This is a genomic window from Burkholderia sp. 22088, from assembly GCF_052045915.1.
Lineage (GTDB): Bacteria > Pseudomonadota > Gammaproteobacteria > Burkholderiales > Burkholderiaceae > Burkholderia > Burkholderia cepacia.
The window spans coordinates 1-218,998 of record NZ_JBQEPY010000011.1 but is presented as its reverse complement, the minus strand read 5'-3'; the positions used below and the strand labels follow the sequence as shown (position 1 = coordinate 218,998).

252 protein-coding genes and 4 pseudogenes (1 of these 256 cut by a window edge) are annotated in these 218,998 nt (G+C 64.4%); 191 read left to right on the top strand and 65 right to left on the bottom strand.

The features are described 5' to 3' along the window. A protein-coding gene (locus ACTJLD_RS22465) for an MFS transporter (protein ID WP_174392515.1) crosses the window boundary here: on the bottom strand, nt 1-77 show its 5' end (the start). The gene continues 1,312 nt to the left of window position 1, outside the view; the window shows 77 of its 1,389 coding nt (coding positions 1-77); it begins with the start codon at nt 75-77; its stop codon lies off the left edge, out of view. A 311-nt stretch (nt 78-388) separates the two neighbouring features. Here ACTJLD_RS22465 and treA point away from each other — a divergent pair, with 311 nt between their 5' ends. Further along, nucleotides 389-2,140 carry an alpha,alpha-trehalase TreA gene (gene treA / locus ACTJLD_RS22460; RefSeq protein WP_440659712.1) on the top strand — a complete coding sequence of 584 codons (1,752 nt, stop codon included), beginning with the start codon at nt 389-391 and terminating at the stop codon, nt 2,138-2,140. Between the two features lie 96 nt (nt 2,141-2,236). Here the strand turns inward: treA and ACTJLD_RS22455 are convergent, their stop codons facing one another. Further along, entirely contained in the window at nt 2,237-3,709 is a 1,473-nt protein-coding gene (locus ACTJLD_RS22455; RefSeq protein ID WP_440659711.1) for a carbohydrate porin, read from the bottom strand. 102 nt (nt 3,710-3,811) lie between these two features. After that, nucleotides 3,812-4,081, bottom strand: a complete 270-nt coding sequence (locus ACTJLD_RS22450) for a hypothetical protein (RefSeq protein ID WP_060173303.1) — start codon at nt 4,079-4,081, stop codon at nt 3,812-3,814. Between the two features lie 1,068 nt (nt 4,082-5,149). Here ACTJLD_RS22450 and ACTJLD_RS22445 point away from each other — a divergent pair. Next, a complete protein-coding gene (locus ACTJLD_RS22445; protein WP_177203587.1) occupies nt 5,150-5,287 on the top strand; it encodes a hypothetical protein in 138 nt (45 codons plus the stop codon). A gap of 116 nt (nt 5,288-5,403) precedes the next feature. Continuing rightward, a complete protein-coding gene (locus ACTJLD_RS22440; protein ID WP_027789528.1) occupies nt 5,404-7,050 on the top strand; it encodes an NRAMP family divalent metal transporter in 1,647 nt (548 codons plus the stop codon). A gap of 115 nt (nt 7,051-7,165) precedes the next feature. Here ACTJLD_RS22440 and ACTJLD_RS22435 read toward each other — a convergent pair whose 3' ends face one another. Continuing rightward, nucleotides 7,166-8,071, bottom strand: a complete 906-nt coding sequence (locus ACTJLD_RS22435; RefSeq protein WP_321879019.1) for a helix-turn-helix transcriptional regulator — start codon at nt 8,069-8,071, stop codon at nt 7,166-7,168. Nucleotides 8,072-8,355: 284 nt separating this feature from the next. On the opposite strand from ACTJLD_RS22435, the gene ACTJLD_RS22430 reads away from it, so the two are divergent. Beyond that, entirely contained in the window at nt 8,356-9,189 is an 834-nt protein-coding gene (locus tag ACTJLD_RS22430) for a helix-turn-helix transcriptional regulator (protein ID WP_059698639.1), read from the top strand. Between the two features lie 277 nt (nt 9,190-9,466). After that, nucleotides 9,467-11,434, top strand: coding sequence for an asparagine synthase (glutamine-hydrolyzing) (gene asnB, locus ACTJLD_RS22425; protein WP_124671767.1), 1,968 nt, complete (start codon nt 9,467-9,469; stop codon nt 11,432-11,434). A gap of 19 nt (nt 11,435-11,453) precedes the next feature. On the opposite strand, the pseudogene ACTJLD_RS22420 reads toward asnB, so the two are convergent. After that, nucleotides 11,454-11,645: pseudogene (locus ACTJLD_RS22420) on the bottom strand (lytic transglycosylase); the annotation flags it as partial. A gap of 507 nt (nt 11,646-12,152) precedes the next feature. After that, the gene (locus ACTJLD_RS22415) at nt 12,153-12,551 is read right to left on the bottom strand and encodes a winged helix-turn-helix domain-containing protein (RefSeq protein WP_027789523.1); all 399 of its coding nucleotides are present in this window, start codon (nt 12,549-12,551) and stop codon (nt 12,153-12,155) included. Between the two features lie 405 nt (nt 12,552-12,956). Here ACTJLD_RS22415 and ACTJLD_RS22410 point away from each other — a divergent pair, with 405 nt between their 5' ends. Further along, nucleotides 12,957-13,100, top strand: a complete 144-nt coding sequence (locus ACTJLD_RS22410) for a hypothetical protein (RefSeq protein ID WP_230948742.1) — start codon at nt 12,957-12,959, stop codon at nt 13,098-13,100. Between the two features lie 221 nt (nt 13,101-13,321). On the opposite strand, the gene ACTJLD_RS22405 is transcribed toward ACTJLD_RS22410, so the two are convergent. Continuing rightward, the gene (locus ACTJLD_RS22405; protein WP_119337948.1) at nt 13,322-15,532 is read right to left on the bottom strand and encodes a xanthine dehydrogenase family protein molybdopterin-binding subunit; all 2,211 of its coding nucleotides are present in this window, start codon (nt 15,530-15,532) and stop codon (nt 13,322-13,324) included. Nucleotides 15,533-15,534: 2 nt separating this feature from the next. Beyond that, nucleotides 15,535-15,996, bottom strand: coding sequence for a (2Fe-2S)-binding protein (locus ACTJLD_RS22400; protein ID WP_021162969.1), 462 nt, complete (start codon nt 15,994-15,996; stop codon nt 15,535-15,537). Nucleotides 15,997-16,177: 181 nt separating this feature from the next. Between ACTJLD_RS22400 and ACTJLD_RS22395 the strand changes: the two genes are divergently transcribed. Beyond that, nucleotides 16,178-17,101, top strand: a complete 924-nt coding sequence (locus ACTJLD_RS22395; RefSeq protein WP_027789521.1) for an AraC family transcriptional regulator — start codon at nt 16,178-16,180, stop codon at nt 17,099-17,101. Nucleotides 17,102-17,138: 37 nt separating this feature from the next. Here the strand turns inward: ACTJLD_RS22395 and ACTJLD_RS22390 are convergent, their stop codons facing one another. From ACTJLD_RS22390 to ACTJLD_RS22370, 5 genes are read right to left on the bottom strand one after another with little or no spacing between them, the layout of a single operon-like run. Continuing rightward, nucleotides 17,139-19,796 carry a glycosyltransferase family 2 protein gene (locus tag ACTJLD_RS22390; RefSeq protein ID WP_440659710.1) on the bottom strand — a complete coding sequence of 886 codons (2,658 nt, stop codon included), beginning with the start codon at nt 19,794-19,796 and terminating at the stop codon, nt 17,139-17,141. 26 nt (nt 19,797-19,822) lie between these two features. Next, nucleotides 19,823-21,226, bottom strand: a complete 1,404-nt coding sequence (locus ACTJLD_RS22385; protein ID WP_124533219.1) for a UDP-glucose dehydrogenase family protein — start codon at nt 21,224-21,226, stop codon at nt 19,823-19,825. 35 nt (nt 21,227-21,261) lie between these two features. Continuing rightward, on the bottom strand, nt 21,262-22,251 hold the full coding sequence (gene galE / locus ACTJLD_RS22380) for a UDP-glucose 4-epimerase GalE (protein WP_060205076.1): 990 nt from the start codon (nt 22,249-22,251) through the stop codon (nt 21,262-21,264). Next, nucleotides 22,248-23,255 carry a UDP-glucuronic acid decarboxylase family protein gene (locus ACTJLD_RS22375; protein ID WP_059698653.1) on the bottom strand — a complete coding sequence of 336 codons (1,008 nt, stop codon included), beginning with the start codon at nt 23,253-23,255 and terminating at the stop codon, nt 22,248-22,250. The genes galE and ACTJLD_RS22375 overlap by 4 nt, the downstream gene beginning before the upstream one ends. Then, complete coding sequence (locus ACTJLD_RS22370; RefSeq protein ID WP_027789516.1) at nt 23,248-23,601, bottom strand: hypothetical protein; 354 nt, start codon at nt 23,599-23,601, stop codon at nt 23,248-23,250. Before ACTJLD_RS22370 ends, ACTJLD_RS22375 begins: the two co-directional genes overlap by 8 nt. A gap of 1,743 nt (nt 23,602-25,344) precedes the next feature. On the opposite strand from ACTJLD_RS22370, the gene ACTJLD_RS22365 reads away from it, so the two are divergent. The 7 genes from ACTJLD_RS22365 (at nt 25,345) to ACTJLD_RS22335 (ending at nt 31,375) form a co-directional block, all read left to right on the top strand. Further along, nucleotides 25,345-25,671 carry a hypothetical protein gene (locus tag ACTJLD_RS22365; protein ID WP_027789515.1) on the top strand — a complete coding sequence of 109 codons (327 nt, stop codon included), beginning with the start codon at nt 25,345-25,347 and terminating at the stop codon, nt 25,669-25,671. 111 nt (nt 25,672-25,782) lie between these two features. Beyond that, nucleotides 25,783-26,373 (top strand): hypothetical protein, encoded by a 591-nt coding sequence (locus ACTJLD_RS22360; protein ID WP_034195965.1) that lies wholly within the window; start codon nt 25,783-25,785, stop codon nt 26,371-26,373. A gap of 75 nt (nt 26,374-26,448) precedes the next feature. Next, nucleotides 26,449-26,730 carry a hypothetical protein gene (locus tag ACTJLD_RS22355; RefSeq protein ID WP_011354481.1) on the top strand — a complete coding sequence of 94 codons (282 nt, stop codon included), beginning with the start codon at nt 26,449-26,451 and terminating at the stop codon, nt 26,728-26,730. 44 nt (nt 26,731-26,774) lie between these two features. Beyond that, entirely contained in the window at nt 26,775-28,466 is a 1,692-nt protein-coding gene (locus ACTJLD_RS22350; RefSeq protein ID WP_440659709.1) for a chemotaxis protein CheA, read from the top strand. Nucleotides 28,467-28,620: 154 nt separating this feature from the next. Then, nucleotides 28,621-29,205 (top strand): hypothetical protein, encoded by a 585-nt coding sequence (locus ACTJLD_RS22345; protein WP_027789512.1) that lies wholly within the window; start codon nt 28,621-28,623, stop codon nt 29,203-29,205. A 110-nt stretch (nt 29,206-29,315) separates the two neighbouring features. Further along, on the top strand, nt 29,316-30,737 hold the full coding sequence (locus tag ACTJLD_RS22340; RefSeq protein ID WP_440659708.1) for a sigma 54-interacting transcriptional regulator: 1,422 nt from the start codon (nt 29,316-29,318) through the stop codon (nt 30,735-30,737). Nucleotides 30,738-30,868: 131 nt separating this feature from the next. Next, entirely contained in the window at nt 30,869-31,375 is a 507-nt protein-coding gene (locus ACTJLD_RS22335) for a hypothetical protein (protein ID WP_027789510.1), read from the top strand. A gap of 27 nt (nt 31,376-31,402) precedes the next feature. On the opposite strand, the gene ACTJLD_RS22330 is transcribed toward ACTJLD_RS22335, so the two are convergent. Continuing rightward, the gene (locus ACTJLD_RS22330; RefSeq protein WP_027789509.1) at nt 31,403-31,897 is read right to left on the bottom strand and encodes a hypothetical protein; all 495 of its coding nucleotides are present in this window, start codon (nt 31,895-31,897) and stop codon (nt 31,403-31,405) included. 398 nt (nt 31,898-32,295) lie between these two features. On the opposite strand from ACTJLD_RS22330, the gene ACTJLD_RS22325 reads away from it, so the two are divergent. After that, nucleotides 32,296-32,973 carry a response regulator transcription factor gene (locus tag ACTJLD_RS22325; RefSeq protein WP_027789508.1) on the top strand — a complete coding sequence of 226 codons (678 nt, stop codon included), beginning with the start codon at nt 32,296-32,298 and terminating at the stop codon, nt 32,971-32,973. A gap of 25 nt (nt 32,974-32,998) precedes the next feature. Here ACTJLD_RS22325 and ACTJLD_RS22320 read toward each other — a convergent pair whose 3' ends face one another. Then, the gene (locus tag ACTJLD_RS22320) at nt 32,999-34,552 is read right to left on the bottom strand and encodes a methyl-accepting chemotaxis protein (protein ID WP_027789507.1); all 1,554 of its coding nucleotides are present in this window, start codon (nt 34,550-34,552) and stop codon (nt 32,999-33,001) included. 245 nt (nt 34,553-34,797) lie between these two features. On the opposite strand from ACTJLD_RS22320, the gene panE reads away from it, so the two are divergent. The 8 genes from panE to ACTJLD_RS22280 all read left to right on the top strand — a co-directional run bounded on the left by panE (nt 34,798) and on the right by ACTJLD_RS22280 (nt 44,047). Further along, nucleotides 34,798-35,745, top strand: coding sequence for a 2-dehydropantoate 2-reductase (panE, locus tag ACTJLD_RS22315; RefSeq protein WP_027789506.1), 948 nt, complete (start codon nt 34,798-34,800; stop codon nt 35,743-35,745). A gap of 232 nt (nt 35,746-35,977) precedes the next feature. After that, a complete protein-coding gene (locus ACTJLD_RS22310; protein ID WP_048023218.1) occupies nt 35,978-36,937 on the top strand; it encodes an AraC family transcriptional regulator in 960 nt (319 codons plus the stop codon). Between the two features lie 118 nt (nt 36,938-37,055). Then, nucleotides 37,056-37,997, top strand: coding sequence for a substrate-binding domain-containing protein (locus ACTJLD_RS22305; protein WP_060086287.1), 942 nt, complete (start codon nt 37,056-37,058; stop codon nt 37,995-37,997). Nucleotides 37,998-38,059: 62 nt separating this feature from the next. Next, on the top strand, nt 38,060-39,580 hold the full coding sequence (locus tag ACTJLD_RS22300; protein WP_321878999.1) for a sugar ABC transporter ATP-binding protein: 1,521 nt from the start codon (nt 38,060-38,062) through the stop codon (nt 39,578-39,580). Beyond that, nucleotides 39,567-40,580 (top strand): ABC transporter permease, encoded by a 1,014-nt coding sequence (locus tag ACTJLD_RS22295; protein ID WP_333998895.1) that lies wholly within the window; start codon nt 39,567-39,569, stop codon nt 40,578-40,580. The genes ACTJLD_RS22300 and ACTJLD_RS22295 overlap by 14 nt, the downstream gene beginning before the upstream one ends. A gap of 46 nt (nt 40,581-40,626) precedes the next feature. After that, on the top strand, nt 40,627-41,715 hold the full coding sequence (locus tag ACTJLD_RS22290) for an alcohol dehydrogenase catalytic domain-containing protein (protein ID WP_124546198.1): 1,089 nt from the start codon (nt 40,627-40,629) through the stop codon (nt 41,713-41,715). A gap of 29 nt (nt 41,716-41,744) precedes the next feature. Beyond that, nucleotides 41,745-43,292, top strand: a complete 1,548-nt coding sequence (locus ACTJLD_RS22285) for an FGGY-family carbohydrate kinase (RefSeq protein ID WP_059698755.1) — start codon at nt 41,745-41,747, stop codon at nt 43,290-43,292. Next, nucleotides 43,289-44,047, top strand: coding sequence for an SDR family oxidoreductase (locus tag ACTJLD_RS22280; RefSeq protein WP_175861261.1), 759 nt, complete (start codon nt 43,289-43,291; stop codon nt 44,045-44,047). Before ACTJLD_RS22285 ends, ACTJLD_RS22280 begins: the two co-directional genes overlap by 4 nt. A gap of 78 nt (nt 44,048-44,125) precedes the next feature. Here ACTJLD_RS22280 and ACTJLD_RS22275 read toward each other — a convergent pair whose 3' ends face one another. The 6 genes and pseudogenes from ACTJLD_RS22275 to ACTJLD_RS22250 form a co-directional block, all read right to left on the bottom strand. Next, nucleotides 44,126-44,266 (bottom strand): hypothetical protein, encoded by a 141-nt coding sequence (locus ACTJLD_RS22275; protein ID WP_021158153.1) that lies wholly within the window; start codon nt 44,264-44,266, stop codon nt 44,126-44,128. Between the two features lie 203 nt (nt 44,267-44,469). Then, nucleotides 44,470-45,054, bottom strand: a complete 585-nt coding sequence (locus ACTJLD_RS22270; protein WP_440659707.1) for a nucleotidyltransferase family protein — start codon at nt 45,052-45,054, stop codon at nt 44,470-44,472. 103 nt (nt 45,055-45,157) lie between these two features. Next, nucleotides 45,158-45,877, bottom strand: a complete 720-nt coding sequence (locus tag ACTJLD_RS22265) for a M15 family metallopeptidase (RefSeq protein ID WP_440659706.1) — start codon at nt 45,875-45,877, stop codon at nt 45,158-45,160. 109 nt (nt 45,878-45,986) lie between these two features. Continuing rightward, nucleotides 45,987-46,382, bottom strand: a complete 396-nt coding sequence (locus tag ACTJLD_RS22260; protein ID WP_060086341.1) for a type II toxin-antitoxin system VapC family toxin — start codon at nt 46,380-46,382, stop codon at nt 45,987-45,989. Further along, a complete protein-coding gene (locus ACTJLD_RS22255; protein WP_011659184.1) occupies nt 46,379-46,618 on the bottom strand; it encodes a type II toxin-antitoxin system Phd/YefM family antitoxin in 240 nt (79 codons plus the stop codon). Before ACTJLD_RS22255 ends, ACTJLD_RS22260 begins: the two co-directional genes overlap by 4 nt. Before the next feature lie 88 nt (nt 46,619-46,706). After that, nucleotides 46,707-46,979: pseudogene (locus tag ACTJLD_RS22250) on the bottom strand (PKHD-type hydroxylase); the annotation flags it as partial. A gap of 121 nt (nt 46,980-47,100) precedes the next feature. Here ACTJLD_RS22250 and ACTJLD_RS22245 point away from each other — a divergent pair. From ACTJLD_RS22245 to ACTJLD_RS22230, 4 genes and pseudogenes are all read left to right on the top strand, one after another. Further along, entirely contained in the window at nt 47,101-47,580 is a 480-nt protein-coding gene (locus ACTJLD_RS22245; RefSeq protein WP_440659705.1) for a hypothetical protein, read from the top strand. A 347-nt stretch (nt 47,581-47,927) separates the two neighbouring features. Further along, a pseudogene (locus ACTJLD_RS22240) lies at nt 47,928-48,176 on the top strand (PAAR domain-containing protein); the annotation flags it as partial. A gap of 27 nt (nt 48,177-48,203) precedes the next feature. Continuing rightward, on the top strand, nt 48,204-48,389 hold the full coding sequence (locus ACTJLD_RS22235) for a hypothetical protein (RefSeq protein WP_440659729.1): 186 nt from the start codon (nt 48,204-48,206) through the stop codon (nt 48,387-48,389). Between the two features lie 6 nt (nt 48,390-48,395). Continuing rightward, nucleotides 48,396-48,893, top strand: coding sequence for a DUF4123 domain-containing protein (locus ACTJLD_RS22230; RefSeq protein WP_059608932.1), 498 nt, complete (start codon nt 48,396-48,398; stop codon nt 48,891-48,893). A 76-nt stretch (nt 48,894-48,969) separates the two neighbouring features. Here the strand turns inward: ACTJLD_RS22230 and ACTJLD_RS22225 are convergent, their stop codons facing one another. After that, the gene (locus tag ACTJLD_RS22225) at nt 48,970-49,179 is read right to left on the bottom strand and encodes a hypothetical protein (RefSeq protein ID WP_440659704.1); all 210 of its coding nucleotides are present in this window, start codon (nt 49,177-49,179) and stop codon (nt 48,970-48,972) included. A 61-nt stretch (nt 49,180-49,240) separates the two neighbouring features. On the opposite strand from ACTJLD_RS22225, the gene ACTJLD_RS22220 reads away from it, so the two are divergent. Both ACTJLD_RS22220 and ACTJLD_RS22215 read left to right on the top strand, forming a co-directional pair. Then, nucleotides 49,241-49,846 (top strand): restriction endonuclease fold toxin 5 domain-containing protein, encoded by a 606-nt coding sequence (locus ACTJLD_RS22220; protein ID WP_440659703.1) that lies wholly within the window; start codon nt 49,241-49,243, stop codon nt 49,844-49,846. 9 nt (nt 49,847-49,855) lie between these two features. Then, nucleotides 49,856-50,578 carry an Imm52 family immunity protein gene (locus ACTJLD_RS22215; RefSeq protein WP_440659702.1) on the top strand — a complete coding sequence of 241 codons (723 nt, stop codon included), beginning with the start codon at nt 49,856-49,858 and terminating at the stop codon, nt 50,576-50,578. On the opposite strand, the gene ACTJLD_RS22210 is transcribed toward ACTJLD_RS22215, so the two are convergent. After that, nucleotides 50,535-51,272: an SOS response-associated peptidase family protein gene (locus ACTJLD_RS22210; protein ID WP_440659701.1), complete on the bottom strand. Its 738-nt coding sequence runs from the start codon at nt 51,270-51,272 to the stop codon at nt 50,535-50,537. The two genes, ACTJLD_RS22215 and ACTJLD_RS22210, sit on opposite strands and share 44 nt — an antisense overlap. Before the next feature lie 60 nt (nt 51,273-51,332). Continuing rightward, nucleotides 51,333-51,695 (bottom strand): hypothetical protein, encoded by a 363-nt coding sequence (locus ACTJLD_RS22205; RefSeq protein WP_440659700.1) that lies wholly within the window; start codon nt 51,693-51,695, stop codon nt 51,333-51,335. A gap of 169 nt (nt 51,696-51,864) precedes the next feature. On the opposite strand from ACTJLD_RS22205, the gene ACTJLD_RS22200 reads away from it, so the two are divergent. The 13 genes from ACTJLD_RS22200 (at nt 51,865) to ACTJLD_RS22140 (ending at nt 57,625) form a co-directional block, all read left to right on the top strand. Continuing rightward, nucleotides 51,865-52,251 (top strand): hypothetical protein, encoded by a 387-nt coding sequence (locus tag ACTJLD_RS22200; protein ID WP_155753732.1) that lies wholly within the window; start codon nt 51,865-51,867, stop codon nt 52,249-52,251. A gap of 239 nt (nt 52,252-52,490) precedes the next feature. After that, entirely contained in the window at nt 52,491-53,570 is a 1,080-nt protein-coding gene (locus ACTJLD_RS22195; RefSeq protein ID WP_440659699.1) for a hypothetical protein, read from the top strand. Nucleotides 53,571-53,876: 306 nt separating this feature from the next. Beyond that, nucleotides 53,877-54,527, top strand: a complete 651-nt coding sequence (locus ACTJLD_RS22190; RefSeq protein WP_059608938.1) for a hypothetical protein — start codon at nt 53,877-53,879, stop codon at nt 54,525-54,527. Beyond that, on the top strand, nt 54,524-54,805 hold the full coding sequence (locus ACTJLD_RS22185) for a hypothetical protein (protein WP_440659698.1): 282 nt from the start codon (nt 54,524-54,526) through the stop codon (nt 54,803-54,805). The genes ACTJLD_RS22190 and ACTJLD_RS22185 overlap by 4 nt, the downstream gene beginning before the upstream one ends. Next, complete coding sequence (locus ACTJLD_RS22180; RefSeq protein ID WP_440659697.1) at nt 54,802-55,041, top strand: hypothetical protein; 240 nt, start codon at nt 54,802-54,804, stop codon at nt 55,039-55,041. Before ACTJLD_RS22185 ends, ACTJLD_RS22180 begins: the two co-directional genes overlap by 4 nt. Beyond that, nucleotides 55,038-55,283, top strand: a complete 246-nt coding sequence (locus ACTJLD_RS22175) for a hypothetical protein (RefSeq protein WP_440659696.1) — start codon at nt 55,038-55,040, stop codon at nt 55,281-55,283. The genes ACTJLD_RS22180 and ACTJLD_RS22175 overlap by 4 nt, the downstream gene beginning before the upstream one ends. 30 nt (nt 55,284-55,313) lie before the next feature. After that, nucleotides 55,314-55,724: a hypothetical protein gene (locus ACTJLD_RS22170; protein WP_440659695.1), complete on the top strand. Its 411-nt coding sequence runs from the start codon at nt 55,314-55,316 to the stop codon at nt 55,722-55,724. 12 nt (nt 55,725-55,736) lie between these two features. Then, nucleotides 55,737-56,063 carry a hypothetical protein gene (locus tag ACTJLD_RS22165; protein ID WP_440659694.1) on the top strand — a complete coding sequence of 109 codons (327 nt, stop codon included), beginning with the start codon at nt 55,737-55,739 and terminating at the stop codon, nt 56,061-56,063. Next, nucleotides 56,063-56,422 (top strand): hypothetical protein, encoded by a 360-nt coding sequence (locus ACTJLD_RS22160; RefSeq protein WP_440659693.1) that lies wholly within the window; start codon nt 56,063-56,065, stop codon nt 56,420-56,422. The genes ACTJLD_RS22165 and ACTJLD_RS22160 overlap by 1 nt, the downstream gene beginning before the upstream one ends. Before the next feature lies 1 nt (nt 56,423). Further along, nucleotides 56,424-56,645 (top strand): hypothetical protein, encoded by a 222-nt coding sequence (locus ACTJLD_RS22155; RefSeq protein WP_440659692.1) that lies wholly within the window; start codon nt 56,424-56,426, stop codon nt 56,643-56,645. Next, nucleotides 56,636-56,848, top strand: a complete 213-nt coding sequence (locus tag ACTJLD_RS22150) for a hypothetical protein (RefSeq protein ID WP_440659691.1) — start codon at nt 56,636-56,638, stop codon at nt 56,846-56,848. The genes ACTJLD_RS22155 and ACTJLD_RS22150 overlap by 10 nt, the downstream gene beginning before the upstream one ends. Continuing rightward, nucleotides 56,839-57,171 carry a hypothetical protein gene (locus ACTJLD_RS22145; RefSeq protein WP_440659690.1) on the top strand — a complete coding sequence of 111 codons (333 nt, stop codon included), beginning with the start codon at nt 56,839-56,841 and terminating at the stop codon, nt 57,169-57,171. Before ACTJLD_RS22150 ends, ACTJLD_RS22145 begins: the two co-directional genes overlap by 10 nt. A gap of 28 nt (nt 57,172-57,199) precedes the next feature. Beyond that, the gene (locus ACTJLD_RS22140; RefSeq protein ID WP_440659689.1) at nt 57,200-57,625 is read left to right on the top strand and encodes a hypothetical protein; all 426 of its coding nucleotides are present in this window, start codon (nt 57,200-57,202) and stop codon (nt 57,623-57,625) included. A gap of 63 nt (nt 57,626-57,688) precedes the next feature. On the opposite strand, the gene ACTJLD_RS22135 is transcribed toward ACTJLD_RS22140, so the two are convergent. Further along, on the bottom strand, nt 57,689-59,035 hold the full coding sequence (locus ACTJLD_RS22135) for a KAP family P-loop NTPase fold protein (RefSeq protein WP_440659688.1): 1,347 nt from the start codon (nt 59,033-59,035) through the stop codon (nt 57,689-57,691). Nucleotides 59,036-59,981: 946 nt separating this feature from the next. Here ACTJLD_RS22135 and ACTJLD_RS22130 point away from each other — a divergent pair. The 5 genes from ACTJLD_RS22130 to ACTJLD_RS22110 all read left to right on the top strand — a co-directional run bounded on the left by ACTJLD_RS22130 (nt 59,982) and on the right by ACTJLD_RS22110 (nt 62,852). Beyond that, on the top strand, nt 59,982-60,131 hold the full coding sequence (locus ACTJLD_RS22130) for a hypothetical protein (protein ID WP_440659687.1): 150 nt from the start codon (nt 59,982-59,984) through the stop codon (nt 60,129-60,131). Between the two features lie 11 nt (nt 60,132-60,142). Next, the gene (locus tag ACTJLD_RS22125; protein ID WP_440659686.1) at nt 60,143-60,319 is read left to right on the top strand and encodes a hypothetical protein; all 177 of its coding nucleotides are present in this window, start codon (nt 60,143-60,145) and stop codon (nt 60,317-60,319) included. 349 nt (nt 60,320-60,668) lie between these two features. Further along, nucleotides 60,669-61,046, top strand: coding sequence for a hypothetical protein (locus ACTJLD_RS22120; RefSeq protein ID WP_059608950.1), 378 nt, complete (start codon nt 60,669-60,671; stop codon nt 61,044-61,046). Between the two features lie 425 nt (nt 61,047-61,471). Further along, a complete protein-coding gene (locus ACTJLD_RS22115; RefSeq protein WP_155753740.1) occupies nt 61,472-61,645 on the top strand; it encodes a hypothetical protein in 174 nt (57 codons plus the stop codon). A 538-nt stretch (nt 61,646-62,183) separates the two neighbouring features. After that, complete coding sequence (locus tag ACTJLD_RS22110) at nt 62,184-62,852, top strand: hypothetical protein (RefSeq protein WP_440659685.1); 669 nt, start codon at nt 62,184-62,186, stop codon at nt 62,850-62,852. 444 nt (nt 62,853-63,296) lie between these two features. Here ACTJLD_RS22110 and ACTJLD_RS22105 read toward each other — a convergent pair whose 3' ends face one another. The 4 genes from ACTJLD_RS22105 to ACTJLD_RS22090 form a co-directional block, all read right to left on the bottom strand. Beyond that, on the bottom strand, nt 63,297-63,737 hold the full coding sequence (locus ACTJLD_RS22105) for a hypothetical protein (RefSeq protein WP_440659684.1): 441 nt from the start codon (nt 63,735-63,737) through the stop codon (nt 63,297-63,299). Further along, nucleotides 63,734-64,072, bottom strand: a complete 339-nt coding sequence (locus tag ACTJLD_RS22100) for a hypothetical protein (RefSeq protein WP_440659683.1) — start codon at nt 64,070-64,072, stop codon at nt 63,734-63,736. The genes ACTJLD_RS22105 and ACTJLD_RS22100 overlap by 4 nt, the downstream gene beginning before the upstream one ends. 14 nt (nt 64,073-64,086) lie before the next feature. Continuing rightward, on the bottom strand, nt 64,087-64,542 hold the full coding sequence (locus tag ACTJLD_RS22095) for a hypothetical protein (protein ID WP_440659682.1): 456 nt from the start codon (nt 64,540-64,542) through the stop codon (nt 64,087-64,089). A 106-nt stretch (nt 64,543-64,648) separates the two neighbouring features. Then, nucleotides 64,649-66,367, bottom strand: a complete 1,719-nt coding sequence (locus ACTJLD_RS22090) for a DEAD/DEAH box helicase (protein ID WP_440659681.1) — start codon at nt 66,365-66,367, stop codon at nt 64,649-64,651. A 117-nt stretch (nt 66,368-66,484) separates the two neighbouring features. Between ACTJLD_RS22090 and ACTJLD_RS22085 the strand changes: the two genes are divergently transcribed. The 51 genes from ACTJLD_RS22085 to ACTJLD_RS21835 all read left to right on the top strand — a co-directional run bounded on the left by ACTJLD_RS22085 (nt 66,485) and on the right by ACTJLD_RS21835 (nt 110,442). Then, nucleotides 66,485-67,084 (top strand): ParB/RepB/Spo0J family partition protein, encoded by a 600-nt coding sequence (locus ACTJLD_RS22085; protein WP_440659680.1) that lies wholly within the window; start codon nt 66,485-66,487, stop codon nt 67,082-67,084. Then, nucleotides 67,081-67,560 (top strand): DUF2829 domain-containing protein, encoded by a 480-nt coding sequence (locus tag ACTJLD_RS22080; RefSeq protein WP_440659679.1) that lies wholly within the window; start codon nt 67,081-67,083, stop codon nt 67,558-67,560. Before ACTJLD_RS22085 ends, ACTJLD_RS22080 begins: the two co-directional genes overlap by 4 nt. After that, nucleotides 67,557-67,760 (top strand): hypothetical protein, encoded by a 204-nt coding sequence (locus tag ACTJLD_RS22075; protein ID WP_059789225.1) that lies wholly within the window; start codon nt 67,557-67,559, stop codon nt 67,758-67,760. The genes ACTJLD_RS22080 and ACTJLD_RS22075 overlap by 4 nt, the downstream gene beginning before the upstream one ends. Then, nucleotides 67,757-68,413: a ParB/Srx family N-terminal domain-containing protein gene (locus tag ACTJLD_RS22070; RefSeq protein ID WP_440659678.1), complete on the top strand. Its 657-nt coding sequence runs from the start codon at nt 67,757-67,759 to the stop codon at nt 68,411-68,413. Before ACTJLD_RS22075 ends, ACTJLD_RS22070 begins: the two co-directional genes overlap by 4 nt. A 19-nt stretch (nt 68,414-68,432) precedes the next feature. Further along, nucleotides 68,433-68,804 (top strand): hypothetical protein, encoded by a 372-nt coding sequence (locus ACTJLD_RS22065; protein WP_440659677.1) that lies wholly within the window; start codon nt 68,433-68,435, stop codon nt 68,802-68,804. Next, complete coding sequence (locus tag ACTJLD_RS22060; protein WP_440659676.1) at nt 68,804-69,520, top strand: ATP-binding cassette domain-containing protein; 717 nt, start codon at nt 68,804-68,806, stop codon at nt 69,518-69,520. Before ACTJLD_RS22065 ends, ACTJLD_RS22060 begins: the two co-directional genes overlap by 1 nt. After that, nucleotides 69,520-69,849 carry a thioredoxin family protein gene (locus tag ACTJLD_RS22055; protein WP_440659675.1) on the top strand — a complete coding sequence of 110 codons (330 nt, stop codon included), beginning with the start codon at nt 69,520-69,522 and terminating at the stop codon, nt 69,847-69,849. The genes ACTJLD_RS22060 and ACTJLD_RS22055 overlap by 1 nt, the downstream gene beginning before the upstream one ends. Continuing rightward, nucleotides 69,846-70,829, top strand: a complete 984-nt coding sequence (locus ACTJLD_RS22050) for a hypothetical protein (RefSeq protein ID WP_440659674.1) — start codon at nt 69,846-69,848, stop codon at nt 70,827-70,829. Before ACTJLD_RS22055 ends, ACTJLD_RS22050 begins: the two co-directional genes overlap by 4 nt. Further along, on the top strand, nt 70,826-71,245 hold the full coding sequence (locus ACTJLD_RS22045; protein WP_440659673.1) for a hypothetical protein: 420 nt from the start codon (nt 70,826-70,828) through the stop codon (nt 71,243-71,245). Before ACTJLD_RS22050 ends, ACTJLD_RS22045 begins: the two co-directional genes overlap by 4 nt. A 544-nt stretch (nt 71,246-71,789) precedes the next feature. After that, entirely contained in the window at nt 71,790-72,428 is a 639-nt protein-coding gene (locus ACTJLD_RS22040; protein ID WP_059858208.1) for a hypothetical protein, read from the top strand. Then, nucleotides 72,415-73,710: a phage terminase large subunit family protein gene (locus ACTJLD_RS22035; protein ID WP_196488584.1), complete on the top strand. Its 1,296-nt coding sequence runs from the start codon at nt 72,415-72,417 to the stop codon at nt 73,708-73,710. The genes ACTJLD_RS22040 and ACTJLD_RS22035 overlap by 14 nt, the downstream gene beginning before the upstream one ends. Nucleotides 73,711-73,765: 55 nt before the next feature. Next, nucleotides 73,766-75,322 (top strand): hypothetical protein, encoded by a 1,557-nt coding sequence (locus ACTJLD_RS22030; protein WP_440659672.1) that lies wholly within the window; start codon nt 73,766-73,768, stop codon nt 75,320-75,322. Between the two features lie 76 nt (nt 75,323-75,398). Continuing rightward, nucleotides 75,399-76,310, top strand: coding sequence for a DUF6651 domain-containing protein (locus ACTJLD_RS22025; RefSeq protein ID WP_440659671.1), 912 nt, complete (start codon nt 75,399-75,401; stop codon nt 76,308-76,310). Between the two features lie 87 nt (nt 76,311-76,397). After that, the gene (locus tag ACTJLD_RS22020; protein ID WP_440659670.1) at nt 76,398-77,300 is read left to right on the top strand and encodes a major capsid protein; all 903 of its coding nucleotides are present in this window, start codon (nt 76,398-76,400) and stop codon (nt 77,298-77,300) included. Nucleotides 77,301-77,398: 98 nt separating this feature from the next. Continuing rightward, on the top strand, nt 77,399-77,914 hold the full coding sequence (locus ACTJLD_RS22015) for a hypothetical protein (RefSeq protein ID WP_440659669.1): 516 nt from the start codon (nt 77,399-77,401) through the stop codon (nt 77,912-77,914). 3 nt (nt 77,915-77,917) lie between these two features. After that, nucleotides 77,918-78,703, top strand: a complete 786-nt coding sequence (locus tag ACTJLD_RS22010; protein WP_440659668.1) for a hypothetical protein — start codon at nt 77,918-77,920, stop codon at nt 78,701-78,703. Between the two features lie 59 nt (nt 78,704-78,762). Beyond that, nucleotides 78,763-79,464 carry a hypothetical protein gene (locus tag ACTJLD_RS22005; RefSeq protein WP_440659667.1) on the top strand — a complete coding sequence of 234 codons (702 nt, stop codon included), beginning with the start codon at nt 78,763-78,765 and terminating at the stop codon, nt 79,462-79,464. Beyond that, complete coding sequence (locus ACTJLD_RS22000; RefSeq protein WP_440659666.1) at nt 79,439-79,792, top strand: hypothetical protein; 354 nt, start codon at nt 79,439-79,441, stop codon at nt 79,790-79,792. The genes ACTJLD_RS22005 and ACTJLD_RS22000 overlap by 26 nt, the downstream gene beginning before the upstream one ends. Then, nucleotides 79,783-80,244, top strand: coding sequence for an HK97 gp10 family phage protein (locus ACTJLD_RS21995; protein ID WP_059608973.1), 462 nt, complete (start codon nt 79,783-79,785; stop codon nt 80,242-80,244). The genes ACTJLD_RS22000 and ACTJLD_RS21995 overlap by 10 nt, the downstream gene beginning before the upstream one ends. After that, nucleotides 80,241-80,624: a phage tail terminator protein gene (locus tag ACTJLD_RS21990; protein WP_155753745.1), complete on the top strand. Its 384-nt coding sequence runs from the start codon at nt 80,241-80,243 to the stop codon at nt 80,622-80,624. Before ACTJLD_RS21995 ends, ACTJLD_RS21990 begins: the two co-directional genes overlap by 4 nt. A gap of 74 nt (nt 80,625-80,698) precedes the next feature. Further along, nucleotides 80,699-81,523, top strand: a complete 825-nt coding sequence (locus ACTJLD_RS21985; protein WP_440659665.1) for a hypothetical protein — start codon at nt 80,699-80,701, stop codon at nt 81,521-81,523. 81 nt (nt 81,524-81,604) lie between these two features. Beyond that, nucleotides 81,605-81,985 (top strand): hypothetical protein, encoded by a 381-nt coding sequence (locus tag ACTJLD_RS21980; protein WP_440659664.1) that lies wholly within the window; start codon nt 81,605-81,607, stop codon nt 81,983-81,985. A gap of 74 nt (nt 81,986-82,059) precedes the next feature. Beyond that, complete coding sequence (locus tag ACTJLD_RS21975; protein ID WP_440659663.1) at nt 82,060-82,326, top strand: hypothetical protein; 267 nt, start codon at nt 82,060-82,062, stop codon at nt 82,324-82,326. Nucleotides 82,327-82,333: 7 nt separating this feature from the next. Beyond that, nucleotides 82,334-86,740 (top strand): tape measure protein, encoded by a 4,407-nt coding sequence (locus ACTJLD_RS21970; RefSeq protein ID WP_440659662.1) that lies wholly within the window; start codon nt 82,334-82,336, stop codon nt 86,738-86,740. Further along, the gene (locus ACTJLD_RS21965; RefSeq protein WP_440659661.1) at nt 86,737-87,102 is read left to right on the top strand and encodes a hypothetical protein; all 366 of its coding nucleotides are present in this window, start codon (nt 86,737-86,739) and stop codon (nt 87,100-87,102) included. The genes ACTJLD_RS21970 and ACTJLD_RS21965 overlap by 4 nt, the downstream gene beginning before the upstream one ends. After that, a complete protein-coding gene (locus ACTJLD_RS21960) occupies nt 87,102-87,737 on the top strand; it encodes a hypothetical protein (RefSeq protein WP_440659660.1) in 636 nt (211 codons plus the stop codon). Before ACTJLD_RS21965 ends, ACTJLD_RS21960 begins: the two co-directional genes overlap by 1 nt. Before the next feature lie 12 nt (nt 87,738-87,749). After that, entirely contained in the window at nt 87,750-88,136 is a 387-nt protein-coding gene (locus ACTJLD_RS21955) for a C40 family peptidase (RefSeq protein WP_440659659.1), read from the top strand. Then, nucleotides 88,126-94,158: an interleukin-like EMT inducer domain-containing protein gene (locus ACTJLD_RS21950; RefSeq protein WP_440659658.1), complete on the top strand. Its 6,033-nt coding sequence runs from the start codon at nt 88,126-88,128 to the stop codon at nt 94,156-94,158. Before ACTJLD_RS21955 ends, ACTJLD_RS21950 begins: the two co-directional genes overlap by 11 nt. Before the next feature lie 9 nt (nt 94,159-94,167). After that, complete coding sequence (locus ACTJLD_RS21945) at nt 94,168-94,527, top strand: hypothetical protein (RefSeq protein ID WP_440659657.1); 360 nt, start codon at nt 94,168-94,170, stop codon at nt 94,525-94,527. Then, nucleotides 94,524-94,712, top strand: a complete 189-nt coding sequence (locus ACTJLD_RS21940) for a hypothetical protein (protein ID WP_440659656.1) — start codon at nt 94,524-94,526, stop codon at nt 94,710-94,712. The genes ACTJLD_RS21945 and ACTJLD_RS21940 overlap by 4 nt, the downstream gene beginning before the upstream one ends. Nucleotides 94,713-94,794: 82 nt before the next feature. Further along, complete coding sequence (locus ACTJLD_RS21935; RefSeq protein WP_440659655.1) at nt 94,795-99,213, top strand: hypothetical protein; 4,419 nt, start codon at nt 94,795-94,797, stop codon at nt 99,211-99,213. 11 nt (nt 99,214-99,224) lie between these two features. Further along, a complete protein-coding gene (locus ACTJLD_RS21930) occupies nt 99,225-99,626 on the top strand; it encodes an XkdW family protein (RefSeq protein ID WP_081068191.1) in 402 nt (133 codons plus the stop codon). Nucleotides 99,627-99,668: 42 nt separating this feature from the next. Then, nucleotides 99,669-100,001, top strand: coding sequence for a hypothetical protein (locus tag ACTJLD_RS21925; protein ID WP_440659654.1), 333 nt, complete (start codon nt 99,669-99,671; stop codon nt 99,999-100,001). A 113-nt stretch (nt 100,002-100,114) separates the two neighbouring features. Further along, on the top strand, nt 100,115-100,483 hold the full coding sequence (locus ACTJLD_RS21920) for a hypothetical protein (protein ID WP_124618532.1): 369 nt from the start codon (nt 100,115-100,117) through the stop codon (nt 100,481-100,483). 11 nt (nt 100,484-100,494) lie between these two features. Beyond that, on the top strand, nt 100,495-101,037 hold the full coding sequence (locus ACTJLD_RS21915) for a lysozyme (RefSeq protein ID WP_440659653.1): 543 nt from the start codon (nt 100,495-100,497) through the stop codon (nt 101,035-101,037). Beyond that, entirely contained in the window at nt 101,034-101,303 is a 270-nt protein-coding gene (locus ACTJLD_RS21910) for a hypothetical protein (RefSeq protein ID WP_124618534.1), read from the top strand. The genes ACTJLD_RS21915 and ACTJLD_RS21910 overlap by 4 nt, the downstream gene beginning before the upstream one ends. Continuing rightward, nucleotides 101,303-101,887 carry a hypothetical protein gene (locus ACTJLD_RS21905; protein ID WP_440659652.1) on the top strand — a complete coding sequence of 195 codons (585 nt, stop codon included), beginning with the start codon at nt 101,303-101,305 and terminating at the stop codon, nt 101,885-101,887. Before ACTJLD_RS21910 ends, ACTJLD_RS21905 begins: the two co-directional genes overlap by 1 nt. A gap of 202 nt (nt 101,888-102,089) precedes the next feature. Continuing rightward, nucleotides 102,090-102,728 (top strand): hypothetical protein, encoded by a 639-nt coding sequence (locus ACTJLD_RS21900; RefSeq protein WP_440659651.1) that lies wholly within the window; start codon nt 102,090-102,092, stop codon nt 102,726-102,728. A 65-nt stretch (nt 102,729-102,793) separates the two neighbouring features. Further along, nucleotides 102,794-103,177 carry a hypothetical protein gene (locus tag ACTJLD_RS21895; RefSeq protein WP_440659650.1) on the top strand — a complete coding sequence of 128 codons (384 nt, stop codon included), beginning with the start codon at nt 102,794-102,796 and terminating at the stop codon, nt 103,175-103,177. A gap of 65 nt (nt 103,178-103,242) precedes the next feature. Then, complete coding sequence (locus ACTJLD_RS21890; protein WP_440659649.1) at nt 103,243-104,574, top strand: DnaB-like helicase C-terminal domain-containing protein; 1,332 nt, start codon at nt 103,243-103,245, stop codon at nt 104,572-104,574. A gap of 9 nt (nt 104,575-104,583) precedes the next feature. Beyond that, nucleotides 104,584-105,687: a hypothetical protein gene (locus ACTJLD_RS21885; protein WP_440659648.1), complete on the top strand. Its 1,104-nt coding sequence runs from the start codon at nt 104,584-104,586 to the stop codon at nt 105,685-105,687. 41 nt (nt 105,688-105,728) lie between these two features. Further along, nucleotides 105,729-106,196, top strand: a complete 468-nt coding sequence (locus ACTJLD_RS21880; protein WP_440659647.1) for a hypothetical protein — start codon at nt 105,729-105,731, stop codon at nt 106,194-106,196. Between the two features lie 9 nt (nt 106,197-106,205). Continuing rightward, nucleotides 106,206-106,859: a hypothetical protein gene (locus ACTJLD_RS21875; RefSeq protein ID WP_440659646.1), complete on the top strand. Its 654-nt coding sequence runs from the start codon at nt 106,206-106,208 to the stop codon at nt 106,857-106,859. Further along, the gene (locus ACTJLD_RS21870) at nt 106,856-107,158 is read left to right on the top strand and encodes a hypothetical protein (RefSeq protein WP_440659645.1); all 303 of its coding nucleotides are present in this window, start codon (nt 106,856-106,858) and stop codon (nt 107,156-107,158) included. The genes ACTJLD_RS21875 and ACTJLD_RS21870 overlap by 4 nt, the downstream gene beginning before the upstream one ends. Before the next feature lie 7 nt (nt 107,159-107,165). After that, complete coding sequence (locus ACTJLD_RS21865; protein WP_440659644.1) at nt 107,166-108,566, top strand: ATP-dependent DNA ligase; 1,401 nt, start codon at nt 107,166-107,168, stop codon at nt 108,564-108,566. Next, on the top strand, nt 108,563-108,769 hold the full coding sequence (locus ACTJLD_RS21860) for a hypothetical protein (RefSeq protein WP_440659643.1): 207 nt from the start codon (nt 108,563-108,565) through the stop codon (nt 108,767-108,769). Before ACTJLD_RS21865 ends, ACTJLD_RS21860 begins: the two co-directional genes overlap by 4 nt. A 9-nt stretch (nt 108,770-108,778) precedes the next feature. Further along, nucleotides 108,779-108,985, top strand: a complete 207-nt coding sequence (locus ACTJLD_RS21855) for a hypothetical protein (protein ID WP_440659642.1) — start codon at nt 108,779-108,781, stop codon at nt 108,983-108,985. Then, complete coding sequence (locus tag ACTJLD_RS21850; RefSeq protein ID WP_059609002.1) at nt 108,982-109,326, top strand: hypothetical protein; 345 nt, start codon at nt 108,982-108,984, stop codon at nt 109,324-109,326. Before ACTJLD_RS21855 ends, ACTJLD_RS21850 begins: the two co-directional genes overlap by 4 nt. A gap of 109 nt (nt 109,327-109,435) precedes the next feature. Beyond that, nucleotides 109,436-109,831: a hypothetical protein gene (locus ACTJLD_RS21845; RefSeq protein ID WP_440659641.1), complete on the top strand. Its 396-nt coding sequence runs from the start codon at nt 109,436-109,438 to the stop codon at nt 109,829-109,831. Between the two features lie 11 nt (nt 109,832-109,842). After that, complete coding sequence (locus ACTJLD_RS21840) at nt 109,843-110,286, top strand: hypothetical protein (RefSeq protein ID WP_440659640.1); 444 nt, start codon at nt 109,843-109,845, stop codon at nt 110,284-110,286. Between the two features lie 9 nt (nt 110,287-110,295). Beyond that, nucleotides 110,296-110,442 carry a hypothetical protein gene (locus ACTJLD_RS21835; RefSeq protein ID WP_155753750.1) on the top strand — a complete coding sequence of 49 codons (147 nt, stop codon included), beginning with the start codon at nt 110,296-110,298 and terminating at the stop codon, nt 110,440-110,442. A gap of 130 nt (nt 110,443-110,572) precedes the next feature. On the opposite strand, the gene ACTJLD_RS21830 is transcribed toward ACTJLD_RS21835, so the two are convergent. After that, a complete protein-coding gene (locus ACTJLD_RS21830; protein ID WP_059609005.1) occupies nt 110,573-111,067 on the bottom strand; it encodes a hypothetical protein in 495 nt (164 codons plus the stop codon). A gap of 255 nt (nt 111,068-111,322) precedes the next feature. Between ACTJLD_RS21830 and ACTJLD_RS21825 the strand changes: the two genes are divergently transcribed. The 20 genes from ACTJLD_RS21825 to ACTJLD_RS21730 all read left to right on the top strand — a co-directional run bounded on the left by ACTJLD_RS21825 (nt 111,323) and on the right by ACTJLD_RS21730 (nt 130,592). Then, nucleotides 111,323-111,550 carry a hypothetical protein gene (locus tag ACTJLD_RS21825; RefSeq protein WP_440659639.1) on the top strand — a complete coding sequence of 76 codons (228 nt, stop codon included), beginning with the start codon at nt 111,323-111,325 and terminating at the stop codon, nt 111,548-111,550. Between the two features lie 82 nt (nt 111,551-111,632). Next, a complete protein-coding gene (locus ACTJLD_RS21820) occupies nt 111,633-113,795 on the top strand; it encodes a cobaltochelatase CobT-related protein (RefSeq protein ID WP_440659638.1) in 2,163 nt (720 codons plus the stop codon). 115 nt (nt 113,796-113,910) lie between these two features. Further along, nucleotides 113,911-115,101 (top strand): AAA family ATPase, encoded by a 1,191-nt coding sequence (locus ACTJLD_RS21815; RefSeq protein WP_440659637.1) that lies wholly within the window; start codon nt 113,911-113,913, stop codon nt 115,099-115,101. A gap of 9 nt (nt 115,102-115,110) precedes the next feature. Further along, nucleotides 115,111-115,767, top strand: a complete 657-nt coding sequence (locus ACTJLD_RS21810; protein ID WP_440659636.1) for a hypothetical protein — start codon at nt 115,111-115,113, stop codon at nt 115,765-115,767. Between the two features lie 110 nt (nt 115,768-115,877). Beyond that, on the top strand, nt 115,878-116,390 hold the full coding sequence (locus tag ACTJLD_RS21805; protein WP_440659635.1) for a hypothetical protein: 513 nt from the start codon (nt 115,878-115,880) through the stop codon (nt 116,388-116,390). 15 nt (nt 116,391-116,405) lie between these two features. Then, nucleotides 116,406-119,765: a DNA polymerase III subunit alpha gene (dnaE, locus tag ACTJLD_RS21800; protein ID WP_440659634.1), complete on the top strand. Its 3,360-nt coding sequence runs from the start codon at nt 116,406-116,408 to the stop codon at nt 119,763-119,765. A 14-nt stretch (nt 119,766-119,779) separates the two neighbouring features. Beyond that, complete coding sequence (locus ACTJLD_RS21795; RefSeq protein WP_440659633.1) at nt 119,780-120,421, top strand: hypothetical protein; 642 nt, start codon at nt 119,780-119,782, stop codon at nt 120,419-120,421. A gap of 144 nt (nt 120,422-120,565) precedes the next feature. Next, the gene (locus tag ACTJLD_RS21790; RefSeq protein ID WP_440659632.1) at nt 120,566-121,606 is read left to right on the top strand and encodes a hypothetical protein; all 1,041 of its coding nucleotides are present in this window, start codon (nt 120,566-120,568) and stop codon (nt 121,604-121,606) included. Nucleotides 121,607-121,671: 65 nt separating this feature from the next. Further along, nucleotides 121,672-122,718, top strand: coding sequence for a hypothetical protein (locus tag ACTJLD_RS21785; RefSeq protein ID WP_440659631.1), 1,047 nt, complete (start codon nt 121,672-121,674; stop codon nt 122,716-122,718). 13 nt (nt 122,719-122,731) lie between these two features. Next, a complete protein-coding gene (locus ACTJLD_RS21780; protein WP_440659630.1) occupies nt 122,732-122,971 on the top strand; it encodes a hypothetical protein in 240 nt (79 codons plus the stop codon). 3 nt (nt 122,972-122,974) lie between these two features. Beyond that, the gene (locus ACTJLD_RS21775; protein ID WP_440659629.1) at nt 122,975-124,042 is read left to right on the top strand and encodes a hypothetical protein; all 1,068 of its coding nucleotides are present in this window, start codon (nt 122,975-122,977) and stop codon (nt 124,040-124,042) included. 56 nt (nt 124,043-124,098) lie between these two features. Beyond that, complete coding sequence (locus ACTJLD_RS21770) at nt 124,099-124,503, top strand: hypothetical protein (RefSeq protein ID WP_440659628.1); 405 nt, start codon at nt 124,099-124,101, stop codon at nt 124,501-124,503. Next, entirely contained in the window at nt 124,457-124,753 is a 297-nt protein-coding gene (locus ACTJLD_RS21765; protein WP_440659627.1) for a hypothetical protein, read from the top strand. The genes ACTJLD_RS21770 and ACTJLD_RS21765 overlap by 47 nt, the downstream gene beginning before the upstream one ends. Next, on the top strand, nt 124,719-125,189 hold the full coding sequence (locus tag ACTJLD_RS21760; protein ID WP_440659626.1) for a hypothetical protein: 471 nt from the start codon (nt 124,719-124,721) through the stop codon (nt 125,187-125,189). Before ACTJLD_RS21765 ends, ACTJLD_RS21760 begins: the two co-directional genes overlap by 35 nt. A 62-nt stretch (nt 125,190-125,251) precedes the next feature. Beyond that, the gene (locus ACTJLD_RS21755; protein WP_440659625.1) at nt 125,252-125,659 is read left to right on the top strand and encodes a cell wall hydrolase; all 408 of its coding nucleotides are present in this window, start codon (nt 125,252-125,254) and stop codon (nt 125,657-125,659) included. Between the two features lie 106 nt (nt 125,660-125,765). Further along, nucleotides 125,766-126,230, top strand: a complete 465-nt coding sequence (locus tag ACTJLD_RS21750; protein ID WP_440659624.1) for a hypothetical protein — start codon at nt 125,766-125,768, stop codon at nt 126,228-126,230. A 71-nt stretch (nt 126,231-126,301) separates the two neighbouring features. Further along, entirely contained in the window at nt 126,302-127,387 is a 1,086-nt protein-coding gene (locus ACTJLD_RS21745; protein ID WP_440659623.1) for a metallophosphoesterase, read from the top strand. Beyond that, nucleotides 127,388-129,355 (top strand): AAA family ATPase, encoded by a 1,968-nt coding sequence (locus ACTJLD_RS21740; protein WP_440659622.1) that lies wholly within the window; start codon nt 127,388-127,390, stop codon nt 129,353-129,355. It begins immediately after the preceding gene. 143 nt (nt 129,356-129,498) lie between these two features. After that, complete coding sequence (locus tag ACTJLD_RS21735; protein ID WP_440659621.1) at nt 129,499-129,990, top strand: hypothetical protein; 492 nt, start codon at nt 129,499-129,501, stop codon at nt 129,988-129,990. Nucleotides 129,991-130,010: 20 nt separating this feature from the next. Next, nucleotides 130,011-130,592 carry a hypothetical protein gene (locus ACTJLD_RS21730; RefSeq protein ID WP_440659620.1) on the top strand — a complete coding sequence of 194 codons (582 nt, stop codon included), beginning with the start codon at nt 130,011-130,013 and terminating at the stop codon, nt 130,590-130,592. On the opposite strand, the gene ACTJLD_RS21725 is transcribed toward ACTJLD_RS21730, so the two are convergent. Next, complete coding sequence (locus tag ACTJLD_RS21725; protein ID WP_440659619.1) at nt 130,589-131,827, bottom strand: PIN domain-containing protein; 1,239 nt, start codon at nt 131,825-131,827, stop codon at nt 130,589-130,591. The two genes, ACTJLD_RS21730 and ACTJLD_RS21725, sit on opposite strands and share 4 nt — an antisense overlap. 150 nt (nt 131,828-131,977) lie before the next feature. On the opposite strand from ACTJLD_RS21725, the gene ACTJLD_RS21720 reads away from it, so the two are divergent. The 17 genes from ACTJLD_RS21720 (at nt 131,978) to ACTJLD_RS21640 (ending at nt 143,308) form a co-directional block, all read left to right on the top strand. Further along, a complete protein-coding gene (locus ACTJLD_RS21720) occupies nt 131,978-134,272 on the top strand; it encodes a ribonucleoside-diphosphate reductase subunit alpha (RefSeq protein ID WP_440659618.1) in 2,295 nt (764 codons plus the stop codon). Nucleotides 134,273-134,318: 46 nt separating this feature from the next. Continuing rightward, a complete protein-coding gene (locus tag ACTJLD_RS21715; RefSeq protein WP_440659617.1) occupies nt 134,319-135,311 on the top strand; it encodes a ribonucleotide-diphosphate reductase subunit beta in 993 nt (330 codons plus the stop codon). A gap of 236 nt (nt 135,312-135,547) precedes the next feature. Beyond that, nucleotides 135,548-135,733, top strand: coding sequence for a hypothetical protein (locus ACTJLD_RS21710; RefSeq protein WP_440659616.1), 186 nt, complete (start codon nt 135,548-135,550; stop codon nt 135,731-135,733). A gap of 10 nt (nt 135,734-135,743) precedes the next feature. Beyond that, nucleotides 135,744-136,697 (top strand): FAD-dependent thymidylate synthase, encoded by a 954-nt coding sequence (locus ACTJLD_RS21705; RefSeq protein WP_440659615.1) that lies wholly within the window; start codon nt 135,744-135,746, stop codon nt 136,695-136,697. After that, nucleotides 136,694-137,014 carry a hypothetical protein gene (locus tag ACTJLD_RS21700; RefSeq protein ID WP_440659614.1) on the top strand — a complete coding sequence of 107 codons (321 nt, stop codon included), beginning with the start codon at nt 136,694-136,696 and terminating at the stop codon, nt 137,012-137,014. The genes ACTJLD_RS21705 and ACTJLD_RS21700 overlap by 4 nt, the downstream gene beginning before the upstream one ends. A 42-nt stretch (nt 137,015-137,056) precedes the next feature. After that, nucleotides 137,057-137,695, top strand: a complete 639-nt coding sequence (locus ACTJLD_RS21695; RefSeq protein ID WP_440659613.1) for a hypothetical protein — start codon at nt 137,057-137,059, stop codon at nt 137,693-137,695. Beyond that, on the top strand, nt 137,692-137,877 hold the full coding sequence (locus ACTJLD_RS21690; protein ID WP_440659612.1) for a hypothetical protein: 186 nt from the start codon (nt 137,692-137,694) through the stop codon (nt 137,875-137,877). Before ACTJLD_RS21695 ends, ACTJLD_RS21690 begins: the two co-directional genes overlap by 4 nt. After that, nucleotides 137,874-138,500 carry an AAA family ATPase gene (locus ACTJLD_RS21685; protein ID WP_440659611.1) on the top strand — a complete coding sequence of 209 codons (627 nt, stop codon included), beginning with the start codon at nt 137,874-137,876 and terminating at the stop codon, nt 138,498-138,500. Before ACTJLD_RS21690 ends, ACTJLD_RS21685 begins: the two co-directional genes overlap by 4 nt. A gap of 94 nt (nt 138,501-138,594) precedes the next feature. Beyond that, nucleotides 138,595-139,218 (top strand): Nmad5 family putative nucleotide modification protein, encoded by a 624-nt coding sequence (locus tag ACTJLD_RS21680; RefSeq protein ID WP_440659610.1) that lies wholly within the window; start codon nt 138,595-138,597, stop codon nt 139,216-139,218. After that, complete coding sequence (locus tag ACTJLD_RS21675; RefSeq protein WP_440659609.1) at nt 139,215-139,631, top strand: hypothetical protein; 417 nt, start codon at nt 139,215-139,217, stop codon at nt 139,629-139,631. The genes ACTJLD_RS21680 and ACTJLD_RS21675 overlap by 4 nt, the downstream gene beginning before the upstream one ends. Next, the gene (locus ACTJLD_RS21670) at nt 139,628-139,858 is read left to right on the top strand and encodes a hypothetical protein (RefSeq protein WP_440659608.1); all 231 of its coding nucleotides are present in this window, start codon (nt 139,628-139,630) and stop codon (nt 139,856-139,858) included. The genes ACTJLD_RS21675 and ACTJLD_RS21670 overlap by 4 nt, the downstream gene beginning before the upstream one ends. A gap of 62 nt (nt 139,859-139,920) precedes the next feature. Further along, complete coding sequence (locus ACTJLD_RS21665) at nt 139,921-140,385, top strand: hypothetical protein (RefSeq protein WP_440659607.1); 465 nt, start codon at nt 139,921-139,923, stop codon at nt 140,383-140,385. A gap of 9 nt (nt 140,386-140,394) precedes the next feature. Next, complete coding sequence (locus ACTJLD_RS21660; protein ID WP_440659606.1) at nt 140,395-140,523, top strand: hypothetical protein; 129 nt, start codon at nt 140,395-140,397, stop codon at nt 140,521-140,523. Between the two features lie 76 nt (nt 140,524-140,599). Next, complete coding sequence (locus ACTJLD_RS21655; RefSeq protein ID WP_440659605.1) at nt 140,600-141,049, top strand: hypothetical protein; 450 nt, start codon at nt 140,600-140,602, stop codon at nt 141,047-141,049. Between the two features lie 58 nt (nt 141,050-141,107). Further along, nucleotides 141,108-142,250, top strand: coding sequence for an RNA ligase (ATP) (locus tag ACTJLD_RS21650; RefSeq protein WP_440659604.1), 1,143 nt, complete (start codon nt 141,108-141,110; stop codon nt 142,248-142,250). A gap of 145 nt (nt 142,251-142,395) precedes the next feature. Continuing rightward, a complete protein-coding gene (locus ACTJLD_RS21645; RefSeq protein WP_440659603.1) occupies nt 142,396-142,851 on the top strand; it encodes a hypothetical protein in 456 nt (151 codons plus the stop codon). Nucleotide 142,852: 1 nt separating this feature from the next. Then, nucleotides 142,853-143,308 (top strand): hypothetical protein, encoded by a 456-nt coding sequence (locus ACTJLD_RS21640; RefSeq protein ID WP_440659602.1) that lies wholly within the window; start codon nt 142,853-142,855, stop codon nt 143,306-143,308. Here ACTJLD_RS21640 and ACTJLD_RS21635 read toward each other — a convergent pair. Continuing rightward, on the bottom strand, nt 143,305-143,679 hold the full coding sequence (locus tag ACTJLD_RS21635; RefSeq protein ID WP_440659601.1) for a hypothetical protein: 375 nt from the start codon (nt 143,677-143,679) through the stop codon (nt 143,305-143,307). The two genes, ACTJLD_RS21640 and ACTJLD_RS21635, sit on opposite strands and share 4 nt — an antisense overlap. A gap of 106 nt (nt 143,680-143,785) precedes the next feature. On the opposite strand from ACTJLD_RS21635, the gene ACTJLD_RS21630 reads away from it, so the two are divergent. Both ACTJLD_RS21630 and ACTJLD_RS21625 read left to right on the top strand, forming a co-directional pair. Further along, nucleotides 143,786-144,997, top strand: a complete 1,212-nt coding sequence (locus ACTJLD_RS21630; RefSeq protein WP_440659600.1) for an RtcB family protein — start codon at nt 143,786-143,788, stop codon at nt 144,995-144,997. Beyond that, nucleotides 144,997-145,299 carry a hypothetical protein gene (locus tag ACTJLD_RS21625; protein ID WP_059609038.1) on the top strand — a complete coding sequence of 101 codons (303 nt, stop codon included), beginning with the start codon at nt 144,997-144,999 and terminating at the stop codon, nt 145,297-145,299. Before ACTJLD_RS21630 ends, ACTJLD_RS21625 begins: the two co-directional genes overlap by 1 nt. A 10-nt stretch (nt 145,300-145,309) precedes the next feature. Here ACTJLD_RS21625 and ACTJLD_RS21620 read toward each other — a convergent pair whose 3' ends face one another. After that, complete coding sequence (locus ACTJLD_RS21620; protein WP_440659599.1) at nt 145,310-145,768, bottom strand: hypothetical protein; 459 nt, start codon at nt 145,766-145,768, stop codon at nt 145,310-145,312. Nucleotides 145,769-145,965: 197 nt separating this feature from the next. On the opposite strand from ACTJLD_RS21620, the gene ACTJLD_RS21615 reads away from it, so the two are divergent. From ACTJLD_RS21615 to ACTJLD_RS21545, 15 genes are all read left to right on the top strand, one after another. Next, on the top strand, nt 145,966-146,526 hold the full coding sequence (locus ACTJLD_RS21615; protein ID WP_440659598.1) for a 3'-5' exonuclease: 561 nt from the start codon (nt 145,966-145,968) through the stop codon (nt 146,524-146,526). Between the two features lie 27 nt (nt 146,527-146,553). Continuing rightward, nucleotides 146,554-146,874 (top strand): hypothetical protein, encoded by a 321-nt coding sequence (locus tag ACTJLD_RS21610; protein ID WP_440659597.1) that lies wholly within the window; start codon nt 146,554-146,556, stop codon nt 146,872-146,874. Then, the gene (locus tag ACTJLD_RS21605; protein ID WP_440659596.1) at nt 146,874-147,053 is read left to right on the top strand and encodes a hypothetical protein; all 180 of its coding nucleotides are present in this window, start codon (nt 146,874-146,876) and stop codon (nt 147,051-147,053) included. The genes ACTJLD_RS21610 and ACTJLD_RS21605 overlap by 1 nt, the downstream gene beginning before the upstream one ends. Next, on the top strand, nt 147,044-147,748 hold the full coding sequence (locus tag ACTJLD_RS21600; RefSeq protein WP_440659595.1) for a ribonuclease HI: 705 nt from the start codon (nt 147,044-147,046) through the stop codon (nt 147,746-147,748). The genes ACTJLD_RS21605 and ACTJLD_RS21600 overlap by 10 nt, the downstream gene beginning before the upstream one ends. Next, nucleotides 147,723-147,926, top strand: a complete 204-nt coding sequence (locus ACTJLD_RS21595) for a hypothetical protein (protein ID WP_440659594.1) — start codon at nt 147,723-147,725, stop codon at nt 147,924-147,926. The genes ACTJLD_RS21600 and ACTJLD_RS21595 overlap by 26 nt, the downstream gene beginning before the upstream one ends. Nucleotides 147,927-147,964: 38 nt before the next feature. Further along, complete coding sequence (locus tag ACTJLD_RS21590) at nt 147,965-148,159, top strand: hypothetical protein (RefSeq protein WP_440659593.1); 195 nt, start codon at nt 147,965-147,967, stop codon at nt 148,157-148,159. 42 nt (nt 148,160-148,201) lie between these two features. Beyond that, a complete protein-coding gene (locus ACTJLD_RS21585) occupies nt 148,202-148,612 on the top strand; it encodes a phage protein NinX family protein (RefSeq protein ID WP_440659592.1) in 411 nt (136 codons plus the stop codon). A gap of 3 nt (nt 148,613-148,615) precedes the next feature. Further along, on the top strand, nt 148,616-148,909 hold the full coding sequence (locus tag ACTJLD_RS21580; RefSeq protein ID WP_440659591.1) for a hypothetical protein: 294 nt from the start codon (nt 148,616-148,618) through the stop codon (nt 148,907-148,909). Then, nucleotides 148,906-149,100: a hypothetical protein gene (locus tag ACTJLD_RS21575; protein ID WP_059609046.1), complete on the top strand. Its 195-nt coding sequence runs from the start codon at nt 148,906-148,908 to the stop codon at nt 149,098-149,100. Before ACTJLD_RS21580 ends, ACTJLD_RS21575 begins: the two co-directional genes overlap by 4 nt. After that, nucleotides 149,097-149,531 (top strand): hypothetical protein, encoded by a 435-nt coding sequence (locus ACTJLD_RS21570; protein WP_440659590.1) that lies wholly within the window; start codon nt 149,097-149,099, stop codon nt 149,529-149,531. The genes ACTJLD_RS21575 and ACTJLD_RS21570 overlap by 4 nt, the downstream gene beginning before the upstream one ends. After that, nucleotides 149,528-150,247, top strand: coding sequence for a hypothetical protein (locus tag ACTJLD_RS21565; protein WP_440659589.1), 720 nt, complete (start codon nt 149,528-149,530; stop codon nt 150,245-150,247). The genes ACTJLD_RS21570 and ACTJLD_RS21565 overlap by 4 nt, the downstream gene beginning before the upstream one ends. Beyond that, entirely contained in the window at nt 150,244-150,684 is a 441-nt protein-coding gene (locus ACTJLD_RS21560) for a hypothetical protein (RefSeq protein ID WP_440659588.1), read from the top strand. Before ACTJLD_RS21565 ends, ACTJLD_RS21560 begins: the two co-directional genes overlap by 4 nt. A gap of 179 nt (nt 150,685-150,863) precedes the next feature. Continuing rightward, nucleotides 150,864-151,385: a hypothetical protein gene (locus ACTJLD_RS21555; protein WP_440659587.1), complete on the top strand. Its 522-nt coding sequence runs from the start codon at nt 150,864-150,866 to the stop codon at nt 151,383-151,385. Further along, nucleotides 151,385-151,534, top strand: coding sequence for a hypothetical protein (locus tag ACTJLD_RS21550; RefSeq protein WP_440659586.1), 150 nt, complete (start codon nt 151,385-151,387; stop codon nt 151,532-151,534). The genes ACTJLD_RS21555 and ACTJLD_RS21550 overlap by 1 nt, the downstream gene beginning before the upstream one ends. 88 nt (nt 151,535-151,622) lie before the next feature. Beyond that, nucleotides 151,623-151,787 carry a hypothetical protein gene (locus ACTJLD_RS21545; RefSeq protein ID WP_440659585.1) on the top strand — a complete coding sequence of 55 codons (165 nt, stop codon included), beginning with the start codon at nt 151,623-151,625 and terminating at the stop codon, nt 151,785-151,787. 491 nt (nt 151,788-152,278) lie between these two features. Here the strand turns inward: ACTJLD_RS21545 and ACTJLD_RS21540 are convergent, their stop codons facing one another. The 6 genes from ACTJLD_RS21540 to ACTJLD_RS21515 form a co-directional block, all read right to left on the bottom strand. Then, nucleotides 152,279-152,500 carry a hypothetical protein gene (locus ACTJLD_RS21540; RefSeq protein ID WP_440659584.1) on the bottom strand — a complete coding sequence of 74 codons (222 nt, stop codon included), beginning with the start codon at nt 152,498-152,500 and terminating at the stop codon, nt 152,279-152,281. Nucleotides 152,501-152,605: 105 nt separating this feature from the next. Then, on the bottom strand, nt 152,606-152,845 hold the full coding sequence (locus ACTJLD_RS21535; protein ID WP_440659583.1) for a hypothetical protein: 240 nt from the start codon (nt 152,843-152,845) through the stop codon (nt 152,606-152,608). 52 nt (nt 152,846-152,897) lie between these two features. Beyond that, nucleotides 152,898-154,202 carry a tyrosine-type recombinase/integrase gene (locus ACTJLD_RS21530; RefSeq protein WP_440659582.1) on the bottom strand — a complete coding sequence of 435 codons (1,305 nt, stop codon included), beginning with the start codon at nt 154,200-154,202 and terminating at the stop codon, nt 152,898-152,900. Between the two features lie 92 nt (nt 154,203-154,294). After that, complete coding sequence (locus tag ACTJLD_RS21525) at nt 154,295-154,978, bottom strand: Fe2+-dependent dioxygenase (RefSeq protein WP_440659581.1); 684 nt, start codon at nt 154,976-154,978, stop codon at nt 154,295-154,297. Next, the gene (locus tag ACTJLD_RS21520) at nt 154,975-155,730 is read right to left on the bottom strand and encodes a tetratricopeptide repeat protein (protein WP_060086294.1); all 756 of its coding nucleotides are present in this window, start codon (nt 155,728-155,730) and stop codon (nt 154,975-154,977) included. The genes ACTJLD_RS21525 and ACTJLD_RS21520 overlap by 4 nt, the downstream gene beginning before the upstream one ends. Nucleotides 155,731-155,733: 3 nt before the next feature. Beyond that, nucleotides 155,734-157,980: a TonB-dependent receptor gene (locus ACTJLD_RS21515; protein ID WP_440659580.1), complete on the bottom strand. Its 2,247-nt coding sequence runs from the start codon at nt 157,978-157,980 to the stop codon at nt 155,734-155,736. 310 nt (nt 157,981-158,290) lie between these two features. Here ACTJLD_RS21515 and ACTJLD_RS21510 point away from each other — a divergent pair, with 310 nt between their 5' ends. Beyond that, a complete protein-coding gene (locus tag ACTJLD_RS21510) occupies nt 158,291-158,530 on the top strand; it encodes a FitA-like ribbon-helix-helix domain-containing protein (RefSeq protein WP_021158161.1) in 240 nt (79 codons plus the stop codon). Beyond that, a complete protein-coding gene (locus tag ACTJLD_RS21505) occupies nt 158,527-158,946 on the top strand; it encodes a type II toxin-antitoxin system VapC family toxin (protein ID WP_226230812.1) in 420 nt (139 codons plus the stop codon). The genes ACTJLD_RS21510 and ACTJLD_RS21505 overlap by 4 nt, the downstream gene beginning before the upstream one ends. 136 nt (nt 158,947-159,082) lie before the next feature. On the opposite strand, the gene ACTJLD_RS21500 is transcribed toward ACTJLD_RS21505, so the two are convergent. After that, nucleotides 159,083-160,378: an aspartate carbamoyltransferase gene (locus tag ACTJLD_RS21500; protein WP_027789492.1), complete on the bottom strand. Its 1,296-nt coding sequence runs from the start codon at nt 160,376-160,378 to the stop codon at nt 159,083-159,085. A 233-nt stretch (nt 160,379-160,611) separates the two neighbouring features. On the opposite strand from ACTJLD_RS21500, the gene ACTJLD_RS21495 reads away from it, so the two are divergent. Next, nucleotides 160,612-160,746, top strand: coding sequence for an entericidin A/B family lipoprotein (locus ACTJLD_RS21495; protein ID WP_021158165.1), 135 nt, complete (start codon nt 160,612-160,614; stop codon nt 160,744-160,746). A gap of 104 nt (nt 160,747-160,850) precedes the next feature. On the opposite strand, the gene ACTJLD_RS21490 is transcribed toward ACTJLD_RS21495, so the two are convergent. From ACTJLD_RS21490 to ACTJLD_RS21480, 3 genes are all read right to left on the bottom strand, one after another. After that, the gene (locus tag ACTJLD_RS21490) at nt 160,851-161,399 is read right to left on the bottom strand and encodes a hypothetical protein (RefSeq protein WP_021158166.1); all 549 of its coding nucleotides are present in this window, start codon (nt 161,397-161,399) and stop codon (nt 160,851-160,853) included. Between the two features lie 184 nt (nt 161,400-161,583). Continuing rightward, nucleotides 161,584-162,537, bottom strand: coding sequence for a DMT family transporter (locus tag ACTJLD_RS21485; RefSeq protein WP_440659579.1), 954 nt, complete (start codon nt 162,535-162,537; stop codon nt 161,584-161,586). Nucleotides 162,538-162,826: 289 nt separating this feature from the next. Continuing rightward, on the bottom strand, nt 162,827-163,621 hold the full coding sequence (locus ACTJLD_RS21480; RefSeq protein WP_440659578.1) for a helix-turn-helix domain-containing protein: 795 nt from the start codon (nt 163,619-163,621) through the stop codon (nt 162,827-162,829). A gap of 170 nt (nt 163,622-163,791) precedes the next feature. Between ACTJLD_RS21480 and ACTJLD_RS21475 the strand changes: the two genes are divergently transcribed. Both ACTJLD_RS21475 and ACTJLD_RS21470 read left to right on the top strand, forming a co-directional pair. Then, nucleotides 163,792-164,625 (top strand): molybdenum cofactor biosynthesis F family protein, encoded by an 834-nt coding sequence (locus tag ACTJLD_RS21475; protein WP_440659728.1) that lies wholly within the window; start codon nt 163,792-163,794, stop codon nt 164,623-164,625. Continuing rightward, a complete protein-coding gene (locus tag ACTJLD_RS21470; RefSeq protein WP_440659577.1) occupies nt 164,622-165,431 on the top strand; it encodes an SDR family oxidoreductase in 810 nt (269 codons plus the stop codon). The genes ACTJLD_RS21475 and ACTJLD_RS21470 overlap by 4 nt, the downstream gene beginning before the upstream one ends. A 103-nt stretch (nt 165,432-165,534) precedes the next feature. Here the strand turns inward: ACTJLD_RS21470 and ACTJLD_RS21465 are convergent, their stop codons facing one another. The 3 genes from ACTJLD_RS21465 to ACTJLD_RS21455 form a co-directional block, all read right to left on the bottom strand. Then, nucleotides 165,535-166,017, bottom strand: coding sequence for a cupin domain-containing protein (locus ACTJLD_RS21465; RefSeq protein WP_440659576.1), 483 nt, complete (start codon nt 166,015-166,017; stop codon nt 165,535-165,537). Between the two features lie 277 nt (nt 166,018-166,294). Continuing rightward, nucleotides 166,295-167,002, bottom strand: coding sequence for a hypothetical protein (locus ACTJLD_RS21460; RefSeq protein ID WP_060205101.1), 708 nt, complete (start codon nt 167,000-167,002; stop codon nt 166,295-166,297). A 172-nt stretch (nt 167,003-167,174) separates the two neighbouring features. Beyond that, nucleotides 167,175-167,297 carry a hypothetical protein gene (locus ACTJLD_RS21455; protein ID WP_255221843.1) on the bottom strand — a complete coding sequence of 41 codons (123 nt, stop codon included), beginning with the start codon at nt 167,295-167,297 and terminating at the stop codon, nt 167,175-167,177. An 82-nt stretch (nt 167,298-167,379) separates the two neighbouring features. On the opposite strand from ACTJLD_RS21455, the pseudogene ACTJLD_RS21450 reads away from it, so the two are divergent. The 5 genes and pseudogenes from ACTJLD_RS21450 to creD all read left to right on the top strand — a co-directional run. Continuing rightward, nucleotides 167,380-167,718, top strand: a pseudogene (locus tag ACTJLD_RS21450) (sterol desaturase family protein); the annotation flags it as partial. 105 nt (nt 167,719-167,823) lie between these two features. Continuing rightward, on the top strand, nt 167,824-168,537 hold the full coding sequence (locus tag ACTJLD_RS21445) for an SDR family NAD(P)-dependent oxidoreductase (RefSeq protein WP_440659575.1): 714 nt from the start codon (nt 167,824-167,826) through the stop codon (nt 168,535-168,537). Between the two features lie 85 nt (nt 168,538-168,622). Further along, the gene (creB, locus tag ACTJLD_RS21440; RefSeq protein ID WP_027789482.1) at nt 168,623-169,333 is read left to right on the top strand and encodes a two-component system response regulator CreB; all 711 of its coding nucleotides are present in this window, start codon (nt 168,623-168,625) and stop codon (nt 169,331-169,333) included. A gap of 15 nt (nt 169,334-169,348) precedes the next feature. Beyond that, a complete protein-coding gene (gene creC / locus ACTJLD_RS21435) occupies nt 169,349-170,800 on the top strand; it encodes a two-component system sensor histidine kinase CreC (protein ID WP_272546321.1) in 1,452 nt (483 codons plus the stop codon). A 114-nt stretch (nt 170,801-170,914) separates the two neighbouring features. Next, nucleotides 170,915-172,312, top strand: a complete 1,398-nt coding sequence (creD, locus tag ACTJLD_RS21430) for a cell envelope integrity protein CreD (RefSeq protein WP_060086303.1) — start codon at nt 170,915-170,917, stop codon at nt 172,310-172,312. Nucleotides 172,313-172,384: 72 nt separating this feature from the next. On the opposite strand, the gene ACTJLD_RS21425 is transcribed toward creD, so the two are convergent. Further along, on the bottom strand, nt 172,385-172,807 hold the full coding sequence (locus ACTJLD_RS21425) for a RidA family protein (protein ID WP_060313178.1): 423 nt from the start codon (nt 172,805-172,807) through the stop codon (nt 172,385-172,387). Nucleotides 172,808-172,966: 159 nt separating this feature from the next. Between ACTJLD_RS21425 and ACTJLD_RS21420 the strand changes: the two genes are divergently transcribed. Together ACTJLD_RS21420 and ACTJLD_RS21415 are read left to right on the top strand one after the other, a co-directional pair. After that, on the top strand, nt 172,967-173,404 hold the full coding sequence (locus ACTJLD_RS21420; RefSeq protein WP_027789478.1) for a hypothetical protein: 438 nt from the start codon (nt 172,967-172,969) through the stop codon (nt 173,402-173,404). An 82-nt stretch (nt 173,405-173,486) separates the two neighbouring features. Then, on the top strand, nt 173,487-173,678 hold the full coding sequence (locus ACTJLD_RS21415; RefSeq protein WP_091919022.1) for an oxidoreductase-like domain-containing protein: 192 nt from the start codon (nt 173,487-173,489) through the stop codon (nt 173,676-173,678). Nucleotides 173,679-173,756: 78 nt separating this feature from the next. Here ACTJLD_RS21415 and ACTJLD_RS21410 read toward each other — a convergent pair whose 3' ends face one another. Beyond that, nucleotides 173,757-175,217, bottom strand: a complete 1,461-nt coding sequence (locus ACTJLD_RS21410) for an MFS transporter (protein ID WP_440659574.1) — start codon at nt 175,215-175,217, stop codon at nt 173,757-173,759. Nucleotides 175,218-175,387: 170 nt separating this feature from the next. Between ACTJLD_RS21410 and ACTJLD_RS21405 the strand changes: the two genes are divergently transcribed. Together ACTJLD_RS21405 and ACTJLD_RS21400 are read left to right on the top strand one after the other, a co-directional pair. Then, entirely contained in the window at nt 175,388-176,260 is an 873-nt protein-coding gene (locus tag ACTJLD_RS21405) for a LysR family transcriptional regulator (RefSeq protein WP_059698697.1), read from the top strand. Nucleotides 176,261-176,325: 65 nt separating this feature from the next. After that, the gene (locus ACTJLD_RS21400; protein WP_048026777.1) at nt 176,326-176,646 is read left to right on the top strand and encodes a DUF7660 family protein; all 321 of its coding nucleotides are present in this window, start codon (nt 176,326-176,328) and stop codon (nt 176,644-176,646) included. A 79-nt stretch (nt 176,647-176,725) separates the two neighbouring features. Here ACTJLD_RS21400 and ACTJLD_RS21395 read toward each other — a convergent pair whose 3' ends face one another. Continuing rightward, a complete protein-coding gene (locus ACTJLD_RS21395) occupies nt 176,726-177,628 on the bottom strand; it encodes a LysR family transcriptional regulator (protein ID WP_440659573.1) in 903 nt (300 codons plus the stop codon). Between the two features lie 98 nt (nt 177,629-177,726). On the opposite strand from ACTJLD_RS21395, the gene ACTJLD_RS21390 reads away from it, so the two are divergent. The 3 genes from ACTJLD_RS21390 (at nt 177,727) to ACTJLD_RS21380 (ending at nt 180,576) form a co-directional block, all read left to right on the top strand. Beyond that, complete coding sequence (locus ACTJLD_RS21390) at nt 177,727-178,710, top strand: NAD-dependent epimerase/dehydratase family protein (RefSeq protein WP_440659572.1); 984 nt, start codon at nt 177,727-177,729, stop codon at nt 178,708-178,710. 131 nt (nt 178,711-178,841) lie between these two features. Further along, complete coding sequence (locus tag ACTJLD_RS21385; protein ID WP_027789472.1) at nt 178,842-180,233, top strand: RtcB family protein; 1,392 nt, start codon at nt 178,842-178,844, stop codon at nt 180,231-180,233. 202 nt (nt 180,234-180,435) lie between these two features. After that, on the top strand, nt 180,436-180,576 hold the full coding sequence (locus ACTJLD_RS21380) for a hypothetical protein (RefSeq protein ID WP_166741967.1): 141 nt from the start codon (nt 180,436-180,438) through the stop codon (nt 180,574-180,576). 33 nt (nt 180,577-180,609) lie between these two features. Here the strand turns inward: ACTJLD_RS21380 and ACTJLD_RS21375 are convergent, their stop codons facing one another. The 5 genes from ACTJLD_RS21375 to ACTJLD_RS21355 form a co-directional block, all read right to left on the bottom strand. After that, nucleotides 180,610-181,311, bottom strand: a complete 702-nt coding sequence (locus ACTJLD_RS21375; protein WP_440659571.1) for a DUF2848 domain-containing protein — start codon at nt 181,309-181,311, stop codon at nt 180,610-180,612. 49 nt (nt 181,312-181,360) lie between these two features. Then, entirely contained in the window at nt 181,361-182,680 is a 1,320-nt protein-coding gene (locus ACTJLD_RS21370; RefSeq protein WP_027789470.1) for an MFS transporter, read from the bottom strand. Nucleotides 182,681-182,758: 78 nt separating this feature from the next. Next, nucleotides 182,759-183,448, bottom strand: a complete 690-nt coding sequence (locus ACTJLD_RS21365) for a DUF4286 family protein (RefSeq protein WP_027789469.1) — start codon at nt 183,446-183,448, stop codon at nt 182,759-182,761. A gap of 100 nt (nt 183,449-183,548) precedes the next feature. Then, nucleotides 183,549-184,607: a LysR family transcriptional regulator gene (locus tag ACTJLD_RS21360; RefSeq protein WP_440659570.1), complete on the bottom strand. Its 1,059-nt coding sequence runs from the start codon at nt 184,605-184,607 to the stop codon at nt 183,549-183,551. Nucleotides 184,608-184,797: 190 nt separating this feature from the next. After that, the gene (locus tag ACTJLD_RS21355; protein ID WP_226178718.1) at nt 184,798-185,589 is read right to left on the bottom strand and encodes an SDR family NAD(P)-dependent oxidoreductase; all 792 of its coding nucleotides are present in this window, start codon (nt 185,587-185,589) and stop codon (nt 184,798-184,800) included. 394 nt (nt 185,590-185,983) lie between these two features. Between ACTJLD_RS21355 and ypfJ the strand changes: the two genes are divergently transcribed. From ypfJ to ACTJLD_RS21295, 12 genes are all read left to right on the top strand, one after another. Further along, nucleotides 185,984-186,865, top strand: a complete 882-nt coding sequence (gene ypfJ, locus ACTJLD_RS21350) for a KPN_02809 family neutral zinc metallopeptidase (RefSeq protein ID WP_060086311.1) — start codon at nt 185,984-185,986, stop codon at nt 186,863-186,865. Between the two features lie 291 nt (nt 186,866-187,156). Next, nucleotides 187,157-187,873: a LuxR C-terminal-related transcriptional regulator gene (locus tag ACTJLD_RS21345; RefSeq protein ID WP_222211995.1), complete on the top strand. Its 717-nt coding sequence runs from the start codon at nt 187,157-187,159 to the stop codon at nt 187,871-187,873. A gap of 50 nt (nt 187,874-187,923) precedes the next feature. Next, nucleotides 187,924-188,193 (top strand): hypothetical protein, encoded by a 270-nt coding sequence (locus ACTJLD_RS21340; RefSeq protein WP_301825816.1) that lies wholly within the window; start codon nt 187,924-187,926, stop codon nt 188,191-188,193. Nucleotides 188,194-188,389: 196 nt separating this feature from the next. Beyond that, the gene (locus tag ACTJLD_RS21335) at nt 188,390-189,892 is read left to right on the top strand and encodes an aldehyde dehydrogenase family protein (RefSeq protein ID WP_440659569.1); all 1,503 of its coding nucleotides are present in this window, start codon (nt 188,390-188,392) and stop codon (nt 189,890-189,892) included. Between the two features lie 70 nt (nt 189,893-189,962). Then, complete coding sequence (locus ACTJLD_RS21330; RefSeq protein WP_027789462.1) at nt 189,963-191,303, top strand: aspartate aminotransferase family protein; 1,341 nt, start codon at nt 189,963-189,965, stop codon at nt 191,301-191,303. A gap of 236 nt (nt 191,304-191,539) precedes the next feature. Continuing rightward, nucleotides 191,540-193,042, top strand: a complete 1,503-nt coding sequence (locus ACTJLD_RS21325; RefSeq protein WP_440659568.1) for an APC family permease — start codon at nt 191,540-191,542, stop codon at nt 193,040-193,042. Next, nucleotides 193,039-193,626, top strand: a complete 588-nt coding sequence (locus ACTJLD_RS21320) for a DUF3156 family protein (RefSeq protein ID WP_440659567.1) — start codon at nt 193,039-193,041, stop codon at nt 193,624-193,626. The genes ACTJLD_RS21325 and ACTJLD_RS21320 overlap by 4 nt, the downstream gene beginning before the upstream one ends. A gap of 63 nt (nt 193,627-193,689) precedes the next feature. Further along, entirely contained in the window at nt 193,690-194,628 is a 939-nt protein-coding gene (locus ACTJLD_RS21315) for a helix-turn-helix domain-containing protein (RefSeq protein WP_021163645.1), read from the top strand. Between the two features lie 167 nt (nt 194,629-194,795). Further along, nucleotides 194,796-196,004: a porin gene (locus ACTJLD_RS21310; RefSeq protein WP_440659566.1), complete on the top strand. Its 1,209-nt coding sequence runs from the start codon at nt 194,796-194,798 to the stop codon at nt 196,002-196,004. 195 nt (nt 196,005-196,199) lie between these two features. Further along, nucleotides 196,200-197,438, top strand: a complete 1,239-nt coding sequence (locus tag ACTJLD_RS21305; RefSeq protein ID WP_048022011.1) for an ABC transporter substrate-binding protein — start codon at nt 196,200-196,202, stop codon at nt 197,436-197,438. 34 nt (nt 197,439-197,472) lie between these two features. Beyond that, complete coding sequence (locus ACTJLD_RS21300) at nt 197,473-198,342, top strand: carbohydrate ABC transporter permease (protein ID WP_440659565.1); 870 nt, start codon at nt 197,473-197,475, stop codon at nt 198,340-198,342. Then, complete coding sequence (locus tag ACTJLD_RS21295) at nt 198,339-199,199, top strand: carbohydrate ABC transporter permease (RefSeq protein WP_440659564.1); 861 nt, start codon at nt 198,339-198,341, stop codon at nt 199,197-199,199. The genes ACTJLD_RS21300 and ACTJLD_RS21295 overlap by 4 nt, the downstream gene beginning before the upstream one ends. 97 nt (nt 199,200-199,296) lie before the next feature. On the opposite strand, the gene ACTJLD_RS21290 is transcribed toward ACTJLD_RS21295, so the two are convergent. Continuing rightward, nucleotides 199,297-200,334, bottom strand: a complete 1,038-nt coding sequence (locus ACTJLD_RS21290; protein WP_440659563.1) for a LacI family DNA-binding transcriptional regulator — start codon at nt 200,332-200,334, stop codon at nt 199,297-199,299. A 6-nt stretch (nt 200,335-200,340) separates the two neighbouring features. On the opposite strand from ACTJLD_RS21290, the gene ACTJLD_RS21285 reads away from it, so the two are divergent. Then, complete coding sequence (locus ACTJLD_RS21285; RefSeq protein WP_322073211.1) at nt 200,341-201,261, top strand: phosphatidylinositol-specific phospholipase C; 921 nt, start codon at nt 200,341-200,343, stop codon at nt 201,259-201,261. On the opposite strand, the gene ACTJLD_RS21280 is transcribed toward ACTJLD_RS21285, so the two are convergent. From ACTJLD_RS21280 to ACTJLD_RS21270, 3 genes are all read right to left on the bottom strand, one after another. Next, entirely contained in the window at nt 201,258-202,214 is a 957-nt protein-coding gene (locus tag ACTJLD_RS21280) for an alpha/beta hydrolase family protein (RefSeq protein ID WP_440659562.1), read from the bottom strand. The genes ACTJLD_RS21285 and ACTJLD_RS21280 overlap by 4 nt on opposite strands. 83 nt (nt 202,215-202,297) lie before the next feature. Beyond that, nucleotides 202,298-202,636 carry a hypothetical protein gene (locus tag ACTJLD_RS21275; RefSeq protein WP_059683989.1) on the bottom strand — a complete coding sequence of 113 codons (339 nt, stop codon included), beginning with the start codon at nt 202,634-202,636 and terminating at the stop codon, nt 202,298-202,300. A gap of 39 nt (nt 202,637-202,675) precedes the next feature. After that, complete coding sequence (locus ACTJLD_RS21270) at nt 202,676-203,287, bottom strand: LysE family translocator (RefSeq protein WP_059698730.1); 612 nt, start codon at nt 203,285-203,287, stop codon at nt 202,676-202,678. 88 nt (nt 203,288-203,375) lie between these two features. Between ACTJLD_RS21270 and ACTJLD_RS21265 the strand changes: the two genes are divergently transcribed. Next, nucleotides 203,376-203,903: a GNAT family N-acetyltransferase gene (locus ACTJLD_RS21265; protein ID WP_060313119.1), complete on the top strand. Its 528-nt coding sequence runs from the start codon at nt 203,376-203,378 to the stop codon at nt 203,901-203,903. 42 nt (nt 203,904-203,945) lie between these two features. Here ACTJLD_RS21265 and ACTJLD_RS21260 read toward each other — a convergent pair whose 3' ends face one another. Then, nucleotides 203,946-204,863 (bottom strand): LysR family transcriptional regulator, encoded by a 918-nt coding sequence (locus tag ACTJLD_RS21260; protein WP_440659561.1) that lies wholly within the window; start codon nt 204,861-204,863, stop codon nt 203,946-203,948. 118 nt (nt 204,864-204,981) lie between these two features. On the opposite strand from ACTJLD_RS21260, the gene ACTJLD_RS21255 reads away from it, so the two are divergent. Genes ACTJLD_RS21255 through ACTJLD_RS21245 form a run of 3 tightly spaced genes read left to right on the top strand, consistent with a single transcriptional unit; the run spans nt 204,982 to nt 208,708 of the window. After that, nucleotides 204,982-206,169 (top strand): M20 aminoacylase family protein, encoded by a 1,188-nt coding sequence (locus tag ACTJLD_RS21255; protein ID WP_440659560.1) that lies wholly within the window; start codon nt 204,982-204,984, stop codon nt 206,167-206,169. Nucleotides 206,170-206,229: 60 nt separating this feature from the next. Then, nucleotides 206,230-207,402, top strand: a complete 1,173-nt coding sequence (locus ACTJLD_RS21250) for a porin (RefSeq protein ID WP_440659559.1) — start codon at nt 206,230-206,232, stop codon at nt 207,400-207,402. A gap of 13 nt (nt 207,403-207,415) precedes the next feature. Continuing rightward, nucleotides 207,416-208,708, top strand: coding sequence for an MFS transporter (locus ACTJLD_RS21245; RefSeq protein ID WP_440659558.1), 1,293 nt, complete (start codon nt 207,416-207,418; stop codon nt 208,706-208,708). A gap of 101 nt (nt 208,709-208,809) precedes the next feature. Here the strand turns inward: ACTJLD_RS21245 and ACTJLD_RS21240 are convergent, their stop codons facing one another. Continuing rightward, nucleotides 208,810-209,871: an alkene reductase gene (locus ACTJLD_RS21240; protein WP_059684001.1), complete on the bottom strand. Its 1,062-nt coding sequence runs from the start codon at nt 209,869-209,871 to the stop codon at nt 208,810-208,812. A gap of 81 nt (nt 209,872-209,952) precedes the next feature. Then, nucleotides 209,953-210,261 (bottom strand): ArsR/SmtB family transcription factor, encoded by a 309-nt coding sequence (locus ACTJLD_RS21235; protein ID WP_027789442.1) that lies wholly within the window; start codon nt 210,259-210,261, stop codon nt 209,953-209,955. A gap of 510 nt (nt 210,262-210,771) precedes the next feature. Between ACTJLD_RS21235 and ACTJLD_RS21230 the strand changes: the two genes are divergently transcribed. Next, nucleotides 210,772-211,452 (top strand): HAD family hydrolase, encoded by a 681-nt coding sequence (locus ACTJLD_RS21230; protein ID WP_060286009.1) that lies wholly within the window; start codon nt 210,772-210,774, stop codon nt 211,450-211,452. Between the two features lie 294 nt (nt 211,453-211,746). After that, the gene (locus ACTJLD_RS21225; protein WP_440659557.1) at nt 211,747-212,916 is read left to right on the top strand and encodes an alpha/beta hydrolase; all 1,170 of its coding nucleotides are present in this window, start codon (nt 211,747-211,749) and stop codon (nt 212,914-212,916) included. 94 nt (nt 212,917-213,010) lie between these two features. Here the strand turns inward: ACTJLD_RS21225 and ACTJLD_RS21220 are convergent, their stop codons facing one another. The 4 genes from ACTJLD_RS21220 to ACTJLD_RS21205 all read right to left on the bottom strand — a co-directional run bounded on the left by ACTJLD_RS21220 (nt 213,011) and on the right by ACTJLD_RS21205 (nt 216,194). After that, a complete protein-coding gene (locus ACTJLD_RS21220; RefSeq protein WP_440659556.1) occupies nt 213,011-214,150 on the bottom strand; it encodes a patatin-like phospholipase family protein in 1,140 nt (379 codons plus the stop codon). 187 nt (nt 214,151-214,337) lie between these two features. Continuing rightward, nucleotides 214,338-214,799, bottom strand: a complete 462-nt coding sequence (locus ACTJLD_RS21215; protein WP_440659555.1) for a cupin domain-containing protein — start codon at nt 214,797-214,799, stop codon at nt 214,338-214,340. A gap of 92 nt (nt 214,800-214,891) precedes the next feature. Continuing rightward, the gene (locus ACTJLD_RS21210) at nt 214,892-215,224 is read right to left on the bottom strand and encodes a cupredoxin domain-containing protein (RefSeq protein ID WP_027789437.1); all 333 of its coding nucleotides are present in this window, start codon (nt 215,222-215,224) and stop codon (nt 214,892-214,894) included. Nucleotides 215,225-215,249: 25 nt separating this feature from the next. Next, a complete protein-coding gene (locus ACTJLD_RS21205) occupies nt 215,250-216,194 on the bottom strand; it encodes a metallophosphoesterase family protein (RefSeq protein ID WP_440659554.1) in 945 nt (314 codons plus the stop codon). A 255-nt stretch (nt 216,195-216,449) separates the two neighbouring features. On the opposite strand from ACTJLD_RS21205, the gene ACTJLD_RS21200 reads away from it, so the two are divergent. The 3 genes from ACTJLD_RS21200 to ACTJLD_RS21190 all read left to right on the top strand — a co-directional run. Then, nucleotides 216,450-216,887: a hypothetical protein gene (locus ACTJLD_RS21200; protein WP_440659553.1), complete on the top strand. Its 438-nt coding sequence runs from the start codon at nt 216,450-216,452 to the stop codon at nt 216,885-216,887. Between the two features lie 79 nt (nt 216,888-216,966). Further along, on the top strand, nt 216,967-218,721 hold the full coding sequence (locus ACTJLD_RS21195; protein ID WP_153489240.1) for an ABC transporter permease: 1,755 nt from the start codon (nt 216,967-216,969) through the stop codon (nt 218,719-218,721). An 11-nt stretch (nt 218,722-218,732) separates the two neighbouring features. Further along, nucleotides 218,733-218,998: ATP-binding cassette domain-containing protein (locus ACTJLD_RS21190; RefSeq protein WP_440659552.1), on the top strand; the 266-nt coding region annotated here is incomplete at its 3' end.

The following is a 218,998-nucleotide window of genomic DNA, read 5'->3' as shown; positions in this document are numbered from 1 at the left end:
ACGATGATGTTCGCGTCGACGCTTTCCATGAACAACGCACAGGCAACGATGAGCGGTGCTAGAAAGACGGGCGACATGGGCTGGGCGCGCGGTAAAGACGCCATTATGCCCACAATGTGACCGTTGAGTCACGTACGGCAACAGATGTTCCGCATATTGCAACAGTCGTTCTTTTCGCGGGCGGCGCGGAAAGAACGACTGCGCAAACGCCGAGCATGCCTGCGCGAGCCGCGCGAATCGAAACTTGCTTGATGTGCACGTTTCGTGCGACAGTCAGGCCCACTCGCAACACAAAACGACGCGCATCGATCGAGGGCCATCGAGACGAGCGCGCGCGCGAACGAGACCTCGTGCCGACCCGCTCACCATCGAAAGGAGGGGACACGTCATGACGTCACGTCGTGCCGCATCGATTGCATCTCGCATCTCAACGCGCATCCCAACCCGCTTTCCGCTTCATCGCTCACCGCCGCTCGGGCGCCCCGCGCCGCGTCTTCGCTGGGCCGCCGCGCTGGCCGTCGCGTATCTCGCCGTTGCCGGCTGCGCCGCGCAGGCCGACAACGCGAACCGGGCCGCCGCGCAGGCGGTCGATCAGTCGGCGGCGCCTGCAACGGCCGCGGTTGCCGGCCCCGCGTCGGGCACGCTGCTGCCGCCGCCGAGCCAGCTCTACGGCGACCTGTTCGTCGCGGTGCAGACCGCGCAGATCTATCCCGACCAGAAGACCTTCGTCGACGCGACGCCCGACAGCGATCCCGCGACGATCGTGCAGTTGTATCAGCAACAGAAATCGCAGCCGGGCTTCTCGCTGAAGGCGTTCGTCGGCCAGCATTTCACGCCGCCCCCGGAAGGCGGCGTCACGCCGCCGCCGAACCAGACGCTGCGCCAGCACATCGACTGGCTGTGGCCGCAGCTCACGCGCACGAGCACGACGGTGCCGCCCTACAGTTCGCTGATTCCGCTGCCGAAGCCGTATGTCGTGCCGGGCGGCCGCTTCCGCGAAGGCTACTACTGGGATACCTATTTCACGATGCTCGGGCTGCAGGTGTCGGGCCGCGAGGATCTCGTCGACGACATGCTCGACAACTTCGCCCATCTGATCGACACGATCGGGCACATCCCGAACGGCAACCGCACGTACTATGCGAGCCGCTCGCAGCCGCCGTTCTTCGCCTATATGGTCACGCTTGCCGCACAGGCCGAAGGCGACAAGGTCTACCAGAAATATCTGCCGGAACTGCGCAAGGAGTACGCGTACTGGATGCAGGGCGAAACCACGACGCCGCGCGGGCAGGCCGCGCGCAATGTGGTCGCGATGCCCGACGGCGCGGTGCTGAACCGCTACTGGGATGCGAGCGATACGCCGCGCGACGAGTCGTATCTCGAGGACGTGACGACCGCGAAGTCGGCGCCGGGGCGTCCGGCGAACGAGGTGTACCGCGACCTGCGCGCGGGCGCCGAAAGCGGCTGGGACTACAGCTCGCGCTGGTTCGGCGACGGCAAGACGCTCGCGACGATCCGCACGACGTCGATCGTGCCGGTCGACCTGAACAGCCTGATGTTCCATCTCGAGACGACGATCGTGAAGGGCTGCGCGCTCACGCGCGACGTGGCCTGCGTGACCGATTTTTCCGGGCGCGCGGCGCGGCGTGCGGCCGCGATCAACCGCTATCTGTGGAACCGTCGCGGCTACTACGGCGACTACGACTGGCAGTTGCGCAAGCCGCGCGACGCCGTGACGGCCGCCGCGCTGTATCCGTTGTTCGCGGGCGTTGCGTGGCCCGAGCGCGCGAAGGCGACCGCGCGGGAAGTGCGCAAGACGCTGCTGCAGCCGGGCGGCCTTGCGACGACCACCGAGAACACGGGGCAGCAGTGGGACGCGCCGAACGGCTGGGCGCCGTTGCAGTGGATCGCGATCGACGGGCTGCGGCGCTACGGCGAACCGGCGCTCGCGAAGGACATCGGCACGCGTTTCCTGTCCGACGTGAAGCACGTGTATGCGACCGAAGGCAAGCTCGTCGAGAAATACGTGGTCGAAGGCGCCGGCACGGGCGGCGGCGGGGGCGGCGAATATCCGCTGCAGGACGGCTTCGGCTGGACCAACGGCGTCACGCTGAAACTGCTCGGACTGTACGGCGAGTGACGCGCGGCACGGGCCGCGCGCTTGCCCCGCGAGAGAACGCACGGGCCAGGCTGTCGCGTGAGCGGCCGTCCGGCCCGTGTCTGCATGCGGCGTGCGTCAGAACACGATCGTCGTGCGCACGCCGACCACCGTTTCGTCCCCGATGCGCGCACCGGCCGCGTTCGGGTTCGGGATGCCGCCGCCCGGACGGAAGAAGTGCTGCAGGTCGGCCTGCAATTGCCACCACGGCGTGACCTGGTACTGGTAGGTCGCCTCGACGACCGTTTCCGCGCGGCGTACCGGATAGCCGGGTGTCGTGTATGCGCCGGTGTCGCCGTCGAGGCCGCGCGCATGCGAGCCGATCTTCGTGTAGCCGACCGCGAGACCCGCGACGTCGTTGTCGCGTCCCTTGAACGGCGCCTTCAGCGTCACGCCTGCATTGGCGGCGAAATCGACGGTATTGCGATCGCCCGGCGCGCCCATCACGCGCGCGAACACGCCCACCGAGCGCGGGCTGTCCGCCGACGGCCGCCACACCATCTGGTCCGCGACCGCATAGAAACTGTAGTTGCCGCGATGCGTGGCCGGCATGCCGTTGCTCGCCGGATTCGCGAGCGACAGGCCGTCGGTGCCGTAGCGCGGATCGTTCGCATGCTGCGACTGATACCAGAAGCCGAGCTTGTACGTGCCCGGCAGGCCGACCGGCTGCGGCGCCTTCGGATCGGCGGGCGGCGCGTTCAGCGCATACTGCACTTCGCCGATCACGAACGCGCCGCTGCGCAGGTTGAAGTTGGTGCCGTGCGCGTTCAGCACCTGCGCATCGCCGTCGGTGCGGCCGGCCGGGTTGCCGTCGAACACGCCGACCATCGCGGTCCACGCATCGGCGGGCTTCACGCGCAGCCGCACACCGAGCGACGACATCGGATACGCGGGGCCGCCGGCCGGCAGATCGGTCGACGGCAGCACGGGCCAGCCGAACGTGGCGTTCATGAAGGCCGACGCGTTCTGGCTCACCATGAATTCCTGGTCGACGCTCTGCTGGCCGACCTTCACGTCGACCTTGTCGTCGAGCAGCGACTGCTGGTACCAGAGCTCCCACAGGCGCGTGGTCGAATTCGCCTCGATGCCGGTCGCGGTCTGCAGCGTCTGCAGATAGCGCTGCGTGAGGTTGGTGCCGTGAATCTGCAGCGCCGACACGTTGAACGTGCCGCCCGGCAGGCCGACCGCCTTGCCGGTGTCGACGTCGAAGCCGAACTGCGTGAGCCCCTGGTAGGCGCCGCCGCGACCCGTGCCGCCCGACGTGTTGTACAGGTACTCGCTGGTCTCCTGCAGGTTCAGCGTGATGCCGTGATCGCCCAGCACGTCGCGCAGGCCGCCCATGTTGCCGAGCAGGTTCGAGCGCTCCCGGAAGCCGGTGGGCGCGGTGGCCTGTTGTGCGGGAGCGGCGGCGTCGCCGGCGCCGGCCGCCGGTTCGGCCGAGGCGGGCAGCGAAGATTGCGCGAACGCGGGAGCGGCGGCGAGCGACAGCAGCAGCGCGGCGAGCGCATCGAGGCGGAGCGTGCGCGGAACGTGTTCGAGAGGGTTCTTCATGTGGGCTCCGTTGGTGGTTTGATTAGTGAGGCTGAAGAAGCGAAAACGTGATGCGGGAAGCGTGGCGGGACTGTCGCGCAGCACGGCTGCGCGACGGAAGATTTACGGCAGCCAGCCGCCGATACGCCACACCTGCGCGAAGCCGAGGCGCGGCGCGGCCGAGCACAGCAGCGCGACGAGCGCGACCGCGGCCGCCATCACGGCGAACAGCAGGCAGTCGAGCGGGCGGGGCGCTGCCGGCACGTGGGCGAGCGCCGAGCTGCGCCAGTTGCCGAGCGCATGGGCAAGTGGCGAGAGGCCGGAAACGAACGAGCGGTCGCGTGCGACATGCACGATGCGCTTGAGCCTGACCGCGAGCGATTGAAGAAACATGACGCTGCCTCCGTCCGGTCCGGCGAAGGCCGGACGACGTGATCGAGCGCGGGCGCGTGACGCGGCCTGCGATCGGAGGGTGGAACGTAACGGAGCGTGCAACGGACGAACCGGCGATGGCCGGCCCGGAAGGATGCGCGCTAACCCGACGAATGCGAGCTAGCGGCGTAAGACATGCGTCTGGCTGCTATCTCGCGATGGCTTGGCCGGCCTGGACCGGCGTCGAACTGCAACTAGAGCATGTGTCCACGGAGGGACTCCTGTGATGAATTGCGGCGGATTGTATTCGCGTCGTTTGCTGCAGTGCAAGTAAAAAACGCATGAAAGGCGCCGTGCGTGGCGGATGCATCGCCGTGGAGCGCGAGGGTGCGAGGCCGCCACGACGAGGCGACGGCCGGGTGCCGCGCCGTTGTTCGCACACATCGGATGGTGACCGTGACATGACGCGCTGAAAGGTTTCGGCACGTCGTTTCAAGGGCAATTCTTTCAGTGCCGCGAAGGCGGAAATTTATTTCGGGAAATGGGGTTTGGCGGGGTTGACTTCACTTTCGGGCCGTCCATAGAATCCGGCATCTTCACTCTTGGGGCCGCCGCCTTGGACGCCTGCAGTAGTCGATCTTCGAACGAAATTTCCGCCTGAGCGACCGACGTCCGCGCCTCATCGAAGCCGCCGTTTGTCCCCCGGGCAAACGGTGCGCGCAGCAGTATTCCGCAGCAAATTCCTACGTGCACCCTGATTCGCGCCGGTTAGCGTGATGCGTTTTCGCATGCGCCGCCCGGTTTCACCGCCGCCCGGCAGGCGGCCGCGTTCGCGCACGCCTTTCCCCGGCGCGCGAATGCCGGCCCGCACGCCTGACGGCGGTCAACCGTGTTCTCCGGAACACCGCACAGGAGCCGCCATGAACGACAGTGACAGTTGTCCCTTATGCCCGTTGCACGCACAGACCCTTTTGAACCCGGGTCGCAGGGACAATCCGGCCGACTAGCCTGCACGTCGTTCAGGCTCCGGACTGGCCCCGCGCCCACCACGCGGCCGGCACGCTTGCCGTCGCCGCACGGAGCCAGACCATGAACTTCGGCCTTCTGCTGTCGAATCTCCCGCACGTCACGGAATCGCGCAACCACTACGACGCGATGCTGATGCTCGACGCTCGTCCGCGGGTGTTCTCCCGCCTGTTGAACCGGCTGAAATCGCTGATCTGCTGAAAGCAGCGCCGAGCGCGCCTCGGCATGCGCACGCGCGGCCGCCATCGGGCGGTCGCCCCGCGCGCATCCCAAGGTCGCACGCTCACCAGATAACCATTAGCCGTACGGAACACATCATGTCCACGCCATCCAACGTTTCTCCACCGATCGCCGTCGAACGCGCCGCCGTGCTCGACGAGGCCCACCTTGGCGACATCCGCGGTGCGCTCGGTACGATCGCGCATCACGACACCGGCACGCGCGGCTCGTGGTGGGCGCGCCTGCGCACGCTGCTGGCGATCATCGGCCCGGGTCTCATCGTGATGGTGGGCGACAACGACGCCGGCGCATTCGGCACCTACACGCAGGCCGGCCAGAACTACGGCACGACGCTGCTGTGGACGCTGCTGCTGCTCGTGCCCGTGCTCTACGTGAACCAGGAAATGGTGCTGCGCCTCGGCGCGGTGACAGGTGTCGGCCACGCACGGCTGATCTTCGAGCGCTTCGGCAAGTTCTGGGGCGCGTTCAGCGTGATCGACCTGTTCCTGCTCAATGCGCTCACCATTGTCACCGAGTTCATCGGCATCACGTTCGTGCTGGATTTCTTCGGGCTGCCGAAGGTCGCGGGCGTGTGCGTGGCCGCGGCGCTGACCATGGCCGCGGTGAGTACCGGGGATTTCAGGCGATTCGAGCGGTTCGCGATCGGGCTGTGCGTGCTGAGCCTGCTGCTCGTGCCGGTGCTCGTGTCGATCCATCCGCCCGTCGCGCAGATGACGCGCGATTTCTTCGTGCCGAACTGGCCCGCGCACGCGAAGCTGTCGGACGTGATGCTGCTCGTGATCGGCATCGTCGGCACGACCGTCGCGCCGTGGCAGCTGTTCTTCCAGCAGAGCTACGTGATCGACAAGCGCATCACGCCGCGCTTCATGAAGTATGAAAAGGCCGACCTGTGGATCGGCATCGCGTTCGTGCTGATCGGTGCGGTCGCCATGATCGGTTTCAGCGCCGCGCTGTTCAACGGGCATCCGGAAGCCGGCAACTTCGCCGACGCGGGCGGCATCATCGCGGGCCTCGAGAAGTATGCCGGCCGCACGAGCGCAACGCTGTTCGCGGTGGCGCTGCTCGACGCGTGCATCATCGGCGCGGCGGCCGTGTCGCTGTCGACGGCCTATGCGATCGGCGACGTGTTCAAGATCCGTCACTCACTGCACCGCGGCGTGTCCGATGCGAAGGGGTTCTATCTCGTGTATTTCGGCATCGTCGCGGCCGCGGCCACGTTGGTGCTGATTCCGGGCAGCCCGCTCGGCCTGCTGACCGAAGCGGTGCAGACGCTCGCGGGCGTGCTGCTGCCGAGCGCGACGGTGTTCCTGCTGGTGCTGTGCAACGACCGCCAGGTGCTCGGCCCGTGGGTCAACTCGACGAAGCTCAACGTGTTCACCGGTGCGGTGATCTGGGTGCTCGTGCTGCTGTCGATCATCCTCACTGCGTCGGTGATGTATCCGGACATCAGCGGCGAAGCGATCGTCGACGTGCTGGTCGGCGGCACCGTGCTCGCGATCACGGGCTACATCGCGACGGTATTGATCCGTCGCAACAAGCGCGTGATCGAACCGGCCATCGATCGCACGTTGCGCGACACGTGGCGCATGCCGCCGCTCGATACGCTCGAGCCGCAGAACATGACGCTGGCGACGCGAATCTGGATGGCCGTGCTGCGCGGCTATCTCGTGATCGCGGTCGGTCTCGTGATCGTCAAGGTGGTGCAGATGACGCTGCTGAAGTAACGCAGGCCGTCTGCCAGGAAGCGGCGCCGCGCCGCAGCCCGCACATGCCGGCCTCCGTGGCCGGCATGTGCGTTTACGCGCTTGCTTGCGGCACGTCGCACGCGCCGCGCGATGGTCAGATCAATTCGAGCTTCGACGTCAGGTACGTGAGCTGGATCCGGTTCGCGACGCCGAAGCGCTTGCGCAGCTTGCGCAGGTGATAGTCGACGTTGTGCGCGCTGGTGTCGAGGCGCCGGCCGATCTCCTTGTCGGATGCGCCTTCGGCGATGCCGATCAGCAGTTCCTGCTCGAACGGCGTGAGCCCGTTCACCGCGCGCTCGCGCGAGGTCGAGATCAGCTGCGGCGACGCGAACTTGTGCACCGACAGCCCGATCGACAGCGCCTGCTCGATCGTCGCCGGCGTGATCCATTCGCGCGTGCGGCGCGGCGCGGTGAAGCTCATGAACGCATGCAGCCGCGTGCCGGGCACGGCCATCGAATACATGATGCCGCTGCACATCCCGTCGTCCTGCATCGTCTGCAGGAAGCCGTCGAGCGCGGCCGGCGTCGCGCGCGGGCCGGCGTCGCGCTCGCGGTGTTCGCGGCGCAACTGCTGCAGGTCCCACACGATCGGCATGTTGCACACGCGTGCGCCGAGCGTGCGCGGATCGACGTCGTGATGGTGGTGGCGCACGTAGTCGCCGCGATAGGTGGACGGCGTGAATGCTTCGTGCAGGTAGAGACTTTCGACCCGCTCGTGCGCGAATTCGAGCGCGAAGTACGCGAACGTCGAGAAACCCGTCAGGTGCAGCAGGCTTGCGACGATCCGGCTGCGCTCGGCCGTGCTCTGCGCGTGCGCGAGCGTATCGGCCACGCCGAGTTTCGGCGCGTGCGGCTGCGTGACGTCGCCGCGTTTCACGTCGTCGCACCAGACGACCTGCACGGGGCGCTCCCGCAGCGCGTCGGGGCACGCGCTCAGCCCGTGCGACGGGCGGGGAAAGGTTGAGGCGACCGCTTCTTCATGCAATGCAATGTCGGACATGTGCCATCCCTCGGAATCGACGCATCTCGCCTGACGGCGGCCGTATCGTGTACGGCCGTCGCGGCGGTGCGATCGAGCATCGGTGTGATATGCGCGGATCGTCATCCATGACGCAGCGCGGGGGCATTGTACAAAAACGCTTGTGTACGCGTAATATGCCGTAATACTAATGGCGGCGGAAGATTCCTATTCGCACGCAAATAACGAAGACCAGAAAATCCATCGAGACAAGACCAGATCGTGACGGGGCGCAGGTTCACATATTGGGAAAGGGCGGGCTCCTCATGACATACGCTGACGGCGCACCACGCGTCGAGTGGTTTTCGCAGGCCGATATCGCAACGGCCGCGGCTTATTCGAATGAATATCAGGCAATCGGGAACGACGTTTTTACCGGCGCGCAAATCGAATTCGGTAAAACCGACCCGGCTTTGGTCGATTTCGCGCAGTGCCATGCGCGCTTGCGGCAAATCGGTTTCAGTACGCTCGGTTACGGCGCTTTCGAAATGATCGGGCGGCGCATCCTGTGCGCGCACCTGCTTCGCGACCTCGCTCCCGCGACGTTCATGCAGCCGTTTTTCGAGGGCATGCTCTACGAGAGCGACCCGCGGTTCGCGCAGGTGCGGCAGAGCGGCTTTCCGGTCGCGTGGCAGCTCGACGAGATCGAGGCGGCCGCGCAGGGCAGCGGCGACCGCAAGATGCTGGCGCTCGCCGGCCATCTGCGTGCGCACGCGATGAACAGCGGCGTGCTGTTCGGCCTGTCGGCGCCGCGCCTCGACCTGCGTGTCGCGGTGAACGTGACGTCGGAGACGCACGGCACCGAATGGATCGACGATCGCGTGATCGGCGGCGCGCTGTCGGTCAGCCTCGCGGTGCATCGTGTCGCGCTGCCGTTCCTCGAGGCACGCATCGCGCGCATGCGCGGCTTCGCGCTCGGCGACGAGCAACTACAGGTGCTCGACCGCCTCGTGCACGGTCTGTCCGACCAGGAGATCGCGAGTGCGCTGCGTACGTCGCTGCACAAGGTCGGCCACCATATCCGCTCGCTCGAAAAACTCTTCAACGTGCAGAACCGCGCGCAGCTCGCCTACCTGGCGGCCCGCCGGCTGCCGTCCTGACGCCGCGCGTCCGCCGCGTTCGTCCCCGTTTTTTCCCCGTGACCGATGACCGTCGGGCCGGCCCGTGCGTGGCCGGCCCGACGGGCTGCTGCGGCCGCGCGCGCCGGCGCGCCGCGCACACGATGCTTGACAGTAGTTTTTTCGAGTGATTGGCGAGTTCACCTATGAATTATTGCTGATTTATTTCTTCGTAATATGGCCCGGTCGTCACGCCGGATGGCGGGCCGCGAGGTTGCGCCGTGCGTGACGGAACTGGTCAACAGGGGCAGACAAATCAATGTGCGGAATCGACGGCTTTTTGAATAGCGTCGCCTGCGATGAGGAGACAGCGCGCGGCACGCTCGCGCGCATGACGGCGAGCCTTGCGCATCGCGGGCCGGACGGGCAGGGGATCTGGGTCGACCCGGAGGCCGGCATCGCGCTCGGCCACCGACGGCTCGCGATCGTCGACCTGTCGGTACATGGCCGACAGCCGATGGCATCCGCGTGCGGTCGCTACGTCATGGTCTTCAACGGCGAAATCTACAACCATCGCGAACTGCGCGCGGAGCTCGAGCGCGCGGGGCGCGCACCGGCGTGGCGCGGCCACTCCGACAGCGAGGTGCTGATCGCGGCGATCGTCGCGTGGGGTGTCGACGCGACGCTGCGGCGCGCGACCGGCATGTTTGCGTTCGCGCTGTGGAATCGGGCATCGCGGGTGCTGACGCTCGCGCGCGACCGGATCGGCGAAAAACCGCTCTACTACGGCCGGATCGGCGACGCGCTCGTGTTCGCGTCCGAACTGAAGGCGCTGCGCGGCTATCCGGGCTTCGACGGCGCGATCGATCGCGATGCGCTGTGCCTGTACCTGCGCCAGTCGAGCGTGCCCGCGCCGCATACGATCTATCGCGGCATCCACAAGCTGCCGCCCGGCACGTATATCCAGTTCGAGCATGCGCGCGACACGCCGCGCCTGCGTGCGTACTGGACGCTCGAACAGGTGATCGAGGACGGTCGCGCGGAGCCGTTCGAGGGCAGTGCCGACGACGCGGTGGGCCAGCTCGACGTGGTCCTGCGCCAGGCCGTCGCGCGGCAGATGGAAGCCGACGTGCCGCTCGGCGCGTTCCTGTCCGGCGGCGTCGATTCGTCGACGATCGTCGCGCTGATGCAGGCGCAATCGTCGACACCGGTCGATACGTTCACGATCGGCTTCCACGAGGCCGGCTACGACGAGGCCGGTTATGCGAAGGCCGTCGCGCGCCATCTCGGCACGCGCCATACCGAGCTCTACGTCACGGCCGACCACGCGCTCGGCGTCGTGCCGAAGCTGCCGTCGATCTACGACGAGCCATTTTCCGATGCATCGCAGATCCCGACCTTTCTCGTGTCGGAGCTGACGCGTCGGCACGTGAAGGTGAGCCTGTCCGGCGACGGCGGCGACGAGCTGTTCGGCGGCTACACGCGCTACTTCCTGACGCCGCGCCTGTGGCGCAAGCTGCATCGCGTGCCGGGCGCCGTGCGCGCGCGGATCGCCGCCGCGCTGCATGCGTTGCGGCCCGATCACGCGGATCAGCTTGCGGCCGTCGCGCAGGGGGCGTGGGGCGGCGTGGATGCACGCGAATCGGCGGCGCGCATCGGCGATCGCCTGCACAAGCTCGGCCATGTGATGACCGCCGAGAGCCGCATCGGGTTGTACCGGCTGCTGATGTCGTCGGTGCATCATCCCGAGCGCCTCGCGCTGTCGGGGCAGGAGCCGGCGACGCCGCTCGACACCGTATCCGCATGGCCCGCGCACCTGAGCTTCGCCGAGCAGGCGATGGCGATCGACACGCTCACGTACCTGCCGACCGACATCCTCGCGAAAGTCGATCGCGCGGCGATGGCGGTGAGCCTCGAAACGCGCATGCCGTTCCTCGACCATCACGTCGTCGAATTCGCGTGGCGCGTGCCGGCGCACGTGCGCTTGCCGGAAGGGCAATCGAAGGCGCTGCTGCGCCGGCTGCTCGACCGCTACGTGCCGTCCGCGCTGATCGACCGGCCGAAGCAGGGTTTCTGCGCGCCCGTCGATCACTGGCTGCGCGGCGCGCTGCGCGACTGGGCCGAGGCGCTGCTGCGGCCGTCGCGGTTGCGCGAGGAAGGCTATTTCGATGCGGACGCGGTCGAACGTCTGTGGCGGCAGCACGTGACCGGCCGGATGAACTGGCAGCACCAGCTGTGGACGGTGCTGATGTTCCAGGCGTGGCTGGAGGCGCAGCGCGCCGCATGAGGCGGCGCGCTGCGCGTCGTTACTGATCGAGGCAGCGCATGCAGCGCCGCTTCGCGTCGTTCGAGTGCAGGCCGCGACACATCGTCATCACGGGCCGCGCATGGCACGAAGGCGGATCGGCGGAAGCCGCCGGCGAAGCTTGGCGGCGCGCGCGATCGGGCGGCGTGGTCGCAGCGGCATCCATCCGTCGCTGGCGCGCGGGCGGCGTGTCGCGACCGGCGCTGCCGTCATCCGGGTCGCCCGGCGTCATCGACGCGACGTGAAGCGTGGTGTCGTTTGCCGCGTGCGCAACGGGCGGCGCGGTGCACACGAGTGCGACCAGCGCGGCCAACGCGCAATGGCAGGCGACGGCAGTTCGCGAATCGCGCATCTTCATGATCGTTCCGTTCGTTCCGGGCCGGCGGCGCGGAGGGCGCGCAGCTACCGGGTCGATTGTAGGGACGGCGATGGTCGTGTGTCACGCCGGATTCCGTAGTCGCGGGCATCGGCGGCGGCCCGAGTGGACGCGACGACGCGGACGAAGCGTGATGTCGTGCGGCCGCCGGCACCCAAAAGCGACCGCCGCCCGGAGGCGGCGGTCGGGTCGCGACTGGCTGGCGGGCCGGGCGGCGTGCGGGCCGCGCCCGACGGGCGTGCCGCGAAGCGCTGCGGATCGGCGCAGCGCGGTTGGGGGGGAGCTCGCAGGCGAGCCGCATGCATGCGGCTCGCGGGTAAATCGTCAGGCGTAGTCGGCGGCCATCACCGCTTGCGGTGCCGCGCGCAGGATCGGCGCGGCTTCGTGGCGCTCGACGTGCGTCATCGCCGCACCGAACAGCACCAGGCGATAGCCGACCGCATAGATCGGAATGATCCGCAGGTTCTTGTCGTGATCGAGTTGCAGCTTCGAGCGGATACGCGAGATATGGGTGTCGAGCGTGCGCGACGACACACCGAGTTCACGGCCCCACACGGCTTCCTGGATTGCCTGCCGCGGCACGATCTTGTTCATGTTGTCGAGCAGGAATTCGACGACGTCGAATTCACGCGGCGTGACGTCGACGATCTTGTTGTCGATTTCGATCGTGCGGCGCACGAAGTTGATTTTTATGTTGTCGATGTACAGGTATTTGCAATCCATGGTGGCCCTCGCATGTCCATAAAGGAGTGTTTGCGGGTCCTGTGCTGCAACTTCCGGGCCAGGGAAGGGATCGTCACGTCACGACAGGGGGCGGCACCCGAGCGGACGGCGCTGTAGCCTTGAATTTAAAAGAATTTTCAAGGAGTGGCGTGCCGCGGGTAGGGAAAGGGTCCGAGCAAAGGTGAAGGATTGTTACGTAGCATCGGCGGCTGACGTTACGGGCGTTACGTCTGACGTAACGCGGGGGGAGCCGCAGGGGCAACATGCGCGTGATCCGGATCGGCGGCAGGGGATGGGAACACGACATCGAACCCTACATGGTTCGATGGGAAATCCATATAAATCAGTGACATAAGTGGCCACACTTGCCGACATCGAACCCTACATGAAACCCTGCACGGAAGCATGACGACCGTCGCCACCTTTGAGCCGTTGTTTCCCGAAGATCGCGGACACGATCCGCTGCTCGAGCAGGCCGCCGAACTCGTCGATTCGTCGCAGCGGTTGCTTGCCGTACGCGATACCCCGCTGGCGACTGCACTCTGCTGACTTCGCCTTCGCATCGCGGTGAACTTTCGTTCGGATTGCCGCTGAGCAGCCGCCGGTTTCTGTTTCCGAGGCTTTGGCCGGAAGTCGAGCAGGAGTAAGAGGGCCGACGGGCCGCGCGAGGTCGGGCGGCGTCGGCTCGAACCAGCACGACATTCCCGCGATGCCTTGAAAACTCCGGCCGCAGGGCGTCTCCGCCCCGCGGCCGGCGTGTCGCCCCGCCGTCAAGCCTTCGCGCTATCCGCCGAATCGAACGGCAGCACGTAATGCCGCTTGCCCGTTGCCGCGAAGATCGCGTTCGCGACCGCGGGCCCGACCGGCGCGACGCCCGGCTCACCGACCCCGGTTGGCGCTTCGGCCGACGGCACGATATGCACCTCGACCTTCGGCATCTCCGCGATGCGCAGCACGTGGTAGCCGTCGAAGTTGCGCTGTTCGACCTGGCCGTCCTTCAGCGTGATCGCGCTGTGCATCACCGCGCCGAGCCCGAAGCCGATGCCGCCCTCCATCTGCGCGGCGACGATGTCGGGATTGATCGCGATCCCGCAATCGACCGCGCACACCACGCGCTCGACCTTCACCTTGCCGTCCGCGTCGACCGACACCTCGGCCACCTGCGCGACATAGCTCTTGAACGCCTCGGCGACGGCGATCCCGCGCCCGCGGCCCTTCGGCAGCGGCTTGGCCGGATCCCAGCCGGCCTTCTGCGCGGCCAGGTCCAGCACCGCGCGCATGCGCGGCTCCTTCGCGAGCAGGTCGCGGCGGAATGCGTACGGATCCTTGCCCGCCGTGTGCGCGGCTTCGTCGATGAACGCCTCGACGGCATACGCGGTGTGCGAGCTGCCGACCACGCGCCACCACAGCACGGGCAGGCCCACCTTGGTGGTGGTGAGTTCGACCGACACGTTCGGCACCGCGTACGGCAGGTTCGCCGCGCCCTCGACCGAGGTGGCGTCGATGCCGTTCTTGACCATGAACGCTTCGAACGGCGTGCCGGCGAGAATCGACTGGCCGACGATCCGGTGGCGCCAGCCGACCAGCTTGCCGTCCGCGGTCAGCCCCGCGTCGAGCTTGTGGAAGTACATCGGCCGGTAGAAGCCGCCCTGGATGTCGTCCTCGCGCGTCCATTGCAGCTTGACGGGCTTGCCGTCAGCGCCGAGCGCCTTCGCGATCGACACGGCCTCGACCACGTAGTCGGACCACGCGTTCGCGCGCCGGCCGAAGCTGCCGCCCGCGTACAGCGTGTGGATCTGCACCTGTTCGGGCTTCAGGCCGGCCGTCCTGGCCGCGTTGGCCTGGTCGACCGTCTGGAACTGGTCGCCGGCCCAGATTTCGCAGCTGTCCGCCGTCAGCTTGACGACCGCGTCGAGCGGCTCCATCGGCGCGTGCGCGAGATACGGGAATTCGTACGTCGCGCCGATCTTGCGCGCGGCGCCCGCGATCGCCGCATCGGCGTCGCCGTCCTTGCGGGCCGACGTGCCCGGCTTGTCGGCGAGCTGCCGGTATTCGCGCATGATCTCGTCCGAGCTGCGCTTTTCGGCGTGCGCTTCGTCCCATTCGACCTTCAGCGCGTCGCGACCCTGTTTCGCGGCCCAGAAGCCGGTTCCGACGACCGCGACGCCGCCCGGCACCTGCACGACCGACACGACACCCGGCACGGCCTTGGCGGCCGTCGCGTCGAACGATTTCACCGTGGCGCCGAAGCGCGGCGGGCGCTGCAGCAGCGCGACCCGCATGCCAGGGAAGGTCGTGTCGAGCGTGAAATGCGCAGTGCCGTTCGATTTCGGCGACGCGTCCACGCGCGGAATCCGCTTGCCGATCAGCTTGAAATCGGCCGGCTGTTTCAGCGCGACCTTGTCCGGCACCGGCAGCTTCGACGCATCGGCGACGAGCGTGCCGTACGCGGCCTTCTTGCCGCTCTTCGCGTGCGTGACGACGCCGTTGGCGGTCGTCAGCTCGCCGGCCGGAACCTTCCAGCGGGCCGCCGCGGCCGACACCAGCATCGCGCGGGCCTTGCCGCCCGCTTCACGCAGTTGCTGCCACGAGTTCGCCATCGCCGAGCTGCCGCCCGTGCCCTGCATCGTGCCGAACGCGAGGTTCGCGTAGCGTTTCGCATCGGCCGGCGCGCTTTCGACGCGCACGGTCGACCAGTCGGCGTCGAGCTCCTCGGCGACGATCGTCGCGATGCCCGTATACGCACCCTGGCCCATTTCGACGTGCTTCGCGATGACCGTGACGGCGCCGTCGGGCGTGATGCGCAGGAACGCATTCGGCGCGAAGTCCGCGGCGGGCGCGGTCGCGGCCAGCGCGCGGCGGCCGAGGCCGGCCCATTCGAAGCCGATGGTCAGGCTGACGGCGGCCGCGGCACCCGCGGCCTTCAGGAACGTGCGGCGCGACGGACGCACCGACCCGGTGTTGTCGAGTTCGATCGTCATGGTCAGGCTCCCAGCGTCGCGGCCGCGTCGTGGATCGCCGCCCGGATGCGGGCGTAGGTCGCACAGCGGCACAGGTTGCCGTTCATCGCGGCGTCGATGTCCGCGTCGGTCGGCTTCGGGTTCTGTTCGAGCAGCGCGGTGGCCGACATGATCTGGCCGGACTGGCAGTAGCCGCACTGCGGCACCTGCAGCTTGACCCAGGCGGCCTGCACGGCCTGCGCGGGCTTGCTCTGCAGTCCTTCGATCGTCGTGATGTGCTTGCCCGCGATGCCGGCGAGCGGCAGCACGCACGAGCGGACGGCCTGGCCTTCGAGATGCACGGTGCACGCGCCGCACTGCGCCATGCCGCAGCCGAACTTCGTGCCGGTCAGTCCCGCGTGTTCGCGAATCGCCCAGAGGACGGGCATCGACGGATCGGCGTCGAGCGTGACGTTCTTGCCGTTCAGGACAAAGGAGGTAGGCATTTTGATTGTCTCCGTGGGGAAAACCCGGCATGCGCCCGGTTAGCGGGCAGTGTGCGCGAGGCACCGGCTTTTGCGTCTACCCAATCCTGCAAATTTATTGAACAATCCTGCAAATCCCCGGCAGGCTCCGGGCGGTTTCGCTATGCTCCCGCGACATGAGGAAATCTATCGAGGAAGTGTCATGGACATGACCGATATCGTGACGTCGCGCGAATCCGGGCGGCGCGAGCTGGCGACGCTGATCGGCCGTTTCGCGCCGGCGGACGGCTCGCATTCGACGGCCGTGCCGGGCCTGATGCTGCACCGGCACTCGCGGCCGGTCGATCTCGGCTGCGGCGTGTCGCGGGCCGCGCTCGTGATCGCCGCGCAGGGCGCGAAGCGCGTGATCGTCGCCGGCCAGGCCTACGAGTACGACACGCAGAATTGCCTGATTACATCGATCGACTTGCCGATCCTGTCGCGCGTGACGCACGCGTCGCCGGAAGCGCCTTACCTGTGCCTGTCGCTGACGCTCGATCCGCAGCGCATCGTCGAGCTCGCGGCCGAGATGCGGCTGCCCGAACCCGACGCGGGCCCCGAAGGCGAGGGGATCGCGCTCGCCGAGCTCACGCCGCCGCTGCTCGATGCCGCGCTGCGCCTGACGCGGCTGCTCGATACGCCGGCCGACATTCCGGTCGTCGCGCCGTTGATCGAAAAGGAACTGCTGTACCGGCTGATGACGAGCGGGCAGGGCACGCGGCTGCGGCACATGGCGATCGCGGGCAGCCAGACGCACCGGATCGCGCGCGCGATCGAATGGCTCCGCGATCACTTCGCGGAGCCGATGCGCGTCGAGTCGCTCGCGCAGGCAGTCAACATGAGCGTGTCGTCGCTGCACCACCATTTCAAGCACGTGACGACGCTGAGCCCGCTGCAGTACCAGAAGCAGCTGCGGCTGCACGAGGCGCGGCGGCTGTTGCTGCGGCAGGGCGGCGATGTCGGGTCGGTGGCGGCCGTCGTCGGCTACGAAAGCGCGTCGCAGTTCAGCCGCGAATACAGCCGGCTGTTCGGCGCGCCGCCGATGCGCGACGTCGTGCAGCTGCGGAAGAAGGAACTGCTCGGCTGACGGCCGGCAGCCGGCGCGCGGCCGGTCGCCGGTCATTTCATCGGGCGACCACCGTCGTCTGCAGGAACGTCGGCGCGATCCGCCAGTCCGGCACGTAATGCGCCGGCCACGCGCCCGGCGTATCGACCGCGTTGAAATACACGACCGCCTTCAGCAGCGGATAGCGCCACAGCGACCGCTGGAGTTCGTCGAGCGCCTCGCGCTTGCGCGAACCGGACCCGTCGACGCCGAGCTCCGTGATCATCACCGGCAGCCCGTAATCGGTCACCCGCTCGTATTTGGTCCGCAGGATGCTCGCGGCGGACGCATGGCCGCCGGCCGGCCAGATCGCGCAGCGCGGGCAGTCGAACACGGACAGGCCGACGGCGTCCACATAACCGCGGCCCGGAAAATAGTCGTCGAGGTTGCGGTTGCCGGCCGGCGACCACACGTAGCGGAGCTGGTCGGTCATCGTGCGGCACGTGGTCACGACGCGCCGGTACGCCTCCACGTAGGCCGGCGCATCGCCGATGGCCCATGGATAGCGCCCGGTGTCGGCCTCCATCTCGTGGCCCCAGCGCACGAACACGGGGCCCTTCAACGCGGCGAGCGCCGAGCAGGTGGCCGCGATCCGCATGTCGTAGCGCCCGAGCGCGATATCCGCGAGCAGTGCGCCTGGGCGCGTGTCGCCCGCCGCCCAGGGCTCGACGGTCAGCATCAGCGAGCGGTTCCGTGCCTGCGCGTTCCGGTAGGCTGCGTCGATTTCCGCGCGGATGTCGGGCGCGTTCCACGACACGAACACATGGTCGAACGCGAGATCCCGGTTGGCCGCGAGCGTGTTGTCGGGATCGTATGCGCCGAGTTCGGGCTGCTTCACCGGTTCGCCCGGCGCGGGCGCGACCACGGCCGGCAGGCCCGAACGCCACATCATCGCCTGCCAGCCTTTCGGCGCGCGCAGCCCGATGCCCGCGAGCAGCATCGCGAGCGCGAACACGAACAGCGCGTTGCGCACGGGCAGGCGGCTGAAGAACATCTGCCGGAACGCCGACCATTCGAGCCCTTGCTCCCTGCCGTGATTCACCGCGACGACGGCCGCGATCACGAGATACAGGATGCTCGTCAGCGTCGAGAACAGATAGAAGCCCGCGGCATTGCGCGGGTTCTCGACCGTGACGACGGGCAGGCTGCAGAACAGCGAGATCAGCAGGTACGGCGCGACCACGCGCAGCGGCGCGTCCTGTTCGATCGTGCCGCCCTTCGGCGTGACCTTGAACGGAAATTCCTTGCCGCGCACGAAGTCGAACACCGCCGACGCGCAGCCGAGCACGACCCAGGGCCAGCGCGCGAACACGAACGACAGCCCTTCCCACGACAGCAGCTTCGTATTCAGCGGGCGGCACGACTGGGTCGAATGCGTGGCCCACGTCACGACGCACAGGAGCAGCACGGCCAGCGGCAGCGCGTAGGTGAGGTACGTGAGGTAGTCGACGTGCGCCCACACGCGGCCGGTGAGCAGCGCGACGACCGGAATCACGACGCTGCCGGCCATCGCGAGCGCGCACAGCGGGTACCACAGCTGGCAGAACAGGAACTGCGCCTTCAGCTTCAGCGGCAGCCCCATGAAATAGTGGCGCGTGTAGCGCAGCATGATGATCATCACGCTCTTGGACCACTGGAACTCCTGCGTGGCGAGGTCGCCGAACGTGCGCGGCCCTTCGCCGTTCGCGATCGCGTTCAGCGCGTGCATGCCGCGCCAGCCCTTCGAATTGAAGATCATCGTGGTCGAGTGATCCTCGGCGAGCTCGGGCCCGAGCCCGCCGATCTCGCGCAGCGCACGGCAGCGCACCGCATAGTGCGAGCCGATGCACAGCGGCGCGAGGCCGCCCGCATAACCGGCCTGCATCGTGCCGTGCAGCGGCCCCTCGACGTTCACGCGCCCGCGTGCGCTCCAGCTCCCGGCCGCGTTGCTGTCGCAGATGCTCGGTGCCGACACGTAGCCGACTTTCGGATCGACGAACGGCCGCAGCATCTCCTCGAGATAGGTGCGGGTCGGCACGTGGTCGGCGTCGAGCTGCGACACGAAATCGTAGTTGTCGTAGCCGACCATGTCGTAGAAGTACGCGAGATTGCCTTCCTTGCATTTGGTGCGGCGCGGCCAGCTCGCGCGGTGGTACGCGGCGATGCCGCGCCGCGTCGACACGAATACGCCGTGCTCGCGGCACCAGTCGAGCGTCTCGGGCGACGGGTCTTCATCGGCGAGCCACGTATCGTGCGGGTAGGTCTGGTCGAGCATCGCGAGCAGCGTCGTGCGGACGATGTCGAACGGCTCCGACGGCGCCTTGGTGACGACCATCGCGACGCGCCAGTCGCGCGGCACCGGCAGCGCGGGGTTCGGCACGACCGCCGAGCGGATGATGAAAATGAAGTAGCCCGGAATGAAGGTGGTCCAGAACAGCACGAAGCAGTTGACGCCGAAGCGGAACGCGTCGACGTAGTGCTCGTCGCGCAGCCACCAGCGCCAGAAGATGCCCAGCGCGACGAACCAGCACAGCGCGAGGATGTGGAAGACGATCCTGGTCCCGCTGTCCATCAACGGGACGACGAGCGGGACGTCTGCCTGCTGCGAGTCGGTGCGAACGGCTTCGGTGTCGGGTTCGGCGGTATCGGCGGTATCCGGCACGGAGCCGCCCGCAAGCGACGCAACCAGCTTCTTCATGGTGCTCTCCCGTCAAGGTCAGATCATCAGTCTTGAAGCAGGCCGCGTTGCGGCCGGGTGTCCTCGCTGGCGTGCTGTTGTTCCGGTGCCGGGGCCGCCGGCGTGCGCTCGCCGCACGAGCGGCCCACGCGTTCATAGCGGCGAAAGCCGCTGTCGACGGCCAGCCGTTCGCTGAACAGGTTGCGCATGTCGAGCATCACGGGGTCGGCCATGTGATCCGCGAGGTCGGCGAGATCGAGTGCCTCGAACGCCTTCCATTCGGTCATCACGACGACGGCGTCCGCGCTGCGCACCGCGTCGATCGCGGAGCCCTCCATGAACACCTGCGGCAGCAGCCGCGACGCTTCGTGCGGACGCGCCGGGTCGTACGCGCGGATATGCGCGCCCGCGCCGACGAGCAACTGGATCACGTCGATGCTCGGGCTTTCGCGCACGTCGTCGGTCTGGCCTTTGAACGTGAGGCCGAGCACCGCGATGCGCTTGTCCTTGATCGAGCCGCCGCAGGCCTTCTCGATGCGGCGCAGGATCTGCTCCTTGCGCAGCGCGTTCGATTCGATCGCCGCGCTGACGATGCGCAGCGGCACCGCGTGTTCGGAGGCCGTCGCCTTCAGCGCGCGCGTGTCCTTCGGAAAGCACGAGCCGCCCCAGCCGGGGCCGGCCTTCAGGAACGATGCGCCGATGCGGCGGTCGAGGCCCATTCCGTTCGCGACCAGTTCGACATCGGCGCCGACCGCTTCGCACAGGTCCGAGATCTCGTTGATGTAGCTGATCTTCACCGCGAGGAACGCATTCGCCGCGTATTTCACGAGTTCGGCCGTTTCGATCTCGGTCGCGAGCACGAGGTGGCCCGTCGCTTCGAGCGGCGCATAGATGGCCTTCATGATCTCGATCGCGCGCGGATGCTCGGCGCCGAACACGACGCGGTCCGGATGCATGAAATCGTCGATCGCCGAGCCTTCGCGCAGGAATTCCGGATTCGATGCGATCGCCGAGTCGACGCCTGCCGGCGCGTGGCGTTCGACGATCTGCTTGACGACCCGGTTGGTGCCGACCGGCACCGTCGACTTCGTGACGACGACTGCGAAACCGGTCAGGTTCGACGCGATTTCGCGCGCGGCTGCCTCGACGTACTGCAGGTCTGCCTGGTCGGTGCCCGGCAGCGTCGGCGTGCCGACCGCGATGAATACCGCATCGCGATCGCGCACGCTCGCCGCGAGGTCGCTGCTGAAGCGCAGCGTGCCGCGTTCGACGTTGCGTGCGACGAGTGCGTCGAGGCCCGGTTCGTAGATCGGCATGAGGCCTTCGTTCAGCGCGTCGATCTTGCCGCGATTGTTGTCGATGCAGACGACGTCATGCCCGAGATCCGCAAAGCACGCGCCGCTCACCAGCCCGACGTAACCCGTGCCGACGATGGCGATCCGCACATTCATGGTGATTCCCCTGGGTGGCGTTCAAGGAAACTTGCTCACTTGCCGGATTCGACTTGCAGTGCTTTCTGAAACCAGGCCGCGGCGTGTTCGACCATCGGTTCGATCGCGGTGAAACGCGGCCGCCAGCCGAGCACGAGCGCGGCTTTCGTGGCGTCGGCGTACAGCTCGGGCGGGTCGCCCGGGCGGCGCGCGGCCGTCACCGTCGGCACGCGGCGGCCCGTCACGGCTTCGACGGCGCGCAGTGCGTCGAGCACCGACGTCCCTTTGCCGGTGCCGAGATTCAATGCGACGCTGTGGCCGCCGCCGCACAGATAGGCGGTCGCCTGCAGGTGCGCGTCGGCGAGGTCGCTCACGTGCACGTAGTCGCGAATCGCCGAGCCGTCGGGCGTCGGGTAGTCGGTGCCCATCACCTGGAACGCGTCGCCCGTGCCGAGTGCCGCGCGGATAGCGAGCGGCAGCGCGTGCGTTTCCGGTTCGTGGCATTCGCCGATCATGCCGTCAGGGTCCGCGCCTGCCGCGTTGAAGTAGCGCAGCGCGACCCACCTGGTTCCGTACGCGCGCTCGAAATCGGCGGCCATCCGTTCCATCGCGTACTTGGTGAAGCCGTACGGATTGATCGGCCGCTGCGGCGTGCGTTCCGAGATCGGCAGCGCATCCGGAATGCCGTACGTCGCGCACGACGACGACATCACGATCCGTCCGACGCCGGCCGCGCGCATCGCGCTCAGCAGCGTGCAGGTGCCCGTGACGTTGACCGTGTAATAGCGCTCGGGCGCGAGCACCGATTCGCCGACGTAGGCGAGCGCGGCGAAATGGATCACGACGTCGGGCCGATGCACGGCGAATGCCTTCGACAGCGCGTCGCGATCGAGAATGTCGGCCGCGACGAGCGGCCCCCACCGAACGGCGTCGCGATGGCCGGTCGACAGATTGTCGTAGGCGACCGGCTCGTGTCCCGCGGCCGCGAGCGCCTTGCAGGTATGGCTGCCGATATAGCCCGCTCCGCCTGTCACGAGCACCTTCATGCCGTGGCCCCGGTCATGCGCAGCACCGGTTCGAGCCACAGTTCCCGGCTGAAATAGTCGACGGTCCGGCGCAGCCCTTCGTCGAGATCGATGGCCGGCCGCCAGCCGAGCTCGGCCGCCGCGATCGAGATGTCGGGCCTGCGCTGGTGCGGATCGTCGATCGGCAGCGGCCGGAACAGGATCTCCGATTTCGAGCCCGTCATCGCGAGCACTTTCTCCGCGAGTTCGAGCATCGTGAATTCGCCGGGGTTGCCGATGTTGACCGGCGTGCCGATGTTGCGCTCGGCACTCATCAGGCAGAAGAAGCCGTCGACGAGATCGGTCGCGAAGCAGAACGAGCGTGTCTGCATGCCGTCGCCGTAGATTTCGAGCGGTGCGCCGTTGAGCGCGCCGACGATGAAGTTCGACACGACGCGGCCGTCGCGCGGCGACATCCGCGGGCCGTAGGTGTTGAAGATGCGCGCGACGCGCACGTCGATGCCGTGCATGCGGTAGTAGTCGTAGCACAGCGCCTCGGCCGCGCGCTTGCCTTCGTCGTAGCACGCGCGCGGGCCGATCGTGTTCACGTTGCCGCGATAGGTTTCCGTCTGCGGATGCACGGCCGGGTCGCCGTAAATCTCGCTGGTCGACGCCTGGAACACGCGCGCGCCCGTCTTGCGCGCGAGCGCGAGGCAGTGGTGCATGCCGAGCACGTTCGTCATCATCGTGTGGACGGGATCGATCTGGTAGGTGGGCGGCGATGCCGCGCACGCGAGATTCCAGATCTCGTCCACCTGCAGTTGCGGCAGGCCGAGCGAGACGTCGCCCTTCACGAACTCGAAGCGGCCGGACGCCTTCAGATCGGCGACGTTGAGCTTGCGCCCCGTCAGCAGGCTGTCGATGCACGTGACGGATGCGCCTTCCATGACCAGGCGCTCGCATACATAGCTGCCGAGAAAGCCGGCGCCGCCCGTGACGAGGACACGCTGCCCGGCGCGCGTCTCGAGCGTGACCCTGTCATTCATGGCTTTCACCTTCGTCGTTCAGCTCGGGGAACCACACGTCGATCAGTTCGACGGCGGCGCGCACGCGTTCCATCCCGCTGCACGGGTGTCGCTTCGGCAAGCGCCGGTTCGCATGTGCGGATGTCGACGAAGCGCCGCGACAGGCGCTCCGGTTTCGCTGACTACCCCGTTGATGCTTGAACGACGCAAGCGTCGATCGATCGGTGGTGATCTTCATCGCCTTTTCCCCGATACGCTGATTGACGAGCAGGCCGCCGTTCGTGATCTTGTGCCACGGCGTGCCGCTCGGTGAGAGCCGGATATCAGGCAATCGGCATGCCATGAACGATGTCGACACGATGCGCACGGGCGCGGCGGCGAGATTGCAGCGTGATATGCGCGCTTCTGTTTCATGCGTGAATCGTGGGGCCAGAAAAGCAGGCAGGTCGATTGCCGGATCGATGCGATTCGATACGACGAAACACGAGATAAATCAGGCTTTTGCGGGATTCGATTCGTCAAGAAGGTGTTGAACGGGAATGTTTCATCAATGAGAAATGAGCGGATAAAGGACTAAAACGTTTCTCGAACGTGCAGCCCATCTGGAGATCGGGTGAATGAAAGGCTAGGGAATGAAAGTGAAAAAATGTTGTGTGGCGTCCGGGCGAGGCCGCGTGTTTTCATTTGTTTTAATTATTACGCCGGTACGAAAGTTTTAATTTTTACGGTTATTTCGACGCTTGAGTAGAGCGTGATCCTGTCGGTATTTTCACGAATGAATCAAATTCGTTTCGGTCATCCGGAGAAACGCGTGCCGACGGCATGCAGGAGGCTGATGTACCGGGCTCTCCGGGCATTGTGCCGGGCGAATCGATTCTCGTTTGTGATGGCACGGCAGGGGCCGTACGCGCGTCGACCGGTGGTTCGCAACCCGAAATGCCGGCTCCGCCGGCCCTGCGCGGCCATGCGCTTCTCAAGTTTGAAACACTCGTTCATCTGACCATCCGGCGCACGCCTGCGAGCCGGATTCGTCCGTCAAATCCGGCAGTTGCGTCGCGGCGCCCGACAAGCGCCGGAGGTGTCGAACCGCCATTACGATACATTCCTGAAACAAAAAATGTCGTTCCTGGCGATGCAGGCAGCCGTGGCGGCCGTTTGCCGTGTGCAATCTCCGGTGGAATAACGAGTGGCACGCTGCTTGCGGTACTGGACGCACCGGCGGGCGGTCGACACGAAGCAACGAACAGGTGGGGCGGCCAACTCGTCAATAAGCAGTCGGGGAAACGGCGATGAAGACCATAAGCTGTAGGTTGATCGGCGCGTACTTTGCGCATCAGTGGGGTAGTCGGAAAGGCCGGGGTGACGCTCGCGACGCTGTGCCAGCATCGCGGGTTGCGCTGTCCCGGTTTCTTGCCCGCCGCGCGCTTCGCGTGCTGGCGCGGTTGTCGCGCCGCACGGCAGTCGGGCGACAGCGATACTCACTTTCATTCGGTTCATCGGGATGGATCAGGCTGTTCGTGCCGGACAGCGTGATGCCGATTCGTCTTCGGCCGTGCGGGGCCGCTTCGATCGCGCCTGGCCCATGCCGGCGCCGGCCGGATTAGATCGAACGACCGTCGGCCGGATTATCCGGAAGACCTTTCGTCGACAGCTCAGGGAGACGACATGCCACCTGGCTGCAATGCAGGCCCGTTGTCGCCTGAATAAAAGGTGTATTTTCAACGTCGCTGCATTTTGCGGTGGTTAATGTATTCGCGAATTTTCGATTCCGGAATGGAGTGCCGCGTGCCGGCACGCCGACCGGCGGGGTATCGAATATCGCGGGCCGGAAATGTGTCTGCATCTTTCCGGCTTGTCAGGCCGATTGTGTTTTTTTAATAAATCCAATGTTCATAAAAATAATAGAAAACACCTACCAAAAAAATTTGGATAACCAAAAAACACGAGACTAAGCTTCGTCTGGCCAAATTCGCAAAAAACAGAAATTGAAAAGGAAGCATGATTTCTTAATTTGATAGTGATCCTTAATTTCGAGGATTGCTCAAGTCAGGAAGGTTGATGGCGTGCGATCTTCCTGACTCACTCCGTCCACGCCGTTTTGGAGTCGACCATGAAGAAGCTTCTGATTGCAGCAGCAGTTCTGGCGGTTTCGGGTGCAGCGTTCGCAGGTAGCGGCACGGTGTCGAGCAGCAGCTCGTCGAGCGGCGGTTCGACGATGGCAGGCGTTGCCGGCTTCGGCCATTTCACCGCGACCGATTCCGGCTCGGCACTCGGTGCAGCCGGCGCACTTGCCGGTGGCCCGGGCAGCGGTTCGGTCTCGTACACGAACCACACGCAATCGTCGTCGGTTAGCGGTTTCGGCTTCGGTGGCGCACAGGCAGGTGGCACCAGCGGCGCGAATGCCGGCTCGATCGGCTGGACGGTTCACCACTATTAAGCCGCGACGCGTAGCGTTCGTCATTGGCTGGCGGTACGGATGCCGGGTTCCGCTCGATGGGGGTAGACCCGGCTCCGCCACCGCCGAACTTACTCACAGCAAGGAATTGCTATGAAAGCCAAAGTCATTTTCGCGACAGCGCTCACCGTCATATCGTCGGCTGCATTGGCAGCGGGTTCCTCCACGACCAACCAGACACAGTCCGTTGCGGCGGGTGTTTCCGGTTCGGTTCTGGTCGGCTCTGGCAGCTATACCAGCAATTCGACTTCGACGGCGGGCGCGAACGCGGGCAGTACGGTGACACCCGCTGGTTCCGCCGGCACGGCATCCGCCTTCCACAACACGACCTCGACGGCCAGCGGTTCGGGCACGAACGGGGGCGCGTTCGCGGCAGGCGGCGGTATCGGTGCCGCAGGCTCGTACGGTGGAAACAGCAAAACGAACGAGAACGCGAATGCGCTGTCGGGAGGGGTGAGTGCCACGATCGTGCTGGGTGCAAACCACTACACGGCCAGCAGCGCGAACGACCAGGGCAATGCCAACGCGGGTGCCGCTGGGCTGACCGGCAGTGCTGGGTCAGGCGCGATCACGGGTTCGAATCACTACAACTCGTCGACCGTGTGGAGTACCGGTTCGGCCGGCTCGCCGTCCGCATCGGGCGGAAGCAACGCCAGTTCAAGTGCGACCGGAAGCAGTCATTAGTCAGGTGTGGGGGGGACCAGTTTCCCAGCGACGCTGGTCTCTTTTGCCCACATTGTTGTCACGTAAGGAGTTGGCATGAAGCAGAAACTGATTGCCGCCGCTCTGATGCTCGCGTCTCTGACGGCGTATGGCGCTGACCGTATTGCCAACGACGTGCAATCGAATTTGCAGACGTCAAACAACCCTGACCAGACAACCAAACCGTCAGAACAACAAACGCTTTCTTCGGGCAGTGCCATCGGCGGACCAGACGCCCAGCAGTGGCAGGGCATGTCGGCCGGCTCGTGGTCCCAGCTGGGCAACGGCTGGAAGCAGTTCGGGGAAGCAGGCAAAGCTGAAGGGAATCAGGGGAATTAGTACGGTTGCCTGGGTGGGAGGTAAAACCTCGTCCGGAGAGTGAAATGAACAGCAACAGGATCAAGGTGGCATGCGCTGCGATGTTCGCGATGACCACGATCGGCGCCCAAGCGCAAACCGCCGATTCGACTTCGAGCGCGCAGTCGTCGACGTCGTCGACGGCAGTCAGCCAGGGCGGCGGCTCGAGCATGAACACGAACACCACGAGCTCGCGCGGCGGCAACGCCACCAGCTCCAGCGGGGTTCGCAGCAGCGGCAATTCGAGCGTGAACGTGAACGTGACGATGCCGTCCAGCACGAGCGGCGGCACGAACGTGACGCCGCAGTCGCTGCAGTCGTCCGGCGCGCCCGGCACCAACCCGTACAACACCCAGTCGTCGGAAAACGTCAATTATTCCGGCACGCAGACGATCAAGACGAACCCCGCGATCCAGGCGCCGGGCCTCACGACCACGCTGTCCGATACCTGCATGGGATCGGTGAGCGTCGGCGTGTCGTTCCCGGGGTTCGGCGCGACGGGCGGCACGACGCTGGTTGACCAGGCCTGCGTGCGGCGTCTCGATGCGCGTGAATTCCGTGCGATGGGCCTGACCGACGTGGCGCTCGCGCTGCTCTGCCAGAGCGACGCGAACCGGCGTGCGGTGGAAGCGACCGGGCATCTGTGCCCGGGCACGACGACGCCGCTCGCACGTTCGAACGTGGCGCCGAGCGTGGAAGCGACGGTCGCCGACGACGTGAAGTATCGCGATCCGATCGTGCGTGACCGCATGGGCTTGCCGCCGCTGGGCGCTGCCGCGCCGGCACCGGCGCAGGCCCGCCCGGTGGCGACGACCTCGGTGCAGGCGGCGCCCGTGTCGGTGCCGGTACCCGTGCCCGTGCCGTCGATCGCGCCGGTTGCCGCCGCGCCGGCCGTTGCCGCACCGGCTGTTGCTGCTGCAGCCCCTGCCGTTGCCAAACCCGCCATTGCAGCCGCGGCACCGGCCGTCGCCGCAGCGCCTGCGGTGGCTGCCGCACCCGCTGTCGCGGCCGCGCCCGCAGCCTCGGTCGTACCGGCGGCCGCGATCGCCGCCGTGCCGGCTGCCGCCGTGCCGGCTGCCGCCGTGCTCGCCGCGCCGGCCGTTGCGGACAAGGCATCGCCGGTACCTGCCGCGCCGGTCGCCGAGACGAAGGCCCCCGAACCCGTGCAGCCCGTCGCCGACAAGGCACCGGAGCCCGCACCGGCGGTTGCCGACAAGGCACCGGAGCCCGCGCCGGCGGTTGCCGACAAGGCGCCCGAACCCGCACCGGCAATCGCCGACAAGGCCCCCGAGCCTGTGCAGCCCGTCGCCGACAAGGCACCGGAGCCGATGCCGGCCGCGACCGACAACGCAGCGCAGGCCGCTGCCGCGCCGGCTGCGGATACGACGCCGGCCGCTGCCGTCGTCGCGGCGCCCGCAGCCGAGGCCGCGATGCCCGCACCGGCAGCCGATGCGAAGGCCGCCGAACCGGCTCCGGTCGCCGCGGAAGCGCCCGCACCGGAACCCGCGCAGCCTGCAGCCGCCGCGGCCGCAGCGCCTGCCGACATGCCGGCAGCCGATGCGAAGGTGCCGGACCAGGCAGCCGCGCAGCCCGCCGAGATGCCGGCGTTGTCCGATCCGGCGCAAGGATTGCCCTCGGCTCCGGTCGACCAGCAGGCCGCCCCGGCTGTACCGGTCTTGCCGGCTCCGGCCGTCATCTCGACGAGCACGTCGTCGTAAGCACGCGGGTCTGGCTCCCGTGCGCCGGAATGGCGGCGCACGGGAGTCGTCCGGACCCGATGCCCGACGGTCGTTTCCTGTTTGACGGGTGTTGGTCCCATCCCCGAGGTCAACACCTCTTTTTGCCTGACGAGGATGCAAGGAGGCCTCAATCATGAGGATCTTTTTGGTCGCTCTGTTGTTGTACAGCGCACAAGCCGCAGCACAGGCGGTATTTCAGAACCCGGCGGTCTTCGTGATCCTGGGCGAGCAGACGGCGGCAAACGCCGCGAGCGTCGCGCAGGCGCTGACGACGCTCGGTCGCGCCGACAACACGGCGTGCGCGCCGATGATGATGATCGGCGATCCGCAGATGATCTACATGATGCCGGAGGAGGGTCACGCGCCGTCGTGGCAATCGCCGGTGTACGGCCGTGGCGCACCGTTCGAGGCGCAGAGGGGGCCGACGCCGACCGGCAAGACGGTCGGCGCGATGCAGCATGCCGAGGACATGCAGACGCAGCCATGGAGCGACGGCAGCGCGATCACGCAGAAGATCGCAGGCGATGCGAGCGTGACGGCGGCGGACCAGGTGAGCGGCTGGCAGCGCAACGGGCTCAGCTCGATCGAGACGGCCCGGGCGACGGAAGTGACGGTGAACGGCAAGACCTACCGGGCCTATCGTGACGACCTCAACGGTGCCGCGAAGCCGGTCGTCGAGCCGCAGATCTACACGCAGCGCGTCGTTTTCTGCCGATAACGAACGTCAATCCGAGAACGGCCCGGCGCCGCGTCGCGGGACCACGGTGCCCCGCTCCACGCGATCCGGCAACGGCCGTTTCGACAACCAACCCAAGCGACGAGGCCATCGTGAACCATTGCTGCCAGATCAGGGTGTCGGGCCCGCAGGAACTCGAACGCGATGCGGGGACGGCGCCGTTCATTGCCGTCCGGCGCAACCATGTCGTGCCGTCGCGGCCGCTCGTCTACCTGTCGCAGCAGCACGACGCCGCGCTCGTCGATTGTCTCGCGTCGCGCGGCTGGGACGTGTGGCGCGCGAAAACCGTTGCGGACGCACTGAATCTCGTCAGGGCGAACCGTCTGCATGCGGGCATCGTCGATTTCGGCAGCTTCGCGTCGCCCGACGTCACGTCGTTCGAGGCGCTGCTGCGCGACCCGCGCGTCGGCTGGCTCGCGTTCGCCGACGACGAGCGGCTGCGGGATATTTCCATCGCGCGCCTGATTCGCCACTGCTGTTTCGATTACGTGCGCAACGCGACTGCGTACACGACGATCGGCTATCTGGTCGGCCATGCGTACGGGATGCTGAGGCTCGCGGACGGCAGCCCGGACGCCGATGCGGCGCCCCCCGGAGGCACGATGATCGGCTCGTGCGACGCGATGCGCCGGCTGTTCGCGACGATCCGCAAGGTCGCGAATACGGAGGCGACCGTCTTCATCGCCGGTGAGTCCGGCACCGGCAAGGAGCTGACGGCGGCGGCGATTCACCAGCAGTCGTCGCGCGCCGACGCGCCGTTCGTCGCCGTGAACTGCGCGGCCATTCCGTCGACGCTGCTGCAGGCCGAACTGTTCGGCCACGAGCGCGGCGCGTTCACGGGCGCGCACCAGCGCAAGATCGGCCGTATCGAGGCGGCGCACGGCGGTACGCTGTTTCTCGATGAAATCGGCGACATGCCGTTCGAGAGCCAGGCGAGCCTGCTGCGCTTCCTGCAGGAAGGCACGATCGAGCGCCTCGGCGGGCACGCGTCGATTCCGGTGGACGTGCGGATCGTGTCGGCGACCCACGTCGATCTCGAGGCCGCGATGCAGGCGGGGCGGTTCCGTGCCGACCTGTACTACCGCCTGTGCGTGCTGCGCATCGACGAACCGCCGCTGCGCGTGCGCGGCCGCGACATCATGCTGCTCGCCGACCATGTGCTGCGGCGCTATCGCGGCGACAATGCGCAACGGATTCGCGGCTTCATGCCGAGCGCGGTCGAAGCGATCCACAACTATCCGTGGCCGGGCAACGTGCGCGAGCTGATCAACCGGATCCGGCTCGCGGTCGTGATGACGAACGGCCCGATGATCTCGGCCGCCGATCTCGAACTGCACCAGTACACGTCGCGGCAGCCGCCGACGCTCGCCGAAACGCGCCGGCGCGCCGAGCGGCGCGCGATCGAGGAAACGCTGATGCGCCACCGCCAGCAGCATGCCGACGTGGCGGCCGAGCTGGGCATCTCGCGCGCGACGCTGTATCGGCTGATGACCGCGCACGGGCTGCATGGCTGACGCGCCGCGGCGCGCAGCCGCTCAAGACCGCGCGACGTCGGCCGTTAAGACATGAAACGGCCCGTCCGGACCGCCGCGCGGCGATGCGCGCGCGGCCGGCATGCGGCGCATCACGCTTATCCGAGGTTACCGTGGCAGAGTGCAGTCACTGCGGCAGGACGTTCCTGGTCGGCGGGCGGTCGATCGACGGCCGCCGCTATTGCCGTCCGGCGTGCGCCCGGGCGCATCCGATCGTCGTCGAGGCGGAGCGGGTGCCCGACGCGAAGGTCTGGGAATACGTACACGACTGGCGTTACGGGCCGTGCCCGATCTGCCGTCGCGACGACCGGCCGGTCGATGTCCATGCGTCGCATCGCGTCGTGTCGCTGCTGTTCGTCACGCGCTGGGCGACACGGCGCCACGTGTGCTGCCGGCGTTGCGGCCGCAGGAAGCAGGCGGTCGCGTTGCTGGCGTCGGCCGCGTTCGGCTGGTGGGGGCTGCCGTGGGGCCTCGTGCTGACGCCGATCCAGCTCGCGCGCAACGCGCTCGGGCTGGCCGCGCGCGATCCGCAGGTTGCGACACGGCAGTTCGAGCAGCTCGTGCGGCGCAAGCTGGCGGCGCGCCGGCTGCAGCGCGCGCGGCAGGGCGCCGGCGCCTGAGCGTGCGGCGCGGCATGCCGCGCGCGATCAGGAGGCCGGCCGCTCGAAGCCCGAGGCGACCCAGCGCTCGGCACCGGCCTTGTTGAGCTTGAAACCGGCCGACACCTTGGCTTCGGCCAGCAGCTCGCCATACGGATCGAATGCCTTGAGCTGCGCGTACGGCTCGAATTCGTCCGGCACGATGTCGAGCGTCACCGACACATCCTGGCCGTCCTCGCCCTGAACCGTCACTTCCTTGTGCAGCATCGCGCGCCGCTGCTGCTCGTGGCGCATCAGCACCTCGCTCGCGGTCTTCACGAGCGTGCGGAACGCGTTCGCGTCCATCGGCTTGGGGTTCTTCTTGTCGCGGCCCATGGTCCACGGCCCGACGAGCGCGGGCTCGGACTCGCCGTCCTTGATCATTTCGACGGCCCAGCCGTCGTCGTCTTCGTTCTTGATGATGCGGGCCGTCCAGCCGTTGTCGCGCCAGAGGCCGTCTTCGTGGATGGAGGTGTCGTCGGATTGCAGGTCGGATTCGGTCATGAGGAAAGCGGGGCGGGGCCACCGGAGTACGGGCGCGGGCACGGGGCGGTGGCGCGCGGCCGGCATCGGCGCGTCGCTCGCCGCCGGCGGCCCGGCGCGGCATGCAAAGGCGTCGATTTTACCTGCTGGCCGGCCGGATAGCCCGTGTGGCCCGCCAAGCCGGCCATCCGGTCGATGTTCCGAGATGCCGGCCGCTCCGGGACGGCCGCTCGAACCGGCGCAAATATCAAACTCGTATTACGTCCCTGACGACCAATCCCGTTACCGTCCGATATCCCGTCCGCGTGCGGCTTCATAGAATCGGTGTGCAGGCTAAAAATAGCCTGAACGTCCGATCAACGCCAAACCGGCCGTGCGCGCTCCGCGTCGCGCGGCCGATGAACCACCGGGAACCACGCATGAGGAAATTCAACGTTCGCATCGTCTTCGCGTACGACTGGCCGTTGACGCTGGCCGGCATCGAGCAGGTCGCAGGCAGCGCCTGCGCGATCGAGCTCGTCGCGGTATGCCGGAATGTGGCCGAGCTGGCCGCGTCGCTCGGCGGCGTCGACTGCGATGTCGTGCTGGTCGACTATGCGATCCGCGGGGACGCGCAGATGGACGGCCTCGGGCTGCTCGACTGGCTGCGGCGCACGCGTCCGAACGTCGGGGTCGTCGTGCTGGTCGCGAACGAGAATCCGCTGATCGTCGGGTCGATCCTCGCGATCGGCGGCGTGAGCGTCGTCAGCAAGTTCGACGAGGTCGGCCATATCGTCACGGCCATTCATTCGAGCTACAGCGGCGGGCACTACCTGTCGCCGCTCGTCAGGCGCGCGGTCGATGCGGCCGGCGAGCGCGGCGAGGCGCCCGTGAAGCTGTCGGCGCGCGAGATCGAGGTCATTCGCCTGTATCTGTCGGGGGTGCCGATCAAGACGATCGCGCAGCGTCTGAGCAAGGGCAAGCAGACGGTCAGTGCGCAGAAGATCAGCGCGATGAAGAAGCTCGGCGTGAACAACGACGTCGAGCTGGTCCGGCGGGCGGCGGGGCTGGGGCTCGGCACCGGTGCCGCCGCGCCGCGGCCCGGCGACGCGGCGTGAGCCCGCGTGCGCCGGACGGCCGCCGTCAGGCCGGCAACGCGAACCGCGTCACGGCGTCCCGCAGCGCCTCGGCCTGATCGCGCAGCGAATGCGCGGCGGCCGCCGCTTCTTCGACGAGCGCCGCGTTCTGCTGCGTGACCTGGTCCATCTCGCCCACCGCGCGATTGACCTGCTCGATGCCGGCGCTCTGTTCGCGCGACGCATGGCTGATCTCGTCGAGGATCTCGTTCACGCGCCGCACCGACTGCACGATCTCGGCCATCGTCTCGCCCGCGTGCGTGACGAGCGCCGCGCCTTGCTCGACGGTCTCGTTCGACGACACGATCAGCGACTTGATTTCCTTCGCCGCCGTCGCCGAGCGTTGCGCGAGCGAGCGCACTTCGGCCGCGACCACCGCGAAGCCGCGGCCCTGTTCGCCCGCGCGCGCGGCTTCGACGGCCGCATTCAGCGCGAGGATGTTGGTCTGGAACGCGATCCCGTCGATCACGCCGATGATGTCGCCGATCTTGTGCGAGCGGTCGGTGATCTCGTTCATCGTGCGCACGACGTCGTCGACCACCGCGCTGCCGCGCGTCGCGACCTGCGCGGCCTGGCCGGCGAGCGACGCGGCCTGGGCAGCGCTGTCCGCGTTCTGCTTCACGTTCGCGGTCATCTGGTCCATGCTCGACGCGGTCTGCACGAGCGCGGCCGCCTGTTCCTCGGTGCGCTGCGACAGGTCCGTGTTGCCCGACGCGATCTCGCTTGCGCCGACGTTGATGTTCTCGGTACCCATCCGCACGCGCGACACCATGTCGATCAGCCCGCCTTGCATCGTGTGCAGCGCGTGCAGCAGGCTGCCGCGATCGTCGTGCTTCACGGCGACGTGCGCGGTCAGGTCGCCCTGCGCGATGCGCTGCGCGGCGTCGAGTGCCACTTCCAGCTCGCCGCCGAGGTTCGCGCGCACGCTTTTCAGCACCAGCACCATCACGGCGGTCGCGATCCCGCCGAGCACGGTCGTCATCGCGAGCCAGCGGCCGACGCTTTCGAGCACGGCTGTGCGCACGTCGTTCATGTACATGCCGGTCACGATGTACCAGTCCCAGGGTGCGAAGCGCTGCACGGCGCTGGTTTTCTCCTGCGGCTTGTCGGCGCCCGGCTTCGGCCACAGATACTCGACGAAGCCCTTGCCGCCTTCGAGGTTGCCGGCCTTCACGATCTCGACGAACAGGTGCTTGCCGTTCGGGTCGGTGAAATTCGACACGTCCTTGCCGTTGAGGTCGGCCTTGATCGGATGCATCACGATCACGGGCTTCGAGTCGTTGACGGAAATGTAGCCGTCGGCGCCGGAACGCATCGCGGCGATCGCCTCGAGCGCCTTCTGCTTCGCGTCGGCTTCCGGCAGCGCGTTCTGCTGCGACAGCTTGTAGTAATGATCGGTCACGCTCGCGGCCTGCGCGACCAGCGACGCGAGCTGGTCGCGGCGGTCCGCGATCATCGATGCGCGCGTCTGCCAGGCCCCGAGCCCGGCGATCACGAGCAGGCCGAGCCAGAGGATGACGATCATCGAGGCGAGTTTCTGATTCAGGGAAAGGTTGCGCATGGTGTGTGGTCGGTCAGTCGTGGAAGCTCGCCGGGGCGGCGTGACGGGATAAGTATCTTGACGGCGCCCGACGTGCGTTGCCGTAGGCGGGTTATCCCTAGGAGCCGGCGCCGGCGCCGGCGCCGATGCCGTCGACACCGACAAGGGTATCTATGCATATGCATAACGGGCGTCGCTATACTGTCGGGGCGTTTGAATGCGCGCCGCGCGCGCGCGGCGGCGAATGAAACCGAAAGGAGGCAACGATGCGAATTCTGGTGGTGGGGGCCGGCGCGGTCGGCGGATACTTCGGCGGCCGGCTGGCCGCGGCGGGGCGCGACGTGACGTTCCTGGTGCGCGACGGCCGCGCGGCCGCGCTGGCGCGCGACGGGCTGCTGATCCGCAGCCCGCGCGGCGACCTGACGCTCGCGAACGTGCAGACCGTGCGCGCGGGCGACGCGGGTGCCGGTGTCGCGCCGTTCGACCTCGTGCTGCTGAGCTGCAAGGCGTACAGCCTCGACGACGCGATTGAGTCGTTCGCGCCGTTCGTCGGCCCGCAGACGCTGATCCTGCCCATGCTCAACGGGATGCGCCATCTCGACGTGCTGCGCGAGCGGTTCGGCGCCGCGCAGGTGCTCGGCGGGCTGTGCGTGATCGCGGCGACGCTCGATCGCGAGCAGCGCATTGTGCACCTCAACGACACGCACGGGGTCACGTTCGGCGAACTCGCGGGCGGTGAATCGCCGCGTGTGCGCGCGGTGGCCGAGGTGCTCGGCGGCGCGGGTTTCGATGCGACGCTCAGTGACGACGTGGCCGCGCGGATGTGGGAAAAATGGGTGTTCCTCGCGACGCTCGCCGCGAGCACGTCGCTGTTCCGCGCCTCGGTCGGCGACATTCTCGCCGCGCCGGACGGCCGCCGCCTGCTCGAGACGATGCTCGGCGAATGCAGTGCGATTGCCGAGCACAACGGCCACCGGCCCGATCCGGCCGCCATCGAGCGGATGCAGCGGATGGTGCTGACGCCGTCGCCGCTGACCGCGTCGATGCTGCGCGACGTCGAAAACCATGCGCGCGTCGAAGCCGATCACGTGATCGGCGACCTGCTCGCGCGCCGCGACCCGCAGGCGGCCGATGCGCTGTCGCTGCTGCGGATCGCGTACAACCACCTGAAGGCGTACGAAGCGCGTACCGCGCGCGAGCACGCGGCCGCGTAAGCGCCGGGCCGGGCGGCCGCCCGGCCGTTCCGCACTGCACAAATTTGCCATCCGGCGCCATTTGCGGCCGGAATGGGCAAAAAAGTATCGAAAATCAGGCGTAAAGTTGGTGGAGCCGCGCGCTCGATCGACCTACATTGCTTCCCATGCGACCGGTCGCGTCGCCGCGTGAAATACGCGGCGCACGCGCAAAACGAACCGGCCGGCGAGACACGGGAATGGAGACGCCCACATGATGCACCCCGATCTGGAAGTGGTCGAAGTGCGACGCGACGAGTCGTTCAAGGTCTGGTCGCACGGTTATCCGTATCGCACGATCCGCTGGCACTTCCATCCCGAATTCGAGCTGCACCTGATCGTCGCGACGCGCGGCAAGTATTTCGTCGGCGACCACATCGGCTCGTTCGGCCCCGGCCATCTCGTGCTGCTCGGCCCGAACCTGCCGCACAACTGGGTCAGCGACATGGCCGAAGGCGAAACCGTCGAACGCCGCAATCTCGTGATCCAGTTCGACCCGGTGTTCGTGCGCCGCTGCATGGACGCGTTTCCCGAATGCCGCGACGCGCAGGCGTTGCTCGACGATGCGCGGCGCGGGGTCGGCTTCGACGCGGCGACCAGCGCCGCGATCGCGCCGCTGTTCGACGAGCTGCTGGCCGCGCGCGGCATGCGCCGCATCGCGCTGTTCATGACGATCCTCGAACGGTTGTGCGGGGCGGCCGAACGCACGCTGCTCGCGAGCCCCGCGTACGACCAGGCCGATGTCACGCCGACGCGGCTCAGCCATGCGCTGTCGTACATCGGCAAGAACCTCGCGTCCGAGCTGCGCGAATCCGATCTTGCGCAACTGACCGGGCAGAGCGTCAGCGCGTTCTCGCGCGCGTTTCATCGCCAGACGGGCATGCCGTTCGTTCAGTACGTGAATCGTCTGCGGATTGAATCCGCGTGCCAGCTGCTGCTCGCCGACGACGCGAACATCACCGATATCTGCTTCCAGGCCGGCTTCAACAACGTGTCGAACTTCAACCGCCAGTTCCGCGCGGTGAAGGGGATGGCGCCGTCCGAATTCCGCGCGCTGCAGCGCCTGAACGCGCGCAGCCGCGAACTGGCGCTGCACGCGGCGCCCACCGGCAATCCGCTGCCGCCGCGCGTCGTGACGCCCGGCGCGCCCGAACTCGCTCCGCAGCCCGGATGATCGCGGGGCCGCCGCCGGCCCGAGTTTTCCACGCTGTTTCACCCAGCCGATCGCGCCGCCTGCGTCGCGAGGGGCTTGCTCACCCACGAAAAAGCCTTATACAACCGGAGACACCGTCATGACGCCTGCATCGCCCGCCTCATTCCCCCGTCGCGCCGCCCGTCTGGCGGCGGTTGCCGCGCTTGCCGCCGCGGCCTGGCTGCCCGCCGCCGTGCAGGCCGCACCGCTGCGGATCGGCATGACGTTCCAGGAGCTCAACAACCCGTATTTCGTGACGATGCAGAAGGCGCTGAACGACGCGGCCGCGTCGATCGGCGCGCAGGTCGTCGTCACCGACGCGCATCACGACGTCAGCAAGCAGGTGAGCGACGTCGAGGACATGCTGCAGAAGAAGATCGACATCCTGCTCGTGAACCCGACCGATTCGACCGGCATCCAGTCGGCGATCACGCAGGCGAAGAAGGCCGGCGCGGTGGTCGTGGCCGTCGATGCGAACGCGAACGGCCCGGTCGATTCGTTCGTCGGCTCGAAGAACTACGACGCGGGCGTGATGTCGTGCGACTACCTCGCGAAAGCGATCGGCGGCAGCGGCGAGGTGGCGATCCTCGACGGCATTCCGGTCGTGCCGATTCTCGAACGCGTGCGCGGTTGCAAGGCGGGCCTCGCGAAATACCCGAACGTGAAGCTGGTCGACACGCAGAACGGCAAGCAGGAGCGCGCGACCGCGCTGTCGGTGACCGAGAACCTGATCTCCGCGCACCCGAAGCTGAAGGGCGTCTTCAGCGTGAACGATGGCGGCGCGATGGGCGCGCTCGCCGCGATCGAGAGCTCGGGCAAGGACATCAAGCTGACGAGCGTCGACGGCGCGCCCGAGGCGATCGCCGCGATCCAGAAACCGAATTCTAAGTTCATCGAAACGACCGCGCAGTTCCCGGCCGACCAGGTGCGTATCGCGCTCGGCATCGCGATTGCGCGCAAGTGGGGCGCGACGGTGCCGAAGGCGATCCCGGTCGACGTGAAGGTGGTCGACCGCGGCAACGCGAAGGGCTTCAGCTGGTGAACGACGTGCAATGCGACTCGAAGGGCGGCGGCACGGCCGGCGCCTTTCGCACGGAGAAACCGATGGACACGATACTCCGGCTCAGCGACATCGCGAAAAGCTTTCCGGGCGTGAAGGCGCTGTCCGGCATTCATCTCGAGATCGCGCGCGGCGAGATTCACGCGCTGCTCGGCGAGAACGGCGCGGGCAAGTCGACGCTGATGAAGATCCTGTGCGGCATTCATCGGCCGGATACCGGCACGATCGAGATCGACGGCGAGGTGCGTCGTTTCGCGGACTATCGCGACGCGGTCGCGGCGGGTGTCGGCATCGTGTTCCAGGAATTCAGCCTGATCCCGCATCTCGATGCCGTCGACAACCTGTTCCTGGGCCGCGAGCTGCGCAACCGCTGGGGCGCACGCGACCGCAAGCGGATGCGTCGCGCGGCGGCCGGCATCTTCGCGCGGCTCGGCGTCGCGATTGATCTTGATGCGCCGATCCGTGCGCTGTCGGTCGCGCAGCAGCAGTTCGTCGAGATCGGCAAGGCGCTGTCGCTCGACGCGCGCATCCTGATCCTCGACGAACCGACCGCCACGCTCACGCCGGCCGAGGCCGGGCATCTGTTCGCGATCATGCGCGAGCTGAAGCGGCAGGGCGTCGCGATGATCTTCATCTCGCATCATCTCGAGGAAATCTTCGCGGTGTGCGACCGCATCACGGTGCTGCGCGACGGCCAGTACGTTGCGACGACCGACGTCGCGAGCACCGACGTCGAGCAGCTGGTGCGGATGATGGTCGGGCGGCGGATCGAGAGCAGTTTTCCGCCGAAGCCGGCGCGCGCGGCGGATGCGCCGCGGGTACTGGAGGTCGATGCGCTGCAGATCGAGCGCGACGGCCCCGTGAACCGCTTCGCGCTGCATGCGGGCGAGATTCTCGGCTTCGCCGGGCTGGTCGGCTCGGGCCGCACCGAAACCGCGCTCGCGGTGATCGGCGCGACGCGTGCGCATCGCAAGGACGTGCGCGTGCGCGGCACGGCGGCGACGCTCGCCGATCCGGCCGACGCGTTGCGCGCGGGCATCGGCATCCTGCCGGAAAGCCGCAAGACGGAAGGGCTCGTCACGTCGTTCTCGATTCGCGACAACATCTCGCTGAACAACCTCGGCAAGTACCGGTCGATGCGCTGGCTGATCGACCGCCGCGGCGAGGCGCGCGCGACGCACGACGTGATGCGGCGCGTCGGCGTGAAGGCGCCGTCTATCCATGCCGAGGTCGCGACGCTGTCCGGCGGCAACCAGCAGAAGGTGGTGATTGCGCGCTGGCTCAACCATCACACGTCGGTGCTGATCTTCGACGAGCCGACGCGCGGCATCGACGTCGGCGCGAAAGCCGAAATCTACGGGCTGATGCGCGAACTCACCGCGCGCGGCTACGCCATCATCATGATCTCGTCCGAGCTGCCGGAGATCGTCGGCATGTGCGATCGCGTCGCCGTGTTCCGGCAGGGGCGCATCGAGGCGACGCTCGAAGGCGACGAGATCGATCCCGACACGGTCATGACCTATGCCACGGCCGGTATGCGAGGAGCGACCCATGAACCTGCCTGATTCTTCTTCCACGTCTTCCACGACGCTCGCGGCTGCCGCCGCAAACGGCGACGCGCCGCCGCCGCGCGCGATGTGGGCGCAGTTGCGACGCTCGACGCTGTTCTATCCGCTCGTCGGCCTGATCGTCGTGTGCATCGCGATGATGATCGCGAGCCCGAGCTTCCTGTCCGCCGCGAACCTGGAGAACGTGCTGCGCCAGGTGTCGATCAACGCGATCATCGCGGTGGGCATGACCTGCGTGATCCTGACCGGCGGGATCGACCTGTCGGTCGGCTCGGTGATGGCGCTGTCGGGCACGCTCGCGGCCGGGCTGATGGTGGCCGGCGTGAACGCGGTGGCCGCGCTCGCGATCGGCATCGCGGTCGGCCTCGGGTTCGGCTTCCTGAACGGCCTATTCGTCGCGTTCGCGGGGATGCCGCCGATCATCGTCACGCTCGCGACGATGGGCATCGCGCGCGGCCTGGCACTGATCTACACGGGCGGCTATCCGATCGACGGGCTGCCCGACTGGGTCGCGTTCTTCGGCAGCGGCAAGGTGTTCGGCATCCAGGCGCCGGTACTGATCATGCTGGCGGTCTATGCAATCGCGTGGCTGCTGCTCGACCGGATGCCGTTCGGCCGCTACGTGTATGCGATCGGCGGCAACGAGCAGGCGACGCGGCTCACCGGCGTGCGCGTGGCGCGCGTGAAGCTGATCGTCTACACGCTGGCCGGGCTCACGTCGGCGCTCGCCGCGATCGTGCTGACCGGGCGGCTGATGAGCGGGCAGCCGAATGCCGGCGTGGGCTTCGAGCTCGACGCGATCGCGGCCGTCGTGATGGGCGGCACGTCGATCTCGGGCGGGCGCGGCGCGATCCTCGGCACGCTGGTCGGCGCGCTGCTACTTGGCGTGCTCAACAACGGGCTGAACATGATAGGCGTGAACCCGTATGTGCAGAACGTGATCAAGGGCGGAATCATCCTGCTCGCGATCTACATCAGCCGCGAACGGTCGCGGTAACGTGCGATCGATCAGACATCCGAATCATCAACGAAAGAGACAACTCATGACGACACCCGAAGCCCCGCCGCGGATGACCGCGGTCGTTTGCCACGGCCCCGAGGACTACCGCGTCGAACAGGTCGCGAAGCCGCGCCCCGGCACGAACGAACTCGTGATCCGCATCGCCGCGTGCGGCATCTGCGCAAGCGACTGTAAGTGCTATACGGGCGCGAAGATGTTCTGGGGCGGCCCGAACCCGTGGGTCAAGGCGCCCGTGATTCCCGGCCACGAATTTTTCGGCCATGTCGAAGCGCTCGGCGACGGCGCGGCCGAGCACTTCGGCGTGACGGTGGGCGATCGCGTGATCGCCGAGCAGATCGTGCCGTGCGGCAAGTGCCGTTATTGCCGGTCGGGCCAGTACTGGATGTGCGAAGTGCACAACATCTTCGGCTTCCAGCGCGAGGTGGCCGACGGCGGAATGGCCGAATACATGCGCATTCCGCCCACCGCGATCGTCCACAGGATCCCGCTCGGCGTGTCGCTCGAAGACGCCGCGATCATCGAGCCGCTGTCGTGCGCGATCCATACGGTGAACCGCGGCGACCTGCAGCTCGACGATGTGGTCGTGATCGCCGGAGCGGGCCCGCTCGGGCTGATGATGACGCAGGTCGCGCACCTGAAGACGCCGAAGAAACTCGTCGTGATCGACCTGATCGACGAGCGGCTCGAACTCGCGCGCGAGTACGGCGCCGACGTGACGATCAACCCGACGCGCGACGATGCACGCGAGATCGTCCGGTCGCTCACCGACGGCTACGGCTGCGACGTCTACATCGAGACGACCGGCGCGCCGGTCGGCGTGAGCCAGGGGCTCGACCTGATCCGCAAGCTCGGCCGCTTCGTCGAATTCAGCGTGTTCGGCGAGGATGCGACCGTCGACTGGTCGATCATCGGCGACCGCAAGGAGCTCGACGTGCGCGGCGCGCACCTGGGGCCATACTGCTACCCGGTCGCGATCGACCTGCTCGCGCGCGGGCTCGTCACGTCGAAAGGCATCGTTACGCACGATTTCGCGCTCGAGGAGTGGGACGACGCGATCCGCGTCGCGAAATCGCCCGAATCGATCAAGGTGCTGCTGAAGCCGGCCCGCTGACGGCCGGCGTGCGCCTCACCGGAGACATCATGGAATACGTCATAGGCGTGGACATCGGCACGCAGAGCACCAAGGCGCTGCTCGTCGACCGGCACGGCACGATCGTCGCGCGGCGCTCGGCCGGCTACCAGCCCGATACGCCGCGCCCGCTGTGGGCCGAGCAATGGCCGCAGGTGTGGTTCGACGCCGTGCTCGAATGCATCGCCGGCTGCGTGAGCGATGCGCGCGCGCAGGGTGTGCCGGCCGACGCGATCCGCGCGGTGTGCGTAGGCAGCCTGTACGGCGGCTCGGGCATTCCGGTCGACAGCGACATGCGGCCGGTCCATCCGTGCCTGATCTGGATGGACCGGCGTGCGACCGCGGAAGTCGACTGGATCAATGCGAACGTGAACGTCGAGCGGCTGCGCGTGATCACGGGCAACGGCGTCGACAGCTATTACGGCTTCACGAAGATGCTGTGGCTGCGCGACCAGCGGCCGGACGTGTGGGCGAACGTGCGCTACTTCCTGCCGCCGAACGCCTACGTGATCTACCTGCTGACCGGCGAGGTCGCGGTCGATCACAGCTCGGCCGGCAACATCGGCGGCGTGTACGACGTCGCGCGCCGCGAATGGTCCGACGATGCGCTCGACATGCTCGGCATCCCGGCGACGATGATGCCCGAGCGGCTCGTCGAATCGACGGACGTCGTCGGCGGCCTGCTGTCGCAATGGACGGAGCAACTCGGGCTGCCGGCCGGCACGCCCGTTGTCGCGGGCGGCGTCGATGCGGCCGTCGCGACCTTCGCGGCCGGCGCGACGCGCGCGGGGCAGCATGTCGCGATGATCGGCACCAGCATGTGCTGGGGTTACGTGAGCCGGCACGTCGATGCGCGGCACGGGCTCGTCAGCATGCCGCACGTGTTCAACGGGCAGCGCGACCTGTACGTGTTCGGCGGCGCGATCACGGCGGGCGCGTCGGTCGCATGGTTTCGCGACCAGTTCTGTCACGCGGAGATCGATGCGGCACGCCTGCTGCCGCACGGCGATCCGCACGTGTTGCTCGAGGAGGCGGCCGAAAGCGTGCCGCCGGGTGCCGATGGCGTGCTGTTCCTGCCGTACCTGATGGGCGAACGCAGCCCGGTGTGGGACGCGAAGGCGAGCGGCGCATTCGTCGGGCTGAGTCTCGCGCACACGCGCGCGCACCTGTATCGCGCGGTGCTCGAAGGTGTCGCGTTCGCGTTGCGGCACAACATCGAGGCCGGCCGACTGGGCGCGGCCGCGCTCGACGACCGGCTGATCGTCGTGGGCGGGGCCGCGCATTCGGCGCTGTGGATGCAGATCATCGCGGACGTGACAGGCTTCCCGGTGTGGACGATCGAGCAGGACGTCGAAGCCGCGATGGGGGCGGCCCTGCTCGCGGGAGTCGGGGTGGGGCTCGTGTCGCACGAGGATGCGCAAGGCGGATGGGTCACGCTCGTCGAGCGCGCGCGGCCCGATGCCGAACGCGCGGCAGCCTATACGGCGCGCTTTGCGCTCTATACGGCGCTGTATCCGGCGCTCGAACCGATCATGCACGGGTTGCACACGCCATCATGAAAAGTCGATTCGATTTCGGCGGTTCGCGGGTGCTCGTCACGGGCGCGTCGAGCGGGATCGGGCGCGCGTGCGCGGTCGCGCTGGCGCGGGCGGGCGCGCGGGTCGTTGCGGCGGGGCGCGACCTGGCCGCGCTCGACGCGCTGGCCGGCGAGGTTGCGTGCGAGACGTTGCGCGTCGACGTTGGCGGTGACGAGCATGCGATCGATGCGGCGCTTGCCGCGCACGACGCGTTCGACGGCCTCGTGAATTGCGCGGGGATCGCGTCGCTCGAATCGGCGCTCGACGTGAGCGCCGCGCATTTCGATCGCGTGATGGCGGTCAACGCGCGCGGCGCGGCGCTCGTCGCACGGGCCGTCGCGCGGAAGATGATCGTGCGCGACGGACGTGGCGCAGCGCAGGCGCGGGGCAGCATCGTCAACGTATCGAGCCAGGCCGCGCTCGTCGGCCTGCCCGCGCATCTGGGCTATTGCGCGTCGAAGGCGGCGATGGACGCGATCACGCGCGTGCTGTGCATCGAACTCGGGCCGCACGGCATTCGTGTGAACAGTGTGAACCCGACAGTCACCCTCACGCCGATGGCGCAGTTCGCGTGGAGCGATCCGGAAAAGCGTGCGCCGATGCTGGCCGCGATTCCGCTCGGCCGATTCGCGGAGCCGGACGAGGTCGTCGAGCCGATCCTGTTCCTGCTGAGCGATGCGGCATCGATGGTCAGCGGCGTATCGCTGCCGATCGACGGCGGGTATACCGCGCGTTAGGCAGCGTCATGCGCGGGCGCCGCATGACCGGAACCCGTGGCGAATGCCCGGCGAATGCGCGGCGCGGCCGCCCGGCGGCTAGACCGGATCCTTGCTCGGCGGTCCGTCCGGTTGTTGCGGGTTGTCGTGATGGCCGGGCGGCGACGACAGCGGGTCGTCTTCCGGGTCGCGGTTCGGGTCGGCCGGTGGCTCGGGCGTCGGGGTCGTGTGATCGGTCATGGAGAACTCGCGCAGTGCGTGACGGCGGTGGCGCGGCGGGGGCGCCTCGTCTCCGTTATAGGCAATCGGCCGTGCATTTGCAGCGGGATTGTCGCGGTGGGGCGCCTTTCGTCAGGGCAATCCGCGTGGGCGCGGTTTTCGTGCCGACGCCTGCTGCGCCGGAGCGGGCCACGCGCCGCTCCGCGTGCGGGGCGGAATCGGCGTCAGCGCAAATCCGCGGGCGTATCGACGTCGCGCACGATGCCCGGATCGTCGACGTCGAGCAGCCTGACCGGTGCACTGGCGAACAGCGCGCGGGCGCCGGTGTCGCCGTCGAGGGCGGCGAGCGCATCGAAGTGGTGCGCGGCGAAACCGACCGGATGGCCGCGCGCGCCGCGATGCGCGGGTGCGACGATCGACGCGTCGTCGGCGTCGAGTGCGCGTGTGACGCTTTCGTAGGTGGACGCCGCGATCCACGGCATGTCGCCGAGCGCGACGAGCCAGCCGTTCGCGTCGGGCGTCGCGCGTACGCCGGCCGCGAGGCTTGCGCCCATGCCGCGCACGGCGTCGGGCGCGTAGACGACATGGCAGCCGGCTTCGTTCAGCAGCATCGCGAGTTTTTCGGCACCGGGACGCACGACGGCGATCACGTCGGCCGTGGCCGACGCGAGACGGCGGGCGGCCGCGACCGCAACCGGCGTGCCGTCGGGAAGCAGCGCGAGCAGCTTGCTGTGCAGGCCGCTCGGGTCGAAGCGTTGACCGAGGCCGCCGGCGAGGAGGACGCCGGTGGCGAGTGACGCATAGGACATCGGCGCGGGGGAGAGTGATGCAGGTGCTGCGATTGTGCGGGAGCGAGCAGGGATCGACAAGTGAGGATGTTACCGGGGCGGGTTCGTTTCGTCGGAAAGAACGTCAGCGCTCGGCTTCGTCGAGCATGCTTTCCTCGACGGGACCGTAAATTGCGTGCGACTGGTTGTGCATGACGGCCCAATAGCGGTCGCCGAATGACCAATGCCACCATTCCGACGGGTAATTGGTAAAGCCGGCGCCCGTCAGCGCGGCGATCAGCACCTGGCGGTGGCGGGCGGCGGCCCGGCTGATGAACGGGTTGTGCGTATAACACGCGCCGGACGATTCCTGATCGGTTGCGTCGAGCACGCAGCCCATGTCGAGCTCGACGCCATCCGTCGAGATCAGTGTCAGGTCGACGGCCGCGCCCGTCGGATGGGCGGCGACTTCCGGCGGCGCGACGTAGTGGCTCGTCAGCGCGACCAATGTGTCTTCGTCCGGCAGCGGGTTCAGCGTCCGGCGCAGGTGCGCGAGATGCCGGGTGAAGTAGTGGCGTTGCAGCGCCAGCGGACGATAGCCTTCCTTGATGTACAGGCGCAGGCCGTCGGGCAGCGCATGCGCGGCGGCGATCAGCCGTTGCGCCACACCGTGACGCACTTTCAGGAAATGCCGGCTCGAGTGTGCGGCGTCGTCGCGGCCGGGATCGACGGCGATGCGGTCATGAAAACCGGCGAGATCGACAAACCCTTCGTGCGACTCCAGCAGGGCGATCGACCGGACAACGGGATCGGAGAGCGATATCACGATAGCGGACGGAATGGCGCGATGACGGTTGCGGGCCATGAGCCGGCGCCGAGGATGGCCGGCCGAGGTCGTTTTTGTCAGACGATTCGCCAATATGCCGGAGTCCGGCGGAGGATGCGCGGCGGTTCGGCCTGCGGGCAGGCGACGTTCACCAGAGCGTCTTGACGTGCGCGTAAGCGCGGATTTTTTCGTCGCGCGTGACGAGCGGCGCGCCGAGCCGTCGAGCGGTCGCGACGATCATGCGATCGGCCGGATCCTTGTGGAACGCGCCGGGGAGGTTGGTGGATTTCGCGGCGATGTCGGCGTCGACGGGCACGAAGCGCATCCCGTCGATTTGCGCGACGGTGGCGAGCCATGCTTCGACATCCATCGTCAGTGCGAGGCGGTCGTTGCGCACCAGCATCGCAATCTCCCACGCGGAGATCGCGGACGCGGCGAGCGCGCCTTCGCTGCGGGCGCGATCGATCGCGCTTCTCGCCTTCTTGCTGAGCGACGGGTCGCCCGCCACCCACCATACCAATGCATGTGTATCCAGCACGATCACCGCGACGCCTCCCAATCATCTTCCGCAATCGGATCGAGAGGATTGTCATAGCGCATGACCGAGCCGCGCAATATGTCCAACGGCTGAGCTTCGCGTGCGTGATACGGCCGGATCTCGAGCGTCGGCTTGCCGTGATCGGTGACGATCAGGCTTTCGCCCGACGCCTCGACGAGCCGGAAGTATTCGAGTGCGCGGGCCTTGAATTCGGATTTCGATACGGGAGCGTGCGGCATCATGATATGAGCATGGTCATTTGACGATGGTCATTTTAGTCATGGAGTCTGACGCAGCGCAAGCGCCGGGGGGCAGCATTACCCGTTCGCGTTACGCATCCGCCCACTTCCTCAACAGGTTGTGATAAATCCCGGTCAACGCAATGACCATCGGGTCCTTCGCCCCTTTCTCGGCGGACAGCGCCTGAATCTGCGTATCGAGCTGGAACAGCAGCGTGCGGTCGCCGTCGTCGCGCACCATGCTCTGAATCCAGAAGAATGACGCGACGCGCTCGCCACGCGTCACAGGCGTCACGTGATGCAGGCTCGACGCCGGATACAGCACGAGGTCGCCCGCCGGCAGCTTCGCACGATGCACGCCGTAGCACCTAATTTCACCAAAAACCTACGCCAAAACCTACGCCAATTATAGACAGCTAGGGCCAGATTCGCGCGACTATACTTGATAAGTAGATAGTTAACTTTTCCTGAGTTGAGGTGTAGTGATGGCAACTGCATACATGCGCCGTGATCGTCTTCCGATCACGGCGGCGGACTGGAAGAACCTCCGGTCGAATCGCGAATACACGATCGTCCGCGAGTTCGAGAACGAGCGGATCAGTGTCACCGCGGAATGGTGTGGGGCAGTCAAAAACGGCATGAACATTCCGAAGCAGCACTGGAAGCCGTTCATGCTATCCGTGACGAACATCGTCACGACAGATGGTGAAGGGAGGCAACTTGATAAACCGATCCGCATGCCCGATCCGACTGCGTCGCGCGAATTCCGCAGCGAACAAGAACTGATCGACGCATACGAGGACATTCTGGTGCGCTACGCCGGCTGCGAATGGCTGCCTTCGTCGGACGGCCAGGGCGGCCGGCAGTTCGTCGAGCGTGGGAATCTTCTGGTTCCACCACCTCCCGATGCTGTCGACGTGCGGGGGATGGATGAAGAGGCAGCAGACGTCGCTGGCAGTTGGTAATGCTGGTTAAACGCCAGGTTCGGCAATTGACCGAAGAGGCGGAGGCAGAGCGTCACGAGTTCGAGAGAGACTATGGCAATCAGGGTTGCACTTGCTTTCTCTCGCCACCGTGCTCGTTCTGCACGCATCCCGGCAACCCGATGAACCAGAATGAGGATGAGGAGTGCTGGGAGGCAGCGGAATACGAAGAGTATGTCGATCCGCGGGAGGGGAGTTGGTGACCGATTTAATTTGATATAGGCCCTGATAATTCTGCGAGGTTTTTTCTGAGATAAAAGCGCAGCGAATGTCACATTTGGTCAAGTTGACTTTCGTCACTCGACAAACCGCCATACCTCGGGTAATAGTTGCACGAAAGAATCCGAGAGGGCCATCAATTGAAACGGAATTTTCTTCGAGTCGGGGATCATTCGTCGGCCGGCGGTGTAGTCGTGGACGGCATCCCGACAACGTCTTGCTACGGACGTGAGCTAACTTACGTCGGCGCGAAAGTAACTTGTCCAGCTTGCAAGCAGCTTGGTGTCATCGTTGCGGAAGGGCCGCGGTGGCCTGGCGAAATAATGGGCCGCCAAGCAGCTCTTGAAGGCGACAGAGTAGCTTGTGGATGCAATCCGCATCCGACAATGATCGCCTCGCAAGACACCATGTATGAGAGCTTTGAGTCGAACCAACTTCTCGGCATGGGCTTCGCTGCTGACGGCGGGCGCATGGTGCTTGATTCTGGCACGCCGCAGCCTTCGCAGGGCTTCTGTCTTTCCTGCATGCTTGCTGCCGCTAAGAATGCAGCGTCAATGGTTGTTCGCGGGTGAGACGCCGTGAGCATTGAGGTCATTTTCACTTCATGGAAGGAACGCGCGAGCCTTCCGCTCCGCCTATTTGCGCTTGTCGATGGGTTGCTGTTTTCCGAGTTGAGCGGTTCGGCGCCCACGCGCTCATCCGATTTTGCGATGGCACTGCTTGACGGCACTCCGGACGCGTCGCTCGCTGACGCCGGCCCCTGGCTGTTCGACTTCGAGCGATCCGATCGAGGCACGCGGGATGCACTTGAGCAGTTGGCGCAAAGCGAGTATGGGGTCAGCTGGATCATCAGCGCTTACCATCCGGTGCAGCTTGCCTCCGAACTCCGTGAGCGGTTGGATGGCACGCTGCCCGATGGCCGTTCGGTAATGCTGCGTTACTACGATGCTCGCGTGATGCGACATTTCGTGCCTGCGCTCAGTTCGACAGAGCGGACGATGTTCTTTTCCCCAACGTTCGATTGGCTGCTCGAGATCGACGGACAGCTATTCAGGGCGCATCCTCATGCCGCTTAATCTCACACCAGCACATCTGTCTGCGCTCGCGGAGGGCGAGGCCCGCAACTTCGTCGACGGCGTGCGACGCGACTTGTTAAAAGCCGATCCTGCATTGGGGCAGGACATCGACCTTCACAATCGACTGTGGGAAGGGTATCGGGCCGCCCGCGCGCTCGGCATTCAGGACAGCGAGCACCTTGTCCAATTCCTCAAAATCGAGGCTTACTCGCCTGGCTTCTATGCGAAGCCCGCGACGCGTGCATGGCTGACCAAACCCGGCCGCAGTGCCGACGAGCGCTTCCACGTCTACGTCCAAGAAGTTACTTGGCGATCCAAACATCCAGACAGTCTGAAAGGAGTTCCGCATGGCAGTTCCATTAATCCCGGTGCTGGCGGCGGCAGCGACAGAGGTGGGTCCGGTATTGTCAGCTATTGGCGGCGCCTTGTTGGGCGGAGCGACAGTAGCGGGCGTGGCTAGTATCTCGGGTAGCACGGCGCAGAAGAAGGAAGATGCACAAGCCGAGTCCAGAACAATCTCCGACTCGACCAAGCCATGCAAGAAGTGCCCGCCTGAAAATTCCGGGAGAAAGGTCCGAAACAATCACGGGGTGAATTGGCCCGCGTATCGGTATCAGGCCCGAGTGACCGGCTTCGCCTACGACACCGAAGGTTGTCAGTGGAGCGAGGAGTGGGAATGGCTAGGAATTGACTTCGACGGCTTCAGGGCGGAAGAGTGTCTGCTGCAGGAAGCAAAGGGAAACTACGATCAGTTTCTGGACGGGTCGATCCCCGGCTCAGATGAATTTTTCAAGGGTTTCCCCAAGATGATGAAGACCGTTGTGAGGCGCGCTGGCCCAGTGAAGGCGAACCCACCAACGAGACTGCGGTATTATTTTCAGGGGCGCTTGACGTATCAGAAAATGGCCAGCCTACTGAAGAAGCTTAATATTGAATCGGAATATCTCCCATAAGCATCCGTCATGAAAATCGAGTGCACTATCAAGAGCGGCGGAATCCCACCGGCGGACTTCGTCCAGACCTTGAACAAGATCGGCGCGGTCATTGACGTTATTGCGGAGGGCGAGCCTGCGCTGTCCCGGCAAAATTGGCGTATGCAGGGAGATTCGCTCGAAGAAGCGCAAAGCAATGAAGTCTACCAAGCGGACGGCGTCCCGAGTTCGTCCGCCATCGAAGAGCTACAGAACGAACTCGGTGGTGACACGGTGGCGTCGTTCGGGATATGGGGCGGCCAAGTTAGGGCGGAATTCGGCGCGTCGGTTGAAGTTCTCGCCTGTGGCGGAGAATTCCCCGACACCGTCACGATCAGCGCTCGAGGCGCGTTCGTTGATGAGAGTAAAGACCGTGTCGCAGCTATCGTGGCGCGGGCAGCGCTTGAGTTCGCGCCAGCGGTAATCTCGGCAGCGCCGAAAGGCTACGAAGAGAAGCAGGCGTTTGACGACCGCCCCGGCGTCGGCTGGATGCTGTATCTGCCCGTCGAAGTCACCGTCCAACAAGTCCCGGAGGCGCAGGAGCTCATCCCTGTTCTCGCGGCCGATGGAAAGAAGCGGCTCGGAACCATCATCGTCAGCATCAAGGACGAGCCATTCTCGGTCGACAACGAGGAGCACTTGGTTGTCGCGCACAACATTGAAGTGCGGCTTATTTCGATGGATCTGCTGCCTCTGCTTGGTGAGATTGGCTGACATCCTGCGCTTTTTCTGCGTTTGCCGACGCCGCTTCGGCGTGGAGCTCGTCGGCTGGCAGCAATGAGAAGAACGACCTGGCCTGCTCAGGGTCACGGCACATGAGCCACTCGTCGAACTGGCTTTCGCGAATGATGACAACCGAGCGCTTCTCTTCAGGGGCGCCAGTCTTCTTGTCGAAGTTGCGATGGAACAGCCGTAGCAAAGGGTGGTCGTCACAGTTCACGGTCAACATCGTCATGCCGTAAGTGACGCCGCCATCTTTGGCGGGCCATGCTTTCCATAGGCCGGCGATGCACGCCGGCTCGCCCGACGCCAAGCTGATATTCCACCACTCGAAGCTGGAATCGTCGGCGGTGTAGCGCGGCTCCGTGAAGTAGTCCGCTGGGATCAAACACAGGCGCCCGGCTTTCCACGATTGCGAAAAGTTGGGCTTCGATCCGACAGTTTCCGTGCGTGCGTTGAAGGTTGCCAGCGACTTGCGTCCTTCAGGCAGGTAGTCGCGCGGTGTGATCCCGAAGTTCGCGAGCTCCATCCGGCGCCGGCCTTCATGGTCGAACACGATCGGTCCTTTCATGTGCGGCCGCAGGTTAGTCGTTGGCGTGTCGATGGGGAATAGGTCGTTCTCATGCGACAGAATTCCGAAGCGGTCGCGGATCCAGCGATACTTTGTAGGCTTGTAGTTCGCACACACTCTTCACTTCCTCCACGCGCCAAAGCGGTCTTCTTCGGCCAGCCTTCAAGACGGATTGGGTCATACGTCAGTGTCGGGATAGGGTTCAGGCTCCGGAAGAAAGGAGATCTGCTCCAACGGCATGACCAGGGTGCGCAGCCAATCGTCCAACGCGGTGCACACGTCTTCGTAGGCGCTGTCGAAGCCCGAGCCGGTCGGCTCTCCCGGGGCATCAGGGAACAGGTAGCGTCCTCTCTCGACCATATCATCGTCGACGAATCCGTATGTGCCGAGGCGGAGGGCGGTCTTCTCGAACACTTCGTCATAGCTGTTCACTTCACACGAAATCAGGTTGTCCGACATGTTGTCGACAATCTGGAATTTCGAGTATGCGATGCACCAGTCGATGAACGCCCGTTGCACCACCGTCCTCGGTTTCGGCATGTTGCCTCCTGTCCGATGGGGTCGTCCGAGGCGCTGAGAAACGGCCAAACGGCGACGGCTGTCCAACCATCATAGTGCATGATATGCTGTATATCCATACAGTATTTGATCTGCGGTTATGCCTAATTGGGGATACATCTGGGAGTTCATTGGCGACGATGGAAAGCCCGTGCATACCAGCCAGCTGCTGACCGAGAAGGAGGTTGTCGACTGGCACGGTTACGGGCGCAAGGGCTTTCGTAGGCTGGAAAAGACGCGGCGCGACCGGGACGCGATTGACAGGGCGAATGCGGCTCGCCAAAACAAGAAGCTGCCCGTCATGGACGCGGTGACCCATCGCCAGCTCCGCGAATTGTGGCGCCGGTATCGTGGCAACACCGACATCGAGCGCCTGATTGTGGAGCTCATTCGGACACGGCGCTCGATACGTGAAATGGAGCATCTTCGCGAAATCGTGCAGTCCTGCTGGAACGAGGTATCCAACGGATCTCACTTGGTTGCCCTTCACAAGCTCCGATGCCTGTTGCAGGACGAGGCACGACGCGGTGAAGAGTAGGTCGCGCCATTCATTAAGTGCTATCGCGCGTGTGCGCATTCTCAATCAGCAAAACACAGCCTACCGCGCAGGATTCGCGCCAATACCCGCTCTCTAGACTTGTCTCTGTCGTAGCGAACAGCGCGACGAAGACCGGGCAGAGAAAGCATCCTGCGCTGCGCATTACGCGCCTCTACCCGATCAGCACAATTGAACCATGACGCGAGCGCGTCACCAATTTACTGACTCAGGAGAGCACCATGCAAGCCACCCGCACCCGCCGTTCGAGCAAGAAGGCCACCCAGCAATCGATCCAACTCGACATGCTGGGCTCGGTCGACGCTGCGATGGATCCGCAACTCGCCGAACTGCTGACGGCACTCGACGTGAACAACATCGCCAGCCCGAGCGCAGCGCTCGTCGAAGAAGCTGCCGAGCCGGTGGTCGAGCAAATCGAGGAGGTGCCGGCGCTGGTCGCCGACGCGGGCGAAGTCATCGAACTCCCGGAGACGGCCGCCACGCAGACCCAGGCGGACACCGAGTTGGGCGCGCTGCTCGCGGCGATCGAGACGCCGACAGCGGTTCAGAGCGCCGCAGTCCCGCTCGCGGAGATCGTTGCTCAAGTCGAGACGCAGGAGCACTACGCGATGGTCGCGCCCGATGCGCCGGCGCTGCCCGCGATGACGGACGAAGAGGCTGCGAAGGAGCGCCTGATCGCTGAAGAAGCGTTGGCAGATGACCTGAAGGCGCAGGTTGCCGAGAACACCGCCGATCCCGAAGCGGCTGCAGCGAAGCGGGAGCGCACCCCGCGCGTCCACTACGCGAACAAGCTCGATAGGATCAAGGCCCGGCACGGCGACAACCTCGGGAACTATCTCGTGCTGGAAGTGGCCGATGCCGAGCTTGAGGGCGACGCTCTCAAGGCGAAGCAGGACGAGACGCTGGCGATCATCGACGGCATGGGCCTGAAGGTGAAGAACCGCGCGTCGCTCCTGATCGATTGGGTGTCGGGCAAGGCGGCGAAGCCGAACGAAATCCTGAAGCGAGCGCTCGACGTGCTGGTGGCCGACGGCAAGATCACCACCGGTGAGAACGGTAACCTCCACAAGAACCTGATCGCCAAGCCGTATTCGGTCAGCGCGGCGCGTTCGATGGGCCGGAACACGGTCACGCTCATGGAGAAGCTGAAGATGCTCGTGCCGTCGGGCGAGAAGGGCACGTTCGTGCCGAATCAGGAATCGCTGCTTTTGATGGCGGCGCTCGCGAAGCACGGCGGCTCGGGCGCCGCGCCGGAAGCTGCAGCTGCAGAGCCGGCCGCCGAATCGACTTCGGCGGAGTAAGTAAGCGACAGGTGGGATGTGACCCACCTGTTCCTCACAGACCAGAAGCCATGGCTGGCTGCGCCGCGGGCATGCCACCAGCCCGAATTCATCCCATACCTGTCTACCTTCCCGACGAGTTAGCCCGTCTCCAGCGCTAATCCACGCGTGTCTCTGCGATCCAAGTGCGCAACTTCTTGCGCGATGCCCGCAAAAACTTGCGGAAAGTCCATCGCACTTTACTACAATGGATACATCAGCGATGACTTATTGACGCCGCATGCGCGTTACGACAATTCATTCATCGCAACACAACACCAATTCGAAATGACCACGACCGATTACACGGGCCATGCCCAGGCTATTGCCGAAGCACTCGGTGGGATCGCGACGCTCCAGAACCCGGAGTATGCGAACAACCACTTTTACATCGCCATGCCGGAGCGTGATACCGACGCCCAGATTCTGCTTCGCTTTTCGCCGTATCGTGCAAAGAACCGGCTTGTCGTAACTCCGTCGTTCAATCTGCTTGGCGAAAGCCGTCGCGGCAGCACTGCCGGCGTCAACAACCTTCGACCGGTTCAGTTCGAGCAGATCGGCTACGTGTCCGAAATTACGCTCGCAATCACCAAGACGCCGGCGCAGCTGGCGGCCGATATCGAGCGCCGCCTGCTGCCTGGATATCTGAAGGCGCTCGGGCTTGTTCGTGTCGAACTGAAGAGCGAGGCCGACGAAGAGGCTCAGCGCGACGCCGCGATGCAAAAGTTTGCGGGCATCGTCGGTGAGTGCTGGACGCCCGACAGTCGTGATAACAGGCGACTGCATGTGCATCGCACGAACACGCCGGCCGGCTACTCCGCGACCCTCGAGCTCCATACGAGCCAAGAGTGCAGCCTCGAGATTCGCTGGGTCAGCGCTGAACTCGCCGAAAAGATCCTCACGATGCTCGCGGAGCATGGCGAGGCAGAACGAGCATGAGCGAGTTGACCAAAGAAGCGCTTGAGCGCCAACAAGAGATTCTCGCGGACATCGCATTCGAGGCAGGCAATCGCTGGGCTCGGGCCGATTCGAGAGCGTGCGGAAAGGTGATCGACGCATTGAACGGATCCCGCGGCCTGATGGAGGAATTCATCGATTGGGCGAACGAATTCGACATGTTGTGGGAGGCGGGCGAACTGGATCAGGAGGACTACATCGGCGAGCTTTGCCGGTTCGCCGATCGGAAACTTACCGAGCTGTTCCGGGATCACGCATGAAAAAGCTCAATGAACCGATGCGGGTCGTAGCGGGCAACGCCTGGGGCAGAGACGTCGCCGCACTCCATCAGGAATTTGAGGTGGAGGTGAGCGACATCGGCAAGACACGGCCGCACTACCTCGGACACAACCATCGCAGCTACGTGTTCGCGCTTGCGGACGTCGGCCGTGTGATCGTGAACATGACAGACGGCACTGGTTGGTCATGCTGGGCGTTCGAGGCGGGTGCCGAGTGAGCGCGTCGGCTCGCATATCCGACCGCCCACTCGCGGCAGAGGGCTTCAAGAGCTATCGCTGCAAGGGCAGATTCGGCTGGATCATGATCGGCGCCAGCGACGTCGAAGATGCCATGCGAGAAGCGCGCCGCAGCTGCCCGGAGGCGAAGGTCGCCGACCTCGAGGAGTGGAACGGAGAGCGCTACGTGCCCGTTTCGTTCGCACACGTCCTGAAGAGCGCCATCGTGCGGTCGGGACAATAGACATATCGAAACACAACGCGGGATATACCGATGAAAGCAGCAGTCACTAAGATCCGCCTGCGCCGCGCTGAAGGGGGCGCGTCCTACCGCTGGGTCGAAGTCGGCTCGTGGGCTGACGCCAATTCACAACTGTGGACGTGGTCGAACACGGCGCCCAAAGGTGGCGCCTGCGACAAGTGCGACTTCGAAGTGGAATGGGAGCACGGCGGGCAGTATCACGGCCGCTACGATCTGAAGCATTGGAACGACGAGCGTCCGGACCTGGCCGCACACGTTCGCAGCAACGCCTACTTCTATACGGCGCGCCGTCAACCTTCGCACATGACGAACGCCGGCTATGCCGCTTTCCTTGCAGGCCACCAGACCATTTGCGAGGACTACGAGCGCCTGCTGCAATGGTGCGACCTCGGCGTAGATGCGCACCCGGCGAAACTGTTCTGAGAGGGAGACACAATGTTCTGGATCATTACGAACGATCATTTCGGAGACGGGCAGGTGGGCACCGGTAGATACACGACCATGGACTCGATCGTTGCCATCCGCGACACGAAGCTTCGACAGGAAGCGACGGATCGCTTTGTCGCCGAGCACCCCGAATTCAACGACGAGTTTCGACTGCTCGACGACGACCGCAATGTTTACTACACCGGCCGCTGTGTCGCGCTTGCTGACGCCGATCAAGACGCGGCATTTGAGCCGCTCGATTGGGCAATGCCGCATGCGGGCTGCACGATCATGCAATACCGCAAGGTCTGGGCGATCGTATGGGAGGATCTGTAATGCGAGTCCTCAATGCGCTGCGCGATTACCTCGCGCACTCCAAAAGCATCGCGATTCTGGAAGACGCCCAGCCTGTTGCTGACGAACTGAAGGCTGCCTATCTTGAGCTGCAGTTCGCGGACGACAAGCTACTCCATGCCGCGCGCAGGGCATACACCGATGACACCGACGACATCGAAATCAACGATGGCGCGGTCGTAGCACCGGCACCCGATGGCAAATGGATTCAGGCATGGGTTTGGATGCCGAACGATGATGACGCGTGCCGGGAGTGCGGCGAGGACAGCACGGGCGGAGAGGGTTACGACGGCCTCTGCGGAAACTGCGCGGATCGTGCGTTCGGCGAGAGCGAGGGCTGACATGGCGTGTCTCACCAATTATGCGATCCAGTGTCGCGATGTCAGCAGCGGCGAGACGGGCGACTTCCTGTTCGACACCGTCCACTGGCAGCACACGGGCGAATTCAAGGCGATCTCTCCGGTGTTTAAGGGGCTTGCCGAGCTGTTCGAATGGGACGACGAGAACGGCCGGCGCCGAGGGCCGTGCTACCTCGAGCGGGTCGAGGAGGGAGCATGCGACTGAGTCACTTTCCCTCAGCGCGGCCTGTTCCGTTCGCGATTTCGCTGGCGGGCACCACGGTTGACGACTTCGGCGACGAAGTTTGGCTGCTCGGTAGCGCGCAGTGGCGCGCGGCATCCGACTATGTGGACGAGAACTTCTTCGATCGCTCGGTCGGATTCGGCGACAACGCCTATCCCGTCATGAAGGGAATCAAATGCACCTGACCAAACGTGAGCGCCAGCTGCTCCAACATCGTATGACGGCGACGCAGCGCGTGTCGCTCGCGCACCGTTACCGTCGATTCCCGCGTAACACGGCTGAGGACGTGGATCAGCGCGGCAAGGGGCTGTTCAAGGGCAAGTGCAACCGAACTGCGCGCGACGCGCGCGGGGAAGGCATCGTCTGGTGGAATCGGTCGACGCGTGCCTACTACTGCACATGCTGCAAGGATGCCATCGACGCGTGGGTCGACGGGGACTACGGCCCGTGCTTCGAGAAGTATCCGCACGTCGCTGATGGTGTTCCGCAGGGTGATCCCGAGAATTGACACTGTCGCAACGAACAAGGGAAATGACGTGAACACGAAGGACATGAGCGTGACGGCGAACGAGGTGCGTGCAGGCGATCGGATCATCATGCGTCCGACCTGGCCCGAGGGTCGTCTTGTGGTCGACGTGTCGCACGGGCCGCGCGATTTTCAGCTCCGCATCACCTTCGATGGCGACGACGAAGCGACCGCGTTCTACAGCGTTGCCGAGCACGTCGTCGTCCGACGTGTCGCTGGAAGTGAAAGTGAAGTCACGGCGCCCGAGGGATTCCGCGTTGTCACGAAGGAAGAGTTTTTCGCGGCGCTCTATGCTGATCCGCGCGACATCATGCCGTGCATCCAGCACAGCCCCTTCTACACCACATGGGAATTCAGGAACCGCGGAGTGTGGGGCTGGTCGGCGCCTGGCTGGAAGAACCCGCGCGACGAAAAGATCTTCGCACTCAAGAACTGACGCGTATCACCGATAGAGTCGCCACCGGCCAAAGCAACATTCTGGCCGGTAGTCATCGCTCGTCTACTCTATGGGAAGATCGATTTGACGCAGATACATCTTGAAAGCATCTTCCACAGTTCGTGCGCGAACTTCAGATCCGAAATGGCGGAAATCAAATCGCCCGGCAGTGCCGATATTTGTAGTAGAGGTCGCGAGCTTATGTTCGCCGAGCTTTACCGCGTGCATCAGATCCAGATAGTTGAAGTAGTCACTGGCTTCCGTGACAAGCTCGTTGCTATTCTGCGCGTATCGAGCATTTGTCACCCATGTTCGCGCCTCTTTGAATGCCGGATGGCTATCGGCTAACATACCGTCAAATAGGTCAGGTCGCTTCAATTTAACGGTGATGAGGTAGGCCAACAGGTCTTCAGCTTCACGAGAACGCGCATAAGAAAATAGCGCACACCCGCGCTCGATATCGCGCATTGTTAGCCCGACGGTCGCCTGCCACAGTGTGAGTGATCGAGCGAATCTTGACGCAACGGAATTCCGGCCATCAAAGCCGAGGCGATCGAGAACTGACGGAATGTAGTATCTAGTGCTGACACTCGGCAACGTAAAGAAGAAGTGAACGAACTTCGACAGGTATGCCGCGCCGTCCGTCGCCGGGCCGTAGACGCCAGCGATTGCTCGATTCAACTGCTCGCGGTGGATCAGCAACACAAAGATGACGTTTGGCGTCTCGAAGAAGTGCTTGATCCGCTCGATCAAGCGGACGGCGAAGTCGGGGCGGCAGCGATCAAGCTCATCGACGAAAACGATCACCGGCTTCGATTCTTTGGTTGCCATGTCGGACAGCGATTTTCGGAATCCTTTCAACGACTCCTGTTCCTTCTTGTGGTTCTCAAGCTTTCGTTCTACCCAGTGCTTGACGAACTCCTCCGATTTCTCCTCGGCCTTCTTAATCGCAGCCTCATATTCTTCGGCGATATCGACTTCGCCAAGTGCCCACTTGGACAGCGCGCTTGTTGCTACCTTGGCCGCCACGGGCAAACACGCGGTGGCAACCTCCGCAGCTTTCTTCAGTAGTGCCTTCTTGGAGTCGCCATCAAGCAGCGCAGTAAGCTCTGCGGCAATAGGAAGAAAAGGGTCTTCCGTGTAGTCCTGTTCGAAGGCATTAATGAACGCAACTTTGTGGCCGCTGGCGCGCAGACTCTTCGCCCAATTCATTCCGAACCAGGTCTTGCCGCCGCCCCATTGCGAGTCAACCGCGATGACGGCTCCGTTCCGGAGTCTGGGAAGAAACTGTTCGATCTGGCCTGCAAGGACACTTCGCCGTAGCAGGTCGCCGTCGAAGGCGGACACATCATCCGCGAACGATTGCGTCGGAAGAGTGAGCGGCGGAAGCGAAGAATTTGTGTTCGTCATTTGGTCCCCGGTTGTTGGCGCGCAGTGGTCGTTTTGAGCCGCGCGTAATAGGCGATTGTATTGCGTGATTCTAGCGAGTTCCTTCGGATTATCGACGTGAAAAACACAGCCTGATTTCACCCTCGGAACGGCCATCAAGCAGTGTCGGCGCAAGTAATTGATTTGTAAAGAAAATGCGCCATTCTCAAGGGCCTGTCATTTCAGGGAGACTTCGCCGAGACTTCATGGCGTTAGAGTGTCGATCTGAGCACGCGCCAGCCCGTCGAAGACAGCAGGGTAGACCGAGACATCACCGAGCACAAAGCAACCGAATGCCGAGAGATCCGACATGCGCAACAGCAGCATCCGATCCCGCAAGCGGTAGGGAGAAAGAGAAGAATGGTCGATTGGCTCGATCGACGAGAAGGACGCGGAAGAGGGCAACCACACCGGCTCGGGCCGCGCTCAACACCGCTATGGATAGGAGAATGCACACGTCGTATATGGATCATCCACACATTCCCATATACACACCCATACTCGCGCGCTCATCACGTTCCACGCCGTATAAGAAAGTGGGGCGGGTGGGCCGCATCGTCATGTTAAAAACGCGCTCCCTGGAAATTTTCTTATACCGCCCGGCACCCCGCCAAGGAACGCCAATCGCTCTGCCTGCCAAGCTGGACGGGGCTTCCGAGGAATCGATCATGCCGAAAATATCCAAGGCGACTGTCGGTGTGGAGCGCCTTGGACGGCCTCGGCTCTATAAGACTCTCGTATAAGGTTGGCGCGTCGCCCTATAAGGTTCCATGGCCTGCCTTGGATCGCCGTATAAGAGTGCCCTATAAGGTGCCGCTGGTCTACGTATAAGGTTGGCATCTAGCCCGCGGACACGATCACGCGTCCTGCAGTCTTCCACAGCCCGATCTCGAGAATGAAAGCTCTTCAACACAACCGGGCTTTCACCATGCAATACCACCTCTGCCTCCCAGTTCTCGCACGCCACTTCGGTTTTCTCTATCAGGTGTTCGACGGCCAGCCCGGCCTGTTCACGACCGACGATCAGGGCAATCTGGTCAAGGTGGATCCGTTCCGCGTCACGCCGTCGCTCGCATAAGGGAGGGCGACATGCTCGAACAGCTCGAATGGTTCTGCGCCGTCATGCTCGTCATCGGTGCCGCGGTGCTCATCGGGGCGGCGTGCTGGTGGGTGATCGACTTCTTCACGGGTGGCCCGATTCACGCGGCCCGTGAGCGACGCTGCGCGATGCCGAAGCGTATCAAGTCGGTCAACGGAGGTTCGTGATGGGTGTGTCGACGCATGAGGCAGCGAACCGCCTGAGAACGTTCATCGAGCGGAATGTCTACCTCGGCGCACGGTCTGCCGGAGCATGCCCTCGCAGGGCTTATCTGATGGCCCGGCAGACCCAGCGCACGGAAGAGCGTCGCTTCGCGTCGGCGCCCTGTCATCGCTGGTATTGAGCATCGGACGGCCCGTCAGCGGCCGTCATCAGGTTGAGAAACAATTCCTTGGATAATTGTTGACTGCGGAATAATTCGTTGCAGAGAATAAATTTCTTGTGACTTATTGTTATAAGCTGTTACGTGTTGTAACATCGCGTCCTTTGAGAATAGGGGCACTGCCGGGGGATGCTATGAAAATCGTGAAATTTGACTGCCTTGATGCAAATCAAAACTTTCATGTGGTGAGGCTGGAGACGCCTTTCCCGCGTGATGAGGTCAAGCAGAAGCGATGGTTCGAGCAGGTCCGAGCGGCGTATCAAGAAGCGGGTATCGAGGTGCTGTCGTTCAGCCGTGTTGAAGAGATCACGATCGATATCGCACCGACTGAAGGCGTTGCCAAGCGCGCCCCGCGGCCAGCCAAGGCAAATGCGCTGCTGCACCGGCTGACGACGGTGTTCGGCGCAGCGACTGGCTTCGCGGCCCTTTGCATGTCCGTGATTGGCTTCGATGACGGCTTCTCGATGGTGAACCTCGTCAGGCACCTGCATATGATTTCGCATCTGGGGTAAGGGCGGATTCCCAGATTTGTCAGAATCCGTTCGATTCCAAAATCCACTGAATCCAGCCGTCTACCCGAGCGAAAAGACTCCTCGACCTGCTCGATACCATTTCGCATATAGCAACTTAGAGAGTGGAATTATGTTGAGAGTCGGAATGATTGCGGCGATCGTCGGCTGGATTTCAGCGATAGCGCTCGTCGCTTTATCAGCAATTGCATTGAGCCGGGCGGCGGATTGGCTCAATGGCATTGCACCGCGTCGATGGAAAGGGCGTCGATAAATTGGGGTGCGGGACGATAAGCTCCCGCTTACATTGACCGCCTTGGCGCAGGAAAAGCGCCACCCCTCGATCCAACCGCGCGCCAAGCATAGATCTGCAGAATTCGTGTCATCGCAGCGATGACGCTGTAACGAAATCAAAGAGAGGTCACCCTATGCTTGCACACCGCGTCTATGTCGAATCCGCCCTCTGCCGTGACGATGAAGATCGCGGCATGACCGACATGGAGCGCATGCAAGAGCACGAGGAGCTGCGCGAACTGCGCACCCGCACCGAGCACCGCCAAATGCGTGCCGGGCGCTCCCAATCGATGACCTGGACGCACTGACCGCCCGATATCGGCACTGTTTTACCTGAGTGAGCCTATCCCCGTAGCGGTGAAGCTTTTTGGCCGAGTTTGAGCGCATCCGTGCTCGCTCGGCTGCTTTTTGTCCGCCGACCTGGACCGCCGTGGAAGAGGGCGTCCACATTCCAATCTTGCTCTGCCGATTTCGGATCCAAAACGCGGCCCGGTATGGCGGTCCTTGGACGAAAACGGCGCTTTTGCATTGCGCGTCTACTTGGCCGCCCTGAGCCCGTCGCCTATCGGGCGCGCTCCATCGATCATCAGATCCACGAAGCATCGCGTTTCGTGCTCGCTGCGCCAGCAGGGCGCGCGCTAACTTCACCTATAGCAAGAGTGCGCGCACGCGCGATTACTACGGGTGTGCTGGCAGCTCAAATAGATTGCCTCTAACGCTCCTGCGATCCTCAATTAATAAGTCCTTAGTGACTTACATGTATGGTTCAATTACTATACAAACACTGCGTTACACAAAGCGACGCAGCGAACAAAAGATAAATTTCACTCTTAATAGGTAATCAAAATGAACACACAAGAAAATGTCTTCACCCTCGAAAACGTCATGACCGCAATCAACCGTGCGAATGATCGCTGGTCCAAGAAAGAAGGGCGCGCGGGTGAGTGCGAGGATCTGAAAACCGCGCGCAAGTATTGGGACGACAAGCTTTGCGTGTTCGCTGCGGGCATGCTCAAGCGCGCAAAGATCTCCGATATCGAATTCCTGTCGACCATCGCCGACAATATGGGCGTGAAAGCGGTAAAGCGCGTTTCCGAGTTCCTCGCGTGCTTGCATGCGAAAGACTACACCATGCTTGATGGTGTTACCGCGCTGTCGCTTCTGAGCGCGATTCATGCGGGTGCGGTTTCCCGTAGCGCACTGGTGTATGCGACGACGGGCAAGGGTGACGATTCGACGTCTGACGTGGTGCGCGACGTGTCGCTGGTCAATAAGCTTCGTCGTGTCATTGGTGGGGTGGGCGTCACGACGGAGGGCACGCAGAATTCCCGCTCGTTTGGTTCGAACGGGTTCTGCAAGTATCTGGGCATGGGCAAGATGGTTCGCGTAAAGGGCAAAGAAGCAACTCTGGAAGTGAACGAAAAATCCCCGTTCATCGCTGCAATCGCAAAGATGGTTGAGACTGCAAGCGACGACACCCTTTCGCTCGTTAAAGGTGCAAAAAAGGATAAGTAAATTGTGATTTAGTGGGCGCGGCATGCGCCCACTAACCCAGCCCTAAGCTAACCCACATTGCACCATGACGACCGCACATAACACCCCCTGCAAAGTCTCACGCGCCCGCGAACATGCCCGCGCTGATATGCTCGACACGATCGAACGCTCAGAGCTTGACCCATGCGCGCACGACGCCCGGATGCTCGACCAATGGGACACTGACAACACGCGTTTCGATTGTCTCTCGTTTCGTGTTGACTGGACGTTCTGATGAGTGGAGCCCGGTAGTGCATAGCAAGGAAGGTGCACTACCGGACGCGGAAATTTGTAGTCGTCAAGCCCTTTCGGACAGACGTGGGTAGTCTTAGGCAGGCACGCACTTAGTGTGGGGCCTCGTCGGAAATTTTTTGGCGGAAGAGACCTGTCCTTATACAGCCAGGCGCCGGCGGAATTGCCCTTTCCTTATAGGGCCGATTTCCGGATCGCCGCGACCTGTTTCGCTATTGCATCGATGGCCGGTTCGTCCAAGATAACAAACTGCTGGGCTCCGTTGGGATGACGGTAGTGCACTGGCTTGATGAGCTTCAGCGCTTTCTCAAGCACCCATGCGTGTGACCAGCGCTTTGGCACTTCTGGGAACGGACCTTCGCTCAACTGGCTAATGAGCCGATCGCCGTCAATGCGATGCCGCGACGCGTTAGCGAAGAGGTCAGCCTCCGATAGAGGGCCGAGTGAATCAGCGATTTCTGCGACACCGACGACTGTGCCGGTCCCCTTCGCGATAAGCCCGATTGGGCCGCGCGAGTGAACATGGCAAGACCGCATCTCCCAAGTTTTCTCCCCGGCCAGAATTTTGTCGATGTGCGGAGATGCAACAATCAGCGCCTTGGTAATGATGTTCATTCCACCGCGCCGTCCGCTTTCATCTGACGGAGTGCGCTGTCGATGTGATCCCAGCAGTATGAGTAGCCGAATTTCCAGGCTGATTCTTCATCGTAGGCGGCTGTATTGTTGTAGATTTCGTTCTCGATTGTCTGTCGAATGGGTTCGACGTATTGATTCTCCATCGGGGCAGAGTAACGCTTGCCTTTGATAGCCATCCGGTAGTAGGCGGCCCCCATTCTGCCAAACACTTTGCAACTTTCGACCTGATTGTTGAATTCGACCATGTTCCCCGGCGGCAGCGCGAAGGCCGAGCTCGATGCAGCGAGCAAGGCGACGGCGATCATTTTTCTCATAGCTTCTCCATCAATTACCACGCAGACCATTCTGAATTCCCGAGCGCTGCGTCTGCGAGCAGTGCATCGGCCACCTTTTCCACGTCATCTTGCTCGTCCGCCGGCAGTTGCGTGCGAGCGGAGCGGGGCGAGTCATCAGCCGACTGCGCGGCAGCGAACCGCTGGGACTCGGGCATGTTCGAGTCGCCATGCTTCGCGCGCCACTCCAACACCTGCTCGATGTCCTTGAGCGTGGGCTCCGTCAAATCGAGCGCGAACTTGCGATACACCCGAATCCGCTGATCGGGCTTCATCGCCAGAAGGCTACGGTCGCTCAGTCTATCGAGCCACACTTGGCGTGACTCGGGCAATACGTGGCTGTGGGGCCGGTAGTTTACCCGTGACAGCAAAGTTGCGAGCGCAACTACGCCATCGTGGCCGATGTCCAGGTCAGCGGTGATTTCCGGCAAAAGCGCCTTCGCACGCTGCATGAGGCTTACGATTGGGCGTGGCATGGCTTTCCCCAAATGAGAAAGGGCTCCGAAGAGCCCTTGAATCGTTGTCTATACGGTGAAGTATAGGCGGTGCGCGGTCGAACTATGCAGCTTTCTTGAAAGCTGAGTAGTCAAAGTCCGCCACGATGTTCTCCGCGAACCCCGGCGTGTTCTTGATGATCGCGACCCGCTCGTTCTGGTGGTCGCGAAGGGTCTGGTTGTTCGCCTCGATGAAGTCCACGACGAACGCGACGTTCGGGCCGAACTTCTTCGCGCGCAGCCCGCGGCCGATCCGCTGCCTGGTCTGCACCTCTGCCTTGCCGCCGCCGGCGAGCACGATCAGGCCGACTGCCGGCACGTCGACGCCCACGTCGAGGATGGTCGAGCCGATCACGCAGTCGATGCGATCGTCGCGCAGCGCGTTCAGCGCGGCCTGTCGCTCCTTCTGGTCGTGCTCACCGAAGATGAAGTTGCAGCGCACGCCGGCGGCCGTCAGCAGCTCGGTCAGGCGCTTGCCGTGCTCCTTGCGGCCGACAAGCACCATCGCCCGCAGCCCGTGCTTCGCCGCGCGCGCGACCTCGTAGACGATCGCGTGGTTGCGCTCGTCGTTGTTGACGATGCCGACCTCGTAGCACTTGGGCCAGGGCGTCGAGCGGAACAGCCGATGCGTGAACACCTTGCCCTTCACCTCGGTCTGGTATTGCGGTGCGTGGTTCTGGAGCGGGATGAACTTGAAATAGGGCGTCGCGAGCACGCCAAGGTCGATCAGCTGCTTCTCGGTCACCGTGATCGCAACCGGCCCGCTGCACGCCTCGAGACGCAGGTTCGCTTCAGGGCTGTCCTTCATGAACGGCGTCGCGGTCAGCGCGAGCCGGTAGTGTGCGTTCGTGCAGTGGCGCATCAGCTGGTAGAAGCCCTCGCCTGACACCTCGTGCGCTTCCTCGAGAATGACGAACTCGATCGTCTTCAGCCACTCGATGACCTCGTCGCGCCGCTTGTTGTGCTCGCGCACCTTCGCCTGAATGTCGGCGACCACCTGCGCGTCCGAGGGCCGCTGTGCCACGAGCGTCTTGCGCAGCGTGGCGGTGGCGGCGCTGACCTCGGCCGCCTTCAACCCCTGCTTCTTCAGCCGCGTGGCCTGTTTCTCGACCTCGCGGTCCTCTGCAGCGTCGCGGTTTTTCAGGTAGGCGAGCATTTCGCCTTCCTCGGTCCAGAGTTCGACCGCCTGCGCGAGCGTCTGCACCATGCCGGCTGTGAACTGGCGCGAACCGTCCCACTTGCTGTCGCCGATGATGCCGGCCGTCTCCTTCAGGTTCGACTCGACCGCGTCGGCCATCTGGTAGAGCAGGATCCCGCGCGTCGTCAGGAACAGCGTCTTGCGGGCGATGCGTTTGTAGCAGATGCGCGCGATACGCGACTTGCCGCCGCCGGTGGCGACGCGGGCAATGATCTGCCGGTGCTTGACCAGTTTGTCCGCTACCTCGGGCTGGTAGCTGTAGCGCGGGTCATAGCCGAACTCGTCGACCTCCGGGCGCTCGGGGCCGAGCGGCGCCGGCGCGGCGTTGCGCACCACGTTCACCCGGTAGCCGGCCTTCAGCAGCTTCGCCTGCACCTTGTAGATGAAGCCCGCCGGGAACGTCCCGCTGTTGTAGTCGAAGAAGCTCGAGCGGCCATCCCAGCTCGTGCCCTTGAATGCCTGCGAATACTGCGCGCCGTCGACGAGATAGGACAGCGTCTCGCGCACAAGCAGCTTCGCTTCTCGACTGCCGCCGATCAGCTTGGCATTCACCGCGCTCGCGGCGATTGTGATCCCGTTTGTCATATGCCTTGCCTTACAGGAGGTCCAAAAGTATAGTAAGCAGTGATTTAACTTACGCTCACCATTATGGCAGGTTCAGCTACCCACATCCAGGTTTCGCAGGCGACCGTCCCGATCGACATGCTGCGACCGAACCCCTGGAACACCAACCACATGAGCCCGGAGAACGAAGCGAAGCTGGACGCGTCGCTGAAGCGTTTCGGCGGGCTCTACAAACCTGTGGTTGTCCGAACTGTCGACGACGGCGCGTTCGAGATCCTGGGCGGCGAGCACCGCTGGGAGAGCGCGAAGCGGATCGGTCTGACGGAGGTTCCGATCATCAACGTCGGCCGCATCAGCGACAAGGCGGCGAAGGAGATCGGCCTCGTCGACAACGGTCGCTACGGCGAAGACGACACCCTCGCGCTGTCGCGCCTGCTCAAGGAGCTCGGCAACGACGTCGCCGAATTCCTGCCCTACACCGACGGCGAGCTCACCGACATTCTCATGGCTTCGAGTATAGATCTCGACGAGCTGGATTCTGATGCTGAACCGCAGATGCCTGAGCTGCCGAGCGCAGGTGCCACGCATCAGGTGATGCGCTTCAAGGTGCCTGTCGAGGATGTCGCGTGGATCACGTCCGCGATCGATCGCGCCTCGCGTGAACAGGGCTTCACGCAGGAAGACTCCATGACGAACGCCGGCAACGCATTCGTCCATCTGATGAAGGCATACAAGTGAAGCGATACCTCGGAACCAAGATCGTCAACGCCGAACCGATGACGCGCGGCGCCTACAACACGTTGCGTGGCTGGACGGTGCCGGCCGACGAGAACCCGGCCGACGAGGGCTATCTCGTCGAATACGCAGACGGCGGGGCAGCCAACACGGCGCTCTATGCCGGCTACGTCAGCTGGTCGCCGAAGGCGGTGTTCGAGCGTGCATATCGGCAGGTCGAAGGCATGACCTTTGGCGATGCAATCGAAGCACTGAAGGCAGGCAAGCGAGTCGCGCGGGCAGGATGGAATGGGAAGGGCATGTGGCTCGCGCTCGTGTTCGGCTACGACTACAACCCCGATTCGCGCGCGGGTTCCGTGCACGCTCTCGGCTGCGAGAAGTTGCCCTGGATCGGCATGAAGACAGCCGACGAGAAGTTCGTGCCGTGGCTCGCGTCGCAGACCGACGTGCTCGCTGAAGACTGGACGATGACCGCATGAAGCCGACCGGTTTTGCCCGCATCCCGCGCGCTGAGTTCCTCTACCCGGAGTGCCAGCGCTGCTACTTTCACAATCGCGAGCCGGCCATTTGCGAAGCGTGCGATAGCGCTTCGCAATTCGAGCCGGAGGACACCACGGAACACCTCTCCGCGCGTCGCTCCGCGATCGTGCAGTTCTACCGAAACAAAGAGGCAGCATGAGCCGAATTCATCCCCGAGTTACCCGTCGTGAGGGCACCTGGAAGGTCGCCGCGCTGATCCCGTATGCGAAGAACGTAAAGAAGCACGACGACGCGCAGGTGAGCAAGATCGTCGAGTCGATCGAGCAGTTTGGCTGGACCCAGCCGATCGTCATCGACGACCACGGCGAGATCATCGCCGGCCACGGCCGCCGGCTGGCGGCAATCAAGCGCGGCATGGAAGAAGTGCCCGTCGTGATCCTGTCAGGTCTGACCGACGAAGAGAAGCGCGCGCTGCGTCTCGCCGACAACCGCACGAACGAAGGCGGCATCGACACGATGATGTTCCGCGAGGAAGTGGCCGGCCTCGAATCGCTGCTGGTGGGCATCTTCGACACGAAGGAGCTCGAGTTCTCCGCTGCAGATCTCGGCGAGCTCAACGTCGACGCATTCGTGCCCGACGTCGCGGAAGCAGTCGAGCAGCAAGAGCAAGAGGCGCACGCGAAAGCGGACGCGGTAAGCGCGCGCCGCGTGCCGCTCGCGAAGGTGTTCGGGTTCAAGGACATCGCCGGCACCGACGAGATCCATGTGTCCCGATTCATGGCGCGCGTCCAGGCAGAAACGGGGCTGGCCGGCGCAGACGCGCTGATCGCTTTTATCCGGCATAGCACATAAATCATCTGTGATTTAAAACATGAAAGCGCATTCCACTGACAAGCACTACCGCGGCATGCCGACGCGCATTCGAATCGGCAACGTATGGTTCACGCTCAAGCTGATCGATGAAGACGCAGGAGTTGCTGGCGGTTTCTTCGGGGCTGCCGCGCCAAGCCGTCAAACGGTATTGATCGCGGGCGGGCAGTCGCCGGCCAATCTTGCCGATACATTCATCCACGAGGTGCTGCATTGCATTCTCTGGCTGTGCAAGACCCAACGTGACGAAAAGCACGATGACGAGGAGGAGTTCTACGTCACGCACCTTGCCCACGGTCTGTGCCGCTTCTGGCAAGACAACCCGCAGGCAGCCGCATGGTGGGCGCGTGTCAACTCGATGGAGGTGGCGTGATGAGCACTTACCTGATTGACAAGCGGTTCCACACCCGCGTCGCGCGATCGCAGCGTGTCGTCGAGGTGGCAGAGGCATTCGGCCTCGGCCTGGACGACAAGGAATTCGTGATCTTCGACGAGCTGAATCTGGAAGTGGAGCAGGGCGACGTCGTTTACATAACCGGCCAGTCGGGCGCGGGCAAGTCGCTTCTGCTGCGCGAGCTGTCCGACCAGATGGACGCGGCCGGCAAGAAGGTCGCGAACCTCGACCACGTCCACCTCGAGCCCGACGTGCCGCTTATCGACCAGATCGGCACGTCGACCAACGACGCGATCCGGCTGCTGTCGATCGCCGGGCTGAACGACGCCTACCTGTTCATCCGCAAGCCCGGCGAGCTGTCCGACGGCCAGCGCTACCGCTTCCGGCTGGCGAAGGCGATCGAGAGCCAGGCTGACGTCTGGGTGGCCGACGAGTTCATGGCCGTGCTCGATCGCACCGCGGCGAAGGTGATCGCGTATGCGGTGCAGAAGACCGCGCGCAAGGTCGGGGCGACGGTGATCGTTGCGACGACCCACCTCGACCTCGTGGAAGACCTCCAGCCGTCGCTCTACATCGAGAAGCGCTATCGCGAAAAGCTGCGCGTCGAGACGTTCAAAGAGCTGAACGCGGCCGCCGCCGGCGAGCGCGTGATGACGCGCGACGAGGCATTCGAACTCCTGAAACGGATGGCATGATGAAACAGATCTACGACAAGCTCCTCATCGGCTCGGGCGCCGCGCCCGAAGTCATCATCTTCACCGCGCCGTGGTGCGGCCCGTGCAAGATGCTCAAGCCGGTGCTGCAGACGCTCAAGGCCGACTACGGCTTCAACTACACCGAGATCAACGCGGCCGACATCAGCACGGCAGACCTGGAGACGCTCGGCGTGCGCGGCGTGCCGAACGTGCGAGTGCTCCAGGGCGGCGTCGTTAAGGCGCAGTTCTCCGGCGCGCGCACCAAGGCGCAGGTTGAGGACTGGCTGACCTCGTTCGGCGTCATCGCGCGGGGGCTGACCTTCGAATGAGCACGCCGGCCACCGCATTGAACCTTGCCGGACCGATCACGGCATCCGACGACCGGGATAGCCCGATCCTGGCGTGGCGCGATCCGGCGGCCGGCACGCGGCCGCTGTCGCTCGTCAAGCACATGTATGTGGAGCGGGGCACGCTGGAAGACTGGCAACTGCTCCACGAGCTCCACTACAAGGCATCGAACAACGGCATCGGCCCGCGCTACATGCGCCTGGTCGTCGATGACGGCGTCGCGCCGGCCCAGACGATCGGCGTGATGGTGTTCACGGTGCCCAAGCCGCTCGACTCGGGCCGAAATCAGGTGTTCCCGCATCTGCGTCCGAACCAGAACGGCCGCGACACGAAGCTGATGAACGTGCAGCGCATGGCCTGGATCAACAAGAACCTGATCCTGTCGTCGCGCACGGTGCTGGACACGATGTATCGCGGCGGCGGCATCGCCTATCGGTTCAAGAACCTGGCATACCGCCTGATGGGCTTTCGCTACGTCGAATCACGCAGCTCCATGAGCCGCTACAACCCGTTCTCGGCGAAGGCCGGCATGCGGTTCGTGAAGCCGAAGTCGGCGCCGGCGTTCGAGTCGGGCCTCGCGTTCTTCGCACGGCACTTCAAGAGCCCGGCCTACGACTACGTCGCGATCAAGGCAGAGATCGAGGGCATGCCCGACTACCTGCGCGAGCACACGCTGAAGGAGCTCCGCGCCTTCTACTACCGCAACAGCTCGATGGAGAAGTCGGGCGACAACCGGCTGAATGGCACTTCACGCGTCGAGCAGATGGAGCTCGGCTACCTCCTGAAGCAGACGCAGCAGCTCGTGTTCGGCGCGACGGTGTATGCCGCGTGGGTGAACCCTGATTGGGACGCGGCAACCGGCGCCATGCGCGCGCTGCCGGCACGCCTGCCGCTGTCCGCGTTCGACATGCAGGGTGTTGACGAGCCACTGCGGCTCGATCTGCTGGAGGCCGCGGCGTGAACCTCACCGTCAAGCAGATCGAGATCATGAAGGTCGTGGTGGCGGGCAATGCCGCGGACGCCACATGGTCGCCGGCCGACATCGACCAGATCCTCGAGCGGCTGCCGTATCGCACCACGAAGGAGAGCCTGCAGTTTTCGCTGCGCGCACTCGAGAAGCACTGCCTCATCGACCGGGCCGCCACGGAACACCGCCGAGGGCGCGTTAGGCGGCTCGTGGCGCCCACGCCGACGGGTAGTGCCGTCATTGCCGGGACGCCGCGGCCGGAACCCGCCAGCGCGCCCACCGTGCGCCCGTCGGCCCCGGTCGTGAACGAGGTAAGCGGTGAGTTATCTGAGCCGGTGCTTCCGGAGCTCGTGACGGTCGAGGAATTTGATGTCGAGCCGGGCTTCGTCGAGGAGGTGCTGATGGACTGAGGCACGCTATCTTACTGAATGCTTTCGAATTGAGACTCCGGCGCCGGAGTCTCCAGCGAACCACCCAAAGAACCGAGGAATTATTACGAAATGCTTTACTTGTCACTTATCAGGCATTCCCGTTCCGCGTGCCTCTGGAAGACGAAATATCGTTTGTGTTCAGAAAGATACTGATTACTTGTCACTTTTTGGGTATTTCCGTGGCTTGCTGTAAGAAAAGTAATGTCCTCTCCCGCGGTCTTTCACATTTCTTTCAACTTGTCACTTTTTGGGTGTTCCCTATATATAAGAACCCTTTTTAAAACCTTTACTGTATTTTCATTGATTGACTGAAAGGTTTTGGAAAGGTGTTCCGGCGAGCATGACGGGAGGGTGAGAACGATGTGCGGGACGGGGACGGCGCGGCCGAATTGCGTCGTAAAAAATAAGTCGGCAGTGATTTACAATCGCGGCCTAATTGGGATATGCTTCGCTTTCAGGTTTACGCATATCTCCAAGGGGCACGCCGATCACGGGTGCCCCTATTTTTTTGTCGGGAGCATTGATGGCTGAGCAGAAGACGCCCGGTGCGAAGAAGGGCACGAAGGCTCTGACCGAGAAGCAGCGCGCGGAGGTGATTGCCCTGTGGCAGTCGGGGGATGCGACGCTCGAAGAGCTCGGCGAGCGGTTTGGGCGCACTCCCCGAGCGCTGATGATGATGTTCTCGAAGGCGGGGGTGAAGAAGGGCGAGAAGCGCGCCGAAGTGCATGCAGCGGTGCAGCAGAAGGTCGCTGAACAGATCGCGGGCGACGCGACGGTCATCGCCGGCAAGATTCGCGAGACGAAAGACAGCCACTACAGCGCGGCGAAGGTCATCGCGCAGCTGATCCAGAACCAGCTCGTCAAGGCTCAGCGCGACGGGCAGGCGTTCGCCACCGTCCAGAACGAGATCAAGACGCTCAAGCTCGCGGCCGAGGCGCTGTCGATCTGCCGCGCCGAGCGCTTCGAAGTGCTGGGCATCGCGAACGGCGAGAAGGACGAGATTGGCGACCTGCCCGAGCTGCCGATCCACGAAATGACCGCGGACCAGATCCTCGAAATGCAGCAGCGTCAGGAGGACGGCGGTATCGACGTGGCGGCCGATGAGGCAATGACGGTCGACTTCGACGAAGTGCCGGCGGGGGTGGCTGATGAAGCTGCGTGAGCCCGGCCTGCCGACCGCGAAGGCGGCAACACCGATTCAGTCCGAGGTCGAGGCGATCTTCCTCCATCCGAAGCAGATGGAGGTGTTCCAGTCGCCGCACCGCTTCCGCGTGGTTGTTGCAGGCCGGCGCTGGGGCAAGACCCAGCTCGCCAAGGTGTCGCTCATCAAATACGCCAAGGTCGCGCGCCGGCTGATCTGGTATGTCGCGCCGTCCTATCGGATGGCGAAGCAGATCATGTGGCCGGACCTGATCGCGGCACTGCCGCGGCGGTGGGTCAAGAAGATCAACGAGACGACGATGTCGATCTTGCTGGTCAACGGCACCCGGATCGAGCTGAAGGGTGCCGATAACCCCGACTCGCTGCGCGGCGTGGGCGTCCACTTTCTCGTCATGGACGAGGTGCAGGACATCAACCCGGAAGCCTGGTCGAAGGTGCTGCGTCCGACGCTGGCGTCGACGGGTGGGCACGCACTGTTCATCGGCACGCCGAAGTCCTACAACTTCCTCTACGACCTTTACGCGCTCGGCCAGAACCTCGAGAACCAGATGCTCGGGCGGTGGAAGAGCTGGCAGTTCCCGACCATCACGTCGCCGTTTATTCCAAAGTCCGAAATTGAGGCCGCCAAGGCCGACATGGGCGAGAAGGAGTTCGCGCAGGAGTTTGAGGCGAGCTTCGAGACGATGAGCGGCCGGGTCTACTACCCGTTCGATCGGAAGACGCACGTCGGCGACTACCCGTTCAACCCGTCGTTGCCGATCTGGGTGGGGCAGGACTTCAACATCGACCCGATGTCGAGCTGCATTTTGCAGCCGCAGGAGAACGGTGAGGTCTGGATCGTCAACGAGCTGAGCCTGAAGAGCTCGAACACGGAGGAGGTGTGCGACGAGCTCGAGCGCCTCTACTGGAAGCTCATGGGGAACATCACGATCTTCCCCGACCCGGCCGGCGGCTACCGGCAGCACGCGCGCGGTGAGTCCGACCTGGACATCTTCGTGCAGAAGGGGTTCAAGAGGATCCGCTACCACAAGAAGCACCCGCCGGTCGCCGATCGCGTGAACGCGGTGAACCGGATGCTGCGCACCGCTGACGGCAAGATCCGGCTGCGTGTGGACAAGCGCTGCAAGGAGGTCATCCGGTCGCTCGAGCAGACGATCTACAAGGAAGGTGGGCGCGAGGTCGACAAGGATTCGGGCTTCGACCACATGGCCGACGCGGTGGGCTACCCGGTCCAATACATGTTCCCGGTTCGTGAGGTTCAAGTGATGGGCGTTTCGCTGTAATTGACTTGATAAGTCAGTGGTGATTTAATTGATGCTGGCCCGAGAGATAAGGCACATGAGTTACTCGCAAAAGACGCTTCAACAGTTCATCGCTCGACGGCACCCGCTGTATGAGGCGATGAAGGCGCATTGGGACTTCCTCGAGGAAACCTACGAGGGCGGCCGCGCCTGGTTCGTCGCGAACTTGCACCGCTACATCAAAGAGGGCAAGAAGGAATACGAAGATCGGCTGGCGCGCGCGTATCGGTTCAACCATTCGCGCGAGGTCGTCGACCTGCTCGACAAATACGTGTTCAAGATGGAGATCCAGCGCAATGAGGACGCGCCGGATTACGTGCAGCGGTTCTGGAAGCGCGCGACGCTGTCGGACCTGCCGATCACGGAATTCATGAAGCGCGTGTCGAACCGGACGTCGACCTTCGGCCGTGTGTGGATCGTGGTCGATTCGACGAAGTCCGACGAGGTGCAGACGATCGCCGACGAGAAGGCGACGGACTCCCGCGTCTACGCCTACATCATCAAGCCTCAGCACGCGCTGGACATGAGCTTCGACCAGTTCGGGAAGCTGAACTGGATCCTTTTCTACGAGACGGAGCGCGACGACGGAAACCCGATTACCTCGTCGGGCAACGTCATGGAGCGTTACCGCCTCTGGACGCGCGAAAGCTCGCAGCTGTTCCGCGTCGAATACAAGCGCGGCAAGCCCATCATCATCGAAGACGCACCTGTGAAGCACGGGCTCGGTGTCGTCCCGGTGTTCTGGGCCGACAACATGATCTCGGACGACGTCTACACGTCCCCGGCGCTGATCGCCGATGTCGCCTACCTCGACCGTGCGGTCGCGAACTACCTGTCGAACCTCGATGCGGTGATTCAGGACCAGACGTTCAGCCAGCTCACGATCCCGTCTCAAGCGATCGAGTCGGGCACGGAAGGCTACGACAAGCTGGTCGAAATGGGCACGAAGCGGATCTTCGCCTACGACGGCTCGGGCGGTGGCAAGCCCGAGTTCATTTCGCCGGACGTGAAGCAGGCAGAGCTTATCCTCCAGGTGGTGTCCAAGATCATCAACGAGATCTACCACTCGGTCGGCCTCGCCGGCGAGCGCACCAAGCAGGACAACAGCCAAGGCATCGACAACAGTTCGGGCGTTGCGAAGGCATACGACTTCGAGCGCGTGAACTCGCTGCTCGCGGCGAAGGCCGATGCGCTCGAAGCGGCGGAACGCAAGCTCTGCGAGCTCGCCGCGCGCTGGAACGGCGAACAGATCGACATCGCGCCGAACGCCGCGCAGGTCGAAGAGCGCCAGATGGTTTCCTACCCGAAGGACTTCGACGTTCGCGGGCTCTACGACGAGTTCGACATCGCGGCACGCCTCTCGCTCATCGAGGCGCCGGACAGCGTGCGTCGTCAGCAGATGGAAGCGGTCATTCGCAAGCTGTTCCCGATGATTAAGCAGGATCTCATCGACGCGATGAAGAAGGATTTGAAAAATTGGCCGCCGGTGGACGCGCTGGCGGCGCCTGGGGCAAGCGCAACCCCGATGGGCAAGGGCGAGCTCCAGAAGACGGCGGGCCGAATCGTATCGAATCAGCTGGTCAAGTCGTCTTGAGCAGTAAAGCGGGCCGAGTGATAGGTCCATCACACAACCAGACCGAGAGAACGGTCAACGAAAGGTAGGCAAGAACATGAGTTGGTTTCTGAAGCAGATGATGGTGCGCGGCGGCTACATGGACGCAGCGGCGGGTGACGGCGGTGACGGCGGCAAGGGCGGCGGTGGCGGCCCGGCTGGTAGCGGTGGCGCACCCGAAGGCGGCGAAGGTGGCGGCGCAGGCGACGGCGGTGGCAAGAACAAGGGTGGTCAGGGTGGTGAGGGCGGTCAAGGCGACCCGGCCGGCTCGCGTTCGGGCAAGCCGTCGGATGCGGAAGCCGCACTGCTTCGTGAAGTGATGGACAAGAAGGCCAAGCTGAAGGAGACGTCCGAGGAGCTCGCGCGAGTGAACGCGCGCCTCGCGGAATTCGACGGCCTGGACGCGAAGGAGCTGCGCGAGCTGGTGAAGCAGCGCAAGGACGCCGAGACGGCCCAGCTGGAAGCGAAGGGCGCATGGGATGCGCTGAAGTCGCAGATGGTCGAGCAACACGGCGCCGAGCTGCGCGCGCGCGATGAAAAGCTGAGCGCCGCCGAGCAGCGCACGCGCGATCTCGAGGCTCAGATCGCGGAGCTGTCCGTTGGCAACGCGTTCGGCAATTCGAAGTTCATCAACGAAGAGCTGACCCTGTCGCCCGCCAAAGCGCGTCGCGTCTACGGCGCGCACTTCGAGTTCCAGGATGGCGCGGTTGTGGCATTCGACAAGCCGGCCGGGGCGAAGGACCGCGCGGTGCTCGTCGATTCGAAGGGCGAGCCGCTGAGCTTCGAAGCCGCGATCTCCAAGCTCGTCGATATCGACCCGGACAAGGATTCGCTGCGCAAGTCGAAGCTGCGCACCGGTGTCGGCTCATCGACGGGCGGCAAACAGACGCCGCATGCAGAGCCCGAAACGTCGAAAGTGACCACGGGTCGCTCGAAGATTGCTGCGGGCCTGGCCGCACGCACCAAGTGAGATCCGCCCTGATCTTGTAAACCCAATGGCTTCCTGATAAAGTAAGTCACCGATGATTTATCATCGTTTTTTTTCGAAAGGAAAACTATGCCTCTGTTGCAAGCAGAAGCCGAGAAGCTGTCGAACAACCAGCTTGTCGCCGGCGTGATCGAGGAAATCATCGAACGCGATGAACTCTTCGCGCTGATCCCCTTCATCGGCATCAACGGGAAGGCTTACGTCTACGACCGCGAGAACACGCTGCCGACTGCCGACTTCCTGTCGCCGAACGACACCGTGAACGAGGACGCAGGCACGTTTGACGAAGTCGTGTCGAAGCTGCGCATCCTCGCGGGTGACGTGGACGTCGACAAGTTCCTGCAGGAAACCGACTCGGATACGAACGACCAGCGCGCGACGCAGATCGCGATGAAGGCCAAGGCGGTCGGCCGTATCTTCAAGAAGACGATCGCGCAGGGCAACGCGTCGAAGAACCCGAAGGAATTCGACGGCTTGCCTCAACTGGTCACCTCGGCGATGACGCTGGACGCCGACACGAACGGTGCGCCGCTGACGCTGTCGATGATGGATGAGCTGGCTGACGCCGTCATCAACGGCGCCGACGCGTTCGTGATGCGTCCGGGCACGATCCGCGCATACCGCGCGCTGCTCTACGCGACCGGCGGCATCCAGCCGGCGATGGTCGAGATCCCGAATTTCGGCCAGGCGGTGCTTGCTCACAACGGCATCCCGATCCTGCGTAACGACTGGCTCGCGAACGACGAGACGATGGGCACGAACGCCAAGACGTGTTCGGTCTACGCCATCCGTTTGAACGAGCTGGACGGCATGCACGGCCTCTGGGGTGGCAAGGACGCGGGCATTCGCGTCGAAGACGTCGGCACGGTGCAGAACAAGGACGCCGACCGTATCCGCGTGAAGTGGTATTGCGGCACGGCTCTGAAGTCGACCCGTTCGCTGGCTCGTCTGCGCGGCGTCACCAACATTTAAGCCTATAAGTAAGTCACTAGTGATTTAAATAGGTAAAATGCGGGGCATGGGCATGTAGTCCATGCCCCTTTTCCGTTTTGGACAGGGAGTTCCACCACATGAAGATTCGCATGGTTCAGACCGGCTACGAGAGCTTCACCGGCTCGTTTGGCGGCGTTGACTTCGTCGACGGTGAGTCGGCGTTTGACGTCGACCACCGCACCGCCGCGCGCCTCGCCAACATCGTGAAGATCAAGCGCGAAGACGGTTCGAACCCGAGCACGGCGCAGCTCGTGCTGGATTCGCAGACCCGGCCGATGGCCGTCATCCCGACCATCGCGCCGGCCGCAGAGCGTGTCGAGTATTCGCAGGAATACCTGGAAGGCGTCGCATCGGATCGCGGCATCAAGGGGCTGCGCGAAATCGGCGACACCTTGGGTGTGAAGGCGACCGGCATCGGCGAGCTGATCCGTCTCATCCTGGAGAAGCAAGGCGTGAAAGTTGACGTCAAGCCGATCCCGCCCGTTGACGCGCCGGAAGGCCCGGAGGTCGCGACCACTATGACGAAGGGCACGACCGCGGCTGAAGCAGTTGCGATCGCTCCGGCAGAAGAGCGCACCGCTGACGCGGAGTAACCCATGAACGTGTATCTCGCCGCGTCGGACGTCGCCCTGACGGTTCCGTTCGTTGACAGCCAGGGCAACCCGGTCACGCCAACAGCGGTGAGCTACCGCGTGCTGGATGAAGAGGGCGCCGTGTTACTGGACGAGACGTCGATCGTATTCGATTCCGTTGTCGAATCGTTGACGGTCACGGTGCCGGCCGCCCTCAACGCGCTGCCTGCCGGGAAGGTGCGCGCGCTGCGTCAGATCGAGCTGCTCATGGACACGGCCGCCGGCCGCGTATTCGCGGATGCGCAATATCTGATCGAGGGCACGGAGCTGCTGGTTCCGGGCATCAACTCGTTCCAGACGCTCAACAAGGCCGAGCTCGTCGCGCTCGACATTCCGGGGTTGACCGGGTGGGCGCAGGCATCGCGATCCGAGCGCGTCGCCGCCATGATTCAGGCGCGCAACAACCTCGGCCAGATGCAATACCGCTACCGCTGGTCGGAGAACTGGCAGAACTTCATCTTCCCGGAGTTCGGTATCTACTCGATCGTCCAGTTTTCGCAGGAGCAATACATGTCCCTGCCGATCGACTTCCGTGTCGCGTGCGAGCGCGCGCAGATCATGGAAGCCGACGATCTACTGGGCGGCGACCCGGTCCTCGCCAAGCGACTGCAGGGCATTGTCTCCGAGACGATCGGGGACGCTTCCACCACCTTTTCGGCTGTTCGACCGAACCGCCGGCTGATCTGCGACCGCGCCATGAAGGAGCTGTCGCGCTACGTCGTCAAACGCACCCGCCTTTCTCGCTCATGAAGAACCACATCATCGATACGCTGGGCCTGAACGTGGCACGGCACACCACGGGCTTCAACATGGGGCTGACCGGGCTTGCCGCGTCCGTCGTGTATGGTGCCGCGCCGACCGCACCCAGCACGCTTTCGCAATACACGCGCGAGGGCCTCAGCGCGCAGGCTGGCTATCTGACTGCGCTGGCGGCAGTGATCGACCTAGCGCTGCGCGACGTTGTAGCGGCCGCGGCCGACCACGCCGGCGTCAACCCGGACATGGGCGCGATCATCGGCAGCGAGTTCGTTCGTCAGGAGCGTGCGGAGCTGCTAGGTGCGCTCTCCGCTCTCGCGCAGAAGAACGCCGCGACGGCCGCGCGCCGCGTGCGCGACTTCGTGACGCGCGTCGACCTGGCCGTAATGGCCGGCAGGAACACGATGTCCGGCGCGCTGGTGGCGGCGCGCATCGTCGAAGGGCAGGCGCCGGTGTCGTTTCGCGTGCTCGACACCCTCGGGCGCAAATGGAAGACGACTGATTACGCGGCCGCGCTCGTCAAGGGAACGATGCAGAGCATCTACGCCAACGCGTTCGCGACGATGGCGGCCGAAGCGGGTGCCGATCTGGTCGAGGTGATCTACCCCGACGAGGTTCACGACAACCACGGACTGCTGGTGTCGCTCTCCGGCGCAAAGGGCCGGCTGGGGTTCATGTCGGTGCGCGACGAGATCTTTCATCCGAACTCGGAAGCGCAGCTGCGTCCGTATGGGGGCGACGATGTTCCGGCCTAACGCAATCTGCTCCATCTTTCCGCTGCTCGAGCGCACCCTCTATGGCGAGTCGATCGCTGGCAAGCCCGTTCAGGAGGGGTGCAACATCGTGCGCTCGCAGTCGAGCGTGAAGCCCACCAACTCGCGCGCGATGATCTCGGGCTCGGGCGAGCACGCAGAAGACGCCGCGGTCGTCGCGCGCATTCTGGTTGACCGTCGCACGTCGGCAGCGATCGGCGCGAAGCTCATGGCGCGCGACATCACAATTCGCATCACGTCGATCGAGCCGAAATACGACACTTTCGGTCGGCTCGATCACCACGTCATCGAGGGCACGCCATGGGTCTAGTCAAAAGCAACTTCAGCACCGAGCTGCTCGCCGCGCAGCTGGCCCAGCTCGGCGAGCGCTCAAGCCGGAAGATCCTGACCGTCATGCGCGACGAGGCGCAGACGATCGCGCGCCTCGCAAGGGAGAACGCGCCGCACAAGGATGGCGATCTCGAGGAGGCAATCCACGTTGTCGAGGACCGCGGCGGGATGAACAACCGCACGCAGGTCACGATCGAGGTCGATCCGGCAGCAGTCGACGCGCACGGCAAACGGGTCGCCGAATACGCCGCGATCATGCACGAGGGGCTGGCGCCATACGGCACCGGCGCGTTCAAGCTCGATGACGGCTCGGTCGCTAAGGACGCCGGCTCGGGCAAAGTTGGCGGCAAGTTCATGGAGCGCGCGGTGCGCTCGCGGCTCGGTCCGATGGGAAAGAAGGTCAAGGCCATCATCGCCGAGGAGGGGCAGTGAATCTAGAAATGTTCGTTCCTAAGCTGGTCGCGGCGGGGCTCGGCAAACCGGGAGAGAGCATCTTCATCAACGAGATGCGTGCAGGCTGCGACGGGATCATGCTCAAGGAGAGCTACAAGGGCACTGCAATCGATCCGAACCTCCCAAAGTTCTATAAGGGCGAGTTTGCGATTGTCGTCCGCAAGAGCGGCTACACCACTGCGCGCGCGCTGGCGCACGATGCGATGAATGCGCTGGCGTCAATGCTCGAGGAAACGCTCGAGGATGGGACGCAGATTAAACATGTGATTCCGCGTCATCTTCCCATCGGTTATCCGATCCCGCAGTCGGGCCTTCAGGAATTCGTAGTCAACATTGACTGCGCCTATGTTGTCGGCTAGAGTGATAAATCAGCGATGACTTAGCATCGCATCCTTTGCAAAGGAGTTTTTGAGTGGCAAGTGATACCAAAAACGTGAAGCTGGGCATCTGCACCATTTTCTACAAGGGGCAGGATCTCGGCTATACGCAAGGCGGCGTGACGGTCACGGTCCAGACGAACACCCACAAGGTCAACGTCGACCAGTTCGGCCAGAGCGCCATCAACGAAAACATCATGTCGCGCGATGTCACGGTCAAGGCACCGCTGGCGGAAACGACACTGGACAACCTCGTTGCAACGATGCCGGGGGCGATTCTGACCACGACGGGCGGCACGAAGGCGTCGGGCTCGCTGACGGTCACGGCGCTTCCGGCAGCCAACGACACGATCGCCGTCAACGGCATCCTCTTCACGTTCAAGGCGAACGCGGTGGCGACGACGGACATCGCGATCGCTACCTCGACATCGGCACAGGCGGCGGCGATCGCGACTGCGCTGGCGGCGTCGCCCGATTCAAAGGTCAGCGGTGCCACCTATACGGCGTCGGGCTCGACGGTGACGGTGACGGCAAAAGCACAGGACGCAACCGGAAATGCGATCACGCTGGTGAGCGCTGGTGCTGGTGTGACGGTGTCGGGCGCAACGCTGACCGGTGGCTCGGATCCGAAGAAGAGCGTGGATGTAACCGACGGTGTCGGGCTGGATCTGCTGAGCCTGGCCGGCGAGCTCCGGCTGCACCCGCAGGCGAAGCCGGCAAACGACTACTCCGAGGACTTCGTGATTCCGCTGGCGGCAACGGCGGGCGGCATGAACTACGCGTATCAGGTGGACAAGGAGCGGGTGTTCGACACCACGTTCACCGGCTTCCCGGACCCGGTGTCGCGCAAGGTGTTCTCCATCGGCACTGCACCCGCGTAAAACACGCGCGTATTGCTGATTCAGCAATGACTTATAAGGGCCGGCGGAAGCCGGCTCACCCACATCACGAAGCGAAAGAGCATGAGCAAAAACTCCGCAGTCAAGATTCTCGACCTCGACAACCTGCCGACCAGCCAGCCGCAGCGGCAGATCACGCTGGGCGGCAAGAGCTACGCGGTGCGCGACATGACGGTCGAAATGTTCATCGACGCGCAGCAGGCCGCCAAGCGCCTCGAAGGCGAGACGGACATCCTCAAGCAGCTGGACGAGACGATCGTCGCGATCATGCGCGCGGTGCCGGACGTGCCCGAAGCCGAGCTGCGCAAGCTGACGTTCGAGAAGCTGTCGGTCGTCGGCGCGTTCATTCGCGGCATGTTCGACCCGGATCAGGCCGACGTCGAGGCAGCAGTCGCCGCTGCCGCGGCAGAGAACGGCGAGGGGGCCGGCGAAGCAAAAAAGTAACTGCCGCTGATGCCGACGGGGAGGTCGAAATCGATTTCCCCTTTCTGTTTTCGCGTGTCATGCGGCACTACAGCATGAGCTACAGGGAAGTCATGGGACTTCCCATTCGCGCTTTCTGGGTGCTCAACCGCAACATCAATCGGCTGCTCGCGGAAGAAGACCTCCGTGCGTTCATGTTGCATGTATCCCGCCAGGCCGCAGAGCCAGCGCAGGAATACGAAACCAAGCTCCGAACCGAGATTTTCCCCGATCAGGGAAACGCGACGAACTCGCGCCTGAACGAGAAGCGCGATGACGCCGGCTTCGCACAGCTAAAGATGATGGCGTCGCAACAATGGTAGGAAAGGCATGAACGGTCTGGGCGACATTGGTTACAACCTCATTCTGGATGACAGTGGCTTTCGCGTAACCGCGAGGGCCACGCATGCGCAGCTCCAGGCGCTCGAGCGCCAGTTCGCATCGACAGGACAGGCCGTCGAGGCACTGCAGGGCAGTCTGTCGAAGGCGGGCGGGTCGTTCCATAGCTTCGTGGCGACCGTCGGCGCGGTGAAGTTCGCGATGCTCGACGTGCATGGGATCTTCCTCGCGCTGCCGGCCGGCATCATGGAGACGTCCGGCCAGATCGAGCGGCTGACGAAGGTGCTGGAGGGGCTGTCGACCGCCAGCACTGATGCGAAGCGCCAGCTCGACGCGCTGCGCGGTGTGGACTTCATTCTGGGCCTCGAGCAGCGCGTGCCGTTCAGCATGCAGTCGCTCACGGACATGTTCGTCAAGCTCAAGACGGTCGGCATCGACCCCGCGAAGGGCGCAGCCGAAGCGCTGACGAACGAAGTCGCGAAGTTCGGCGGTGGATCGCTGCAACTGAAGGAAGCGTCGCTCGCGATCCAGCAGATGCTCGGTAAGGGCAGCGTGTCGCTGCAAGAGCTTCGCATGCAGCTGTCGCAGGCGGTCCCGAACGCGGCGCAGAAGATGGCCGACGCGATGGGCCTGTCGATGGATCAGCTCATCGGCAAGATCAAGAAGGGCTCCGTCGAAGCCTCGTCTGCCGTGGGCAAGATGCTCGCCGCGTTCAACCTGGACTCGCTGGGCGCCGGCGCGGCCCAGATGGAAACCTGGCTCGGTCTTCAGGAAAAGCTCGGCACGCAGTGGGAGCTCTGGAAGAAGTCCGTCGGTGACGCCGGGTTCTTCGACGCGGCCAAGAAGTCGCTCTCGGATATGGTGGACATCTTCCACACGTCCGAAGCGAAGGCGTGGGCGCACGACCTGAGCGATGGCTTGGTCGGCGCGATCAAGGCTGGCAATTCGCTTGTGAGCACGGTCGTCGAATACAAGGACCAGCTGAAGCTCGCCGCGGAAGCGGCTGTCGCGCTGGGCACCGTGATGGCGACGAAGTGGGTTCTGAGCGGCGTCGCGGGCGCGGCCGGCAACTTCGTCGGCTCGTTCCGTCAGTTCGCAACCGACTCGCTCGCAACCGAGAATCTGGTCGCGCAAAAGCGCATTTCCCTGTCCGAGCAGATCCGGGCCGAGGATGCGAAGCGCATTGCGATGATTCAGGAGGAGAGTGTCGCGCGCCAAGAGGCGCTCGCGTCTGAAATCGCCGGCAACCAGCGCCTCATCGTCGAGAACGACAAGCGCTACGCCGCCATCGACGCGCGCCGCCAGGCCGAGGTCGCAGGTGAGATCGCAGCCAACGAGCAGATCCTCGCGGCCAAGGTAACGTTGCTCGCTGAGCTCGAGGCGCGCGAGGTCGCGGCAACCGCATTCGTTGCGGCCGAGCAGGACAAGCGCCTCGCGATGTCGATGGCGTCCAATTCGGCCACGGCCGCGCAGTATGCGGCGCAGGCTAAGTTCACCGAGGAAGTTGAAGGGCGACTCGCGTCGATGCGCGCCGAGATTGCGCTTCTGACCGAAGAAGAGGCGCTGCTGCGTCAGCGCATCGCGACGCTCAACGCCGTGTCCGCAGCCGAGCGCGAAACCGCGATCGCCCAAGGGCAGCTCAATGCGGCGACTAGCGCAGAGAACGCGATTCTCGTCGAGAAGAACGCGATCCTCGCAGCGACCATTGCTGAAGAGCGTGTCGCACTGACGGCGGTTCAGCAGATGACGACCGCGCAGGTTGCGTGGAAGGAGGCGACGCTCGGGCTGCAGTTCGCGTTCAACGCCCTCGGCGGCTGGCTCACGGTGCTGGCCGGCGCAATCATCGGCGGCATCGCGCTCTGGAACAGCTTCGCTGAAGCGGCCAAGCGTGCGGCAAACGCCGCGATCGACGCGGCCAACATCAAGCGCTCGATCGCGCAGGGTGCCGTTGCGCAGGGCGACCTGGACCGCCAGGACGGTCACATCGCCGATCAGAAGAACAAGATCGCGGACCTGCAAAACCAGATCGCGATGGCGCAGAAGGGACGGCGCGTAGATTCGGGCTGGGAGGCTGCGGATCCTCAGCGCGTGCAGCAACTCAAGACGCAGCTTGCCCAAGAGCAGGCGGCGCTGAGCGAGCTCGTCAGCCAGCGCGCGGCCGCGAAGAAGGTTCTCGACGCGTCCGACCTCGACGCCAACACCTACAAGTATCAGACCGCATACCAGCGGGAGACGGACGCCAAGGTCGCGGCCATCGCGAAGTCGGGCCAGAACGAAGTCTCGGCGATCAAGGACAAATACGACGCGATCAAGAAGGCGTCGGGCAAGGGGCTGTCCGAAGAGCAGCAGCAGGCGCAGGGCACCGAGGTTGCAGCGGCGATCAAGAAGGGCACCGAGGCGATCGCCAAGGCATACGACGCGCGCGACGCCGAGCTGCGTCAGAAGATCAAATCGGTCACCGGGCCGGACGCCGAAATGCAGCGCGCGGCGCTGCAGAAGGAGCTCGAGCGCGTTCGCCAGGAGGGCGAGAACCAGCGTTCCACGTTCGTAGCAGCGATGAACTCGCCGAACGTATGGCTCGAAGCGAACAAGAAGAAGGGTGGCGCAGCCCGGCCACCCACCGACAAGCTCGCGAACCGGCTGGGCGACTTGAACGTCCAGATCGCTGACGCCAAGGCAAAGCTCGCGCAGGTCGTCGAGGGTGCCACCGAGTATGACCAGCTCCGCGCCCAGGCGCAGGAGAAGGTGTCGGCAATGATCGACGCCGGCCAACTGAATTTCGTTACGCACGGCAAGGGCGGCACGAGCTCGAAGGCCGACATCAACAGCGAAATGGCCCAGAAGCTCGTCGACCAGATGACGCTGCTGGAGATCCTGAAGAACGGCCGGCAGCAGATGCAGCAGCTCAACGCGCGGATCGCGCCGCTGAAGGCCGAATACGCGCAGGGCATGGATCAGATCGCGCGGGGCGATTTCACGACGCCGACCGGGAAGAACGACAACTCGATGTTGTCGTTCCTCGAGAAGCTGTCGACCCGGTCGCTGGAAGCCGCGAAGGATCTCGCGCCCCTCATTGACAAAATGAAGGAGGCCCAGCGGGTGGCCGATCAGGTCGACCTGATGAACTTCACCCGCAACGTCGGCAAGCAGATGCAGGCCGACCAGCTCTCGCTGATGGAAGGCCGGGTTGAGAAGCTTCAGGCTCAGTTCGCCATCGAGAACCAGGCGTGGGAGCGGGAGGCGCGCGATCGACTGGATAAGGTCAGTGCGAAAGGCGGGGACGTTAGCGCTGACAAAGCGATTCTTGATGCTGCGCGTGCAACCAAGTTTGAGGTTCAGGCAAAGAAACTCGAAACACCGATGCAGCAGCTGGTCGACAAGTGGAAGCAAGCCACCGACACGATGCAGCAGGCGTCGGTGAACTGGTCGAACAACACGATCGACGCATTCGTCAACGCCGCCAAGACCGGTCGGTTCGAGTGGCAAAACCTGATGGAGGGCATCGTCGCCGACACCCTGAAGGCGTCGCTCCAGAAGAAGATCGGATCGTCCCTTCAGGTCGGCTACGACTGGCTGGCGAATGGCATCGGCAAGCTGCTGGGCGGCAACGCCACGCCGGCGCCCGTGACGGCTCAGGGCTCGGCGGGTGCGGGTCTGGGCATGGCCGGCGGCCTCGAGCTGCAAACCAGCGTGTCGACCCTCACTCGGGGCTTCACCACTCTCGCGGCGAGCTCGGACAAGTGGGGGTTCTCGCTCGCTGACAACGTGAAGGGCATGTTGACCGGGCAGACCGCGCAGGTTACCGCCAACAACTCTTTGATGACGTTGGCGAACGCCGCCCAAATCGCATCGTCTGCGCTCGCGCAGATGGCGGGCGGTAGCGCCGGAGGAGGCGGGCTAGGCGGGCTGTTCGGCGCGTTGGGGTCCGTGTTCGGTCTGGGCGGTTCGTCCGGTGCGTCGTCTGCCGCGGCCGGCTCGGCGAGCAGCTGGGGCGTGGGCTCGAACAGCTTCGGCTTCACTATGCCCGCGTTCGCGAACGGCGGCGTGATGACGCAGTTCGGCGTGATGAACCTCCGGAAGTATGCGAATGGCGGTATCGCGAACTCGCCACAGATGGCGATCTACGGGGAGGGCAGCTCTCCGGAAGCGTTCGTCCCGCTGCCTGATGGCCGCTCTATTCCTGTGACGATGCGCATTGCCGCGCAACAGCAGAGCGGGGGGCAAGGCGCTGGTGCCTCCCCGGTGACCGTCAACGTCATCAACCAGACGGGTCAGCAGGTGCAGGCGCAGCAGGGCAATACGCGCTTCGACGGCAAGCAGATGATTCTCGACGTAGTGCTGTCCGCAGCGACGACGCCGGGCGGGTTCCGTGACCAGATGCGAGGAGCAATGAAGTGACCTACACGACCATGCCGTTCTGCGACCAGCAGGACTCTTCCAAGTTTCAGCAGGGCAAGGAGAACCCGGCGATCGGTTCGAAGATGGACGGGGGCTACGTGGTGACGCGCCCCCGTCACACACGCCGGCCGCGCCGCAAGTTTTCGACCGGCTTCACCAACATGAGTCAGGCAGACAGGGACGCGTTCGACTCGTTCTTCGACTCCGTGCATGGCGGGTCGGTGATTTTTACGTATATCCACCCCACGACGAAGGAGCAAATTCTGGTGCGGTTTACGCCAGATACGGAACTCGGCTGGAAGTATTCGGGCGTCGGCAAGAACTTTCGTTGGGATGTGGACTTCAAGCTCGAGGAGGCTTAATGGGAAACCGTCTTTCTGTCGCCAGCGTCATCGAGAAGAACAAGCTCGGCAGTGACGTTCCGTATCTGGCATTTCTTGAGATCGGCGTGCTGGACCGCACGACGGGCTCGATCCTCGAGACGCTCCGTTTCGTGAACAACACCGAGGACATCAAGCGCAACGGCGCTACTTACACCGCGGCACAGTTCTCGCTCGAGCTCAAGGCGGAAACCGGCACGCAGCCACAGATCATGCTGTCGGTCCTGGACTACGCGCGTGTGCTCCTGCAGAAGATGCAGGACAACAGCGGCGGCACGGGTTTCCCCGTGACCGTGATCGTGTGCTCGGCCGACAACCTGAACGGCACACCGGAGGTGCAGGAGTATTTCGAGGTCGTCAATGCCTCGGCGACCAACTACACGGTGTCGTGGACGCTCGGCGCGGAGAACGGCCTGCAGAAGATGTTCCCGAAGCGGATCCAGCGGCGCGACTTCTGCCAGTGGGTCTATCGCGACGGAAGCACCTGCCGCTACAACGGCCCGATGCAGGTTTGCGATCGAACGATGGAGGGAACGCTCGGCTGTCGCGCGCACGGCAACGTCATCAACTTCGGCGGATACCCGAACTTGGTTTCCTCGAATTCTGTTACCCGGTAGAATAAGTCACTTATGACTTATTATAACCTTCTCGGCATCCCGTTTGAGCTAGGTGGACGCGGGCCTGATTCGTTCGACTGCTACGGGTTGGTGATGCACCTCACGGAGCAGGCCACGGGCAAGCGGCCGCCGGACTACGGGGTGTCTGGGGATGCCGCGCGCATCGGGGCGATGATGGCGTGCGCCCGTGTGTTCTGGAAAAAGCTCGACGGGCCGAAGCCCGGCTGCTGCGTGCTTTTCCGGATGGGCCGCCACATCAACCACTGCGGCTACGTCATCGACGCCAACCGCTTCATCCACGCCTGGGACCAGACAGGCGGCGTGACGATCGAGCGGCTTTCGGATTGGGAAAAGAGCAAGAGGGTTTTCGGGTTCTATGAGTATCAGCATGCAGAGTAGCGAACTGGCGCAGGTCATCAACGTCCGACGCATCGTCAACCCGCTGGATCCGCTCTACGAGATCGAGACGGAGCAGTGGGCCTACCGTGCGGGCGCCACGCTTGCCGACTATCTGCCGCTGGTGCTGGCGGAAGAGGTGGTGGTGTCGCGCAACGGCGGCATCGTCGAGAGCAAGGACTTCGGGCTGGTATTCCCGCAGCCGGACGACTTCATCGTGCTCTGCCCGATCCCGCGCGGTGGCGGCGGTTTCAAGGGCATCTTTCGCATGATTGCGATGGTTGCCGTCGCGATCGTCGCGCCCGAGTTGGCGGGCGCGCTTGTGTCGCTCGGCGGCATTGGCCTGGCAGCAGCAGTCGGTTCCGCCGGTTTAACCGCGATCACCGCGGCAGTGACGGTCGGCATCGCGGTCGCTGGCTCGCTGTTGATCAACGCGATTATGCCGCCGCCCACGCCGACGAACAGCTCGAACAACAGTTTGTCCTCGAGCTCGACATACGGTGCCGATGGAGCAAAAAACACCAGCGCCGAGGGACTGCCGGTGCCGGTTTGCTATGGCGCGTTCCAGATGGCAGGCAACATCATCGGCGCCTACACCGAGAACGTCGACAACAGCCAGATCCTCTACATGCTGATCAACGCCGGGGAAGGCCCCATCGCGTCGATCTCGAATATTCGCCTCAACGATCGGGACATCAGCGAGTTCAAGGAAGTCGCGGTGCAGACGCGTATGGGCGATCCGACCCAAGGGGTGATCGACTGGTTCTCCAAGGTCATCGTCCCGCACAGCAAGAGTCAGATTCTCCCGCACGATAGCAGCTACCTGCAGTTTTCCACGTCCGATTCGGTCGAACAGGTTCGCCTGGACTTCACGTTCCCCGCCGGCTTGTTTGCGCTCGATCGCAACTCGGGCGACATGCAGTCCAACACCTGCGTCATTGAGGCAGATTATCGCCTCGTGGGTGCAACTGATTGGACGCCCTTCAGCGCGACCCAGCCGTCCTACAAGAACGTCAAGATCCGACCGAAGATCTACCGAGGCGGCTTCCTCGGCAATGATTACCCGAGCGACCCCAGTGACAAGATCACCGATTTCGCGATCGTGTATTCGGACACGAATACCGATGTCGATAGCTCGCTCATTGCTGCGCTGAAAAACCAATACTGGAACTACGTCGGACGTCCATACTCGACATGGCTGAGCGCCTTCGGTGGAATGTGGATCTCGACGTCGATCTCGATTCCCGGACGCGGCGGCGCGCTGATCGTAACGGAGAAGATGCGTTCAACGGTGCGCCGATCCTACTTCTCGCCGCAGCTGCCGCTGGGGAAGTATGAGGTTCGCGTTCGGCGCAACGAGAACTACACCGACTGGACCAGCGGCAACCCGCGCGTTATCCGCGGCCAGCCTATCACCGGTGACACGTCGCAATCCGAGTGCTATATCACGGACCTGAACGAGATCGTCTACGAGGGTGTCGCCTATAACCACACGGCCCTCGTGGCTCTGCGCGTTCAGATGGACAGTCAGCTGTCGGGCATCCCGTCGGTCACGTTCACGAACGGTGGTCGGCTCATCACGACGATGACGCGCAGCAAGGGTGTTATCCAGACGGCACAGTCGGCAAGCGCGAACCCGGCCTGGGTCTACTACGATATGGCGACGAACGGTCGCTATGGTCCTGGCTTCAGTCCGGATCGGCTCGACATGGACTCGCTGTTCGAGTGGGCTGAGTTCTGCGACTCTAATGGTCTGACGTTCAACGCGGTTCTCGACCAGACGATGAACTTCTGGGATGCGTCCGCGTATGTGCTGCGCGTTGGTCACGCTCAGGTCATCACGGTCGGCACGCGCTACTACATCGCGATCGAGCGCGCATCCGATCCCGTGATGATGTTCGGTATGGGCAACATCATGCAGGACACCTTCAAGCAGACGTGGCTGGGCACGGTCGATCGCGCGACCGAAGTCGATGTGACCTACTTCGACCGGACGGACGGCTACAGGGAAAAGACCGTCAAGGTCACCAACCCGGATTCAGTGCTCGAAGGGCAAAAGCAGAACGCGAGCGCGATCACGCTGTATGGCGTGGTCGACATCAAGCGCGCCTACATGGAGGGCGCCTTCCAGCTCAACCTGAATCGCTACCTGCAACTGACGTGCGAGTGGCAGTCCCCGGTCGAGTCCATCGCATGTGCGCCGGGCGACGTTGTGCTGGTGCAGCACGACATGCCCGCATGGAGCGAGTCGGGTCGCACGGCCGCTGGCTCGAGCAACAGCGTCATCAAGCTCGACAAGCTCGTCACGATGGAGGCTGGCGGCCGCTATCGCCTGCTGGTTCTGAGCAACACGGTCACGCGCGGGACGTCGGTAATTCAGGCGATCACCGGGACTTTTGTGCAGGTCGCCAACGGCACGCCGTCGGGACGGCTGATGCGCCTGACGAACGGGGCGGGCGCCGACGTCGGCATCACCAACGTGCTGCCGGATGGGGTCTATGTCGAATCCACCGCTGGGCTCTCGGTCGGCCAGCCGGTCACCTTCATCGACACCGATGTCGTGGAGGAGCATGACGTCGTCCTGGCGCCGGGGCAGACCGACACCGTCCAGCTGGTGTCGCCGATGTCGTATGCGCCGGGTCCGTTCATCAACTATATGTTCGGGAAGACGGAGAAGGTCAAGAAGCCGTTCCGCATCAAGGGTGTAACGCTTGGATCGTCCGATTTCCATCGGACGATCACGGCAATCGAGTATCGGCCGGAAGTCTACGACCTGTCCCAATACGAAGAGGTCTACGGCTCGCTCGAGGTGCCGTCTATCGATCCGTCGCAAGGCGTGATCAGTGCCGTCCAGAACCTCACGATCTACGAGGAGACATTCGTCTCCGGCACGCAGATCCTCACGAACGTGCGGGCCGCATGGGCGAACCCGGTGGTTGGGGCGTATGCGGGCGCTGACATTCACCTGTCGATCAATGGGGCGACGCCGGTGCTCGCTGACACGGTCCGCGGAGATACGAGCTATCTCGTCAAAGGGCTGAACAAGGGTGACACGGTGACCGTGCGCGCGGTTGCGTATGACATCTGGGGCAAGCGCGCGAGCTACGATCAATCGCCCACGGTGACCTACAAGGTGGTTGGCTCCGTCTCGAACCTGGCGGTCGCCGATGTAACCGGCGTGAACTTCATCTGGGCCGGCAAGGATCTGAAGCTGTTCTGGAACTACAACTCGACCACGCAGTCGTTCGAGTTTGGCTCCGAGCCGAACGGCGCGGACAGCGGTTCGCTGGATCCGCACTTCCTCGACTACGAGGTGCGCGTCTACGACCACAGCCACAAACTTCTGCGCGTCGAGCACACGCGCGACAACAACTACATCTACACCTACGAGAAGAACGTCGCCGACGGCACGCATCGCCGTGTGACCGTCGAAATCGCCGTGCGCGACGTCTTCAACAATGTCGGCCGGCCCGCCGTCATGGACGCCTATAACCCGCCCCCGACGGTAGTATCTGCGAACCAGAGCGCCGACTACGATCGCGTGACGATCTCCTACACGCACTCGGACGATACGGACTTCGCTGGCGCGGCGATCTATCTGAGCGATGATCCGAACTTTGTCGCGGACTCGACAACGCTGGTTTACCAAGGCCCGGACAGCTCTGTGCTGCTGCCGAACCTGATGTTCAACCACGACTACTACTACGTGCTCGTGCCGTTTGATGCGTTCGGGATGGATGAGACGATTCCTACGCCGAAGTTCAAGTTTCACACGCCGTTCATGGACGTCAATGCGATTGCGGACGGCGTTCTGAATGGATCGAAGCTCATCCCGGAACTTCAACAGCGAATCGACCTCGTTGACGGGAACGGCCTCGGCTCGGTGAACCAACGTGTGCAGGAAGCGATCGACACCGCGAACAAGGCGATCGCGGCGGCGAGTGCTACATCTGCGGCGGCGACCAAGGACGCGCTCGATGCGGAAGCGGCGGCTCGCAAGGTCGCCGAGGGCGCACTCACGGCGGCCATCACAACCGAGCAGCAGACGCGGCAAGCGGCTGACGATTCGCTCTCGAGTCAGGTCCAGTCGGTGACGGCACGGGTCGACCAGAACGCGGCCGCCATCCAGACCGAACAGACGGCCCGTGCGAATGCTGACAGCTCCTTGTCGACCCGAATCGATACGGTTGTCGCCACGACGAACGCGAATACTGCGGCCATCACCGGCGAGCAGAAGGCACGCACCGATGCAGACTCGGCATTGTCGACCCGAATCGACACCGTGACCGCATCTGTTGCGAGCGCTAACGCCGCAATCGTGAATGAACAGACCGCGCGAGCGAATGCTGACAGCGCAAACGCGTCGACCATCAGCTCCGTGCAGGCACAGCTCGGCAACGCGCTCCTGTTCCGTGTCTCGAGCAATGGCGCATCGGCCGTTGGTGCGGCGGCTACCGGCCTCTACAATGCCGTGTCCGGCGTGAAGATGCAGGGCGGGGCACGGAGTTATAACGTCGCGACGATCGACGCAACTGGCGCCGTGACGACGCGCGGTTCGTTCGACGTCTTCGGCAGCACGGCGGCGCGCGACAATCTTGTGACGCTATTGAATGGACTGCCCAACACGGTCACGGTTGTCGTGTGGACGTTTGACGAGCCCCAGGCAAACCTCTCCGGGCCGCTTCAGGCGGCACTGGTCCGATGCGGAGCGACCAACGCGGTTCTCTCGCAGGTCAAATACCGCTCTGCATACATCCTCGTCGGCGTGCCGGGCAGCAACGAAGGCTCGGGAACGGAGCAATACGCCGGCGCCGTCGACAGCGATACGAAGGCATTCCTGACCTACACCTTCCAGGTGCTGAATGGGAAGCCCGTGGCGACGGCCGGCGGCCAGCTGCCGATGGTGATCCAGGCAAACGTGACGTCCGAGACGAACGCGCGTGTGGCAGCGGACGGCGCGCTTGGGTCGCGAATCGATGCGGTGGTTGCCAGTGCGGCCGGCAATACCGCAGCAATCACCTCCGAGCAAACTGCCCGTGCGAACGCTGACTCGGCATTGTCGACCCGGATCGATACGCTGTCGTCTACCGTTGGCGCCAACACGGCAGCCATCACCACCGAGCAGAAGACGCGCTCGGATGCCGACAGTGCGCTGTCGAACCGAATCGACACCCTCGCTACGACGGTGAGCTCAAACACCGCGGCGATTACGACCGAGCAGACGGCGCGCGCGAACGGGGACAGCGCGAACGCTGCGTCGATCATGAACCTGACGACGACGCTCAACGGCCACACGACCACGATTCAGCAGCAGGCAAGCTCAATCAATGGTCTGAACGCGCAATACACCGTCAAGATCGACAACAACGGGTATGCGGCGGGCTTCGGCCTCGCGTCGACGACGGTGAACGGTGTGCCGACGAGTGAGTTCGCTGTCCGCACCGACACCTTCTCCGTGAACCTGCCGGGCTACGCGGGCGTGCATCCGTTCACGATCGGTGCAGTCTACGGTCAGCCGAAGGTGATCATCAGCAGTGCGCTGATTGGTGATGCGTCGATCGACACCGCGAAAATCGGCGACTTGCAGGTCAACACTGCAAAGATTGCGGACGGCTCTATCAACAGCGCCAAGATCAGTTACGCGGCGATTCAGGCAGCACACATCGGCGAGGCGCAGATCGACACCTTGCGGATCGGTCAGAACGCGGTGACTACCGGCGTGTATTGGGAAACGACAAGCGGCTCCAACTACGGATCGGGATTCACCTACCGGTCAACGGGCAATCCAGTATTGTTTATCTTTGCTGGTTTGTCGAGCAGCGCCTTCGGTGGCGTTCTCAGCGTCGACGGTAAGCAGCTTGGGGCATACATTGGTGGACGAACAAACCAACAAAACAACGTCTCTGGTGGACTCGCTCTGCCGACCTATGGATGCTGTTCGGCCAATCTCCCTCCGGGCGATCACTCCGTCTCGATAACTGGTGACATCCATTACGTTATCTACGCGATCGAGTTCAAACGATAAGGAAGCAGCATGCAAGACTATTTGATTTACGACAGCGATGGCCGGATCACGACGCGTGCCCGCATGCCGGACGCAATGATCGACATTCAAGTGGTGCCAGAGGGCGGCACGCTGCTGCGTGCACCTTGCGACATTGCTCTGGATTGGGTCGAGGGAGGCGAAGTCAAACGGCGCCCGACGAATCCGTCCACCATTGACGGGATGTCGCTCAAGAACCTGCCGGCGCCATGCACGATCGTCGTCAACGGCGAAGCGCATGACTGCACCGACAGGAGCGCAACCCTGTCGTTCAGCCAGCCGGGCACCTATCCGGTGATCGTAAAGGCGTGGCCGATGCTCGACGCAACTTTCGAGGTGACACAAGCATGAAGATCCACCATGAGGTCGACCCGATCCCGCTGCGCCAGGCCGACTATCAGGATATCGGCGAGCAGCTCGACGCGATCATGAAGGGGTTCGACGCGCTGGCGCGGCAGGGCATCCGGCTCCCGGGCGAGACGCTCGAGTGGATCCGACGTTGCAACGAGGTGAAGGATCGCTACAAGAAGGAATGAACTCGGTTTGTGCGTGCCTTGTAGATAAATCAGCGATGACTTATACTTGCCGGAACTAGAAAGTCGGCAAGGGCACTCACGGATGGCACAACTCAAGGTCAAATGTTCGATCGACAACGGCGGTCAGACCGTTACGTTGCCCGGTCAGAACGTGGCATACCGCATTCGGGCGAACAATATTTTCCTGATCGTCGGGGAATATGTGCCCTATGTGGTTGCCGCCGACGCGACCTTCGATGGCACGAGCACGAAGTTCACACTCGCCGGCGCCTACCAAGGGCAGGGTGGTGTTGGTCTTGATTGCGCCGTCGCGACGGACTTCACCGTGCCGGACAACCTCCCGACCCTTTCGCAGGGAGATGTGGGCACCGCCGCGATTTTCACGAAGGCGATGTATCAGATCCAGGACATGATCAAGGAGGTCAGTCCTGACGGCTTCGCCGCATCGATCCGCGAAATTCATGCCAGTCTGAACGGCGCACAGCAGGCGCAAGCAGCCGCAGCCGGTTCAGCCGGTGCGGCATCCGACAGTGCGGCGAACGCAGCCGCCAGTGCGACTGCTGCGGCAGGCAGCTCGACCTCGGCTGGCGCCAGCAAATCCGCCGCCGCAACGAGCGCGGCAAATGCAAAGACGAGCGAGACGAATGCGGCTGCCTCAGCGGCCGCGGCTGCGAACTCCGCCACGTCTTCCACGAACAGCGCTTCGAACTCTGCTTCGTCTGCCTCGGCATCCGCAGCAAGCTCGATCAGCGCAGCAAACAGCGCGACCAATGCGGCAAGCTCGGCAACCGCCGCAGCAGCGTCCGCAACGAACGCTAAGACGTCCGAGGCAAATGCCAAGACGTCCGAGACGAGCGCGAAGGCCAGCGAGACGAATGCGAAGGTGTCGGAAACCAACGCTGCCTCGTCGAAGACCGCCGCAGCCACAAGCGCAACCAACGCTGCGACTTCGGCGACTGCTGCCGCCGGTTCGGCAACGGCTGCCGCTGGCTCGGCGAGCGCGGCCAGCGCATCGGCATCGAGCGCGAGTAGCGTGCTCACGCAGGTTCAGGGCATCCTGACCACGATGAACGCCCTGTATCTGGGCAAGCAGTCCGCCGACCCGGCCAAGGACAACAACGGCAACCCGCTCGTGGTGGGCTGCGAGTATTTCAACACCACGACGAACCAGATGCGGGTCTACACCAGCACCGGCTGGCAAGACCAAGACGCGACCGCCGAAACGATGGCAGCGAACGCGACCGCGAGCGCATCCCAGGCTGCCGGATCGGCCACTGCCGCGGACAACAGCGCCGCAGCTGCCGCGAGCAGCGCATCGTCGGCCAGCTCGTCGAAGGCTGCAGCCGCAACCAGTGCCACCAACGCGGCGAATTCAGCCAGCGCCGCGGCCGCCTCGCAAACCAGCGCGGCGACGAGCGCAACGAATGCGGCAAACAGCGCAACGGCCGCGGCGAATAGTGCTGCGCAGGCCCAGACTGCAGTGAGCGGCTACGCCAAGCTCGACGGGAGCTCGCCGTTCACGGGGCCGGTCAGTGTCAACAGCGCGCCTACTGCTACGAGCGCGCAGCTCTCGGTCAAGGGCGCTTCCGGCGCAAACGGCGTGGAAGGCAAGATGCGGTTTTGGGGCACGTTCGGTGGCACCAATACCGATACCGGGTCGCGTCTCATCGCCTCACTTCGGGCAGGCTTCGACGGCGGAGCATGGGGCAAGGAATACCTGGACTTCCTCGTAAACAATTCCGCAAATGATTCCCAGAGCGACGCCAATCAAGCGCGCGCGATGCGGCTGACGTTCGGCGGACGAGTGCTTGTGGGTGATACGTCCGACGACGGTTACTCGGGCCTCCAGGTCGCAGGAAGCGGGACGTTTGGCGGCGGTGTCACGTCGTCGGGTCTTGATCGCGGCGGTGCGAATTTCCGGCTGATGAACGGCAAGGACGTGCTGTTGCGAAATGATGGTTCGAACTTCTACTTCCTGCTTTCCAATGGAAGTGGCACCGGCGCATCGTGGAACAACTATCGGCCGCTTACGATCAATGTTGCCACGGGTATCGTGTCAATTGACGACACGGGAGTAGGGACTTATGTCGGCGGTCAACTGAACGTCAAGGGCATGCTCAACGTGAGCAATGGCCCTGCGGAGGGCCGCGCAATCTTCGGCCCGAGCGGTGGTTACTACTTCGGAGGCGCGACTCAGGCCGGATTCTATCTCCCATCCTCCGGGGCGATGTTCGCGTTCGATTTTGCCAAGAAGAATCTGGTTATCGGCAGTGGGAGCGAGGTGTGGCATGCAGGGAATCTGTCGAGCCCGGCGCAAACGACCGGCATCACTATGTCTGGGCAGTTTCTGGCCGCCGAGGGTTCGGTAGGGACGCCGGGTATTGCGTTTGCGAACGATGGCGCGCCGGACACTGGCTTTTTTCACGTTGCTGACGGCGTATTTGCAGTCACCAATAACAGCCGCGAAACGATGCGGTTTCTGGCTGCTGACGGAACCTACCAGAATAACCGCGTGCTCGTCGGCACGACCGTCGACGACGGCAACATGTTGCAGGTCGGCGGTAACGCTGTTACTCGCGGGCTCCACCGATTCGGCAGCGGCGTCACCACGGCGTGGGTAAACAGTGATGCCGCGTGGGGTTACTTTCGCTCCAACGGCAATGTGTCGGTCGGGAGTGAAGGTGCCACTGGCTCGCTCCAGCTGCTTGCGGGAAAAGCGGAGGCTGCGCGGCTGTATCCGGGCGGCCGGATGACGATCGGTGGAATCGCTGACGACGGCACTACGTCTCTCCAATCGAAGGGTGCGATCAAGGCGATAGGGTCGGTTGGCGCGTTCGTGGCGACGAACGGCGGTGGCGATAAGCAGACCTCGGTCATCCTTCGTCGGGAAGCCGCTCCCACCGATCAAAAGCAGTGGGAAGTTCTTCACGGCGGTGATGGAGCGTTCACTATTCGAGCCGTGAACGATGGTTATAACCAGTCGCAGGACGCGTTTTATGTTTCCCGAGGCAGCGGCATCGCTATGGGCAACATGGGCCTGTTGCCGAACGGTGGGCGTGTGCTCGTTGGCACGACGACCGACGACGGCGCAAACCTACTGCAAGTGGCTGGCACCGGCATGTTCTCGAATGCCGTTTCTGCCTACAGCAGCGCGAACGACACGCAGGTGACGTTGTCCACGTCAAATTACAGCGGCGGCGCAACGCTGGAGGCGTTCAACAAGGCCAACACGTCCAAAAAGAACATCGCATTGGCGCCTTGGGGTGGACGAGTCCTTATCGGGAGCGCGGCTGACGACGCCACGTCTCTGCTGCAGGTGGGTGGGAAGGCGCGGTTCACCGGCGACGTGCGGACATCCGATTCGAACGGCTTCCGGGTTGTGTATGGTAACTACGGCGCTTTTCTGCGAAACGACGGCTCGGACGTTTATCTCCTGCAAACGGCGAGCGGGGATCAGTCTGGGCTGTGGAATAGCTATCGGCCGTTTGCCTGGAACCTCTCGAGCGGCTATGTCTCGATCGATAGCACGGGCTCGGGGGCTTCGTTCGGGGGCAATGTTGGAGTTTCAGGAACGCTGACGGTCAGCAAGGACGCCCGTGTCGCGACGACTGGCGGCAATCTGATGGTTGGCGGCCTTTCCTACGCAAGTGGCACGAACGCCACCATCGCGCCCGATGGCAACGTCTGGGGAACGCAGTGGGGTAGCCAGTGGCTCCGCACGTTCCTGGATACCACGTTCGTCCATAAGGCCGGAGACACGCTCACGAGCGATCTGCGTGTGCGCGCGCCCAACAACGCCACTGCCGCCGGCGCAGTGTTCGCTCGTCCGGATAACACCGCACTCGCATGGCTCCACGGCTCGATGAGCAACGGGGGCGCATACGGTTACTCCTCCTGGGCGACGATGAACCCGGATGGCTCGTGGCGTGCGAACGTCATCACTGTGAATGGCACGGACAACTCCGCGACCATCATGAACTTGCGCGCCAACGGAGTGACGTATCTCAGCGACCGAATCACTCTCGACCGCGCTGGCTGGCAGGCTGACATCGGGCTGCACAACAACCGGCAGGGGCAGGATTCGTGGACATACCTGCGCGCCCGTGACGGTGGCGGCCTCGAAGTCATCAACAGCGCTTACAACGGCGTGCCGTGGAACGTCAGCAACGACGGCCAGACGTGGCAAAACGGTAACCTGCACGTCGGCGGATCGACTTTGCAGACGGACGGGAATCTGTGGCAAGGCTATCGTAGCCGCTGGCTTTCCGACGACATGGGGAAGCTCGATGACGCATGGAATAAAGCGAACGACGCGCAGGTAAACCGGGCTGACCGGGGCGCACAGTGCCAGATTGTGGCACTCGAAGAAGTTGGCCCCTACGATATGACCCAAGGCACGCAATTCTGGATTCGTCGGGATAACCCGTGGGTCATGAATGGTATCGGGTTTGCGGGCGGTAACCGCTGCTGGGTCCGCTTCGCATGGCTCCGTAACAACTAGTAAGGATACCTATGACTGAAGAATTTGTGACGTTGGATGAATTGCTGTTTGCCCTTCAGCAAGAGTATCCGGATTTGGTCGGAGGCAAGGATTACTTGCTTGCTCGGGCGCTCAATCCGGACGGCACGCCAAAGGAACATGCGCGAGTCCATAAGTGGCCTGACGGCATCGACAGGCCGGATGCAGACTGGATACAGGCGCATGTCGCTGCGCACCGGAAAGCGTTCCAAGAAGCCCCAGTGCGTAATCAACGCGATCAGCTGTTGGCGCAGACGGATTGGACACAGGCAGCAGATGTGCCGGCGACCACCGCCGCACGATATGCAGCCTACAGGCAGGCGTTGCGAGATCTGCCGGAGCAGGCCGGCTGGCCGCTCGATGTTCAGTGGCCAACGCCACCGAATCGCACTTGACACCGGGCCAGGCCCGATCACTTTCAACCACAGGAGCCAAACATGGCGATCAAGCAAGCAGTTGTTCTCGAATCCACCGGCGCTACTGCCGAGTATCACGTTGTCACTCAGGTGATGATCGACACGCTCAGCAAGACGACGAGCGCGACGATCATGAGCTACGTCTCGGCGGACACGCACACGTCGGGGAAGCAGCCGATTCAGGGCGCGACGACCATCTACATGCAGGGTATCCCCGATGCGAACGAGGGCGCGATTTCGTTCGCTGAAAAGCTGCTGATTATCAGCAAGCCGGCAGACGGTGATCAGACCGCCGGAGTGCTGCCGTATGGCGCGAACCGCTACATGCTCGCGGGAGGCACGATCGTCGAGTAATAGTCCGTTGATGTAGTCCATATAGTAAGTCAGTAATGACTATACATCGCCGATGTTTGCGGATAACATCGGCGATGTTTTTATCCGCTGAGCGAGAGACTGCGAAGGGACTTATGACCGCTGAAAAGGACAACGACGTGTCGGAGCTCGCCGCGCTGGGTAGCCAGATCAGGGACGTGCAGGGGCACGTCGCCGAAATCAAGACTGGGATGGGCCAAGTTGCGGACGCGATCGTCCGCCTGGCAGTGATCGAAGAGCGCCATCTGGCAACGCGTGCGCGCGTCGAGAAGCTCGAGGATCGCATGGTCGACGTATCGAGCCGAACAACCGAGCTCGAGAAGTCGCACATCAAGTATGAAGCGCGGTTCGCCGGCGCCACATGGACGGCCAAGGCCGTATGGGCGCTGCTTGGAGGCGCTGCTCTGACTATCGCCGGCAAGCTGCTGATGATGGCAATGGCAGCTCCGGCCGCTACGCACTAAGGGGCCGCGCCATGAACATGACTTATTCCAAGACCGGACTGCAACTGACGGAGCACTTCGAGGGCTGCGTGCTCAACGCATACCCTGATCCCGCTTCACCGCTGGCTAAGGAGCTGCAACGCCGCGGCCTCTGGAAGCAAACGCTGGCCGGCGCACCAATCGCTGCCGACCTGCTCAACAAGCTGAGCGGCCGACCGTGGACGATCGGCTACGGTCACACCGGGCCGGAAGTGCGTTACGGCCTGGTATGGACACAAGCGCAAGCGGAGGCGGCCCTGATGAAGGACGTGCAGGGCGCCGTCGACGCCGTCAACCGCCTCGTGAAGGTGCCGCTGAGCCAGTGCCAATTCGATGCGCTCGTGGATTTTGTCTTCAACCTCGGCGAAACGCGATTTGCCGGCTCTACCATGCTGCGCCTTCTCAACGCTGGCCTCTATGAGGCGGCTGCCAACGAATTCCAGAAGTGGGATATGGCAGGCGGCGTTCACGTTGCGGGCCTGCTGCGGCGCCGGCAAGCCGAAGCGCGGGAATTCCGCTGCGAGGAGCCGGCATGAGCCTACTCAAGCTGAAGATCTTCTTCCACCACTTGTTCACGGAAGTCGATAACGCGACGCCGGACCTGGCGAAATACATGGCCGCGATCACGTCGCTGGACTTCGTGTTCACGCAGACGTGGGACACCGTCGTCAACAAGGTTCCGTTCAATGCTACGGCATTCGGCACAGGCGGCGCGGCTTTGTTCGCCGGCATCGGTGTGTGGATGGCTGTGAAGAAAGACTCCCCGATGAAGAACGACGATGAGTCGAAGGAGGCAGGCTGATGAATCCGCTCGCTAAGATTGGTGTGCTTGCGCTTGCCTGCGCCATCGCCTTCGGCGCAGGTGTCTACGTCGACCGGCAGTTCGTGCTCGCATCGCGGGCGAAGCAGGAGGTGAAGGTCGTTGCGGGTGTAGCGACCGGCGTCGCCGTGGCGCAGACGAAGAGCAAGACGGTCGAGTCGGCAGTGGCAGTCACTGCCGACAACATCGATCAGAACAAGGTCGCTATCCGTCATCGGGTTGCGGCGCAGATCAAGCGGGCCATTGCGCCCGCACCCACTCCCAGCGAGGAAGCACATGAAACGATGCGCGCTGCTTGCGGCGGCTTTTATCTCGATGTCGGCACTGTCCGCATGCTCAACGCAAGCCGCGCCGGAGTCGCTTTTCATTCCACCACAAGCGGCGATGAAGCGGGCGACACCGCTCCGGCCCTTTGCTTTACCGACTTCGTCGACGCCGACCAAGAACTGACGAAGCTCTACTTGGACTTGGCGCAGCGCCACGACGCGCTCGTCGATTCGGTGGAACAGTTCCAGAAGGAGCAGCGCGTGCGACTCGGCGTCGAAGAGACGCCACGCGACAAGTAGTAAGCCTCCCCGAGCCGCACCTTCTCGGGGAGGATCAAGGATCGCTTGGGGCCAGGACCGTGCTCCCTCTATATCTAACCTTTCTAAATTCCTTAAATCTATATCTATAATTAAGTTGAAACTTATCAATAATCGGAATGCGAGGTAGCCCCAAGTGCCCCATGAATTTTTCGGCCAGTCGTTGACACCGGCGGATTGCGAAATGCTCGCGTTGTCTCGTATCGCGCCGTCGTCGCGGGCGGTGGAGGCGCTACTCTTTCAGCGAAAGTGGTTTGACTACCGCCATCTGCATCCCGTGCAGGTGACGTATCTGTTCGCTCACGAGTATCACGATGCAATTAAGCGGGCATACGCGCGGCAGAAGGACATACGCACGGTTGACAAGATCAGACCGATCGACGTTCCGGGGTTGTTCGATAGTAGGGAGTTGTCCGCCGTATGGCGAGCGAGGCAGGCGTTCGACGCGATCGGATGTAGGTATGACTTCGGCCTCGACTTCGTGGTGCGCCGGGCATGCGATCGCGGTTGGCGGACATTTCCCCGGCCCAACCAGCTCTATGCGGAAGAGGTGGCGCTGGATCTGCGCGACGCATGGATTGCCGAATGCAAGAAGTCAATCCAGCTGGCGCGTGACGAGCGTTTTCTGATTGAGAACTACCGCGGCCACCCTGACCAAATTGCATACCAAGCGTGGCAGATCGACCAGATCAAGAGCCGCGGTGGTAACCGGGCAATGCTGCTTTCGCGGCTGCTGAGCGAGCGGGCCGTCTCTGAATCGGTGGCACGCGCGGCGTTCGGCGAGGCGACGCTGCGGCAAGCGAAGCGTTTTTTTCTCAATTAGAGTAAGTAAGCGATGACTATAATTAGATCATTGCTAATTTTTCATCACCTCACTGGAGTTCCAGCATGACCCCCGAGCAAGCTCGCCAAGAACAGATCAACGCCGGCCGCCGAATGATTACGCTCGAGCATCGCACGCTCGAAAGCCGCACGGGCAGTGTCGCTCGTCCGCAGTATGGGGAGCAGCGCCCGCGCGCCACCGCACGCCCGCCGAAGGGTCACGATGCCATCCTCAAGGCGATGCAGGAGGAACGTCAGCTCGCCACGATCATCACTACGGGTGACGTCACGTTCGAGGGACTGGTGACCGGCCGCGACAAATACACGATCACGTTGCTGACCAAGCACCCGAAAGACTCGACGCGTCTGATTCGTCGCGTGTTCTACAAGCATGCGATCGAACAGTTCTTCGGTGTGCCACAGGACAGCGACGCGTCGGCGGTGCAGTGATGAGCGCAGCGGCATTGTCAGTAGTGCCGTCGGCGTCGTCGGCTGCTTCTGCGGCCGAGCCGCCGATGAGCAAGTTCCAGTTCGACGGTGACTTCCAATCGCGTATCGCGGCGCTTACCCTGCGTGATACGTCCTTCAACCAGATGGTCGATGGGCTGGTCGAGCCGGGGCATTTCGAGTCCGAGATCGAGTCCTATCTCGTCAGCCTGGCGCTGCGCTACTGGAACAAGTATCGCAAGGCGCCGGCGAACATCGGCATCTACGCCATGCTCTTGCGCGAAGACCTGGACGCAAAGGTGCTGCCGAAAGCACTCGGCGTCGCGGCGATCGCTCACCTGAAGAACCTTTTCGAGACGGACATTTCCGATCGCGACTTCGTGGTCGATCAGGTGGCAACGTTCGCTCGGCACCAGGCGATGCAGGCTGCAATGTTCAAGGCAATCCCGAAGCTCGACCGCAACGACTTCGACGGCATTTCGAAGCTCATGCAGACGGCGCTGAACGTCGGCGCGAACGCAGAGGGCGACACCTACGATTTTGCGGCGTCGATTGACAACCGCACCGGCATCCGTCTGGAGCGCGCGTCGGGCAAGCTGCCGCCGCAAGGCATCACGACCGGCTACCGGGTGATCGACGATCTGCTCTATCACCGCGGCTGGGGCCGCAAAGAGCTGTCGGTGCTGCTGGGCGCTGCGAAGGCGGGCAAGACGACCGCGCTGATCGACTTCGGCATCGGTGCTTGGGCCGCCGGCCACAACGTCTACTACGCGTCGTGTGAAGTCTCGCGGGAGGTGATCTCCGACCGGATGGACGCCAACATCGCCGAGCAGGCAATGATGGAGCTCGGGGCGCACACGCACGAAGTCCGCGACAAGGTTCGCCTGTTCGCAGACCGTGCGCGGCGCGCCGACGGCACGAACGCGAAGTTCATGATCGACGAGTTCCCGACCGGCTCGCTGAAGGTGTCGGAGCTCCGTCGGCGTCTCGAGCGGTTCAAGCAGCAGGGCATCGTTTTCGATCTGGTCATCGTCGACTACGCCGACATCATGTCGCCGGAGCGAGTCACGGACTCCGCGATCGAGAATTCCAAGTCGGTCTACGTTGACCTGCGCGGGTTGGCGATTCGAGAAGGGCTCGCAGTGCTGACCGCAACGCAGTCGAACCGGATCGGCGCGAACGCGAACGTCATCAAGGCCGAGCACGTCGCTGAAGACTTCAACAAGGTCCGTATCGCAGACATCATCATTTCGATCAACCGCACCGAAGAAGAGCGCGCAGCGGGCCGGGCTCGGCTGTATTTCGCAGCGTCGCGAAACCAAGGCGGGGAATTCACGATTGAGATCGAGCAGGCGATGGACCGGATGAAGTTCATTACCAAGGTGCTCGGCTTCGCATAAGGAGCAACAATGGCGACTGACGATCTGTCAGAGCTGCTGGATACCATCGATATGCCCTCGTGGATGGATCGCGAGGGCATTTCTTATCGGCTCACGCACGGCCGATCGGGCCAGCAAATCAACGTGCGGGAATGCCCGACGTGCGGCAACTCCGACTGGAAGGTCTACGTCAACGCCGACACCGGCGTCGGCAACTGCTTCGCCGGCTCGCACCCGGTCGAAGAGAGGATCTTCACCAAATACCGGTTCATTCGCGACCATCTGGGTCGGCCGCACGGTTCGAAGGTCATCGAGCACATCAGGGCATACGCGCGCGAACAGGGCTGGCGGCCGGCGCGACGTCAATCCGTCGAGGTCGAGAAGCATGTCGGCTGGGAGCTGCCGCAGCACATCGACCTACCTCATGAGGGGCGCAACCTCGCCTATCTCGAGAACCGCGGCATCACTGCGGACCTGTCTGCGTATTTCCACCTCGCCTACTGCCCGCGCGGTGCGCACTTTCGGTATCCGACCGAGCGTGGTTGGGCCTACCAGGACTACAGCGCACGCGTGCTGATCCCGGTGTTCGACATGGATGGGAAGCTCGCGACATTTCAGGGGCGCGACGTGACCGGCCATGCCGAGAAGAAGTATCTATTCCCGCCGGGCATCGACGGATCGGGCGTGCATCTGTTCAACGGGCTCAACGTCCACGACACGAAGCGCATCGCGGTCGGTGAGGGCGCGTTCGACGTAGCGGCGATCAAGATCGCGCTCGACGCGGATCCGCAGCTGCGCGACGTGGTGCCGGTGGGCACATTTGGCAAGCACCTGTCGTCGGGCAGCGATAACAGCCAGCTCGCGAAGTTCATGTTGCTCAGGGAGCGCGGCGTCGAGGAGGTGACCTTCATGTGGGATGGGGAAGTTCAGGCGACCGACGACGCGGTCGAGGCCGGATTGATGCTGCGCCAGCACGGGTTTCGCGTGCGTATCGCGATGCTGCCGCCCGAGAAAGACCCGAACGAGGTGCCTGCCGAGGTGGTGCGGCGCGCGTTCTATGGGGCGACGCTGCTGAACGGGGTGTCAGCGATGCAGCTCCGAATGAGTCGTCGTATTATGAATTCAAATAAGTAAGTAATGACTATAATTCAGGTATCAGCAATTTCGGAGGTGTCATGAAGCTACGGCGCAGCTTTTCCCAGCACGAGCTCGGCACGAAGGCATATCAGGTCATCGAGGTGGAGATCGATGACAAGTTCGCCGTCGTCAATCAATACGGCAAATTCAACCCTGGAGACTCGATAGAGGGGTGGAGTGCCAAGGTGGATCTGAGTGGGACGTATTCGTGGACTGAGTCGCGCGATCTGCAGGACAAGAAGATCAACGAGAAGCGGCGGCGCGGCTACAAGGAGTGGGATGCGTCCGAATTGTCGTTTGGTTCGGAGCGCGAGCTGATGGACGCGTTGAAGCGCCTCATCGGGCCATTCAAGGCCGAAGCAGTCCGGCAGCTTCTCGTCGGCGGGGCTCCCCGCGCGGTGTCCGATGACTCGCCAGTGGGCGCTCCCGAAAATGACACCAAGGGCAGCAAGAAAGTGCCCGCACCGCGAACTGAAGAATCGATGCCCGAATGGGCCACTTGGTAGGAGAAGGTAATGACCGAACAAGCAACGGCGCCCGCAATCATGTCGCCGGCAACCTCTGCTGACGGCAAGCGCAATGCGTTCTACACGGACTGTCTGAGCCTGAAGGTGAAGAAGCCGTATGCGGCGTGCCAGCACATTGTGGACCACGCGAATGACGCGTCGATTCAGGCGATCTACGGCGACTGCCTGACCGAGATCCGCCAGTGCCGCTGCACTGCGCTCGACATGCGTCAGAAGGAGCAGTTGGAGGGGCGCGCGATCTACTTCATTGAGCGAGTGAAGGGCGAAGCGATCGTCGCGCATCAGCAGCAGGCATGGGTGTCGCCGCTGTCGACGAAGCGCTTCCGCGCACAGCGAAGCGCTGCGCCGGCGCCCGTATCGAAGCCCGCTGACATCCTGGCTCAGCCGGTGATTGGCGTTGACATTCACGCGGCCGTGCTCAACCGAATGGTGGCGCAGCGCTCGCAGCCGGCCGCCGAAGCCAAAAACACAACTAACGGTCAAGTTTCACCGAACCATACACCCGCCGCTATCGCGGCGGCCGAAAGCCCTGCCGCCACGAACGGGGCGCTTCCCAAGCTCGTTCTCCGGGTGGGTGAGTCGCCGTTCGAGGCGATCCAGCGCATGAAGCGCGAGCGTCAAAACCAACAGGCACACGCATGAGCGAACCCATCTACAAGCCTTTCAAGCTGCTCGCGCCGGGCGAGCAGTTCATCGACCTGGATACAGGCGCACGGTTTATGAGGATCACCTGCACCGACGAAGACGACCGGAAGAATATCCCCGTCGCTGCATGCTGGGGCGCCCTCAATCGCCATACGCTGAACGCGGTGTCGCTCGAGCCGTTCACGACGAAGGGCCGCGGTATGCAGCTCGGCGCCGGCGAAATGTCGTTCTTCCGCGAAAACGAAGCGGTGCAGCTCATCGTGCCGCAAGAACTCGAACATCACACACAAGGATAAGTCACGAATGACTCACATGAACTCCGACCAGGCTTTCGCGGCGATCGAGAATATCGCAGCCACCTCCAGCAAGAACGACAAGCAGGCGATGGTGAAGCATTTCCTAGCATTCGACACGTTCAAGCGCGTGCTCGTCGCGGCGCTCGACCCGCTGACCACCTACGGCATGACGCAGGTTCCCGGCCCGATCGAGAACGCGGCTCCCGGTGCGAATACGTTCGAGAACGCGCCGGTCTGGGACTGCCTGGACAAGATGGCAAAGCGCGAGCTCACCGGTAACGCGGCCCGTGACGAAGTGCAGCGCCTCATGACGTTCCTGACGCCCAGCTCGGCCGAACTGTTCAAGCGGATCATTCGCAAGGATCTGCGCGCCGGCTTCTCCGAGTCGACGGTCAACAAGGCATGGAAGGGGCTGATTCCCGAATTCCCCTACATGCGTTGCGCGCTGCTGAAGGACGCGAAGCTCGATGCGTGGACGTGGGGCGAGGGCGTTATCTCGCAGGAGAAGGCCGACGGCATGTTCATGAATGTCGACCACGAGACGGGCGGGGTGGTTCGCATCACCAGTCGCCAGGGCTCGCCGTTCCCTCTCGAGGCATTCGGTGGTTTCGTTGACCACGTCCGCGCCTTATTCCCGGCCGGCACGCAGACGCACGGTGAAATGCTGGTGCTCGTCGACGGCGCGATCGCCCCGCGCGAAATCAGCAACGGCATCCTGAACCGCATTTCCGCGGGCGGCGAGTTCGAAGCCAACGAAGTTCCCCGGTTCTTCGCATGGGATCAAATCCCGCTGAGCGTCGTCGCGCCGAAGGGCAAATACGAAGTCGGCTACCGCGAACGCATCAAGGCGCTGCTGCTCGGGCTGGCGGCCGGAGCACGCGCGCTGCCGGGAATCGACCCGATGATTCAGCATATTCCGACTCGCATCGTGCATTCGCTCGAGGAGGCACTCGTCCACTACCGCGAGCTCCTGGCGCAAGGCAAGGAAGGCACGATCATCAAGAACGGCAACGCGATCTGGAAGGACGGCACGAGCAAGGAGCAGATCAAGCTCAAGCTTGAGGTGGACGTCGACCTTCAGTGCATCGCGATCGTGGACGGCCGCACCGGCACGAAGAACGAGGGCCGCGCCGGTTCGCTGACCTGCACGTCGTCCTGCGGTCAGCTTCAAGTCGACGTGACCGTGAAGAACGAGGCGCTGCGCGACTCGATCGACGCGAACCCGAACGACTTCATCGGCCGCATCTTCGCGGTGCGCGCGAACTCGATCATGAAGCCGTCTGAGAGCAACGCGTTGCACTCGCTGTTCCTCCCGCGCATGGTCGAGGCGAGCTATCGGATCGACAAGACTGAAGCCGACGACCTGGCCCGCGTCGAGCATCAGTTCGCATCGGCGGTGGCGGCATGAGCGCGCAACTCACCGGAAAACTGTTGAGCACCGTCGCCGAGCTGAAGGAGGCGATCAAGGACTTGCCGGACGACATGCAGGTCGCGACGGTGATGTCGTCCGGCATCACCATCCCGATCGGGCTTTCGATCGCTCGGCGAGGAAAGAGCAACAAGAACTACACCGTGACGCGCGGCGGCGTCGAAATCCTCTGCATCCGGTAAAGGTCCGACATGAAAACCATCACGCTCAACGAGATTCGCGCGGCGTCGCCGTTCCCGTGGGTCACGCAGGTCAACTTCAACGGCATGGGTGGCGTCCGCATGCTCGATGCAACAGGCAAGGAAGTCCCGCTGCTGAACATCACGGCGCTGGCTGGAATTCTGACCACTACGCTCGCGGTCGCGCCGGCGACCGCCCAAGCGGAGGGCGTCTCATGAGGATGATCGAGCAGTGGCTCGTGCGGCTGGGGCTGATCGACCCGACGGTTAAAGCCCTCGCCGACCTGATGCGCGACGACCCCGATACGTTCACCGAGCATCACGAGCATGACTGGCGAACCGCGTGGCTGCTGCACCGATCGCGCGTGTTCTCGGTGATCTGCCATGCCCCGCGCGGGCGCAGTCCGCTCCCGCAATTCCGGGTGGCGAGCAAGAGAGGGTGGGAGTTCGCTGCCCACCTCAGCATCCTGAATCGCGTCCTCTTGACGCTGTCGTGGCCGAAGCACCTCAGGCCGAAGCGCATCAAGCATGACGAGCAGCACGGGCAGCGATTCGCGTAACACCGCCTTACCTGTCATAACAAAGCCCGCATTTGCGGGCTTTTTCATGCAGGCGATCGACACCGGGTAAACCACGCCCGTATCATGTGCGGAATTTTTGGAGAAGCACATGAACAACAAGCACTTCACTCTCGGCGATCTGCGCGTCATGCTCGCCCCGCTCAGTATCGCGCGCCGCAGCGCTGTTCTTTTCGCGCTCGATACTCACACCTCGATCGAAGACTCCGTCCTGCTCGGATGGAAAGAAGCGCTCCGCAGGGACTACAGCGAGTTCGCCAAGGACATCGTGCGTGCGCAACCGCGTCACCTGCACTTGGACTACGTGTTTTGGGAATACCTCGACAACGGTGTCGCAGCGCCGTTGTTCGCGCTAGAAGATAGTGTGAAGTCGGTAGCGCTTGGTCGCAACTTCGCTGAGCTACAGGCGCTCTACGATCGCATGGTGTGGATCGATACGCGCGCCGAAGCCGACGACTTCAAACGAGTTCTAAGCGAGGTGATGTGAACGAGAGATTTGTGTTCTGGATCGATTGGGGAGGGTGGTTCCTATCGAATGTAATTGTCGGTGCCTTTGCGCCACTTATCCTTCTCTGGGTCATCAAGTTCGGTCGCGCCATTGTGCGCTCGACAACGCCGACCGACACCTTCGCGCCGTTTCGCGATGGTCAGTTGGGGTTCGTTGCGCTGGGCTGGGCCGCTGGCGCAGAAGCTGAAATCTTTAAATGGGCTGCGAGCGGACACTTGGCATTCTGGGAGCTTTGGGTCGGTCTGCTGATTCTGATCCCGGCCGGTGTCGGCGCGCTCGTCGCAGGCCTGGGTTCGATCGCAACATCCCACACGCCGCCGCCGGCAGTTTCGGTGTGGGCTTGGATGCGGACTTACCTGGCGTTCACCGCGTCGGTGGTCGCGTGCGTGGTAGTATTAGTCATGGCTGCCGCAGTGCATTACGCTGCGAACTGAGGAGGGAGTATGCAATTCCTGCAACAACATCGTCTGGACGATCCGCATACGCTTCAGGCAAACCAGGAGCTTCTGCGTAAGGTCGCGAAGTTCGGCAGTGCCGTCTCATTGCTCGCCATGTTCGCGGCTGTGGCAATCATCCTGTTTGCGCGTTGATAGTTTAAGCCGCTACGTCGTATCGAAAGAAGCCCGCCACTGTGCGGGCTTTTTTGTTTTCGTTAGGCGATCGACGAAGGCGAGGACACTGCGCAAAAGAAACCCCGCGCTCGGCGGGGCTCGGCGGGGCTTACGAAGTCGTCTTCTGTGTCGAGCCCGGAGCCTTCTTCGGGACAGGTCCGCGTTTCACTTCTTTGCTCGCTAGATCAAGGCGCTCCTTGTTGCGTTCCGCGAACGAGCGAAACGCCTTGCCAAGATCATCGATAAGTTCTTGGTCGGCGAAATCAAGGTTCATCACGCCAAGTTCCGAGCGAGCATACTCAACAAGGGCAAATTCCGAACGTGTGATCGTCGAATTCCTGCCGATGATGTCTTCCAGGATCTCCCAAACTTCCGGAGTCTTTTCAATCATCACCATGCGGAGCAGGTGGACGGGATCGATGCCCAACGACTTTGCAAGCAGCTTGACCTTGTTGAGCGGAACCTGCGTGCGGCCCTGCTTCAGCATCGTAATCATGTTCGGGTTTTCGTAACCGATCTCCGCCGCGATCTGTCGCTGCGGTTTGCCCGACAGTCCGATCACGCCAGAAATGTAGTCGGCTACTGAAATTTGTTTGGTTGCCATTGATGAGCCTCCCCAAAAATTCTTGAATGTTCGGTGATTCTAGCACCGAAGAAATTAGTTACAGATGACTTTATTATAGTGGGTCTAGTAGCGCCCAACGAAGGAACTATCGGCAGTCGTTTCGGTGCCCTGGCTTCCCATGTAACTGGAGCGTCACAAAACTTGTCTGATCCTGATTGTATCGGTCTATAATATAAGTAACCGCTTATCAACATGCGGACGATACGAAGAACTCAATCATTCAAGGAATGCTTCATGTTGGAGAACCTCACCCTCATCCGTGCACCGTATTCGGCCATGATCGACCTCAAGGTCGACTTGCGTTTGATTGCAAGCATGGACGCGGGTTCCACGCAAACGGAGATCGGCGAGCACCCGGACTTCGGGCATCTGATCCTGATCGATTCGTCGATGGGCGACTCCACAATCGCGGTGGCCAGCAACGGCGCTGAAAAGCTCAACAAATGGTTATCCGCAAGATGATGTTCTGACTTGCCATAAGTGCGTGCTGATAATTGAAATTCGATGAGTTGATAGCCCAAATTGTGGGTCTGAGGGAAGCCTGATGCGCGTAAACAACAACGTTCTGATACTGCGGGAAGCGATCACCAAGATCGTTCCGATGTTAACTCAGCGTTCAGTGAAGGTTACACAACAGGGGACGCGTGCTTACGTGGCATACAGCCGCAAGACACACGCGATCGAGCGCGTGAACCTTCCCTATATTCCTGACGACGCGGACGATCAGTTGCTCGCTGCGACGCAGGGCTTTCTCGACCATGAAGTCGGCCACATCCTCTTTACTGACCAGAAGGCGGTCGTGAAGGCAGAGAAGCTGGGGATCCACTGGCTGCACAACTTGGTCGAGGACACCTACGTTGAGCGCAAGATGGGCGAGCGCTTTCCGGGCTCGGGCGGCCACCTCAGCCGGATGCACAGCTTCTTCTTGCGCGAATACATCGATAGCCAGCTCCGCGAGGCGCCGGAGCAGGCGAAGAACATTCTGCTGGTCCCCGCGTTCCGCGCCCTGGCAGGGCAGCCGGCGTTCATTGACTACATGGCAGACAAGTGGGATCAAGTCGGCGATGTCGTCGACAAGCTCGGCAAGGACTTCGGGAAGCTGTTGAAGGGCATCAACAGCTCGTGGGACAGCCTGAAGGTTGCGGAGGAGGCGAAGAAGCGCCTGTCGGCCCCGACGCCGAAACCCAAAGCGCCGCCGCCCGCTGCGCCACCCGAGCCGCCGGAGCCCGGCATGTCGGGCGACGAAAGCGAACCGGATGAAGCTGCTGCGGGCGATCCCAGCGGCGGTAGCGAGCCGCTGTCAGAGGCAGGGCCGGTGGAAGAGCAAGACCGGGAGCCGACGGCCGAGTCCGAGAGTGGGTCGAGCGGCGCACCCGAAGGTGAGGATATTCGGGATGAGCCCGCGCCGGAAGGTGATGGCGAACAGGGCGACACTGACGCAAGCTCAGAGGCGGGAGAGGGCGCCGACTCGGCGGCCGACGAGGACCAGGACGACCCGAGCGACGACCCGAGCGACGAGCACGGCGACGGCATGCTGGGTGGCGATGCCGCTCAGGGCGAGCCGTCCGAAGACGGCGAAGAGCAGGAGCAAACAGAGAATAGCTCTGGCGAGACGGGCGCGTCTGGTGCAGAAGGCGAAGACGAGGGCGATGCCGGCGAGCAGGGCACGATGCCAGCTGGTGGCGCCCCTGCAGAGAACGAAGAGGCGACGACGTCGCTGTTCGATGAGTTGAACGAGTCGCCGGCGCCTGACTTCGACGAGGCAGCTGCAGAGGCGCTGTCGAAGAATGCGCGCACCGCCACGAAGGGTTCGCAGTATTCCCTGTTCTCGCGGGACTATGACGACGTGTCGCTTCTGGAGGTCGACGAGGGGTTTAACCAGGATCTCGTGACTCGTATGCAGAAGGAAGTCGATCACATGATCGGGCCGCTCCAGAAGACGCTCGAGCGTGCAGTTGCTGCGCGTTCGGCCGCGGTATGGACTGGCGGTCACAAGACGGGTCGGCTGCATGGACCGTCGCTCGCGCGGATCAGCGTCGGACGCTCGGACGTGTTTCGACGCAAGCAGACCAATAAGACGAAGGACGTCGCAGTCGAGCTGCTCGTGGACTGCTCCGGGTCGATGTGGTCGCATCGCAAGATGGTGATCGCCGCGTATTCGGCATATGCGCTGTCTTCGGTCCTGGATCAGCTGAGCATCCCGAACGAAGTGCTTGCCTTCACGACGAAGGATTATCCGCGCGAGGCGCTCGAGCAGTTGGTCCGCGAAGAGCAGGAGGGCGGATTCGTCTACACGCGCCGCTCAGCCCTGCGTCTTGCAATCGTGAAGGGGTTCAACGAGCGCATGACGCCCGACATTCGTCGCCGATTCGCGCAGTTGGCGCACTGCGACGACATGATGGCCGAGAACGTCGACGGTGAATCAGTGCAGATCGCCGCCCGCCGCCTGATGCAACAGCGCGCAGAGCGGAAGATCCTCAAGGTGCTGTCGGACGGCATGCCGGCGTGCAACGGGATGAGCGCCGCACTGAACGAGCACTTGAAGGAGGTCGTTCGCAAGGTCGAGGCATCCGGCGTCGACGTCATCGGCTTGGGGATCGTCTCGGATGCGGTGGAGGCGTTCTACCGGTCGCACGTCGTGCTGAACGACGTCAAGGATCTGCCGACCACCGTCATGAAGGAGCTGCACCGACTTCTCCTGAAGTGATTATTCACGACCGCTTTGATAAGTAAATAATGACTTTACATGTCCGAGCGGTCACCTTTATTATTCACCCATCGCTTAATTTTCTTGAATTTTCGTGTTGAACACGGGGGAACGAATGAACGAGTCCAACGGCAAGATCGCTTGCGCCATCTGCGGCGCGATGATCCATTCGGTTGAGCTGCACCTGAAGGATAAGCATGAAGACATGACCCTTCAGCAATATCAGGCTCAGTATCCGAATGCGCCGGTTCTGTCTGAGGTCGCGAAGTCCGCGATCGCAAAGCGCCTGGCAGAGCAGGGCAGCGCCGCACCTGCGGTCGCTATGGCCGGCAGCGCAATGCCGGCGAATGTCACCGCGCTCAATCCGAACGGGGAGACGACCGGTGCGTTGCATGAAGTCTTCGGACTCGGCGATGCGCCGGCCGGCAAGAACGGGCGCGGTCAGCCGATCCCCGTGACGATCTTCGCGAACCCGTCGAATCCCGAATTCGTGCCGGCGGTCGACGGCGGTTTCATCTTCGACGTGGACAACCTCAAGAACGCCTTGATGGCGATCGAGCTCGGCAAGAACCTGTTTGTCTGGGGCCACGCTGGGACTGGCAAGACGACACTCGTCGAGCAAATCGCGGCACGAACCGGGCGTCCCGTCGTTCGCATTCAGCACTCGATCGGCACCGAAGAATCGCATGTGCTCGGCCAGTGGGTCGTGCGTAACGGCGAAACCGTGTTCGAGCCCGGCCTGCTGCCGCTCGCGATGCGGCATGGCTGGATCTACCTCGCCGACGAATATGACTTCGGGTTACCGGCCGTCCTCTCCGTGTATCAGCCTATTCTCGAATATGGTAAGTCACTAATTATTAAAGATGCCTCTCCCGAATGGCGTGTCGTGAAGCCTCACCCCAACTTCCGATTCGTTGCAACTGGCAACACGAACGGTTCCGGTGACGACACTGGCCTGTATCAGGGCACGCAAATCCAGAACGCCGCTAACTTCGACCGGTTTGGCATGGTGATCGAGGCAACCTACATGAAGCCGGAGCTCGAGCAGCTGATCCTGGTGAACCGCTCGAAGATCAAGTCGGACCAGGCTCAAAAGCTGGTGCAGTTCGCGAACATGGTGCGCGATTCCTATCGGTCGAAGGAAATCAGCAACACGATCTCGCCGCGCTGCCTCATCGACGCAGCTGATATCGGGCTGCGAAAGGGCAGTTGGCGCGCCGGTCTGACGCTCGCCTTCATCAACAAACTCTCTCCCGTCGATCGTCAGGTCGTCGACGGCGTCGCATCGCGCATCTTCACCAGCTAAGGACCGGTCATGCTTGCCCACGCAGAAACAAGGGCGGCTTCGGCTGCCCGCAGCGCTTACTACACCGACAACATCGGCCTTCTCCATAAGTTCGCCAAGAAGGGATTCGCACGCCTCGACGAAGTCGGCGTTTCGGTGACCTATGAGGACGTGTTTCAGCAGATGTCCGAAAGTCTCGTCCGCTGCATCGGCACGTTCGATGCGGGCAAGGGCTGGAAGTTCTCGGCCTACTTCGGACAGTCCTGCTGGAACAACTTCAATAAATGGGCTGAGCGCATGATCGAAGAGCGCACGAAGCTTGGCCTGGTCAGCACGGAGGCGCTGGCAGGCGATGGGCTCGAAGAGGGCGATGGTGGAGATAGTTACGAGTTTCTCTTGCCGGTTGATGAAGAGGAGGATGTGGACACGCCTGAAAGCCTGCTTGAGCGCCGCCAATCGCGACTGGCGAACATCGCGATGCTCACCCCGAATGCGAAGCGCGTCGTGGCGCTGCTGCTGCACCAAACGCCCGAGTTCATGGCGTTCTTCGAAGAGACGTGCGCGCGCATGGTGCTTCCGCCGAAGGACATCACGCTGCGCATGATCTTCCGGTTCCTGAGCCTGAAGAAGTCGGAATGCGATCGCGTGCGGGCCGAGCTCGAGCGCGTCTACGGGGTGGCGCTGTAATGGCTCCGCCGAGCTGCTACGGTTTGCCGTCGGTCTTCGTGGCCGAATCGAAGACGTGTTCCACGTGTGCAGATAAGGGTGGTTGCGTGTCCGCATGTCACGGGATGCTCATGTCGCTCGCGACGAGGATGGACGTCACGACGAATCTCGCATATCTGGAGCGCACGGCAAAGGTCGTAACTGCTCAGTCAACACCTGCATCACCCCCGACGACAACGATCGCGGCGCCTGCGGTGGCGTCGATCAAGGTCAACCTCGCAATGGGCGCGCGCGAAGAAGCTCTGCTCGCGTCTGTTCCGCTGCGCGTCGCCAAGGTGCTGAAGCCGATGCTCAAGCGCGGCCTGGACGCACGGGCGCGCTATCGAATCGCGAACGGAGAGAACCCATTTGGCACCGGGAGCGCACCGTGGCTACGACTGGCGGGCGAAATGCTGGTCGCGGGTGGCTTCACCAAAGCAAAGCTGCGTGCGGAGTATATCCGCGCTTATGGGTGGTCGGAGGGCACCGCGTTTTCGCGCGTGTCGATTGTGGTGGCACTTTTCCCTGCGCTCGGTATCGCGCGACTGGCGGGCGACCGCATCGTTTGCGCGCCGGGCGCTGTCGGGAAAACTGCTGTTTGTTAACCGGGAACCCTGTATATGAGTGTATCAACGAGCCTGCAACGGCACTTTCTGAATGCGCGATCCGACTTTTCGATGGGGCAGTCGATCCTGCAGGTCGACAAGATGGTCGAGCGCGCAAAAGAGCTGGGCTACGCCTCGCTCGCGCTGGTCGACACCATGACCGTTTCCAACATGGTCACCTTCGCCGGTAAGGCGCAGAAAGCGGGCATCAAGCCGATCATCGGCTGCACGCTGCGTGTCTACGAGGATCCGACCTATCGCAAACCCGCAAAGTCGAGCGGCGAGGCAGAGAAGCCGAACCCTTTCTTCATGGTGAAAGCCTACGTGAAGAACGACAACGGCATGCGCAGCCTCATGAAGCTGCTGTCGAAGGCCAACAGCGCGGAATACTTCTACTACCACTCGCGTATCGGCCTGCAGGAGCTCTACGATCTCGAGGACTGCATCATTTCGACCGGCGACTTCTACGGGCTGTTCCACTACCCGAAATACGAGGAAGTGCTGGTCGACCTGTTTCAACGCATGCCGGTGTTTGCGGAACTCGTTCCGCTCAACACGCCGCTGTATCGCACGATCAACCAGCGTGCGACGGAAATGCTCGACAAGCACGGGATGAACGCGATCCTGTCTTGGCCTGCGCTCTACCCGAGCGAGGAGCACGCCGACACGCTCGACGTGATGCGAGTCGTCATCGAGGCGCGCGACGTCAAGATGGGAGATCGCCGCGCCATGCGGCCGCACGCCCGTGACTTCTGCATGAAGCCGATGACGGATATCGTGATCGCCGCGCGCGAGCTGAATCTCCCGGTGATGCACGCGATGAAGGGCAACCAGGCGCTCGCCGATGCCTGCACATACGAGTTCAAGAAGCTGGATCCGTGTCTGCCCAAGATGGCCGACGACGAGTTCAAGGCGCTGATGGAAGCATGCGCGATTGGCTGGCGACAGCGATTTTCTGCACCGGTGCTGGGTCACAAGCCCGACGCCTCCGAACTGCCGGCATACAAACAGCGTCTCGCGTATGAGCTGGACACCCTGCGTAAGTTGGGCTTCTCCGGCTACTTCCTACTCACGCAGCATATCGTTCAGTGGGCGAAGCAGGCCGGCATCATCGTTGGGCCGGGCCGCGGTTCGGTAGGTGGCTCGCTCGTCGCGTATCTGATGGGTATCACCGACGTTGACCCGATTCGGTTCGATCTGCTGTTCGAACGCTTCATCAACCCGGAGCGTCTCGACCTGCCCGATGCCGACCTGGACTTCATGTCGAAGCGCCGCCACGAGGTGATCGAATACATCGTAGATCACTTCGGGCGCGAGAACGTCGCGGGCATTTCCAACTACAACACGTTGGGCGCGGCGTCGTCGCTACGTGATTGCGGGCGTGTCCATGATTTGTCGCCGTTCGACTATGCCTGCTCGAAGCAGATGGAAAGCACGCACGGTGTCTCCGCATCGCTCGAAGAATCGGCCGCAGTGGTTCCCGAAATCGACAAGTTCCGAACCAAGTTCCCCGAGGTCTGGAAGCACGCCGTGAACCTCGAGGGAGCTGCGCGCGGCCTCGGTCAGCACGCAGCGGGCGTCGTCGTTGCCGGCGAGCCGATCGTGAACCGCGCGGTCGTCGAAACCCGCACGGGCGGCCCGGTGTGCAATTGGGACAAGCGATCGGTCGAGGATTGGGGGTTGATCAAAATGGACATCTTGGGTTTGACGAACCTCGACGTCCTGAAGCTCGCGTCCGACTACATCAAGGAGCGTCACGGCAAGGCCATTGACCTGCTGAAGCTGTCGCTCGACGACGCCAAGGTTATGAAGGCGTTCGGGCAGGGCGACACGACTGGCGTGTTCCAGTTCGAATCGCCCGGTATGCGTCGCATTCTGCGCGAAATGGCACTCGCCGGCGACGTCACGTTCGATGACTTGGTCGCAGCAGTCGCGCTGTATCGTCCGGGTCCGCTCGATGCCGGCCTGTGCGACGACTATATCGCCATCAAGCAGGGGAAGAAGCATCCGTATTACGAGCATCCGAACATGGCGCCCGCGCTGAAGGACACGTTCGGCGTGATCGTGTATCAGGAACAGGTGATGCAGGTCGCCCGCGACGTTGCCGGCTTCACGCTTGCCCAAGCAGACCACCTGCGGAAAGCAATGGGCAAGAAGGACAAGGAGAAGATGGCCGAAATGCGCGAGAAGTTCGTGTCGGGCTGCGTCTCCGTGTCCGGCATGGACGAGCGCGCCGCAGGAATGCTCTGGGACAAAATCGAGGTCTTCGCCGGCTATGCCTTCAACAAATCGCACTCCGTAGAGTATGCGGTGATCTCGTTCTGGACGATGTGGCTCAAGGTCTACTTCCCGGCGGAGTTCTTCGCCGCGTCGCTGACGGAGCTCGACAAGGAAGAAAAGCGCGAGTTGCTGGTGACCGAGGCCCGCCGGATGAACATTCACGTCCTGCCGCCGGATATCAATCATTCGAGCGCGCGTGTCGAAATCGTCGGAGAAGACAAGCTGTATGCGCCGTTTCAGGCGCTCAAGGGCATGTCGGAGAATGCAGCAGGCTATGTCGTCGACGCGCGCGCGAAGTGGGGGCGGCCGTTCGAGAACCGCACCGACTTTGATGCGGCGCTGAAGTCTGCCGGCTATACCGGCCGACACATCAACTCCGCGGTGAAGGAGAAGCTCGTGCGCATTGGTGCGTTCGCTGAGTGCGAAGGCGATCGTGTGACGGCGATGCACCCTGACCGCCAGAAAGACCGCATCGAGCTCTTGCCGGGCTTCGCGGTCGAGACGGTGAAAGCTGACCGTGCGCTGAACGCCGAGAAGCTCGCCCTGCTGCAAATCGTGCGACTCGCTGAGGAAACGCGCACCTGTGACAAATGCTCGTTGTCGGGCGGCTGTCACCCGATGCCGCGCGTGGGCAAGACGCCGAAGTTCATGGTGGTCGCCGACAACCCGAACTGGCAGGAGGAAAAGGCAGGCAAGCTGCTCGAGGGCGACAACGCAGCCATGCTCATCAACGCGCTGAAGGAAGCGGGACTGTCGCCGCAGGACGGCTACTTCACGGCGCTGGTGAAGAGTGGCAAGCCGAAGGATCAGAAGACGCTCAAGAACGAGCAGATCAACGCCTGCAGTGAATTCCTGCAGCGTGAGCTCGACATCCTGAAACCCCCCGTTATCGTGACGCTCGGGAGCAATTCAGCGCGATTCTTCGCGCCGAGCGTGAAGGGGGCAACCGCGGAGCTCGCAGGGAAGGTCGTGTATGACCCGAAGCGCGATGCGTCGATCGTGTTCGGCATCAACCCGGCACAGATCTATCACGATCCGGGCAAGTATTCCGTATTGCAGACCGTGGCGGCGAAAACCGCCGAACTTATCTCGTAACAGAAGGAACGATCATGACTCAGACCGCCGCAATGACCGTCAATCAGATGGCACAGATGGTGGGCAATATCGACAAGCCGGCCGTCGAAGGCGCTGTCGAACAACTGGCGCCGGCTGCGCCCGTGCCGACAGACCAACCGAACGAGCATGGATTGCGCGTGTTCGTCGATGCGACGCAGCTCAAGAAGGACCTCCAAGTCAATCCGAACGACCTGGACGACGCCGTCGTCAGCCAGGCGCCGATGTTCGTGCACTACGCACAGCAGGCAGCATTGGCGCGGCGGCAGTGGGAGAAATGTAAGCTGGCCGCTGACGTGATGGAGTCGACGCTCGATTCCGCGTGGCGCAAGAAGTTCGTTCTGGACGGACAGAAGGCGACCGAGAAGATGGTCGAGAACGCGGTGAAGTCCGATCCGCGCATGATCGCGGCCCAAACCAAGGTGATCGAGGCTCGCGCGCTCTACGACATCGCGAACGATGCTCGCGAAGCCTACATGCAGCGCAAGGACATGATCGTGCAGGTGTCGGTGGACCGCCGGCGCGAGCGCGAGGGCCAGTTGCGGATCATGCAGGCGCGTGAAGCTGACAACGCGACGACCAGCGCCCGCGACCGCGCGCTCGCCGCCGAGCAGGCACGGATGCAGCAAGCATCCTAACGGATGTCTTAGCTTTGATCTAAAAAATAAGTCATCATTTACTATAATAACGACGTGAGACGGGCAGATTAGCAGTCCGCCCGTCAATCAATCCGTTCATAACTTCCGACTTAACTGTCACTGAAACTGTTCAAGGAAACTCACATGAGCACCGCAGCACTGATGGAACTCCTCCAAAAGCGTAAGGCCGAGACGGGTGGTCAAAAGACCATCAAGCCGAAGGCCGGTCGCAACCGTTACCGCATCCTGCCCGGTTGGCGCGGCAACGGTGATCCGCTCTTCTATCACGACTTCGGCCAGCACTTCATCAAGGATGCTGCGGGTCAGGTGAAGGCGGTTTACATCTGCACGGATCGCACGTTCGGTCGCCCGTGCGAGGTGTGCGACGCAGTCGCGACCGCGATGGCGTCGACGACGGACGATGTGACGAAGAAGCGCGTCGAGGAATCGAAGGCAAGCGGCCGCGTGCTGCTGAACGTCCTCGAGCTCGACGGCACGAACGCCGGCGTGCCGCAGATCCTCGAAATCCCGCCGACTGTGTTCAACGGCAACAAGGGCGTGGGCGGCATCATCAGCCTGTTCGACGAGTGGCCGAACCTGCTGGATCCGAACACGGGCTGCGACATCATCATCGAGAAGTCGGGCGCCGGTAAGGACACCCGCTACGGTGTGCAGGTCGCGGGCGGCTCGAAGCCGGTCCCGGCAGAAGCGCTGACGAAGCTGAACAACCTGGACGACTTCGTGAAGCAGGAAAGCGAAGCGGCCGCACAGCGCGCGCTGACGCAGGTTCGTGCGATTGCTGGTCTGCCGGCTCCGACGGGTGCGGCGCTGGGCTACTCGCCGGCCGCTATCGCAGCGAACCCGTATGCGGCCCAACCGGCGCCGGCAGCGTGGGAAGTCGACGAGACGCAGCTCATCGGCGGTGTGGGCGCGGCAGCAGCTCAACCGGTGGTCGCAGCTGCAGTCGCACAACCGGCGGTTGCGGTCGAGGCGGCACCGGTCGTTCAGCCTGCGGTTGCCCAACCGGCTGTCGCTGCTGTTGCACAGCCGGCCGTCGCAGCCGCAGTGGTTCAGCCGGCAGTCGCCCAACCGGCAGTAGCAGCTGCTGCTGCGGTGGCACCGGCTGTTGCGGGCGCTTCGACGGGCGATGCCGAGCTGGACGCACTTCTCGCCGGCCTGCAGTAAGCGGCAGGTAGGTCGAAACTTGCGGCGGGTCACAAGCCCGCCGCTTTTTCATTCAGGGGTGAGAAGTGGCGAACACTGTTCTTATCGACGCCAACTCGATCGGTCGTGCCGCGCATGCAGCTACCAAACTGACGGTCGGGCGGTTCCAGACCCAGGCGATCTACAACTTCCTACGCACGATGTCAGCTGTCGGGCGCGAATACGCGGGCTGGAACTTGCTGGTCTTGTGGGACGGGCGTGCCGACCATCGATACGCGATCTATCCCGATTACAAGGGCAAGCGCAAGGATGCCCTTGCCGATCCCGAAAAAGCAGCTGACCGCGCTGCCTACGAAGCGCAAGTCCCGTTCATTAAGAAGTCGCTGGAGTATCTGGCGGTTCCCCAAATGACGAATTCAGCGCTTGAGGCCGACGACTTGGCGGGCTACTTCGTTCCGCGACTGACCGCGAACGGGTATGTCCAGCTTCTCACGGGCGATTCGGATTGGCTTCAACTGGTGAACGAGCGCTGCGCATGGTTCGACCCGCGCAACGACGGGAAGCGCGTGACGCACCTGGACTTCTTCGAGAAAACCGGGTTCTTCAGCCCGCGCGAATACCTCGAAGGGAAGGCGCTGATCGGGGACACCTCCGACAGCATCACGCCGGCGGGCGGCATCGGTGAGAAGGGCGCACCGGAGTTCATGGCTCAGTTCCGATCGATGGCCGAATTCTGGCGCCAGTGCGATGAGGGCGAGTTCGTTCCGCGCCTGAAGGCTCACAAGCGGCTCTGGCAGGGCACTTGCCCTTACACGAAGGAAGAGTGGGACGCGCAGTTTCAGGTCGATCCGGAATGGGACGAGAAGGCACTGAACCGGGCGCAGAAGAAGCATGCGGACGCCTGGCCCGGCCAAGCTCGGGCCAACTGGATTCGGAATATGCGTCTCATGAACCTCCTTGAGCAGCCGCATCCCGATCCTACGAAGACAACGATCACGCAGGGCGCGCTGAATGAAGAAGCGTTCCAAGCCCTGTGCGACAGGTTGGTGTTCGCGTCGATTCGACGTGAATACGGGCATTTCATCGAACCGTTCCGCGAACGCTGGGCGGCACGACAGCAGCGGGCGGCGTAAAGGGGTTTCGACAGTGGAAGAGATTGTGATTCGAAAAGATGTTCCGATGCCGCCGCGAAAGGTGGTGTGGTCGAACTACCTGAAGCAGCTCGACGTGGGGCATTCGTTCCTGATACCCGACGACGTTGACTTCGAGAGGGCGAGCAGCGCGATCCGCGTAGCGGCACATCGCCTTGGTATCCGGGTGTCAATCCGAAAAGACGAAGAAGGCCGCACCGGAGTGTGGCGTGTTAAAGACGACAGCAAGGAGTAAGACATGAGTTTGGCAGACGATCTGGCGAAGGCAATTCTGGGCGCGGTTGGCGAGAACGACGAGGAACTGGAGGTTCCCGGCTACATCGACACCGGCTATGAGCCGCTGAACGAGATCCTCTCGGGTAATCCGAAGGACGGCGGTATTCCGATGGGTCGCATCATCGAAATTTTCGGGCCGTCGAGCTCGGGCAAGACCTGGCTCGCCACCCAGATCATGCGCCGCTCGCAGGAAATGGGCGGCGTCGCGCTGTTCATGGATCACGAGCTCACGTTCCAGGTTCCGTTTGCGGTGCGCAGCGGCCTGAACGATCAGTTCCCGTTCTTCATCTACAAGCGTCCGGATACGTGGGAAGCGTCGAATACGATGGCGCTGCAAGCTGCTGAAGCGATCCGCAAGAGCAAGAAGCTCGACCCGCTCGCGCCGATCGTGGTTGTGTTCGATTCGGTCGCCGCGATGATCCCACAGTCCGTGTTCGAGAAGGGCATCACGGACTACAACATGAACGACACGACTGCGCTCGCCCGCGTGTCGTCCACGACGCTGAAGGCGATCAACCAGCAGGCGGCGAAGATGAACATCACGATCATCTACCTGAACCAAATCCGCACGACGCCGGGTGTGGTGTATGGCGACCCGACGCGCACGCCGGGTGGTTCGGCGTTCGAGTTCTACGCGACGCACCGCCTCGCGCTCGGGAAGAAGTTCATCTATCAAAAGGTGGGCGGCAAGAACGAGATCGTCGGACAGCTGATGGGCATCGAAACCAAGAAGAACAAGCTGGCGCGTCCGCGTCAGGAGGTCGATCTTCGCCTACAGTTCGAGGATGACGGCATGACGACGGTGAATCTGACGCTCTCCCTGATCGAGCACGCAATCGCGGTCGGTAAGCTCAAGAAGCTCACCACCGGTCGTGTCGAATGGGTCAACGGCAATAGCTACCCGCCGAAGCAGCTCGCCGAAATTATCGATACGAGCGGCATGAAGCCGGTTCTGCTGCACATGCTGTATCCGAGCCACTACCCGGCGCCGGCCGCAGCACCGGCGGTTCCTGCTCCGGCAGCAGCGTAAAGCGCGGAGCGCCTCACTACATTCAAGGTATCTCGAACCTGAATGAGTGAGGCGCTATGAACCACCACGTAATCGAATTTGCGCCGCCGGCCGAAGGGCTCGACGGCGTTTTGCCGTTCAACACCTTCCGCATCGGCAAGGTGTGGGCGGCGCGCGTGAAGGACGGCGACACCGTTTACCTGATGGACAAAAAGAAGATGCTGATCTTCGGAAGCGCCATAGTCGGCGCCGTCTTCACGGGCAAGCTGCGCGAGCTCGCTGAGACGCACGCGGTATTCAACCACAACCAGATCGACAACCCCGACGTGGAGAGCGCACCCGCGCGTCTGATCGCGAACATGCAGAAGCGCTACGGGCCGCACATCGCCCACGACAATAAGCTCACCACCGTCATTTACCTGAGACGAATCGCTGATGAAACCGAATATTCCGATCACCCTTCCCGATGGCTGGACTGCTGAGCCTTACGGCACTGATGACGCGATCATTCTTGTCGCGCCGGACCGTGCCGGCTATGTCACCGTGTCCGAAAAGCGTCGCAACTATATTCTCGGGATGGGCCTGCCGCGCCGCAGTGCGCTCGGCCCTGTCGCTTACGGTGGTCGCGGCTGGAGGCAGAAGCTGTTCACCACGGCAGTCGAGGCTCTGAAGCGAGGGCTCCAGAGCGCTGGCGAGAATGACGAAACGCGCCGAGCGCTGTATGGCGGGTGAAACGAGGGTCAAGGACTACGCGCCGTCGCCCTGCGGCACGTATCAGGCCGCCAAGGTGAAAAAGGGCAGGGCGCTCTTCGGCGAGATCCGCAAGTATCCGAACGGGATGACGATCTATTGGGCATTCCGTAAGCCCGACGAGGTCTTCCTCGAGCTCGACGCGTGGGCGATCGACACCGAAACGATTCGTGTCATCAAGTCGAAGGGCTGCACGCACGTCGGCGTCCTCGTCACGAACGGGGATCGATATCTGACCACCATCGAGCGCATCACCGACAAAGACGCGGGCGCTGTCGTTCTCAACTACAGCAACCACGTAGGGCGACAAGGCAAGGTCGGCGCGCGGCAGTGGTATTTGCCGCGCTCTCAGTTCGTCCAATCACTCGCGCCGGCGGAGGCAACGATCGACCTAATGCGGATTCGCGGGCGACGGTAGGTAAGTCGCCAGTGATCTATTTGATACAATTCAACATTGTCAATCAACACAAGGGAACGCGAATGGTTTTAGCGTCCGCACTTTTGTGCCTGGCACTCAATGTGTATTACGAGAGCCGCTCTGAACCCATCCTGGGCCAATACGCCGTTGCTGCGGTCACAATGAACCGCGCAGATGGCGACAAGAGCAAGGTATGTGAAGTCGTCACGAAGCCGCACCAGTTCAGCTGGACCACGCGCCGTGTTCGTCGCAAGGGCGATAGCTATACGCTGGTCAGGTCGGCTGCTCCGAAGGATGAGGAGGCTTGGGAAGTCGCGAAGAAGATTGCGTGGCAGACCCTGCACGGTCACAAGATCGACGTCACGCATGGCGCCACCTATTACCACGCGAACTATGTGCGCCCGGCTTGGAGGAAGGAGTTCAAGCGCTCAGCTGTCATCGGAAAGCATATTTTTTATACTCAAACATAAGTCAGTAGTGACTATAATAAATTCGCAGCACCCGTTTTCAACCTACCAACACACCAGGAACACCATGAAGGCAACTTCGTTTCTCTCCTTTCTCTTCTGCATCGTGATGCTGCTCGCGTTTCCGTTTGCTCCGCTGAGCGGGGCACATCAGGCAAGCGCCGAGAGCTTCGCCGCGTATCTCTGCGGCTGCGTCGCGGTTCTGTCGATCGTCCGCATGTTCGCCCGCGGTGGCGTCAAGGCCATCGAAGTTCCCGCGCCGGGCTTCCGCAGATATCTGTCGGTCCTGTATCGAATGCTCGATGCGGTGCTGTTCCTGACGCTCGCCTACCACGGTCACTTCGTCGTCGCCTCGCTCGTCGGGATCGTCTTGACGATGCAGTTGAGTGCGCTGTCCGTTGTGATCGGTATCGAGACGGACATCAAGGAATCGTTCCGAAAGGGCATTCCGGAATTCAAGGGCGTGCAGGGTGAATCCGGCCTGACCGTGACCGGCCGGAACCCGATTACCGGTGCGGATACGCGCATTTCGACGGTGAATCCGGGTTCGATACCGCAAGCCCAGCCGGCATAAGCCAGCACGACTGAGAACCGGGGCCGAGCGCCCCGGTTTTGTATCCGCGTATCGAAATTCAGAATGCCCGCATGGGCGCAATCAACGAGGTAAAAATGAAGCCATACGGCGTCATCAGCGACACACACAACCACAACTGGAACGCCTTCTCGCACGTCGGCGGGGATCTGGTGAACAACCGCCTGAAGATGATCCTGGACGACACCGAGCGCTGCGCCCGTGAAGTGGCTGCTGCGGGCGGTGACACGGTCTACCACGGGGGCGATCTGTTCCACGTTCGCGGCTCGATCGAGCCGAGCGTGCTGAACCCGACGCGCGATCGCTACGAACACATTTACAAGACATACGGCGTGAAGTTCCGTCTGCTGCCGGGGAATCACGATCTCGAGCATCGCCATTCGAACAAGGTTGGCAACGCCGTTGAAGCGATGCGGTGCGGGTGGATCGACGTCGAGGACGACTGGTTCGAATACGCCGAGAACCGTGTGGTCATGGTGCCCTGGATCGAGCGGGTCGAAGATCTGAAGGAGAAACTGACTGGTATCGCGGAAGTCATGGGCGACAACGGCACCATCGACAGCTACGACCTCATCATCCACGCGCCGATTGACGGCGTCATCGTGGGGCTGCCGGATCACGGGCTGACGGGCGAATGGCTCGCGGATTTGGGATTCAAGCGCGTGTTCTCCGGCCACTATCACAACCACAAGGAAATCGTTCCGGGCAAAGTCTGGTCGATCGGCGCGTTGACGCACCAGACATGGGGCGACGTCGGCTCGAAGGCTGGCTTCCTCGTCGTGACCGAAAACGAGGTGAAGTGGCACAGCACCAATGCACCGGAGTTCGTCGACATCGAAGCGGGTATGGACCCGGTCGAAGTGCAGCTGCGGTGCGACGGCAATTACGTCCGCGTGAAAGTCGTCGACGCGAAGCCGTCCGAGGTGTCGGCGATTCGCGATGCGCTCATGAAAGCGGGCGCGCTGGGTGTGCAGGTCAACGTCGTGAAATCGGCCAGCACGACTCGCGCTACGGCAAGCACGGTGAAAGCAGGTGCGTCGGTCGAGGTGTCGGTGACGAGCTACATCAAGGGCGGCAGCTTCGAACACGCCGATCTGGTGGCTCAGGAAGCAATCAAGGTTCTGGCGGAGGCTCTCTAAATGGATTTTCTGAAACTGCGTGCGGTCAACTTCCTGACGCTGGGCGACACGGGCGACATGCCGCTCAAGGACCGCGGCCTGATCGCGATCATGGGGGAGAACAAGGACGACTCGTCGGCGAAATCGAACGGTTCCGGCAAGTCCTCGATCGCTGACGCATTGTGCTGGGCACTCTTCGGGTCGACGGCCCGTGGCGAGTCGGGTGACTCGATCATCAACCGGAAGGCGAAGAAGAACACCTACGCCGCGGTGACCGTGCAGGATGGCGAGTCGATCTACGAGATCCGTCGCCACCGCAAGGACAAGCAGTTCAAGAACGGGACGACGATCACGGTCTGGAACCCGGCCGATCACTACTTCAACAGCGGCGCAGGCGAGCGAATCGAGAAGGGCACCGAGAAGGAGATTCAGGCTCAGATCAACGAGATCGTCGGCTGCACCTACGAGGTGTTCAAGGCGGCGATCTACGCGGGGCAGGAAGACATGCCCGACCTGCCGAAGATGACCGACAAGCCGCTCAAGATGCTGATCGAGAAGGCGGCCGGCATCGAGCGTCTCGAGAAAGCCTACGAGATTGCGGGCAAGAAGCGTGACGCCGCTGTGGCGGCCGTCGAGTCGTCGAAGAAGCAGATCGAGAACGCCGAAGTCCACATCGTCAACTGGAAGGTGTCGCTTCAGCAGGCGGAACAGCAGCACGCTCAGTTCGAGGCGGCGCGACCGGACGCGCAGAAGGGGTGGATCGAGCGTCAAGAGGCGATCGCAGATGCGATGCGCAAGAACTTCACGACCTATCAGAACATGAAGGAGCCGGAGCTGATCGCGGAGCGTGATTCGCTTCAGGCGCAGTTGGTCGACCACAACAAGCTCCTGCAGCAGCGCGACGCGCTGATCCGCGACGAGAACAACGCGCGATCCGAGCTGCGTGTGGCGCAGGCGGAGCTGGGCACGATGCGGAACAAGGTGGTCACGCTGACCGATGCGATCAAGAATGCGCCGGAAGCGATGTCGAAACCGTGTGGGGAGTGCGGCAAGCCTCACACGCCGGACGAGCTGGACACCTTCATCACGCACCAAAAGACGAAGGCTGCCGAGGTTGCGACGGAATACCAGGCGAAGCGCGCTGAGGTCGATGCGCTGGAAGCAAAGGTCACGGCGGCCAGCAAAGCGGTGACGGACTTTGCAGCGACGATTCCGGACGTGTCCGCGGTATCGGCGCGCGTCGCGGACCTCAATTCGCACATCAGCTCGGCGCAACACCTGAAGAGTGTCCTGCAGCAACAGAAGACCGAGCACGACCGTTGCGCGACCCATGCTGCGGCTGCGCTGACGGCAGTCAATCCCCACCAGTCGGCCCTCGACATGGGCAAGCAGCAGATCGAAGCGCTCGAGAAGCAGGTGGCAGATGTCAAGGCGGCGCAGGCCCCGCTTCTGCAGGCGGCCGAGGTCGCGGAGAGCGTCGTGAAGGTGTTCGGGCCGGCGGGCGTGCGCGCTCAGATCCTCGATACGGTGACGCCGTTCCTGAACGACCGCACGTCCGATTACCTGTCGGCTCTGTCGGACGGGAACATCAGCGCGGTCTGGTCGACGCTCGCGAGCACGACGAAGGGGGAGGCCCGCGAGAAGTTCCACATCGATGTGGAGAATGCAGAGGGAGCGGACAACTTCGGCGGGCTGTCGGGCGGTGAGAAGCGCAAGGTTCGACTTGCGACCATGCTCGCGCTGCAAGACCTCGTGGCATCCCGCGCTGCCAAGCCCATTTCCCTGTGGGTTGGTGACGAAATCGACGACGCGCTCGACAACTCGGGCCTTGAGCGGCTCATGACGGTCCTGGAGCAGAAGGCACGCGAGAAGGGCACGGTCCTCATCATCAGTCACGAGTCGTTGTCGGACTGGTGCGACCAGACCGCGACCGTGACGAAGAGTGGCGGCGTATCGACGGTGTCGGGGGCACTGTGCCATCACCCATAAGCAGCGAGCTAAGGGAGCTCATACAGTCTGCAAAGCCATTCGACGCGTCGATGAAGTTCATGCCAACCCCATTCAGCACGTCGATGACGACCGCAGCAACCCCAGCCGCAAAGGCACCCACACTCGACGGGATCGTCGCAGCAATGGAGAAGCTGAAAGCCACCATGCCCAGCGGCGTCCGGTTAGCAGCGCAGGAGAAGCAACAGATGGAAGACAAGCAAGCTCAAGCGGCCCAGCTGGCTGCAATGCTCGGTGACAAATCGAGAACGGTCCTTCAGCCGGTAGACGGCTTCGCGCTGTCCGGGCCGGCGACGCTGACGATCAAGACGCGTCAGGGGCAATACAAGAAGAAGGCGTTCATCGGCGACGAGGCGTTCTCGTTCTCGTCCGCCTATGCAGGTAAGCGGGGCGAGGTGATCGGTGTATTCAAGTCCCGCGTGCCGGTCGACTGGTCGTTTATGGAAATGCCGCTCAACGACGCGTGCGACAAGCTGAAGGGCTTCAAGGGATTCGCCGACTCGTGTGCCGGCGGCAGCATCGGCGAGGCAATCGAGAACATGGACGCAGCGGTCGTGGCCGCGAAGGCAGCTGAGCACAGTGCTCAGATGGCTGACCCTGCGTTCGCAAGCTGGTAACCCACTGAGAAGGAAAAACCATGAGCAGCATCATCAAAGTGGCGGGTCTGGATCCGTCGATGAGCAACTTCGGGATCGCACTCGCGGACCTGGACATCGACAACATGGAACTCAAGCTCACTGACTTGATCCTGATCGAAACTGAGCCCGATGCGACCAAGCAGGTCAAGAAGGTGTCCGACGACCTGCGGCGCGCCTATGAGGTGCGTGAGGGCATGCTGAAAGCCCTGCAAGGGCGCGCGCATGTCGCGTTCTCTGAAATCCCGCTGGGAAACGCTGCCAAATACAACAACGCGATCTTTGGCGCCGGCTTTGTCATCGGCACCCTCGCGGGCTGTCCGATCCCGATCATCGAGGTCTTCCCGATGGATGTGAAGATGGCCGCGGTGGGGCACCGCCAGGCTGCGAAGGAGGAAATGATCGAGTGGGCGGTCACGAAGTATCCGACCGCACCCTGGAAGACTCGCACCTTGCGAGGTAAGCCCGTGCTCACGAAGAGCAACGAGCACCTGGCGGATGCGGTTGCCGCGATTCACGCGGGCATCGAGACGCGGGACTTCGAACAGATGATCGCGATGCGTCGGTCACTACTTGCTGCTTAGAGCAAGTCGTGGCCGTCCGCGAACTGGTCGTTATCCTCATCATCGCCAGGCCCAAGGCCGAGCAGGTCGATCATCGGATCAATAAGTCCGGGGTCGACCTGCGACAGGTGGAGGGAGAACAGACGCATATAGAATGAATTGACATCGCTGTCCGTAATGATCCATCCAACTTGATTGTTACCTAGCGCTGTCTCAAAAAGCCTCTCTACCTCTTTGGCCTTGAAACTATCTTGGAACTCCTTCAATGCGGCAATTGCTGCGTGTGTAGTGGCGAACGAACCGCTCTCTTCAAGTGCTTGAATAGCTTGTTCCTTTTCGATTTCTTGTTCGGGTGTCAGCGGAGCATAGCTCGGCTCGAAGAACGTGGTGACATCGGTCGTCGTTCCTTCAGTATTCTGCTGAGAATCCGGCGCCGCCACTTCAACGTTGGCTACTGCTTTTGCGGGCTCTTCAGGAATTACCTCGGCCACTGGTTTGGCCGGCTCCGGTTCCGCCACAGTTTGCTCATTCTCCATAACGACTTCTGGCGCAGCTGGCTTCGCCAAGGTCTTGTTGTAGTGGGCCAGTAGGCTTTTCACACTGTCGAAGACATAGAGATTTGCGCCGTCCTTTTTGTCGAACCATTCGGTTTTCAGGAACGAGTTCGGATAGGGCATGCCGCGCTCGTCCTTGCCGTCAAGCGCGGAGACGTAATCCCCATCTTTCGTTACGACATAGAGATCCACCGCGGGAACGTTCGCGAGCAGCATTTCCCAATTGTATTGATCGCCGAAGCTACCCGGTTTGCCAGGGGGATTGCCCCGTTCCGCGCGCAGCTTTCCTTTCGCAAAAATCTCGTCGTCATGCTCATAGATTTTGCCTGCACCAAACAGAAAATCCAGTGTGATGTCGACGTCCAGCTGAAACGTTCGTGCCTTTGCAGTCGCTTCTGCGATGAGGTGATCCCGAGCCGTTTTTGCTTTTGCGGCGGCTTCCAGATATGCCTGCGCCATCTGCAGGGTATGCATATGTCGAGGAATGTCAGCCAATGCCGTCTTCGCGAAGTCCTTCGCGGCAATGCTCAACTTTGCCTCTCGATTCCGCCGCCACTCGTCGACGACCTGATCCGGAAGATGCAGGACAATCTCTTCTTTCTGCAATAGCCCATAGAGAGTGTCGAACACGGCAATGTCGTCTTTGGTGTAGTGGTAAAGATTCAGGTAGACGTTCGTGTCAATGAAGATATGGGTCGCCATCGCCGTAATTTGATATGTATATGGGCGTCATATTGCCACGACTTATGCGAGTGGGAGCAAAAGGTGCGCGGGCCTGACTATACTGAACATTGAGCGTCGATCAGGGCGCTTTTTCTTCGCTCTAGAGATAAAGTAAGCAATGACTTATACTTGGAGCCCACCTCACCACCCGACGAATACAGCATGCAAGAAGTCGTAAAGCGCGACGGCTCCCGTGAGCCCCTTCAGATCGAGAAGATCCAGAAAGCAACTGCTTGGGCCTGCACCGGCCTGAACGTCTCCCAGTCGGAGCTGGAAACGAGCATCGGCCAGATGTTCTTCGATGGTATCTCGACCGCCGAAATCCACCGCGCGACGATCCTCGCCGCGGCTGGCCTCATCAGCATGGACACCCCGGACTACACCTTCGTCGCGGCCCGCCTGCTGAAGCAGCAAATCTTCAAGGAATCGCACAACTCGATCCACTATCCGTATCTGTTCGACTACCTGCAAGCCGCGGTAAAGGCTCAGAAGCTCACCCCGCAGCTGATCGACGGCCGCTTTGACATCGAAGCGCTCGACGCGGCAATCCGCCCGGAGCGCGATGACCTCTTCGACTATCTGGGCCTGCAGACCCTTGCGGATCGTTACTTCATTCGTGAGACGCCGGACGGCCGCATTCTCGAAATGCCGCAGCACTTCTGGATGCGCGTCGCGATGGGCCTTGCGCTGCGCGAAGACAACCCGACCGAGCGTGCGATCGAGTTCTACGGGGTGCTGTCGCAGTTCTACTTTGTGTCCTCGACGCCGACGCTGTTCAACTCGGCCACGCTGCATCAGCAAATGTCGTCCTGTTACGGCAACAAGGTGGGCGACTCGATCGTCGCCGATGACGGCGAGCACGAATACAACTCGATCTATGGCGCGATCACGGAATGCGCACTGTTGTCGAAGTATGCCGGCGGCATCGGCACCGACTGGACGCCGGTTCGTGGCGCCGGCGCGCACATCAAGGGCACGAACGGCAAGAGCTCGGGTGTCGTTCCGTATCTGAAGGTCTACAACGACACTGCGGTCGCCGTGAATCAGGGCGGTAAGCGCAAGGGCAGCTTCGCGCCGTATCTGGAAACCTGGCACCCGGACCTGCCGAAGTTCCTGCTGCTGCGCAAGAACACCGGCGATGAGCATGAGCGCGCGCACGACATTTTCCCGGCGAACTGGATCCCTGACCTGTTCATGGAGCGAGTCGAAGCCCGTGGCGTGTGGCGCTTCTTCGATCCGTCGCAGCACCCGGAATTGCATGAACTCCACGGCGGCGCGTTCAAGGCACGCTACGAAGAGCTTGAGGCGGCCGGCGCATACGTGGGCGAGGTCGAAGCGATCAAGCTCTGGCGTGACATGCTGACGGCGCTGTTTGAGACGGGCAACCCGTGGATGACGTGGAAGGACGAGTGCAACCGCCGGAACCCGCAGTCGCATGTCGGCGTCGTCCACAACTCGAACCTCTGCACCGAGATCGTCCTGAACAACTCGGAAGACGAGACGTTCGTTTGCAACCTCGGCTCGGTCAACGTCGGCCGTGTCAACCCGTTCGACCACCCGCACCTGTTCCAGCTTGTCGTCAAGATCGGCATGCGGATGCTCGACAACGTGATCGACATCAATTTCTATCCGAGCGATCGCGCGAAGAAGGCGAACATGCGGCACCGGCCGGTCGGTCTGGGTCTTATGGGACTGTCCGACCTGATGGCGCAGAAGGGCGTTGATTGGGAGTCGGAGGCGTGCCTGCAGTTGAACGACGAACTGCTGGAGCGTCTGTCGTATGAGGCAATCAGTGCTTCGTGCGATCTGGCTGTCGAGCGCGGTGCATATAGCACGTTCGAGGGCTCGAAGTGGTCGCATGGCATCTTGCCGATCGATACCGCCCGCGATCATTCGATGACGATGCGGGCCGAATGGGCGCATCTGCGCCAGCGCATCATGGCCCGCGGGATGCGCAACAGCAACACGATGGCTATCGCGCCGACGGCAACGATCAGCAACATCGTGGGCGCGTCGCCCTGTATCGAGCCGAACTTCGAGCGCTTCTCGTCCAAGAAGAATATGGGCGGCAAGTTCCTTGTGATCGCGCCGTCTCTGCGTTACGCGGACACGATCAAGACCGCGTTCGAAATCGACCCGATCTGGATCGTCAAGGCCGCGGCGCGCCGTCAGAAGTGGATTGACCAAGCGCAGTCCACGAACATCTGGATCAAGGCCGGCACGAAGGGCAAGGATCTGTCGGCACTCTACATGCTCGCGTGGAAGCTGGGTCTGAAGACGACCTACTACCTCCGCACGCAGAGTGCGGAGCAGGCGACGAAGGTTGAAGCGCCGGCTGAAGCGCCTTCTCAGGACATGATGGAAGCGGAAGTGGGTGCCGGGCTCTGCTCGGTGACGAACCCCGACTGCACGTCCTGCCAGTAACCCAGAAGGGCCGGGCAACCGGCCCTGTTCGACTCCCAAAGTGAACATGAGCAACCACGCACAAATCATCAACGATCGCCGACTGGCGTTCGGTCCCCGCAGTGACCTGATGGCGATCTCGCCCGCAAAGCACAAGTGGGCGCGCGACCTCTGGCGGAAGATGAAAGCCAACAATTGGGATTTGCACGAAACCGACCTCACCGATGACGGCCCGTGCTATCGCAATCGACTGACCGAGGGCGAGCGGTTCGCTTACGACAGCGCGTTGTCGTTTGCGTCGAACCTCGACGGCATTCAGCTGCACAACCTCGCGAACATCGAGGCGTGCATCACCAGCCCGGAAGTCGAAATGTGCATCAAGCGCCAGATGTATGAGGAAGCACTGCATGTCGACGCCTACAGCGAAATGGTGGAGACGGTGTCGGCTGACCCGATGTCGGTCTACATGCGCTTCGAACGTGACGGGATGTTGGCAGCCAAGAACGAGCACATTCTGCGTCAGGCCCGCATCCTCGCCGGCGGGAAGACGCCCGCGCAGTTCGCACGATCGATCGTCGCCAACGTCGCGCTCGAGGGCATTTACTTCTACAGCGCGTTCCTCGTCTTCTACGCACTCGCACGCAACGGGAAGATGATCGGCTCGGCCGACAGCGTGAAGCTGATTCACCGCGACGAGCGCACGCATCTGGACCTGTTCGCGAAGATGCACGAAACGATGCGCCAGGAGAGCCCGGAGCTCTACGACACGCAGTTCTACCGCGATGCCGAGCTGCTGCTGCGCGACGCAGTGGAGCTCGAATCGAAGTGGGGCGCCTACATCACGAGCAAAGGCGTGCTGGGCCTCACCGCGCCGATCGTGGCCGGCTTTCTTCAGGACCGCGCGAATGAGTGCGCGAAGCTCATCGGCATGCCGGAACTGTATCCGGGCGTGAAAACGCCGGTGCCGTGGTTCGTGCCGTTTTCCCAAGGTGAGGAGGTCAACTTCTTCGAGGGAAAGGTTGCCGACTACGCGGTCGGCACGCTCACGGATTGGGACTAAATCCGTCTTTTTGTCGCTTAAACTAAGTAAGTAATGACTATACTTGGTTGTGTAACGCCCCGCCGATGCAGCGGGTTTCGCCGCCGATAGTCGGTCCATCGACGCGAATTGAGAATCAAGGTCGGGCGATATGCCCGACCAAACCTGAAGTCATTGAAACCGTTTCGATATCGAGTAGCGCACCGGCGCCTGTCTCCGGTAGCGGCCTCAATGCCTTCACCACACAGGAGAAACACATGCCGAAGGGGCGAATCACCGTCACGTTCGACTACGACATCCACCCGGAGCACTACGACGGGTGCAACACGCCGCAAGAAATGGTCGCGATGGACGCTGCCGGCTACGACCAGCAGCCGGACATGCTTCTCGAGGCGATCGCATCGTCGAGCTACGCGGTCACCGGCACGGTCGTCGAAGAGTAAGGAGGGGCGAATGATCGAATTGAACGGAAAGGGCTGCCGCGTGCGCGTGATCGCGGACAGCGTCGCGAATATGATGAACAACCGCTCGCGCATCACTACGCTGGAGCTGCGCTACTGGCGGGCTATTCACGCCGAGTTCATGACACATCGCGTGTTCAGCCGCAACGCCGGCTCTTCCCGCGCCATCCCGGTCGCGAAGATCATCGAGCAGGTGCGCAACGATCCTGCCGGCCCGATTCATTGGGGAGCGAACCAGCGCGGCATGCAGGCCGGCGCCGAAATCGACTCGCCGGTTCTGGTTGGCGTATACGACGAATTCGACAACCCGTCCGACGAGCCGCTGTTTCGCTTCGGCACGGCCGAAGTCTCCCCGCAGGAAGCGTGGCGTCTTGCCGCTCTCGACGCTGCGGCAAACGCGGAAGCCTTCGCGAAGGCGGGCTATCACAAGCAGCTGGTGAACCGCCTGCTCGAGCCGTTCCAATACATCAACGTGCTGGTCACCGCGACCGACTGGCACAACTTCTTCGAGCTGCGCGACCACGCGGACGCACAACCGGAGATTCAAGACCTCGCTCGCACGATGAAGGCGGCGATGGATCAGTCGGCCCCCATCGTTCGCTCGGGCAATGCGGGCGATCCCGAAGCGTGGCACCTGCCGTATGTGCTCGATTCGGAGCGTGAACTGATCCGACTCGACGTGCTGAAGAAAATCTCGACCGCGCGCTGCGCCCGCGTGTCCTACGAGCCGTTCGACGGCAACGCAGCACTCGAGAAGGAGCTGGAGCGCTACGACCTGCTCGTCGGCAGCAAGCCGCTGCATGCGAGTCCGACCGAGCACCAGGCGCACCCGATGGCAAATGGCTCCGATCGCAACCGCAACTTCCGGGGCTGGAAGCAGTATCGGGAAGACGTCGAGGTTCGTATCGCCCGCGAATCGGCGCAAGCATTGGCACGCAAGGCATGAGCAACTTCCTGGAGTGGATCAAAGGCGCGCGGTGGCGAATGTCGCTGTCGCACTGCTTCGAGGGGCTGCTGATCCAGGCCCCGGTCACGCTGCTGGCCGGCAACGAATGGTTCGGTGCGCTCGGCGTGGTCATCTGGTATTGGTCGCGCAAGAAGCTGGAAGCTGAGACTCGCATTGAGAAGGACGGACAGACCCATGTCGATACGTGGGCGGCCGGCTGGTTCCCGTGGCAGTGGGATGCCTACATGCTCCTCGACGTCGTGCTGCCCGCGGTGACTTCCTTCCTGATCGCTTACCTGATAGCGATCTGGGCCTGACTACAAACAAGTAACACCTTTCTCTGACACAAGGAGCAACACATGGACAACACGACCTACCGTAGCCGCGTTCTCGAAACCGAATCGAAGCCGCGCTCGCTCAACTTCGGCCCGGCAACGCTGCTGGTTGCCCTGAACATGGCCGTCGCGGCGACGATGGTGCTGGATCAGGTCAAGCGCGCGATCTACTACGGCAAGGAAATGGACCCGAACAAGACGCTCGATTCGCTCGGAGTCATGCAGAGCGCGGGGGAGTCGCTGAAATTCACGATCGGCACCGGCCGCTACCGCGACCCGATGGATGTCCACTTCTTCATGGACAAGCTGCCGAAGGATGTCGTCCAGCAGATCAACCCGCAAAACGTCGACATGCGCCTGCTGCACGCGGCGCTGGGCAGCTTCACCGAGTCGGGCGAACTGATCGAAGCGCTGCTGCCGACGCTGCTGGGCAAGCCGGTCGACCGCGTGAACGTCGCGGAAGAGCTGGGTGACGCGAACTGGTATGGCGAAATCGCGCTCGACGCGCTCGGCTTGACCCGCGAGGAGGTCAACGCGGCGAACATCAAGAAGCTGCAGGACAAGAAGGTGGGCCGCTACAAGGCTGGCAGGTTCCTCTCGGACGACGCGGTGAACCGCGACACGGGCGCCGAACGCGCGGTGCTGGAGGCAGCGGTTGCATGAAACGTAAGGCCCTGTTCGACATAGTTTTCTATGTCGTCATGGTCATCGCGCTCCTGGTCGCTATCGCGGCTGGGAGCGTTTTTGTTCGTGTCGTCGCGAAGTGGTGGCAAACCGACTTCCCGACCAACGGCACCTACACCGTGACGATCCAGCACTACAGCACCAACAAGGAGGTGGAATGATCAGTTTGCTCGGCGCGCAACGAACCGGAAAGACCACGCTGGCAAAAGCCTATGCGGACGTGGCCGGTATCAAGTTCGTGCCCACCAGTGCCTCGGCGACGTTCGAGCGACTCGGTTACAGCCCGAAAGCCGATTATCCGTTCGAGACGAGGCTCATGATCCAGCGGGAGATCCTGCGCGACGTGAACCGCCTCTACGAGCGCAGCGGCGTGAAGTTCATCACCGACCGCTCGCCCATCGACCTGCTGGGCTACACGCTCGCCGACGTGCAGCGCAACAACGTTCCCTACGAGCTCGCTGCGGAGGTCGAGCGGTATGCAACCGACTGCTACGAGTGCGCCAACCGACACTTCACTGCGCTGATTCTGGTGCAGCCGGGCATCCGACCGGTTGAAGCGGATGGGAAGGCGCCCGCCAACCCGTCCTACATGGAGCACCTGAACGCACTGATGCTCGGCCTGATGACCGACGATCGGCTACAGACCGACCACTTCCTGATCCCGCGCCGCTACACGAGCGTGGAGAAGCGGATCGAGGCGATCACGTATGCGCTCGGGAAGTCGACGGAGCGGCACCAGGCGAAGATGGATTCGATGCTGGATCGGGGGATGATGATTCACTAGAAAGTAAGTAAATAGTGATCGAAATCCGAGAGGTGAACACTATACTTCACTGCATAGAGGTTCACTTCTCAATCAACCAATTTTGGGGATCGCAATGTCGACCAACGTCAAGCTGAGCAACCACGTCCGTGATCAGATCATTTCGAATGCAATGAAGGGCGCTTTCGAGAAAGAGAAGAAGGCGGTGGCGAAGCAACTTCAGGATCTCGCGATGGCGTGCTACCGCTCGCAAGTGAGCGCGGAAGAAGAGGCAGCGGCACGCCGCGCCCCGGAAGAGTTCCTCACGCTGTCGAACACGATCACGCTGGCTTTCCGTGACGAGAATGGTAGCCGCACTGCCTACTATAGCAGCGTCGACCTGCCGAAAATCGTTCCGTTCAAGCGCGGTGGCGGCACCTATCTGACTATCTCGGACAAGAAGCTCAACGCGAAGAAGGACGCCTACGAGAAGGCACATGCTGAACTCGAAGAGAAATTCGACGAGCTCCGGAATTCGATCCGCGGGATGGTCTACTCCGCAACCACGGTCAAGAAGCTGCTTGATATCTGGCCGGAGTCGGTGAACTTCCTGCCGGCAAACTTGGAGAAGCCTGCACCGGCTCTCCCGGCGGTAATCGCCACCGACCTGAACAACGCGCTGAAGAAAGCCGGTGTGCGGGTAGGCGTCATCAAGCGGGCTGCACAACCGAAGGGCGGCCTCGTTGCCGTTGCGGCATGAGCGCGCCGGGTGGGTTTCCGACGATCCGCGACGAGCTCGAGCGAAAGGTCACTGACGAGGTTGAACGCCTGGTCTTGGCCGTGCAGCAGGGCAAGCTGAGCGCGTATGGCTACCAGATGGCGTTGGACGGCCTCTGGGGTGGCGTCGCCGGCATCGTCAGCAAGGATTCGATGGAGCTGCTGACGGCCGCGAAGCAAAGCTACCAAGGCGAACATGTGCTGGTGCGTGTCTTCAAGCGTGGCGAGACTGTCGTCAAGCTGACTTGGGCTTTCGGGGCGACGTTCTTCACGATCACCGGCGCAACGCGCTCGCAACAACAGCGGAGCGCAGCGGACGGCATGGCAAGCACCTCGATGCGCGAGTTCTCTGCCTTTGCTGCCGGGATGCTGAAACAGGGATGGGAGGCGGTGTGATCGAAATCAACGAGGCTCCGGTAGTGGCCAACTACCGTCCGGCATTCGAATTCCGCAGCAATGATTGCCTCAACGAGGCAATCCTGACGGTTACGGACAGCGGCGAGTTCAAGTGGCACAAGGATGCTGGCCGGCTGATCGACGAGGCGGAGTTCGGTCAGAGCCAGTGCGTGCGACACGTTCTCAAGCGCCTTTGGGCATACGAGAAGGGGGCGCAATCCAGCTAACTTTCGGGGTTTTTCTGTAACGATATGAATAAGTCATCAACGACTTATATAAAGGGAAGGCAATGCAAAGTAATGAACTGATCCGCGCCGACGTGCAGGCGCTGCTGAACCGCACCGACGAGATTCGCCTCAAGCGCGACGAGGACAAGCTCTACACGATCCTCGGTGAGATCGAAAACCTGTCGGACGTCGAGAAGGCGTCGTTCTTCGCTCAGTCGCGCAAGGGCGGCGGCGTGTTCCTGTTCGAGAGCCGGCATTTCCCCGGCCACATCGTCGAATACATCCCCGGCGTGATGGTGAACGACTCGATCTCCTGCATGTTCGAGCCGCACCCCGTGCTCGCCAGCCCCTCGACGCTGCTGAAGCTCCGCGAGGAACTGGTCAGCGAGCTGGAGCGCATCCACCACGCGATGCCGGGCGCACTCCACAAAGCAGATCCGGCGCGTCACCGCCCGGTGATGCTGATCGAAATGTCGACGCTCCAGCTCGCCGACACGCTGCGCGAAACCGCTCGCGTGAAGCTGTAAGGAGGGCGCGTGAGCTACGAGCAACTCCTGCAAGCAGTGAAGGACTACTGGTCCGACCGCTCACGTCCGGCTGAGCAAACAAAGGACGACCTCGGCGCGCTGGTCGATGAAATCGAACTGCTGCGCGAAGCCCTGTAACGAATCCAGCGGGGCGCCGTAGGGCGCTCTGCACACTGTCTTTCATCACCAACATCACCACTGAAAGGAACACACCATGACGACCCTGAAGCGCATCGCTGCATACCAAACCACCGACGGCCAAACCTTCGACGACAAGGACGTGGCGAAGAAGCACCAGGCGGAGCTGGATCGTATGGCGAAGGTGAAGGAACTCGTCGCGAATGGCATGGGCGCCGTCGACATGACGAAATGCGATGACCTGTATGCCGTGATCGCGAACATGATCGTCTCGAACGCCGACGCGCTGCGCGAGATTCTGCCGAAGAAGGCGAAGGCAGCGAAGGCACAAGAGCCGGCGAAGCCGGAGGCCGAACAGGGCGCGGCACCCACCTCCGCGGTCGTGCCGCCGGCCATCGAGGCGTGCGAGCAGCGTCCCGCCGCCGCATCGCCGGCTCCGGAAGAGAAGCTGTCGCCGGCGGCGGAGTTCGCGTGGCCCGCTGGCCTGTCGGCTGCACTCAACACGACGCAAGCCGCCGTCAACTAAGCGCGCCGCGCACGCCCCTGGACGGCGACAGGGGCGCCATACCAATCGTGGAGAATTCATGAGCACATTCGAAGTTCCTGTCGTGCGCGTTCGTGTCGAACCGCACCCCAACGCTGATGCCATCGAAATCGCCCGTGTCGGCGATTTTCAATCGATCGTCCGAAAGGGGCAGTTCAAGGATGGCGCGCTCGCTGCATATCTTCCGGAGGCAGCGCTGCTGCCCGAGTGGATTTTGAAGCAACTCGGCATGTGGGACGAGGTGAGCGGAAAGGGGAAGCTGCATGGCTCTTCCGGCAATCGCATCAAGGCGATCAAGCTTCGAGGCGTGCTGTCACAGGGCATCTGCCTGTCGCTCGGTGGCGAGGAAGGCAATGTGTTGCACTACCCGGAGCGTGAAGACGGCGCAGTTGCCCACATCTGCTTCGAAGGCGAGGACGTCGCTGAACTCCTGGGCGTGACGAAATACGAACCGGTTGTTCCGGCGCACATGGCGGGCAAAGCGCTCGGTGCGAATCTGGACATTACGCACAAATACGACTTCGACAACCTGAAGAAGACGCCGAACCTGTTTGAAGATGGCGAGCCGGTCGTCATTACCGAGAAGATCCACGGGACGCTGCTCCAGGTGGCGGTCGTGCCGTCGTCGATGTCCGACGAGAAGTTCTACAAAGGGCGCGTGGTCATCACCAGCAAGGGCCTGGGCGGCCGTGGTGTCATCCTCGACCACAACGACGAATCGAACGTTTACGCGCAAGCCGTAAAGAAGCACTCGCTGCTCGACAAGGTCCTTGAAGTTCTCGGCCCGGTTGCTGACGATGGGAATGTTCCGGTTCTCATGTTCGGCGAAGTTTTCGGCACGGGCATTCAGGATCTCGGCTACGGGAGCACGCTCCAGTTCCGCGCCTTCGACATCTGCATGGGAGTGCGCGAGAAAGCAGTGTTTGCGGACGCCGAGAGCTTCGAGAACTTCTGCGAGACGATGGATGTGATGTCGGTTCCGGTGCTCTACATCGGTCCGTATAGCCGCGAAGTTGTGTTGAAGCATACCGACGGCAGCACGACGATCGGCGGCGCACACATTCGTGAAGGTGTCGTCGTCAAAAGTCAGACCGAAGCGCGTCACCCGCGTTACGGCCGCAAGATTGCCAAGAGCGTCAGCGAAGCTTACCTCTTGCGCAAGAACGCGACTGAGTTCGCGTAATCGGCATTGCTCGAAGGTCCGGTTGCTGCCGTGTAACCGGGCTTTCTCTTGGCCGCCTGGATCGCGATTGGATGCGTTACGCATCCGAGAGAGCGCCACTCCCCGATCGGGAGAATGACTACATCACAACAGAGAAGCAAAGACCATGAAACCGAACTTCGAATTGCTCCGCGACGCGTTCGCGATTCTCGACGGGATTCCGGAACACGTCTTCAACCTCGACGCATGGACCGTGCAGCAAGGAGAGAGCCTGAGCTGCGGGACGATCGCATGTGCCGGCGGCTGGCTTGCGCGCCATCCCAAGTTTGCAGAGCTCGGGCTCGGTATCTCCAGGGGCGGCGATGTATGCCTGAGAACCGATGCGAATGAATCGTCCTTCGGCGCACTGTCGAAAATCTTCTCGCTACGTGGCGACGAGGACGAAATCTTCATGCCAAGCGGTGCCGGCTACAGCGATCGCGAGCTGAGTTTTGAAGTGCGCCAGGCAATGACCGACAAGCAGCTTTGGAAGCGCCGCGTGCTTCGTCTGTTCCAGGAATACGACGAGCCCTTCGATCCGAAAGTCACGGAGGGTCTTCACCTCGACGCACGGAGACAGTGACATGCCGAAACTCCAGATTCCGCGCTTGGGTGCGGACCTCGTCCTCTTAAGCGACTGGTCGTTTCGCCTGTTTCACGAGCACCGCAACTCCGGTCTGCAATCGGCGGTTGGACTGGCGAACCCCTTCAGCGGCCTTCAGGACTTCTGGGGCGCTCTGCCGGCAGAGCGATTCGCCGCGCTTGAGAAGTCGCAATGGCGCGAGGCAGACGGGTCGCTGAGCACGGTGAAGGAGCGCTACTTCAATGGCGAGCTCCAGCACCCGCTGACGATCCCGGCCGGCGCGCTCCTGACGGTCGATCGCATCTTCATTCGTAAGGGCGCGGCCGACTTCGACAGTGTGACGTTCTGGCTGAAGGCGTCGAAGGTTCCGGTCACGATCAACGGCCGGCAGGTGAAGAAGAGCGTCCGCTTCTGGGCGAAGCTGGACGACGTCAACACCATCGAATTTGAGGATTAGAACTTGGCCTTCGAGGGCTTCTTGACGATTGCGCAGCGGCCGACCTGCTGACGTGTGTTGTCGCTGACCGTTGTCTTCTCGGTGTAGGTGAGGTCGATCCGGCTGATCGTCCTCTCAACTTTCACAAACTGAGTGTTGAAACCGAAATTAACAGCGCTGGGTGTGAATACGGCGGGGTCGTGATTCGTGGAGTTTGCCTCAGCAACATAGTAACTAACAGTGCCGGCTTTTTCGTCAAGCGCGAAATCGAAATGTCGCGCTGGAACCTCGTCCAGAGCCGGTAGATCGCACGAAAGATACGTCACGGCTGCAAAACAGTTGGTCGTTGCAGCCAGCGATACAGCGAGGAAAAACGGAGTCAGTTTGTTCATTTTCTGTTGTCGATCCGGTCAATTAGCACTTCGTGGTCTACACGGATTATCTCATGCGCTTTAACCAGTTGCGAATTCGCCGAGTTAAGCGCGCTACGGAGGAAACATGAAGCAAGTTATCAACGAGCAGGGTTCGCGTCCGATCAAGATCTGGACGAACGACATCGAGGACGAGGCGCTGACTCAGGCGAAGAACCTCGCGCGCCTCCCGTTCATCGCCGGCAATGGCGTTGCGCTGATGCCCGACGTGCATGCGGGCAAGGGCTCGACGGTAGGCTCGGTCATCGCGACCGAGAAGGCGATCATCCCCGCCGCGGTTGGTGTGGACATTGGCTGCGGCATGAACGCCGTGCGCCTGTCGTTGAAGGCGAGCGACCTCCCGGAAAGTCTCACCTCGATTCGCCATCAGATCGAGCGGGACGTCCCGCTGGGTGCCGGCGGCCGGCACCAACGGGACAGTGACGTCCACGCGAACACCATGCGCCTGCCGGCGATGCCGAGCGATCGCGTCGAGGCCGTGCTCGCTGACGAGATCGTCGGGTCCATGCACAAGGTCTACGAAAAGGCGGCCAGCCAACTCGGCACGCTCGGCTCGGGCAACCACTTCATCGAGCTTTGCATCGACGAGAATCAGGACGTGTGGGTGATGCTCCACTCCGGCTCGCGTGGCATCGGCAACATGATCGGCAGCTACTTCATCGAGAAGGCGAAGAAGCGCATGGAGCTGCACTTCATCAACCTGCCCGATGGTGACCTCGCCTATATCCCGGAGGACACCGACGACTTCCGTGATTACATGGCCGCGGTCCAGTGGGCGCAGGACTACGCGCTCGAAAACCGCAAGTTGATGATGCAGACCGTCATCGCAGCGCTGCGCCAGCACATTCCGATCGAGTTCACGATCACGCAGGAGGCGATCAACTGTCACCACAACTACGTCGCGCGCGAGCACCACTTCGGCCGCAACCTGTGGGTGACGCGCAAGGGGGCTATTCGAGCCCGCGAAGGTGACCTCGGCATCATCCCCGGTTCGATGGGCCAGCGCAGCTACATCGTGCGCGGGAAGGGCAACCCTCAGTCCTACTGCTCGTGCTCGCACGGTGCCGGCCGCGTTATGAGCCGCGCCAAAGCGAAGCGGATGTTCAACCTCGACGACCTCGCGGCCCAGACTGAGGGCGTGGAGTGCCGGAAGGATGCAGACGTGCTGGACGAGATTCCGGGTGCCTACAAGAATCTGGACGTCGTGATGGGCAACCAGCCGGATCTGGTCGAAGTCGTCCACACGCTGAAAGCGATCATGTGCGTGAAGGGGGCGTGATGGCAAAGAAAGTCGGAACCTACGATATCCCGTTCGACAACGTTGGCAACCAGCTCGACTATCCGGGGCACGCGTCCGAAATGAAAGCGAACCACGAATTCGAGGATACGTTGACGTATCACTCGTGCGGACGTGGGCGCAGTTCCGTTGGTTTCACGTTCAAGCGCTCGGACGGCCGCAAGGTGAACGTCTTCTTGACGGACATGGATGACTGGATACCGCAACTCAACGGCGGAAAGATCAGCGGACGTTTCACGTTCGTCAAGCGCGGCCAGAACTACGGCTGCACGAAGCTCGGCTGATTCCGCTCGCTTAGTCTTCGACGGGCTCTTTGGCGATGTATTCCTTTTCCAAGCGATTCTTCGCCGAGAGCTCGACAACTGGAGTTTTCGCCAGTTTCCGGAACGAACCTTGGGCGTTCAGCAATTGCGCATCTGGGTCGAACCGGTAGATGTGTCTGAGAATGCCCTCCAGTTCGCGAATTTCCTCCTCGCGGACATTCGGCCAGACAACGAATATCGAGCAGCAGTCCCAAAAGCCCTCCTTGTGCCTTTTATGCGCTCGAAGGCGCCCCTTGATACCTGACGCAGACATACCAACGTAGACAACCGCCCTGAAGGGGCGCTTAGGATCGTCCGACTTCGCGGTTCGGTAAAGGACGTAGATGCCGCGAAGTCCTTTGGGTATTTGGTCAATGTCCTCGAGGGCAATAAATTCGTGGCGCTTTTCAATTAGGCGCAGCGGTTCAGGTGGTCGCGTTCTGGTAGCCATTGACGGTTCGTAAGACTGTTGCTGTTCTGACATGGCGTGCCGTCTATGCGCTCAACACCATGTAACCCCGTATTCGTGATTTGCCCACTGATATTGCCGCGCACCACAGCGGGCGTCAACCGACCCAAATTTGACGGTCATGCTCCAGATTGGTGTGACTATAATAAGTAAATGATGAACTAAATTGGGAGCGCACAATGCGAATCATCACCGGGTTCGACCTGGAAACGACGGGACTCGACTGGAACGACGGGCACCGGATCATCGAAGTCGCCGCAGTCCTCTATGACCTCGACGTGGGCACGCGCCTGGGTCAATACGTGCAGCGGGTAAATCCGCAGCGCCCGATCGACGAAAAGGCGCAGGCCGTCCACAAGATCACCTTCGACATGCTCACCGCCGAACCGACGTGGGAACAGGTCGCGCCGGCCGTTTCGACGATTCTGACGCGCACGAATTACGTCGTGGCCCACAACGGCTTTGGATTTGACTTCCCGTTTGTCACGCACGAACTGCAGCGCGTCGGCATTGCCGTCCCGGGGATCACCGGGATCGACACGATGCTGGAAGCGCGGTGGGCGACGCCGTTCGGGAAGCTGCCCAACCTCGGTGAGCTCTGCTTCGCCTGCGGTGTTCACTACGACCCGTCGCAGGCGCACGCGGCGCTGTATGACGTCGAGCGAATGATGGAAGCGTATTTCGCGGCTCGGAAGATGGGTGACTTCTTCGGCCCGCGGGCAATCGAGGCGGCTGCTTAAATTTGCGTCTGATGGAGTAAGTCAGTAATGACCAAATATACAGAAGGAAAACTCGAACTCGGCAGGTTCGGCGTGGTCAGGGGCGGCCCGGTCCATCACTACACGAACGGTAGCGGACGGTCGCAGCTGTTCCTAGCGACCGCCGGCCAGGACATGAGCCACGAGGAGATTTACGCGAACGCCGCCCGTCTCGTGAAGTGCTGGAACCTTCACGACGAGCTCGTCGCGGCCTTGAAAGCGCTGCGCGGCGAGGCAGCCTTCTCCGAAGAGTTCGGGAACACGACCAAGGCGGAGTTCGACGCCATCTGTGCGAGGGCTGACGCCGTGCTCGCGGAAGCGGAGGCGTGATGGTTTGGCTCAAAAACCACTACCGCTGCGTCGAATGCGGAACCGAATGGCACGACGAGTGGGACTGCGCCTGCGATGACGACTGCCCCAAATGCGGAACAACGATGACGCCGCGCGACAGCGAGGAGATCGAGGGCGGCCCAGACCCGCGCGAGGACAAGGACAGCCAATGCTCGTGACGATCATCGCCGACGCGTCGTGGGATCCGGAGACGGGCGCGGGCGGCTACGGCTACTGGTCTGTCTCGCAGCGCGGACGACGTTCTGGCGGCGGGGCGCTCAGATCGCTCGCGCGGAACAACAACGTCGCCGAAATGATGGCTGTCGTGAACGGAGTGCACATGGCGTTCGCCCACGAGATAGCGATGCCCGGCGATTCACTGCTTGCTCAGACGGACTGTCAGGCGGCGATTCTCGCGTTCGAGGGCAAGCGTGTCCTGAGCGTCGACGAAAGAATGATCGTCGAAGGGCTGAACAGACTGATCGCCGCGAAGCAGGCAGACATCCGGTTCAAGCACGTCAAGGGCCACACGCGGGGCGAGGTTCCCCGGTTGTGGGTGAACAACCATTGCGACGGGCTGGCGAAGACCGGTATGCGTGAGGCACGCGCCCGTGTGAAAAGCGGTGCGCCCCCGGTCGCGGTCGAGAAACCGAGCCCACCAAATAAGACACCCGAGCAACGCGCGGCGCAGCGGCGAAAGCGAGCTGCTGCCGAGCTCAGGAACAAGACGAACCTGCGCAAATTTGCGTTCGAAGAAACAGGAACTACAAGCGATGTGGACACCGGCGTTTTACCAATACCGCCTTGGGAAGAACAGCAACTACCTGAACAGCCTCTGGCTGGGGACGGTGTGGGCGTTTCTGTCGCTGCCTGAGCTGCTGCTCTTCATGTGGCTGTTGCCCATATGTGACCGGCCGAGCACGTTCTTCGGCCGGACGCGGGTGACGTTGCTCCTGATCCTCAAGCTGCCCATTCTCGGGCTGCTGGGTGGCGTGACCACCGAGGACGTGTCCGTCGAGGAAGTGCTGCGTCGCCTGCAGTCTGTCCAGTGACGGGTTCTTAGACTGAAACCAGAGAAGGGAAGTGACGTATGGCTGCTTTTGCGTGTGACTGCGGTGAAGAACTGGACGAGGGCGCGGTTTCGTGCAGCGCGATCATCCCGCCGGCAACTGGCGAACCGGGTGATGTGCCTGCCGGGCACTCGCTCGTCATCACCGCGACGTGTCCCGAGTGCGGTGTCCAGCGCGCGGGCGTGTTCTCCGCAGACGACCTGACCGCCATCTGAAGCAATGGGCCGGTTCGCCGGCCCACAACCACACTGACGACCATGAAACGAGAATTCCAAACTGAAGAACTGACGGGCGCCGAGCTCGACTACTTCGTCGCTGTCGCGGCCGGTATCACGCACGAGAAGCCGCTGGGCGAAATGCGGCCGGGCCGCACGTTGATCCGCGAAGAGAGTCAAGACGCTGAAGGGCCGATCTCTTACTTCCGCGCATTTCAGCCGTCCTCCAACCCCACCGACGGTCACCCGCTGATCCAAGACGAGCGGATCAATCTGAACGCACCCGGTCCGATGGGTGCCCTGGACCCGAAGAAGCTCTGGTTCGCGTTCATCGACACCGGTTCGTTTGCAGGCTCGAAGGCATGGTTCGGCGCTACGCCGCTCGAGGCAGTCTGCCGCGCATATGTCGCCCTGAAGCTGGGTGACGTTGTCTCCTACACGCTGAGCGAGTGACCCATGAAAAAGCAGAAAACCAACCCGCTGGATACGCTCGTTCTCGGCGACCGTGTCGGCAATATCCAGCACATTGACACCTGCGATCACGGCAGCATTGCAGAGGTCGTGGTGGCCTTCGGGGACGGCGATCCGTGCGAAGAAGGCATCGAGCTCGCCAAGCGCATCGTGGCACTTCCGAAGCTGATCGGCGCTCTCCAGAGCATCGGTGACGCGTTCGAGGAAGGCAGTGCCAGCATTTTCAACGCCATGACGGCCGCGCGTGAAGCGCTCGACGCTGCGGGGATCAAGCGATGACGCCCGAACACCGTGAGCAGTTGGAACTGGTGGTCCGCTGCGATCCGTCTCTGCTGATCTACTACATCAAGAAGTCCACCGGATTCGATCCGAAATTGGTCGAGCGTGTCTTCGAGCTCGCAAAGGACCAGGCGCGCACGCTGCTCGCCGCGGGCCAGAATGAAGTCAGCCACAAGGAAAACGCATCATGATGTCTGTCGTTCAACACTGCCTGACCAAAATTGCTGAGGAAGCAAGCGAGATCGCACAGATCGCGCTGAAGGCGCAGCAGTTTGGGCTCAGCGAGGTGCAGCCTGGTCGTGAAGAATCGAACGCGCAGCGGATGTATGCGGAGCTCAACGACCTGCTGGCAATGGTGCACCGGTTGAGGAGCGTGTCAGGTGGCGAATTCCATTTCGTGCCCGACGAAGGCGCGATGGACCAGAAGCGCGCGAAGGTAGCCAGCTATCTCGACTATTCGCAGCGGCTCGGGCTGGTTGCCGCGGGTGGAGCGCCGACATTGAGCGCGGACGTGCGGGTCACGCTCGAAATGTTCATGTCGATCTACCGCTGCAAAGGGTGGGAAGGCGACGTCGCATATCAGCGCGCACAAGCCATCCTCGAAGGGGCGAGCAAATCGTGAACACTGAAGATATCTTGGCGCGCGTCCACGCGTTTGTGAGTCTTGATCGGCAGGTTCACTCGCGTGCCGGAAACGGTGCCCCGATCGCTGCCCGCGGTGAGGCATACAACCTGATGCGCGAGGCGATCGAAGCGGTCTGCAAGGAGCGCGACCACTGGAAGGCAAACCATGACGCGCAGGTGCAGCGTGCCCGTGTGCTGGTCGACCGCCCGGACATGCCGCTCGAGCGTGTGCGGGCATACCAGCAGATTGGCGAGCTCCAGCGTCAGGTCGAGGTGCAGCGCATGCTGCTTCAGGCGTTCTCCGGGCAGTTGCAGTGTCCGGAGAACGAAGATCCGATGGCAGACGACCAACGTAGCCGTGATCAGTCGATCGAACGGCTGACTGCCGCCTATGTTCGCCAGCAACCGCTGCCGGTCCCCGACCAGATGGCTCTCGTCTGGCGCGCCGACATCGGTCGTCTGCGAAACGACTGGATCCACAAGAACGCCTACTTCGAGCTGCACGTTCCGAAGTCTCGTTCCATTCGCAACGCGATTTCGGACTACCACTACGCGCTGGACAACCGACAGCATGGCGGTGTCGCGGTGAGCAACGCATTCGACGCGATTTGCAAAGCGATGGGCATGCAGTGGGAGCGGGGCAAAGAAGCCAAGCGTCGTGCCGAAGCTCAATCGCGAGAATTGAACCAGACGAACAACGGGGGCAACCCATGAGCAGACCCGATACGGGCAACGCCAGCGCGCTGACGAAAGAAGCGGTAATGCAGGAAGCGCAGGAGCGCGTCTATCGAGACTCCGACGACAACCGAACTGGTGACGTGCTCGGCTTCTGCGAGTGGATCTGCGACAAGCTCGCCACGTGCGCCGGTTCGCTGACGGATGAGCAGACCCTCGCTCGCGCGGCTGAACTGTTGGACACGCAGGGGTTGTCGCCGGCGCGTGACTACGCGGCAGACAATATCCGCAAGCTCCTCGCTATGTCTCCTGCGGAACGGCCCGTGTTGACTGACGAGCGGACTGCGTTCGTGAAGTTCTGGCGCGAAGTGGATGAAATGGACGCGGAGAAAACTGCTAAAGCGGCGTTCGCCGCCGGCATGGCATTCGCCCGCACCGCACCCGGCGACGCTACTTCCCGGTCTGTCGAAGGATGAGAGCACCACGCCGATGCCCCAGGCTCTCTAGCTGGTTTCTTCGGCCACAGTGGGGACAGAACACGTAGATGCCGAAGGAGTCAATTCCGATCTTCTCGGCGTCGAAGTCCCATTCCTTATGGCACTTGATGCATAACCAAGTATTCACGGCGACCTCCGACCTGTCGAAAGGACGAGAAATGAACGATAGGACAAACCCGGAAGAAAACAAGATCGCCGCTATGGCGGCAGCAGCGCCGGCCGACGAGCGGGCGGCTTTCGAACAGTTGAAGAACTGGCCGAAGATGGCGCCGCGCGAGGCGTTCTATGCAGGTTGGCAAGCCGCGCGCGTGGCTGCATCGCCCGCTGCGGTGGCGGTGGCGTATATCGCGAAGGCCGATCTGAACCGCATCCAGAAAGATCGGACGTTCCACGTCAGTGTTATCGGGGTGAAAGAAGGCCGGTTCAATACCGCGTTGTTCGCCGCCCCGCAACCCGCGCAGGCCGACGCGACTGTCGATGCGCGGCCCGATCCCGCATGTGCGGCGATTCAGTTCGCGTTGAGCCTGGACGACGGTTCGTCGATCGATTTCCTGAACAACTGGAACGAAGGCGAATTCGATGTGCTTCGCCGCGAATGGCCCGAGGCACCGGAGGACGTCTATATCGGTGCGGATCCGCTTCATCCCGGTCCTCCTCGCGCATTGGCAGGTGCCGAATGATGACCGATCGACGTGGTGATGCTATGGGAACGATGGGACCGAACGACTTCCAGCACGTTGCCGACGACCCGCAGCGAGTTGGGGAGATCGCGGATGCGGAAATTGACGCATTGCGGGCAACGAAAGGGGGTGTCGATGAAATCGCTTGATGCTCGCCCGTGCTTTGTCGCGATGATCGCGGTGTTTGGCGGACTCCCTGTCGTGTGCTTGCTCGACATTCTTTCGCGGGGTTGAACCATGCACGTCAAAGCGATCAAGTTCAAGGACACGTGGGCGGCTCCAGGCAGCCAGCTCCATGCCGCGCTCGAGGGCAAGGATTTCGAGCTTGCGCGGGAGATCTACGACCGGTGCGAGGCGGATAACCGAAAGCTGCTTGAGAAAGTCCTGCAGGAGTCGGCGTGAAAGCGGCCAGCACCACTGTTTCGTTGATCGGCGGAGTAGTAGTTCTGCTAATGCTGGCTGGCACGCTCGGGCTAATCGACTTTCAGATCTGCGTGGCTGGGCCGGGCGAGTGCCACGTCGAAGTCATTCACAAGAACGGCGCATCGACGCCTTTGAACTACGGGAAGCAACACATATGAAAGGTTTGTTGATCTGGGTCGCAATTATCGGCGGCACCGTCTTGGGCGTGCGTAGCTGCGTGCACTCGGACTGGTATCAGAACAGTGAGCGTGAACGGACTGCACAGGAGAGGTTCGAGCGGACCCCACACGTCATCCGTGAGGCGGATGACTGCAAGGTGTATCAGTGGCGGGATGGCGACGGCACTGCTCACTACTTCACAAAATGCCCGAACTCGACGGTCCAGACCGATCGAAATTACACGCAGTCGTGTGGCAAGAGCTGCGCGCGACAGAAAGTCGAATCAGTCACGACCGTCACAGACTAGGTAGTTAGCGAAAGGACGCGCTGAAGAGTCTTCTTGCTTCGGCAAATGCCTCTTCAGGCGTGTCGAAACTGGCTTCGCGATAATTGGTAGTTCCGAATCGGTTGCCATTCTCGTCGGTGGGTGTGAACTCAAATACCCATTTGCAGGTTGGGAATTCCGGTTTAGGTTGATAGACGCGAATGTCAACGCTAAAGCGTCCAATCTGCTCCGTGCGGAAGTGCGACATGTGGCCTCCTTTCGTATGGAAAGAGTATTGCACAGAAAGGTGGACGCAAACTGGTAGCGTAGGTTGCAACAATGTCGGTGAAGCGTTTTACCTGACAGTCTCCCATCACTCCCCGCGTGCCCAGCCCTCGACATCAGGATCGAAGCGCACGCCGGCTTCCATCTGCTGGCGGAACCACGCTTTCTCAGCCTCCTCCTCCTCTTCGATCGTCGGCCGCCCCTCGGCCTTTCGCATTGCGTTCATACGAGCGATGTCGGCTTGAAGGTCTGCGGCCAACGCTGCTACATGAGTGGCCGCTCCATAGCCGATCGCGTCGGCCAATTCCTTATCGAAAAATTTCGTCATGACCGGTTTACGGCATGTCGCTAGGAAGGTTTAGGGACGGTCGAGATTTTGGCTAAGCTGCGATCTTGCTTTCGATTTCCCCCGCGTTCTCCGCTGATGCGGCAGCCAATTGCTCAAGATACGCGTCGAGCTTGGTAATCCACTCTCGACGTTCCTTGTCGTAGGTATGGCGGTTATATGTGCCTTCGACGCCACCCAAAACGTGTCCCAGCATCACTTCACCCACGTCCCGAGGGCAGCCTAGCGAGGCCAAGATCGTGCGAACGGTGCGTCGTAGATCATGTGGTGACCAGTGCGTCACGGTCAATCTTGGGTGAAAGCCTCGGCTCTTGCTATAGGGCTGCCAGTGGTAGACGGCGGTCTGAACGATCAACTGGCTCGTAGCTTCTCCCGTCTTGTTGGGGAAGAGGGGGCCGTTTCCGAACCGTAGCATGCGAGCCAATACTATCTCTTTGGCGCGGCCCACCAGAGGAACCCGCATGTCGGTAGCGCTATCGACGTTGTGATTCTTGGTTTTGGCTTTCGGTATGGTCCACCACCAACCGTCCGATTCCTCAGAGATTTCTGCTCCTTCCATCGAGCAGATTTCACCGCCGCGCGTTCCGGTCCACAGGTAGAGAGTCAGGGCATCGTGGAGCAAGGTGGAGCAGCGGGGGAACCACCGGAACAATTCGATGAGTTCCGACGAGGACAGGACGCGCTTCTCTTTTCGTAAGGCACCGCCTTGTCGCTTTCCCTTGCTCCGTAGCTTGCCGCGCATGATGTTCTGCCACCAGTTTGGCGTTGATTCCGGAATGCGGCCGGCGTCCATCGCGTGAATCCAGGCGAGGTTCAGTTCGCAGCGAAGCTTGCTTGCCATCGCCGGAATGTGGGAGAGGGACTGGAGCAAGTCGAAGCATTCGGCGCGCTTCAGGTTCTTGACCTCGGTGTTCTCGATACGCTCCAAATACTGATCGAACATATATTCGACGAGGTCGGCGCCCTTGGTCTTCCGTGCCTTGAGGACGTGCTCGTTGTAGTAGTCGGTGCACGCCATCCTGACCGTGTAGGGCGGTCTTGAGGCTTCCAGCTGCTGGTCGAGCAGGCGCTGCTTTTCTAGCTTTCGGTTAAGGGCGACGTCGAGCCCTGAGCTTCGAATGCGGCGTTGTTCTTCCCAAGCGGCGATTGCCGCGGCAAAGGGCAGGGCCGGCCACTCCCCGAGCTTGATCTGCTTCATCTTGCCGTCGAGGGGAGACTTGTATCGGTAGATCCAAGTCCTGCGCTTGTTGCTCGCAGCGATCCGTAGTCCGACGAAGCCATCGATCGCCTCATCGGTTCCCGGAGTCATTCTCCTTATCTCGTTTGCGTCAAATTTCAATTTTCCACTCCAAAAAACCTACGCTAAAACCTACGCCGTGGTTTTGGCTTGGAGGGGAATTCAGGCGCTATGAGGCTGCTGCAAGTGCCACGCTACGCATCCGCCCACTTCCTCAACAGATTGTGATAAATCCCGGTGAGCGAAATGACCACCGGGTCCTTCGCCCCTTTTTCTGCGGAAAGCGCCTGAATCTGCGTATCGAGCTGAAACAGCAGCGTGCGATCACCGTCGTCGCGCACCATGCTCTGAATCCAGAAGAACGACGCGACGCGCTCGCCGCGCGTGACGGGCGTCACCTGATGCAGGCTGGACGCCGGATACAGCACGAGATCGCCTGCCGGCAGCTTCGCGCGATGGGTGCCGTACGTATCCTCGACACACAGCTCGCCGCCGTCGTACGCATCGGGTTCCTCGAGAAACAGCGTCGCCGACAGGTCGCTGCGCACGCGGAAATCCGTGCCGCGCAGCAGCCGGATCGCGTTGTCGACGTGCGTGCCGAACGTCTCGCCGCCTTCGTAGCGATTGAACAGCGGCGGAAACACCTTGAGCGGCAGCGCTGCCGAAAAGAACAGCGGGTGGCGCGCGAGCGCGTCCTGGATCGCGTCGCCCACCGCACGCGCGGCAGGCGAGCCTTCCGGCAATTGCCGGTTGCGTTTCGCGAGCGCCGACTGCGCGCCGGACGTCGCGTTCCCGTCGACCCATTCGGCCGCGTCGAGGTGGGCGCGGCATTGCGCGACCTGCGCCTTGGTCAACACACCGGGGATATGAAGCATCATGTTGCGGATTCCATGACGTGCGGCGCCAGTTGCATTGCCGCCGCACGAAATGCGTCGATCGGCGACGACGCGAGATACGCGCGCATCTTCGCGACGAACGCGGGGGTAGCGGTGGCCGGCACGTGCGCGAGCCAGCCGAGCGCCTCGTCGATGCGTCCGCGCTCGGCAAGCAGCCGCGCATAGTTGAACTGGCCGCGGAAGTCGCCGGCGACGGCGGCGCGGCGATAGTGGTCGAATGCGGCGTCGGGGTCGGCCGGTACGACCCAGCCGTCCTCGTAGAAGCCGCCGATCAGGTTGATCGATTTCGCATGGCCGAGCGCGGCCGCGCGGCGGAACCAGTCGAGTGCGTCGGCGCGGTTCTCGTCGACGCCGTTGCCGAGCGCGAGCGCCGTCGCGTAGTTGTACATGCCCCAGTCGAGCCCCGCCTGAGCGGCGAGCCGGTACCAGTACACGGCGACCGGCGCGCACGCGGCCGTGCCCCAGCCGAACTCGTAACAGCGGCCGAGCATGTTCATCGCCATCGCGTGGCCGGCCCGCGCCGCGTGCCGGAACCAGTTGAACGCGGCCGCCGGGTCGCGCGCGACGCCATGCCCGTCGAGCAGGTACTGCCCGTAGACGGCCTGCGCATCGACGATGCCGTTGTCGGCTGCCGCCGCGACCCACGCGGCGGCGCGCTCGGGCGGCCCGGCCAGGATGTCGGCGAACTCGCGCGGCGATACCGACGCGAGCGCCTTCAGCGACACGGCCTCCATCGATCAGTAGCGCGCGTTCAGCGTGACGAACGCCGAGCGGCCCGGTGCGATCGACGCGTAGTGCGCCGGGTACGCCTGGTCGAAGTAGGTGCGGTTGAACAGGTTGTTCACGTTCAGCTGCAGGTCGAGCTTCTTGTTGATCCGGTACTGCGCCATCGCGTCGAAGCGCCAGTACGACGGCACCGCTCGCAGGTTCGCGGGATCGCCGAACACTTCCGACATGTAGAACGCGCCGCCGCCGACCGTGAACTTCGGCGTCACGTCGTAGTTCGACCACATCGTGAGGCTGTGCTTCGGCGTGTTCGGGAAGCGGTTGCCGTTGTTCGCCGCGTCCTTGCCGTTGTCGCGCAGCGCGCTCTTCATGTACGTGTAGCCGCCGAACACCTGCCACTGTTTCGTGATCTGCCCGGCGACGCCGAGCTCGAGGCCCTGCACGCGCTTGTTGCCGACCATCGCGTACTGGTTGTTCGGCAGCGTCACGCGCGCGTTCGTCGTATCGATCTGGAACAGCGCGGCGGTGAGTGACAGCTTGTCGTTCAGCACGTTCCACTTCGTGCCGAGCTCGATGCTGCGGTTCTTCTCGGGCGCCATCTGGTCGGCGTTCGGGCCGACGCCGCCGCGGCCCGGCGTGAGCGACTGCGTTTCGCTGCCTTCGCCGAGCAGCATGCCGGCCGGCGTCGACGACGTCGCGTACGACGCGTAGATGCTGCCGTTCTGCGCGGGCTTGAACACGAGGCCGGCCTGCCAGTTCACGAGCGTGTCGTCGCGCGTATAGGTTTTGCCGCCGTTGGCCTTGGTATCGGTGAAGCGGGTCGAGTAGTCGTCGACGCGCACGCCGGCGTTGACCTGCCAGCGCGGCGTGATCTCGATCGTGTCGAAGCCGTAGATCGACTTCGTCGTGGTGCGTGCATGCGCGTAGTCGTTGTTGCGCGTGATCGAACCGGCCCACGGGTCGTTCGGGTTCGGCGACCAAAGGCTCGTGCAGTTGTAGCCCGATGCGGCGCCGATGCCGTTCTGGCAGACCTTGCCGGTGTCGGTCGCGACCTTGTATGAATCGCGCTTGCCCCATTCGCGCGTCAGCTCGATGCCGGTCGTGAAGCTGTGCTTGAACGAGCCGGTGCGGAACTCGCCGAACAGCTCGGTCAGGTTCGCCAGGCTGTTGATCGAGCTGTCGCGGTTGTTGTTGCGGCGCCAGACCTTGCCGTTCACCACGTTGCCCTGGCTGTCGTCCGGCTGGGTCCAGATGTAGTCCTGCGTCGATTCCGTGTAACGCGTGGTGTTGCGGATCGTCAGCGCCGACGTGATGTCGTGCTCGATCTTGATCGTGCTGATGTCCGACGTGGTCTTGCGGAAGTCGCGGTCGATCAGCCCGTAGAAGTTGTGGCGGTCGACGGGGGCCGGATAGATCGTGCCGACGTTCGCCGGTTTGTTCGACGCCGTATAGAAATACGGGATGCCGCCGTCGGGCATGTCGTCGGTCGACAGGTGGTAGTAGCTCGCGGTTACGCGCGTCGGTGTACCGAGGCCGAACGCGATCGACGGCGCGACGCCCCAGCGCTCGTTGTTGACGGCGTCGCGGCCGGCGACGTCGTTGTTGTGGCTCATCAGGTTCAGGCGGAACGCGGCGTGATCGGCGAACTGCCAGTTGCCGTCGGCCGTGAAGCGGCGATAGCGGTCGGTGCCGAGGCCCGCGCTCGCGGCGGCGGTGGTGCCGAGGTGCGGGGCCTTCGTGATCAGGTTGATGCTGCCGCCCGCGCCGCCGCGGCCGCCGTATGCGCCATCGGAGCCCTTGGTGATCTCGATGCGCTCGGTATTGAAGATCTCGCGCGTCGTGGCGCCCGTGTCGCGCATGCCGTCGACGAACATGCTGCCCTGCGTGTCGTAGCCGCGGATGAACGGACGGTCGCCGAGCGGGTTGCCGCCTTCGCCGGCGCCGAACGTGATGCCGGGCACGGTGCGCAGCGCTTCCGTCAGCGTCGACGCGCCGCTGTTCTGGATCAGCTCCTGCGGGATCACGGTGACGGATTTCGGCGTGTCGACGAGCGGCGCGGTGAATTTCACGGAAGCCGAGAAATCGGCCTTGTAGCTGTGCTCGGCCTTGCCCTGCACCTCGATCGGCGCGAGATGGCCTTCGGTGCCGGCCGGGGCGGGCGGCGGCGTGCCGTCCGCCGCGAATGCCGGGCTGGCGGCGAGCACGCTGCACAGGGTGGTGAATTTGCCGAGCTTCAGCTCGTCGGGACGTGACTTCATGGTGCGCTTCGACCTCGCGGTGTGGCCCCGGGGCGGTGCGCTGCGGAAATGTGCACGCCGCCGGGAATTATTACGATTTGTTTTCAGGCGGCATTCTATGTAATTTCATCGCGAATGAGAAGCGTTCTTGTTCTCGTTTGTTAGGGAATTGTTGACGAATGTTACGGGGTCGTTGCGGAGGGAAGATTGGCCGAATGACCAGATAGGAAGGGCTTGTCGGGCCGGTTAGAGTCGCAGTGTCGCGATTCACTTGGTATGACAGCAAAATGCTAATATGACTGCATTGAAAGCAATCTTGATGAGGCGCACCATGCCGGTGATCACCGTCCGAAATCTGTCCGATGAAGTGCATCGAGCACTTCGCATTCGCGCGGCCCAACATGGGCGAAGCACCGAAGCCGAGGTGCGCGACATTCTCGAACAGGCCGTTCTTCCGGGCGGGCGGCTCAAGCTGGGAACGATGCTGGCGGCAATCGGGCAGGAGGCCGGCGGATTCGATTTCGACGCCCAGCGCGACAAGACGCCTGCCGACCCGATGAGCTTCGAATGATCCTTGTTGATACGAATGTCATTTCCGAACCGCTACGACGCGAGCCGAACGCGGCCGTGATCGAGTGGCTCGATGCCCAGAATGTCGAAACCTTGTTTCTGGCTGCGATCAGTCTCGCGGAAATACGATTGGGCGTGGCTGTATTGCCGGAAGGACGCCGGCGAGAGTGGCTGCATCAGAGCATCGAGCAGCGCGTGCTGCCATTGTTTCGCGGACGAATCCTGCCATTCGACGATGCTGCGAGCAAAGCGTATGCGAGCCTTCGCACACGCGCTCGTGCCGCAGGTGTCGCAATTGCACCATCCGATGGTTTTATCGCCGGCACGGCCGAAGCGAACGGCCTGATCGTCGCCACGCGCGACGTCACGCCGTTCGAGGCAATGGGGATTCGCGTAATCGACCCGTGGGCGCGCTAGCGAGCCCACGGCTGCCGGCCCCGCAGGCTGCCCCGCAATTGAAAAACGCGCCGTGCGATGCGGCGCGTTCTGCTTCAGGCAAGCGCGCCCGTCAACCTGGAACGACGGCAGGCGGGCGCGAGACCCTGGATGCGATTCAATCGACGCCGTGAAACACCGCGTCCTCCGGCCCGAGATATGCCGGCGGGCGCCACGTCGCGTCGCGCATCGAATGCTGGACGAGGTTCTCGACGCCGAGCAGCACCGCGAAGATCGCCATCCGCACCGGAATGCCGTTGTCGGTCTGACGGAAGATCGCGAGGCGCGGGTCGCGGTTCAGGTCGACCGACAGGTCGTTCGCGCCGGGCCGGCTGTCGCGCGGCAGCGGGTGCATGATCAGCGTGTCGGGCTTGCACACCGTATCGACGAGCGCCTGGTTGATCTGGAAATCCGGCGTGTAGCCTTCGAACGACTCGTCGGTGAAGCGCTCCTTCTGGATCCGCGTCGCGTAGACGACGTCCGCGCCGCGCAGCCCGGCCGCGAGGTCGGTGGTCTGCTCGATCACGTGGCCGTTCGTCGCGATCTGGTCGACGATGTAGGCCGGCATCTCGAGCGTCGGCGGCGACACGAGCGTGAACTTCAGCCCGCGGTACAGCGCAAGCAGCTTGACGAGCGAGTGCACGGTGCGGCCGTACTTGAGGTCGCCGACCAGCGCGATGTGCGCGCCGTCGACGATCTTGCCGAGCCGCGAGAACTCGCGCTGGATCGTATAGAGATCGAGCAGCGCCTGGCTCGGGTGCTCGCCGGGGCCGTCGCCGCCGTTGATCACGGGCAGGTTGGTCGCGCGCGCGAACTCGGCCACCGAGCCTTTCTCCGGGTGGCGGATCACGAGCGCATCGACGTAGCCGGCCATCACGCGGCTCGTGTCGTAGATCGATTCACCCTTGGCCATCGACGAGAACGTGAAACCCGTCGTGTCGCACACCGAGCCGCCGAGCCGGCAGAAGGCGGCGCCGAACGACACGCGCGTACGCGTGCTGGCTTCGAAGAACAGGTTGCCGAGCACGGCGCCTTCCAGGACGCGCGAAATCTTGTGGCGGCGTGCGATCGGCTGCATCACGTCGGCCACGCGAAACAGCGCCTCGACCGATTCCCGCGAGAACTGGTCGACCGACAGCAGCTGCGGCTTGCCTTCGAAAAAGAACTGCTTGGCGAGCCCTTGGTTATCTACGCTTTGCGTATAGCTGCCGCCTTCCGGTGCCGAGCGCTCGACGATTTCCGACACGAAGCGCTCGACGATCTCGGGCATCCCGCGCGATTCCTGCGAATCGTCGGGCAACAGCCAGGTGTCCAGCGCGCGCCGGCTGACGCCGATGCGATTGGCGAACGCTTCGCGGGTCATGTTGAGGCGGCGCATCGCGTCGCGGAGGAAGGCTTGCTGGGGAACGGTCATCGGCGGCTCCTGACGGAAAATATACGCGGTGCGTATATTAGTTCCTGGCGCGTTGAAGTCAAGGAAAATCTGCGCGAACCGGCTGTGTGGCCCATGTGACATGCGGCGGGTTCGTAGTGGCGCGTCGCGGCCGTCTCCGTATAATCAGGTCAGGCCCCGTGCCCGGCGTCTTGCCGGGCACGGGGCCGCATACGATTCGCCCGTCGGGCTTGTTGATTCGAAGGAGAATGAGAATGACGCGTACGATTGCTGCAATGCTGCTGGTGGTGACCGCCGCGCTCGCCGGTTGCAACACGGTCGCCGGCGTGGGCCAGGATATTTCGAAGGGCGGCCAGGCGATCAGCGATACGGCTGAAAAGGCCAAGTAAGCCGGCCGGTTTCGGAATGCAGAAAGCGCCGGGCCGTCCCGCGATTGCGGGGCGGCCCGGCGCTTTTTTTTCGGCCCGTGCCGACGTCGGCGACGCCGGCGGCGTCACGCGTGTTCGACGAACGCGTAGCGGCCTTCGACCTTGCGCGGCGTGAACCAGCCGTAGTCGGGGAACATCCGGTTGCGCACGTACCAGACGTAGCCCACCAGCAACGCGGTGATCACGAGACTCGGCAGCGCGGTCGACGGATCGCGTCCGAGCTCGGCGATGGTCTTCGGCAACTGCAGCAGCGACAGCAGGATGAACGCGTGATAGGCGCCGACGCGATGGGTCGCGAAGCCCCAGATGAACAGCAGCGACAGCGGCACGGTCAACGCCAGGAACACGGCCACGAGGCCGGTGCCGGCGCCGCTTGCGAAGAAGTAATACGCGAGCACGAGGCTGATCGCCAACTGGGCGATACCGAGCGCGACCAGGATCCGGACGTGCACCTTGTTCTTGCGGCAGCGCTCGGGGTCGGGGCGCGATGCGATCAGGTGCGCGAGCACGCGATCCTTGAGCCCCTGTCCGGACAGTTCGGCCAGTGCGTCGGCCTTCCTCGTTCCCGCGGAGAGCAGCACCGCGATTCTTGTTTTGGCTTCCTTCCTGTTCATTGCGTGTCGGATTGTTGTTCGATGGTTGTCAAAGGGGCCGGCCACGCGAATATTGCATCTTGCGGGGTGGTGCGCAATCGATTTGCGGCACGCGGACACATTCCTACAGTGGCCGGGGGCGCGGGCCACGACGATGTGACGGGAGGAAGTGGCCGCCGTTGCCGCAATCCCGCGATGACCGCCGTCAGTCGGCGGCGGTTTGAGCGGGCGCGCGCGCGGGGCTGGCCGGCCGGGCATCGTGCGTGCCGGCGAGCCGCTCGCGCCGCCGCGTCGCGCCGACGAGCATGCCCGCGACGACGAGCGCGATGCCGGCGACCCGCGTGACGTTCAACGTTTCACCGAACAGCGCGACCGCGAACAGCACGGCCGAGACCGGCGCGACCGCCGTGAACAGCGCGGCCTCGGTTCCGCTGGTGCGCGCCGAACCCGCGTACCAGCACAGGTAGCCGAGCACGGTCGGCACCAGCGCGTAGTAGGCGATTGCCGACACGGCGCCGACAGTCCAGCCGTCTGCGACCGCGTGCCATTCGAATACAGCCGGCACGAGCGCGAGGACGAAGCCGAGGCCCGACATCGCGGTGGACAGCGCGAGCGGCGGCAGCGGCGCGGCAAGGCGCCGGTTGAGCAGGATGAATACGGCTTCGCATGCGACGGCGGCCAGCACCAGTGCATCGCCGGCAAGCGTCCGGAGCGACGGCAGCGCGTGGCCGGGGGCGAACGTGACGAACAGCACGCCGGCCGTGGCGAGCGCGGCGGCCGCCCAGTCGCGCGGCGTCTGCCGCTCGCGCAGCACGACGGCTGCGATCAGCGTCGACATCGCGGGCAGCGTGCCCAGCATCACGCCAGCGTCGAGCGGCGACGACAGCTTCGTGCCGCTGATCAGCAGCACCGTATAACCGACGCCGCCCGCCGCAGCCTGGATGACGAGCAGCACGCCGTCGCGGGTGGAAATGCGTGGCCAGCGCATTCGCTGCGCGCGCATCAGCGCGAGCAGCAGCGGTGTCGCGATCAGGAAGCGCAGCGCGGTGGCCGTGAACGGCGGCAGGCCGCCTGCCGCGAGACGGCTCGCGATGACGGTGCTGCCGACGCCCGCCATTGCGGCGGCGAGATAGAGATAGCCGACCAGTCGTGTCTTCATGCGCCGCATCGTCGCGTATGGCGGCGTCGCGCGTCTTGAACGAAATTGCAGCGGGTGCGGGCGCGTCGAGGGCAGTGCGTGGGGCGTTGCGCGTGTGCGTTCGCGCAGACTGCTGCCCAAGCCCAGGCCCAGGCCCAGGCCCAGGCCCAGGCCCAGGCCCAAGCCCAGGCCCAAGCCCAAGCCCAAGCCCAAGCCCAAGCCCAAGCCCAAGCCGCGTCAGCCGTCGTCGACGTCGGGGCCCGCCTTCGATCGCCTTGCGACCGATCGCGTTGCGCGGGGACGCAGGGCATCAACCGACCTGCGTAAACCTCCCAGGCGTGATCCCGAACTGGCGCGCGAACGCACGCGTCAGGTGGCTCTGATCGGCAAAGCCGGCTTCGGCCGCGGCATCGGCGATCGGCAGGCCGCTGGCGAGCAGCGCGCGTGCCAGCCGCGCACGCGACTGGATCAGGTAGGCGTGCGGTGTGATGCCGAGTTCACGGGCAAACCCGCGCAGCAGCTGGAAGCGGCTCACGCCGCTCAGGCCGGCCAGCTCGGCGAGCGAAACGGGGGCGGCCGGTGCCGCGTCGAGCCGCTCCCGCGCGATGCGGATCGCCGGTGCAACGCCCGCCGTCGACAGCGTGCGGTTCGCGTGCCGGGCGAGCAGCCCGGCGACGAGCATCACGAGTGCCTCGTCGCGGGCAAGCGGCCGGGATTCCTCCGCGACGATGCGCGCATGGAGCCGGCCGACGGCGGCCGTGAGCCGCGCGTCGCGCACCGCCGGATGCGCCAGCTCGATGCCGCCGAGGCCTTCTTCCGCCGCGACGCCCGCGACCAGCGCGGGCGCGAGGTACAGCATCCGCCAGCGCCGGCCCGTGCCGGCCTCGATCGGCGAACCGTCGTGCATCTCGCCCGGGTTGACCATGATCGCGTCGCCGGCCAGGGCGTCGACCTGCCCGCGGCCGCTCCACGACCGGTGCGCGCCGCTGACGATCACGCCGACCCCGAATTCGTCGTGCGCGTGGCGCGGAAACGCGCGGTCGGATTCGAGGCTGATTGCCTCGATGTCTTCGCCGGTCCGTCGGTAGTGGGTGACGCGGTGCATGTGCGCTCCTCGCGCCGGTCGCGGCGCGGATTTCGTGCACTTTAGCGCGTTCCGGCGCCGCGCGCCCTTCATCCTTTTGGCCGATACCGCGCATCGCGCGCAGCCCGCACCATGTGCACATGAGCAGCGTACACGGCCCGCCGGGCCTGAAGCTGCGCGGGAGACGGCAGGTGGAACGACAGGATCCGGTATTCATTCAGGTTGGCGCGCTCGCGGACGGCTTCGCGCCGGAAGCGAACATCCTCGCATCCGTCGATGCGCTCGCCGGGCATACGCTGACGCTCGGCGACGCGTCGGGGGCATGGCGGGTCTACACGTTCGAGCCGGGCGCGCTGCAGTGGCGCGACGCGGCGACCGGCACGGGCGGCCGCGAGCCGTGTCGCGTGACGCGGTTGCGCAACGGGCTGTACTTCGTCGACTACATCGATTCGGCCGCCCGCGCGACGTCGGTCAGTCTCGTGATCGATCTCGACAACGGTGTATGGACGTCGGTTGTCGGCACGCTGCCGACCGAAGCCGACACGCGTATCGACGCATTCACGCGGGTTGCGCGCGGGCTGCCGCTGACGGGCGTCGAGGCCGGTTTCCGGCACGGCACGCTCGGCGGCCATACGCAGCCGGGGCCGCTGCACGGGCCCACGCGCGAGCTGATCGGCAAGCGGACGATGTACCGCTACAGCCCGACCGAATGCTACGAGCACATCTACCTGAACGAGAACTTCTACGCGTGGCAGTGCCTGCAGGGTGTCGAAGGCGGGCTGGCCGATGTCGACCGCTGCCATTACTTCAGGATTGCAGAGGAGCTGTATCTGTTCGTGTGGCGCGAAAAGGTGGTGCCGACGCTCGGCGTCGTGCTGATCGACCTCGCGCAGCGCAAGACAGACGGCAAGATCTTCGGCTACCAGGGCGGCGATTTCGGCACGCTGTCGAACTTCCCGATCGGCGCGCATGCGCAGGTGCTGAACGACACCGTGCATCCGCTCGACGGCGGGGCGCAGCGATGAATGCCGTGCCGGGCAGCGGCCGCCTGCGGGCGGATTTCAGCGGGCGCGTCGTGCTCGTCACGGGCGCCGCGCAGGGGATCGGCGCGGCGATCGCGCGCCGTTTCGCGGAATCCGACGCGTTCGTCGCGCTCGCCGACCTGAACGGCGAGGCCGCCGCCGCGCAGGCCGACGCGCTCGCGAGCGCGGGCGGCGAGGCGCGCGCCTATCGGGTGGATGCGGCCAGCCGCGACCAACTGGGCGCGCTGGTCGCGGCAGTCGAGCGTGACGGCGGCCGGCTCGATGTCGTCGTCCACAATGCCGCGTATTTTCCGCTGACGCCGTTCACGCAGATCGACGAGCCGACGCTCGACCGGACGTTGTCGGTCAACCTGTCGGCGCTGTTCTGGCTCGCACAGGCCGCGTTGCCGGCCTTCGGGCGCGCAGGGGCGGGGCGGCTGCTCGTCACGTCGTCGGTGACGGGGCCGCGCGTCGTGTATCCGGGGCTCGCGCATTACGCGGCGTCGAAGGCCGGTGTGAACGGCTTCATTCGCGCGGCGGCGCTGGAGCTCGCACGCCACAACGTGACGGTGAATGGTGTCGAACCGGGAATGATCCGCACGCCGGCGGCAGGCAATCTTGGCGATGCGTCGGTTGCCGCGCAGATCGCGCACGACATTCCGCTTGCGCGGATGGGCGAGCCGGAAGATGTCGCGAACGCGATGCTGTTTCTCGCGTCGGCCGATGCCGCGTACATCACGGGGCAGACGATCGTCGTCGATGGTGGTGCGACGTTGCCCGAGAGCGGGGCGGTGCTGGGCGGCAAGTGACGGCTGGCCGGGTAACGCGCCGCGCAACGGGGCGGCTCCGGCGGCCTGCCGCGCGTTCACGCAGCAGGCTCGGCATGTTCCGTCGGGGGCATCTTCGCGAGCGTCAGTCCGGCATGCCGTCGTGGTCCCCGAGCGGCCTGGCGGGCCAGTCCACCCAACGGTCCGCGCGGGTAAGCTCGTACGCCTCGTTCTTCGGGTAGCGGATGCGGTTGTCGTCGCGCGGGCGTTCGCCGATCACCATCAGCCTGACCTCGTCCTTCGTGTTGTTGATGAAGGTGTGACAGATGCCGGTGCCCGCCGGAAACGCGACGGAATCACCTTCGGCAACGGGGTACAGCACGCCGTCGATCCAGACATCGGGCTTGCCTTCGAGCACGTACACAAACTCCTGCTCGGTGCTTTCGGCATGCGGATATGACGTCCGCCGACCCGGCAGGAGCCTCACGTGATGAATGCCGATACGGGTGATGCCGAGTTCGGCGGAAAGCGGTGCGTCCAGCGCCATCGGCTCGGTGTCGCCGCGATAGCAATGCGCTTCCGGTTCTTCGAGCTCGGTCCAGTGCTTGATGAAATCGGGGCGGATCATTGGGTGCTCTCCTTTCGGGGGATGTCGACTGCGGCGATTCACGCGCCGGCGTCGGCAGCGGTTTGCGCTTCATCTCGGCGAATGGACCTCCGCCGACAACTTGCCGGCCGATGCGAAACGACGGTTGCGCATCGCGGCTGCCGGGCGGCGGGATGTGTGGCCCGGATGTCGCCGGCGAAGCGATCGGCGACATCCACGGCATTTTGCGACGAACCTGTTTGCATTGTGGAAATGACGTGCGAGACGCGCGCATGCCTCCCGCCGGGTACCGCCGCGACTACAGCCAGCCGTTGCGGATGAACTCGACGATCGAATAGCGGCGGTGCTCGAGATCGTGCTGCCGGACGGCATCGACGATGCGCGATACGCCATCCGCGTAGGGCGTATCGCCCACCACGCGCGATTCGAACTGCAGGCTGCACGCACCGTCGTCGATGCGTATCCGGTGAATCGCGTGGCGGCCGAGCTGATCGTCGGCGACGGCGAATTCGCTGCGCTGCACGTCCGGGTCGCGCACGGAGCGGATGTCTTCCGGCGGCACGCCGAGCGACTGGCCGATCCCGACGGCCGTGCCCGGGACGGACGTCTTGCCGGCCTGGTGCGACTCCGTCAGGCTGATCCGGCAGTCGTGAAACAGGTGACCGCTGGTTTCCAGCATGCTCATGAACTTGAGCATCAGGATGTTCGTGTTCGGACACAGCACGACCGGGAAAGCGTACGCGCCGGTTTCGAGCACGGAGCCGGTGGACAGCTCGACGAGCGGCGACGCGGTGGCCTCGCAGAACGCGATGACGTCAGGGAGTTCGCGGCCGGAACCGGCATGCACGACGATCGAGCGGGCGTCGACATGCCGGGCGTCGCTACGCTGCGCATCGTTGTGCGTGCTGTCCGACCACGCGATCACGCGACAGGTTGCGGGGTCGAGCCGGTGCGCGCCGAGCAGTTCGCTGGCCAGCTTGCCGGTTCCTACGACGAGTACTTGCATGGCATTGACGGGTTGAGGTTCGGAATTCGTTCAGGGCGGGAAATGGCGCCGGCCGTCGGGTGGCCCGGCACGGTCGCGGCGCGTGCCGCAGCAGCGGCCTCGCGCATTATGCCCGGCCGTCTGCGTGCGCGCCCGCCGGGCCGCGCAGGCCGCGCACGCGGCGTGCGGTGCGTCAGCTCGCCGACACCGTCGGCAGCCACGCGTTCGCCGCATTCTGCGTGGCGAGCTGTTTCGCGATCGAGCGCGCGAGTCGATCCGTATCGGACGCCACCGTGTCGTGCTTCGCTTCGGACACGCCATGCAGGCCGGCGCCGACCGCTGGCCTGCGTGCGGGCCGCCGGCGCGGCGGTCATGGCGGTAGTCGCGGTCGATGCGCAGCCGCGCACCGCGTGCACCATGCGTCGAACCTCGACTATCTCGATGCGAACTACGGCGGCGTGCTGATCGTGTTCGACCGGCTGTTCGGCACCTATGTCGCCGAGCGCGCCGACGAGCCGTGCCGTTTCGGCCTCGTCACGCCGACCCGTTCGCGCAATCGGTTCGTCGTCGAACTCGAACACTGGGCGAGCCTCGCCCGCGATGTCGCGACGGCCCGCGACGTGTGGACGGCGATCCGCTTCGTGCTGCTGCCGCCGGGCTGGCGCCCGGACGACCAGGGCGAAACGACGGAGGAACTGCGCCGTCGCAGCCTCGTCGCCGTGCGCACGGATGCGTGAACGCGCTACGCTGTGTCGAATTGCCGGCCGCGCATGCGTGCCGCGGCCGGCATGACCCATGCAATACGCATCATCAAGCAACCCTCGATCCAGGAGAAAACATCGATGGAACACGATTTCAAAGGCAAGGCAGTCGCGATCACCGGCGGATTCGGCCATCTGGGCATCGCGACGGCCGCGTGGCTCGGCGCGCGCGGCGCACGCGTCGCGCTGATCGGCCGCGGCGCGGCCCCGGCGGCAGAGGCACTGCCCGGCGTGCCGGCCGACGCGCTGCGCATCGGCGGCATCGATCTGGTCGATCCGCAGGCCGCCGCGCGAGCGCTCGATACCGTGCAGCGCGAATTCGGCCGGGTCGACGCGCTGCTGAACATCGCGGGCGCGTTCGTGTGGCAGACGATCGCCGACGGCGACGCCGTCACGTGGGACCGCATGTACGAACTGAACGTGAAGACCGCGCTGAATGCATCGAAGGGCGCGCTGCCGCACCTGCTGGCGAGCCCGGCCGGGCGTATCGTCAACATCGGCGCGGGCGCGGCGTTCAAGGCCGGCGCGGGAATGGGCGCCTATGCGGCCGCGAAGGCCGGCGTCGCGCGGCTCACCGAGGCGCTGGCGGCCGAACTGCTCGACCGTGGCGTGACGGTGAACGCGATCCTGCCGAGCATCATCGATACGCCGCCGAACCGCGCGGACATGCCGGACGCGGATTTCACGCGCTGGGTGCGGCCGGAACAGATCGCGGCGACGATCGGGTTCCTGCTGTCGGCCGACGCGCAGGCGATCACCGGCGCGTCGATTCCGGTCACCGGCCGCGTCGCGTAGTCCGGCGGGCACGGGCTCGCGCTCGCGCGGCGGCCGGCCGTGCGTACAATGGCGCACCGGACACACGCGAGCCCAGCCCGAGACCATGCATCAGCCCCATATCCTGATCGTCGAAGATGAAGTGGCGATCGCGGACACGATCGTCTACGCCCTCGGCACCGACGGCATGCAGACCGTCCACTGCACCCTCGGGCAGGCGGCGCTCGACCGCCTGCGCGATGCGCGCTTCGACCTCGTCGTGCTCGACGTCGGCCTGCCGGACCTCAGCGGCTTCGAGGTATGCCGGCGGCTGCGCACGTTCTCCGACGTGCCGGTGATCTTCCTCACGGCGCGGCACGACGAAATCGACCGGATCGTCGGGCTCGAGATCGGTGCCGACGATTACGTGGTCAAGCCGTTTTCGCCACGCGAGCTGGCGGCCCGGGTGCGCGTGATCCTGCGGCGTTTCCACCGGGCGGCCGCCCCCGAATCGATACCCGCGCCCGCGCCGGCACCCGCCGCGACGACCGCACCGGGCTTCACGGTCGATACCGATGGCGCGCGCGTGTCGTGGCTCGGCCACGCACTGGATCTCACGCGCTACGAATTCGGGCTGCTGGCGCTGCTGGTCCGGCATCCCGGGCGCATCTATTCGCGCGAGCAGCTGATGGATCTCGTGTGGCACGAGGCCTTCGATTCGGCCGATCGCACGGTCGACACGCACATCAAGACGCTGCGCGCCAAGCTGCGCGCGATCGACCCCGAGCGCGACCCGATCCGCACCCATCGCGGGATGGGTTATTCGCTGCAACCGTAACGACCGGCACCGCCCATGCATATCGGCCTGCGCATCTTCTTCGGTTTTTTCCTGATCGTCGGGCTGGCCGCGCTGATCACGCTGCGCGTGTTCGTGCAGGAGGTGAAGCCCGGCGTGCGCGAAGCGATGGAGGACACCCTCGTCGATACCGCGCAAGTGCTCGCGACGCTGGCCGCCGACGACATGGCCAGCGGCCATATCGCCGACGGCGCTTTCGCGCGGCAGCTCGCGCAACTTCACGAACGCCCGGTCAGCGCGAACGTGTGGGGCGTGCAGAAGAACGTGATCGGCTACCGCCTCTACATCACCGACGCGCACGGCATCGTGCGCTACGACTCGACCGGCCGCGCGCTCGGGCAGGACTATTCGCGCTGGAACGACGTCTACCGGACGCTGCGCGGCGAATACGGCGCGCGCAGCACGCGCAGCGATCCGAACGACGACAGCAGCACCGTGATGCACGTGGCGGCACCGATCCGGCGCGGCAACGAGATCATCGGCGTGCTGACGATCGCGAAGCCGAACCAGACGGTCGCGCCGTTCATCGCGCGCAGCCAGCGCAAGATCATGCTGTACGGCGCGCTGCTGATGGGCGGCGCGATCCTGATCGGCGTCGCGTGCACCTGGTGGCTGGTGGTCGGGCTGCGTCGCCTGCAGCGCTATGCGCGCGCGATTGCGGCGGGCGAGCGGGCCGACATGCCGCTGCAGGGCGCGAGCGAGCTGGCCGAACTCGGGCGCGCGGTGGAAAGCATGCATCAGCGGCTGGAGGACCGGCAGTACGTCGAGACCTACATCCACACGCTCACGCACGAGATGAAAAGCCCGCTGGCGGCGATCAGCGGTGCAGCCGAACTGTTGCAGGAAGACATGCCGGTTGCGAACCGCCGGCGCTTCACCGAGAACATCCGCCGCCAGGCCGGCCGCCTCGAACAGATGATCCGCAAGCTGCTCGCGCTCGCCGAAGTCGAACAGAAGCAGCGGCTGTCGGTGCGCGAACCGGTCGCGCTGCGGCCGGTGCTCGAACAGCTCGTCGACGATATCGAGCCGCGCGCGCGGCAGCGCGGCGTGAACCTGGCGATCGACGCGAACGACGCGGCCGACCCGGCGGTCGTCGAAGGCGATCCGTTCCTGCTGCGCCAGGCGCTCGGCAACCTGCTCGACAACGCGCTGGATTTCGCGCCGCGGGGCAGCACGATCCGCATCGCGCTCGAACGGCAGCCGGCGGGCAGGGCGCACGTCGCGATCGTGCGCGTCGCCGATGACGGCCCCGGCGTGCCCGACTACGCACTGGCGCGCGTGTTCGAGCGCTTCTATTCGCTGCCGCGCCCCGACGGGCAGGATCGCAGCACGGGCCTCGGGCTGTGTTTCGTCCGCGAAGTCGCGATGCTGCACCGCGGCCAGGTCGCGCTCGCGAACCGCGACGAAGGCGGCGCGTGCGCGACGCTCACGCTGCCGTCGTCGGCCTGACCGCGCTTCACGTTCGCCCCACATTCGGCCCACATTCGCTTCACACCGGCTTCAATCGCCCTTCACCGGGCCGGCGCATGCTGGCGGTACCTTTTACTCCGGTACCTGTCGGCCATGAATCGAGTCCTGTTGTTCAAATTCGCGATCACCGCGTTGCTTGCGCTGCTGATCCTGATCCCGCTGCAGATGGTGCAAAGCATCGTGCACGAACGCTCCGCGTATCGCATGGACGCGCTGCAGAGCATCTGGTCGAGCTATGCGGGGCCGCAGACGGTGTCGGGGCCCGTGCTCGTCGTGCCTTACACGGAAGTCACGCGCGTGCGCGACGAGACGCCCGCCGGCGGCGCGACGAAGACTAGCCTGAGAAGCGAGACGAAGCGCCTGCTCGTGTTTCCGAAGACGCTGAACGTCGACGGCACGCTGACGACCAGCGTCCGCTATCGAGGTATCCACAAGGCGCTGGTGTACGAACTGACGAGCCGGCTGACCGGCACGCTGGCGTTGCCGGACCTGAAGAAGCTGCCGCAGGCGGACGGCCACGTGAGCTTCAAGGTCGACAACGCCTATGTCGCGATCGGCATCGGCGACATTCGCGGGCTGACCGCGCAACCCGACCTGCGTATCGGCGGCGCGCGTTTCGACGTGGAGCAGGGCACGCGGCTGGACAGCCTGCGCCAGGGTGTGCACGCGAACGTCGACCTCGCGGCGCTGGCCGAAGCAGGCGCGGGGGCGGGGGCAGTTGTGCCGTTCAGCATCGACCTGCCGCTGCGGGGCGCGGAGTCCGTCGCGTTCGCGCCGGTGGGCGACCAGAACGATTTCTCGCTGAAGTCGACGTGGCCGCATCCGAGTTTCGACGGCGCGTTCCTGCCGAACAACCGCACGGTCGATGCGCGCGGCTTCACCGGCAACTGGCGCGTGACGTCGTTCAACACGAAGGCGCGCGAGCAGATCGCGACCGGCAACGGGGACAGCGCGATCGAAACGGCGTCGGTGTCGATGATCGAACCCGTGAACGTCTATCTGCAGGCCGAACGCGCAACGAAGTACGGCGCGCTGTTCGTGATGCTCACGTTCGCGAGCTTCTTCATGTACGAGCTCGTGAAGCGGCTGCGCATTCACCCGATCCAGTACACGCTGGTCGGCCTGTCGCTCGCGTTGTTCTTCCTGCTGCTGCTGAGCCTCTCCGAACACATCGCGTTCGCGTATGCGTATCTCGCGGCGAGCGGCGCATGCATCGGGCTGCTCGGCTTCTACCTGTCGTTCGTGCTCCACAGCGTGAAGCGCGGCGCGGTGTTCTCGGCGCTGCTCGCGGTGCTGTACGCGGCGCTCTACGGGCTGCTGCTGTCGGAAGACAACGCGCTGATGCTCGGTTCGCTGCTGCTGTTCGCGATCCTCGCCGGCATCATGACGCTCACGCGCCGCGTCGACTGGTATTCGCTCGGCGCCGCGTGGCAACCGTTGGCCGACAAGGCGGCCGCGGGCGCCGTGAAGCCGGGCGCGCAGGCGAAGTAGGCACGCGGGTGGCGAGCGCGCCGGTCGGCAATGCGACGGCCGGCGCGTCATCCGGCGCGGGACAGCCGCGCTTCACGCGTGCGGTGCGGGCCGGCGAAAACGCGCGAGCGGAATTTCGGCGACGGCGGTGATCTCGATCAGCAGGTCGGGATGGTAGAGACGTTCGACCTGGACGGTCGTCGTCACCGGATAGGGCGCGGCGAAATACGTGTTGCGGATGTCGCCGGCCTGCATGAAGGCATCGATGTCGGTCGCGTAGTGGACGAGCGAGATCACGTCCTGCATCTGCCCGCCCATCGCGGCGAGCACGGCGCGGATGTTGTCGAGCGTCTGCCGTAGCTGCGTGCGCATGTCGCCTTGGCCGACCACCCGGCCGTCGCGGTCGAGCGCCACTTGCCCCTTCAGATGCACGATCCGGCCGTCGCCCTGGATCACGGCCATCGAGAACGCGCCGAACGGCGCCCAGACTTCCGGCGGATTCACTGCTTCGGCCATCACGCGGCTCCTGTGGGCGGCGGCTGCACGGTTCGCGGCGAGCGGCCGCGCAACGGAGGCGCGCCGTCGACAGCACCGCCCGCTTCGTCGACAATCGCGCCATTATGGATGAACGCGCGGCGACGCATGGGGCGTTGTTTCGCGATCACGACGACACACATGGACGATATCCGCGTCATCAAGGATCGTGCGGCGCTCGACGGCACCGCGTACGTCGAACTCATGGGCGGGCCGTATGCGCGCACCTGCTGGAATGCCGGGTCGCTGTTCTTCGACGAGGAAGTGTTCGGGCTGCTCGAGGCGGCAATCGCGCGGCAGATCCCCGACTACGACCATTACACGTTCAACGCCGTCGGCATGGCCGACTGGCTTGCGATCGTCGCCGAACTGGCCGACACGGGCAGGCGGCTCGGCAACGCCGCGCAGCGCACCGACGCGCTCGACCGGCTCGGTTTCATTTTCAGCGGATCGCGGCAGGCTTTCGTCGCTCGTCTCGACGCAAGCTGCGCCGCGCTGGCCGGTGTGATCGCGGAAGTCGACGCGTGGACGCGCGACGTTCGGCTTCGCCACGACCAGGTGACGATCCTGGGGATGTGACGCGGCGCGTGCCGGGTGTCACCACCGACAGGCCGGGCGGCATCCACTTATACTCGAGCTTTTCCGCCATTCGATTTTCGCCGTGCCCACGCCTGCCCCCACCGATCCGTCCATCGACGATCCGCGTCCGACCCCGCCCGTACAGCCCGAACTGGAAGACTGCTGCAACAGCGGTTGTTCGCCGTGCGTTTTCGACCTGTACGACGAAGCACTGGCGCGCTATCGCGTCGAACTGGCGGAGTGGGAAGCGCGGCACGCGCAGCACAAGCCATGACGACAAGCCCGATGCCGGCGAGCGGTGCGCATTTGCCGCGCGTCTCGAGCCGCGCCGGCAGTGGGCGCCGGTTCCGCGTCACGCGCCCGCATGCAGCCGCCGATGCAGCGGCCCGAGCATGGCCGACAGCGCGATGCATGCGAGCAGCACGGCCGTCAGCGCGAACATCGACGTTCTGAAGCCCTGCACATAATCGAGCGCGGCCGGATGCGCGCCGAGCCGGGCGAAGAACACGCCGCCGAGCGTCGCCGCGCCGACGGCCGCGCCGATCTGCAGCATCGCGGTGACCATGCCGGATGCCACGCCCGCGCGGGCGGTATCGACTTCCGCGAGCACGATCCGCACGACCGACGGCAGCACGAGGCCCTGTCCGACACCGATCGCCGCGATTCCCACGTAGAAGCCGGGGCCCGGCGCGGCCGCACCGGCGAGCGCGGCGGCCGTCGCGACGCCGGCCGCGAGCATCGCGAAACCGAGCGTGAGCACGCGATAGCCGCCGAACCGGCCGACGAGCCGCGGCATCAGCAGCGGGCTCGACAGGAAGCCGAGCCCGAGCGGCAGGATCGCGAGCCCCGATGCGAGCGGCGACCAGTTCAGGCAGCCCTGCAGATAGATCCCGTAGCTCAGGAAGAACGCGCTCAGCGTATAGAACAGGAACGCCAGCACGAGTCCGAGTGCGACGACCGGGTTCCGGAACAGGCGCACGTCGAGCAGCGGATCGTGGCCGCCCGCGAGACGGCGCGCCTCGACCGCCAGCAGCGCGCCGAGCATCGGCAGCGCGCCGACGAGGCACGCGACCATCCACAGCGGCCAGCCGGCCTCGCGCCCGTGCGTGAGCGGGTAGACGAGCATCAGCAGGAACAGCGACAGCAGGGCCATGCCGGGCACGTCGATGCGCTGGCCGCGCGGCGGCCGGCTTTCCGGGATGAAGCGCCAGCTGCCGATCAGCGCCAGGATGCCGATCGGCAGATTGACGAGGAAGATCGCGCGCCAGCCGAGCCCGAACGGATGCAGGCTGATCAGCGCACCGCCGCCGAGCTGGCCGATCACGGCCGCAAGGCCGAACACGAAACCGTAGAAGCCCATTACGCGCACCTGCTCCTGCGGGCTGAACACGCTGCGGATCGTCGCGAGCACCTGCGGCGCGAGGATCGCGGCGAACAGGCCCTGCAGCACGCGGCCGCCGACCAGCACCGCGCCGCTGCCGGCGAGCCCGCACAGCGTCGACGCGACGACGAAGCCGGCCATCCCGATCATGAACATGCGCTTGCGGCCGTACAGGTCGCCGAGCCGGCCGCCGGTGATCTGCACGACGGCGTTCGCGCATGCGTACGCCGACACGACGAGCTGCAGCTCGGCCGGGCGCGCGCCGATGCCGTCGCGGATGGCCGGGAGCGCCAGATTCACAATGAAGTAGTCGAGCGGCGGCAAAATCGCGCCAACCAGCAGGACCACCAGCGCCCAGCCGTAGTGGCTGCGCGGTGTCGCCGCGGCGGCCGTGCCGGCCGGGCCGCAGGGGGCAAGGGTGTCGTGGGTCATGGAAACCAGTCCGAAGAAACGAGGGCCGTATCCGCGCCGGACGCGGCGCCGGGGGCGCCGGTTCGGCCGGGGGCGGGCGATTGACCCCCATTCTGGGTGGTGGCAATGAATCGGAAAAGCGGGAATTGGTGGTAGCATCCATCGGGTTATTCGATGGATGGAGAAGGGCGATGCGCGGTTTCGACCTGGATCAGTTGCGTACTTTCGCGGCGGTCGCGGATGCCGGCAGCCTGACGGCCGCCGCGCCGCTGCTGCACCTGTCGCAGTCGACGGTCAGCGAGCAGGTGCGCAAGCTCGAATCGCGCGCCGGCGTGCCGCTGTTCGTGCGCAGCAAGCGCGGCGTCGAGCCGACCCCGGCCGGCTCGCGGCTGCTGCAGCACGCGCGGCGCATCGTCGCGCTGAACGAGGCCGCGTTCGACGAAGTGCGCGGGCAGGCGATCAAGGGCGAGCTGCGCGTCGCGATCACCGATTACTACCGGACGAACGAAGTCGCGGGCCTGCTCGCCCGGCTGCGGGAGTGCTACCCGCAACTGAGCCTGCACGTCAGCGCGATGAAGAGCGCGGACATCGAGGCGGCGCATGCGCGGGGGCAGGTCGATCTCGGCGTGGTGATGAACCTGTCGAGCGGGCCGTTCCGGCCGGCGTCGGCCGATACGCGCTGGGTGCTGCGGCGCGAGCCGCTGTCGTGGGTCGCGTCGCCCGCGCTCGCCGAGCAACTGCCCGAGCCGTTGCCGCTCGTGCTGCTGCCGGACGACTGCATGATGCATCAGGTCGCGGTGCGCGCGCTCGACGAGCGGCATACGCCGTACCGGCTCGTGCACAGCGCGTCGGGGGTCGCGGGGCTGCAGTCGATGCTGGCGGCGGGGCTCGGTGTGGGCTGTCTGTGCGCGTCGGCGATCGGCGAGGGCACGATGCGGCTCGGCGCGAAATACCGTCTGCCGCCGCTGCCCGACGCGGTGTTTTCGCTGACGCCGCCGATGCCGGGCGAACGCGAAACCGTCACGCAGGCGCGCGAGGTGCTGTCGCGGCAATTGCTGATGTAGAACCGTGGAACCGGGCCGCGCGATGCGCGGCGGCGCGTACCTGAGAGGCGCGCCAGGAGAAAAAAATGAACGACGAACTGCAACGCCAGATGGCCGCGAAGCTGCAGGATGCGCTGGAGCGCGTGGTCGACGAACGCTCGCTGATCCACTTCCTGCGCGTGCTCGGCCACGACTGGAACAAGGAGCGGCAGCTCGAGGCCGACCTGCCGCCGTCGCCGTATGCGCGCGCCGCGCTCGGCTGGGAGAACCACTCGATCGGCGAGTACCTGGATGCGATGGTCGACTGGGCCGAGGCATCGGAGGAAGGGCTGCGCTACTACGACCTGCCCGACAATCCGTGGCGGCGCATGGCGGACATCCTGTTCGCCGGGAAAAGCTACGAATAGCGCCGCTCGGGAGATTCGTTCACTGCACGTTCGCCGCTGCGAATCGCTCAACCGCTCAACCGCCCAGCCGTCCAACCGCCTATTCGACCGGTTCGCCGTTCACGTACGCACGCAGCCCGTCGGCCAGCGCATCGAACACCGCGCGGCAGCGCGGGCTCGTGCGCAGGTCCTCGTGCATCACGACCCAGGTTTCCAGCTGCATCGCGGGCCCGTCCGGCAGCACGCGCACGAGCCGCGCGTCGCGTTTCGCGAGCCCGGTCTGACAGAAGCCGATCCCGTAGCTGGCGCGGATCATCGCGAGCTGCGCAAGGTTGCTGTCGGTGCGCAGCGAGAACGCGTCGCGCTTCCACATCGGCATGCCGCGGCCCGCCGAGCGGATGAACGGCGTGACCGTGTCGAAGCCGATCAGCGCGTGATGCGCGAGTTCGTCGATCGTCGCGGGCGCCCCGTTGCGCGCCAGGTAGTCGTCGCGCGCATACAGCGCGACATCGATTTCGCCGATGCGCCGCGCCACGAGCGCCTCCTGCGCGGGCGGCGCCATCCGGACCGCGATGTCGGCCTCGCGCTTGAGCACGTCCTGGATGCGGTCGGTCGGTACCAGCTCGATGACGAGCCCCGGATGGTTGCGCCGCAATTGCGCGAGAACCGGCGGGAGCACTTCGACGGCGATCACGTCGCTGGCCGAGATCCGCACGATGCCGCGCACGCCGGCGCCGTGGCTCGCGGCCGCCCGCTCGAACGCGGCGGCCGCGCTGCGCAGCGCCTCCGCATGGCCGCGCAGCGCGAGCGCCGCCTCGGTCGGCAGCAGGCCGGACGGCGAGCGCGTGAACAGCGTCTGGCCGAACGCGGCTTCGAGTGCCGCGACGTGGCGGCCGGCCGTCGGCTGCGTGATGCCGAGCGCCCGCGCCGCGCCGGACAGCGAGCCTTCCGTCAGCACGGCAAGGAAGGTGCGGTAGCGTTCCCAGTTCAGATCGGTGGTCATGCATAAATGTATAGCCGATCCATTGGGTTCGGCAATTCCTTGATAGCCTCCGGCGCGCCAGAATGCGTGTCATGACGGTTCATTCAAGGAGAGCGGCAATGACGAACCACGCAGGCGGGACGCAACGGCAGGCACTCGTGCTCGGCGCAAGCGGCGGGATTGGCGGGGAAGTCGCGCGGCAGCTGCGCGATGCGGGCTGGCAGGTGCGCGCGCTGAAGCGCGGGCTCGACGCCGAGGCCGTGGAGCGCGACGGCATCGCATGGATGCGCGGCGACGCGATGGACCGCGACGCGGTCGTCCGGGCCGCGCGCGGGTGCAGTGTGATCGTGCACGCGGTGAATCCGCCCGGCTACCGGAACTGGGCCGGGCAGGTGCTGCCGATGATCGACAACACGATCGCGGCGGCGCGGGTGGAGCAGGCCACCGTCGTGCTGCCGGGCACGGTGTACAACTACGGCGCCGACGCGTTTCCGGTGCTGCACGAAGATGCGCCGCAGCACCCGTCGACGCGCAAGGGCGCGATCCGCGTCGAGCTGGAGCGCCGGTTGCAGGATGCGGCCGCGCATGGCGTTCGCACGATCATCGTGCGCGCAGGCGATTTCTTCGGGCCGAAGCTTACCGGCAACAGCTGGTTTGCGGCGGGGCTCGTCAAGGCCGGGCAGCCGGTTGCGGCCATCAGTGTGCCGGGGCGGGACGGCGTCGGGCATCAGTGGTCGTATGTACCGGATGCCGCGCGCACGATGGTCGAGCTGATCGAGCGGCGCGACACGCTCGAACCGTTCGCGCGCTTTCACCTCGGCGGGCACTGGGACGCGGACGGCACGCAGATGGCGGAGGCCGTGCGCCGCGTCGCGCAGCGGCACGGGCTGCGTCCGACGATGCGCAAGTTCCCGTGGTGGTTCGTGTGGGTCGCGGCGCCGTTCGTCACGACGCTGCGCGAATTGCTCGAGATGCGCTACCTGTGGCGCGAGCCGATCCGGCTGGACAACACGCGGGTGACCGCGGTGCTCGGCCGCGAGCCGGTCACGCCGCTCGAAACCGCGATCGAGGCGACGCTGGCGGGGCTAGGGTGTCTCAAGTGAGCAACGGGGGGCGCGAACACAATCGCGTTCTGCTATGATCCGCGCTCCCTTCCTCGACGCTGCTGCAGGAAGGTACCCACGACCGCCGGAATGCCGGAGGTCGCGTCGTACCTTTTTCATTTTCAGCAGCGATGTCTACCTTTCCTCGCTTAAAAAAGGCCTTGCAACGGCAAGGCATCCGTGTCGACCATCACGCCGGCATCTATCACCTGCGCAATGAACTGGCGCAGGCGTCCGTCCTGTTGCCCGCTTCGCTCCCGCTCGAGGAGAAGGCCGTCCAGCAGTTGCTCGCGTTCGCGGCCGTCCGTTCGCCGGACGGCCATCAGCGCGTATGCAAGGCCTGCGCGACGCCGGACTTTCATCCGGGCGGGGTCGCGCCCGTCGGCTCGATCGTCGCGACCGACGACGCGTTCGTGATTCCCGCCGCGATCGGCACCGATATCAACTGCGGGATGCGTCTCGTCACCACGGGCCTCAAGCGCTCGGCGCTCGCGCCGTTCGAGACGGCGCTCGTCGAGCGGCTGACGCGCGCGATTCTCGCGGACCGGCGCGACGTGCCGGTCGGCAGCGATGCCTTCCGCGCGCTGTTCGACGCGGGCCCGGCGGCATTCGTCGATCGTGTCGCGCCGCAGGGGCTCTGGGCGCACGTCGACCGCGACCGGCTCATCGACGAACTGTCGTCGTGCATCGGCCTCGACCGGTTCGACGGCAGCGCGAAATACGCGCCCGACGCGCACGTCGGGTCGCGCGAGGTATTCCGCGACCCTTGCCTCGGCACCCCGGGCTCGGGCAATCATTTCGTCGAACTGCAGGTGGTCGACGCCGTGTTCGACCGGCATGCGGCCTACCGGGCGGGACTCGCGAAGGACGACGTCGTCGTGATGATCCACAGCGGTTCGCGCGATGTCGGCTTCTACGTCGGGCGACGCTGGATGGACCGGGCGCGCGCGGCATGGCCGGCGGGCGTCAGGCATCCGGAAAGCGGCCTGTACGGCCTTTCCGGCGAGCTGGCGCGCGACTATCTCGTCGCGATGGGCACCGCCGCGCGTTATGCGTGGCTCAACCGTGTCGTGCTTGCCGAGATGGTCCGCAAGGAACTGGCGGAGCTCACCGGCGAGACCCGCTCGGCACTCGTGGTCGACGTGCCGCACAACGTCGTGCTGCGCGAAAACGGGATGAACATCCATCGCAAGGGGGCGACCCCCGCCCGCGACGGCGATCTCGCGCTGATTCCCGGATCGATGGGCGATGCGTCGTTTCTCGCGACCGGGCTCGGCCATCCGGACTGGCTGTGGTCGTGCAGCCACGGCGCCGGCCGCAGCGTGCGCCGGCAGGCGGTGCGGCGGATGCGCGCGGAGCAGGCGCCGGGCACGTGGCGCTGTGTGACGCTGCGCGACGAGCGCCGCATCGAGGAAGCGCCGGAAGCCTACAAGCCGATCGGGCCCGTGATCGACGCGCAGGAGCAGGCCGGCCTCATTCGCAGCGCGGTCCGGTTGAAGCCGTGGGTCACGTTCAAGGCATGACGGGCGCCGGCCGCCGCCGCGGCTTGCGCCGGGGCCGGCGATACGTCGTCCGCTTTCCCGGGCCGCGGGTTTTGCCCGGGCACAGGCACGGGAAAGCGTCCCGGTGAACCGACGAACCCGCGGGGCAACAATTCTCCACATACCCGGGCGCGTCCGGTGAGCATCATGGCGGCAACGTCGATAAAGCGAAACCGGGGGCGCAATGCTGCATTTCGGATGGAAAGTGTCGGTCGCGGGGGCAATCATGTTCGCGTTGAGCGGGTGCACGAACCTGGTGGGTGTGCTGTATTGCGACAACTCGCAGGTCAACTTCCCGGACTATCACTGCTTTCAGCCGTACTAGCAGAGACGGGCGCGGCGACGGAGCGCCCGCCCGTCACGCGACGACCGGCAGCACCTCCACCGCATAACGGTGCCGAAGGCTGCGCCCGAGCACCGGATCGTGCAGTTCCATTTCGAACGCATCGCCGTCGCCCATCGCCGCGATCGCGCCATGCACGGCGACCGTGCCGCCATACATCGCGCAGCGCGCGGGCATCGTGCGGCGGTCGTCGAAGCGATGCCACAGCACGTCGGGCGCGAGCAGGCCGCTGACCGCGCCGTGCTGGTAGGCCGTGCGCTTGCCGTCGCGCGGGATCAGCCACGCACGCATCTCGATTGCATCCCAGTGATCCGCGACATCCGCATAAAGCCACGCGTCGCGACCGAGCGGCTTCGCGCACACCTGCTTCGACACCGCGACGCCGTAGGCTTCGACTTCGCGATCCGTATGGTCGGAGCCGACGGTCACGAGCGTGCCGGCCGGGCTGTCGACCAGCACGCATTCGATCTCGCCGCCCGAGCGCGCGCCGAGCACGCCGATCGACGGCGCCTGCGTGAGCAGCGCGGCCGACACGCGATAGAAGCAGGGCGTGGTCGACGGCGGCGCAACGCCGAGCGCCGCGAGTTCGTCGATATGCGCGCGGATCGCCGCCGAATCGCGGCCGGCCCAGCCGGCGATCACGACGCGCTCGATCTCGACGTCGACGGTGGCCGGTGCGGGGTGCCGGGAAATCACGTTGAACGACAGGGTTTGCATGCGGGTTTCCGTTTGAAGTCCGAAGGAAGGAAGCGACTCTCGGCGATGCTCAATCCGCGAGCGGCCGGTGCGCGGTTTCGCGCGCGACGAGGAGCGCGATCGACGTGACGACGAGCGCGGCGGCGACGTACAGCGACACGGCCGTCGTCGTGCCGGTCTGCCGGAACAGCGTGGCGATCACGAGCGGCGCGAAGCCGCCGCCGACGATGCCGGCGAGCGTGTACGCGAGCGACGAGCCCGCATAGCGCACGCGGGTCGGGAACTGCTCGGTCACGAACGCGCCCTGCGGGCCGTACATCACCGCGTGGATCACGAGGCCGATCGCGACGGCCGCGACGATCGCGCCCGGGCGCGCCGAATCGAGCATCGCGAAGAACACGAACGCCCACACGATCCCGGCGAGCGCGCCGGCGAGATAGACGGGCCGGCGGCCGAAGCGATCCGACAGCGCGCCGAAGAACGGCACCGCGAGCGCGTTGCAGGCCGTGCCGATCATCACGGCCGTCAGGGCGACGGGGCGCGACAGGTGCAGCACGGTCGTCACGTAGGTCAGCGTGAACACGACGATCAGCGCATACAGCACGTCCGAACCGATTCGCGAACCGCCGGCGATCAGCAGGCGCTTCCAGTGGTACTTCAGCACGTCCGCGACCGGCACCTCGGCGGTCGCGTGCGATTCGGCGAGCTGTTCGAACTGCGGCGTTTCGTCGACGCCGCGGCGCAGCCAGAAACCGAACACGACGAGCAGCGCGCTGGCCGCGAACGGCACGCGCCAGCCCCACGACAGGAAGTCCCCGGACGTGGTCGACAGCGTCACGAGCGCGATGCAGCCGGTGCCGAGCAGCGTGCCGAACGACGGGCCGATCTGCGTCCACGATGCGGACAACCCGCGCCGCTTCTGGTCGCCGTGCTCGACCGACAGCAGCACCGCGCCGGCCCATTCGCCGCCGAGCGCGACGCCCTGCACGAAGCGCAGCGCGACGAGCAGGATCGGGCTCAGGATGCCGGCCTGCGCATAAGTCGGCAGCGCCCCCATCAGCGCGGTCGTCACGCCCATCAGCACGAGCGTGAGCATCAGTACCGCGCGGCGGCCGATGCGGTCGCCGAGATTGCCGAACACGAAGCCGCCGAGCGGGCGCGACACGTAGCCGACCGCATAGGTCGAGAACGCGAGGATCGTGCCGGCGAGCGGATCGACCGACGGAAAGAACAGGTGGTTGAAGACGAGCGCGGCGAGCGTGTTGTAGATCGTGAAGTCGTACCACTCGAGTGACGTGCCGATCATGCTCGCGGTCGCGAGTCGGCTGTTGCGGACGCGGCGGGGCGCGTGGGCGGCGGGCTGGGCGAGAGTGCTCATGGTGTCGGGCATGTCGTGAGGGGAACGGGATGGAGCGCCGGGCCGATGCGCGGGCGTGCCGCGCGCATGCGATGCGGTCGGCGCGGGCGATCAGGCCGGCAGCGCGGCGGCGGCGGCAGGGTCGGTTTCGACGTCGCCGCGTGCCGCATGCAGCGGCGCGGCGGCACGCCACAGCAGCGCGAAGGTGCGCACGTCGTCGTGCCCGGCGAGCGTGGCGGCCACGCGGCGCGTCGCGGCCGCATCGCTGCCTTCGATCAGCACGAGCGCGTCGGCGGCCGGGCGGGCGGCCGCATCGGCGCCGATCGGCGCGGACAGGTCGGGCGCGGTGCGAAAGAGCCGTGCGGCGTGGATGCCCGGTTCGTGCAGCGCGTCGTCGAAGCGTTCGCGCAGGTGCGGCACGTCGATGCGATCCGGCGGCAGCACGAACAGCGCGAGATGCGCGCCTTCGCCGTCGCCGGCCTCGATCGTCAGTTCGCCGACGCGCCGCTGCGTGCCCGTCATGCGCTCGAAGTTCGCGAGCGACCATGCGGTCTGCTGCGTGAACGCTCGCCGGTACGCGTCGCCGTGGAACACGTCGAGCGCGTCCGTCACGTACAGCGCGAGGTACTTGCGCGGGCCGCGATCGGTTGCGCGAAAGCGCCGCGCATGCGTGAAGCCCGGAATCGCGACACGTTCCTGCATGTGCTCGCGGTCGTACCACGCGTTGAAATCGGCTTCGTGCGCGGGGTCGATATCCGTCCAGACGCAAAGCTGGCCGTGCGGAAGGGAAAAGCGGGTCATTGCGGGTTCCTCGTGACGGGGGCGTGTCAGGAACCGCAGTGTCCCGAAGACGGGCCGTGCCCGTCCAACAAGAAAACAAATTCGCGGTGAACAGGTTTTCTTATGAGCGGCGCGGGCGGCGTTTCGCGGGGGACGTGGCGGGCGGTGCGGATGGCGTCGTGCGTTTCGCTTTCGCCGGTGTCTTGGCTGTTGCCTTCGTCGCGGGGCGGGCGGGTGTATTGTCCGCGCGATCGGCCGTGGGCGGTGTCGGTGTCGCCGTCGTCGGCTTGGCGTGGCTTGCGGCGGCCGGCATCGCGCGCGCGACTTCGCTGGCCAGTTCCGCGATGCGCGCGGCCACCGGCAGGCCCTGGCTGCGGTACGACGCGACGAGCGGCAGCGCGGGGAATTCGGGTTCGACGTCGAGCAGCTCCAGCGCACCTTCGTGCAGCTCGCGCCCGATGATCGCGGGCGGCAACGCGGCCACGCCGAAGCCGTCGGCGACGAGGCGGATCATCGCGGCGACCGACGTGATGCAGTTGATGCTGGCCGGCCGCTCGACGGCCGCGAACAGCCGTTCGATCGTCGCGTGCGGCCCCGAGTGGCGCGAGAAGCTGATGATCGGGAATTCGGCCAGGCGCGCGACGTCGAGCGGCTGGCCGCCGAGCCCGAGGCGCGGGCTGGCCGCCCAGCGCACCGGGAATTCGCACAGCGGCAGGTTCGTGAAGTCGGGGCCCGGCACCGGGTCGGTCTGCAGGATCAGGTCGACGCCGTCGGTGCTGAGCAGGCGGATCAGGTGCAGCGTCGTGTCGCTCGTGATCTCGACGTCGAGGCGCGGATAGCGCTCGCGCAGTTGCGCCATCAGCGCGGGAAACCAGCTATGCACGATCGATTCGATCACGCCGATCCGGATCAGGCCCGCGTCGCTCGCCGCGTCGATGTCGCGCCGCATTTCGCCGTCGAGCCGCACGATCCGCTCCGCGTACGCGAGCATGCGGCGCCCGGCGGGCGTGAGCGTGGCCGAGCGCGTGTTGCGGTCGAACAGGCGCACGTCGAACGCTTCCTCGAGCGACGCGATGCGGCTCGACACGGCGGCCTGCGTCGTGTGGAGTTTTTCGGCCGTGAGCCGGAAATTTTCCAGCTTCGCGAGCCAGACGAAGGTTTCAAGAAACCGGATGTTCATCGAAGTCCGAAACGTGAGGCGGTGCCGGGCGGGGCGGCGGGACCGGTCGATGGTAGCGGATTTTCGGCGCCGGGAAACGAGCGGGCGGCGCGGTGCGCATCATGGGGGCGGACGGGCGGCGGCGTGCCGGCGGGCACGCACGACGCGCCTGGTGCAACGAAGGGTGACGCGGGCGGGGCGCCCGCGCGCATCAGAGCGTGTCGAACGCGAGCGTCGGCACGTCGACGACCATCGCGCCGCCGTCCGCGACGAGCGTCGCACCGGTCACGAACGACGCGTCCGGCGATGCGAGGAACGCGCACACGGCCGCGATCTCGTCCGGGTCGGCCGCGCGGCGCAGCGGCACGTCGGCGCTGACGCGCGCATACGCGCCGTCGAGCGTGTCGCCGTGCGCCGACATCAGCGGTTCCATCTCCGCATCGGCCATCGGCGTGCGGACCCAGCCGGGGCACACCGCGTTCGCCCGCACGCCGTGCGGCCCGTAGTCGCGCGCGAGCGACCGCGCGAGCCCGAGCAGCGCATGCTTGCCGACCGTGTAGCCGCACACGCCCGGCCCGGCTGCGAGCGCGGCGATCGATGCGACCAGCACGATGCTGCCGCGCTGCGCGATCAGGTCGGGCAGGCACGCGCGCGCGCTCACGAACGCGGTGTCGAGGTTCGCATGCATCGCGTCGCGCCACTGCGCGTCGTCGGTTTCGTCCGCGCGGCCGAGCCCGTGGCCGCCCGCGCATGCGACGAGCGCGTCGACGCGGCCGACGCGTTCGGCGATATGCGGCAGGAAGCGGGCCCAGTCGGTGGCGTTCGCGGCATCGCCGGCAAGCGCGAGGCCGCCCGTCTCGGCGGCCAGCGCGTCGAGCGGCGCCTGGCGCCGCCCGATCAGCACGACGCGGTCGCCGCCGCGTGCGAAGCGGCGCGCGCACGCGGCGCCGATGCCGGTGCCGGCGCCTGTGATTGCGATCGTGCGGGGGGGCGGGTGTGTCATGTCGTGCTCCGGAAAGGGGTGGTTTCCGGTCACTTTAGGCGGGGCCGGCGAGCGCCGGTATCAGCCGAAGGGATGAACGCGGGCGGCATCCGGAGCGGGCGACCGGAGGCGGGCGCGGGCCATTTTGCAAAGGCTGACGATGTCCGGCGCCGAATCGCACTATCCTCCACATTTTTGCGATAAGTCACGAAAGCCCGGCAGAATAGCGCGGGCGAGCCGCGTATCGACGCGCGGCGCATCGGCCGGCCGATTCCGTCGTGCGAGCGGAGCGGCGGGCCGGCGATCCCGGCACGCATGCGTTGCCTCTGCCGAACGATCGTGCCGCGACCACACAACATATCGCCCGGTTGCGCGCCCGCGCGCCGGCCATCGACAGGAACAGGGAGGGCCGGCAATGAGGCTGGACGACGAAAGGGAAAGCACGAACGTCGAGGATCGCCGTGGTGCCGGCGGGTTCGGCGGCGGGCGGGGCGCGACGATCGGCATCGGCACGATCGTGATCGCGTTCGCCGCGTCGTATTTCTTCGGGATCGACCCGCGCGTGGTGCTCGAAGGCGCATCGGCGCTGCAGGGCCGCCAGCAGCAGGCGCAGCCCGCGCCCACGCAGCGGCAGGGCGTGCCGGCGAACGATCCGGGCGCGGTGTTCACGCGCAAGGTGCTCGGCAATATCGAGCGCACGTGGACGGGCGTGTTCAATACCCAGCTGCATGCGCAATACCAGCCGCCGACGCTCGTGATGTTCACGAACTCGACCCCGACAGCATGCGGCACGGGCCAGACGGCGATGGGGCCGTTCTATTGCCCGGCCGACCGCAAGGTGTATATCGATCTCGGTTTCTACGACGAGCTGCGCCGGCGTTTCGGCGCGGGCGGCGATTTCGCGCAGGCTTACGTGGTCGCGCACGAAGTCGGCCATCACGTGCAGAACCTGCTCGGCATTTCCGACAAGGTCGACGCCGCGCGCCGGCGGGCGAGCCAGGCGCACTCGAACGCGCTGTCGGTACGGATGGAGCTGCAGGCCGACTGCTTCGCCGGCGTGTGGGCGAACAATGCGCAGCGCGCGAACCAGCGGCTGATCGAACCCGGCGATTTCGAGCAGGGGCTGAAGGCGGCCGCCGCGATCGGCGACGACCGGCTGCAGCAGCAAGGGCAGGGTTACGTGGTGCCGGAGAGCTTCACGCACGGCACCAGCGACCAGCGCGTGTACTGGCTGCGGCGCGGGATGGAATCGGGCGAGCTGAGCGCCTGCGACACGTTCGCGTCGAACGCGCGCTGACACGCGGCGCGCGCGTCGTCGCGCGCCTGTGTCGTCCTGGCTGCACGGGCTGCATCGGCTGCACCGGTCGCATCAGCCACACCGGCTACACCGGCTACACCAGCCACACCAGCCACACCAGCCACACCAGCCACACCAGCCACACCAGCCACACCAGCCACACCAGCCGCACCAGCCGCCGCCGCCAAACCGGGACGATTTGCCGATTTGTGCTCACCGGCACTTTTCGGCGCCGATAGGCTGGCCCGAACTTCGATTTTCGAGACGTTCGCGCCGCCAGCCGATTCCACCATGCCGCTCCCAACCGTTCCCGCCGACCCGGCCTCCGACGACTGGCCACGCGCGCTGCGCGCGTGCGTGGATGCGTTCGACGCGTTCGCGAGCCCGTCCGCGATCGTGTTCTACCGGCTCGACCAGAGCGGCGAGCCGGCCGATTTCGAGCTGTTCGGGATGCCGGAATCGATGCATCGCACCTATGTCGCACGCTACAGGATGCTCGATCCGCTGCATCCGTCGCGCTGCGCGGCGGGCGAACGCGCGGTCGTCACGCTCGCGTCGCAATTGCCTGACGAAAGACGCGACGCGTCCGCGTACTGGACCCGTTTCCTGCGGCGCCACGACGTGGCCGACGTCGTCGAGATCTGGCTGCGCGACGCGGGCCGGACGGTCGGCGCGTTCTCGCTGTTGCGCTTCGGGGCCGGCAACGCCACGGCCGGGCGGTTCGCACCCGGCGAGATCGATGCGCTCGCGCGGCTACAGCCGGTTGCCGAAGCCGCGCTGAGCCCGCTGCTGCGCGCGCGGCGCGGGATCCACCGGATCGGCTGCGAGGAGCGGCTGACCTATCGCGAGGAGCAGATCGCGCGCCTCGTGCGCGACGGCCGCTCGAACAAGGAGATCGCGCGCGATCTCGCGCTCGGCCAGCCGACCGTCAAGACGCACCTGATGCGCATGTACCGCAAGCTCGGCGTGTCGAACCGCACCGAACTGGTGGGCGCGCTGTTCCTGTAATTCATCGGATAATTGCGGCCCGGACTTCGAACCTTCGCGATCGCCGATTCATGAATTCCCACGCCAAAGCGCTGCTGGCCATGCACGATCGTCGTTTCGATAACAATCAAAGGGCCGCGAACATGGACGTCGCAATCATTGCCGCTTCGCTGGTGGTCATCGCCTTGAGCATTGCGCTACCGATCTTCATCATCAGAACCGTGCGAAGCGGGACTTACGACTCGCTGTATTTCCTGATCCCGCTTGCGCTCGGCATTTACTGGCTGGATTACCAGGCATACGATTTCCTGGCGTCGATGGGGCACGGTTTCAGAAACTAGCCTTTCAGTCCGTTCCCGTACCGGCTTTTCACCTCGCCTCGCCGCGCCTGACCTCCCGCGCGGTTCGGCCCCGCCGCCTTCTCCCCACGCGCTGCCAATTTGCGCTCACCGGGCGTGAACCCTCGTCGATACAGTGATCCGACGCCCGCGTGCCTCACACGCACGCGGTCCAGCCACGACAATCCTCGAGACGCCCATGAGCACCACGACCTTCGTCGCCGTCAGCGACACCGTGCGCACTTTCGTTGCGCGCGATTTCGGCCTCTTCATCGACGGCGAAATGCAGCCCGCCCACGCGGCCGCGCGACTCGACGTGTACGACCCCGCGACGGGCGAGCGGCTCGCGACGGTTGCGGACGCCGACGAACGCGACGTCGACCGCGCGGTCGCCAGCGCGAAGCACGCGTTCGACACCCGCATGTGGAGCGGCCTGCGCCCGGCCGACCGCGAACGCATCCTGCTGAAACTCGCCGACCTGATCGAGGCCGACGCCGAAACGCTCGCGCAGCTCGAAACGCTGAACCAGGGCAAGTCGATTCACGTGTCGCGCGCGATCGAGGTCGGCGCGAGCGTCGAATACGTGCGCTACATGGCCGGCTGGGCGACCAAGATCACCGGCCAGACGCTCGACGTGTCGATCCCGTTTCCGCCCGGCGCGCGTTATACGGCCTATACGCGCAAGGAGCCGGTCGGCGTGGTCGCCGCGATCGTGCCGTGGAATTTCCCGCTGATGATCGCGGTGTGGAAGCTGATCCCCGCGCTCGCGGCCGGCTGCACGATCGTGCTGAAGCCGTCGCCGGAAACGCCGCTCACCGCGCTGCGCCTGGCCGAGCTCGCACGCGAAGCCGGCGTGCCGCCCGGCGTGTTCAACGTCGTCACCGGCGGCCGCGTATGCGGCGCCGCGCTCGCGAGCCACCCGTCGATCGCGAAGATCTCGTTCACGGGCTCGACCGCGACCGGCAAGCTGGTCGGCGCGGCAGCCGTGCAGAACATGACGCGCTTCTCGCTCGAGCTCGGCGGCAAGAACCCGATCGTGATGCTCGACGACGTCGACGTCGCACAGGCGCTCGACGGCGTCGCCGCCGGCGCGTTTTTCAACCAGGGGCAGGTGTGCGCGGCCGCGTCGCGCATCTATGTGCACCGCAGCAAGTTCGCGCAGCTTGCCGACGGCCTCGCAGGCGTCGCACAGTCGATGAAGCTTGGCGCGGGACTCGACACGACCGCGCAGATCAACCCGCTGGTCTCCGCGCACCATCGCGACAAGGTCGTCCAGCACATCGAGGGCGCGCGCCGCGCGGGCCTGACGTTCCTCGCGGGCGGCACGCCGGCCGACGACCTGCCCGGCTACTACGTGAAGCCGGCCGTGATCGCCGATCCGCATCCGGACAGCGCGATCGTGCGCGACGAAGTGTTCGGCCCGGTGATCGTCGTCGTGCCGTTCGACGATGCGGCCGACGCGGTGCGTCTCGCGAACGCGTCGCCGTACGGCCTCGCCGCGAGCATCTGGAGCAACGACCTGAAGCGCGTGATGAACCTCGTGCCGCAGATCGAGGCCGGCACCGTGTGGGTGAACTGCCATATCCCGCTCGATCCGTCGATGCCGTTCGGCGGCTACAAGCAATCGGGCATCGGCCGGGAGTTCGGCCAGTACGCGATCGAAGGCTTCACCGAAACCAAATCCGTCTGCATCGCGCACTGACGCGCGGCATCAACCTCGAACCCTGAACCCGGACGACCCAGGTTCAAACGATCCGACCGTGGAGACTGCAATGAGCTACAACGAAGCAAAATTCTGGCACCCGATGCTGCACCCGAACGAGATGAAGCAGCGCAAGCCGATCCGCATCGTGCGCGGCGACGGCTGCTACGTGTTCGACGAACAGGGGCGCAAGCTCGTCGACGGCGTCGCGGGCCTGTGGAACGTGAACGTCGGCCACAACCGCCAGGAAGTGAAGGACGCGATCGTGCGCCAGCTCGACGAGCTCGAATACTTCCAGCTGTTCGACGGGATCTCGCATCCGCGCGCGGAAGAGCTGTCGAAGAAGGTGATCGACCTGCTCGAACCGGAAGGGATGCGCCGCGTGCTGTACAGCTCGGGCGGCTCCGATTCGATCGAGACCGCGCTGAAGATCGCGCGCCAGTACTGGAAGGTGCGCGGCCAGGCCGACCGCACGAAGTTCATCTCGCTGAAGCAGGGTTATCACGGCACGCACTTCGGCGGCGCGTCGGTGAACGGCAACACGGTGTTCCGTCGCAACTACGAGCCGAACCTGCCGGGCTGCTTTCACGTCGAGACGCCGTGGCTGTACCGCAACCCGTTCACGCAGGACCCCGAAGAACTCGGCCGGATCTGCGCGGAAATGCTGGAGCGCGAGATCCAGTTCCAGAGCCCGGACACGGTGGCCGCATTCATCGCGGAGCCGATCCAGGGCGCGGGCGGCGTGATCGTGCCGCCGGCCAACTACTGGCCGCTCGTGCGCGAGGTGTGCGACCGTTACGGCGTCCTGCTGATCGCCGATGAAGTGGTGACGGGCTTCGGCCGCAGCGGCAGCATGTTCGGCAGCCGCGGCTGGGGCGTGCGCCCGGACATCATGTGTCTCGCGAAGGGGATCTCGTCGGGCTACGTGCCGCTCGGCGCGACGGTCGTGAACGCGCGGATCGAGGACGCGTTCGCCGCGAACGCCGATTTCGGCGGCGCGATCATGCACGGCTACACGTATGCGGGCCACCCGGTTGCATGCGCGGCCGCGATCGCGAGCCTCGACATCGTCGTGAAGGAAGACCTGCCGGCGAATGCGGCGAAGCAGGGCGCGTATCTGCTCGAAGCGCTGCAGCCGTTCGCGGAACGTTTCGCGGCGGTCGGCGAGGTGCGCGGCAAGGGGCTGATGCTCGCGCTCGACCTCGTCGCGAACAAGGACACGCGCGAGCCGATCGACCCGCTGTCCGGCTACGCGAACGCGGTCGCGGAAGTCGCGCGCGAGAATGGCGTGCTGGTGCGTCCGGTCGGCACGAAGATCATCCTGTCGCCGCCGCTCGTGATCCAGCGCGAGCAGCTCGACCGGATCGTCGACGCGCTTGCGGCGGGCTTCGAGGCCGTGCCGTTCGCGTGACGGCGTGATCGCGTGACGGCACACCGGCGGCGGGCAGCGCGGCCGCCGCCGGTTTGCCGATTTGCGCTATGACCGGATTATTTTGCCTGCGTATTTTTTCGACATCGGATCAAGGTGTGATCGACAGGGGGCCCGGGAATCGAAGCGCTGAAGCGCCGCCCCGGGCCGACCGCAAAGCATGGGGCCCCGATAGCTGCCGGAGCGCAGGTTCGGGCCCGTTCAGGAAGGAGACGAAGATGTCGGGATGGTCAGGAATTACCGGCGCCGCGGGCGGCGAGCCCGCCGGCACGCCGGCCGAGGCAGGCGGCGGCACGGCGCTGAAGGCGGGTGCGGTCGGCTTTCCGACCGCGCTGGCGAGCGCCGTCGGCCTCATCATGGCAAGCCCGGTGATTCTCACCGCGACGTCGGGCTTCGGGATGGGCGGCTGGGCGTTCGCGGTCGCGATGATCATCGCGTTCGTGATGATGCAGGCGCAGGCGACCACGTTCTCGGAAGCCGCCGCGATGCTGCCGACGGCCGGCTCGGTTTACGATTACCTGTCGTGCGGGCTCGGCCGCTTCTGGGCGATCACCGGCACGATCTCCGCGTATTTCCTCGTGCACGTGTTCGCCGGCACGGCGGAAACGATCCTGAGCGGCATCATGGCGCTCGTCAATTTCGAATCGCTGAATGCCGCGTTCGAGAAGCACAACAGCTCGTGGCTCGTCGGCGTCGGCCTCGTGGTCACGTTCGCGATCACCAACATCATCGGCATCAAGGTGTTCAGCAAGCTCGAGATCGTGCTGACGGCCGGCATGTGGCTGTCGTTGATGATCTTCGGCATCCTCGGCCTCGCGGCCGCGCCGGCCGTGCATCTCGACGGCTGGTTCGGCGGCTCGGAAGTCGGCACGTCGGTGCCGGCCGTGCTGTCGCTCGTCGGGATGGCGATGTTCATGTTCGTCGGCTGCGAGTTCGTCACGCCGCTCGCGCCGGAAATGAAGGCGCCGGGCAAGACGATTCCGCGCGCGATGGCGCTCGGCCTCGTCGGCGTCGCGATCTGCATGTTCCTGTACGGCGCGGCGATCCGCCGTCAGGTCGCGAACGTGCCCGTGAGCCCCGACGGCCTCACGCACCTGCTCGACACGCCGGGCGCGATTCCCGCGTTCGCGCTGCAGGTGCTTGGGCCCTTCGGCCGCATCTGGTTCGGCATCGCGTTCCTGTGCGCGGGCGCCGCGACGATCAACACGCTGATGGCCGGGCTGCCGCGCATCCTGTACGGGATGGCGATCGACGGTGCGCTGCCGCGCTGCTTCGCGTACCTGCATCCGCGCTTCAAGACGCCGGTGGTCGGCATCGTCGCGGCGGCAATCGTGCCGATCTTCCACGCGTGGCTGATCAACGGCAATCTCGACAGCATCCTGCACCTCGTGCTCGCGGCGACCTGCGCGTGGGGCACCGCGTACCTGCTCGTCACCGCGTCGGTCGTGATGCTGCGGATTCGCCGCCCGGACCTGCCGCGCCCGTACCGTTCGCCGCTGTTCCCGCTGCCGCAGATCGTGTCGAGCGTCGGCATCGTGCTCGCGATCTGGTACATCACGCCGCCGGGCATGAACGCGCGCGACATCTACGTGCCGTTCGGCGCGATGCTCGGGCTCACCGCGCTGTACGCGCTGTTCTGGACGCTCGTCGTGCAGCGCCGGCATCCGTTCAAGCCGGTGCCGGTGGAAGAAGTGCTGCGCAACGAGCACGTCGCGTCGTGAAGGCTGCGCTCGCCCGCTGGCGCGCGGCGCCCGATGCGCCGCCGCCCGGCCATCGGCCCGGCGCGATCGCCGCGCGCGTGCTCGCCGATCTGGGCGCCGCGCGCGATGCCGACGGGGGCGGTGGTCTGACGGCCCGATTGCCGAACGGCGTGCGCGTGGGCATCGACGAGCGCGTCGATCGCCAGTTCCTGATGCATACGGTCAGCGTGAAGGTGGCGGCCACCGCATGCGGCCCGGCCGTGCAGGGCCGCGCGCGGGTGACGCAGACCGGCTGGCTGCGCCGCACGGGCATCGACGCGGTGGCCGAGCCGGGATGCGACCCCGGATTCGTCGACACGGTGGCCGCGCTGGTCGCCGAGCCGTCGCTGGCCGGCGCGCTGCGGCCGCTGCACCTGACCGACTGCGCGATCGACGCGCGCGACGGCCGCTGGACGCTCGCGATCGTGCCGTTTGGCGGCAGCGAGGTCGTGAACCGGATGCCGTCGTTCCGCCGCTACGTTCGCCTGACGGGCGAGCAGGCCGCCGCGCTGTCGGCGGCGTGTCTTGCGTTCGAAACCGCACTACGCAGGATTTTGCACGGGTAAGCTGTGGCGTTGCGCGCCGGGGGAACCTGGCGGCCGCGTTTAGGGGTTTTACCGGAGATGCCGATGCTGTTCCAGTCACGCTCACACGAAGACGTGCACGATCACGGGCTCGCGATCGCGGGCTGGCATCAGGTCTACCGCCAGATGACGCCGGGCCGCTTCAAGGGCACCGTGACGCAGGTGCTGTACGACGATTTCCACTTCTTCCGCGAGACGACCAACCGGCGCGTCGCGCAAACCGGGCTCGCGCCGGCCGGGCGCACGTCGCTCGCGGTGCCGCTGTCGGTGCCGCTCGCGGGCACGTTCCAGGGCCAGCCCGTCGACGGCTATGCGCTGCTCGCGCTGCGCGCCGGCGAGGATTTCGAATTCCACACGCCGGAAGGGATGGGGCTCGTCGGGATCAGTGCGGCGTCCGACATGGTCGACGAGCTGTGCGAAGCCGAATTCGGTGCATCCGGCGCGCGCAAGCTGCGCCACGTGACGCGGCTGTCCGACGAGCAGGGCGTCGCGCTCGGCGTGCGGCTGTCGTCGTTGATCGACGATGCGCAGCGCAACCCCGGCCACCTCGAATACGCGGCCACCCGCAAGATGTTTCGCGACGCGATGCTCGGCATGTTCCTCGACGCGCTCGAGCAGGGCATCGGCGTCGAGCGCCGCGACATCACGCACGCCACCTACAGCGACATCGTGAGCCGTTGCGAGAAGCATCTGCGCGACCGCCCCGAGGAACCCGTCACCGTGCTCGAACTGTGCCGCGCGCTGCGTTGCAGCCGCCGCACGCTGCAGACGAGCTTTCAACGCGTGGCCGACGTCACGCCGGTCGGCTATCTGCGCACGATCCGGCTGAACGCGGTGCGCCGCATGCTGCGCACGACATCCGTGCAGCAGCTCGGCGTCGGCGAGGCCGCCGCGAGCTGGGGGTTCACGCACCTCGGTTATTTCGCGCGCGAGTATCGCGACCTGTTCGGCGAGCTGCCTTCCCAGACGACGCGTCCCGAATGACGCACGCGCACCGCGACGGCGCCGCCGGGCAACGTCGCGGGCCATGCGCGCCACGGTTTGCCGATTTGCGATAGAGGTCCTGAATTTTCGCTGGATAGAGTCCTGTCACCCATATCGACAACCCCATCGATCTGCACTGCGTATCGATGACAACAGAGGGGCGGGACATGAGAATCGGAAGACGACTGGCCGCGGCCGCGGCCACGCTCGGGTGCATGCACGCACACGCGCAGACCTCCGGCAGCGTGACGCTGTACGGCACCGTGGACACCGGCATCATCTACTCGACAAACCAGCAGTTCACGCGCGCCGACGGCAGCACGGGCGGCGGCCATGCGTGGCAGATGGGCGGCGGCAACCTCGTGCCGTCGCGCTTCGGTTTCCAGGGGGCCGAGCCGCTCGGCGGCGGGCTCGACGCGGTATTCACGCTCGAGCAGCAGTTCCTGTCCGCGAACGGGCAGGCGCTGCAGGGCGGCACCGCGTTCAGCCGGCAGGCGTGGGTCGGGCTGCGCCAGGACGGGATCGGCACGCTCGGCCTCGGCCGCCAATACGACTCGTACACGGACATGCTCGGCGCGTATGTGTCGAGCAACAACTGGGCGACACCGTACGGCTCGCACCTCGGCGACGTCGACAACCTGAACGCCGCATTCAACTTCAACAACGCGGTGAAGTTCACCAGCGCCGATTTCAACGGCTTCACGTTCGGCGGCACGTTCAGCTTCGGCGGGCAGGCCGGCGATTTCTCCGCGAAGCGCGGCTATGCGGTGGCCGCGACGTACACGCGCGCGCCGGTGGCGTTCTCGGTCGGCTACCTCGACCTGCACCAGCCGCTCGACGCGGCGCTCGGCGGCGCGAGCGGCTATATCGGCGATTTCGCGTGCAGCAACCCGGGCGCGATGTACTGCCTGCTGCAGGATGCCGGCTCGATGCGCGCGTTCGGTGCGGGCGGGTCGGTCACGTTCGGCGCGGCGACGATCGCGCTTACCTATACGCATACGCGCCTCGGCGACAGCCGCTACTTCTCGACCACCGCGCAGCCGCGCACGCAGGCGTTCACGTTCGACATCGGCGAGCTGAACGTCACGTACCTGTTCACGCCGGCGCTGCAGGGCGGCATCGCGTACATCTTCAACGCGGCCCATACCGACGGGCGCGGCACGACGCGCTTTCATCAGGTGAATGTCGGCACGAACTACAGCCTGTCGAAGCGCACGGCGCTGTACGCGGTCGCGATCGGTCAGATCGCCAGCGGGACGGGGCTCGGCACCGACGCGAACGGCAACGCGGTGAACTACGCGCAGATTCCGGTGCTCGCGAACAGCAACTCGAGCCGGCAGCTGGCGGTGATGGCCGGGATCCGCGTGAATTTCTGACCGGGGCGGAGGCACGGAGCGGCAGGCGGGGCGGGGCAGCCGGGCACGGCGGCGGCCGTTCCCGCCGCGTGCCATAAATTCGTAACGATCGGCGTGAACAATGGCGTTCGCTTCAGGCGGCCAGAAGCGTCGCTCGCGTTGCACACGTGTGCAACGCCTGGCCGTCCCGCCACCACGCCGAATGAGAGAGACCTCATGACCTTGCTGAGCCGCCTGCGCGCGCTGTCCGCCGCCGTTGCGCTGTCCCTTGCCGCCTCGCACGCCTTCGCGGCGGATCTCGTCATCGCGGGCCGCGACGACATCTACGGCAAGGGGCTGGCCGACGCCGTCGCCGGCTTCAACAAGCTGCACCCGGGCACCGAGATCGAATTGCTCAAGCTGCCGAACGCGAACCTGTACCAGAAGCTCAAGCTGTCGATGCGCGAAGGTACGGGCGCGTACGACCTCGTGATGATGGACGACACGTGGGCGCCCGAATTCATCGGCAACGGCTGGCTGAAGCCGCTGCCGGCATCGCTCGCCGACGCCGACCTCGTGCCGTCCGCCGTCGCGCTCGGCCGCAACGCGGCCGGTGCGCTGTATGCGCTGCCGATCGTCGGCAACGTCGAGATGTTCGCGTACCGCAAGGACCTGCTCGCGAAATACAAGCTGCAGCCGCCGCGCAACTGGGACGACGTGCTGAAGATCGCGCAGACCGTCGGCGGCGCGGACAAGAGTGTGTCGGGTGTCGTGTTCCGCGGCACGAAGGGCAACCCGGTCGTGACGGGCTTCCTGCCGATCCTGTGGGCCTACGGCGGCGACGTGTTCGACCGTGCCGGCAACGTGACGATCGATTCGCGCGAGGCGCAGGCCGCGCTGAAGACCTTTCTCGCGCTGAAGGCGTCCGCGCCGAAGGACGTCGACGTCTACGGCGCGGCGGAAGTGCGCGACGCGCTGCAGCGCGGCACGGCCGCGCAGTCGATCGAAGTGTGGCCGGCGTGGGTGCCGGCCCTCGACGATCCGAAGCAGTCGCGCGTGGTCGGGCAGATCGCGCTGCAGCCGCCGCCCGGGCAGACCGCCGGCCCGGCGCCGATGCTCGGCATCTGGCAGATGGGCATTCCGAAGGACGCGCCGCACGCGAAGCTCGCGCAGGACTTCCTCGCATACCTGACCAACCGCGACACGCAGACGCGCCTCGCCGGCATCGGCATTCCGCCGACCCGCCGCAGCGTGTTCAACGATCCGGCGCTGGTGCGCCAGTATCGCTGGTATCCAGATCAGCTGAAGGCGCTCGAGGCCGGCCGTGCGCGGCCGCGCGTGAAGGACTGGCAGCAGGTCGAGAGCATTCTCGGCGACCAGTTGCAGCTCGCGCTGACGGGGCAGGCCGCGCCCGACGCCGCGCTGCGCCAGGCGCAGCAGAAGATCGCGCAGGCGACGGCCGCGGCCGGCAAGTGACGGCGCACCTCGCGATGTCGTCCAGAACCCGCGCATGAAAGCCTTTGGCCGCAGCCTGCCGTTCGTCGCGCTGCTCGGGCCCGCGCTGCTGGTGCTCGCCGCGCTCGCGCTGTATCCGGTCGTGCAGGTGCTGATCGATTCGTTCTGCCACGTCGACTACTCGGCCGGCCGCCGCGCGTTCGCGGGGCTCGCGAACTATCGCGCGGTGCTCGGCGACGACGCGTTCACGGCCGGCTTCGGCAACACGCTGCGCTTCACGATCGTCGCGTCGCTCGCCGAAGTCGCGCTGGGTTTCGGCCTTGCGCTGCTGTTCGTGCGCGCGTTTCCGGGGCGGCGCATCGCGCTGCCGCTCGCGATCCTGCCGATGATGCTGTCCACGCTCGTGTGCTCGGCGATCTGGCGCAACTGGCTCAACTTCGACGGCTTCCTGAACGCGCTCCTCGCGGCGTTCGGCGTCGAAGGCGTGCGCTGGCTGTCCGATCCGCATCTCGCGTTGTGGTCGCTCGCGCTCGTCGACGTATGGCAGTGGACGCCGATGGCCTTCCTGATCGTGCTGGCCGGGTTGCAGTCGATCCCGCAGGAACTGTACGAAGCCGCGCGCACCGACGGCGCGAGCGAGTGGCAGTGCCTGCGCGACATCACGCTGCCGCTCGCGGCGCCGCAGATCGGCCTCGCGCTGCTGCTGCGCTCGGTCGACACGTTCAAGCTGTTTGACAAGGTCTATGCGCTGACGGGCGGCGGCCCCGGCAACGCGACGCAGACGCTGTCGACCTATATCTACGACACGGGCTTCCGCTTCTTCAACGTCGGGCCGGCGAGCGCCGCGTCGGTGCTGATGCTCGCGGCGTCCGCGCTGCTGGTCTCGGGGTACGTATGGCAGACGGTTCGCAAGCGGCGCGCATGACGGCGCAATCCACAGGCATTTCGCGCACGCGCACGGACGCCGCATTCGGCCGCGCGCTGCCGTGGGCGCTGCGCATCGCCGCGCTCGCGCTGTTGCTGCTGCCGTGCCTGTGGATGGCCGGCGCGGCCTTCATGCCGACGCTCGAACGTCTCGATCATCCGCTGCGGATCTGGCCGGCCGCGCCGACCTTCGCGCATTTCGCATCGGTATGGTCCAACGGCATCGGCGCGCCCCTCTTCAATTCATTGCTGGTCGGCTTCGGCACGACGCTGCTCGCGCTGGCGCTCGCGTTTCCGGCCGCGTACGCGCTCGTGCGGCTGCGCTTTCCGGCGCGGCTCGACCTGCTGTTCCTGATGCTCGTGCTCGCGTTGAAGCTGATGCCGCCGATCACGATCGCGGTGCCGCTGTTCGCGCTCGCGAAACGGCTGCACCTGCTCGATTCGACGCCCGGCCTGATGCTCGCGTATCAGATCTATGCGCTGCCGATGGCGATCTGGATGCTGCTCGCGTTCGTGCGCGACGTGCCGATCGAATACGAGGAAGCGGCCTGCATCGACGGCGCGGGGCTGGCTCGACGGCTCGTGCAGATCGTGCTGCCGCTGTGCGCGCCGGGCCTGATCGCGACCGCGATCTTCGTGTTCATCGCCGCTTGGAACGAATTCCTGATCGCGCTGCTGTTCGTGTCGACGCCGAGCCGCTTCACGTTGCCGCTCGCGATTGCCGGCTACGTGACGGAGAACGGGATCGACTGGGGCGACCTGATGAGCGCGGGGCTGATGGCGTCGCTGCCCACGCTGGCCGTGGCCGGCTATGTGCAGCGTTACCTGCTGCGCGGATTCGCGGGCGGGTTGAAGTGACGCCGATGCAGGGCGGCGGTGCGCCGCGCGGCAGGCACCGCTGCGCACTCGTGCCTGTCATGCAACCCGTTGGCGCACGCGTGCGCATCGCACGTCGCTACGCCGGACGGCCGGCGCAGCTGTGACGAACGACGCAGGTCACCGGCACGACCCGCGTGCGCGATGCGCCGGCGAACGCCTGCATCCGCTCGGCGAGCATGTCGACGGCCGCGTTCGCGAGGCCTTGCGTATCCTGACGGAGCGTCGTCAGCGCATAGCCGTCGAATGCGGCGGCAGGAATGTCGTCGAAGCCGATGACGCGCAAGTCTTCCGGCACGCGCAGCCCGAACTGCTGGCGCGCGGTGTCGATCAAGCCCAACGCGAGCAAGTCGGACGAGCAGAACACGCCGTCCGGAACGGTGTCGCCGGACAGCAGATGCCGTGCCGCTTCGACACCGCATGCGTATGTGTCGGACGGCGTGTCCTGAATCCGTACGTTTGCAGCGCGAGCGGTATCGCCGTGACGACGCAGCGCTTCGACGAACGCAGCGGCACGCGCGTTCGCACTGTAGCTCGCGTTGCGCGGCCCGACGAACGCAACCCGGCGCGCGCCTGCCTGCGCGAGCATTCGCGCGGCATGCGCGGCGCCGGCCGCGTTGTCGCTGACGACGATATCCGCGCCCGGCAGGTTCGCGTCGCGGTTGATCATCACGACCGGGATCCGGTGTTCGAGATACTGCTGCGCGACCGACAGCGGCGGCGACGCGGACGTCATCACGAGGCCCGCGATCCGGTAGCTGAGCAACTGTTCGAGCGATTGCCGGACCTGGCGCGGGTCTTCCGCATTGGTCACGAGCGGCGTGAGCGTGCGTTGCCCGAGCGCGGCCATCAGGTCCGACAGCAGCCGCGCGCGAAACGGATTCTCGAACCCGGCCGTCACGACGCCGATCATGCTGCTGCGCTGCGTGATCATGTCGCGCGCGATCAGGTTGACCTGGTAGCCGAGCGCGCGCGCGGCGACCATCACGCGCTCACGGGTTTGCGGTGCGATGCTCGCCGTCGGCGAGAATGCACGCGACACCGCGGAGCGCGAGACGCCGGCGCGCGCCGCGACATCCGACGCCGTCACCCACGGTTTTCTTTCCTTGTCATTCATCGATTCATGATTCCTTCGAGCCACGATACGTGCACGCCGCCTGCCGACTGGATGTCGGCGCTCGACGACGCGCGCCCGCTGCATACGCTGACCCTACCGGGCAGCCATGACACCTGTGCGTATACGGTCGACGATGCGCTCGTGCGCACCCAACGTGCGCCGCTCGATGCGCAGCTCGCGCACGGCGTGCGGCTGCTCGACATCCGCTGCCGGCACGAGCGTGACGCGTTCGACATCCATCACGGCGGTATCGCGCTCGGCATGACGTTCGACGACGTGCTGGCCGATTGCATGCGTTTTCTCGACGAACATCCGCGCGAATGCATCGTGATGTCGGTGAAGGACGAATGGCCGGCTCACGCGTGCACACGCAGTTTCGACGCGACGTTCGATGCGCATCGCGCGCGGCATCCTCGGCTGCGCTGGCATGCCGGCGGCACGCTGCCCGTGCTCGGCGACGTGCGCGGCGCGATCATGCTGCTGCGGCGCTTTCGCAGCAGCCGGCCGCTCGGCATCGACCTGACCGCGTGGCCCGACAACGCGACGTTCACGATCGATCATCCCGACGGCGCGTTCGTGATCCAGGACGAATATCGCGTGCCGGTGGCGGCGTCGATCGGCTGGAAGTGGCGTGCGATCGACGCGCTGCTGACGGACCTGCCGTCGCCGGACAGTGGCCGCTGGGCGATCAATTTCTGCAGCGGGACCGGCATGGGCGCGAATCCGTCGGTCGTTGCCCACGGCGACGGCCGGGTGCAGGGCATTCATGCGCGGCTGGCCGCACGGCTGCGCGAGCAGCGCGGCCCGTGCGGCGCGATGCTGCTCGATTTCTGCGATGACGACGATTGGGCGCTGGTGCGCGCGCTGATCGCGTGCAACGACCATGCGCCGGTGCCGGGTGCGTGGCGCAAGGCGTTCCGCTGTTAGCGAAGATGGGCGGTGAAGAATGCGAGCGCCTTGGCATCGAGCATCGTGTGGAATGCCGCGCGGTCGAATCCCTTCGCATCGGTGCAGACTTCAGGCGAGTCGTGCGCCAGTTGTTCGGGGCACGGCGCGAGAAACGCGAAGTGCGCGGAATTCGGCACGACGTGGAATTCCGGCCGTCGCGGCAGCAGGCCGGCCAGCGCGGGGGCCGAATCCGGCTCCACGCCGTCGCCGCCCGCTTCGGACGCCCAGAGCTGGATCGGCGCGTGCACGTCCTTCAGCGTTTCGGCGGTCGGGAATTCGTCGAGCGGGTCGGCGAGCACGTAGGCCTTGATCCTCGGATCGTGCGTCAGCGGTTGGCGCGGCAGGTCGTGGTCGCGGATCTGTTTGCAGATCGGCCAGGTCGGGTCCGGGCAGGCCACGCGCGCATGCACGAAATCCGGATTCGCGCCGGCCAGCACGAGGCCCGTATAGCCGCCGCGCGAGAAGCCGAAGAAGCCGATCCGCACGGGATCGACATGCGCGGCATCGGGCGCGTTGGCCAGCATGTAGTCGATCAGGCGCTTGATGTCCGCCGGCCGCTCGGCAAATTCCCGCAGGTCGGCCGCTTGGCTCATGTCGGCATGCGTGTCGCCGGGATGATTGATCGCCGCGACGACGAAGCCGGCGTCGGCGAGCGTTTCGGCGAGGTCGTGATGGCCGAAGTACGTGCCGGCGTGACCGTGCGAGATCACGACGAGCGGCAGCTTGCCGCCGACGGTCGGGCAGTCGCGTTGCCCTTTCAGCAGGAACGGGCCGATCGTGAGCGATTGCGCGGGTGTCGCGCAGGGCGTCCAGATGGCCGCGCGCAGCTCGGGGCCGGCCGCGTCGGCCGGGATGCTGACGAACTTGACGCCGGCCGCGTGCGCGAGCGTGGCGGACAGGCAGAGCAGGGCAGCCGATAGCCAGGCTTTCATGGTGCATCCCTCCGGGACACTGAGCAGACTGCCGTTGCGGATCGCCGGTCGGGCGCCAGCGTGCGATTGCACAGGTATGAAGATCAGTGTGCGTCACCGATCGTGATGCAGAAATGCAGCCGGTCGGTCGTTGCGTGGTATTCGTCGTGCCACGCCTGCGCGTCGGACGTCATCGTGCTGCGGCAGAACGCGGCAGCATCCGCCAGCGGCCAGTCCGCTAGACACACGGTGCCCTGCGGTGCGCTGCCGTGTCCGACTCGTCCGTCGGCGGTCAGGACCCAGCCTTCCCATCCGTAGATCGGAATGCGATGACGCACGCAATAATCGATGCATTCGAGCGCGGCGTCGAGCGGAAGCACGATCTCGCGACCGGAAATCGATTGCGCGGCGAGAGCGGCAGGAATCTTCCCGAGTTGCGACATGGCGGGCGGCAGGGGGCGGTGTGGCGCGGGACCGGCGGGCTACCGCGTCGCGATTGCCACTGCCGCACCGGCCATTGCGGTCGCGCTCGTGCGGTTCGCGATCCGTTTCGCGCGCGCCGAAGTGAGAAAAGCCCGCGCGCGCGCCGCGAGCAGCGACCAGAAGCAGTCGGTGAGGATCAGCACCGCGAGCATCGTGCCGACGAGTTCGGCCCACGCGAGAACGCCGACGTGCGTCAGATCGACGATGGTCGGCAGCAGCGCGAGATAGAACAGCATGATCTTCGGATTGCCGAGCGTGACCAGCATGCCCGCGACGAACATGCGCCACGGCGACTGGCCGCGGGGCAGGTCGTCCGCGCCCGTCCCGGTCGGGGCGGTCCACATCTTCCAGGCAAGGAACAGCAGGTATGCGACGCCGAGCAGCTTCAGCACGATCAGGCCCGTCTCGAACGTGCGCGCGAACGCGGACAGCCCCGCGACCGCGAGCGTGAGCCACAGCGCTTCGCCGAGCCACATCGCCGCGAGGAACGGCAGCACGTCTCGCACGCCGTTCGTCAGCACGCGCGCGACGAGCGCGGCGACGCTCGGGCCGGGCGTGCCGGCGGTGACGAGCAGGGCGAAGGCGAAGACGGCGAGCGCGGACAACGTCATGACGAACCTCGTGGGTGGGGGCGTTCGAAACGTATGAAGTTTCGATTATAGTGACGGCCGTTCCAGACTGCCTGCCTGAATTGCCGCAATGACCGCATCGATCCTGATTCGCCCCGCCACACGGGAAGACGCGGCCGCAATGGCCGCCGTGGAAGTCGCCGCCGCGCAGCGGTTTCGCGCCATCGGCATGACCCACATCGCCGAAGCCGAGCCGACCGATACGGCTGCCGTGCTCGCGCGCATCGATGGCGGCCGCGCGTATGTGGCGGTTGATATGCAAGGGGCGTGCGTCGGGTTCGCGTTCTACCGGCTGCTCGATGCACAGCGGTTGTATCTGGAGGAACTGGATGTCGCGCCGTCGCATGCCGGACAGCGGATCGGCGCGCGCCTGATCGAACAGGTGAGCGCGCGCGCCGCGCAGGAAGGCATCGCGGAGGTCGTGCTGTCGACGTTTCGCGATGCGCCGTGGAATGCGCCGTATTACGCGCGCCTGGGTTTCAGCATCGTCGACGATGCCACGCTCGACGACACGCTGCGGGCGATCCGCGCGCACCACGTCGCGCTCGGGCTCGACGAGACGCAGCGCGTGTTCATGCGGATGCGCGTCCCGGGCTGACGCAGTCGCGGCGAGTTGCGGTGCGGGCAGCGCGACCGGGTGTCAGCGCAATGTCCGGCTTCCGGTCACCGGCAGCGACGCGAACGCGGCCTCCACGTGCGCCAGAAAATCGGACGCGGGCCGCGTCAGTTGCAGGCCGGGTGGCGTGAGCCGGTACAACTGAAGCGGTGGCGGCGACATCGGCAATGGCAGCGGCGTCAGCTTCTGGCCGAACACGGTTTCCGCGAGCGACAGCCGGGTCCACGAGAAAATCGCATCGTTGGTCATGAGCAGGCTGTAGAACAGCGCATACGACGTGCAGCGCGTGATGCAGCGCGGCGGGGGCAGGCCCGCGTGTTCATGCAGGTCGCGGATATAGGTGGGGAAGTTGTCGCTGGCGTCGGCGTGGATCCATTCCGCGTCGCGCAGCGCCTCGAGCGATGTCGCGCCCGCGAAGCGCCCGTTCTCGCGGGTGACGAACGCGGTGTCGAATGTGCGGATCGCCCTGATGTCGACCGACTCGGCAATGGGGCCCGTGACGGCGACGAAGGCGAGATCGAGCGTGCGATTGCGCAACTGTTCCGTGAGCAGGTTGAACGTCAGTTCCCGAAGTTCGCATTCGACGTTCGGCCAGTGGCGGCGGAAGGCGGCGTAGGCTTCCGCAAAGCCCGTCACCGCGACGATCGGCGTGAAGCCGATCACGAGCCGCCCGTCACGCAGCCCCTTCATGTGCGCCATGTCCTCGCTCGCCCGTTCGAGCTCGCGCACGACGGCCTGGGCGCGCCCGAGCAGTGCGTCGCCTTCCGGCGTCGCCACCACGCCCCACGGTTTGCGCTCGAGGAGCGTCACGCCGAACTCGTTTTCCAGTTCCTGGATCGCCTTGCTGATGGCCGGCTGCGTGACGTGCAGGGCCCTGGCCGCCGCCTTGATGCTGCCGGCCGTCGTGACCGCGACGAGTGCGCGCAATTGATGGATTTTCATGATGCGGAAGATATTACCAAAAGTTATCCGCATCAAAATTCGTGAGTTTTTTGACCCGAAGCGCGTCTTTATGCTTGGCCGGGACGGTCGCGAGGCGGCCGATTCCACGGAGCCATCCATGACGCAGAACCTTGCTCACGTACTCGCGGCGATTCGCGAGTCGGAGTCCCGATTCGTTGCGATTCGCCACGACATCCACGCCCATCCCGAACTCGGTTTCGCCGAGACCCGCACCGCGCGGCTCGTCGCCGAACAACTGGCCACATGGGGCTACGACGTGACGACGGGGGTGGGAGGCACCGGCGTCGTCGGCCAGTTGCGGCGCGGCGCGTCGGTGCGCACGCTCGGCCTGCGCGCCGACATGGATGCGCTGCCGATCGAGGAGGCGACGGGGCTGCCGTATGCGAGCACGGTTGCACGCACGATGCACGCATGCGGTCACGACGGCCACACGGCGATCTTGCTCGCCGCCGCCCACTATCTTGCCGAACAGGGCCGTTTCGACGGCACGCTCAACGTGATCTTCCAGCCGGCCGAGGAAGGGCTCGGTGGCGCAAAGCGGATGATCGACGACGGCCTGTTCGAACGTTTCCCGTGCGAACGCGTGTATGCGCTGCACAACGCGCCGGGCGTGCCGGTCGGCCATTTCGCGTTGCGCTACGGGCCGATGATGGCGTCGTCCGATTCGGTGACGATCACCGTGACGGGCAAAGGCGGGCATGGTGCGATGCCGCAGCTCGCGAGCGACCCGATCGTCGCGGGCGCGCAAATCGTGACCGCGCTGCAATCGATCGTTTCCCGCAACGTCGATCCGCTGAAGCCGGCCGTCGTGACCGTCGGCACGTTCCATGCGGGCACTGCCCCGAACGTGATCCCGGAAACGGCGACGTTGCAGTTGTCCGTGCGCGCGCTCGACGCGACGACGCGCGACGAAATCGAGGCGCGGATCCGCCGGATCGTCGACGCGCAGGCGCAGGCGTTCGGGATGACCGCGCAGATCGAATACCAGTCGATCTCGCGTGTCGTGGACAACGACCGTGCGGCGTCGGATCTCGCGGTGGAGACGATCGCGGCGCTGGCCGGCGAAGGCGCGCTCACGCTGTTGCCCGATGGCGTGATGGGCAGCGAGGATTTCTCGTGGATGACCGAATGCGCACCGTGTTGCTACGTGCTGGTCGGCAATGGCGTCGATTCCCGGGGCGGATGTTCGGTGCACAACCCGCATTACGACTTCAACGACAGCGCGCTGAGCTGGGGGGCAGCCTATTTCGCCGGGATTGCCGAACGCTTCCTGAAGATGGACTGACGAAGGCGCAAAGGAAACGCGCTGGCCGGATCTGGGTTGACTTGACGATGAGGATGACGAATGAAAAAGCGATTTGCACTAGGTGCGGCCTGTCTCGCGTTCGGCGCCGGCAACGCGCGCGCCGTGCCCTATCAGGACGTGTTGCTGGCGGCGGTGCCCGAGTACAACGGCAGGATGACGGAGGGCGTCGCGCTGTACGGTTCGCTCGACATGGGGATCAACTACCAGACGGTCGGCGGCCGCTCGCTGTGGCAGATGCAGAGCGGCGGCGAGTGGACCTCCAAATTCGGCTTCTTCGGCCGCGAGAACCTCGGCGGCGGCTGGCGCGCCGAGTTCAACCTCGAAAGCGGTTTTCTCGCGAACAGCGGCGCGCAGCAGGATGCGCAATCGACGTACAACAGGCAATCGTGGGTCGGCCTGTCGTCGGACAGCTACGGCCGGTTGCGTCTCGGCAAGCAGATCGGCACGGCGCTGCCGCTGTTCATCGACGTGTTCGGCACGGTGGGCACGAACTCGGTCTATACGTGGCTGGGCGCGGCAGCCGTGCAGACGAGCCGCGGCGTCGGCTACAACTCGGACCTCGGGCCGGGGGCGACGCAATTGCCGGCGCGCGTCGACAACGCCATCACGTACCGTACGCCGATCGTCGCGGGCACCACGTCGCTGATGCTGATGTTTGCGCCGAGCAACGTGGCCGGGCGGGCCCCCGTGGCGTCCGCGCAAGGCGCGCTGCTGCAGTGGTACAACGGCACGACCTATCTGGCCGCGAGCTACAACCAGGTGTGGGGCGTCAACGGGGCGAGCACCGTGCGCAACGACCTGTACGGGCTCGGCGCCGTCTATGACACCGGGCGGATCGTGCTGTCCGCATCGTTCAACCAGTACGCGCCGAAGCTGGCCGGCGACGGCATTGCGCGCGTCTACACGCTCGGCGCGATCGTGCCGTTCGGCGTCAATGCGATTCGCGCGTCGGTTGTCTATCGCGATACGTCGGGTGTGCGCGACGCGGCCGGCCAGCCGGCCAGGGATTCGGCACTCGGTGCGATGCTGGGCTACGACTACCTGCTGTCGAAACGCACGGGCCTCTATGCGCGTGCGGGGTTCATCCGCAACTATGGCATCTCGACGGTGTTGCTGAACGGCAATCCGCTGCCGACCGAACCGGGCGGAACGACACCGCGCACCGGGACGACACCCGTGACACTGTCGCTCGGCATGTATCACAACTTCTGAACGGGAATTTTCGATGCATACCCTGAATCGCACGGCCGCTGCGCCGGTCGAATCCGGGCCGCGCGTAACGCGCCGCACGGTCGTTGCGGCCGCACTCGGCAACGGGCTCGAATTCTTCGACTTCACCGTCTACAGTTTCTTCGCCGCATTGATCGGCAAGCTGTTCTTTCCCGCGTCGAGCGATGTGGGCGCGCTGATGCTGTCGCTCGCGACGTTCGGTGTCGGGTTCGTCGCACGGCCGCTCGGCAGCGTCGCGATCGGCGCCTATGCGGACCGGGCCGGCCGCAAGCCCGCGCTCGTGCTGACGGTCGCATTGATGGCGCTTGGCACCGGGATCATCGGCTTCGCGCCGACCTATGCGCAGATCGGCATCGCCGCGCCGCTGCTGATCGTCATCGGGCGTCTGCTGCAGGGCTTTTCGGCGGGTGGCGAAGTGGGGGCCGCGACGACCCTGCTGATGGAGTCGGGTGACACCGGCCGGCGCGGCGAGCGGGTGAGCTGGCAGATGGCGAGCCAGGGCGGTGCGACGCTCGTCGGCGCGTTCGTCGCGCTGACGCTGTCGCGCGCACTGCCGCCCGACGCGCTGCACGCGTGGGGGTGGCGCGTCCCGTTCGTGCTTGGTCTGCTGATCGGCCCGGTCGGCTTTTACCTGCGGCGTCATCTGGACGATACGCTGCCGCACTTAGCGGCCGGCGCACCGCGCGAGCGTGCGCGCATTCCGTGGCGGCAGGTCGCGGCCGGCACGCTGCTCGTGATCGGCGGCACGTCGACCACCTATACGATCGTGTTTTTCCTGCCGTCGTTTCTGACGCTGACCGTCGGCATGCCGGCATCGGTGTCGCTGCTGTCGGGCTGCGCGGCAGGTGCAGTGCTGCTGATCGGTTCGCCGTTCGCCGGGCGGCTCGCGGATCGCGTGCGTCGTCGTAAGCGGCTGGTGGGCGTGACGTGCGTCGCGTCGGCCGTGCTCGTGCTGCCAGCGTTTTACGCGATGAAGATGTGGCCGTCGGCGGGCACCGCGGTTGCGGTCGTGATCGTGCTGATCGGCTTGATGACGCTGTCGAGTCCCGCCGGCTTCGTGATGATCCTCGATGCGTTTCGGCCCGAGGTGCGGGCGATGTCGCTGGGGATGATCTATGCGCTCGGCGTGACGATTTTCGGCGGGTTCGCGCAACTGATCGTCGGCGCGATGTGGCGCGCGACCGGCAGCTTTTACGCGCCTGCGTGGTATGTGCTGGGATGCAGCGTCGCGAGTCTGGCCGGTCTGGCGCTGTTCGCGGAAGCGTCCGACGTGGAAGGCAGGCGATGAACGGGAGGGGCGGACACGTGACGTGCCCGCCCTGGGGATGGTGTGCGCGACGAACGGACGGGCGGGGCCGCTCCGTTCATCGCGCGTGCGCTGTCGCGCAATCAGGCCGCGTCGCTTAGCGCCGGGTAATCGGTATAGCCCGTTTCGCCTTCCGCGTAGAACGTCTCCGGCACCGGCTGGTTGAGCGGTGCGCCGAGTTCGAGGCGGCGCGGCAGGTCGGGGTTCGCGATGAACAGCTTGCCCCATGCGATTGCGTCGGCGTTGCCGCTGGCGAGCGCGGCTTGCGCGGTGTCGAGCGTGAACTGCTCGTTGGCGATCAGCGGGCCGCCGAACGCTTCCTTCAGGCGCGGGCTCAGGTGGTCGCCCGAATACGATTCGCGCGTGAAGATGAACGCGATCTTGCGGCGGCCGAGTTCGCGCGCGACATAGCCGAACGTTGCCGCCGGATCGGAATCGCCCATCGTGTGCGCATCACCGCGCGGTGCGAGGTGCACGCCGACGCGGCCGGCGCCCCACACGTCGATCGCGGCGTCGACCACTTCGAGCAGCAGGCGCGCGCGGTTCTCGATCGGGCCGCCGTACGCATCGGTGCGGTGGTTGGTGCTGTCCTGCAGGAACTGGTCGAGCAGGTAGCCGTTCGCGCCGTGGATCTCGACGCCGTCGAAGCCGGCGGCCTTCGCGTTCTCGGCACCCTTGCGGTACGCGGCGACGATGCCCGGGATCTCGTCGAGTTCGAGTGCGCGCGGCGTCACGTACGGACGCTGCGGACGCACGAGGCTCACGTGGCCACCCGCGGCGATTGCGCTCGGTGCGACCGGCAGGTCACCGTTCAGGAACACCGGGTCGGAGATCCGGCCGACGTGCCAGAGCTGCAGCACGATGCGCCCGCCGGCCGCGTGCACGGCCTGCGTCACCTGCTTCCAGCCTTCGACCTGTTCGTCGGACCAGATGCCGGGCGTGTCGGCATAACCGACGCCCTGCGGCGTGACCGACGTCGCTTCGGTAATGATCAGGCCGGCCGATGCGCGCTCGCGGTAATAGCGCGCCATCAGTGCGTTCGGCACGCGCGCCGTACCCGCACGGGCGCGGGTGAGCGGCGCCATCACGATGCGGTTCGGCAGGGTCAGGTCGCCGAGGGTAACGGGGTCGAACAGTGTAGGCATGGCAAATAACCTCTTCACGAAAGGCGGGGAAGCCGGCGCGTCATGTGCGGCGGCGGCCCGCATGGCCGGTTCGGCCGTTGGCTAGAGTTCGCGGCGCAGTGCGTCGTGAAATGCGTCGATGACGGCCTCGTTGCGCTGGAAAAACGCCCACTGGCCGATCCGCGTCGACGTCACGAGCCCCGCGCGCTGCAGCGTCGCGAGGTGCGCGGAGACGGTCGATTGCGACAGCCCGCAGCGCGCGTCGATCTGGCCCGCGCAGACGCCGTGTTCATACGGCAGCGTCTGGTTCGGGAAATGCACGTCCGGCGTTTTCAGCCAGGCGAGGATTTCCCGGCGCACGGGGTTCGAGAGCGCTTTCAGGATCGCTTCGATGTCGAGTTCGGTCGGCATGGACAGGTTTGGCGTTTCGCTCGGGTAACGAGGTATCGTCGATGGACGAATCTTATATCGGAACTTGACGATATGATTGAAAGCATTGCCGGCAATAGGGTTGATAGCGAAGGGCGATTGCGGGGACAGAGCAAGGCGACCGCGAAGGACGCGGAGCGGAGCCGCCGTCCCGCCACGCGCCATCCGGCCCTCAGTCAGACACGTCGACGATCTCGTACCTTCCCGGTGTCGCATCGACGTGCGCGAGCGTATCGAGCACGCGTATCGCGGGCGGGGAGTCGCGAGCTTCGGCAACTCGAGCAGCGCCTCGTCGCTGGATCTGCCCGGGCGACGCACCACATTGCGCATCCTGTGGGATGCTACGCGGCGAGGCGCGACCCGGACGGGTTCGACGCGGCCGATCGCGAGCCATTCGGCCAAGCGCGCCGATCGATCGACGCGCGCGTGCGCATCGCAACGTCATGCCGGTTCGTCCATCGCGCACGAGCCGATTTTTTTGCGGAGTCTTTCATGTCTGTTCGGGCCGTCATCTTCGATTTCGATCTGACGCTGGCGGATTCGTCCGCCGCGATCGTCGCGTGCACGGAGTACGCGTTGCATCAGCTGGATGCCGCCGGCGCGACGCCGGCGCAGATCGCGGCCGTGATCGGGCTGCCGCTGCACGAGATGTTCCGCTCGCTGACGGGCGAAACCGAGCCGGCGCGGGCCGACGCGTTCGCGCGTCACTTCGTGGTGCGGGCCGACGAGATCATGGTGCGCGGCACGCGCATCTATCCCGAGGTGCCGCCCCTGCTCGCGCGTCTGCGCGAGCAGGGTCTCGCGGTCGCGATCGTTTCGTCGAAGTTTCGCTACCGGATCGAGGCGATCCTTGCGCTTAACCAGTTGCAATCGCTCGTCGACGTGCTGATCGGCGGGGAAGACGTGCAGCGTCACAAGCCCGATCCCGAAGGGCTCGTGCTGGCGTTGGCGCGGCTTGGCTTGCCGGCTCGTTCGGCGATCTACGTGGGCGACCACGCGGTGGACGCGCAGGCGGCCGAGCGCGCCGGCGTGGCGTTCGTCGGCGCGGTGAGCGGGATGACGTCGTTCGACGGATGGGCACGTGCGGGCAGGCAGGCGGTCGCCAACCATATCGGCGAACTGGACGCGATCGTGCAGCGGATGCGGCGCGACTCGTCCGCGGCATCGGGCTGACACGCCCCCGGGCGGCGCCCGCGCCGATGCGCCGCGGGTAGCGTTGCGCCTATTGCCGAGGCGGGAATCGCGGTGTCGAGCACACATTTACCGCCGAGGGTGGTCGCAACTGCTGCGCCGGAGAGCGGGTCGTCGACGATTCGCTCTGCTACGATCCTCGACACCATGCGCCCGGCGCGGAGATCGGCACGCTGCCCGATTCGCAGCGCGTGCCGGTGTTCGGCTACCCGGCCACCGGCGACGGATTTTGCGACCCTCGCCGTTAAAGTCATATCCGCCACTCGATTCGTCGCCATGTCACTCATTTCCGTCGCCTTCGCCAACCTCCGGTTCTCGCGCGTGCTGCCGGCCGCCCGAACGCTGTCATGCGCCGTTTCGCTCGCGGCAGCCTGTGCCGCCATCGGCATGCCGGGCGGCGCGCGTCCCGCCGAAGCCGCCACGCTCACGCAGCGCGAACGCCTCGAGGCGCCGGTCAAGGCCGTCGCCGGCCAGCGCGTGGCCGTCGATACGCCGCAGGGCAATGCGGTGCTGCCCGTCTACGCCGATCGTCCGCTCGACCAGCCCGCGCCCGATGTCACGCGGGTCTTCGTCGTGATTCACGGCACGCTTCGCAATGCCGACGCGTACTACGCATCGGGGCGCGAGGTCGTCGAAAAGGCCGGTGCGGCCGGCAAGGGCACGATGGTCGTCGCACCGCAGTTCCTGACGCGCGCCGATACGCGCGCGTTTTCGTTGCCCGCGCAAACGCTCGCCTGGACGCAGGAAGGATGGAAGGGCGGCGACGCGGCCCGTCAGCCGGGGCCGATCAGTTCGTTCACCGCGCTCGACGCATTGCTCGCGCATTTCGCCGACCGCAGCCTGTATCCCGCGTTGTCGAGCGTGGTCGTGATCGGCCATTCCGCCGGCGCGCAGTTGCTGCAGCGCTATGCGGTGGCCGGGCACGAAGGCGACGCGCTGGTACGGGCCGGCATCGCCGTGCGTTATGTGGTCGCGAACCCGTCGAGCTATCTGTATTTCGACGACGAACGGCCGGACGGCCAGGCGATCACCGGCGGCACCTGCCCGCGCGCGAACGAGTGGAAATACGGGCTGGAGTCGGCGCCGCCCTATGTCGCGTCGCAGGACGTGCGCGCACTCGAAACGCGCTACGTGGCGCGCCATGTCGTGTACCTGCTCGGGCAGGCCGACACGAACCCTTACACGCACTTCATCGACCGTTCGTGTGCGGCGATGGCGCAAGGCCCGTACCGGCTCGCGCGCGGGCTCGCGTATTTCGATTACCTGAAGAAGCGGCATCCGGACGATCTCGCGCAGCAGGTCGTCGAGGTGCCGGGCGTCGGGCACGACAATCTCGGCATGTTCACGTCCGCCTGCGGGCTCGCCGTGCTGTTCGGGCAGGCGCTGCCGCAATCGTGTCCGGTCGTCGCCGGTACCGCGCCGGCCGTGCGCGCGGAATTGCCGTAAGCCGTCGTGTGATAACCGCCGCGTCGACGATCGATCGGAGGCCGAGCACGCGTGATTTCGCCATGCTGCCGGCGCGCGATGGCGGCGCCGCGCGTCAAGCCGGTGTTCCGGCGCCCGGCGCCGCGTCCGGGTCGAATACCGTCAGCCCTTCCGTCGGGTCCGTCGGCAGCTCCCACGGACGTGCGGCGATCGCCCGCCGCGCGGCGTCGTAACCGGCCTGCCGGCGGGCCGCGATGCCGGCCGGCGTGAAATCGATGTCCTTCAGCTGATTGTCGCTGGCGAGGCGCGGCGCTGCGAGCTTGACCAGGTGCATCGTGGTTTCGCATCCCCACGCGGCGAGCCGGCGCACGGCCGGCGACGCGCGTTCGGCTTCCGGCACGTGGCGGGCCAGCTCGCGGATCACGTGGCGCAGCCGGTGGATCTGCTGCTGGCGCGCGATGTGGCTGTCGGTGCGGCTCGCGTACTGGATGTCCTTCTGTCGCTCCGACACCTGCCAGATGCTCTCGGGCTCCGGGCCGGCCGGATTCCACATCTGCACCGAGAAGATGATCGAGCTGCGGCGCGGATTGTCGTCGAGTACGACCTCGACCGGCGTGTTCGAATACACGCCGCCGTCCCAGTAAGGCTCGCCGTCGATCCGTATCGCCGGAAACGCGGGCGGCAGCGCGCCCGAGCTCATGATGTGCTCGATCCCGAGCCGCGTATCGCGCGAATCGAAATAGCGCATCGTGCCGGTGCACGCATTGACCGCGCTGACGGTCAGGCGCGGGTGGCCCGCGTTCAGCAGGTCGGGGTCGATCAGCGACGCGAGTGTGTCGCGCAGCGGTGCGATCCGGTAATACGACGCACGATCGACGCCGAGGCGCACCATCGGCCCGAACCACGAGGCCGGATTGGGCTGGAAGAATCCCGCGATGCCGCCGCCGATGATCATCATCTCGGCCAGCATCCGGTCCCAGCCGGGCACCAGCGGCGGGACGTCGAAACGGGTTCGTTCGGTCACGCGCCGCCAGAACGCCGACAGCTTGTCGTAACGCTGCTCCGGCGGATTCCCGGCGATCAGCGCCGCGTTGATCGCACCGATCGACGTGCCGACCACCCAGTCGGGCCGGATCCCGGCTTCGTCCATCGCCTGAAAGACGCCGAGCTGGAACGCCCCCAGTGCGCCGCCGCCCTGGAGTACGAGCACGACTTGTCCGGGGAGGTTCATGCGTGCCGGTTCGCTCGCGGTCATGGCTCGCCTCGCTGCGTGTGAAGGTGGGTCGGAACCGAATGGCTCGATTCAGTGTAGGCGATGGCCGACGGAGATCGCGCGCCGCGCAACGGCGATTCGCGCCTGCTTCGCCGGTCGCTTCCGGCGCCTTCGGGGCGGTGGTCGGCGCGCGCGCCGTGCTTCGCGGTGCATCCGCGTGCGACCCGCGTCACGCGTCCGGGTAAGGCGTGCCGTCCTTGTGCAGGAACCGGCCGTCGCGGCTCGGGCTCATCATGTCGATGTCGGCGCAGGTGATCACGTCGTCCGGCGAACGCGAGCCGACTTCGAGATAGACGGCAACCGCGTCCGACCGGTTGACCAGGTGATGGCCGTTGCCCGAGTTCTTCGGAAACGCCGCGCAGTCGCCCGCGCGCAGCACGGTTTCGCCGCCGTCCTCGATCATCACGAGTTCGCCTTCGAGCACGTAGACGAATTCGTCTTCGTCGGAATGCCAGTGGCGCTGCGCCGACCAGCCGCCCGGCGGCACGCGCATCAGGTTGACGCCGAAATCGCGCAACCCGCCGGCGTCGCCGACGCGCTGGCGGATGCGCTGCGCGCACGGCGCGTCGAACGGCGGCGGATAGCCGCTGCCGCGGCGTTCGGGCACGGCGTTGAGGTCGATCCTGGGCATGGGCGGCTCCGTCGGCCACGCGGGCGAATGGGATGCGGGCATTGTAGGCGCCGCGGCCCGCCATTCGTCCGCGCGTGTCGTGGTGCGCTGCGTCATTCCACCGTGATGGTCTCCTTCATGTACGGGTGAATCCCGCAGAACACCTTGTAGACGCCCGGCTTGTCGAAGCGGAACGAGTACGTGTCGCCCTGGTCGAGCGCCGACGAGTGAAAGATGCCGGCGTCGTTGACGACGGTATGCGGCTCCCCGTCGAGGTTCTTCCACGTGACCGTCGTGCCGGCCTTGATCGTGGTCGACATCGGCGAAAACATGAAATTGCGGATCGTCACGAGCGGGCCGCCCGGGCCCTGCGCGAACGCGGCGAGCGGGGCGGTGGCGCACAGGATCAGCGCCGCGACGAGGCTGGCGTGCTTGAAGCGGGTCATGTCGGTCTCCTTGCGGTTCGGTGCGTCAGGCCAGCGTCGCATCGTGCAGCGACGACGCAACCGGATGGCCCGCGAATTCGACGGTCGTCACGCCGAGCATCGACGGCAGCCGGTCGCGCGGCACGGTGAGCGGCACGGGGCCCGGGCCGTTGCCGGCCGTCGGCTGCGGGAACGCGGTGGAGCGCGCGGTGTGGAACGTCACGTTGCCCTCGACCTTCGACACGATCTGGTGGATGTGTCCGTTCAGCACGGTGACCGAGCCGAAGCGGCGCAGCAGCGCCATCGTCTGCGGCGCGTCGCCGGTGCCCCAGCCCCACGGCTCGTAGATGGTCCACATCGGCATGTGCGAGAACACGACGATCGGCGTGCTCGACGAGCGGCCCTTGAGATCCTGCGCGAGCCAAGCGAGCTGGTCGTCGCCGAAGCTGCCGAGCCCGTTCGGCTTGAAGTGCATCACGTTGACGAGGCCGATGAAGTGCACGCCCGCGTGATCGAAGCTGTAATAGCCGCGGTTGTCGGACGCCTTGCCGAACCGGCTGAAATATTCGGCGCCCGAACCGTCGGTGACGTCGTGCTCGCCGGGCACCGTATGCAGTTCCGGCACCCGCAGCGCGGACAGCAGCTGCGACGCGTGGTCGAATTCCTCGGCCTTGGACAGGTGCGTGATGTCGCCCGTGTGGATGGCCAGCGCGGGCATCGCGGGCATGCCGTTGACGAGGTCGATCGTCTGCTTGAGCGTGGCCGATACATCGGGATTCGCGTCCTTGTTGAAGCCGATGTGCGTGTCGCTGACCTGCACGAACAGCGGCGTGCCCGCGTTGGCCGGGCGCGCGTCGCCGGTCTGCGCGAGCGCCAGGTCGAACGGCGTCAGGATGCCGCCCGACAGCGTAAACAGCGTGCCGAGGCCGCCGAAGGCCATGCATTGCAGGGCCTTGCGGCGCGACGGGCGGGTGGGGGTCGATGAAGACATGGGAGCCTCGCAATCGTGTGACGAAACCGGACGGCCGGATCGTCCTGGAATAAACCGGCGCCTTCGCGTGCCATACCGGCGAAGCGGCGGATTTATTCCCGCGCGTTGCGCGGTCGATCACCCGTGTTCGCGGCTTGCGCGGCGATGCGCTGTCCCGGAAAGATGACCTGTCAATGTCCTGTAAGTGACACGTCACATTTGCGTCACGGCCGATCGATAGCCTGCCACTCCGAGTCACCTCTCCGGAGCCCCTTCATGCCGAATCTCGCGGCAACGGAAACCAGCGGTGCGGTCGGCAACCGCACGCGTGCCGTCAGCCTCGCGCTGATTTTTCTGATCGTTGCCTGCGGCATCGTCTACGTCGGCATCCATCCGGGCGCCGATCTCGGCCCCGTCAAGGAAAGCTCGATCCTCCCGTTCCTGCTGCTGATCGTCGCGCTGCTGGCCGCACTCGGCTTCGAGAGCGTCAACGGTTTCCACGACACCGCGAACGTCATCCATACGCACTCGCTCGCTCCACACCTCGCCGTCGTGCGGTCGAGCCTCCGGAACCTGTTCGGCGTGCGCGTATCGAGCGGCCCGGGCCTGTGCCGGGATGCGGTGCGTAACCTGATGCTCGCGCGGGTGCTGACGCTGCCCGCGTCGATCGTGCTGTCGGCCGTGCCGTACCGGGCGCTGCACGGGCTGTTCTGATTCGCGCCGGGGGGCGCCTTCCGGCTGCGCGGCGCGTGGCCGGTCCCGTCGATTTTCAATTCAACACAAGACGCTACCGATGGATATCAGGTTCTTCGATCCGAATCGCACCGCGAACGCTTCGGCGTGGCGCGTGCTCCCCAACCGCTGGGATGCCATCGCGTTTCCGCTGATCATCTGCCTGCTCGCGATGGCGATCGTCGGCTTCCATCAGACGATGGCGCCGATCGGCACCCTGCAGACGCAGAAGATTTCGCTCGACCCCTCGAACCTGCCCGAATACGCGCTGCGCACCACGCTGCGGATGCTCGCCGCGATGGTCGCGTCGCTCGCGTTCACGCTCGTCTACGGCACGCTCGCTGCGAAGAGCCGCCGTGCCGGCATGGTGCTGATCCCGATCCTCGACATCCTGCAGTCGGTGCCGGTGCTCGGCTACATCTCGTTTACCGTCACGTTTTTCCTCGCACTGTTTCCGGGCCGCGTGCTCGGTGCCGAGCTGGCCGCGATCTTCGCGATCTTCACGAGCCAGGCCTGGAACATGACGTTCAGCTTCTATCAGTCGCTGCGCACGGTGCCGCGCGACCTGAGCGAAGTGTCGCGCGGCTTTCACCTGACGCCGTGGCAACGCTTCTGGAAGCTCGAGGTGCCGTTCTCGATGCCGGGCCTGATCTGGAACATGATGATGTCGATGTCGGGCGGCTGGTTCTTCGTCGTCGCCTCCGAGGCGATCACCGTCGGCAACCAGACGATCACGCTGCCGGGCATCGGCGCGTATCTCGCGCAGGCGATCTCGGACAAGAACCTCGGTGCGGTCGGCTGGGTGATCGTCGCGATGTCGGTCGTGATCCTCGCCTATGACCAGTTCCTGTTCCGCCCGCTCGTCGCCTGGGCTGACAAGTTCCGGATGGAGAACACCGCGTCGGGCGATGCGCCGCAATCCTGGCTGCTCGACATGATGCGCCGCACGCACCTGATCCATCAGCTGCTCGTGCCGGCCGGCTGGCTGCTGTCGCAGGCCGCGCGGATTCCGCTGCGCGCGCCGTCGCGGCAGGGTACGCGTGCGCGCGGCGCATCGGCGCGCCGCTCGTCGCGCATCGGCGACATCGTGTGGGGCGCGTTCGTGATCCTGCTGACGGTGTACGTCGTGTGGCGCGTCGTCAGCTTCGTCGCGACCGGCGTGACGATGGGCGAGGTCGGCCACGTGCTCGTGCTCGGACTCGTCACGCTGCTGCGCGTGCTGGTGCTGATCGCGATCGCGTCGCTGGTCTGGGTGCCGCTCGGCGTGCTGATCGGGCTGCGCCCGAAGCTGGCCGAGAAGATCCAGCCGCTCGCGCAGTTCCTCGCGGCGTTCCCGGCGAACCTGCTGTTCCCGGTGTTCGTGATCGTGATCGTCCGCTTCCACCTGAATGCCGACATCTGGCTGTCGCCGCTGATCGTGCTCGGCACGCAGTGGTACATCCTGTTCAACGTGATCGCCGGCGCGATGTCCTACCCGAACGACTACAAGGAAGCGACGAAGAATTTCCGCATCCGCGGCTGGCAGTGGTGGCGGCAGGCGATCCTGCCCGGGATCTTCCCGTATTACGTGACGGGTGCGATCACCGCGTCGGGCGGTGCGTGGAACGCGAGCATCGTGTCCGAGTTCGTGCAGTGGGGCGACACGAAGGTCGTCGCACACGGCCTGGGCTCGTACATCGCGCAGACCACCGCCGCCGGCGATTTTCCGAAGATCATCCTGGGCATCGCCGTGATGTCCCTGTTCGTCACTTTGTTCAACCGTCTGCTGTGGCGTCCGATGTACGCCTATGCGGAATCCCGGCTCCGTCTCGATTGAGAGTAAGCGCGATGCAAAATTCGAACGTTATCAACGCCCCCGTCAAGACGTCCCAGCCGCTGCAGCCGCCGCGCCTCGGCGAAGAAATCCTGCGCGTGGAGCACGTGAACCGCGGCTTCAACAAGACGCAGGGCGAGCTGCTCGTGCTCGACGATGCGAACCTGTCGCTGCGCGAAGGCGAGATCGTCGGCCTGCTCGGCCGTTCCGGCTCGGGCAAGTCGACGCTGCTGCGCATCATCGCCGGGCTGATCGAGCCGACCGGCGGCGAGGTGACCTA

Bases quoted from the DNA above. Each gene is read 5' to 3' on its own strand.
- ACTJLD_RS21960 (WP_440659660.1), top strand. From the start codon at position 87,102: ATGGGAAACCGTCTTTCTGTCGCCAGCGTCATCGAGAAGAACAAGCTC.
- ACTJLD_RS21750 (WP_440659624.1), top strand. From the start codon at position 125,766: ATGCTGCTCGCGTTTCCGTTTGCTCCGCTGAGCGGGGCACATCAGGCA.
- ACTJLD_RS21545 (WP_440659585.1), top strand. From the start codon at position 151,623: ATGCACGTCAAAGCGATCAAGTTCAAGGACACGTGGGCGGCTCCAGGC.
- ACTJLD_RS21945 (WP_440659657.1), top strand. From the start codon at position 94,168: ATGCAAGACTATTTGATTTACGACAGCGATGGCCGGATCACGACGCGT.
- asnB (WP_124671767.1), top strand. From the start codon at position 9,467: ATGTGCGGAATCGACGGCTTTTTGAATAGCGTCGCCTGCGATGAGGAG.
- ACTJLD_RS21875 (WP_440659646.1), top strand. From the start codon at position 106,206: ATGACCGAACAAGCAACGGCGCCCGCAATCATGTCGCCGGCAACCTCT.
- ACTJLD_RS22120 (WP_059608950.1), top strand. From the start codon at position 60,669: ATGAAAATCGTGAAATTTGACTGCCTTGATGCAAATCAAAACTTTCAT.
- ACTJLD_RS21890 (WP_440659649.1), top strand. From the start codon at position 103,243: ATGAGCAAGTTCCAGTTCGACGGTGACTTCCAATCGCGTATCGCGGCG.
- ACTJLD_RS22265 (WP_440659706.1), bottom strand. From the start codon at position 45,877: ATGGCCCGCAACCGTCATCGCGCCATTCCGTCCGCTATCGTGATATCG.
- ACTJLD_RS21915 (WP_440659653.1), top strand. From the start codon at position 100,495: ATGAACATGACTTATTCCAAGACCGGACTGCAACTGACGGAGCACTTC.
- ACTJLD_RS22165 (WP_440659694.1), top strand. From the start codon at position 55,737: ATGTTCTGGATCATTACGAACGATCATTTCGGAGACGGGCAGGTGGGC.
- ACTJLD_RS21600 (WP_440659595.1), top strand. From the start codon at position 147,044: ATGCTCGTGACGATCATCGCCGACGCGTCGTGGGATCCGGAGACGGGC.
- ACTJLD_RS22255 (WP_011659184.1), bottom strand. From the start codon at position 46,618: ATGATGCCGCACGCTCCCGTATCGAAATCCGAATTCAAGGCCCGCGCA.
- ACTJLD_RS21905 (WP_440659652.1), top strand. From the start codon at position 101,303: ATGAATCCGCTCGCTAAGATTGGTGTGCTTGCGCTTGCCTGCGCCATC.
- ACTJLD_RS22000 (WP_440659666.1), top strand. From the start codon at position 79,439: ATGGGGGCGACGATGTTCCGGCCTAACGCAATCTGCTCCATCTTTCCG.
- ACTJLD_RS22040 (WP_059858208.1), top strand. From the start codon at position 71,790: ATGGCTGAGCAGAAGACGCCCGGTGCGAAGAAGGGCACGAAGGCTCTG.
- ACTJLD_RS22070 (WP_440659678.1), top strand. From the start codon at position 67,757: ATGAGCCGAATTCATCCCCGAGTTACCCGTCGTGAGGGCACCTGGAAG.
- ACTJLD_RS21360 (WP_440659570.1), bottom strand. From the start codon at position 184,607: ATGAACATCCGGTTTCTTGAAACCTTCGTCTGGCTCGCGAAGCTGGAA.
- ACTJLD_RS21940 (WP_440659656.1), top strand. From the start codon at position 94,524: ATGAAGATCCACCATGAGGTCGACCCGATCCCGCTGCGCCAGGCCGAC.
- ACTJLD_RS21295 (WP_440659564.1), top strand. From the start codon at position 198,339: ATGACGGCGCAATCCACAGGCATTTCGCGCACGCGCACGGACGCCGCA.
- ACTJLD_RS21635 (WP_440659601.1), bottom strand. From the start codon at position 143,679: ATGAACAAACTGACTCCGTTTTTCCTCGCTGTATCGCTGGCTGCAACG.
- ACTJLD_RS21260 (WP_440659561.1), bottom strand. From the start codon at position 204,863: ATGAAAATCCATCAATTGCGCGCACTCGTCGCGGTCACGACGGCCGGC.
- ACTJLD_RS22085 (WP_440659680.1), top strand. From the start codon at position 66,485: ATGCTGCGACCGAACCCCTGGAACACCAACCACATGAGCCCGGAGAAC.
- ACTJLD_RS21705 (WP_440659615.1), top strand. From the start codon at position 135,744: ATGATCGAATTGAACGGAAAGGGCTGCCGCGTGCGCGTGATCGCGGAC.
- ACTJLD_RS21275 (WP_059683989.1), bottom strand. From the start codon at position 202,636: ATGTCGCAACTCGGGAAGATTCCTGCCGCTCTCGCCGCGCAATCGATT.
- ACTJLD_RS22125 (WP_440659686.1), top strand. From the start codon at position 60,143: ATGCTCGAACAGCTCGAATGGTTCTGCGCCGTCATGCTCGTCATCGGT.
- ACTJLD_RS21665 (WP_440659607.1), top strand. From the start codon at position 139,921: ATGCAAAGTAATGAACTGATCCGCGCCGACGTGCAGGCGCTGCTGAAC.
- ACTJLD_RS21230 (WP_060286009.1), top strand. From the start codon at position 210,772: ATGTCTGTTCGGGCCGTCATCTTCGATTTCGATCTGACGCTGGCGGAT.
- ACTJLD_RS21200 (WP_440659553.1), top strand. From the start codon at position 216,450: ATGCCGAATCTCGCGGCAACGGAAACCAGCGGTGCGGTCGGCAACCGC.
- ACTJLD_RS22330 (WP_027789509.1), bottom strand. From the start codon at position 31,897: ATGACCGAATCCGACCTGCAATCCGACGACACCTCCATCCACGAAGAC.
- ACTJLD_RS22275 (WP_021158153.1), bottom strand. From the start codon at position 44,266: ATGACCGATCACACGACCCCGACGCCCGAGCCACCGGCCGACCCGAAC.
- ACTJLD_RS22345 (WP_027789512.1), top strand. From the start codon at position 28,621: ATGAGGATCTTTTTGGTCGCTCTGTTGTTGTACAGCGCACAAGCCGCA.
- ACTJLD_RS22360 (WP_034195965.1), top strand. From the start codon at position 25,783: ATGAAAGCCAAAGTCATTTTCGCGACAGCGCTCACCGTCATATCGTCG.
- ACTJLD_RS21630 (WP_440659600.1), top strand. From the start codon at position 143,786: ATGAAGCAAGTTATCAACGAGCAGGGTTCGCGTCCGATCAAGATCTGG.
- ACTJLD_RS22130 (WP_440659687.1), top strand. From the start codon at position 59,982: ATGCAATACCACCTCTGCCTCCCAGTTCTCGCACGCCACTTCGGTTTT.
- ACTJLD_RS21520 (WP_060086294.1), bottom strand. From the start codon at position 155,730: ATGGAGGCCGTGTCGCTGAAGGCGCTCGCGTCGGTATCGCCGCGCGAG.
- ACTJLD_RS21300 (WP_440659565.1), top strand. From the start codon at position 197,473: ATGAAAGCCTTTGGCCGCAGCCTGCCGTTCGTCGCGCTGCTCGGGCCC.
- ACTJLD_RS22365 (WP_027789515.1), top strand. From the start codon at position 25,345: ATGAAGAAGCTTCTGATTGCAGCAGCAGTTCTGGCGGTTTCGGGTGCA.
- ACTJLD_RS21695 (WP_440659613.1), top strand. From the start codon at position 137,057: ATGGACAACACGACCTACCGTAGCCGCGTTCTCGAAACCGAATCGAAG.
- ACTJLD_RS22015 (WP_440659669.1), top strand. From the start codon at position 77,399: ATGAAGATTCGCATGGTTCAGACCGGCTACGAGAGCTTCACCGGCTCG.
- ACTJLD_RS21610 (WP_440659597.1), top strand. From the start codon at position 146,554: ATGACCAAATATACAGAAGGAAAACTCGAACTCGGCAGGTTCGGCGTG.
- ACTJLD_RS22205 (WP_440659700.1), bottom strand. From the start codon at position 51,695: ATGCCGAAACCGAGGACGGTGGTGCAACGGGCGTTCATCGACTGGTGC.
- ACTJLD_RS21830 (WP_059609005.1), bottom strand. From the start codon at position 111,067: ATGGCAACCAAACAAATTTCAGTAGCCGACTACATTTCTGGCGTGATC.
- ACTJLD_RS21935 (WP_440659655.1), top strand. From the start codon at position 94,795: ATGGCACAACTCAAGGTCAAATGTTCGATCGACAACGGCGGTCAGACC.
- ACTJLD_RS21495 (WP_021158165.1), top strand. From the start codon at position 160,612: ATGACGCGTACGATTGCTGCAATGCTGCTGGTGGTGACCGCCGCGCTC.
- ACTJLD_RS21980 (WP_440659664.1), top strand. From the start codon at position 81,605: ATGAGCAAAAACTCCGCAGTCAAGATTCTCGACCTCGACAACCTGCCG.
- ACTJLD_RS22300 (WP_321878999.1), top strand. From the start codon at position 38,060: ATGGACACGATACTCCGGCTCAGCGACATCGCGAAAAGCTTTCCGGGC.
- ACTJLD_RS21255 (WP_440659560.1), top strand. From the start codon at position 204,982: ATGACGCAGAACCTTGCTCACGTACTCGCGGCGATTCGCGAGTCGGAG.
- ACTJLD_RS21700 (WP_440659614.1), top strand. From the start codon at position 136,694: ATGAGCAACTTCCTGGAGTGGATCAAAGGCGCGCGGTGGCGAATGTCG.
- ACTJLD_RS21930 (WP_081068191.1), top strand. From the start codon at position 99,225: ATGACTGAAGAATTTGTGACGTTGGATGAATTGCTGTTTGCCCTTCAG.
- ACTJLD_RS21950 (WP_440659658.1), top strand. From the start codon at position 88,126: ATGCAGAGTAGCGAACTGGCGCAGGTCATCAACGTCCGACGCATCGTC.
- ACTJLD_RS22355 (WP_011354481.1), top strand. From the start codon at position 26,449: ATGAAGCAGAAACTGATTGCCGCCGCTCTGATGCTCGCGTCTCTGACG.
- ACTJLD_RS21575 (WP_059609046.1), top strand. From the start codon at position 148,906: ATGACGCCCGAACACCGTGAGCAGTTGGAACTGGTGGTCCGCTGCGAT.
- ACTJLD_RS21580 (WP_440659591.1), top strand. From the start codon at position 148,616: ATGAAAAAGCAGAAAACCAACCCGCTGGATACGCTCGTTCTCGGCGAC.
- ACTJLD_RS21760 (WP_440659626.1), top strand. From the start codon at position 124,719: ATGACGAAACGCGCCGAGCGCTGTATGGCGGGTGAAACGAGGGTCAAG.
- ACTJLD_RS21850 (WP_059609002.1), top strand. From the start codon at position 108,982: ATGAGGATGATCGAGCAGTGGCTCGTGCGGCTGGGGCTGATCGACCCG.
- ACTJLD_RS22385 (WP_124533219.1), bottom strand. From the start codon at position 21,226: ATGAATGTGCGGATCGCCATCGTCGGCACGGGTTACGTCGGGCTGGTG.
- ACTJLD_RS21770 (WP_440659628.1), top strand. From the start codon at position 124,099: ATGAACCACCACGTAATCGAATTTGCGCCGCCGGCCGAAGGGCTCGAC.
- ACTJLD_RS22375 (WP_059698653.1), bottom strand. From the start codon at position 23,255: ATGAATGACAGGGTCACGCTCGAGACGCGCGCCGGGCAGCGTGTCCTC.
- creD (WP_060086303.1), top strand. From the start codon at position 170,915: ATGAATCGAGTCCTGTTGTTCAAATTCGCGATCACCGCGTTGCTTGCG.
- ACTJLD_RS21855 (WP_440659642.1), top strand. From the start codon at position 108,779: ATGAAAACCATCACGCTCAACGAGATTCGCGCGGCGTCGCCGTTCCCG.
- ACTJLD_RS21195 (WP_153489240.1), top strand. From the start codon at position 216,967: ATGGATATCAGGTTCTTCGATCCGAATCGCACCGCGAACGCTTCGGCG.
- ACTJLD_RS21245 (WP_440659558.1), top strand. From the start codon at position 207,416: ATGCATACCCTGAATCGCACGGCCGCTGCGCCGGTCGAATCCGGGCCG.
- ACTJLD_RS21910 (WP_124618534.1), top strand. From the start codon at position 101,034: ATGAGCCTACTCAAGCTGAAGATCTTCTTCCACCACTTGTTCACGGAA.
- ACTJLD_RS22290 (WP_124546198.1), top strand. From the start codon at position 40,627: ATGACGACACCCGAAGCCCCGCCGCGGATGACCGCGGTCGTTTGCCAC.
- ACTJLD_RS21820 (WP_440659638.1), top strand. From the start codon at position 111,633: ATGCGCGTAAACAACAACGTTCTGATACTGCGGGAAGCGATCACCAAG.
- ACTJLD_RS21385 (WP_027789472.1), top strand. From the start codon at position 178,842: ATGTCTACCTTTCCTCGCTTAAAAAAGGCCTTGCAACGGCAAGGCATC.
- ACTJLD_RS21505 (WP_226230812.1), top strand. From the start codon at position 158,527: ATGATCCTTGTTGATACGAATGTCATTTCCGAACCGCTACGACGCGAG.
- ACTJLD_RS21650 (WP_440659604.1), top strand. From the start codon at position 141,108: ATGAGCACATTCGAAGTTCCTGTCGTGCGCGTTCGTGTCGAACCGCAC.
- ACTJLD_RS22445 (WP_177203587.1), top strand. From the start codon at position 5,150: ATGAACTTCGGCCTTCTGCTGTCGAATCTCCCGCACGTCACGGAATCG.
- ACTJLD_RS21305 (WP_048022011.1), top strand. From the start codon at position 196,200: ATGACCTTGCTGAGCCGCCTGCGCGCGCTGTCCGCCGCCGTTGCGCTG.
- ACTJLD_RS21640 (WP_440659602.1), top strand. From the start codon at position 142,853: ATGCCGAAACTCCAGATTCCGCGCTTGGGTGCGGACCTCGTCCTCTTA.
- ACTJLD_RS22320 (WP_027789507.1), bottom strand. From the start codon at position 34,552: ATGCGCAACCTTTCCCTGAATCAGAAACTCGCCTCGATGATCGTCATC.
- ACTJLD_RS21515 (WP_440659580.1), bottom strand. From the start codon at position 157,980: ATGAAGTCACGTCCCGACGAGCTGAAGCTCGGCAAATTCACCACCCTG.
- ACTJLD_RS21885 (WP_440659648.1), top strand. From the start codon at position 104,584: ATGGCGACTGACGATCTGTCAGAGCTGCTGGATACCATCGATATGCCC.
- ACTJLD_RS21745 (WP_440659623.1), top strand. From the start codon at position 126,302: ATGGGCGCAATCAACGAGGTAAAAATGAAGCCATACGGCGTCATCAGC.
- ACTJLD_RS21605 (WP_440659596.1), top strand. From the start codon at position 146,874: ATGGTTTGGCTCAAAAACCACTACCGCTGCGTCGAATGCGGAACCGAA.
- ACTJLD_RS22100 (WP_440659683.1), bottom strand. From the start codon at position 64,072: ATGAGAAAAATGATCGCCGTCGCCTTGCTCGCTGCATCGAGCTCGGCC.
- ACTJLD_RS21675 (WP_440659609.1), top strand. From the start codon at position 139,215: ATGAGCGCGCCGGGTGGGTTTCCGACGATCCGCGACGAGCTCGAGCGA.
- ACTJLD_RS21690 (WP_440659612.1), top strand. From the start codon at position 137,692: ATGAAACGTAAGGCCCTGTTCGACATAGTTTTCTATGTCGTCATGGTC.
- ACTJLD_RS21975 (WP_440659663.1), top strand. From the start codon at position 82,060: ATGAGCTACAGGGAAGTCATGGGACTTCCCATTCGCGCTTTCTGGGTG.
- ACTJLD_RS21270 (WP_059698730.1), bottom strand. From the start codon at position 203,287: ATGACGTTGTCCGCGCTCGCCGTCTTCGCCTTCGCCCTGCTCGTCACC.
- ACTJLD_RS22105 (WP_440659684.1), bottom strand. From the start codon at position 63,737: ATGAACATCATTACCAAGGCGCTGATTGTTGCATCTCCGCACATCGAC.
- ACTJLD_RS22190 (WP_059608938.1), top strand. From the start codon at position 53,877: ATGACCACGACCGATTACACGGGCCATGCCCAGGCTATTGCCGAAGCA.
- ACTJLD_RS21540 (WP_440659584.1), bottom strand. From the start codon at position 152,500: ATGTCGCACTTCCGCACGGAGCAGATTGGACGCTTTAGCGTTGACATT.
- ACTJLD_RS22450 (WP_060173303.1), bottom strand. From the start codon at position 4,081: ATGTTTCTTCAATCGCTCGCGGTCAGGCTCAAGCGCATCGTGCATGTC.
- ACTJLD_RS22035 (WP_196488584.1), top strand. From the start codon at position 72,415: ATGAAGCTGCGTGAGCCCGGCCTGCCGACCGCGAAGGCGGCAACACCG.
- ACTJLD_RS21395 (WP_440659573.1), bottom strand. From the start codon at position 177,628: ATGACCACCGATCTGAACTGGGAACGCTACCGCACCTTCCTTGCCGTG.
- ACTJLD_RS22390 (WP_440659710.1), bottom strand. From the start codon at position 19,796: ATGAAGAAGCTGGTTGCGTCGCTTGCGGGCGGCTCCGTGCCGGATACC.
- ACTJLD_RS21880 (WP_440659647.1), top strand. From the start codon at position 105,729: ATGAAGCTACGGCGCAGCTTTTCCCAGCACGAGCTCGGCACGAAGGCA.
- ACTJLD_RS21775 (WP_440659629.1), top strand. From the start codon at position 122,975: ATGAGTTTGGCAGACGATCTGGCGAAGGCAATTCTGGGCGCGGTTGGC.
- ACTJLD_RS22185 (WP_440659698.1), top strand. From the start codon at position 54,524: ATGAGCGAGTTGACCAAAGAAGCGCTTGAGCGCCAACAAGAGATTCTC.
- ACTJLD_RS22415 (WP_027789523.1), bottom strand. From the start codon at position 12,551: ATGGATTGCAAATACCTGTACATCGACAACATAAAAATCAACTTCGTG.
- ACTJLD_RS22245 (WP_440659705.1), top strand. From the start codon at position 47,101: ATGGCAACTGCATACATGCGCCGTGATCGTCTTCCGATCACGGCGGCG.
- ypfJ (WP_060086311.1), top strand. From the start codon at position 185,984: ATGAGGCTGGACGACGAAAGGGAAAGCACGAACGTCGAGGATCGCCGT.
- ACTJLD_RS22405 (WP_119337948.1), bottom strand. From the start codon at position 15,532: ATGACGATCGAACTCGACAACACCGGGTCGGTGCGTCCGTCGCGCCGC.
- ACTJLD_RS21315 (WP_021163645.1), top strand. From the start codon at position 193,690: ATGCTGTTCCAGTCACGCTCACACGAAGACGTGCACGATCACGGGCTC.
- ACTJLD_RS21205 (WP_440659554.1), bottom strand. From the start codon at position 216,194: ATGTCTTCATCGACCCCCACCCGCCCGTCGCGCCGCAAGGCCCTGCAA.
- ACTJLD_RS22430 (WP_059698639.1), top strand. From the start codon at position 8,356: ATGACATACGCTGACGGCGCACCACGCGTCGAGTGGTTTTCGCAGGCC.
- ACTJLD_RS21715 (WP_440659617.1), top strand. From the start codon at position 134,319: ATGAGCAACCACGCACAAATCATCAACGATCGCCGACTGGCGTTCGGT.
- ACTJLD_RS21815 (WP_440659637.1), top strand. From the start codon at position 113,911: ATGAACGAGTCCAACGGCAAGATCGCTTGCGCCATCTGCGGCGCGATG.
- ACTJLD_RS21655 (WP_440659605.1), top strand. From the start codon at position 140,600: ATGACGACCCTGAAGCGCATCGCTGCATACCAAACCACCGACGGCCAA.
- ACTJLD_RS21860 (WP_440659643.1), top strand. From the start codon at position 108,563: ATGAGCGCGCAACTCACCGGAAAACTGTTGAGCACCGTCGCCGAGCTG.
- ACTJLD_RS21925 (WP_440659654.1), top strand. From the start codon at position 99,669: ATGGCGATCAAGCAAGCAGTTGTTCTCGAATCCACCGGCGCTACTGCC.
- ACTJLD_RS21645 (WP_440659603.1), top strand. From the start codon at position 142,396: ATGAAACCGAACTTCGAATTGCTCCGCGACGCGTTCGCGATTCTCGAC.
- ACTJLD_RS22115 (WP_155753740.1), top strand. From the start codon at position 61,472: ATGCTTGCACACCGCGTCTATGTCGAATCCGCCCTCTGCCGTGACGAT.
- ACTJLD_RS22440 (WP_027789528.1), top strand. From the start codon at position 5,404: ATGTCCACGCCATCCAACGTTTCTCCACCGATCGCCGTCGAACGCGCC.
- ACTJLD_RS21215 (WP_440659555.1), bottom strand. From the start codon at position 214,799: ATGCCCAGGATCGACCTCAACGCCGTGCCCGAACGCCGCGGCAGCGGC.
- dnaE (WP_440659634.1), top strand. From the start codon at position 116,406: ATGAGTGTATCAACGAGCCTGCAACGGCACTTTCTGAATGCGCGATCC.
- ACTJLD_RS21920 (WP_124618532.1), top strand. From the start codon at position 100,115: ATGACCGCTGAAAAGGACAACGACGTGTCGGAGCTCGCCGCGCTGGGT.
- ACTJLD_RS22150 (WP_440659691.1), top strand. From the start codon at position 56,636: ATGCGACTGAGTCACTTTCCCTCAGCGCGGCCTGTTCCGTTCGCGATT.
- ACTJLD_RS21330 (WP_027789462.1), top strand. From the start codon at position 189,963: ATGAGCTACAACGAAGCAAAATTCTGGCACCCGATGCTGCACCCGAAC.
- ACTJLD_RS21895 (WP_440659650.1), top strand. From the start codon at position 102,794: ATGACCCCCGAGCAAGCTCGCCAAGAACAGATCAACGCCGGCCGCCGA.
- ACTJLD_RS21390 (WP_440659572.1), top strand. From the start codon at position 177,727: ATGACGAACCACGCAGGCGGGACGCAACGGCAGGCACTCGTGCTCGGC.
- ACTJLD_RS21535 (WP_440659583.1), bottom strand. From the start codon at position 152,845: ATGACGAAATTTTTCGATAAGGAATTGGCCGACGCGATCGGCTATGGA.
- ACTJLD_RS22110 (WP_440659685.1), top strand. From the start codon at position 62,184: ATGAACACACAAGAAAATGTCTTCACCCTCGAAAACGTCATGACCGCA.
- ACTJLD_RS22160 (WP_440659693.1), top strand. From the start codon at position 56,063: ATGCGAGTCCTCAATGCGCTGCGCGATTACCTCGCGCACTCCAAAAGC.
- ACTJLD_RS21490 (WP_021158166.1), bottom strand. From the start codon at position 161,399: ATGAACAGGAAGGAAGCCAAAACAAGAATCGCGGTGCTGCTCTCCGCG.
- ACTJLD_RS22350 (WP_440659709.1), top strand. From the start codon at position 26,775: ATGAACAGCAACAGGATCAAGGTGGCATGCGCTGCGATGTTCGCGATG.
- ACTJLD_RS21250 (WP_440659559.1), top strand. From the start codon at position 206,230: ATGAAAAAGCGATTTGCACTAGGTGCGGCCTGTCTCGCGTTCGGCGCC.
- ACTJLD_RS21500 (WP_027789492.1), bottom strand. From the start codon at position 160,378: ATGACCGTTCCCCAGCAAGCCTTCCTCCGCGACGCGATGCGCCGCCTC.
- treA (WP_440659712.1), top strand. From the start codon at position 389: ATGACGTCACGTCGTGCCGCATCGATTGCATCTCGCATCTCAACGCGC.
- ACTJLD_RS22145 (WP_440659690.1), top strand. From the start codon at position 56,839: ATGCACCTGACCAAACGTGAGCGCCAGCTGCTCCAACATCGTATGACG.
- ACTJLD_RS21400 (WP_048026777.1), top strand. From the start codon at position 176,326: ATGAACGACGAACTGCAACGCCAGATGGCCGCGAAGCTGCAGGATGCG.
- ACTJLD_RS22280 (WP_175861261.1), top strand. From the start codon at position 43,289: ATGAAAAGTCGATTCGATTTCGGCGGTTCGCGGGTGCTCGTCACGGGC.
- ACTJLD_RS21870 (WP_440659645.1), top strand. From the start codon at position 106,856: ATGAGCGAACCCATCTACAAGCCTTTCAAGCTGCTCGCGCCGGGCGAG.
- ACTJLD_RS22195 (WP_440659699.1), top strand. From the start codon at position 52,491: ATGCAAGCCACCCGCACCCGCCGTTCGAGCAAGAAGGCCACCCAGCAA.
- ACTJLD_RS21460 (WP_060205101.1), bottom strand. From the start codon at position 167,002: ATGCAAGTACTCGTCGTAGGAACCGGCAAGCTGGCCAGCGAACTGCTC.
- ACTJLD_RS22090 (WP_440659681.1), bottom strand. From the start codon at position 66,367: ATGACAAACGGGATCACAATCGCCGCGAGCGCGGTGAATGCCAAGCTG.
- ACTJLD_RS21510 (WP_021158161.1), top strand. From the start codon at position 158,291: ATGCCGGTGATCACCGTCCGAAATCTGTCCGATGAAGTGCATCGAGCA.
- ACTJLD_RS21740 (WP_440659622.1), top strand. From the start codon at position 127,388: ATGGATTTTCTGAAACTGCGTGCGGTCAACTTCCTGACGCTGGGCGAC.
- ACTJLD_RS22020 (WP_440659670.1), top strand. From the start codon at position 76,398: ATGCCTCTGTTGCAAGCAGAAGCCGAGAAGCTGTCGAACAACCAGCTT.
- panE (WP_027789506.1), top strand. From the start codon at position 34,798: ATGCGAATTCTGGTGGTGGGGGCCGGCGCGGTCGGCGGATACTTCGGC.
- ACTJLD_RS21900 (WP_440659651.1), top strand. From the start codon at position 102,090: ATGCTCGCGTTGTCTCGTATCGCGCCGTCGTCGCGGGCGGTGGAGGCG.
- ACTJLD_RS21755 (WP_440659625.1), top strand. From the start codon at position 125,252: ATGGTTTTAGCGTCCGCACTTTTGTGCCTGGCACTCAATGTGTATTAC.
- ACTJLD_RS21570 (WP_440659590.1), top strand. From the start codon at position 149,097: ATGATGTCTGTCGTTCAACACTGCCTGACCAAAATTGCTGAGGAAGCA.
- ACTJLD_RS22215 (WP_440659702.1), top strand. From the start codon at position 49,856: ATGAAAATCGAGTGCACTATCAAGAGCGGCGGAATCCCACCGGCGGAC.
- creC (WP_272546321.1), top strand. From the start codon at position 169,349: ATGCATATCGGCCTGCGCATCTTCTTCGGTTTTTTCCTGATCGTCGGG.
- ACTJLD_RS22395 (WP_027789521.1), top strand. From the start codon at position 16,178: ATGGACATGACCGATATCGTGACGTCGCGCGAATCCGGGCGGCGCGAG.
- ACTJLD_RS21210 (WP_027789437.1), bottom strand. From the start codon at position 215,224: ATGACCCGCTTCAAGCACGCCAGCCTCGTCGCGGCGCTGATCCTGTGC.
- ACTJLD_RS21285 (WP_322073211.1), top strand. From the start codon at position 200,341: ATGATTCCTTCGAGCCACGATACGTGCACGCCGCCTGCCGACTGGATG.
- ACTJLD_RS22180 (WP_440659697.1), top strand. From the start codon at position 54,802: ATGAAAAAGCTCAATGAACCGATGCGGGTCGTAGCGGGCAACGCCTGG.
- ACTJLD_RS21335 (WP_440659569.1), top strand. From the start codon at position 188,390: ATGAGCACCACGACCTTCGTCGCCGTCAGCGACACCGTGCGCACTTTC.
- ACTJLD_RS21590 (WP_440659593.1), top strand. From the start codon at position 147,965: ATGGCTGCTTTTGCGTGTGACTGCGGTGAAGAACTGGACGAGGGCGCG.
- ACTJLD_RS21585 (WP_440659592.1), top strand. From the start codon at position 148,202: ATGAAACGAGAATTCCAAACTGAAGAACTGACGGGCGCCGAGCTCGAC.
- ACTJLD_RS21810 (WP_440659636.1), top strand. From the start codon at position 115,111: ATGCTTGCCCACGCAGAAACAAGGGCGGCTTCGGCTGCCCGCAGCGCT.
- ACTJLD_RS21835 (WP_155753750.1), top strand. From the start codon at position 110,296: ATGCAATTCCTGCAACAACATCGTCTGGACGATCCGCATACGCTTCAG.
- ACTJLD_RS21615 (WP_440659598.1), top strand. From the start codon at position 145,966: ATGCGAATCATCACCGGGTTCGACCTGGAAACGACGGGACTCGACTGG.
- ACTJLD_RS21955 (WP_440659659.1), top strand. From the start codon at position 87,750: ATGACTTATTATAACCTTCTCGGCATCCCGTTTGAGCTAGGTGGACGC.
- ACTJLD_RS22010 (WP_440659668.1), top strand. From the start codon at position 77,918: ATGAACGTGTATCTCGCCGCGTCGGACGTCGCCCTGACGGTTCCGTTC.
- ACTJLD_RS22455 (WP_440659711.1), bottom strand. From the start codon at position 3,709: ATGAAGAACCCTCTCGAACACGTTCCGCGCACGCTCCGCCTCGATGCG.
- ACTJLD_RS21410 (WP_440659574.1), bottom strand. From the start codon at position 175,217: ATGACCCACGACACCCTTGCCCCCTGCGGCCCGGCCGGCACGGCCGCC.
- ACTJLD_RS21325 (WP_440659568.1), top strand. From the start codon at position 191,540: ATGTCGGGATGGTCAGGAATTACCGGCGCCGCGGGCGGCGAGCCCGCC.
- ACTJLD_RS21685 (WP_440659611.1), top strand. From the start codon at position 137,874: ATGATCAGTTTGCTCGGCGCGCAACGAACCGGAAAGACCACGCTGGCA.
- ACTJLD_RS21365 (WP_027789469.1), bottom strand. From the start codon at position 183,448: ATGACCCGCTTTTCCCTTCCGCACGGCCAGCTTTGCGTCTGGACGGAT.
- ACTJLD_RS21405 (WP_059698697.1), top strand. From the start codon at position 175,388: ATGCGCGGTTTCGACCTGGATCAGTTGCGTACTTTCGCGGCGGTCGCG.
- ACTJLD_RS21345 (WP_222211995.1), top strand. From the start codon at position 187,157: ATGCCGCTCCCAACCGTTCCCGCCGACCCGGCCTCCGACGACTGGCCA.
- ACTJLD_RS21375 (WP_440659571.1), bottom strand. From the start codon at position 181,311: ATGCAAACCCTGTCGTTCAACGTGATTTCCCGGCACCCCGCACCGGCC.
- ACTJLD_RS21765 (WP_440659627.1), top strand. From the start codon at position 124,457: ATGAAACCGAATATTCCGATCACCCTTCCCGATGGCTGGACTGCTGAG.
- ACTJLD_RS22305 (WP_060086287.1), top strand. From the start codon at position 37,056: ATGACGCCTGCATCGCCCGCCTCATTCCCCCGTCGCGCCGCCCGTCTG.
- ACTJLD_RS21730 (WP_440659620.1), top strand. From the start codon at position 130,011: ATGAGCAGCATCATCAAAGTGGCGGGTCTGGATCCGTCGATGAGCAAC.
- ACTJLD_RS22325 (WP_027789508.1), top strand. From the start codon at position 32,296: ATGAGGAAATTCAACGTTCGCATCGTCTTCGCGTACGACTGGCCGTTG.
- ACTJLD_RS21560 (WP_440659588.1), top strand. From the start codon at position 150,244: ATGAGCAGACCCGATACGGGCAACGCCAGCGCGCTGACGAAAGAAGCG.
- ACTJLD_RS21355 (WP_226178718.1), bottom strand. From the start codon at position 185,589: ATGACACACCCGCCCCCCCGCACGATCGCAATCACAGGCGCCGGCACC.
- ACTJLD_RS22155 (WP_440659692.1), top strand. From the start codon at position 56,424: ATGGCGTGTCTCACCAATTATGCGATCCAGTGTCGCGATGTCAGCAGC.
- ACTJLD_RS22005 (WP_440659667.1), top strand. From the start codon at position 78,763: ATGGGGCTGACCGGGCTTGCCGCGTCCGTCGTGTATGGTGCCGCGCCG.
- ACTJLD_RS22055 (WP_440659675.1), top strand. From the start codon at position 69,520: ATGAAACAGATCTACGACAAGCTCCTCATCGGCTCGGGCGCCGCGCCC.
- ACTJLD_RS21470 (WP_440659577.1), top strand. From the start codon at position 164,622: ATGAATGCCGTGCCGGGCAGCGGCCGCCTGCGGGCGGATTTCAGCGGG.
- ACTJLD_RS21425 (WP_060313178.1), bottom strand. From the start codon at position 172,807: ATGGCCGAAGCAGTGAATCCGCCGGAAGTCTGGGCGCCGTTCGGCGCG.
- ACTJLD_RS21370 (WP_027789470.1), bottom strand. From the start codon at position 182,680: ATGCCCGACACCATGAGCACTCTCGCCCAGCCCGCCGCCCACGCGCCC.
- ACTJLD_RS21805 (WP_440659635.1), top strand. From the start codon at position 115,878: ATGTCGCTCGCGACGAGGATGGACGTCACGACGAATCTCGCATATCTG.
- ACTJLD_RS22285 (WP_059698755.1), top strand. From the start codon at position 41,745: ATGGAATACGTCATAGGCGTGGACATCGGCACGCAGAGCACCAAGGCG.
- ACTJLD_RS22075 (WP_059789225.1), top strand. From the start codon at position 67,557: ATGAAGCCGACCGGTTTTGCCCGCATCCCGCGCGCTGAGTTCCTCTAC.
- ACTJLD_RS22060 (WP_440659676.1), top strand. From the start codon at position 68,804: ATGAGCACTTACCTGATTGACAAGCGGTTCCACACCCGCGTCGCGCGA.
- ACTJLD_RS21725 (WP_440659619.1), bottom strand. From the start codon at position 131,827: ATGGCGACCCATATCTTCATTGACACGAACGTCTACCTGAATCTTTAC.
- ACTJLD_RS21550 (WP_440659586.1), top strand. From the start codon at position 151,385: ATGACCGATCGACGTGGTGATGCTATGGGAACGATGGGACCGAACGAC.
- ACTJLD_RS21225 (WP_440659557.1), top strand. From the start codon at position 211,747: ATGTCACTCATTTCCGTCGCCTTCGCCAACCTCCGGTTCTCGCGCGTG.
- ACTJLD_RS21340 (WP_301825816.1), top strand. From the start codon at position 187,924: ATGAATTCCCACGCCAAAGCGCTGCTGGCCATGCACGATCGTCGTTTC.
- ACTJLD_RS22310 (WP_048023218.1), top strand. From the start codon at position 35,978: ATGATGCACCCCGATCTGGAAGTGGTCGAAGTGCGACGCGACGAGTCG.
- ACTJLD_RS21465 (WP_440659576.1), bottom strand. From the start codon at position 166,017: ATGATCCGCCCCGATTTCATCAAGCACTGGACCGAGCTCGAAGAACCG.
- ACTJLD_RS21525 (WP_440659581.1), bottom strand. From the start codon at position 154,978: ATGATGCTTCATATCCCCGGTGTGTTGACCAAGGCGCAGGTCGCGCAA.
- ACTJLD_RS22410 (WP_230948742.1), top strand. From the start codon at position 12,957: ATGACGACCGTCGCCACCTTTGAGCCGTTGTTTCCCGAAGATCGCGGA.
- ACTJLD_RS21310 (WP_440659566.1), top strand. From the start codon at position 194,796: ATGAGAATCGGAAGACGACTGGCCGCGGCCGCGGCCACGCTCGGGTGC.
- ACTJLD_RS21625 (WP_059609038.1), top strand. From the start codon at position 144,997: ATGGCAAAGAAAGTCGGAACCTACGATATCCCGTTCGACAACGTTGGC.
- ACTJLD_RS21485 (WP_440659579.1), bottom strand. From the start codon at position 162,537: ATGAAGACACGACTGGTCGGCTATCTCTATCTCGCCGCCGCAATGGCG.
- ACTJLD_RS22065 (WP_440659677.1), top strand. From the start codon at position 68,433: ATGAAAGCGCATTCCACTGACAAGCACTACCGCGGCATGCCGACGCGC.
- ACTJLD_RS21265 (WP_060313119.1), top strand. From the start codon at position 203,376: ATGACCGCATCGATCCTGATTCGCCCCGCCACACGGGAAGACGCGGCC.
- ACTJLD_RS21735 (WP_440659621.1), top strand. From the start codon at position 129,499: ATGGAGAAGCTGAAAGCCACCATGCCCAGCGGCGTCCGGTTAGCAGCG.
- ACTJLD_RS21845 (WP_440659641.1), top strand. From the start codon at position 109,436: ATGAACAACAAGCACTTCACTCTCGGCGATCTGCGCGTCATGCTCGCC.
- ACTJLD_RS21995 (WP_059608973.1), top strand. From the start codon at position 79,783: ATGGGTCTAGTCAAAAGCAACTTCAGCACCGAGCTGCTCGCCGCGCAG.
- galE (WP_060205076.1), bottom strand. From the start codon at position 22,251: ATGAAGGTGCTCGTGACAGGCGGAGCGGGCTATATCGGCAGCCATACC.
- ACTJLD_RS22050 (WP_440659674.1), top strand. From the start codon at position 69,846: ATGAGCACGCCGGCCACCGCATTGAACCTTGCCGGACCGATCACGGCA.
- ACTJLD_RS21970 (WP_440659662.1), top strand. From the start codon at position 82,334: ATGAACGGTCTGGGCGACATTGGTTACAACCTCATTCTGGATGACAGT.
- ACTJLD_RS22030 (WP_440659672.1), top strand. From the start codon at position 73,766: ATGAGTTACTCGCAAAAGACGCTTCAACAGTTCATCGCTCGACGGCAC.
- ACTJLD_RS21710 (WP_440659616.1), top strand. From the start codon at position 135,548: ATGCCGAAGGGGCGAATCACCGTCACGTTCGACTACGACATCCACCCG.
- ACTJLD_RS21445 (WP_440659575.1), top strand. From the start codon at position 167,824: ATGGAACACGATTTCAAAGGCAAGGCAGTCGCGATCACCGGCGGATTC.
- ACTJLD_RS21620 (WP_440659599.1), bottom strand. From the start codon at position 145,768: ATGGCTACCAGAACGCGACCACCTGAACCGCTGCGCCTAATTGAAAAG.
- ACTJLD_RS22220 (WP_440659703.1), top strand. From the start codon at position 49,241: ATGGCAGTTCCATTAATCCCGGTGCTGGCGGCGGCAGCGACAGAGGTG.
- ACTJLD_RS21380 (WP_166741967.1), top strand. From the start codon at position 180,436: ATGCTGCATTTCGGATGGAAAGTGTCGGTCGCGGGGGCAATCATGTTC.
- ACTJLD_RS22270 (WP_440659707.1), bottom strand. From the start codon at position 45,054: ATGTCCTATGCGTCACTCGCCACCGGCGTCCTCCTCGCCGGCGGCCTC.
- ACTJLD_RS21790 (WP_440659632.1), top strand. From the start codon at position 120,566: ATGAGCACCGCAGCACTGATGGAACTCCTCCAAAAGCGTAAGGCCGAG.
- ACTJLD_RS22095 (WP_440659682.1), bottom strand. From the start codon at position 64,542: ATGCAGCGTGCGAAGGCGCTTTTGCCGGAAATCACCGCTGACCTGGAC.
- ACTJLD_RS22135 (WP_440659688.1), bottom strand. From the start codon at position 59,035: ATGACGAACACAAATTCTTCGCTTCCGCCGCTCACTCTTCCGACGCAA.
- ACTJLD_RS21825 (WP_440659639.1), top strand. From the start codon at position 111,323: ATGTTGGAGAACCTCACCCTCATCCGTGCACCGTATTCGGCCATGATC.
- ACTJLD_RS22435 (WP_321879019.1), bottom strand. From the start codon at position 8,071: ATGTCCGACATTGCATTGCATGAAGAAGCGGTCGCCTCAACCTTTCCC.
- ACTJLD_RS21480 (WP_440659578.1), bottom strand. From the start codon at position 163,621: ATGCACCGCGTCACCCACTACCGACGGACCGGCGAAGACATCGAGGCA.
- ACTJLD_RS21235 (WP_027789442.1), bottom strand. From the start codon at position 210,261: ATGCCGACCGAACTCGACATCGAAGCGATCCTGAAAGCGCTCTCGAAC.
- ACTJLD_RS22235 (WP_440659729.1), top strand. From the start codon at position 48,204: ATGATCGCCTCGCAAGACACCATGTATGAGAGCTTTGAGTCGAACCAA.
- ACTJLD_RS21420 (WP_027789478.1), top strand. From the start codon at position 172,967: ATGGACGATATCCGCGTCATCAAGGATCGTGCGGCGCTCGACGGCACC.
- ACTJLD_RS21290 (WP_440659563.1), bottom strand. From the start codon at position 200,334: ATGAATGACAAGGAAAGAAAACCGTGGGTGACGGCGTCGGATGTCGCG.
- ACTJLD_RS22025 (WP_440659671.1), top strand. From the start codon at position 75,399: ATGAGTTGGTTTCTGAAGCAGATGATGGTGCGCGGCGGCTACATGGAC.
- ACTJLD_RS21220 (WP_440659556.1), bottom strand. From the start codon at position 214,150: ATGACCGCGAGCGAACCGGCACGCATGAACCTCCCCGGACAAGTCGTG.
- ACTJLD_RS21795 (WP_440659633.1), top strand. From the start codon at position 119,780: ATGACTCAGACCGCCGCAATGACCGTCAATCAGATGGCACAGATGGTG.
- ACTJLD_RS21680 (WP_440659610.1), top strand. From the start codon at position 138,595: ATGTCGACCAACGTCAAGCTGAGCAACCACGTCCGTGATCAGATCATT.
- ACTJLD_RS22295 (WP_333998895.1), top strand. From the start codon at position 39,567: ATGAACCTGCCTGATTCTTCTTCCACGTCTTCCACGACGCTCGCGGCT.
- ACTJLD_RS21555 (WP_440659587.1), top strand. From the start codon at position 150,864: ATGAACGATAGGACAAACCCGGAAGAAAACAAGATCGCCGCTATGGCG.
- ACTJLD_RS21240 (WP_059684001.1), bottom strand. From the start codon at position 209,871: ATGCCTACACTGTTCGACCCCGTTACCCTCGGCGACCTGACCCTGCCG.
- ACTJLD_RS22400 (WP_021162969.1), bottom strand. From the start codon at position 15,996: ATGCCTACCTCCTTTGTCCTGAACGGCAAGAACGTCACGCTCGACGCC.
- ACTJLD_RS22170 (WP_440659695.1), top strand. From the start codon at position 55,314: ATGAAAGCAGCAGTCACTAAGATCCGCCTGCGCCGCGCTGAAGGGGGC.
- creB (WP_027789482.1), top strand. From the start codon at position 168,623: ATGCATCAGCCCCATATCCTGATCGTCGAAGATGAAGTGGCGATCGCG.
- ACTJLD_RS21280 (WP_440659562.1), bottom strand. From the start codon at position 202,214: ATGAAAGCCTGGCTATCGGCTGCCCTGCTCTGCCTGTCCGCCACGCTC.
- ACTJLD_RS21865 (WP_440659644.1), top strand. From the start codon at position 107,166: ATGACTCACATGAACTCCGACCAGGCTTTCGCGGCGATCGAGAATATC.